General features: G+C 71.3%; 209 protein-coding genes, 3 tRNA genes and 5 pseudogenes (1 of these 217 running past the window's edge). 139 read left to right on the forward strand and 78 right to left on the reverse strand.

What is annotated here, in order from left to right; translation table 11 throughout:
• Positions 1–308: 308 nt before the first annotated feature.
• From ACFY2A_RS09380 to ACFY2A_RS09420, 9 genes are all read left to right on the forward strand, one after another.
• A complete protein-coding gene (locus ACFY2A_RS09380) occupies positions 309–932 on the forward strand; it encodes an RNA methyltransferase (protein WP_363923909.1) in 624 nt (207 codons plus the stop codon).
• A gap of 225 nt (positions 933–1,157) precedes the next feature.
• Complete coding sequence (locus ACFY2A_RS09385; RefSeq protein ID WP_387170712.1) at positions 1,158–1,841, forward strand: DUF6758 family protein; 684 nt, start codon at positions 1,158–1,160, stop codon at positions 1,839–1,841.
• Positions 1,842–1,957: 116 nt separating this feature from the next.
• Positions 1,958–2,116, forward strand: coding sequence for a hypothetical protein (locus tag ACFY2A_RS09390; protein ID WP_007455302.1), 159 nt, complete (start codon positions 1,958–1,960; stop codon positions 2,114–2,116).
• Between the two features lie 6 nt (positions 2,117–2,122).
• Positions 2,123–2,998, forward strand: a complete 876-nt coding sequence (locus ACFY2A_RS09395) for a PH domain-containing protein (RefSeq protein ID WP_387170209.1) — start codon at positions 2,123–2,125, stop codon at positions 2,996–2,998.
• 100 nt (positions 2,999–3,098) lie between these two features.
• The gene (locus ACFY2A_RS09400; protein WP_387170211.1) at positions 3,099–3,818 is read left to right on the forward strand and encodes a SigE family RNA polymerase sigma factor; all 720 of its coding nucleotides are present in this window, start codon (positions 3,099–3,101) and stop codon (positions 3,816–3,818) included.
• 56 nt (positions 3,819–3,874) lie between these two features.
• On the forward strand, positions 3,875–5,077 hold the full coding sequence (locus tag ACFY2A_RS09405) for a hypothetical protein (protein WP_387170213.1): 1,203 nt from the start codon (positions 3,875–3,877) through the stop codon (positions 5,075–5,077).
• Between the two features lie 27 nt (positions 5,078–5,104).
• Positions 5,105–5,965: a PHP domain-containing protein gene (locus tag ACFY2A_RS09410; protein ID WP_387170215.1), complete on the forward strand. Its 861-nt coding sequence runs from the start codon at positions 5,105–5,107 to the stop codon at positions 5,963–5,965.
• Positions 5,966–6,005: 40 nt separating this feature from the next.
• Positions 6,006–6,620, forward strand: a complete 615-nt coding sequence (locus ACFY2A_RS09415; RefSeq protein ID WP_363923902.1) for a MarC family protein — start codon at positions 6,006–6,008, stop codon at positions 6,618–6,620.
• Positions 6,621–6,757: 137 nt separating this feature from the next.
• Positions 6,758–7,600 carry a RecB family exonuclease gene (locus tag ACFY2A_RS09420; protein WP_387170714.1) on the forward strand — a complete coding sequence of 281 codons (843 nt, stop codon included), beginning with the start codon at positions 6,758–6,760 and terminating at the stop codon, positions 7,598–7,600.
• A gap of 162 nt (positions 7,601–7,762) precedes the next feature.
• Here ACFY2A_RS09420 and ACFY2A_RS09425 read toward each other — a convergent pair whose 3' ends face one another.
• On the reverse strand, positions 7,763–8,626 hold the full coding sequence (locus ACFY2A_RS09425; protein ID WP_387170217.1) for an oxygenase MpaB family protein: 864 nt from the start codon (positions 8,624–8,626) through the stop codon (positions 7,763–7,765).
• 127 nt (positions 8,627–8,753) lie between these two features.
• Here ACFY2A_RS09425 and ACFY2A_RS09430 point away from each other — a divergent pair, with 127 nt between their 5' ends.
• The 3 genes from ACFY2A_RS09430 to ACFY2A_RS09440 all read left to right on the forward strand — a co-directional run bounded on the left by ACFY2A_RS09430 (position 8,754) and on the right by ACFY2A_RS09440 (position 10,572).
• A complete protein-coding gene (locus ACFY2A_RS09430; RefSeq protein WP_387170219.1) occupies positions 8,754–9,239 on the forward strand; it encodes a DUF2231 domain-containing protein in 486 nt (161 codons plus the stop codon).
• Positions 9,240–10,078: 839 nt separating this feature from the next.
• The gene (locus ACFY2A_RS09435; RefSeq protein WP_363923898.1) at positions 10,079–10,252 is read left to right on the forward strand and encodes a hypothetical protein; all 174 of its coding nucleotides are present in this window, start codon (positions 10,079–10,081) and stop codon (positions 10,250–10,252) included.
• Between the two features lie 98 nt (positions 10,253–10,350).
• Positions 10,351–10,572: a hypothetical protein gene (locus tag ACFY2A_RS09440; RefSeq protein ID WP_387170742.1), complete on the forward strand. Its 222-nt coding sequence runs from the start codon at positions 10,351–10,353 to the stop codon at positions 10,570–10,572.
• Positions 10,573–10,634: 62 nt separating this feature from the next.
• Here the strand turns inward: ACFY2A_RS09440 and ACFY2A_RS09445 are convergent.
• Together ACFY2A_RS09445 and ACFY2A_RS09450 are read right to left on the reverse strand one after the other, a co-directional pair.
• Positions 10,635–10,832, reverse strand: a pseudogene (locus tag ACFY2A_RS09445) (FmdB family zinc ribbon protein); the annotation flags it as partial.
• The gene (locus ACFY2A_RS09450; RefSeq protein ID WP_387170222.1) at positions 10,789–11,445 is read right to left on the reverse strand and encodes a 5-formyltetrahydrofolate cyclo-ligase; all 657 of its coding nucleotides are present in this window, start codon (positions 11,443–11,445) and stop codon (positions 10,789–10,791) included. The gene ACFY2A_RS09450 and the pseudogene ACFY2A_RS09445, both read right to left, overlap by 44 nt.
• Positions 11,446–11,536: 91 nt before the next feature.
• On the opposite strand from ACFY2A_RS09450, the gene ACFY2A_RS09455 reads away from it, so the two are divergent.
• The 14 genes and pseudogenes from ACFY2A_RS09455 to ACFY2A_RS09520 all read left to right on the forward strand — a co-directional run bounded on the left by ACFY2A_RS09455 (position 11,537) and on the right by ACFY2A_RS09520 (position 25,604).
• Positions 11,537–13,672, forward strand: coding sequence for a diguanylate cyclase (locus tag ACFY2A_RS09455; protein WP_387170224.1), 2,136 nt, complete (start codon positions 11,537–11,539; stop codon positions 13,670–13,672).
• Positions 13,673–13,924: 252 nt separating this feature from the next.
• Positions 13,925–14,878, forward strand: coding sequence for a UTP--glucose-1-phosphate uridylyltransferase (locus ACFY2A_RS09460; RefSeq protein ID WP_363923895.1), 954 nt, complete (start codon positions 13,925–13,927; stop codon positions 14,876–14,878).
• The gene (glp, locus tag ACFY2A_RS09465; RefSeq protein ID WP_363923894.1) at positions 14,875–16,188 is read left to right on the forward strand and encodes a gephyrin-like molybdotransferase Glp; all 1,314 of its coding nucleotides are present in this window, start codon (positions 14,875–14,877) and stop codon (positions 16,186–16,188) included. The genes ACFY2A_RS09460 and glp overlap by 4 nt, the downstream gene beginning before the upstream one ends.
• Before the next feature lie 61 nt (positions 16,189–16,249).
• On the forward strand, positions 16,250–16,858 hold the full coding sequence (locus tag ACFY2A_RS09470) for a GNAT family protein (protein ID WP_363923989.1): 609 nt from the start codon (positions 16,250–16,252) through the stop codon (positions 16,856–16,858).
• Positions 16,859–17,036: 178 nt separating this feature from the next.
• Positions 17,037–17,258, forward strand: a pseudogene (locus tag ACFY2A_RS09475) (hypothetical protein); the annotation flags it as partial.
• 198 nt (positions 17,259–17,456) lie between these two features.
• Positions 17,457–17,978 (forward strand): annotated as a pseudogene (locus ACFY2A_RS09480) (hypothetical protein); the annotation flags it as partial.
• A 242-nt stretch (positions 17,979–18,220) separates the two neighbouring features.
• Positions 18,221–18,297: transfer RNA gene (locus ACFY2A_RS09485), tRNA-Ala, on the forward strand.
• A gap of 109 nt (positions 18,298–18,406) precedes the next feature.
• Positions 18,407–19,114 (forward strand): class I SAM-dependent methyltransferase, encoded by a 708-nt coding sequence (locus ACFY2A_RS09490; RefSeq protein ID WP_387170227.1) that lies wholly within the window; start codon positions 18,407–18,409, stop codon positions 19,112–19,114.
• A gap of 50 nt (positions 19,115–19,164) precedes the next feature.
• Entirely contained in the window at positions 19,165–19,908 is a 744-nt protein-coding gene (locus ACFY2A_RS09495) for an SDR family oxidoreductase (protein WP_363923891.1), read from the forward strand.
• A 187-nt stretch (positions 19,909–20,095) separates the two neighbouring features.
• Positions 20,096–21,544, forward strand: coding sequence for a family 43 glycosylhydrolase (locus ACFY2A_RS09500; protein WP_387170229.1), 1,449 nt, complete (start codon positions 20,096–20,098; stop codon positions 21,542–21,544).
• A 56-nt stretch (positions 21,545–21,600) separates the two neighbouring features.
• Positions 21,601–21,996: a hypothetical protein gene (locus ACFY2A_RS09505; protein WP_387170231.1), complete on the forward strand. Its 396-nt coding sequence runs from the start codon at positions 21,601–21,603 to the stop codon at positions 21,994–21,996.
• On the forward strand, positions 21,996–24,419 hold the full coding sequence (locus ACFY2A_RS09510; protein ID WP_387170233.1) for a DUF4132 domain-containing protein: 2,424 nt from the start codon (positions 21,996–21,998) through the stop codon (positions 24,417–24,419). Before ACFY2A_RS09505 ends, ACFY2A_RS09510 begins: the two co-directional genes overlap by 1 nt.
• Before the next feature lie 52 nt (positions 24,420–24,471).
• Complete coding sequence (locus ACFY2A_RS09515) at positions 24,472–24,897, forward strand: DUF6153 family protein (protein ID WP_387170235.1); 426 nt, start codon at positions 24,472–24,474, stop codon at positions 24,895–24,897.
• Between the two features lie 116 nt (positions 24,898–25,013).
• A complete protein-coding gene (locus ACFY2A_RS09520) occupies positions 25,014–25,604 on the forward strand; it encodes a DUF305 domain-containing protein (protein WP_387170237.1) in 591 nt (196 codons plus the stop codon).
• Between the two features lie 166 nt (positions 25,605–25,770).
• On the opposite strand, the gene ACFY2A_RS09525 is transcribed toward ACFY2A_RS09520, so the two are convergent.
• The 3 genes from ACFY2A_RS09525 to ACFY2A_RS09535 are packed head-to-tail and all read right to left on the reverse strand — an operon-like array spanning position 25,771 to position 28,566.
• Positions 25,771–26,556: a peptidase gene (locus ACFY2A_RS09525; protein WP_387170239.1), complete on the reverse strand. Its 786-nt coding sequence runs from the start codon at positions 26,554–26,556 to the stop codon at positions 25,771–25,773.
• A 3-nt stretch (positions 26,557–26,559) separates the two neighbouring features.
• The gene (locus ACFY2A_RS09530) at positions 26,560–27,852 is read right to left on the reverse strand and encodes a VWA domain-containing protein (protein WP_387170241.1); all 1,293 of its coding nucleotides are present in this window, start codon (positions 27,850–27,852) and stop codon (positions 26,560–26,562) included.
• Positions 27,853–27,909: 57 nt separating this feature from the next.
• Complete coding sequence (locus ACFY2A_RS09535) at positions 27,910–28,566, reverse strand: 4'-phosphopantetheinyl transferase (RefSeq protein ID WP_387170243.1); 657 nt, start codon at positions 28,564–28,566, stop codon at positions 27,910–27,912.
• Positions 28,567–28,799: 233 nt separating this feature from the next.
• Between ACFY2A_RS09535 and ACFY2A_RS09540 the strand changes: the two genes are divergently transcribed.
• Entirely contained in the window at positions 28,800–29,105 is a 306-nt protein-coding gene (locus ACFY2A_RS09540) for a hypothetical protein (RefSeq protein ID WP_363923882.1), read from the forward strand.
• A gap of 346 nt (positions 29,106–29,451) precedes the next feature.
• On the opposite strand, the gene ACFY2A_RS09545 is transcribed toward ACFY2A_RS09540, so the two are convergent.
• Positions 29,452–31,140, reverse strand: coding sequence for a dolichyl-phosphate-mannose--protein mannosyltransferase (locus ACFY2A_RS09545; protein ID WP_387170245.1), 1,689 nt, complete (start codon positions 31,138–31,140; stop codon positions 29,452–29,454).
• Between the two features lie 66 nt (positions 31,141–31,206).
• On the opposite strand from ACFY2A_RS09545, the gene rsmI reads away from it, so the two are divergent.
• Positions 31,207–32,073 (forward strand): 16S rRNA (cytidine(1402)-2'-O)-methyltransferase, encoded by an 867-nt coding sequence (gene rsmI / locus ACFY2A_RS09550; RefSeq protein ID WP_387170247.1) that lies wholly within the window; start codon positions 31,207–31,209, stop codon positions 32,071–32,073.
• Positions 32,074–32,082: 9 nt separating this feature from the next.
• Here the strand turns inward: rsmI and ACFY2A_RS09555 are convergent, their stop codons facing one another.
• Positions 32,083–33,024, reverse strand: coding sequence for a hypothetical protein (locus ACFY2A_RS09555; protein ID WP_387170249.1), 942 nt, complete (start codon positions 33,022–33,024; stop codon positions 32,083–32,085).
• 158 nt (positions 33,025–33,182) lie between these two features.
• On the opposite strand from ACFY2A_RS09555, the gene metG reads away from it, so the two are divergent.
• Positions 33,183–34,985, forward strand: a complete 1,803-nt coding sequence (gene metG, locus ACFY2A_RS09560) for a methionine--tRNA ligase (protein WP_387170251.1) — start codon at positions 33,183–33,185, stop codon at positions 34,983–34,985.
• A gap of 111 nt (positions 34,986–35,096) precedes the next feature.
• Here the strand turns inward: metG and ACFY2A_RS09565 are convergent, their stop codons facing one another.
• Together ACFY2A_RS09565 and ACFY2A_RS09570 are read right to left on the reverse strand one after the other, a co-directional pair.
• On the reverse strand, positions 35,097–35,948 hold the full coding sequence (locus ACFY2A_RS09565; RefSeq protein WP_387170253.1) for an alpha/beta fold hydrolase: 852 nt from the start codon (positions 35,946–35,948) through the stop codon (positions 35,097–35,099).
• A gap of 83 nt (positions 35,949–36,031) precedes the next feature.
• Positions 36,032–37,288 carry a hypothetical protein gene (locus ACFY2A_RS09570; RefSeq protein ID WP_387170255.1) on the reverse strand — a complete coding sequence of 419 codons (1,257 nt, stop codon included), beginning with the start codon at positions 37,286–37,288 and terminating at the stop codon, positions 36,032–36,034.
• 89 nt (positions 37,289–37,377) lie between these two features.
• Between ACFY2A_RS09570 and ACFY2A_RS09575 the strand changes: the two genes are divergently transcribed.
• The 7 genes from ACFY2A_RS09575 (at position 37,378) to ACFY2A_RS09605 (ending at position 43,577) form a co-directional block, all read left to right on the forward strand.
• The gene (locus ACFY2A_RS09575) at positions 37,378–38,286 is read left to right on the forward strand and encodes a TatD family hydrolase (protein ID WP_387170257.1); all 909 of its coding nucleotides are present in this window, start codon (positions 37,378–37,380) and stop codon (positions 38,284–38,286) included.
• An 18-nt stretch (positions 38,287–38,304) separates the two neighbouring features.
• Positions 38,305–39,177: a 16S rRNA (adenine(1518)-N(6)/adenine(1519)-N(6))-dimethyltransferase RsmA gene (gene rsmA, locus ACFY2A_RS09580; RefSeq protein WP_387170259.1), complete on the forward strand. Its 873-nt coding sequence runs from the start codon at positions 38,305–38,307 to the stop codon at positions 39,175–39,177.
• Positions 39,178–39,186: 9 nt separating this feature from the next.
• Positions 39,187–39,384 (forward strand): Uma2 family endonuclease, encoded by a 198-nt coding sequence (locus ACFY2A_RS09585; protein WP_387170262.1) that lies wholly within the window; start codon positions 39,187–39,189, stop codon positions 39,382–39,384.
• Entirely contained in the window at positions 39,381–40,328 is a 948-nt protein-coding gene (locus ACFY2A_RS09590; RefSeq protein WP_363923873.1) for a 4-(cytidine 5'-diphospho)-2-C-methyl-D-erythritol kinase, read from the forward strand. The genes ACFY2A_RS09585 and ACFY2A_RS09590 overlap by 4 nt, the downstream gene beginning before the upstream one ends.
• Before the next feature lie 116 nt (positions 40,329–40,444).
• Entirely contained in the window at positions 40,445–42,247 is a 1,803-nt protein-coding gene (locus ACFY2A_RS09595; RefSeq protein WP_387170264.1) for an ABC-F family ATP-binding cassette domain-containing protein, read from the forward strand.
• Positions 42,248–42,370: 123 nt separating this feature from the next.
• Positions 42,371–42,826, forward strand: coding sequence for a DUF4383 domain-containing protein (locus ACFY2A_RS09600; RefSeq protein WP_387170266.1), 456 nt, complete (start codon positions 42,371–42,373; stop codon positions 42,824–42,826).
• A 274-nt stretch (positions 42,827–43,100) separates the two neighbouring features.
• Positions 43,101–43,577: a DUF4383 domain-containing protein gene (locus ACFY2A_RS09605; RefSeq protein WP_363923869.1), complete on the forward strand. Its 477-nt coding sequence runs from the start codon at positions 43,101–43,103 to the stop codon at positions 43,575–43,577.
• Between the two features lie 27 nt (positions 43,578–43,604).
• Here the strand turns inward: ACFY2A_RS09605 and ACFY2A_RS09610 are convergent, their stop codons facing one another.
• On the reverse strand, positions 43,605–44,291 hold the full coding sequence (locus tag ACFY2A_RS09610; RefSeq protein ID WP_387170268.1) for a TetR family transcriptional regulator: 687 nt from the start codon (positions 44,289–44,291) through the stop codon (positions 43,605–43,607).
• A 106-nt stretch (positions 44,292–44,397) separates the two neighbouring features.
• Complete coding sequence (locus ACFY2A_RS09615) at positions 44,398–45,357, reverse strand: acyl-CoA desaturase (RefSeq protein WP_363923867.1); 960 nt, start codon at positions 45,355–45,357, stop codon at positions 44,398–44,400.
• Positions 45,358–45,489: 132 nt separating this feature from the next.
• Here ACFY2A_RS09615 and ACFY2A_RS09620 point away from each other — a divergent pair, with 132 nt between their 5' ends.
• The 9 genes from ACFY2A_RS09620 (at position 45,490) to cysN (ending at position 54,029) form a co-directional block, all read left to right on the forward strand.
• Entirely contained in the window at positions 45,490–46,341 is an 852-nt protein-coding gene (locus ACFY2A_RS09620; RefSeq protein ID WP_387170270.1) for a helix-turn-helix domain-containing protein, read from the forward strand.
• Positions 46,342–46,386: 45 nt separating this feature from the next.
• Positions 46,387–46,457 (forward strand) — tRNA-Gln (locus ACFY2A_RS09625).
• A 73-nt stretch (positions 46,458–46,530) separates the two neighbouring features.
• Positions 46,531–48,066: a bifunctional UDP-N-acetylglucosamine diphosphorylase/glucosamine-1-phosphate N-acetyltransferase GlmU gene (gene glmU, locus ACFY2A_RS09630; RefSeq protein WP_387170272.1), complete on the forward strand. Its 1,536-nt coding sequence runs from the start codon at positions 46,531–46,533 to the stop codon at positions 48,064–48,066.
• A 62-nt stretch (positions 48,067–48,128) separates the two neighbouring features.
• Complete coding sequence (locus ACFY2A_RS09635) at positions 48,129–49,109, forward strand: ribose-phosphate diphosphokinase (protein WP_164446188.1); 981 nt, start codon at positions 48,129–48,131, stop codon at positions 49,107–49,109.
• A 251-nt stretch (positions 49,110–49,360) separates the two neighbouring features.
• Positions 49,361–50,050, forward strand: coding sequence for a 50S ribosomal protein L25/general stress protein Ctc (locus tag ACFY2A_RS09640; protein ID WP_387170275.1), 690 nt, complete (start codon positions 49,361–49,363; stop codon positions 50,048–50,050).
• Between the two features lie 115 nt (positions 50,051–50,165).
• Positions 50,166–50,756, forward strand: coding sequence for an aminoacyl-tRNA hydrolase (gene pth, locus ACFY2A_RS09645; protein WP_363923863.1), 591 nt, complete (start codon positions 50,166–50,168; stop codon positions 50,754–50,756).
• 161 nt (positions 50,757–50,917) lie between these two features.
• Complete coding sequence (locus ACFY2A_RS09650) at positions 50,918–51,745, forward strand: inositol monophosphatase family protein (RefSeq protein WP_363923862.1); 828 nt, start codon at positions 50,918–50,920, stop codon at positions 51,743–51,745.
• A gap of 74 nt (positions 51,746–51,819) precedes the next feature.
• A complete protein-coding gene (gene cysD / locus ACFY2A_RS09655; RefSeq protein ID WP_387170278.1) occupies positions 51,820–52,728 on the forward strand; it encodes a sulfate adenylyltransferase subunit CysD in 909 nt (302 codons plus the stop codon).
• Positions 52,728–54,029, forward strand: a complete 1,302-nt coding sequence (gene cysN / locus ACFY2A_RS09660; RefSeq protein WP_363923860.1) for a sulfate adenylyltransferase subunit CysN — start codon at positions 52,728–52,730, stop codon at positions 54,027–54,029. Before cysD ends, cysN begins: the two co-directional genes overlap by 1 nt.
• A gap of 100 nt (positions 54,030–54,129) precedes the next feature.
• Here the strand turns inward: cysN and galK are convergent, their stop codons facing one another.
• On the reverse strand, positions 54,130–55,299 hold the full coding sequence (gene galK, locus ACFY2A_RS09665) for a galactokinase (protein ID WP_387170280.1): 1,170 nt from the start codon (positions 55,297–55,299) through the stop codon (positions 54,130–54,132).
• A complete protein-coding gene (galE, locus tag ACFY2A_RS09670) occupies positions 55,296–56,279 on the reverse strand; it encodes a UDP-glucose 4-epimerase GalE (RefSeq protein ID WP_387170282.1) in 984 nt (327 codons plus the stop codon). Before galE ends, galK begins: the two co-directional genes overlap by 4 nt.
• 78 nt (positions 56,280–56,357) lie before the next feature.
• On the opposite strand from galE, the gene ACFY2A_RS09675 reads away from it, so the two are divergent.
• The 5 genes from ACFY2A_RS09675 to ACFY2A_RS09695 all read left to right on the forward strand — a co-directional run bounded on the left by ACFY2A_RS09675 (position 56,358) and on the right by ACFY2A_RS09695 (position 60,517).
• Positions 56,358–57,356, forward strand: coding sequence for a hemolysin family protein (locus tag ACFY2A_RS09675; RefSeq protein WP_387170284.1), 999 nt, complete (start codon positions 56,358–56,360; stop codon positions 57,354–57,356).
• 32 nt (positions 57,357–57,388) lie between these two features.
• Complete coding sequence (gene trpS / locus ACFY2A_RS09680) at positions 57,389–58,414, forward strand: tryptophan--tRNA ligase (RefSeq protein WP_387170286.1); 1,026 nt, start codon at positions 57,389–57,391, stop codon at positions 58,412–58,414.
• Between the two features lie 36 nt (positions 58,415–58,450).
• Complete coding sequence (locus tag ACFY2A_RS09685; RefSeq protein WP_387170288.1) at positions 58,451–59,020, forward strand: 2'-5' RNA ligase family protein; 570 nt, start codon at positions 58,451–58,453, stop codon at positions 59,018–59,020.
• A gap of 62 nt (positions 59,021–59,082) precedes the next feature.
• Complete coding sequence (locus tag ACFY2A_RS09690) at positions 59,083–60,006, forward strand: YihY/virulence factor BrkB family protein (RefSeq protein ID WP_387170289.1); 924 nt, start codon at positions 59,083–59,085, stop codon at positions 60,004–60,006.
• A 73-nt stretch (positions 60,007–60,079) separates the two neighbouring features.
• Positions 60,080–60,517, forward strand: coding sequence for a hypothetical protein (locus ACFY2A_RS09695; RefSeq protein WP_363923852.1), 438 nt, complete (start codon positions 60,080–60,082; stop codon positions 60,515–60,517).
• A 164-nt stretch (positions 60,518–60,681) separates the two neighbouring features.
• On the opposite strand, the gene ACFY2A_RS09700 is transcribed toward ACFY2A_RS09695, so the two are convergent.
• Complete coding sequence (locus ACFY2A_RS09700) at positions 60,682–62,313, reverse strand: glycoside hydrolase family 13 protein (RefSeq protein WP_387170291.1); 1,632 nt, start codon at positions 62,311–62,313, stop codon at positions 60,682–60,684.
• Between the two features lie 168 nt (positions 62,314–62,481).
• On the reverse strand, positions 62,482–63,570 hold the full coding sequence (locus ACFY2A_RS09705) for a LacI family DNA-binding transcriptional regulator (protein ID WP_357581464.1): 1,089 nt from the start codon (positions 63,568–63,570) through the stop codon (positions 62,482–62,484).
• A gap of 329 nt (positions 63,571–63,899) precedes the next feature.
• Here ACFY2A_RS09705 and ACFY2A_RS09710 point away from each other — a divergent pair, with 329 nt between their 5' ends.
• The 3 genes from ACFY2A_RS09710 (at position 63,900) to ACFY2A_RS09720 (ending at position 67,244) form a co-directional block, all read left to right on the forward strand.
• Positions 63,900–65,204 (forward strand): extracellular solute-binding protein, encoded by a 1,305-nt coding sequence (locus ACFY2A_RS09710; protein ID WP_363923850.1) that lies wholly within the window; start codon positions 63,900–63,902, stop codon positions 65,202–65,204.
• Between the two features lie 104 nt (positions 65,205–65,308).
• Positions 65,309–66,325: a sugar ABC transporter permease gene (locus ACFY2A_RS09715; protein ID WP_363923849.1), complete on the forward strand. Its 1,017-nt coding sequence runs from the start codon at positions 65,309–65,311 to the stop codon at positions 66,323–66,325.
• A gap of 1 nt (position 66,326) precedes the next feature.
• Positions 66,327–67,244, forward strand: coding sequence for a sugar ABC transporter permease (locus ACFY2A_RS09720; RefSeq protein WP_387170294.1), 918 nt, complete (start codon positions 66,327–66,329; stop codon positions 67,242–67,244).
• 57 nt (positions 67,245–67,301) lie between these two features.
• Here ACFY2A_RS09720 and ACFY2A_RS09725 read toward each other — a convergent pair whose 3' ends face one another.
• A complete protein-coding gene (locus ACFY2A_RS09725) occupies positions 67,302–67,898 on the reverse strand; it encodes a TetR/AcrR family transcriptional regulator (RefSeq protein WP_363923847.1) in 597 nt (198 codons plus the stop codon).
• Positions 67,899–68,001: 103 nt separating this feature from the next.
• Here ACFY2A_RS09725 and ACFY2A_RS09730 point away from each other — a divergent pair, with 103 nt between their 5' ends.
• From ACFY2A_RS09730 to ACFY2A_RS09770, 9 genes are all read left to right on the forward strand, one after another.
• Positions 68,002–68,973, forward strand: coding sequence for a hypothetical protein (locus ACFY2A_RS09730; protein WP_387170296.1), 972 nt, complete (start codon positions 68,002–68,004; stop codon positions 68,971–68,973).
• 18 nt (positions 68,974–68,991) lie between these two features.
• Positions 68,992–69,333: a hypothetical protein gene (locus ACFY2A_RS09735; protein WP_363923845.1), complete on the forward strand. Its 342-nt coding sequence runs from the start codon at positions 68,992–68,994 to the stop codon at positions 69,331–69,333.
• Positions 69,334–69,612: 279 nt separating this feature from the next.
• The gene (locus ACFY2A_RS09740; protein WP_387170716.1) at positions 69,613–70,677 is read left to right on the forward strand and encodes a BMP family protein; all 1,065 of its coding nucleotides are present in this window, start codon (positions 69,613–69,615) and stop codon (positions 70,675–70,677) included.
• A 254-nt stretch (positions 70,678–70,931) separates the two neighbouring features.
• A complete protein-coding gene (locus tag ACFY2A_RS09745; RefSeq protein ID WP_387170718.1) occupies positions 70,932–72,572 on the forward strand; it encodes an ABC transporter ATP-binding protein in 1,641 nt (546 codons plus the stop codon).
• Between the two features lie 61 nt (positions 72,573–72,633).
• Complete coding sequence (locus ACFY2A_RS09750) at positions 72,634–73,959, forward strand: ABC transporter permease (RefSeq protein WP_387170298.1); 1,326 nt, start codon at positions 72,634–72,636, stop codon at positions 73,957–73,959.
• Between the two features lie 3 nt (positions 73,960–73,962).
• Positions 73,963–75,243, forward strand: a complete 1,281-nt coding sequence (locus ACFY2A_RS09755) for an ABC transporter permease (RefSeq protein WP_363923842.1) — start codon at positions 73,963–73,965, stop codon at positions 75,241–75,243.
• A 15-nt stretch (positions 75,244–75,258) separates the two neighbouring features.
• Positions 75,259–75,960: a cytidine deaminase gene (locus ACFY2A_RS09760; protein ID WP_387170300.1), complete on the forward strand. Its 702-nt coding sequence runs from the start codon at positions 75,259–75,261 to the stop codon at positions 75,958–75,960.
• Between the two features lie 181 nt (positions 75,961–76,141).
• On the forward strand, positions 76,142–77,422 hold the full coding sequence (locus ACFY2A_RS09765) for a thymidine phosphorylase (protein WP_387170302.1): 1,281 nt from the start codon (positions 76,142–76,144) through the stop codon (positions 77,420–77,422).
• 106 nt (positions 77,423–77,528) lie between these two features.
• A complete protein-coding gene (locus tag ACFY2A_RS09770) occupies positions 77,529–78,209 on the forward strand; it encodes a DUF4272 domain-containing protein (RefSeq protein ID WP_387170304.1) in 681 nt (226 codons plus the stop codon).
• On the opposite strand, the gene ACFY2A_RS09775 is transcribed toward ACFY2A_RS09770, so the two are convergent.
• The gene (locus ACFY2A_RS09775; RefSeq protein WP_387170306.1) at positions 78,206–79,072 is read right to left on the reverse strand and encodes a putative RNA methyltransferase; all 867 of its coding nucleotides are present in this window, start codon (positions 79,070–79,072) and stop codon (positions 78,206–78,208) included. The two genes, ACFY2A_RS09770 and ACFY2A_RS09775, sit on opposite strands and share 4 nt — an antisense overlap.
• A gap of 143 nt (positions 79,073–79,215) precedes the next feature.
• Between ACFY2A_RS09775 and ACFY2A_RS09780 the strand changes: the two genes are divergently transcribed.
• Entirely contained in the window at positions 79,216–80,295 is a 1,080-nt protein-coding gene (locus ACFY2A_RS09780) for an adenosine deaminase (protein WP_363923837.1), read from the forward strand.
• Between the two features lie 18 nt (positions 80,296–80,313).
• On the opposite strand, the gene ACFY2A_RS09785 is transcribed toward ACFY2A_RS09780, so the two are convergent.
• A complete protein-coding gene (locus ACFY2A_RS09785; protein ID WP_387170308.1) occupies positions 80,314–80,658 on the reverse strand; it encodes a hypothetical protein in 345 nt (114 codons plus the stop codon).
• A 460-nt stretch (positions 80,659–81,118) separates the two neighbouring features.
• On the opposite strand from ACFY2A_RS09785, the gene ACFY2A_RS09790 reads away from it, so the two are divergent.
• The 4 genes from ACFY2A_RS09790 (at position 81,119) to ACFY2A_RS09805 (ending at position 86,072) form a co-directional block, all read left to right on the forward strand.
• Positions 81,119–84,598, forward strand: a complete 3,480-nt coding sequence (locus ACFY2A_RS09790) for a nitrate- and nitrite sensing domain-containing protein (RefSeq protein WP_387170310.1) — start codon at positions 81,119–81,121, stop codon at positions 84,596–84,598.
• Positions 84,595–84,999: a roadblock/LC7 domain-containing protein gene (locus ACFY2A_RS09795; RefSeq protein WP_013731521.1), complete on the forward strand. Its 405-nt coding sequence runs from the start codon at positions 84,595–84,597 to the stop codon at positions 84,997–84,999. Before ACFY2A_RS09790 ends, ACFY2A_RS09795 begins: the two co-directional genes overlap by 4 nt.
• Positions 85,000–85,099: 100 nt before the next feature.
• Entirely contained in the window at positions 85,100–85,477 is a 378-nt protein-coding gene (locus ACFY2A_RS09800) for a DUF742 domain-containing protein (RefSeq protein WP_091634396.1), read from the forward strand.
• Between the two features lies 1 nt (position 85,478).
• On the forward strand, positions 85,479–86,072 hold the full coding sequence (locus ACFY2A_RS09805; RefSeq protein WP_091260490.1) for an ATP/GTP-binding protein: 594 nt from the start codon (positions 85,479–85,481) through the stop codon (positions 86,070–86,072).
• Between the two features lie 97 nt (positions 86,073–86,169).
• Here the strand turns inward: ACFY2A_RS09805 and ACFY2A_RS09810 are convergent, their stop codons facing one another.
• The 3 genes from ACFY2A_RS09810 to ACFY2A_RS09820 all read right to left on the reverse strand — a co-directional run bounded on the left by ACFY2A_RS09810 (position 86,170) and on the right by ACFY2A_RS09820 (position 90,944).
• Positions 86,170–87,387, reverse strand: coding sequence for an ABC transporter substrate-binding protein (locus tag ACFY2A_RS09810; protein WP_387170313.1), 1,218 nt, complete (start codon positions 87,385–87,387; stop codon positions 86,170–86,172).
• Positions 87,388–87,538: 151 nt separating this feature from the next.
• Complete coding sequence (locus ACFY2A_RS09815) at positions 87,539–89,887, reverse strand: transposase (RefSeq protein WP_387170314.1); 2,349 nt, start codon at positions 89,885–89,887, stop codon at positions 87,539–87,541.
• A gap of 40 nt (positions 89,888–89,927) precedes the next feature.
• Positions 89,928–90,944 carry a DNA primase gene (locus ACFY2A_RS09820; protein WP_363923831.1) on the reverse strand — a complete coding sequence of 339 codons (1,017 nt, stop codon included), beginning with the start codon at positions 90,942–90,944 and terminating at the stop codon, positions 89,928–89,930.
• Between the two features lie 79 nt (positions 90,945–91,023).
• Between ACFY2A_RS09820 and ACFY2A_RS09825 the strand changes: the two genes are divergently transcribed.
• Entirely contained in the window at positions 91,024–91,365 is a 342-nt protein-coding gene (locus ACFY2A_RS09825) for a PadR family transcriptional regulator (RefSeq protein WP_387170316.1), read from the forward strand.
• Between the two features lie 3 nt (positions 91,366–91,368).
• Here the strand turns inward: ACFY2A_RS09825 and ACFY2A_RS09830 are convergent, their stop codons facing one another.
• The 10 genes from ACFY2A_RS09830 to deoC form a co-directional block, all read right to left on the reverse strand.
• On the reverse strand, positions 91,369–92,040 hold the full coding sequence (locus tag ACFY2A_RS09830; protein WP_363923829.1) for a permease prefix domain 1-containing protein: 672 nt from the start codon (positions 92,038–92,040) through the stop codon (positions 91,369–91,371).
• A gap of 67 nt (positions 92,041–92,107) precedes the next feature.
• Positions 92,108–93,943, reverse strand: a complete 1,836-nt coding sequence (gene cydC, locus ACFY2A_RS09835; RefSeq protein ID WP_387170318.1) for a thiol reductant ABC exporter subunit CydC — start codon at positions 93,941–93,943, stop codon at positions 92,108–92,110.
• 76 nt (positions 93,944–94,019) lie between these two features.
• Complete coding sequence (cydD, locus tag ACFY2A_RS09840) at positions 94,020–95,696, reverse strand: thiol reductant ABC exporter subunit CydD (protein ID WP_387170320.1); 1,677 nt, start codon at positions 95,694–95,696, stop codon at positions 94,020–94,022.
• Positions 95,693–96,700, reverse strand: coding sequence for a cytochrome d ubiquinol oxidase subunit II (gene cydB / locus ACFY2A_RS09845; RefSeq protein WP_387170322.1), 1,008 nt, complete (start codon positions 96,698–96,700; stop codon positions 95,693–95,695). Before cydB ends, cydD begins: the two co-directional genes overlap by 4 nt.
• Before the next feature lie 10 nt (positions 96,701–96,710).
• A complete protein-coding gene (locus ACFY2A_RS09850; RefSeq protein WP_387170324.1) occupies positions 96,711–97,964 on the reverse strand; it encodes a cytochrome ubiquinol oxidase subunit I in 1,254 nt (417 codons plus the stop codon).
• 114 nt (positions 97,965–98,078) lie between these two features.
• Positions 98,079–98,984, reverse strand: coding sequence for a M56 family metallopeptidase (locus ACFY2A_RS09855; RefSeq protein ID WP_387170326.1), 906 nt, complete (start codon positions 98,982–98,984; stop codon positions 98,079–98,081).
• Between the two features lie 9 nt (positions 98,985–98,993).
• A complete protein-coding gene (locus tag ACFY2A_RS09860) occupies positions 98,994–99,482 on the reverse strand; it encodes a BlaI/MecI/CopY family transcriptional regulator (protein WP_387170328.1) in 489 nt (162 codons plus the stop codon).
• Positions 99,483–99,916: 434 nt separating this feature from the next.
• Entirely contained in the window at positions 99,917–100,741 is an 825-nt protein-coding gene (locus tag ACFY2A_RS09865; RefSeq protein ID WP_387170330.1) for an aldehyde dehydrogenase family protein, read from the reverse strand.
• Positions 100,734–102,164 (reverse strand): aldehyde dehydrogenase family protein, encoded by a 1,431-nt coding sequence (locus ACFY2A_RS09870; RefSeq protein ID WP_387170332.1) that lies wholly within the window; start codon positions 102,162–102,164, stop codon positions 100,734–100,736. The genes ACFY2A_RS09865 and ACFY2A_RS09870 overlap by 8 nt, the downstream gene beginning before the upstream one ends.
• A gap of 5 nt (positions 102,165–102,169) precedes the next feature.
• Positions 102,170–103,159, reverse strand: coding sequence for a deoxyribose-phosphate aldolase (deoC, locus tag ACFY2A_RS09875; RefSeq protein WP_387170334.1), 990 nt, complete (start codon positions 103,157–103,159; stop codon positions 102,170–102,172).
• 139 nt (positions 103,160–103,298) lie between these two features.
• On the opposite strand from deoC, the gene upp reads away from it, so the two are divergent.
• Together upp and ACFY2A_RS09885 are read left to right on the forward strand one after the other, a co-directional pair.
• Positions 103,299–103,931 (forward strand): uracil phosphoribosyltransferase, encoded by a 633-nt coding sequence (gene upp / locus ACFY2A_RS09880; RefSeq protein WP_363923819.1) that lies wholly within the window; start codon positions 103,299–103,301, stop codon positions 103,929–103,931.
• Positions 103,932–104,004: 73 nt separating this feature from the next.
• Positions 104,005–104,679 (forward strand): GPP34 family phosphoprotein, encoded by a 675-nt coding sequence (locus tag ACFY2A_RS09885; protein WP_363923818.1) that lies wholly within the window; start codon positions 104,005–104,007, stop codon positions 104,677–104,679.
• Between the two features lie 77 nt (positions 104,680–104,756).
• Here the strand turns inward: ACFY2A_RS09885 and ACFY2A_RS09890 are convergent, their stop codons facing one another.
• Both ACFY2A_RS09890 and ACFY2A_RS09895 read right to left on the reverse strand, forming a co-directional pair.
• Positions 104,757–106,442 carry a phospho-sugar mutase gene (locus tag ACFY2A_RS09890; RefSeq protein WP_387170336.1) on the reverse strand — a complete coding sequence of 562 codons (1,686 nt, stop codon included), beginning with the start codon at positions 106,440–106,442 and terminating at the stop codon, positions 104,757–104,759.
• A gap of 47 nt (positions 106,443–106,489) precedes the next feature.
• Positions 106,490–108,580, reverse strand: a complete 2,091-nt coding sequence (locus ACFY2A_RS09895) for a serine/threonine-protein kinase (RefSeq protein WP_387170338.1) — start codon at positions 108,578–108,580, stop codon at positions 106,490–106,492.
• A 214-nt stretch (positions 108,581–108,794) separates the two neighbouring features.
• Between ACFY2A_RS09895 and ACFY2A_RS09900 the strand changes: the two genes are divergently transcribed.
• Positions 108,795–110,378 (forward strand): methylmalonyl-CoA mutase, encoded by a 1,584-nt coding sequence (locus ACFY2A_RS09900; RefSeq protein WP_387170340.1) that lies wholly within the window; start codon positions 108,795–108,797, stop codon positions 110,376–110,378.
• Between the two features lie 497 nt (positions 110,379–110,875).
• Positions 110,876–112,135 carry an amidohydrolase gene (locus tag ACFY2A_RS09905; RefSeq protein ID WP_387170342.1) on the forward strand — a complete coding sequence of 420 codons (1,260 nt, stop codon included), beginning with the start codon at positions 110,876–110,878 and terminating at the stop codon, positions 112,133–112,135.
• Here ACFY2A_RS09905 and ACFY2A_RS09910 read toward each other — a convergent pair.
• On the reverse strand, positions 112,092–113,081 hold the full coding sequence (locus ACFY2A_RS09910) for a DUF4349 domain-containing protein (protein WP_387170344.1): 990 nt from the start codon (positions 113,079–113,081) through the stop codon (positions 112,092–112,094). The genes ACFY2A_RS09905 and ACFY2A_RS09910 overlap by 44 nt on opposite strands.
• 114 nt (positions 113,082–113,195) lie before the next feature.
• Between ACFY2A_RS09910 and ACFY2A_RS09915 the strand changes: the two genes are divergently transcribed.
• The 3 genes from ACFY2A_RS09915 to ACFY2A_RS09925 all read left to right on the forward strand — a co-directional run bounded on the left by ACFY2A_RS09915 (position 113,196) and on the right by ACFY2A_RS09925 (position 115,580).
• A complete protein-coding gene (locus tag ACFY2A_RS09915; protein WP_387170346.1) occupies positions 113,196–113,828 on the forward strand; it encodes an MBL fold metallo-hydrolase in 633 nt (210 codons plus the stop codon).
• Positions 113,829–113,832: 4 nt separating this feature from the next.
• The gene (locus ACFY2A_RS09920; protein WP_387170348.1) at positions 113,833–114,756 is read left to right on the forward strand and encodes a hypothetical protein; all 924 of its coding nucleotides are present in this window, start codon (positions 113,833–113,835) and stop codon (positions 114,754–114,756) included.
• A gap of 86 nt (positions 114,757–114,842) precedes the next feature.
• Positions 114,843–115,580: a hypothetical protein gene (locus tag ACFY2A_RS09925; protein ID WP_387170350.1), complete on the forward strand. Its 738-nt coding sequence runs from the start codon at positions 114,843–114,845 to the stop codon at positions 115,578–115,580.
• Between the two features lie 93 nt (positions 115,581–115,673).
• Here the strand turns inward: ACFY2A_RS09925 and ACFY2A_RS09930 are convergent, their stop codons facing one another.
• Entirely contained in the window at positions 115,674–116,129 is a 456-nt protein-coding gene (locus ACFY2A_RS09930; protein ID WP_281566001.1) for a gamma-glutamylcyclotransferase, read from the reverse strand.
• Between the two features lie 106 nt (positions 116,130–116,235).
• On the opposite strand from ACFY2A_RS09930, the gene ACFY2A_RS09935 reads away from it, so the two are divergent.
• Positions 116,236–117,639, forward strand: coding sequence for an NAD(P)H-quinone dehydrogenase (locus tag ACFY2A_RS09935; protein ID WP_387170353.1), 1,404 nt, complete (start codon positions 116,236–116,238; stop codon positions 117,637–117,639).
• Here the strand turns inward: ACFY2A_RS09935 and ACFY2A_RS09940 are convergent.
• Positions 117,573–118,253, reverse strand: a complete 681-nt coding sequence (locus ACFY2A_RS09940; RefSeq protein ID WP_387170355.1) for a DUF998 domain-containing protein — start codon at positions 118,251–118,253, stop codon at positions 117,573–117,575. The two genes, ACFY2A_RS09935 and ACFY2A_RS09940, sit on opposite strands and share 67 nt — an antisense overlap.
• A 114-nt stretch (positions 118,254–118,367) precedes the next feature.
• On the reverse strand, positions 118,368–118,982 hold the full coding sequence (locus ACFY2A_RS09945) for a DedA family protein (protein WP_387170357.1): 615 nt from the start codon (positions 118,980–118,982) through the stop codon (positions 118,368–118,370).
• A 484-nt stretch (positions 118,983–119,466) separates the two neighbouring features.
• On the opposite strand from ACFY2A_RS09945, the gene thrS reads away from it, so the two are divergent.
• Entirely contained in the window at positions 119,467–120,687 is a 1,221-nt protein-coding gene (thrS, locus tag ACFY2A_RS09950) for a threonine--tRNA ligase (RefSeq protein ID WP_387170359.1), read from the forward strand.
• Between the two features lie 94 nt (positions 120,688–120,781).
• Here the strand turns inward: thrS and ACFY2A_RS09955 are convergent, their stop codons facing one another.
• On the reverse strand, positions 120,782–121,228 hold the full coding sequence (locus ACFY2A_RS09955) for a DoxX family membrane protein (protein WP_387170361.1): 447 nt from the start codon (positions 121,226–121,228) through the stop codon (positions 120,782–120,784).
• A gap of 85 nt (positions 121,229–121,313) precedes the next feature.
• Between ACFY2A_RS09955 and ACFY2A_RS09960 the strand changes: the two genes are divergently transcribed.
• On the forward strand, positions 121,314–121,955 hold the full coding sequence (locus ACFY2A_RS09960; RefSeq protein ID WP_387170363.1) for a TetR/AcrR family transcriptional regulator: 642 nt from the start codon (positions 121,314–121,316) through the stop codon (positions 121,953–121,955).
• A gap of 29 nt (positions 121,956–121,984) precedes the next feature.
• Here ACFY2A_RS09960 and ACFY2A_RS09965 read toward each other — a convergent pair whose 3' ends face one another.
• Positions 121,985–123,424 (reverse strand): GuaB1 family IMP dehydrogenase-related protein, encoded by a 1,440-nt coding sequence (locus ACFY2A_RS09965; protein WP_387170365.1) that lies wholly within the window; start codon positions 123,422–123,424, stop codon positions 121,985–121,987.
• 14 nt (positions 123,425–123,438) lie between these two features.
• A complete protein-coding gene (locus ACFY2A_RS09970) occupies positions 123,439–124,035 on the reverse strand; it encodes a LysE/ArgO family amino acid transporter (RefSeq protein ID WP_387170366.1) in 597 nt (198 codons plus the stop codon).
• A gap of 71 nt (positions 124,036–124,106) precedes the next feature.
• Here ACFY2A_RS09970 and ACFY2A_RS09975 point away from each other — a divergent pair, with 71 nt between their 5' ends.
• Complete coding sequence (locus ACFY2A_RS09975; protein ID WP_387170368.1) at positions 124,107–125,003, forward strand: LysR family transcriptional regulator ArgP; 897 nt, start codon at positions 124,107–124,109, stop codon at positions 125,001–125,003.
• A gap of 68 nt (positions 125,004–125,071) precedes the next feature.
• Here ACFY2A_RS09975 and ACFY2A_RS09980 read toward each other — a convergent pair whose 3' ends face one another.
• Positions 125,072–126,823 (reverse strand): acetyl/propionyl/methylcrotonyl-CoA carboxylase subunit alpha, encoded by a 1,752-nt coding sequence (locus ACFY2A_RS09980; RefSeq protein WP_387170370.1) that lies wholly within the window; start codon positions 126,821–126,823, stop codon positions 125,072–125,074.
• Positions 126,824–127,010: 187 nt separating this feature from the next.
• On the opposite strand from ACFY2A_RS09980, the gene ACFY2A_RS09985 reads away from it, so the two are divergent.
• Together ACFY2A_RS09985 and ACFY2A_RS09990 are read left to right on the forward strand one after the other, a co-directional pair.
• The gene (locus ACFY2A_RS09985; RefSeq protein ID WP_387170372.1) at positions 127,011–127,970 is read left to right on the forward strand and encodes an ATP-binding cassette domain-containing protein; all 960 of its coding nucleotides are present in this window, start codon (positions 127,011–127,013) and stop codon (positions 127,968–127,970) included.
• A gap of 17 nt (positions 127,971–127,987) precedes the next feature.
• Complete coding sequence (locus ACFY2A_RS09990) at positions 127,988–128,743, forward strand: ABC transporter permease (RefSeq protein WP_363923798.1); 756 nt, start codon at positions 127,988–127,990, stop codon at positions 128,741–128,743.
• A 185-nt stretch (positions 128,744–128,928) separates the two neighbouring features.
• Here the strand turns inward: ACFY2A_RS09990 and ACFY2A_RS09995 are convergent, their stop codons facing one another.
• The 5 genes from ACFY2A_RS09995 to ACFY2A_RS10015 all read right to left on the reverse strand — a co-directional run bounded on the left by ACFY2A_RS09995 (position 128,929) and on the right by ACFY2A_RS10015 (position 133,862).
• Positions 128,929–129,582 carry an O-methyltransferase gene (locus tag ACFY2A_RS09995; RefSeq protein ID WP_387170374.1) on the reverse strand — a complete coding sequence of 218 codons (654 nt, stop codon included), beginning with the start codon at positions 129,580–129,582 and terminating at the stop codon, positions 128,929–128,931.
• Positions 129,583–129,591: 9 nt separating this feature from the next.
• Positions 129,592–130,248 carry a Maf family protein gene (locus ACFY2A_RS10000; RefSeq protein WP_387170376.1) on the reverse strand — a complete coding sequence of 219 codons (657 nt, stop codon included), beginning with the start codon at positions 130,246–130,248 and terminating at the stop codon, positions 129,592–129,594.
• Between the two features lie 244 nt (positions 130,249–130,492).
• Complete coding sequence (locus ACFY2A_RS10005; RefSeq protein ID WP_387170720.1) at positions 130,493–131,614, reverse strand: S8 family serine peptidase; 1,122 nt, start codon at positions 131,612–131,614, stop codon at positions 130,493–130,495.
• 1,408 nt (positions 131,615–133,022) lie between these two features.
• Positions 133,023–133,529: a hypothetical protein gene (locus ACFY2A_RS10010; RefSeq protein ID WP_387170378.1), complete on the reverse strand. Its 507-nt coding sequence runs from the start codon at positions 133,527–133,529 to the stop codon at positions 133,023–133,025.
• Positions 133,530–133,649: 120 nt separating this feature from the next.
• Positions 133,650–133,862, reverse strand: coding sequence for an acyl-CoA carboxylase subunit epsilon (locus tag ACFY2A_RS10015; protein WP_363923792.1), 213 nt, complete (start codon positions 133,860–133,862; stop codon positions 133,650–133,652).
• A gap of 92 nt (positions 133,863–133,954) precedes the next feature.
• Here ACFY2A_RS10015 and ACFY2A_RS10020 point away from each other — a divergent pair.
• Positions 133,955–135,361, forward strand: a pseudogene (locus ACFY2A_RS10020) (serine/threonine-protein kinase); the annotation flags it as partial.
• Between the two features lie 1,168 nt (positions 135,362–136,529).
• Entirely contained in the window at positions 136,530–136,766 is a 237-nt protein-coding gene (locus ACFY2A_RS10025; protein WP_387170380.1) for a hypothetical protein, read from the forward strand.
• 206 nt (positions 136,767–136,972) lie between these two features.
• On the opposite strand, the gene ACFY2A_RS10030 is transcribed toward ACFY2A_RS10025, so the two are convergent.
• Positions 136,973–137,722, reverse strand: coding sequence for a GH25 family lysozyme (locus ACFY2A_RS10030; protein WP_363923790.1), 750 nt, complete (start codon positions 137,720–137,722; stop codon positions 136,973–136,975).
• A gap of 312 nt (positions 137,723–138,034) precedes the next feature.
• On the opposite strand from ACFY2A_RS10030, the gene ACFY2A_RS10035 reads away from it, so the two are divergent.
• The 3 genes from ACFY2A_RS10035 to ACFY2A_RS10045 all read left to right on the forward strand — a co-directional run bounded on the left by ACFY2A_RS10035 (position 138,035) and on the right by ACFY2A_RS10045 (position 140,190).
• Positions 138,035–138,775 (forward strand): M50 family metallopeptidase, encoded by a 741-nt coding sequence (locus tag ACFY2A_RS10035; protein WP_363923789.1) that lies wholly within the window; start codon positions 138,035–138,037, stop codon positions 138,773–138,775.
• A gap of 70 nt (positions 138,776–138,845) precedes the next feature.
• The gene (locus tag ACFY2A_RS10040; RefSeq protein ID WP_363923788.1) at positions 138,846–139,346 is read left to right on the forward strand and encodes a SigE family RNA polymerase sigma factor; all 501 of its coding nucleotides are present in this window, start codon (positions 138,846–138,848) and stop codon (positions 139,344–139,346) included.
• A complete protein-coding gene (locus tag ACFY2A_RS10045; RefSeq protein ID WP_387170383.1) occupies positions 139,339–140,190 on the forward strand; it encodes a hypothetical protein in 852 nt (283 codons plus the stop codon). The genes ACFY2A_RS10040 and ACFY2A_RS10045 overlap by 8 nt, the downstream gene beginning before the upstream one ends.
• 54 nt (positions 140,191–140,244) lie before the next feature.
• Here ACFY2A_RS10045 and ACFY2A_RS10050 read toward each other — a convergent pair whose 3' ends face one another.
• Complete coding sequence (locus ACFY2A_RS10050; protein ID WP_387170385.1) at positions 140,245–141,828, reverse strand: acyl-CoA carboxylase subunit beta; 1,584 nt, start codon at positions 141,826–141,828, stop codon at positions 140,245–140,247.
• Positions 141,829–141,903: 75 nt separating this feature from the next.
• On the opposite strand from ACFY2A_RS10050, the gene ACFY2A_RS10055 reads away from it, so the two are divergent.
• Positions 141,904–142,779 carry a biotin--[acetyl-CoA-carboxylase] ligase gene (locus tag ACFY2A_RS10055; protein ID WP_387170387.1) on the forward strand — a complete coding sequence of 292 codons (876 nt, stop codon included), beginning with the start codon at positions 141,904–141,906 and terminating at the stop codon, positions 142,777–142,779.
• A 261-nt stretch (positions 142,780–143,040) separates the two neighbouring features.
• Positions 143,041–143,598 (forward strand): PH domain-containing protein, encoded by a 558-nt coding sequence (locus ACFY2A_RS10060; protein ID WP_363921568.1) that lies wholly within the window; start codon positions 143,041–143,043, stop codon positions 143,596–143,598.
• Positions 143,599–143,642: 44 nt separating this feature from the next.
• Here the strand turns inward: ACFY2A_RS10060 and ACFY2A_RS10065 are convergent, their stop codons facing one another.
• A complete protein-coding gene (locus tag ACFY2A_RS10065) occupies positions 143,643–144,377 on the reverse strand; it encodes a GtrA family protein (protein WP_387170390.1) in 735 nt (244 codons plus the stop codon).
• Positions 144,378–144,440: 63 nt separating this feature from the next.
• A complete protein-coding gene (locus ACFY2A_RS10070; RefSeq protein WP_387170722.1) occupies positions 144,441–145,259 on the reverse strand; it encodes a GtrA family protein in 819 nt (272 codons plus the stop codon).
• A gap of 138 nt (positions 145,260–145,397) precedes the next feature.
• Between ACFY2A_RS10070 and ACFY2A_RS10075 the strand changes: the two genes are divergently transcribed.
• The 4 genes from ACFY2A_RS10075 to ACFY2A_RS10090 all read left to right on the forward strand — a co-directional run bounded on the left by ACFY2A_RS10075 (position 145,398) and on the right by ACFY2A_RS10090 (position 150,371).
• The gene (locus ACFY2A_RS10075) at positions 145,398–147,248 is read left to right on the forward strand and encodes a phosphoenolpyruvate carboxykinase (GTP) (RefSeq protein ID WP_387170392.1); all 1,851 of its coding nucleotides are present in this window, start codon (positions 145,398–145,400) and stop codon (positions 147,246–147,248) included.
• 31 nt (positions 147,249–147,279) lie between these two features.
• Positions 147,280–148,134: a hypothetical protein gene (locus tag ACFY2A_RS10080; protein WP_387170394.1), complete on the forward strand. Its 855-nt coding sequence runs from the start codon at positions 147,280–147,282 to the stop codon at positions 148,132–148,134.
• Positions 148,135–148,426: 292 nt separating this feature from the next.
• Positions 148,427–149,569, forward strand: coding sequence for an NAD(P)/FAD-dependent oxidoreductase (locus tag ACFY2A_RS10085; protein WP_387170396.1), 1,143 nt, complete (start codon positions 148,427–148,429; stop codon positions 149,567–149,569).
• Positions 149,570–149,600: 31 nt separating this feature from the next.
• Entirely contained in the window at positions 149,601–150,371 is a 771-nt protein-coding gene (locus ACFY2A_RS10090) for an isoprenyl transferase (protein WP_363921578.1), read from the forward strand.
• Positions 150,372–150,404: 33 nt separating this feature from the next.
• Here ACFY2A_RS10090 and otsB read toward each other — a convergent pair whose 3' ends face one another.
• The 3 genes from otsB to ACFY2A_RS10105 all read right to left on the reverse strand — a co-directional run bounded on the left by otsB (position 150,405) and on the right by ACFY2A_RS10105 (position 152,253).
• Positions 150,405–151,229 (reverse strand): trehalose-phosphatase, encoded by an 825-nt coding sequence (otsB, locus tag ACFY2A_RS10095; protein WP_387170398.1) that lies wholly within the window; start codon positions 151,227–151,229, stop codon positions 150,405–150,407.
• Positions 151,230–151,299: 70 nt separating this feature from the next.
• Positions 151,300–151,653: a hypothetical protein gene (locus tag ACFY2A_RS10100; RefSeq protein ID WP_164446118.1), complete on the reverse strand. Its 354-nt coding sequence runs from the start codon at positions 151,651–151,653 to the stop codon at positions 151,300–151,302.
• Between the two features lie 159 nt (positions 151,654–151,812).
• Positions 151,813–152,253: a helix-turn-helix transcriptional regulator gene (locus tag ACFY2A_RS10105; protein ID WP_363921583.1), complete on the reverse strand. Its 441-nt coding sequence runs from the start codon at positions 152,251–152,253 to the stop codon at positions 151,813–151,815.
• 264 nt (positions 152,254–152,517) lie between these two features.
• Here ACFY2A_RS10105 and ACFY2A_RS10110 point away from each other — a divergent pair, with 264 nt between their 5' ends.
• The 5 genes from ACFY2A_RS10110 (at position 152,518) to ACFY2A_RS10130 (ending at position 156,834) form a co-directional block, all read left to right on the forward strand.
• Entirely contained in the window at positions 152,518–152,862 is a 345-nt protein-coding gene (locus tag ACFY2A_RS10110) for a hypothetical protein (protein WP_093406661.1), read from the forward strand.
• Positions 152,863–152,890: 28 nt separating this feature from the next.
• Positions 152,891–153,319: a hypothetical protein gene (locus ACFY2A_RS10115; protein WP_387170401.1), complete on the forward strand. Its 429-nt coding sequence runs from the start codon at positions 152,891–152,893 to the stop codon at positions 153,317–153,319.
• Positions 153,320–153,696: 377 nt separating this feature from the next.
• Complete coding sequence (locus tag ACFY2A_RS10120) at positions 153,697–155,112, forward strand: PhoH family protein (RefSeq protein WP_387170403.1); 1,416 nt, start codon at positions 153,697–153,699, stop codon at positions 155,110–155,112.
• Positions 155,113–155,399: 287 nt separating this feature from the next.
• Entirely contained in the window at positions 155,400–156,074 is a 675-nt protein-coding gene (locus ACFY2A_RS10125) for a lytic transglycosylase domain-containing protein (protein WP_387170405.1), read from the forward strand.
• 106 nt (positions 156,075–156,180) lie between these two features.
• Positions 156,181–156,834 (forward strand): rhomboid family intramembrane serine protease, encoded by a 654-nt coding sequence (locus tag ACFY2A_RS10130; RefSeq protein WP_363921592.1) that lies wholly within the window; start codon positions 156,181–156,183, stop codon positions 156,832–156,834.
• On the opposite strand, the gene ACFY2A_RS10135 is transcribed toward ACFY2A_RS10130, so the two are convergent.
• Together ACFY2A_RS10135 and glpX are read right to left on the reverse strand one after the other, a co-directional pair.
• Positions 156,764–157,792, reverse strand: coding sequence for a DMT family transporter (locus ACFY2A_RS10135; protein WP_387170408.1), 1,029 nt, complete (start codon positions 157,790–157,792; stop codon positions 156,764–156,766). The two genes, ACFY2A_RS10130 and ACFY2A_RS10135, sit on opposite strands and share 71 nt — an antisense overlap.
• The gene (glpX, locus tag ACFY2A_RS10140) at positions 157,789–158,820 is read right to left on the reverse strand and encodes a class II fructose-bisphosphatase (RefSeq protein ID WP_387170410.1); all 1,032 of its coding nucleotides are present in this window, start codon (positions 158,818–158,820) and stop codon (positions 157,789–157,791) included. The genes ACFY2A_RS10135 and glpX overlap by 4 nt, the downstream gene beginning before the upstream one ends.
• Positions 158,821–158,964: 144 nt before the next feature.
• On the opposite strand from glpX, the gene ACFY2A_RS10145 reads away from it, so the two are divergent.
• The 3 genes from ACFY2A_RS10145 (at position 158,965) to ACFY2A_RS10155 (ending at position 161,536) form a co-directional block, all read left to right on the forward strand.
• A complete protein-coding gene (locus ACFY2A_RS10145; RefSeq protein WP_387170412.1) occupies positions 158,965–159,540 on the forward strand; it encodes a DUF4245 domain-containing protein in 576 nt (191 codons plus the stop codon).
• 195 nt (positions 159,541–159,735) lie between these two features.
• Positions 159,736–160,518: a hypothetical protein gene (locus ACFY2A_RS10150; RefSeq protein ID WP_387170414.1), complete on the forward strand. Its 783-nt coding sequence runs from the start codon at positions 159,736–159,738 to the stop codon at positions 160,516–160,518.
• Between the two features lie 181 nt (positions 160,519–160,699).
• Positions 160,700–161,536 carry a hypothetical protein gene (locus ACFY2A_RS10155; protein ID WP_387170416.1) on the forward strand — a complete coding sequence of 279 codons (837 nt, stop codon included), beginning with the start codon at positions 160,700–160,702 and terminating at the stop codon, positions 161,534–161,536.
• Between the two features lie 208 nt (positions 161,537–161,744).
• Here ACFY2A_RS10155 and ACFY2A_RS10160 read toward each other — a convergent pair whose 3' ends face one another.
• Positions 161,745–161,975, reverse strand: coding sequence for an exodeoxyribonuclease VII small subunit (locus ACFY2A_RS10160; protein WP_387170418.1), 231 nt, complete (start codon positions 161,973–161,975; stop codon positions 161,745–161,747).
• A gap of 184 nt (positions 161,976–162,159) precedes the next feature.
• Complete coding sequence (gene xseA, locus ACFY2A_RS10165; protein WP_387170420.1) at positions 162,160–163,395, reverse strand: exodeoxyribonuclease VII large subunit; 1,236 nt, start codon at positions 163,393–163,395, stop codon at positions 162,160–162,162.
• Between the two features lie 152 nt (positions 163,396–163,547).
• On the opposite strand from xseA, the gene ACFY2A_RS10170 reads away from it, so the two are divergent.
• The 3 genes from ACFY2A_RS10170 to ACFY2A_RS10180 all read left to right on the forward strand — a co-directional run bounded on the left by ACFY2A_RS10170 (position 163,548) and on the right by ACFY2A_RS10180 (position 165,978).
• Positions 163,548–164,537, forward strand: a complete 990-nt coding sequence (locus ACFY2A_RS10170) for a 4-hydroxy-3-methylbut-2-enyl diphosphate reductase (protein WP_363921606.1) — start codon at positions 163,548–163,550, stop codon at positions 164,535–164,537.
• A gap of 77 nt (positions 164,538–164,614) precedes the next feature.
• Positions 164,615–165,067 (forward strand): hypothetical protein, encoded by a 453-nt coding sequence (locus tag ACFY2A_RS10175; protein WP_363921608.1) that lies wholly within the window; start codon positions 164,615–164,617, stop codon positions 165,065–165,067.
• Between the two features lie 74 nt (positions 165,068–165,141).
• Positions 165,142–165,978: a hypothetical protein gene (locus ACFY2A_RS10180; protein ID WP_387170422.1), complete on the forward strand. Its 837-nt coding sequence runs from the start codon at positions 165,142–165,144 to the stop codon at positions 165,976–165,978.
• Positions 165,979–166,074: 96 nt separating this feature from the next.
• On the opposite strand, the gene ACFY2A_RS10185 is transcribed toward ACFY2A_RS10180, so the two are convergent.
• On the reverse strand, positions 166,075–169,341 hold the full coding sequence (locus ACFY2A_RS10185) for a S8 family serine peptidase (RefSeq protein WP_387170424.1): 3,267 nt from the start codon (positions 169,339–169,341) through the stop codon (positions 166,075–166,077).
• A 162-nt stretch (positions 169,342–169,503) separates the two neighbouring features.
• Positions 169,504–170,673, reverse strand: coding sequence for a DNA recombination protein RmuC (locus tag ACFY2A_RS10190; protein WP_363921614.1), 1,170 nt, complete (start codon positions 170,671–170,673; stop codon positions 169,504–169,506).
• A 114-nt stretch (positions 170,674–170,787) separates the two neighbouring features.
• Between ACFY2A_RS10190 and ACFY2A_RS10195 the strand changes: the two genes are divergently transcribed.
• Positions 170,788–171,528 carry a hypothetical protein gene (locus ACFY2A_RS10195; protein WP_387170425.1) on the forward strand — a complete coding sequence of 247 codons (741 nt, stop codon included), beginning with the start codon at positions 170,788–170,790 and terminating at the stop codon, positions 171,526–171,528.
• Between the two features lie 161 nt (positions 171,529–171,689).
• On the forward strand, positions 171,690–172,280 hold the full coding sequence (locus ACFY2A_RS10200; RefSeq protein WP_387170427.1) for a dihydrofolate reductase family protein: 591 nt from the start codon (positions 171,690–171,692) through the stop codon (positions 172,278–172,280).
• 140 nt (positions 172,281–172,420) lie between these two features.
• Here ACFY2A_RS10200 and ppc read toward each other — a convergent pair whose 3' ends face one another.
• A complete protein-coding gene (ppc, locus tag ACFY2A_RS10205; protein WP_363921620.1) occupies positions 172,421–175,207 on the reverse strand; it encodes a phosphoenolpyruvate carboxylase in 2,787 nt (928 codons plus the stop codon).
• 251 nt (positions 175,208–175,458) lie between these two features.
• Here ppc and ACFY2A_RS10210 point away from each other — a divergent pair.
• Both ACFY2A_RS10210 and ACFY2A_RS10215 read left to right on the forward strand, forming a co-directional pair.
• Positions 175,459–175,653, forward strand: a pseudogene (locus ACFY2A_RS10210) (LD-carboxypeptidase); the annotation flags it as partial.
• A 24-nt stretch (positions 175,654–175,677) separates the two neighbouring features.
• Positions 175,678–176,313 carry a hypothetical protein gene (locus ACFY2A_RS10215; RefSeq protein ID WP_387170724.1) on the forward strand — a complete coding sequence of 212 codons (636 nt, stop codon included), beginning with the start codon at positions 175,678–175,680 and terminating at the stop codon, positions 176,311–176,313.
• Between the two features lie 206 nt (positions 176,314–176,519).
• Here ACFY2A_RS10215 and ACFY2A_RS10220 read toward each other — a convergent pair whose 3' ends face one another.
• Complete coding sequence (locus tag ACFY2A_RS10220; RefSeq protein WP_387170429.1) at positions 176,520–177,434, reverse strand: cyclase family protein; 915 nt, start codon at positions 177,432–177,434, stop codon at positions 176,520–176,522.
• A 282-nt stretch (positions 177,435–177,716) separates the two neighbouring features.
• On the opposite strand from ACFY2A_RS10220, the gene mfd reads away from it, so the two are divergent.
• The 4 genes from mfd (at position 177,717) to ACFY2A_RS10240 (ending at position 185,004) form a co-directional block, all read left to right on the forward strand.
• Positions 177,717–181,364 carry a transcription-repair coupling factor gene (mfd, locus tag ACFY2A_RS10225; protein WP_387170431.1) on the forward strand — a complete coding sequence of 1,216 codons (3,648 nt, stop codon included), beginning with the start codon at positions 177,717–177,719 and terminating at the stop codon, positions 181,362–181,364.
• Positions 181,365–181,487: 123 nt separating this feature from the next.
• Complete coding sequence (locus tag ACFY2A_RS10230) at positions 181,488–182,255, forward strand: hypothetical protein (protein ID WP_387170433.1); 768 nt, start codon at positions 181,488–181,490, stop codon at positions 182,253–182,255.
• A 1-nt stretch (position 182,256) separates the two neighbouring features.
• A complete protein-coding gene (locus ACFY2A_RS10235; RefSeq protein WP_387170435.1) occupies positions 182,257–183,285 on the forward strand; it encodes a nucleoside triphosphate pyrophosphohydrolase in 1,029 nt (342 codons plus the stop codon).
• Positions 183,286–183,384: 99 nt separating this feature from the next.
• Positions 183,385–185,004, forward strand: a complete 1,620-nt coding sequence (locus ACFY2A_RS10240) for a DUF885 domain-containing protein (RefSeq protein WP_387170437.1) — start codon at positions 183,385–183,387, stop codon at positions 185,002–185,004.
• 38 nt (positions 185,005–185,042) lie between these two features.
• Here ACFY2A_RS10240 and ACFY2A_RS10245 read toward each other — a convergent pair whose 3' ends face one another.
• Positions 185,043–185,735 carry a hypothetical protein gene (locus tag ACFY2A_RS10245; RefSeq protein ID WP_387170439.1) on the reverse strand — a complete coding sequence of 231 codons (693 nt, stop codon included), beginning with the start codon at positions 185,733–185,735 and terminating at the stop codon, positions 185,043–185,045.
• A 221-nt stretch (positions 185,736–185,956) separates the two neighbouring features.
• Here ACFY2A_RS10245 and eno point away from each other — a divergent pair, with 221 nt between their 5' ends.
• The 13 genes from eno to ACFY2A_RS10310 all read left to right on the forward strand — a co-directional run bounded on the left by eno (position 185,957) and on the right by ACFY2A_RS10310 (position 197,657).
• Positions 185,957–187,240, forward strand: coding sequence for a phosphopyruvate hydratase (eno, locus tag ACFY2A_RS10250; RefSeq protein ID WP_093406354.1), 1,284 nt, complete (start codon positions 185,957–185,959; stop codon positions 187,238–187,240).
• Positions 187,241–187,269: 29 nt separating this feature from the next.
• Positions 187,270–187,890, forward strand: coding sequence for a septum formation initiator family protein (locus ACFY2A_RS10255; RefSeq protein ID WP_363921637.1), 621 nt, complete (start codon positions 187,270–187,272; stop codon positions 187,888–187,890).
• Between the two features lie 21 nt (positions 187,891–187,911).
• Positions 187,912–188,469: a DUF501 domain-containing protein gene (locus ACFY2A_RS10260; protein ID WP_387170442.1), complete on the forward strand. Its 558-nt coding sequence runs from the start codon at positions 187,912–187,914 to the stop codon at positions 188,467–188,469.
• The gene (locus tag ACFY2A_RS10265; protein WP_363921641.1) at positions 188,466–188,978 is read left to right on the forward strand and encodes an amino-acid N-acetyltransferase; all 513 of its coding nucleotides are present in this window, start codon (positions 188,466–188,468) and stop codon (positions 188,976–188,978) included. The genes ACFY2A_RS10260 and ACFY2A_RS10265 overlap by 4 nt, the downstream gene beginning before the upstream one ends.
• Before the next feature lie 366 nt (positions 188,979–189,344).
• The gene (locus ACFY2A_RS10270; protein ID WP_387170726.1) at positions 189,345–190,289 is read left to right on the forward strand and encodes an exopolyphosphatase; all 945 of its coding nucleotides are present in this window, start codon (positions 189,345–189,347) and stop codon (positions 190,287–190,289) included.
• Between the two features lie 111 nt (positions 190,290–190,400).
• Positions 190,401–191,087, forward strand: a complete 687-nt coding sequence (locus ACFY2A_RS10275) for a dienelactone hydrolase family protein (RefSeq protein ID WP_363921643.1) — start codon at positions 190,401–190,403, stop codon at positions 191,085–191,087.
• A complete protein-coding gene (locus ACFY2A_RS10280) occupies positions 191,080–191,820 on the forward strand; it encodes a uracil-DNA glycosylase (RefSeq protein ID WP_387170445.1) in 741 nt (246 codons plus the stop codon). Before ACFY2A_RS10275 ends, ACFY2A_RS10280 begins: the two co-directional genes overlap by 8 nt.
• 75 nt (positions 191,821–191,895) lie before the next feature.
• The gene (locus tag ACFY2A_RS10285; protein ID WP_387170447.1) at positions 191,896–192,624 is read left to right on the forward strand and encodes a DUF4129 domain-containing protein; all 729 of its coding nucleotides are present in this window, start codon (positions 191,896–191,898) and stop codon (positions 192,622–192,624) included.
• Positions 192,621–193,208, forward strand: coding sequence for a hypothetical protein (locus ACFY2A_RS10290; RefSeq protein WP_387170449.1), 588 nt, complete (start codon positions 192,621–192,623; stop codon positions 193,206–193,208). The genes ACFY2A_RS10285 and ACFY2A_RS10290 overlap by 4 nt, the downstream gene beginning before the upstream one ends.
• Complete coding sequence (locus ACFY2A_RS10295) at positions 193,208–194,215, forward strand: MoxR family ATPase (RefSeq protein WP_363921651.1); 1,008 nt, start codon at positions 193,208–193,210, stop codon at positions 194,213–194,215. The genes ACFY2A_RS10290 and ACFY2A_RS10295 overlap by 1 nt, the downstream gene beginning before the upstream one ends.
• A 6-nt stretch (positions 194,216–194,221) precedes the next feature.
• A complete protein-coding gene (locus ACFY2A_RS10300) occupies positions 194,222–195,613 on the forward strand; it encodes a DUF58 domain-containing protein (protein WP_387170451.1) in 1,392 nt (463 codons plus the stop codon).
• Positions 195,613–196,176: a hypothetical protein gene (locus ACFY2A_RS10305; RefSeq protein ID WP_387170453.1), complete on the forward strand. Its 564-nt coding sequence runs from the start codon at positions 195,613–195,615 to the stop codon at positions 196,174–196,176. The genes ACFY2A_RS10300 and ACFY2A_RS10305 overlap by 1 nt, the downstream gene beginning before the upstream one ends.
• 155 nt (positions 196,177–196,331) lie before the next feature.
• Positions 196,332–197,657, forward strand: coding sequence for an NAD(P)/FAD-dependent oxidoreductase (locus ACFY2A_RS10310; RefSeq protein ID WP_387170455.1), 1,326 nt, complete (start codon positions 196,332–196,334; stop codon positions 197,655–197,657).
• Positions 197,658–197,687: 30 nt separating this feature from the next.
• Here ACFY2A_RS10310 and ACFY2A_RS10315 read toward each other — a convergent pair whose 3' ends face one another.
• Positions 197,688–199,556: a hypothetical protein gene (locus ACFY2A_RS10315; protein ID WP_387170457.1), complete on the reverse strand. Its 1,869-nt coding sequence runs from the start codon at positions 199,554–199,556 to the stop codon at positions 197,688–197,690.
• A gap of 101 nt (positions 199,557–199,657) precedes the next feature.
• Here ACFY2A_RS10315 and ACFY2A_RS10320 point away from each other — a divergent pair.
• The 3 genes from ACFY2A_RS10320 to ACFY2A_RS10330 all read left to right on the forward strand — a co-directional run bounded on the left by ACFY2A_RS10320 (position 199,658) and on the right by ACFY2A_RS10330 (position 201,258).
• Positions 199,658–199,738, forward strand: a tRNA-Leu gene (locus ACFY2A_RS10320).
• A 147-nt stretch (positions 199,739–199,885) separates the two neighbouring features.
• A complete protein-coding gene (locus tag ACFY2A_RS10325) occupies positions 199,886–200,719 on the forward strand; it encodes a Bax inhibitor-1/YccA family protein (RefSeq protein ID WP_363921661.1) in 834 nt (277 codons plus the stop codon).
• Positions 200,720–200,868: 149 nt separating this feature from the next.
• Positions 200,869–201,258: a hypothetical protein gene (locus ACFY2A_RS10330; protein ID WP_387170459.1), complete on the forward strand. Its 390-nt coding sequence runs from the start codon at positions 200,869–200,871 to the stop codon at positions 201,256–201,258.
• Between the two features lie 349 nt (positions 201,259–201,607).
• Here ACFY2A_RS10330 and ACFY2A_RS10335 read toward each other — a convergent pair whose 3' ends face one another.
• The 3 genes from ACFY2A_RS10335 to ACFY2A_RS10345 form a co-directional block, all read right to left on the reverse strand.
• A complete protein-coding gene (locus tag ACFY2A_RS10335; RefSeq protein ID WP_387170461.1) occupies positions 201,608–202,867 on the reverse strand; it encodes an acetyl-CoA C-acetyltransferase in 1,260 nt (419 codons plus the stop codon).
• An 87-nt stretch (positions 202,868–202,954) separates the two neighbouring features.
• On the reverse strand, positions 202,955–203,758 hold the full coding sequence (locus ACFY2A_RS10340; protein WP_363921667.1) for an SGNH/GDSL hydrolase family protein: 804 nt from the start codon (positions 203,756–203,758) through the stop codon (positions 202,955–202,957).
• A gap of 46 nt (positions 203,759–203,804) precedes the next feature.
• The gene (locus ACFY2A_RS10345) at positions 203,805–204,857 is read right to left on the reverse strand and encodes an SGNH/GDSL hydrolase family protein (RefSeq protein ID WP_387170463.1); all 1,053 of its coding nucleotides are present in this window, start codon (positions 204,855–204,857) and stop codon (positions 203,805–203,807) included.
• Positions 204,858–204,996: 139 nt separating this feature from the next.
• Between ACFY2A_RS10345 and ACFY2A_RS10350 the strand changes: the two genes are divergently transcribed.
• Together ACFY2A_RS10350 and ACFY2A_RS10355 are read left to right on the forward strand one after the other, a co-directional pair.
• Entirely contained in the window at positions 204,997–205,353 is a 357-nt protein-coding gene (locus ACFY2A_RS10350; protein WP_363921671.1) for a YkvA family protein, read from the forward strand.
• Between the two features lie 82 nt (positions 205,354–205,435).
• Positions 205,436–206,806 (forward strand): cystathionine beta-synthase, encoded by a 1,371-nt coding sequence (locus tag ACFY2A_RS10355; RefSeq protein ID WP_363921673.1) that lies wholly within the window; start codon positions 205,436–205,438, stop codon positions 206,804–206,806.
• Positions 206,807–206,898: 92 nt separating this feature from the next.
• Here ACFY2A_RS10355 and ACFY2A_RS10360 read toward each other — a convergent pair whose 3' ends face one another.
• The 8 genes from ACFY2A_RS10360 to ACFY2A_RS10395 all read right to left on the reverse strand — a co-directional run bounded on the left by ACFY2A_RS10360 (position 206,899) and on the right by ACFY2A_RS10395 (position 215,472).
• A complete protein-coding gene (locus ACFY2A_RS10360; protein ID WP_387170465.1) occupies positions 206,899–207,417 on the reverse strand; it encodes a GNAT family N-acetyltransferase in 519 nt (172 codons plus the stop codon).
• Positions 207,414–208,343 (reverse strand): ribonuclease Z, encoded by a 930-nt coding sequence (locus ACFY2A_RS10365; RefSeq protein ID WP_387170467.1) that lies wholly within the window; start codon positions 208,341–208,343, stop codon positions 207,414–207,416. The genes ACFY2A_RS10360 and ACFY2A_RS10365 overlap by 4 nt, the downstream gene beginning before the upstream one ends.
• Positions 208,344–208,657: 314 nt before the next feature.
• Positions 208,658–209,851: an osmoprotectant NAGGN system M42 family peptidase gene (locus ACFY2A_RS10370; protein ID WP_387170469.1), complete on the reverse strand. Its 1,194-nt coding sequence runs from the start codon at positions 209,849–209,851 to the stop codon at positions 208,658–208,660.
• Positions 209,848–211,740, reverse strand: a complete 1,893-nt coding sequence (gene ngg / locus ACFY2A_RS10375) for an N-acetylglutaminylglutamine synthetase (protein ID WP_387170471.1) — start codon at positions 211,738–211,740, stop codon at positions 209,848–209,850. Before ngg ends, ACFY2A_RS10370 begins: the two co-directional genes overlap by 4 nt.
• A gap of 2 nt (positions 211,741–211,742) precedes the next feature.
• Positions 211,743–213,527 (reverse strand): N-acetylglutaminylglutamine amidotransferase, encoded by a 1,785-nt coding sequence (locus ACFY2A_RS10380; protein ID WP_387170473.1) that lies wholly within the window; start codon positions 213,525–213,527, stop codon positions 211,743–211,745.
• Between the two features lie 300 nt (positions 213,528–213,827).
• On the reverse strand, positions 213,828–214,490 hold the full coding sequence (msrA, locus tag ACFY2A_RS10385; protein ID WP_093406412.1) for a peptide-methionine (S)-S-oxide reductase MsrA: 663 nt from the start codon (positions 214,488–214,490) through the stop codon (positions 213,828–213,830).
• 84 nt (positions 214,491–214,574) lie between these two features.
• Positions 214,575–214,991, reverse strand: a complete 417-nt coding sequence (locus tag ACFY2A_RS10390; protein ID WP_363921685.1) for an HIT family protein — start codon at positions 214,989–214,991, stop codon at positions 214,575–214,577.
• 154 nt (positions 214,992–215,145) lie between these two features.
• Entirely contained in the window at positions 215,146–215,472 is a 327-nt protein-coding gene (locus ACFY2A_RS10395) for a hypothetical protein (protein WP_387170476.1), read from the reverse strand.
• 76 nt (positions 215,473–215,548) lie between these two features.
• Here ACFY2A_RS10395 and ACFY2A_RS10400 point away from each other — a divergent pair, with 76 nt between their 5' ends.
• From ACFY2A_RS10400 to ilvA, 4 genes are all read left to right on the forward strand, one after another.
• Complete coding sequence (locus ACFY2A_RS10400; protein WP_387170478.1) at positions 215,549–216,691, forward strand: cystathionine gamma-synthase; 1,143 nt, start codon at positions 215,549–215,551, stop codon at positions 216,689–216,691.
• A 16-nt stretch (positions 216,692–216,707) separates the two neighbouring features.
• Positions 216,708–218,117, forward strand: a complete 1,410-nt coding sequence (locus ACFY2A_RS10405) for an amidase (RefSeq protein ID WP_387170480.1) — start codon at positions 216,708–216,710, stop codon at positions 218,115–218,117.
• A gap of 186 nt (positions 218,118–218,303) precedes the next feature.
• The gene (locus tag ACFY2A_RS10410; RefSeq protein WP_387170482.1) at positions 218,304–219,146 is read left to right on the forward strand and encodes a DUF4328 domain-containing protein; all 843 of its coding nucleotides are present in this window, start codon (positions 218,304–218,306) and stop codon (positions 219,144–219,146) included.
• 2 nt (positions 219,147–219,148) lie between these two features.
• The gene (ilvA, locus tag ACFY2A_RS10415; RefSeq protein ID WP_363921695.1) at positions 219,149–220,369 is read left to right on the forward strand and encodes a threonine ammonia-lyase; all 1,221 of its coding nucleotides are present in this window, start codon (positions 219,149–219,151) and stop codon (positions 220,367–220,369) included.
• Between the two features lie 130 nt (positions 220,370–220,499).
• Here ilvA and greA read toward each other — a convergent pair whose 3' ends face one another.
• Positions 220,500–220,997: a transcription elongation factor GreA gene (gene greA / locus ACFY2A_RS10420; protein WP_164446063.1), complete on the reverse strand. Its 498-nt coding sequence runs from the start codon at positions 220,995–220,997 to the stop codon at positions 220,500–220,502.
• Between the two features lie 235 nt (positions 220,998–221,232).
• Positions 221,233–221,667 (reverse strand): DUF4307 domain-containing protein, encoded by a 435-nt coding sequence (locus tag ACFY2A_RS10425; RefSeq protein ID WP_387170485.1) that lies wholly within the window; start codon positions 221,665–221,667, stop codon positions 221,233–221,235.
• Between the two features lie 220 nt (positions 221,668–221,887).
• Here ACFY2A_RS10425 and mca point away from each other — a divergent pair, with 220 nt between their 5' ends.
• From mca to purE, 6 genes are all read left to right on the forward strand, one after another.
• Positions 221,888–222,769, forward strand: coding sequence for a mycothiol conjugate amidase Mca (gene mca, locus ACFY2A_RS10430; RefSeq protein WP_387170486.1), 882 nt, complete (start codon positions 221,888–221,890; stop codon positions 222,767–222,769).
• 48 nt (positions 222,770–222,817) lie between these two features.
• Positions 222,818–223,114, forward strand: coding sequence for a hypothetical protein (locus ACFY2A_RS10435; RefSeq protein ID WP_387170488.1), 297 nt, complete (start codon positions 222,818–222,820; stop codon positions 223,112–223,114).
• A gap of 234 nt (positions 223,115–223,348) precedes the next feature.
• Positions 223,349–225,823: a putative bifunctional diguanylate cyclase/phosphodiesterase gene (locus ACFY2A_RS10440; protein WP_387170728.1), complete on the forward strand. Its 2,475-nt coding sequence runs from the start codon at positions 223,349–223,351 to the stop codon at positions 225,821–225,823.
• Positions 225,824–225,934: 111 nt separating this feature from the next.
• Positions 225,935–227,974, forward strand: coding sequence for a thioredoxin domain-containing protein (locus ACFY2A_RS10445; protein WP_387170490.1), 2,040 nt, complete (start codon positions 225,935–225,937; stop codon positions 227,972–227,974).
• A gap of 51 nt (positions 227,975–228,025) precedes the next feature.
• A complete protein-coding gene (locus tag ACFY2A_RS10450; protein ID WP_387170492.1) occupies positions 228,026–229,213 on the forward strand; it encodes a 5-(carboxyamino)imidazole ribonucleotide synthase in 1,188 nt (395 codons plus the stop codon).
• Between the two features lie 5 nt (positions 229,214–229,218).
• The gene (purE, locus tag ACFY2A_RS10455; RefSeq protein WP_093406682.1) at positions 229,219–229,710 is read left to right on the forward strand and encodes a 5-(carboxyamino)imidazole ribonucleotide mutase; all 492 of its coding nucleotides are present in this window, start codon (positions 229,219–229,221) and stop codon (positions 229,708–229,710) included.
• A gap of 141 nt (positions 229,711–229,851) precedes the next feature.
• Here the strand turns inward: purE and ACFY2A_RS10460 are convergent, their stop codons facing one another.
• On the reverse strand, positions 229,852–230,107 hold the 3' end of the coding sequence (locus ACFY2A_RS10460; protein WP_387170494.1) for an SCO7613 C-terminal domain-containing membrane protein. The gene runs 4,679 nt beyond the window's last position; the window shows 256 of its 4,935 coding nt (coding positions 4,680–4,935); the start codon falls outside the window, past its right edge; its stop codon occupies positions 229,852–229,854.

Here is a 230,107-nt window from a genome sequence, read left to right on the forward strand (position 1 = left end):
CTCCCCGCGCTGAGCGGCACCCGCTCCCCGCGCTGAGCGGCACCCGCTCCCCGCGCTGAGCGGCACCCGCTCCCCGCGCTGAGCGGCACCCGCTCCCCGCGCTGAGCGGCACCCGCTCCCTGCGCTGAGCGGCACCTTCGCCTTGCCCTTACGGACGCGCTCTCGCCCTGCGCTGACCGGTGTCCTGGCCCGGTGGGAGCCGGCGGCCGGGCGGCAGGCGTAGGTCGGACGGCAGGCATAGGTTCGGCGGCGGGCGGTGGCCGGGCGGCGGGGTGTGGCCCGAACTGCGGGGCGTAACCTGCGTGATCGTGACCGGTGAGCAGCTCGACGTCGGCGTGGGTCCCTGGCCCGGGGACCTGCCGGAGGATCCCCGCTACGACCCGGAACTGCTCGCCGAGGGGGATCGGCGCAACGTGGTCGATCGCTACCGCTACTGGCGGCGCGAGGCGATCGTCGCCGACCTGGATCGGCGGCGACACGACTTCCACGTGGCGATCGAGAACTGGCAGCACGACCTCAACATCGGCACGGTGGTCCGCAACGCCAACGCGTTCCTCGCGGCCGAGGTACACATCGTGGGCCGGCGGCGCTGGAACCGCCGCGGCGCGATGGTCACCGACCGCTACCAGCACGTACGCCACCACGAGACGATCGATGAGTTGGTCGGCTGGGCGGCGGAGCACGACCTCCCGCTGGTCGGGATCGACAACCTGCCCGGCTGTGAGCCATTGGAGACAAGCACGCTGCCGCGGCGATGCGTCCTGCTGTTCGGTCAGGAGGGCCCGGGCCTGTCCGGGGCCGCGCATTCCGCGTGCGACCACGTCTTCTCCATCGCCCAGTTCGGCTCGACCCGCTCGATCAATGCCGGGGTGGCCAGCGGAATCGCCATGCACGCCTGGATCCGCACCCACGCCACCCCACCCCCCGCCTGACCGTCCACCCCCACCTGCTCTCCCCCCACCATCAGCTCCGCTCGATCATGAAGTTGTTGTCGCGACACGCCGGGGGCGAGGGAACAATTTCATGATCGTGTAGCTCCGCGTTCGGCGGCGGAGCCGGCCGGGGGCGGGGGTGGGGGCGGCTCGGTGGGGGGCAATGAGGGCGCTCGGCTTGACGGGGGGCGGCCACGGGTTGACGGTGGAGTAGTGACGGTTGCGGTGAGTTGTCCCAGATGCGGTGGGCCGGTCCGGTCGCCGGACCTCATGCACCCGGATTCCCGCTGCCCCGACTGCGGGCCGGTCGCACCCCTGCACGTGCCCGAGCACATCGGCGCGGAGATCGTGGCCAGCGTGGTCGAACACATCCAGGCCGCCACCCGGCCGCAGCAGCCGGCGGTTCCGCTGTGGTGCCCGTGGCCGCTGCCTCCGGGTTGGACCACGACCGGCGTGGCGTGGGCCGGCGACGACCGGCTCGGAGTGCGGGCCACGGCGGTCGCCTGCGCCGGGCCCGCCCCGCTGGGCGGTGGCCCGGCGGACCTGGTCTTCGTGGCCGAGGAACCCGGCGTGGGACTGGGCACGCGATACGCCGGGGTGCTCGGCCCGGACGCCGGACCGGAACTGGCTGAAGCGCTGACCGACCCGGGCCCGGGGCATCCCGGCCATGTCGGACGCGCCGGGATCAGGGTGGCTGGCCACCCAACTCCACTGTGGCTGGTGAACTCACTGCCGGATCGAAGCGCGTACGCCGGCGAGGCTCGGGGAATGTGGCTCTATGCGATAGCCTGGCCGGCGAGTGCGGGGCATCTGCTCGCGGAGGACGTGCTGCTGCACGACCTGGTCGAGTGGACGCCACCCGAGCTCGTGTACGGCGCTCCATCTCCGTACCTGCACGGGAAGGCTTGACAAGCCTCCCGGAATGTCGGAGAACGGACGCAGATATTCACGGTAAGACACCACGCTGATACTCTGGGTGCCGCTGCGGTAATGGGACCCGGCGCCGCGCGAGAGGATGGCCCGCCATGGTCAAGAAGGTCCTCACCTGGGCCGGAATCGCATTCTTGATCTTCTTCGTCGCCTACCGGCCAAATTCCGCCGCGGACGTGTTCAAGTCGCTGGGCGGCGGCATCATGGACATCGCCCAGGGCTTCGGCGACTTCTTCACCTCACTGGTCGCCTAGCCTCCGATGGGAAGCCCCTCCGGCCCACCCTTCGATCCCGACGATCCCGACCGGGCCCGCCGGGAACGCGACACAGAGCCGATCCCTCGAATCGATCCCAACGACGGGCCGGGCTACGGCTCCGGCCCTCGCCTCTCCGACGGTCCGTCCTTCTCCGACGACGCCGGCTACGGCGACGGTCCGGGGTACGCCGGCGAGGGGCGGTCGGGTCGGGCCTGGGTACGAGATCCGGAGGCCGGTTACCTGCCCCCGGAGATCTCCGAGGAGGAGCTGGCCGGCCTGCGTGCCGATGCCAGCGGTGCCACCCCCCGCCGGGTGCTGCCGCTGGAGGACGAACCCAGCTCGCTGGTCGCCCGATACCTGTTCCCGACCGAGCGATACCGGGGCGAGTGGAAGCGGCACTGGGTCCACCTCGTCACCCCGATCATCGTCGGCATCGCCGCCACCTTCGTGCTCGGCTACCTCTCCGGCTTCCTCGCCGGTCAGGACGTCGGCGCGCTCACCACGATCGCGGTGCTGCTCTGGTTCGCGGTGATGGGCTGGGTGGCGTGGCGGGTCGCCGACTGGTGGTACGACCGCTTCATCCTGACCAACAAACGGGTCATGGTGGTCAACGGCATCATCACCCGACGAGTGGCGATGATGCCGCTGGTCCGGGTGACCGACATGAAGTACGAGCAGACGCCAGCGGGCCGGGCGCTCAACTACGGCACCTTCGTGCTGGAGTCCGCCGGTCAGGAGCAGGCGCTACGCGAGGTCAAGAACCTGCCGAACCCCAACGAGCTCTATCTGCGCGTCGTCGAGGAGATGTACGAGCCGCAGGCGGTCGAGGCCCGGTTGGGCAAGGAGCAGGACGAGGCGAAGGCCGACGACGGCGCCTGAAACTTCCTGACCGAACATCGGAGATATTGCGCACCTTCCGTCCTCGACCCGCCGGTCACGCTGTGGCAGGCTGCGGCAGGATCAGGCACGGAGGTGGTGTGTGGCCAGCAGCAACCCGCTGGAAGAGGAGTTTCGCGACTTCGTCGCGGCCCGCTCCGGCGCCCTGCTGCGTACCGCGTACCTGCTCACCGGGGACTGGGGCACGGCGGAGGATCTTCTCCAGACCGCGCTGACCAAGACGTACCTGGCGTGGAAGCGGCTGGGCGGGATCGAGGCGATCGAGCCCTACGCCCGACGTGTGATGGTCAACACCTCGACGAGTTGGTGGCGGCGTCGCTGGCACGGTGAGCGGCCGACCGAGGTGCTGCCGGAACATGCCGCCACCGACGAGATCGAACGCCAGTTGGACCGGGACGTGCTCTGGCGGCACTTGCGTGCGCTGCCCGCCCGGCAGCGCGCGGTGCTGGTGCTGCGTTTCTACGAGGACATGTCGGAGGCGCAAACCGCCGCCATACTCGAGATCTCGCCGGGCACCGTGAAGAGTCAGACCTCGCGGGCACTGGCCACGCTGCGACGACGGATCGGCGCGGAGGAAGCCTTCGGCCTGCGCGCCCGCAGGCCGGAGCCAGCCGAGAAGCCGGCCGGCGGGACCATCTTGGCAGGCGGCGCCGACCCCGGCGGCGCGACGGCCTCCCCTGACGTGGTCTCCTCGCTCGGCACGCCTGGGTCGGCAGGGGCCGGCGGGCGTGCCGACCCGGCGACCGCACCCGGGTCGGCGGCAGCGCAGCCCGACGGCGCGCTGGTCGGAGAGCGACGGTGAACCGGAAACCACCAGCTCATGACAACCAGAGCCGGTTCCCGGATCGTTCATTGGACGTGCCGCCCAACGAGCTGGAAGGTGCCCTCCGGGAGATGTTGTCCCGGCGGGTAGCCGTAACGCGTGCGGTCGCCGTCGACCCAGCGGGTGCGGCGATCCGACGGGCCAACCGGATCCAGCGCCGCCGGACCCTGGCCGGGATGGGCCTGGCCGTGATGGCGATCGTGGCGGTCAGCGCGGGCAGCCTGCAACTGCGCGACAACCGGCCACCGGCGGGTGGCACGGTGGTGATCGGAGACCCGGATCAACGACCGCTCGTCGATCGCACCATCCCGCCACCCGGGCCGGACACCGCGCCCCCGCTCGCCGAGGTCGATCTGGTGATTGACGGGTCGATCGCCACCGCGCAAGGTCGACGGGTGCCGCTGCTCGGCACCGGCGAGGTGGAACGGGCACATCGGCTCACCGACGGTCGTGGCTGGCTGGCCGTCGGGGCGTCGACCCTGGCCGGGCGGTTCCTGTGGGCGGTGGCTGCGGACGGCACCGCCCAGGTGCTGCTGGCCGGTGCCGACGAGATCGTCCTGGACGCAGACGGCCGGCAGGTCGCCTGGAAACAGGGCACGGTGCTGGCCGCCGCCGGGATCGTCAACGGTGAACTCGCCACCACCGTTCGGGCCGAGGCGCCGGCCGAGGCGGTGCCGCTGCGATTCGTCAACGGTGCCGTGCTGGTCAGGTTGGCGCCCGACCGTCCCGGCCACGCGCTGTGGTCACTGCGGCCCGGTCCACTGGCCCAGGGCGCTGACCGGGCCAGTACCCACATCTTCGGTGCGCTGCCCGACGGACGCCTGGTCGGTGAGATCAGCCCGGGTGCCGGGCTGCCCGCCTGCCTGGCCCTGCTCGAACCGGCCCGGGATCTCGGGCCCAGCCAGCCGGACTGTGGGCCGAAGTCGGCCGGCGACGGCCGGGGTGCGGTGTCACCGGACGGGCGCTGGCTGCTGGTCAACGGGCGGACGGCGGGTGAGGACTCGGCGCTGCTGGTGGACCTGGCCGAGTTCGACAAGTCCACCGGGGTACGGCCCGCCGGGCCGCCGATGAGCGGCACCGTGGTCTGGGGTACGCCCGACACGGCCTACTACGCCGACGCCGCCGGCGGCCTGGTGCGGGTGGCCGTCGATCGGGTCATCGCAGGCCGTCCTGCCGCGCCGACCGCCCTGCCCGGCCTCCCCGCCGGTGAGCTACCGGTGGTGGTGAGCGGTGGCTGACCGGGCAGCCGGTGACGGCGGGCGGCGATGACTTCCCGGATCGACCTGCACACGCATTCCACGGCCAGCGACGGCACTCTCGACCCGGCCGAGCTGATGCACGCCGCCGCCGCGGCGGGACTGGACGTGGTGGCGATCACGGACCACGACACCACCGACGGTTGGGAGCCGGCGCTGGGTGCCCTGCCGCCCGGGCTGCGGCTGGTCCGTGGCGCGGAGCTTTCCTGCCGATGGGACGGCGAGCAGCCCCCGGTGCCGCTGCACCTGCTGGCGTACCTCTTCGATCCGGAGCATCCGGAGCTGGTCGCCGAGCTGACCCGGGTGCGGGCAGCGCGGTTGGCCCGGGGAGAACGGATGGTGGACCTGCTGCGTGCCGACGGTATCGACGTGGACTGGCCGGAGATTCTGGCCTTGGCCGGCGGCGGGACGGTGGGCCGGCCGCACATCGCCCAGGCGCTCATCCGGGCCGGTCTGGTCACCACCACCACTGAGGCGTTCGGGCCGGAGTGGCTGGGGGAGCGGTACCGGCTCCCCAAGGAAGACATCGACGTGTTTCGGGCCGTTCGGCTGATTCGGGCGGCCGGCGGCGTGGCGGTGTTCGCCCATCCCCGGGCGAGCCGTCGCGGCCGGATCGTGCCGGACGAGCTGATCGGTGAACTGGCTGGGGCGGGACTGGTCGGCCTGGAGGCCGACCACGAGGACCATTCGCCGGCCGAGCGGGCCCAGGTACGCGGTTTGGCCGCCGAACTGGGCCTGCTGGTGACCGGCTCGTCGGACTTCCACGGCAGTCACAAGACGGTACGGCTCGGTGCCTTCACCACCGGCATCGACGCGTACGAACGGATCGTCGCCGCCTCATCCGGGGTGACCGAGGTCGCTTCGGGCTGACCTGGGTTTCGACGCCGACCGTCACGGCTACGGTGACCGGGTGGATCTCAAGCTCTTCGGCGAGGTCTTCGTGACCCTGCTGGTGATCGTCGACCCGCCCGGCATGATGCCGATCTTCCTGGCGTTGACCGGCCCGCTGTCCGCGCGGGAGCGCAACCGGGCCGCCTGGCAGGCGGTCGCGCTGGCGCTGGGCGTGATCGTGATCTTCGCGGTGGCGGGTCAGACCCTGCTCGCCTACCTGCACGTCGACCTGCCGGCGTTGCAGGCGGCCGGTGGGCTGCTGCTCATCCTGGTCGCGCTCGAACTGCTGACCGGCAAGACCGACGACCCGACCAAACAGGCCACCGCCAACATCGCCCTGGTGCCGCTGGGTACGCCGTTGCTGGCCGGGCCCGGGGCGATCGTGGCGACGATGCTCTTCGTCCAGCGGGCCGACGGGCCGGCCGATTTCTCCGCGATCGCCGCCGCCATCGTCGCGGTGATGCTCACGGTCTGGATCGTGCTGCGATTCTCCGGAGGCATCGTGAAGGTGCTGCGTCCGGGCGGGATCGAGGTGCTCACCCGGATCGCCGGCCTGTTGCTGGCGGCGATCGCCGTACAGCTCATCGCGGACGCGATCGCGGCGTTCGTGGGCCAGTACAGCGGTGCCGGCTGACCGGCTCGCCCGTTCTGTCGGGGGTGGATGGCAGGATCAGGTTCGTGCGACGAGCCTCCCCAGCCGGACGACCCGCCGCCGGTGGCCGCCCGCCCCGGCCCCGCGACCCGCAGCCCGAGCAACTCGGCTTCGACGGCATGCCGGAGCGACTGTTCGTCTGCACGCCGAGCCGCCTCGGTGCGTACGCCGACTGTCCACGGCGCTACCGCTACTCCTACGTCGATCGCCCGCCGCCGCCGAAAGGTCCGCCCTGGGCGCACAACTCGCTCGGCGCCAGCGTGCACACCGCCCTGAAGAACTGGTATGCGCTGCCCGTCGACCGACGCCGTCCAGAGGTGTTGCCGACCCTGCTCAAGGGCACCTGGGTGCGCGAGGGCTACCGCGACGACGAGCAGGAGCGTGAGGCCTACCGGCGGGCGCTCGGCTGGCTGGAGGCGTACGTGGGCGGGCTCGATCCGGCCGACGAGCCGATCGGGGTGGAACGGGTGGTGGCGGTGAAGACCGGGGTGCTGGCCTTCAACGGCCGCGCTGACCGGATCGATTCGCGGTCCGGCCCGCAAGGGCCCGAACTGGTCATCGTGGACTACAAGACCGGCCGCGCCGGGTTGGACGGCGACGACGCGCGCGGTTCGCAGGCGCTGGCGCTGTACGCGTACGCGGCCGAGCGGGTGTTCCGCCGGCCGTGCCGCCGGGTCGAGTTGCACCACCTGCCGAGCGGCACCGTCGCCGCACACGAGCACAGCGCCGAGTCGCTGGCGCGGCAGGTGATCCGCGCGGAGGAGACCGCCCGCGACATCATGGCCGCCGAACGGTTGGTCGCCGACGGCGCCGATCCGGACGAGGTCTTCCCGACCGCCCCCGGCCCGCGCTGCTCCTGGTGCGACTACCGACGCACCTGCCCGGCGGGCTCGGCCACACCGGGCAAGGAACCGTGGGCCGCCGTGGAACGCTTCGCCGGGCCGGCAACCGAGGAGGACTGACCCGGATAGCTCGTCCGACATGGACAGTCCACCCGGTCGCGGCGTGGCGTCACCCGTCATTGGCGCTGCCCGCGCTGAGGCTGCCTGCCGGAACGCCGCTGAGACGGGTGCTGCGCCGCAGCTGTCCCGCCGGTGCGCGGGCGAAGGTGCTGAGGTTGTGGGTCAGGTGGTGCTGGACGCGGCGGTGAGTCGCGCCGCGCGTTCCTTGGCAGCGCGCTGCACAGGGCCTTCCCGCCAGTCGCGGGGCAGGGCGGTGAGAGCGAGCCGCAGCGCACGTACCGTCACGTCGGCGGACAGCGCGGTGGTCGGCAGGCCCAGCCCGCCGTACAGCCGCCGTGCCCACGGCGGCAGCAGGGCGAGCGCGGTGCCGGCGATGCCCAGGTACGCCCACCGGGGCGGGCCGAGGTTCAGCCCGATCCGGGCCGGCAGGCTGAGCTTCCACGGCAGGGGCGGAGCGGTCAGGAACAGGGCGGTCTCGGCGGCCTCCCGGGTCATCCGCAGATCGGGCCGGATCCGCTGGTAGTAGTCAGCCACCTCCGCGGCGGTGCCGGGCACGGTCTCCGGAACCAGCCCGACGAGGGCAGCGGTCCGTCGCTGCTCGGTGTAGTAGCGATCCACCTCGTCGGCGTCCAGCGGTACGCCGGCCCGCCGCGCGGTGTCGAGGAACGACTCCACCTCGGTGACGTGCACCCAGCGGAGCAGGTCCGGCTCGTCGATCCGGAAACGCTCGCCGGTGGTCGGGTCGACCGCGGTCATCCGGGCGTGCAGCCGACGTAGCCGCCGTCCGGCCCGCTCCGCCTCGTCGGTGGTGCCGTAGACGGTGGTGCCCACGTAGTCGGCGGTGCGGATCAAACGTCCCCAGGCGTCCTGACGGTAGTTGCTGTTCTGCGCCACTCCGGCCATCGCCCGCGGATGCAACGCCTGGAGGTAGAGGGAACGCAGACCGGCGACGAACAGGATGGGCTCCTGGTGCAGCTTCCAGGTGACCGAACCGGGACCGAACAGGCCGACGTCGACGGTATCCACCAGTCAAGGGTGCCACGCCGACCGACTTGAACCCGTCCGGTCCGGCCTGCGTGTGGAGCAACAGGGCGTTGGGCGGATCAAGCATGGGCCCGTACGCTGACACCCACGATCACCCTCGGAGGTGCCGATGTTCGAGAAGGCGCTGGGCCTGCCCCTGCACGTGTTGGTCGTGCATGCGGTCGTCATCTTCGTACCGCTGCTGGTGCTGCTCGCCCTCGCGTACATCGTGCTGCCCCGGTTCCGCGCGCGGCTGGACTGGGCGGTGGCGGTCCTGGCGGTGGTCGCGCCGATCACCGCATCGGTCGCCACGAGGTCCGGCGAGGCGCTGCAGGCCCGGCAGATCGAACGGGGGTTCTCCGGCGAGATCCTCGACAAGATCAACGAGCATGCGGCACACGGCGAAGTGCTGTTCCGCGTGACGTTGGGACTCGGCCTGGTGGTCATCCTGCTGCTGGTCGCCACCAGCAACCACCCCCGGGTGCCGAAGTTGCCCGGCTGGGTGCCTGCGGTGCTGTCCGTCATGGTGCTGGGGCTGGGCGTCGCCGCCCTCATCTACGTCTGGCTCAGCGGTCACTCCGGTGCGGAGATGGTCTGGGGCAACACCTACGAGTAGGCCGTCCACGGCCGCTGTGAACAGGTCGTCCACGGCCGGCCCCGGGTGCCTCCTCCCGGGTGCCTCCTCAGAACAGCAGCCGGGTGCAGAGCAGACAGGTCAGCACCACCAGGACGGCTCCGGCGATCGCGCCGACGGCCCAGGTGACCCGCTGCGCCCGCTGCTCCTGCGCGTCCAGGCTGATCATGTCCTGGCCCGGTAGTTGGCGGGGCGGCGCCGCTTGCAGGTGCACCGGTGGCCGCCAACCGGGCGGTGGCGCGGTGGTGGCTGGTGGCCCGCTGTAGCCGCCCGCCCCGCCCGAGTCAACATGCTCAGGGCGCGGGGTTGGGGCGCCGCCGGGACTCGGTCCGCCGCTCGGGGATGAGGTGCCGCTCAGGGCTGGGGGGCCGCTCGGGTTCAGGCCGTGGCTCGGGCTTGGGGTGTGCGGGGTGTGAGTTGGGTTGGTGGTGCCGGTCAGTCCACCGCCGTCATCGGGGCCTGTGCCGCTGGTGGGGCTCAGGGGGGTGATGGGGTCGGAAACCGGGCCTGATACGGACGGTCCCGGGGGCGAGGGCTGACTGGCGTCGGCCGGTGCCGGGACGCGCTCCGCCGGAGGGCCAGCGGAGGACCCGTCGCCGGAATCGGGCCGGCGCCACGGACCGTCGGGATCCTGACCGGGTCGGGGCATCGTCACGCCGTCCGACGCTACCAACCACCTCACCGCCGCACCGTCAGGCCGCGCCCGTAGCGATTGACTCGGACAACTTCGGCGATAGTGCTGTCTGCCGTGACCGAGACCCAGCGCTATCGCCGAAGTTGCTCGGACCTTCGGTGCCGCAGCTGCGTTAGCCTTGCCGTTCGTGAGCATTCGCGAACCCGACGGGCGGGGCGACGATGATCGCGCGGTCGAGTTGACCGACGACTTCGTGGTGCTGCCGGAGCAGACCGCCGACGACACCGACCATGGGTGGGGCGAGCGGGCCGGCGGCAACGACGACTGGCTGCTCGCCGAGCGCCCGCCACACTGGGACTGAGCGTCCCGCGAAGGCTGACGCCCGAACTCGCCGGCCGACGCCGTGCCGTCCGCCGCGCCCGCAGCCGGGAACGGGCGATCGGTCAGGAGGGGCCGGCCGTGGCCGTCGCCTTGCTCGCGCCGCCGGAGGACCCTCCCGACGAGCTTCCGGACGACCCGTTGCCGGAGCCGGACGAGCCAGCGCCGGACGAGGTGGAACCGGACGAACTGGAACCGCTCGACGAGGAGTTCGACGAGTTCGAGCCGGAGGACGACTCCGACTTGCCGCTGGAACCGTTCGACGTGGTCTCCGAGCCGGAGGAGCGGGAGTCGGTGCGGTAGAAACCCGAGCCCTTGAAGACGATGCCGACCGAGTTGAACAGCTTACGCAGTCGTCCCTCGCACGCCGGGCAGTCGGTCAGCGGCTCGTCAGAGAAGGACTGCACCGCCTCGAGCTGGTGACCGCACGCGGTGCAGGCGTACTGGTACGTGGGCACGTTCTCCTCCGGATCTGGCACGGCCGGTTGGCACTCGACGTATTCGAGTGCCAATGGTGCGTCATCGCCCCCCGGTTCGTCCAGCGGAAGTGTGGGGCACGACACCAGGGAGGGTCAGCAGGCCGTGGGCCGGCGTGACCACCGCCCGTACCGGCTGGTCGTGCGGCTCGGCCGGCAACGCGGCCAGCAGCTCACCGTCGTACAGCGGCACCACCGTGAGCACGGTCGCCGGCACCCGCGCCAGGGCGCGATCGTACGACCCGCCGCCGCGACCCAGGCGGACGCCCCGCTGGTCGACCGCCAGCGCCGGCACCACCATCAGGTCGGCGGTGGCGAGGGCGGCGACGCCCAGCCGGGGCCCGGCCGGCTCGCGGATGCCCCGTCCGGCGGCGACCATCGCCTGCGGTCCGTCCCAGGCGGCCCAGTCCAGGTCGAGGTCGTCGCGGAGCACCGGCAGCAGCAGGTCCGCCCCGGCGGGCAGCGCGTCGGCGAGCACCGTCGGCAGGTCCGGCCCACCCGGTTCCCCGCCCACCGGGGCGTACGCGGCCACCCGGCCCGGCCGCAGCCGGCGTACCAGGGAGGTCAGCTCGGCCTGGACGCTTGTCGCGGCGAAGGCGCGCTCAGCTTCGGTGCGGGCGCGGCGGCGCGCGAGCAGCCCGACTCGCGCGTCCTGCTTCGCGTCATGCGCCACTTCCGCTCCTTCAGCAAATTCCGGCACGCAACACTCCTCACGCAACGCTCGTCCCGCCGTCGCTCTGTGTCAGCATCGCAGGCAACGGTCGCGCAACTTCCGGGGGGAAGGGGAAGCGTTGACGCTACGCGGGCGGTTGACCGCAGCCTTCCTGGCGGTGGCGCTCGGCCCGGTCCTGCTCGGTGCCGTCTTCGTCGCCTCCACCGTAGCGGCGGTTGACCGCAGCCGTGCCACCGAGCGGCTGGCGGTGGCCGCCACGGCCGTACGTACCTCGATCGACGCCCTCTGCCAGCAGCTACGCGCCGCCGCCGACGCGGTCGCCGTCACCGCTGACCACGCCGAAGCCGCCGCCCAGGTGGTCAGTCGGGGCCTGGCCACCGCGGTGCTCGTCACCGACGTGACCGGTCGGGTCAGCTACGCCACCCCCAACCCGCCCCCGGCACCCTGGCGGGACTGCACCGCGCAGGCCACGCCCGGCGGACCGGTGAGCGCCCTCGTGGTGCGGGTGCAGCTGCGCGACGCCGCCGGCTCGGCACTGGGTACGGTCGCCGCCGCCCTCCCGGTCGATCCCGCCTTCGTCGCGCGACTCGCGGCGGTGACCGGGGTGGCGGTGACCCTGCTCGATGGGGTCGCCCCCATCCAGGTGGCCCACACCACCGAGTCCGGCAGCGGTCGGGACGCGGTGCTCGCCGCTGCGGCCTCCCTACGCGACGAGCATGTCACCGGCACCACCGACGGTCGGTATGTGCGCCGTGCCGGCCCGACCGTCGGGCAGCCGCTGCCCCTGCTGCTCTCGGTACCCAGTGACCAGCCGCCTGGTCTGCACGCGGTGCTGGTCGCCGTGGTGCTGATGGCCGCGTTGCTGGGGGTGGCCGTCGCCTGGCGGCTGGCCCGGGTCACCACCCGGCCGCTTGTGGAACTGGCCGGTGCGGCGGACCGGGTCGCCACCGGCGATCTCACCGCCCGGGTGCCGGTACGCAGCAGCGACGAGATCGGTCGGCTGGCCGTCGCCTTCAATCGGATGACCCGCGAGACGGGTGGCTACCTGGCAGCGTTGGCCAGCAGCCGGGACCAACTGCGCGGGCACCTTGCCGTACTCGGCGACACCCTGGCGAGCACCCATGACCTGCCCCGGATCCTGCGGGTGATCCTGCACAGCGCGCTCGCCGCGACGGGGGCCCGGGCAGGAGCTGTGCTGCTCACCGAGCAGGGTGAGCGGCTCGTCGCCCGGTGCAGCGTGGGGCTCGACGACCGCTGGCCCGGCACCGAGCCGCTGCGGGTGCCGCTGGGCAGCGGGGTGGTCGGCGTGGTCGCCGCGACCGGTCAGCCCCGGCGGGGTCGGATGGAATCGACAAGCGCCGCCTCGGACGAGCCGCGCTGCCGGACGTACATCGCGGTGCCGTTCGCCGCCCCCGACGGGACCGGCGGCGACGCACCGGGCGCGGCCTCGGTGGCCGACGCTTCGGGCCGACCGGCGGAGGTGGTGTTGGGCGTGCTGGCCCTCTACGACCGCCTGGGCGGGGAGGAGTTCGACGACGAGGACCTGGCCACCCTGCGCACCTTCGCCCGGCACGCGGCGGTCGCGGTGGACAACGTACGGGTACACGAGGAGGCGCAACGACTGTCGCTCACCGACCCGCTGACCGGACTGTGGAACTACCGTTACCTGCGCGAGTCGCTGCGCCGGGAGGTGGAACGGGCCAGTCGGTTCGGTCGCATGGTCGGCGTGCTCGCCCTCGACCTGGACCGCTTCAAGAGAGTCAACGACACGTACGGGCACGCGGCCGGGGATACCGTGCTGGCCGAGTTCGCCCGGCGGGTACGCGGCGAGATCCGGGAGGTGGACCTGGCCTTCCGCCGGGGCGGCGAGGAGTTCGTGGTGCTGCTCCCGGAGACCGACGCCCGTGGCGCGGCCATCGTCGCCGAGCGGCTCGGTGCGGCCGTCCGCGACACCCCGGTGACGGTGGTGGGGCACGCCGGGGTCCGCGAGTTGATCCCGGTGACCGTCTCCATCGGCATCGCCGTCTTTCCCGACCACGCCGACACCGGTCCGCAGGTGTTGGCGGCGGCAGACGAGGCGCTGTACGCCGCGAAGACCGCCAGCCGGGACACCTGGCGACTGGCACCGGCCCGGGAGCCGTCGCCGACCCGTGAGGTACCAGTACCGGTGGCGGCCCGCAGCCCCGCCGACGGACTGCCCCGGGCCGGACCCGACGTGCCGGTCGTCACCGGAGACCCGTCGGCTGGGCCCTGACCTGCCGGCGTCGGTCTGTCGGGCTGGGCCGCACCTTGCTGGCGTCGACGCGTCGGCTCGGCCTGAGGCCGGTCCGGGCAGGTCGGCCACCGGCGGTCCACCGGCCCGACCCTGGCACCACCGCAAGCCGGCCACCGGCAATCCACCGGCTCAACCGGGGCACCACCGGCAACCGGCAGAACCGGTCCGGTGGGCGGCGCGTCTTCTGGTCCTCACCCGCCGAGGCAGGGCCATGGCCGATAGTCTCGCGACATGTCGGAGCACTCAGCGAACCCCTCAACGGCCGCCGCCACCGGTCGTCCCCGTGCCGTCAAGGCCGTCATCCCGGCCGCCGGCCTGGCCACCCGGTTCCTGCCGGCCACCAAGGCGGTCCCCAAGGAACTGCTGCCGGTCGTTGACCGGCCGGTGTTGCAGTACATCGTCGAGGAAGCCGCTCAGGCCGGCATCGGCGACGTGCTGCTGATCACCGGCCGGGGCAAGACGTCGATGGTGGACCATTTCGACCGCCGCCCCGATCTGGAGGAACGGCTCGCGGAGAAGCCCGACCTGCTCGCCGCCGTCAAGCGGACCGAGGAACTGGCGTCCATCTACACCTGCCGCCAGCCGGAGCAGTTGGGTCTCGGGCACGCCGTCGGGTACGCCGAGTCGCACGTCGGCAACGAGCCCTTCGCGGTGCTGCTCGGCGACGAGTTCGTCAACCTCAGCGAGCCGCTGCTGCCGGCGATGCTGGAACTCCAGGCGCGTACGGGTGGGGTGGTGCTCGCCTTCTTCGAGGTCGATCCGGCGGAGACGAAGCGGTACGGAATCGCCTCGGTCGAGCCGGCCGAGTCCGAGCTGACCGACATCGGTGAGGTCGTGAAGGTGACCGGCATGGTGGAGAAGCCGAAGCCGGAGGACGCGCCGAGCAACCTCGCCGTGCTCGGCCGGTACGTGCTGCCCGGCAGGATCTTCGACGCCATCCGCCGGACGGAGCCCGGCAGCGGCGGCGAGATCCAACTGACCGATGCGATGGAGATCCTGCGTACCGAGGGCACACCGGTGCACGCGATCGTCTACCGCGGCATCCGTTACGACACCGGTATGCCGCTGGGCTACCTGCAGACCGTGGTCCAGATCGCCGCCGACCGTGAGGATCTGGGCGGCGAGTTCCGCAAGTGGCTGGCCGAGTTCGTCAACTCCGACGCGTCGGGCGGTCCGAATACATGACCGCGACGGCCGACGCCGAGGCGGCCGAAAACGGGTTGACGCCGCTCGCCGACTACCTGGGCAGCGTGCTGCGCAGGTTGCGCGCGCTGCCTCCGCTCGACCTCGACCTCACCCAGGCGTACGGCAACGTCCTCGCCGAGGACGTCGTCGCCCCGCATTCGTTCCCGGCCTTCGACCAGGCGGCCGTGGACGGGTACGCCGCGCGCTGGGAGGACATCTCGGGCGGGGGTCGGGGCGTGGGATACGTCCCGGCCCAGTCCAGTCGGCCGGGTGGTCGCACCGTACGGCTCAATGTCGTCGGTGATCTCGGTGCGGCGAGCTGGCGGCCGGTCCGACTCACCCCGGGGTCGTGTTTCTCGGTGGCGGCCGGCGCACCACTGCCGATCGGTGCCGACGTGGTCGTCCCGGTGGAGTGGACCGACCAGGGCATGGCGGCGGTGGAGATCTTCCGGGTTCCGAAGCGGGGGTACGGGGTTCGTCGGACGGGCGAGGAGGTGGCCGCCGGTGCGCTGCTCGCCCGCTCCGGCACCTACGTCTCGCCAGCGCTGGTGGCGGTGCTCGCCGCGACCGGCATCGGTCACGTGGTGGTGCGGCCGAGCCCCCGGGTGGTGATCGTGGCCACCGGCGATGAACTTGTCGACGTGGGTCGGGGCAGCCAGCCCGGTCAGGTCGTGGACGCCAACTCGCACGCCCTGACCGCCGCGGCGGCGGAGGTGGGGGCGCTGGCCTACCGGGTGGGCATCTGTGACGACGATCCGGAAGGACTGCGCGGGCTGCTGGAGGACCAGACCCTGCGGGCCGACCTGATCATCACGACCGGCGGCACCGGCACCGGTCCGGGCGACATGGTCCGCCGGATCCTGTCCCGCCGGGAGGGCAGCCGCGCCGGTCCGGTCACCTTCACCGACGTGGCGCTCTATCCGGGTACTGCCCTCGGTTTCGGCACTGTCGGTGCCGAGGAGGTGCCGGTGGTGTGTCTGCCCGGCGACCCGGGGGCCGCGATGATCGGCTTCGAGGTGTTGGCCCGGCCCGCGATCAACCTGCTGGCCGGCGCCGAGCCGGTGTTCCGTCCCAGCGTACGGGCGCACCTGCTGGAGACCGTTTCCTCGCCGGCCGGGCTGCGCGAGTTCCGGCCCGCGCACGTCGCTGAGCGGCGCGGCGGGGGTTACACTGTTCAGCCGCTCAACGGCGGCCCGTTCACGCTCTCCGGCCTGGCAGAGGCGAACGGACTTCTCGTTCTCGGCGAGCGGGTGACCGCCGCCGCCGCAGGCTCCACCGTCGACGTGTTGCTGCTGGACCGCCGCCGGTGACCCACCGGTGACGCTCGGGAGTGGAGGTTCGGTGTTCCGACGGGCGCCTGGCTGGCCGGCTGTGCTTTCCGACGGCCCGGTGCTGCTGCGGCCGTACCGGCGGTCGGATGCGGTGGCCTGGTCGCAGGTGCGTCGGGCCAACCGGGAGTGGTTGGCCCCCTGGGAGTCGTCGGTACCCGGTGACTGGGACGACCTGAACTCCCCGGCGACGTTCCGCTGGGTCTACCGCGACCAGCGACGCTCGGCGCGTACCGGCGAGGGGATGCCGTTCGCGGTCTGTCTGCACGATGACGGTGTGGAGCGGCTGGTCGGTCACATCAACGTGGGCAACATCGTGCGCCGGGCCTTCTGCTCCGGGTACGTCGGCTACTGGGTGGACCGGCGGGTCGCCGGCCGAGGGGTCATCCCCACCGCGCTGGCCCTGGCCGTCGACCACGCCTTCGGCTCCGGTGGGTTGCACCGGATCGAGGTCAACATCCGCCCCGAGAACAGGCCGTCCCGTCGGGTGGTGGAGAAGTTGGGCTTCCGCGAGGAGGCGTACCATGCGCGCTACATGCACATCGACGGTGCCTGGCGCGATCACATCGGCTACGCGATGACCAGCGAGGAGATCGCCGCCGAGGGTGGCCTGCTGGCCCGTTGGCACCGGCTGCGCGCCCGTACCCCGTGAGCCGTCCCACGTGCGGGATCGGCGCGGCGCGGCGGTTCCGGCGACGGTGACCCGTAACCTCAGGTAACTGCAAGCTGCGGCAGGCGCTGCCCGCCCCGCATGATTCACGTCGCCGACGCAGATCGGTGAAAGATCCTGCGGCCGGTCGGTGCTTGCTCCGAATCTGGTGACGGGAGGGGTGAGGGTGCCGACCTCGGTGCTCCTCGCCGTCCTCGCCGCCGCCGGGCTGCTCGCCCTCGCGCCGGCGCTGGTCCGCCGGTACGACGCCGCCGAGCGGCTGGTGGCGGAGCGGGCGCAGTCGACGGCGCGGGTGCTCCAGCGCCGCCGGCGCCGTCGCACTGTCCCCGGTCGGCGACCGGTCAACCCGTCCCGTGCCCTGGTGATCACCCTGAGTGAGGATCGCGCCTCGGGGGAACTCGCCACTCCGGTCTCCGGCCCGCCCGCTCTGCGTCGCGCGGTTCCCGCCCCGCCTCGCTCAGGTGAGGCACCCGGCCGGGTACCGCGCTCGCGTCCCGGTGGTGACGCAGGTGATGGCCGCTCCGGCGAGGAGGCAGCGCGCGGTGGGGCGGCCGGGCGCGCGCTGCCCCGCCGTTCCGGTCGGCCGAGCCGGCTGCGCGCCGTGCCGGCAGGCGGGAACCGTCCCCGCCGCCGCCCCGACCGGCGGCACCACCACACCCCCGCCATCTACCGCCGCCGCCGGGTGCTGGCCGCGCTGGTGCTGCTCAACGCCGTCGAGCTGGTCGGCGTGCTGGTCGTGGGCCCCGGCTTCTGGATCAGCTTCGCGGTCACCGCCACCCTGCTGATCGTGTACGTCGTACACCTGCGCGCCCGCGCGGTGGCCGAACGCCGCCGACGCCGGGCCCTGGCCCGCGAGGCCGCATGGCTGGCCGCCCGCCAGGCCGAGGTGCGCCGGGAGCAGGCGCGCCGGGCGGCGGCCCGCCGGGAGGCGCAGCGCCGCCTGGCGGCCCAGCGGGAGTCCGTCCGGCGCAGTGCGATGGGCCTGGACCGGCCGGCCGACCTGCCGCAGGCGGCGAACGGCGGCGGCTCGGTGTCCTACCGCCGGGCCGGCGGCCTGCGTGGCCGCCCCTACGAGGCCGGCCCCGGCTCCCACAGCGCCTGACCGCGCTGAGGACGCCGTCCCTCGCCCGGCCCCCTCGCCCGGCCCCCTCGCTCGGGCGAGGCGACAAGTTCGGGGAAGGTGCTGCCTCACCCGGGCCGAAGGTCGCATTGACGGGGAAGCTGCGCGGATCTTGCGGGGCGCCGTGGGCGGGGTGGTTCGCGGCAGGAGCGCTCGACCTGTTAGCCTTGTCGCCGGCCCGCCCGGTGACAGCCGGGTGGGACCGACGCCGGTTGACCGGCGGAGGGGCTGTGGCGCAGACCGGTAGCGCACCTCGTTCGCATCGAGGGGGTCAGGGGTTCAAATCCCCTCAGCTCCACCAAGAAAGTAAAGGTCAAAGGGCAGGTTCTCGAAGATCGAGAGCCTGCCCTTTGACCTTTCACCGGCGGCTGAGCACCGCCAGGGCGCCGAAGCTGGTTCAGACTGGCGGGATGCGGGGTGAGGAACGGACAGCGCGGGTTCGCAAGGTACGCCGCCGGCTTGCGCAGTACGGTCCGCCGTGGACGCGAGATCATGAGCGGGACTTCGAGACGGTCACGCTGCCGGAACGGGACTGTGATCTGCTCCGGGACCTGTTGATCTCTGATCGGGTCGCGGCTGTCGTCGAGGTCGGGCTCGCGTACGCCAGCTCCGCGCTCGCGATCGGGGAGGCGCTGGTCACGGTCGACCCGCCGCACCCTCGGCACATCATTGTCGATCCCTTCCAAGGGCGGGCATACGCGAATGTCGGCTGGGAGCTGCTGTGCGCCGCCGGTCTGGACTCCACCGTGCAACTGATGCGCGACTGGTCCTCGATCGCGCTTCCGGAACTCGTCACCGACGGGCTGGTCGTCGACGCGGCGTTCGTGGACGGTAGTCACCGTTTTCACGAGGTCTTCGTGGACCTCTACTTCCTGCGCAAGATCGTTCGGCCGGGCGGGTTGATCGTGATGGATGACGACTGGACGCCGTCGGTGCGTACCGCGGTGCGGTACTACGAGAAGAACCTGGGCTGGACCGCGATTCCCGACGCTTTCGCCGACGGAACGCTGCGCCACATCGGCGACGACCCGACGGCGGAACTGGTGCCCCGTTGCCGGGCCATCCGGCTGCCCAAATCGCTGGTCGAGCCGCCCTTCGAGCGGTTCCACCCGTTCTGACCAGGGCCCCGCCTCACCTCTGTCCTGAGTGAACTGTCAGGATTGCCGGCATGACGGTCCGACTTGGTGACAGGGTCGCGCTGGTCACGGGTGGCAGCCGGGGCATCGGTGCCGCCGTCGCGCGGCGGCTCGCCGCCGACGGCATCGATGTCGCATTCACCTACCGCACCGCGGGGGACAGCGCGAAATCGGTCCTGGCCGACATCGAGGCGTACGGGCGTGCGGGCCTGTCGATCAGTGCGGACAGCGCGGATCCGGCGGCGGTGGTCGGTGCTGTGGAACGGACCGCTGCCGAGTTGGGGCGGCTGGACATTCTGGTGAACAACGCCGGGGTGTTCGCGGGTGGGCCGATCGAGTCGGTCAGCTTCGACGCTCTCGATCGAGCTGTCGCGGTCAACGTACGCGGGGTGTACCTGGCCACCCAGGCGGCGGTACGCCACATGGGCGATGGTGGTCGGATCGTCAACATCGGCAGCAGCTTCGCCAGCCGGGTCCCCGCTCCCGGGGTGAGCGCGTACGCGATGACCAAGAGCGCGGTCAACGGGCTGACCCGGGCGCTGGCCCGGGAACTCGGACCGCGCGGAATCACGGTCAACCTGATCCTGCCCGGCTCGACCGACACCGACATGAACCCGGCGGACAGTGTCGGCGCCGACGCCCAGCGGTCGCACATCGCTCTCGGCCGCTACGCGGCACCCGCCGACGTGGCGGCCACGGTCAGTCATCTGGTCGGCGACGGCGGACGGCACATCACCGGCGCGTCGATCGCCATCGACGGCGGCGCGACCGCCTGAGCGGTCTGCCGCCACCGGCTGGGTGGCGGGCGGCCACGGCGTCGGCGGTGCGGCAGATACTTGTCATTTCCTTGACGTTGATAAATGTTAACGCTATCAATGAGGAAGCGGGCACGGCGGGCACGGTCGGACGGGGACCGTGCCCGTCCCGGATGGCCGGCTCGCGGTCGGCGGGAGGGCGAAGGCGATGGCGCGTCGGAAGCTCACGTACCGCAGTTGGGCAGCGGTGACCGCCGCCCTGGTGATGGCGGCGATCAGCTCCTTGGCGGGGCCGGCCGCCCCGGCGCGGGCCGCCGCCGTCACATTCACCAACCCGCTGGCCGAGCAGCGCGCCGATCCGCACATCTACCGGCACACCGACGGCTACTACTACTTCACCGCCACGGTGCCCGAGTACGACCGGATCGTGCTGCGCCGCGCCACCACCCTCCAGGGGCTCGCCACCGCGACCGAGCGGGTGATCTGGCGTCGACACGGCAGCGGCGAGATGGGCGCGCACATCTGGGCCCCGGAGATCCACTTCATCGACGGCCGGTGGTACGTCTACTTCGCCGCCGGCCGCACCGACGACATCTGGGCCATCCGGCCGTACGTGCTGGAGAGCAGCGCCGCGAACCCCCTCGACGGCCCGTGGACGGAGCGTGGCCAACTCCAGCCGGCGCGCAACAGCTTCTCCCTCGACGCCACCACCTTCGTACACAACGGCCAGCGCTACCTGGCCTGGGCGGAGTACGCCGGCAACAACTCGAACATCTATCTCGCCCGGGCCGTCAACCCCTGGACGTACGCGGGCACGCCGACCCTGATCGCCACCCCGACGTACGCCTGGGAGACCCGGGGTTACCGGGTGAACGAGGGACCGGCGGTGCTGATCCGCAACGGCCGGGTGTTCATGACCTACTCGGCGAGCGCCACCGACGCCAGTTACGCCGTCGGACTGCTCACCGCCTCGGCGAGCAGCGATCTGCTGAACCCGGCGTCGTGGACCAAGCGCGCCACACCGGTGCTGGCCAGCGACGGCCGGACCGGCCAGTACGGCCCGGGGCACAACTCGTTCACCGTCGCCGAGGACGGCAGCGATGTGATCGTCTACCACTCCCGCAACTACGAGCGGTATCTCGGCAACGGCTACGACCCGCTGAGCGACCCGAACCGGCGTACGCGGATCCAACGGGTCTACTGGAACGCCGACGGCACTCCGAACTTCGGCGTACCGGTGCCGGACGGCCTGACCCCGGTCCGGCTGCGCGCCCACGACCTGCCCGATCGGTACCTGCGGCACTGGGAGTTCCGGGTCCGGCTGGAACCGAACGTCACCAACCTGGCCGACTCGCAGTTCCGGATCGTCGCCGGCCTGTCCAACTCCGCGGCGATCTCGCTGGAGTCGACCAACTATCCCGGCTACTACCTGCGGCACCGCAACCACCAGATCTGGGTGGAACGCAACGACGGCTCGAACCTCTTCCGGCAGGACGCCACCTTCACCCGCCGGGCCGGGCTCGCCGACGCGACGAAGATGTCCCTGGAGTCGGTCAACTTCCCTGGCCAGTACGTCCGTCACCGCGACGGCCTGCTCTACCTGGAGGCGGTGCCGGACGCGGCCGGACGCGCGTCGGCCACCTTCGCCCTGGAGTAGCCCGTCGCGGCTCGTGTCGGTCTGCCTGTCGGAGGGCGTACCTAAACTCTCGCGACATGGCGACGGTGACCTTTGTGGACGAGAGCACTGCGGGTGCTCGGACTCCCGCGTGGGCCTTGCAGATCTTCGAGGAGCGGTTGACGCTTCGTGAACTGATCCGCCGGCGGATCCATCAGGAGGTGGCCGAGCACAACGCGGCCAGCCCGGAGCCCCGCCGGCTGCTGGTGCAGCCCACCTCGACCGAACGTGCCCTCAACGGTGACCGGGGCGAGCGGCCTCGGCGCCGAGTCGACCCGCAGCGGCAGATCGCCCTCGCCGAGCAGGCGTTCCGCGGCAACGGTTTCGTGGTGCTGGTCGGCGACCGGCAGGTCGAGGAGCTGGACGACGAGGTCGATCTGCGTCGCGACACCGAGGTCACCTTCCTCAAGCTCGTCCCGCTGGTCGGTGGCTGATGACCACCACCGTCGACATCGGCTGGTACGCCGACCGGGCCCGCGAGCTGGTCGCCGCGAACGACCTGGACAACCTGGCGGCTCACCTTCACCGGCACGCCCGCATCTGCCGGGACGATCCGGAGGTACGCGCCGCATTGCGCAAGCTGTCCCGGGCGGACGTGGCACCTCTCGTGCTGGCCATGGCCGCCCTCGTGCGGCAGCACCGAATCCACTCCTGGCCACCGCGTGATCTGATCGGCCAACTGGCCCGTCGGCTGCCCACCGATCTGGCGCCGGAGCAGCTCCAGGATCTGGCCGCGTTCGCCGTCGACGAGCCGTACTCGTTGTCACCGACCGCGCTGGAGACGGTGGCCCGGGGCCTGGCCGCCACCGGCCCGATCTCCGCGGACCTGATGGAGGTGCTTGTCGACCGGTCCGACGAGAGCCAGCGGCTGCGGCAGTTCATCGCCGAAGTGGCCGGGCCACGTCTCGACGCGGACGACCCCTGGGCCCGGCAGATCCTGGCCGAGCTGCCCACCCTCGACCCGGCGTGGCGGCAGCTGGTCGCCCACGCCAGCACCGCCACCATGCCCCGCCCGAGCGCCGGCTGGTCGACCGAGGCGGCCCGGCTGCTCGCCGAGGTCGACCTGAGGGAGGCCGGGCAGCGCTTCGACCGGTGGCTGGCCACCGCCTCCCGCGCCCCGCACCAGCAGCCGAGCTCGGTCAACGCCGACCTGTTGCGCGGCCTGCTCTGGCTGGTCGAGCGGACCGGGCCGGCACCGGAGCAGGTACGCCGCATCGGCGGCCTGGTCGAGGCGATGCTGCGTCGACTGGCCGGGGTCGGGCCGGCCTGCCCGAAGGTGGCCAACGCGGCGGTCGGGGTGCTCGGGCGGCTCGACGGCGAGCCCGCGCTGGCGCAGCTCGCCCGGCTGTCGGCGCGGGTCACCTACAAGGGCACCCGCAAGGAGATCGACAAGGCGCTCGACACTCGTGCCGCAGCCCTCGGCATCAGCCGGGACGAGATCGAGGAACTGGCCGTTCCGGACTACGGCCTGTCCGGGGTGGGGCGGCACGAGGTGTTCCTGGGCGGTTGTCGGGCCGAGCTGTCGATCGTTTCCACCGGCGTCGCCCTGGTCTGGTACACGGAGGCCGGCCGGCAGGTGAAGAGCCCACCGGCGGTGGTACGCCGGGATCACGCGGCGGAGTTGGCCGACCTCAAGGGCCTGGCCAAGGAGATCAGCGGGATGCTGACCGCCCAGGTGGCCCGGCTGGACCGGCTCTTCCTGGCCCAGCGCAGCTGGACCCTGGCCGCATGGCGGCAGCGCTACCTGGATCACCCGCTGGTCGGCGCGCTGGCCCGCCGGCTGATCTGGCTGGTCGACGGGGTGCCCTGCGGTTGGGCCGACGGCGCGCTGCGCACCCTGGACGACAATGCGGTGACCGCTGGCGACGACGCCGAGGTGCGGATCTGGCACCCGATCGGTAGGCCGGTGCCGGAGGTGGTCGGTTGGCGGGGGTGGTTGGAACGGCACCGGGTGGTGCAGCCGTTCAAGCAGGCACATCGGGAGGTCTACCTGCTCACGCCGGCCGAGGAGACCACCGGCACGTACTCGAACCGGTTCGCCGGGCACGTCCTGCGGCAGCACCAGTTCCACGCCCTGGCCGCGGCCCGGGGTTGGACGGACCGGTTGCGCTTGATGGTCGACGACTCCTACCCGCCGACCTTCCGGGAGTTGCCCGGGTGGGAGCTGCGCGCCGAGTACTGGGTGGAGGGGATCGGCGACGACTGGACGGCCGACACCACCGACAGCGGGTCGTACCTGCGGCTGGTCACCGACCAGGTGCGCTTCTATCCGATCGCCGCCGCGCAGAACTGGTCACATGCCTCCGGCGGCGGCTACTCGGCAGCGCGGTGGACGGACGCCCGGCCGGGGGATCCGCTGCCGCTCGACCGGATCCCCCCACTGGTGTTCAGCGAGATCATGCGGGACGTCGATCTCTTCGTCGGGGTGGCCAGCGTCGGCAACGACCCGACCTGGTCGGACGGGGGCCCGCAGGGCCGCTTCCGGGACTACTGGTCGTCGTACAGCTTCGGTGAGTTGTCCGCGACCGCCGAGACCCGCCGGGAGCTGCTGGCCCGGCTGCTGCCCCGCCTGGCGGTGGGCCAGCGGGCGCACATCGATGGCCGCTTTCTGGTGGTCGACGGCGACCTGCGCACGTACCGGATCCACCTGGGATCGGGCAACATCCTGATGAGCCCGAACGACGAGTACCTCTGCATCGTGCCGGACCGTGGCGCGGGCCGGACCGGGGAGCAGCAGTTCCTGCCGTTCGAGGGGGACGGCCTGCTCGCGGTCATTCTCAGCAAGGCGATGCTGCTGGCCAAGGACGCCGAGATCACCGACGCGACGATCACCCGCCAGATCAGACCGGCCGGGTAGCTGACGGACGGGATCGCGGTGCTGGTGGTATGCCGCGCGATACCGTGATCGGGTGCGAGGCGAAGCGGCAACCACCGGGCGATGGCTCCGGTTCGTGCTGCTGGCGTGCACCCTGTTCGGGCTGGCCGTTATGCACAGCCTGGGCCACGATCCCGTCCTCGGCGCGGCCGGGCACGGCAGCCATGCCGCACCGATCTCGTCAACTCACGTCGACGGCTGCCACACCGAGCAGTGTGTGGCACCGGCCGCCCAGAGCACGCAGGAGCCGGGACACGGTCACCCCTCGGGCTGGGCGGTCTGTGTGGCGATCGCCGCCGGCGTCGCACTCGCCGTCGTGCTCACCGTCCGCCTCCTTCGGCGTACGCGCAGCGTGCTGCCACGGGATCGTCGGCTCACCCGAGCCCGGGGCGCCCGTGCCCCGCCCGACTTTCCCATGATCGGCCTGACCACGGCCGCCGTGTCGGTGCTGCGGATATAGGAGCGACCAGCGCGCACCCGGTTGGGTGACCGCGCGACTCGCTTCTGTCCACCGACTCCTGAAAGGCCCTGTCAACCATGAATCGCACCCGTACACGCCGTGCCGTCTGGGCCGGCGTGAGCCTCAGCGTGGCGATCGGTCTTGCCGGCTGCGGCTCCGACCATCCGGCCGGTGCTGGCCACGACATGCCAGGTAACCCATCGTCAAGCGCGATCAGCGGCGAATCCGCCACCAGCAACGCGGCCGACGTGATGTTCGCGCAGATGATGATCCCGCACCACGAGCAGGCGGTCGAGATGTCCGACCTGGCCACCACCCGCGCGTCCGACCCGGAGGTGAAGCAGCTCGCCACGCAGATCAAGGACGCTCAGGCGCCCGAGATAGCCCAGCTGCGGACCTGGCTCACGTCCTGGGGCGCACCGATGCCGATGGCCAGCGGCGACGCCCATGGCATGCCCGAGATGGACCACGGGATGCCGGGCATGATGTCCGAGGCCGACATGACCCGCCTCGCGGCAGCCTCCGGCACCGAGTTCGATCGACAGTTCCTCACCATGATGATCGATCATCACGAGGGGGCCGTCACGATGGCCGAGGAGGAGGCCGCCCAGGGTGCCAACCCGGACGCCAGAGCGTTGGCGCAGCGGATCGTCACCACGCAGCAGGCCGAGATCGACACCATGAGGACGATCCTCGCCCGGCTCTGACGTCGGCCGGTGCCCGGGCGCTCCCGCCGCCCGGGCACCGTTGCGCACCGATGCCACCGCCGACCGCTTCCGGATGCGGTGGCGCTGTTCCGATGCCGGCGACGGCTGATTGGGTGGGACCGCCGGCAGGTCGTCTGGGCACCTCAGCACGACCTGCCGGCGGGGCTCACCTGATGGCGGGACGGCGGGTGAGGGCGAATCCGACCACGCCCGCGACCGCGGCCAGCATCCCGCCGGCGGTGGTCCAGATCCAGCGGGAGCCGGCCTCGGGCAGCCAGCCGGTGAGGCTCAGGTTCCAGCCGTCGTCCCCGTCGCTCTCCGGTGCGACCGTCGGCTCGGCGTCCACGACGGTGCCGGCGTTTGTCGGTGGCACCAGCGCCGCCTCCAGTCTGCCGTCGTCGGCGGAGCTGCCGGCGTCGTCGGTGGTCGACACCAGCAGGTCCACGTCGATCGGTAGGCCGAGGTCGGGCTCGGGCACGTCGACCACGGCCAGGCGCACGTAGTAGGTGCCGGGCAGCGGGTCACCGGACCATGGCTCGGCCCAGGGGCGCACCCGCCGCATCGTGCAGCCGATGCCGACGGTACGCGCCGAGGCGTCGGCGGTCGGCGTCTGCGCGCCGGCCGTGCACGCCTGCCGGCGGCGCAGCCCGTCGAAGACCTCCACGCTCCAGGTGGATCGACCGTTGCGGTTCTGCGCGAGGGTGACCGTCGCGGTGATCTCGTGAATCTCACCCGCAGCGGCCGGGAACGACCAGTAGAGGTATTCACCGGTCGAGGCTGCGACCCGGACGGGTTGGCCGGCGGCGACCGGGGTGGCAGTGAGGTACGAGGTGCCGGCCCTGGTGACGGTGACGGCACCGGGGGAAGGGGTGGGCGCGGCGAGCGCCGTGCCGGGGGTCAGGGCGACACCGGCGGCGATCAGCGCGGCGGCGGTTGCCCAACGGATAGACATCACTCAGTTCCTCCAGGTGGCTACCCACCAGCGGGTGAGCAGGCCGGTGACGAGCCCGGTGAGCAGGCCGGCGAGGGTCAGCAGGAGCAGCAGCACCCAGCCCCGGCCCAGGTCCGGACCGTCCGGGGCGGACGACGCGGCGACCACGTCGACGGTCAACTCGACGGGCATGCCCGGATCCGCGACGGTGCCCGCCCGGGGCGAGAACATGTTGCTGACCACCAGGCAGACGGTGGTGACGGCCGAGGGCACGCCGGCCGTCGGAGTCGGGTCGGTGCCCTCGGCCCGCTCGGCGTCGTCCCCAGCCGACCAGCGCAGACCGGTGGAGACCACGTCGGTACGTCCGCTGCCGGCGTCCACCCCGCGGACCAGTTCCCGGCCGTCGGCCGTCGTCGCCCGCAGCAGTACGCCGTAGTCGGGGTTGACCGGGCGGTCGAGCGCGACGCTGACCGAGGCCCGTAGCTCCTGTCCCGGCCGTACCGGCACCCGGTACCAGCGATGTTCGGAGAAGGTCTCCCGGTCGGTGTAGACACCGGGGGAGAGCAGGGGTGCACCCGGGCAGGTGTCCGTCCCGTCGACCTTCGCCGGGATGGTGGCGTACGTGTCGCGGGCCCGGTCCACCAACTGCTTCAGCCGGTCGGTCAGATCCTCGGCGCTCTGCGCGGCCGTGTAGGTGCCGCCGGTGGCGGCGGCGATGCAGAGCAACTGCCGGCGCACCTTCTCGTCCGGTGCGAGGCCGAGGGTGTCCACCACCAGCGTGGTGCCCTGGGCGGCCAGTTCCCGGGCCACCTGGCAGGGGTCCGGCGGGGCGCAGGTGTCCTCGCCGTCGGTGATCAGCACGATCCGGCGGGCGGTGGTGCCGGTACCGAGATCCTTGGCGGCTTCGCGCAGGGCGAGCCCGACCGGGGTGAAACCGGTCGGGCGTAAAGTCGCCACGGCGGCCTTGGCCTGCGTCCGGTCGACTGGACCGACCGGCACGATCTGCTGGGTGTCCAGGCAGCCCTGCTGCTTGTTCTTGCCCTGGTAGGTGGCGCCCAGCACCCGGATGCCCAGCTGCGTCTCGTCGGGCAGGGCGTCCACCACCTCGCCGAACGCCTGCTGGGCAACCGAGATCCGGCTGCGCCCGTCGATGTCGGTGGCCCGCATCGAGCCGCTCACGTCCAGTACCAGCTGGACCCGGGGTGGCTCGGTGGGCGGTTCCGCCTGGTCGTCGGCGAGTGCCGGCACCGGGCCGGCCAGCGTGGTCGCCGTCAGCAGCCCGAGGAGGACGGCTGACGACCATCTCTTGTTGATCACCGGGCGGAGTGTAGACAAGTCCACTCAGGACTGATCATCCGGCCGTGGTGCCGGTCGCTACGGCGGGGTGAGCGCGGTGGCCGTGCGTACGAGGTCGGCGTCGACCGCGAAGCGACCGTTGATCAGCGTGGGCGGGTGGTCGACCGGTGCCTCGTCGACCCGGGCGGGTGAGATCCGCGCGGTGAACGTCCCGGCGTCGGGATCGAGGCGCACCAGGGCGTCGTGGAAGTCGAGCCAGTTGCCGACGATCGGATGCCACACCTTGTAGACGGTTTCCTTCGCACTGAAGATCACCGCCGGCCAGTGGATGCCCGGGGGGAGCCGTTCGACCTGCTCGTCCTCCTCGGGCAGGCAGATCAGTCGGCGTACCCCCGCACCGAGTTCGCGGTGTTGCTCGGCGTCCATGCCGACCGCCCGGATCTCGTCGCTACGGGCGACGGCTGCCGCGCAGTAGCCGCGGGTGTGCGTGATGGTGCCGACCAGGCCGGCCGGCCAGACGGGTGAACGGTCGGCGGCGGCCGGTACGGCGACCGGCGGCAGGCCGAGTGCGGTCATGGCGCGGCGGGCGCACATCCGACCGGCGGTGAAGTCACGGCGGCGGCTGTCCACCGCGCGGTCCCCGAGACAGGCCGCCTCGGCCGCGTGCAACCGACCGGACCAGTCGTCCGGACCCGCCACGGCAACGGCGACGGCGGGTGGGAGCAGATCACGCACCTGCGGCTCCGGGATGGTGCTTTCGGCCAGTGGCACCGGTGCCAGCGACCGGCGACGATGGATGCTTCCGGTTGATGCATTGCCTGGGGCGGGTCGCGGCGGCCATGGTTGGTCAACGTACCGCAACGACGTAACGCCGCAGCGTTCCCGGACGCTGTAGATGCGCACGGGCATGTTCGACCCGGCGGTGGGCGGCAGGCCCGCCGTCACCGGTGGAGGCGGAGAGGAGCGCGATGACGGGTGTTACGGATCGCTCGGGTGTCACGGTGGCGGAGGCGGACGGAGCCGCGTCCCCCGAGCGGGTGGGCGAGCACGCCCCGCTGACCCCCGAATGGACGTGTGGCACCTGTGGCGCCGAGTGGCCCTGCGCGCCCAAACGGGAGCAGTTGCTGACCGAGTACGGCGTGGATCGGGCGATGCTCAGTGTCTACCTGGGGGCCTGTCTCGCCGCAGCCGCCGAGGACCTGCATGTCGTCGGGTCGACGTCATTGCAGGACCGGTTCTTCGGCTGGTTGCCGCGCCGCCCGAGACGACACTGACTTCTCGTCCGGACGATCGCCCCGACCGACGGCGCTTCGATGACGGGCGATGCCACGCGCGGCTGAGCGGCTGCACGGATCGGTTCAGCCGTCCGCCGGACGGCGGCTCCGGGGCGGCGCAGAGTCCGCGCGGAGTCACGTAGCGACAACGGTGGCCGCGACTTCTTGTCGCATTCGGCATTCGTCGGAAATCTGACCCACGCCGCCCCGTTGTGCCCTCGGTCGCTGGTGGTTAAGCTGCTGGTGCGCGCCCCAATCGCCCGCTTCCCCCGTGGCAGGCGATCGGGGCGCGTCCTATTTCCCGACGGAGGGCCCGCACGCCTCGGCGTGCGGGCCCTCCGTGGTGTCAGATCCAGCGGCCGTCCAACCACATCCGCGCCGACCAGTCCTCGTACGGCAACACCAGGCCCACGAAGATCGGGTAGAAGTACGCGAAGCAGAGGACGACAAGCGCCACATACGCCCCGGCGATCACCCCGCCGACCAGCCGGCGGTCCCGGCTCGCCTCCTCGTCGGCACCGGTCACGGCCTGGGTGCCGCTCGGCCCCGCCGGCGAGGCGATCGCACCGAGCACGTAGACCACGGCGAGCACCAGGAACGGCACCGTGGGCGCGGCGTAGAAGGAGAACATCGTCCGGCCGTCGAGGGCGAACCAGAACCAGGGCAGCAGCCCGGCCGCCACGGCGAGCAGGATCGCGCCGGCCCGCCAGTCCCGCCGGGCCAGGCCGAGCCAGACCAGCGCCACCAGCGCGGGCAGGAACGACCACCACAGCAGCGGGGTACCCAGCAGCAGCACCTCCTCGGCGCAGCTCGCCGCGCCACAGGGGCCCTCGCCGGTCCAGTGGAACGCCACCGGCCGACCCAGCAGCAGCCACTGCCACGGCCACGACTGGTACTTGTGCGGATCATCGAGCTGGCTGTGGAAGCCCAGTGCCGCCTGGTGGTACTGGATCAGGTTCCACAGCGGACCGACGATGGGCGCGTCGCTGAGCCCGGCGTCCGGGTACCGCTCGGCGAGCCGGTAGTAGCCCTCCTGGCTGAACAACCAGCCGGACCACGTCGCGACGTAGGTCACCGCCATCAGCAGACCGGCGAGCACCATCCAGGGCACGCCGTCGAGCAGGGTGTCCCGCCACGGTCGGGGTACCCCGGCCGACCGCCGGGCGCCGACGTCCCAGAGGAGCATCAGCAGCGCGAAGACGGGTACGAAGAACAGCGCGCTCCACTTCACCGCGAAGGCGCAACCGAGCAGCACCCCGGTCGCCAGCCGCCACCAGGGCCAGTTCCGCCAGCCGCCGGGCGGGCGGCCGGCACGCCCCCGGGCGGTCGGATCCAGCCCGGACTCCAGTGCCCGGGCCCACCGGCGGCGGGTCGCGTCCCGGTCCAGCACCAGCGCGCCGAAGGCGGCCAGGATGAAGAAGAGCAGGAAGATGTCGAGCAGCGCGGTGCGCGAGAGCACCAGGTGGAATCCGTCGACCGCGAGCAGCAGGCCGGCGGCGCAGCCGAGCACCGTGGAGCGGAACATCCGGCGGCCGATGCGGACCAGCAGCAGCACCGACAGGGTGCCCATCAGGGCCGCCGAGAAGCGCCAGCCGAACTCCGGCGCGGTGGTGAACAGGTGACCGGGTACCGAGATGCCGTGCTCGGCGTCGCTGTAGCCGAAGGCCCACTCGCCGAAGCCGATCAACCACTTGCCCAGCGGCGGGTGGACCACGTACGACGGGGCGTTGTTCGTGTAGTTCCACTCCACGCCCTTGTCGATCAGCCCCCAGCCGTCCCGGGCGTAGTAGACCTCGTCGAAGATCTTGCCCGGCGGATGGCTGAGATTCGCGAACCGGAGAACCGCCGCGATGACCACGACCACCGCCGTGGCCAGCCACGAACGGTCGTCCAGCCCGGCTTCGACGGTGGCCAGCCGGCGGCGGATCGCCGCCGGTACGCCACCCCTCGCCGGACCGGGGGCGGTGGCTGTGGCCGCGCCCGGCTCCGCGGGCTGGTCGGGGCTCGCGCTCTGTGCTGTCGACGCACTCGTCACCCGGCGATCGTAGGCTGCCAAGGGGGTCGCTGGCGCCTGTCGTCCCCATATCCGGTACGCCCGTCGATGAAGGAGTGCGCTGCTGTGGGTGGAATGTCCGAAAACGGTCGCCTGATTCTGCTCGGCGCGCCGCTCGGCAACCCCGCCGACGCCTCCGGCCGACTGCGGGACACCCTCGCCGTGGCCGACGTGGTCGCCGCCGAGGACACCCGTCGGCTGAACCGGCTCGCCCGCGACCTCGACGTGACCATCGCCGGTCGGATCGTCTCGTACTTCGAGGGCAACGAGGAGCGGCGTACCCCGGAACTGGTTGACGTGCTCACCGCGGGATACGTGGTCGCGCTGATCACCGACGGCGGCATGCCGAGCGTCTCCGATCCCGGCTACCGGTTGGTCCGCGCCGCCCTGGACGCCGGGGTGCCGGTCACCGCCGCGCCCGGTCCCAGTGCCGTCACCACCGCCCTCGCCTTGTCCGGACTGCCCTGCGACCGGTTCTGCTTCGAGGGGTTCCTGCCCCGTGCCCCCGGCGCCCGGCGCGCCCGGCTGCGGGCACTGGCCGCCGAGGAACGGACGCTGGTCCTCTTCGAAGCGCCGCACCGGATCGCCGCCGCGTTGACCGACCTGGCCGCCGCGTTCGGCGCAGACCGGCCCGCCGCACTCTGCCGGGAGCTGACCAAGACCTACGAGGAGGTGCTGCGTCGCCCGCTCGGTGAGCTGGCCCGGTGGGCCGCCGACGGCGACCCGCGCGGCGAGATCACGCTCGTGGTGGCCGGCGCGCCCGCCGCACCTGCCGTCCGTCCCGACGACGACTCGCTGCGCGCAGCGGTGGCCGAGCGGGAGGCGGCGGGCCGGAGTCGCCGGGACGCGATCACTGACGTCGCGGCCGAGTACGGGTTGCGCCGGCGCGACGTCTACGCGCTCGTGCACCAGTGAACCTGGGTGCTACCAGGCGGCGATCAGGAAGCCGAGGGCGGTCAGCAGCGGGCCGGCCAGCGAGGCGGCGACCGCCCAACGCCGCTCAGCCGGATCGGGCAGCCGGGTCGCACCGGTCCAGCGGGCGATGCCCACCGCGCAGCCGAGCACCCCGAGCACCCCGAGCAGCCAGCGCAGCTGAGCGCCCACCCCGCGGTCGGCGTACGCGACGTGTCCGTCCGGGCCGGTCACCCGGGCGGGCAGGGCCGAACCGGGCACGGCACGGTCCCGGGATACCCCGCTGACCCGTACGCCGTGGATCCGGAACTCCTCCTCCGCCGCCGTGAAGATGCCCCGGCACCGCTGGGTCAGGCCGTCGCCGGTGCACCTGGTGACAACCACCGTGCCGGAGGTCGCGTGCCCGACGGCGAGCCAGAGCGGGCCGGCGCTGACCCAGGCGAAGAAGGCCGCCGCGAGGCTCAACCCGATCAACACGGACAACCCCGCCAGGGGATCCGGCGGATGGCTGCTCCGTTCCCGGCGCCGCAGTACCGGTCGGAACCGCTTCCACCACGGATCGACGTCGCCGGGCTCCTCCTGCCGCACCGGCGTGCCGTCCCAGTGCACCTGCTCGATCGGTGCCCAGAAGGTGTCCTCGTCCGGCGTACCGTCGTCGCGCGACCGGTGCCGGCGGCCCCGACGCCCGGCCGGCCGGACCGGGACCCGCCGCGGCAGCGTGTCCACCGGCGCGCCGGTCGTCGGCTCCACCTCGCCTCCGCTTCGTGACTCGACGGTGGCGGGATCGGCCCGGTCCGGCCCGGTCGCGCCGGCCGCACCCTCGGGTGCCGCCGAGGGCACCGCGCGGGGCTGGGGAGCCACCGTCTGGGTGCGCGGCGCCGTCGCGGTGGAATCCGACCCGGCGTCGGGGGGAGGGCCGTCGGAGTGGTCTCGGGCGGCTCGGCTGCCAGTCACGAGTTCATTGGACACCCGTGAGGGTGGTTGATCAGGCAGCTCAGGCAGCGTGTCGACGACAATTCGGACTATTTGCCGACGGCGGTTCGGTCCTCGGGCCGACCGGGGACCCCTATTGGTTCGCGGTCACCTCGCGGGGGTCACTAGGCTTTCTGTCCATGAGTTACGTTCTCGCGGCAGTGGCCTGGCCGTACGCCAACGGTCCGCGCCACATCGGCCACGTCTCCGGTTTCGGCGTTCCCTCCGACGTCTTCGCCCGGTACATGCGGATGGCCGGCCACGACGTGCTCATGGTCTCCGGCACCGACGAGCACGGCACCCCGATCCAGGTGCAGGCCGACGCCGAAGGGCTCAAGCCGCGGGAACTGGCCGACCGGTACAACCGGGTGATCGTCGAGGACCTGCACGGCCTCGGCCTCTCCTACGACCTGTTCACCCGTACCACCACCGGCAACCACTACGCCGTGGTGCAGGAGCTGTTCGAGGGGATGTACCGCAACGGATACATCGTGCCGAAGACCACCATGGGGGCCATCTCGCCGTCCACCGGACGGACCTTGCCCGACCGGTACATCGAGGGCACCTGCCCGATCTGCGGCTACGATAGTGCCCGTGGCGACCAGTGCGACAACTGCGGCAACCAGCTCGACCCGATCGACCTGATCAACCCCCGCTCGAAGATCAACGGGGAGACGCCGGAGTTCGTCGAGACCGAGCACTTCTTCCTCGACCTGCCCGCCCTGGCCGACGTGCTGCGGCAGTGGCTGGACACCCGGGAGGGCTGGCGCCCGAACGTGCTGCGCTTCTCCCGGAACCTGCTTGACGATCTGCACCCCCGGGCCATCACCCGCGACCTGGAGTGGGGGGTACCGATCCCGCTCGACGGCTGGCGTGAGCGCACCGACAAGCGGATCTACGTGTGGTTCGACGCCGTCATCGGCTACCTGTCCGCGTCCATCGAGTGGGCCCGCCGCACCGGCGACCCGGAGGCCTGGCGGAAGTGGTGGTCCACCGATGGTGAGGGAAAGGACTCGCAGTCCTACTACTTCATGGGCAAGGACAACATCGTCTTCCACTCGGTGATCTGGCCCGCGCTGCTGTCCGGCTACTCCGGCGAGGGCAGCCGGGGCGGCGAACCAGGCCAGCTCGGACGGCTCAACCTGCCCACCGAGGTGGTCTCCAGCGAGTTCCTGACCATGGAGGGACGCAAGTTCTCCTCCTCGCGCCGGGTGGTCATCTACGTCCGGGACTTCCTCCAGCGGTACGACGCCGACGCGTTGCGCTACTTCATCGCGGTGGCCGGGCCGGAGAACAACGACACCGATTTCACCTGGGCCGAGTTCCTGCGCCGCAACAACGACGAACTGGTCGCCGGCTGGGGCAACCTGGTCAACCGGTCCATCTCGATGGCGGCGAAGAACTTCGGCGAGATCCCACCGATCGGCCCGGACGGGCTCACCGAGGCCGACGAGGCGCTGCTGGCCGTGGCACGCGCCGGCTTCGGCACGGTCGGCGACCTGATCGCCAGACACCGGCAGAAGCAGGCCATCGGCGAAGCGATGAAGGTGGTCGCCGAGGCCAACAGGTACCTCTCCGAGCAGGCGCCGTGGAAGCTCAAGGACGAGGCCGCCAAGCCCCGGATGGGCACCATCCTGCACGTCGCCCTCCAGGTGGTCAGCGACGCCAACACGCTGCTCACCCCGTTCCTGCCGCACTCCGCGCAGAAGATCCACGAACTGCTCGGCGGCACCGGGGTGCACGCACCGATGCCGGTGATCGAGGAGGTCGCCGACCTCGACGCCGGGCCCGGGTACCCGGTGCTGACCGGTGACTACACCCAGGGCGCGAGATGGGAGTCGGTACCGCTCGTGGTGGGCCGGGCGCTCGCGGCGCCCAAGCCGGTCTTCCGCAAGCTCGACCCCTCGATCGTCGACGAGGAACTGGCCCGGCTCGAAGGCTGACGGTCCGGTCGTCCGCGCGACGGGCGCGACCCGCTCGGGGTCGCGTCCGTGGCGTGAGTCGCTGGCCGCGCGTCCGTCGGCGGTACGCGCCGGACGTCGGCTCGGCCTGCGTCAGGCGCGGGCCATGGCCGGCGAGCCGATGAACTCCATGATCGCCTTGTTCACCTCGTCGGCGTTGGTCCACGGGGTACCGTGCGGTGCGCCCTTGAGGGTGATCAAGCGGCTGTCGGCGAGCATCGGCTGCAACCGCTGGCCGGTCTTCGGGTACGGCAGCACGTTGTCCTTGTCGCCCTGCACGATCAGCACCGGCACGTCGATCCGGGACACGTCGGCCCGGAAGTCCGTACCCCAGGCATCCACGCTTTCGTGCGTGGCCTTGGCGGAGGCCATCGCCCCGATGTTCCAGTGCGCCCGGTACGCCTCCTCGCTGACCAGCTTGCCCTTGTTCTCGTCGTAGTTGAAGAAGTTGTTGCAGAACTGCGTGAGGTAGGCGAACCGGTCCTGCGTGATCGCCTGCTTGAACCCCTCGAAGAGGCTCGCCTCGACACCCTCGGGGTTGTCCGGCGCCTTCCGCAGATACGGTGCCAGCGGTGCCAGCAGCACCGCCCGTTCCACCCGATCCGAGCCGTACGCGCCCAGGTAGCGGGTCACCTCGCCGGTACCCATCGAGTGGCCGACCAGGATCGTGTCACGCAGATCCAGCTCCGTCATCAGCACATCGAGGTCGGCGGCGAAGGTGTCGTAGTCGTACCCGAACGCCGGCTGTGCCGAGTTGCCGTAGCCGCGCCGGTCGTACGTGATCACCCGGTATCCGGCGTCGAGCAGCGGTCCGGAGACCTTCTCCCAGGTCGCCCCGTTGAAGGGGAATCCGTGGATCAGCACGATCGGCTGACCCGACCCATGGTCCTCGTAGTACAGGTCGATGGGCGCGGAGTTCTCCGTGCCGACGGTGATGAAGGGCATCTCGTCCTCCTGTCAGGGTGGGAAACCGAGGCTTCCCCGGCGGGCATCCGATATTCCTGCGCCACCCCACCCGCCAGACCAGGTCAGAGGAGATACGGGTGGTCCACCACCTGGTCGTCGGTGACCTCACCGCCCGGGGCCCACGTCTCGTACACGCCCCGTTCGTGACACTGTGCGCCGACCGCAGCGACCGCGTCCGGATCCGGACGTCGCAGCCGCAACCGCAGCCAGCCCGCCTCCTCACGCAACACCAGACACGGCACCCCCCGCCAGGCGGCCAGCCGCAACCGTCGGCTCACCCCGTCGACCGGGTAGCGGGCGGCCCTGGTCAGCGCCAGCACCCGGAAATCGCCGGGCAGGTCGGCGACTGCCTCGTACTCCCCGCCCGCGTACGTGCCCACCAGCCGGGTCGAACGCGGCGCCTCGCCGGTCGGCACGTACTCCTGATCCGGCGACAGACCCGGCACCGCGGCGAGCAGGTGTCGCCACTGCGGCCCGACCATCCGGAGCCAGCCCCGCTGCTCGGCCTGGTAGGCGTAGAGCACCACCTCCAGGCCCTCCGCCGGGTAGGCCAGCAGGGTGGCGTTCGCGGGCATCGGCAGGTCGGCGAAGTCCCGAGTGACGAACTCGGGGATCAGGTGGTGACTGCTCGGCGTGAAGCCGGTACCCAGCACCGCCGGGCCCAACCGGTCCCGGGCACCCAGCGCCGCCAACCCGCGGTACGCCGCGCCCGCCGGCACGTCGTAGTCGCCCGGGTCGGCGGCGCGCCAGCGCAACGCGTACGTCACGTCCGCACCGTCCCGCCCGTCCCCGCCGTCGGTACGCAGCACACTCGTCGTCGTCGGGGTACGCAGATGCGCCACGTCGTGTTCCCGGTAGCAGAACCCGTGCGGCAGCCAGCCGCGTACGTAGCCGGCGAGCTGCCGGGCGGAGAGGATCTTCATCATCCGGGTGCCCCGCCGTACGCCGGCCGAGGCGCGTACCGCCGTGATCAGCGGGTCGTCCGCGCCGGCCGGCTGCTGGGCGAGCCGGTGCACCTCCGACCAACCCCGCTCGCGATGCAACGGCACCAGCAGGGGCAGCTCCGGATCCTCGGCCTGAGCGGTCTCCCCGTACACGGCGCCGACCTCGGTGACGTGCACGAACCGCCGCCACGGCAGCGCCGAGTTCACCCGGGGCGCCCATTCGAAACCGGCCACCTCGGCGGCGCTGAACAACTCGTACGCCGCACCTCGGGCGATCTCCTCGGCCGGGTACACCGCGCCGCCGAACGCCACCCGCAGACCGGTCCGCTCCGGCGCCGTACCGCCGGGCCGGGAAAGCTCGCTTCGCGCGTCCACTCCGCGACGGTAGGGGCGCGGGGCGTAGCCGAGGTGAACTCCGGGTGGCTTCCGGGTGGACTCGTCCGGTGTGTGATCCTGTCGAGGAGATGAGCGAACCGACCGAGTCCCGTAGCCAGCGTGCGGCCCGCCGCGCCGGAGAGTTCCCACCCGCACCCGAGCCGCTGCCCCGACCGGTGCTGGACAGCCACACCCACCTCGACATCACCGTCAGCGAGGCCGGGGTACCCGGTGGTGGCGACGCCGCCGACCCGGTCGCGACGGCCATCGACGTCGCCGCCGCCGTGGGGGTGGACCGACTGGTGCAGGTCGGTGTGGACGTCGCCTCCTCCCGCTGGGGCACCGAGGTGGCCGGCAGGTACCCGGCGGTGCTGGCCACGGTCGCGCTGCACCCCAACGAGGCGCCCCGGCTGGCCGACCTCGACGGCGCCCTGCGCGAGATCGAGGCGCTGGCCGGTCAGGAGCGGGTCCGCGGTGTCGGCGAGACGGGAATGGACCGCTACCGTACCGGTGACGAGGGCCGCGCCGCGCAGGAGGAGAGCTTCCGGGCGCACATCGCCATCGCCAAGCGGTACGGCCGGACGCTGGTGATCCACGACCGGGACGCGCATGCCGACGTGCTGCGCATCCTCGACGACGAGGGCGCACCGGACACGGTGGTGATGCACTGCTTCTCCGGCGACGCCGAGTTCGCCGCCGAGTGCGTCCGCCGGGGCTACCTGCTCAGCTTCGCCGGCACGGTCACCTTCGCCAGTGCCGGGGCGCTGCGGGAGGCTGCCGCGCTGACCCCGCTGGACCAGATCCTGGTGGAGACCGACGCGCCGTACCTCACCCCCGTCCCGCACCGTGGCCGGCCCAACGCCTCGTACCTGATCCCGCTGACCGTCCGGGCGCTGGCCGTTGCCACCGGCGCCGACCTCGACGAACTCTGCGCCGCCATCTCGGCCACCGGGGAACGGGCCTTCGGTCCCTGGCACCCGGCTGGCATCGGCGGCTGACCCGTACGCTGTCGGGTTATGGCCGCAGACCTGCTCGGCCCGGCGGAGATCCGGGACCTCGCCGCCCGGCTCGGCGTCGCACCCACCAAGAAGCTCGGCCAGAACTTCGTGCACGACCCCAACACCGTCCGCCGGATCGTCGCCACCGCCGGGCTCGCCCCCGACGACGTGGCGTTGGAGGTCGGCCCCGGGCTGGGTTCACTTACCCTCGCCCTGCTGCCCGCCGCCACCCACGTGCATGCCGTCGAGATCGACGCCACGCTGGCCGGTGCGCTCGCCGGCACCGCCGCCCGGCACGCCGGCCCGGCCGCCGAACGGCTCAGCGTGCACCACGCGGACGCCCTGCGGGTCACCGCCGCCGACCTGGCCGACCCGGCGCCCACCGCGCTGGTGGCGAACCTGCCCTACAACGTCGCCGTACCCGTGGTGCTGCACCTGCTCGCCGAACTGCCCAGCCTCCGGCACGGCCTGGTGATGGTGCAGAAGGAGGTCGCCGACCGGCTCGTCGCCGGTCCCGGCTCCAAGGTGTACGGCATACCGTCGGTCAAGCTCGCCTGGTACGCCCACGCCCGTGCCGCCGGGAAGGTACCGCCGAACGTGTTCTGGCCGGTGCCCAACGTCGACTCCGGTCTGGTCGCCTTCACCCGCCGCGAGCCGCCCCGCGCCGACGTTCCCCGGGAGCAGGTCTTCTCGGTGGTGGACGCCGCCTTCGCGCAGCGACGCAAGACCCTGCGCGCCGCCCTGGCCGGCTGGGCCGGCGGCGCCGACCGGGCCGCCGCCGCGCTCATCGCGGCCGGCGTCGACCCCGGCGCACGCGGCGAGTCACTCACCGTCGAGCAGTTCGCCGCCGTGGCCGCGTCGGCCCCGAGCCGTACCCCGGCAGCCCAGTAGGCTGAGCCCGTGCCCGCCGAGGAGAAGCCCGCCGACTACGCCGACGCCGGGATTCCGCATTACTGGCGGATCGAGCAGAATCCCGTGCACGTGTATGCGTACGACCTTGTCGACGGCCGCTACGAGCTGGTCGCCGACTCCGCCGAGGAGTTGATCGTGACCAAGCCGTTCGACGTGCGGTTGCCCATCCGGGACATCATCCCGTGACCGAGGCCTGGCGACCGGAGGACGACGAGCCGCGCGGGGCGACCGGTCCGGTCCGGGTACGGGTGCCCGCCAAGGTCAACCTGCACCTGGGGGTCGGTCCGCTGCGCCGGGACGGCTACCACGAGCTGAACACCGTCTACCACGCGATCTCGATCTACGACGAGCTGACCGCCCGACGCGGCGACACGCTGACGCTCACCATGGAGGGCGAGGGCACCGGGGAACTCGCCCTCGACGACTCCAACCTGATCATCCGGGCGGCGCACGCCCTCGCCGGATACGCCGGCGTGATGCCGCATGCCCGGCTGCACCTGCGCAAGCAGATCCCGCTGGCCGGTGGGCTCGCCGGCGGTAGCGCCGACGCCGCGGCCGCCCTGGTCGCCTGCGACGCCCTGTGGGGCACCGGCCTGTCCCGTGACGAGTTGGCGAGCATCGCCGCCGACCTCGGCTCGGACGTGCCCTTCCTGATCCACGGCGGTACCGCGCTGGGCACCGGCCGGGGTGAGGCGGTCAGCCCGGTGCTGGCCCGACCCACCTCCTGGCACTGGGTGGTCGCCATCGCCGACGGCGGCCTGTCCACCCCACAGGCGTACCGGGAACTCGACCGGCTCCGCGAGACAGGTGCCGCCGGTCCGCCGCTGGGCAGCACCGACGGCCTGCTCGCCGCACTGCGGCAGCGCGACCCCCGGGTACTCGCACCGACCCTCGGCAACGACCTCCAGGACGCCGCCCTGGCCATGCGACCGTCACTGGCGAACACCCTGAAGGCCGGCGAGGCGGCCGGGGCGTTGGCCGGCATCGTCTCCGGCTCGGGACCCACCTGCGTGTTCCTCACCGCCGACGCCGCCGACGCCGAACGCGTCGCCGCCGAACTGGAGGCCGCCGGGGTGTGCCGACAGGCCCGCGTCGCCCACGGCCCGGTACACGGCGCCCGCGTCAGCTGACGCCGACGGACCGCCCTCGGGCGCCGGAGGGTGGGGATGCTCCGCGTACCCTGGAACGACAGGCGTCCCCAGGTGCCAGCCGGCACCGGGACGCCTTGATCATGAAAGGTGGGTACGTGGCCAACATCGTCAACCTGGACCGGGTGTCCAAGGGCTACGGCGCGGCCGGGCCACTGCTCACCGATGTCTCGCTCGGCCTGGAGGACGCCGATCGGATCGGCGTCGTCGGGCTCAATGGCGCCGGCAAGTCCACCCTGCTACGGATGCTGACCCGCACCGAGCAGCCCGACGACGGCCGAGTCACCCACCGCCGCGACCTGCGCGTCGCCTGGCTGCCACAGAATCTCACCCTCAGCCCCGAGGCCACCGTCCGGGACGTCGTCCTCGGCACCGAGTGGCTCGCCGAGAGCATGGGCGCGGAGCACGAATGGGCCGGCGACGCCGGCGTACGCGCCATCCTCGACGGGCTCGGCATGCCGCACCTGGGCCTCGACGCCCCGGTCGGGCCGATGTCCGGTGGCGAGCGCCGGAGGGTGGCACTGGCCGCGCTGCTGGTCCGCGAAGCCGACCTGCTCATCCTCGACGAGCCCACCAACCACCTCGACGTCAGTGGCGTCGACTGGCTGGCCCGGCACCTGCTCAGCCGCAAGGGTGCCCTGGTCGTGGTCACCCACGACCGCTGGTTCCTCGACGCCGTCTGCACCACCACCTGGGAAGTCGCCGACCAGACCGTCCACGCCTACGAGGGTGGCTACGCCGCCTGGATCCTCGCCCGCGCCGAGCGGGAACGAATCGCCGCCGCCACCGAGGCCCGCCGGCAGAACCTGCTCCGCAAGGAAATCGCCTGGCTGCGCCGTGGCCCCCCGGCCCGCACCTCGAAGCCGAAGTTCCGCATCGACGCCGCCAACGCCCTCATCGCCGACGTGCCGCCGCCGCGCGACGCCATGTCGCTGCAACGGCTCGCCACCGCCCGGCTCGGCAAGCAGGTGTACGACCTGGAGCACGTCCGGCTGCACGCCGGTCCCAAGACCATCCTCGACGACGCCACCTGGCAGGTCGGCCCCGGCGACCGGGTCGCCATCCTCGGCGCCAACGGCGCGGGCAAGACCACCCTGCTACGGATGCTGGCCGGCGTCACCCGCCCCGACAGCGGGCGGCTGGTCACCGGCAGCACCGTACGGCCCGCCTTCCTCTCCCAGGAACTCGCCGAACTGCCCAGCGACCTGCGTGTCCTCGAAGCCGTCGAGGAGGTCGCCCGGCGGGTCCGCCTCGGCGATCGGGAGATCTCCGCCGCCCAGCTCGCCGAGGTGTTCGGCTTCGACGACCGGCGCCTCTGGACCCCGGTCGGCGACCTCTCCGGCGGCGAGCGGCGTCGGCTCCAGATGCTGCGACTGCTGGCCGGCGAACCGAACGTGCTGCTGCTCGACGAACCCACAAACGACCTCGACACCGACACCCTCGCCGCGTTGGAGGACCTGCTCGACTCCTGGCCCGGCACGATCGTGGTGGCCAGCCACGACCGCTACCTCATCGAGCGGGTGACCGACTCGGCGTACGGCATGTTCGGCGACGGCCGGCTGGTGCACCTGCCCGGCGGTGTCGACGAATACCTCGCCCGGGTCAACGACCGGCCAGGGCTCGGCCGTACCCCGGCACCCGCGGCACCGACCAGCGTCCCGGCCTCCGGCGGGATGAGCGCCGCCGAGGCCCGGCAAGCCCGCAAGGAACTGTCCCGGCTCGAACGGCAGGTCGGCAAGCTGGAACAGAAGGAAGCCGTGCTGCTGGACCAGCTCGCCGCGAACGCCACCGACTACACCAGGGTGGCCGAGCTGGACGCCCAGCTCACCCAGGTACGCGGCGAGCGGGAGGAGGCCGAGCAGGCCTGGCTCACCCTGGCCGACGAGATCCCCGCGAGCTGACCCGCCCACCCCCGACCGGCACGCCACCCGGCGTGGCGTGCCGGGACCCCGTGTGCGGCGTCACACAACCGGATGCGGGAGAATCGCCGTCGACCCTCAACCAACGGCGTTGGAGACACAGACATGGCCCACACCCCCGTCAACCACCCCGCGCGGCCGATCTACCGGGCGATCGGCGGGCTGATCGGTCTGTACCTGGTGGCCTTCGGTGTGATCGGCCTCCTGACCAGCACCGGCGAGCCCTTCTTCGGCCAGGGCGACACCCAGGCCCTGGGGCAGGGCACCAACCTCGGCTTCTCCCTGTTCAACATCGTGGTCGGCGCGATCGTGCTGGCCGGCACCGCCATCGGGCGCAACCTCGACGTGCTGATCAACCAGTGGTCGGCGTACCTGATCATGGTGGTCAGCCTGGCGGGCCTCGCCTTCATCCGGACCGAGGCCAACATCTTCAACCTGAGCGTCGCCACGGTGATCGTCCAGATGGTGCTCAGCCTGGTGCTGCTGATGGCCGGCATGTACGGCAAGGTCGGCAGCGACGACGAGCACGAGGCGTGGCAGAAGGCTCGGCTCGTGCTCTGAGGTTTTGCTTTCTGGCTGGTTCCGGTTGGGGTTTTCGCCGGAGCCCGACCCGCTCCGGGCGGTCAGGCTTGATCCCTGCGCGGGTCGGGCTCCGGCGAAAACCTGTCGGGGTTGCGCATCCCTGCGGAGCGCCCGACCGGAGGGCGGGGATCTTGAGGTGCCTGTTGCGCCTCGGGCAGCCTCGCGGTTGGTTGCTGCTGTTGGCGTTCGGGGGACGCGGGCTGCGCGAGTGGGGGACAATGTCGTTGTTGTCCCGCTTCGCATGGAGGAGCCGATGCCGCATTTTCCGGTCAACCATCCGGCGCGGCCGTTCTACCGGGCGCTGTCCGGTCTGGTCGGGCTCTACATCCTGATCTTCGGCGTCTGGGGGACCGCGCTCACCTGGGGCGATCCGCTGTTCGGCCGGAACGGCGACTGGGCTCTCGGCCTCCGCACCAACCTGGCCTTCTCGCTGGCCTCCGTCGCCTTCGGCATCGTGCTCATCATCGGGGCGTCCCAGCGAACCAACCTGGGCCACTACATGAACCTCACCGCCGGAGCCGTCTTCCTGGTCACCAGCATCCTGATGATGTCGGTGCTCCAGACCGACGCCAACTTCCTGAACTTCTCCATGTCGACGGTGGTCGTCTCGATGCTCTTCGGGCTGATCCTGCTCGGCACCGGCCTCTACGACAAGGTCGGCCCGCATGAGGACGCCGAGGCCGAGCGGAGTCGCCGGAACCACCCGGTCGCCGAGATCCACCGCCGCTGAGCGTGTTCGAGGAGGATCGCCGGCGGGTCAGCGACCGCCTGCTGTGATCAGACCCGGCTTGGACTCCAGATGCGACAACCCGTTCCAGGAGAGATTGACCAGGTGCGCGGCCACCGTCTCCTTGCGCGGCTTCCGCACCTCCAACCACCACCGGCCGGTCAACGCGACCATGCCCACCAGCGCCTGCGCGTACAACTCCGCCAGCTTCGGGTCGTAGCCGCGACTGGAGAACTCCGCGCCGAGAATGTGCTCCACCTGGTGCGCCACGTCGTTCATCACGCTGCTGAAGTTGCCGGTCGCCGAGAGCACCGGCGACTCCCGTACCAGCACCCGGAACCCGCTGGTCTCCTCCTCGATGTAACCGAGCAGGGCCAGCGCGGCCTGCTCCAGCAACTCCCGCGGATGACCTGCCGTCAGCGCCGTGGTGATCCGGTCCAGCAGGGCCCGGACCTCCCGGTCCACCACCACCGCGTAGAGCCCTTCCTTGCCGCCGAAGTGTTCGTAGACCACCGGCTTGGAAACCTTCGCACGCGACGCCACCTCCTCGATGGAGGTGGCGTCGAAGCCGCGCTCGGCGAAGATCTGCCGACCAATCGAGATCAACTGCTCGCGACGCTGAGCGGCGGACATGCGTACCCGGGACGTCGGCTTGACTGCGGCGGCGGGCACCGCCCGCCGCCGTTTGCCGCCCGCCACCTGGGGAGTCTCGGCCATCTCGTCACCTCGCTGGCGCTCGGTGACGCCCTGTCGTGGGATGCTGCCTGTTTTCCGCCCGGTCACCCGAACATACTGCCAGGTAACTTGCGGGTTGGCCGCCCGGTTACCGCTGGGCCGCCGGCTTGGCCAGCTTCGCCGCGATCCGTTCCGGCTTCGGCCAGCGCACGTCCCACGCCGCGCCGACCTTCTCGAACAGCCAGATCACCCGGGCCGAGATATCGATCTGCCCCCGCAGGACACCGTGCCGGGCGCTAGTCGGATCGGCATGGTGCAGGTTGTGCCAACTCTCCCCGAAGGACACCAGCGCCAGGGGCCAGAAGTTCGCCGCCCGGTCGCCGTGGCGCATCATGAACGGCCGCTCTCCGTACACGTGGCACACCGAGTTGATCGACCAGGTGACGTGGTGCAGCAACGAGATGCGGACCAGGCCGGCCCAGAACAGCGCGGTCAACGCCCCCTGCCAGGACCACGTCAACAGCCAGCCCATCGCCGCCGGCCCGAGCACCGAGACGATCACCAGCACCGGAAAGAACCGGTCCATCCGCCGGATGTCCCGGTCGGCCACCAGATCCGGCGCGAAGCGCTCCCGGTTGGACAACTCCCGGCCGAACAGCCAGCCCATGTGCGCGTGGAACAGGCCCTTGATCAGACCCCGCACGGTGGTGCCGAACCGCCACGGCGAGTGCGGGTCCCCCTCCAGGTCGGAGAAGGCGTGGTGCCGCCGGTGGTCGGCGACCCACTGGATGATCTCGCCCTGCACGGCGAGTGAGCCCGAGGCGGCCATCGCGATGCGCAGCCACCGCTTCGCCTTGAACGAGCCGTGGGTGAAGTAGCGGTGGTAGCCGACCGTGATGCCCAGGCCCGACACCACGTACCAGAAGGCCGCGATGCCCACGTCGACCCAGCTGAGCCAGCCACCCCAGGCCACCGGCACGGCGGCGATCAGCGCCGCGAACGGGATCACCACGAAGGACCACAGCGCGATCAGAATGCCGCGTGACTGGGTGCCCTGGGTGAGGGGCTTGGGGCTGGTCGGTTGCGGGTCGAGAACGGCGGCGGACATGGCACCTCGCAGGGGTCGATCGGTCTGCAATCTACGCCTACGTCACCGTAACTTAAGGGCCCGGAAGATCGCATCAGACAGCGGTGCGAATGGATGCCTGACGTGTCGCACGCTCGTCCTAACCTGCACCACATGGCTGGTATCGACGCCACCGAAGTGCGCCGACTGCGTACCGAGGAGCAGCTCTCGGTCCGGGAGATCCGGGCCCGCACGGGCCTCGGCCGCAACCGGATCTACGAGATGCTGCGGGGCGTCCCCGCGCCGGACCGGGTCCGACGCCCCAGGGCAAAGGACGACCTGCGTGCGGAGGCGGTGGCGCTGCGCTCGACGGGCCATCCGGTACCGGAGATCGCGCGACGGCTCGGGGTGAGCCGGTCGACGGCGTACCTCTGGGTCCGACACATCCCGCTCGAGCGCGACCCCGAAGAGGAACGCCAGCGCCGGCGTGCCCACTCCAAGTTGATGACTGATGCGCAGTGGGATGAGCATCGTCAGGCCCGCGATGCCGCACGGGCCGCGACGGTGGACGCCGCCGCTGCCTGGGTCAAGAGCCTGCGCTATCGCGACCTCGTGCTGGTCGGGGCTGCCCTCTACTGGGCTGAGGGCAGCAAAGCCAAGCCCTGGCGGCCACACGACTGCCGGGTCCGCTTCGTGAACAGCGACCCGGCGTTGATCGCCCTGTTCATTGAGTTCGTGGAGGCGTTGGGTGAACGGCGTGAGGCGCTGCGCTATCGGGTCGCGATCCACGAGTCGGCCGATGCTGCCCAGGCAGTCGGCTGGTGGGCTGAGCAGATCGGCGTGTCGGCCGAGGCGTTCCAGCCTTCGACGATAAAGCGGCATCGCCCGACAACCGTGCGCCGTAACACGGGCGAAGCCTATCGGGGCTGTCTGAGTGTCGAGGTGCCTCGGTCCCGTCGGTTGTATTGGAAGATCGAAGGGATCATGAAGGGTATGGCCGATGGTGTCAGGACAGCGGGACGCTAAGGTGTAGGAGTCCAGTTAGCGACAACTTTTGTCCGTTTTAGCCCATCCCGGGTCGTCTAATGGCAGGACGTCAGGTTTTGGTCCTGATTATAGGGGTTCGAATCCTCTCCCGGGAGCTCTACCTGATCTGCGGCTGATGTCTGGTTAGCATGGCCGCGAGACTGTCCGCGTTCCGACGGGAGCCACGTCGTGCCCGAGCCCCACACCCGTACCGTCGTCGTACTCGCCGCCGGTGAGGGCAAGCGGATGAAGTCCTCGTTGCCCAAGGTCCTGCACCCGCTGCTCGGCCGGACGCTGGTGGGCCACGTCCTCAACGCGGCCGAGCCGCTGGCTGCCGCGCGGACCCTGGTGGTGGTGGGGCACGGCGCCGATCAGGTCCGCACCCACCTCGCCGGGATCGCCCCCGAGGCCACCGCGGTTCACCAGGCGGAACAGCTCGGCACCGGGCACGCGGTGCGGATCGCGCTGGAGGCCGCCCCGGAGGTCACCGGCACGGTGGTGGTGCTCAACGGCGATGTGCCCTTGCTGCGACCCGAGACGGTCGGCGAGCTGGTGACGGCCCACGAGAGCGAGGGCGCCGCGGCGACCGTGCTCGCGGCGGAGGTGCCGGACCCGACCGGGCTCGGACGCATCGTGCGGGACGCTGCGGGCCGGCTGGAACAGATCGTCGAGCAGCGTGACGCGACACCCGCGCAGCTGGCGGTTCGGGAGATCAACGCCGGGATCTACGCGTTCGACGCGGCCCGGCTGCGGGACGTGCTCGGCAAGCTGTCGACCGACAACGACCAGGGCGAGGAGTACCTCACCGACGTCTTCAAGATGTTGGTCTCCGCCGGCGAGCCGGTGGGGGTGCACCTGGCGGCCGACCACACCGAGACGCTCGGTTGCAACGACCGGGTGGAGCTGGCGGCGTTGCGCCGGCTGTTGCGTGACCGGGTCAACGAGCGGTGGATGCGGGCCGGCGTCAGTCTGCTCGACCCCGAGACCACCTGGATCGACGTGACGGTGGCCCTGGACCGCGACGCGGTGGTGGATCAGAACACCCAGCTACGTGGCGGTTCGGTGGTCGGCAGCGGCGCGGTGGTCGGGCCGGACGTGACGTTGATCGACACGGTGGTGGGGCCCGGCGCCACGGTGCTGCGCAGCCACGCGGTCGGTGCCGAGGTGGGTCCGGGTGCCAGCGTCGGGCCGTACGCGTACCTGCGGCCGGACGCGCGGCTGGCTGAGCGGTCGAAGGTCGGCACGTTCGTCGAGGTGAAGAACTCCGAGCTGGGTGCCGGTGCCAAGGTGCCGCACCTGTCGTACGTGGGCGACGCGACGATCGGAGCGAGGGCGAACATCGGCGCGGCGACGATCTTCGTGAACTACGACGGGGTGAACAAGCACCGCACCGTGGTCGGCGAGGCGGCGTTCGTGGGCTGCGACACGAGCCTCATCGCACCTGTCGAGGTGGGTGCCGGGGCGTACGTGGCGGCGGGGAGCGCGATCAGCGAGGACGTGCCGCCGGGGGCCCTGGGGCTGACCCGGGCACCGCAGCGCAGCGTGGAGGGCTGGGTGGCGCGCAAGCGTGCCGGTACGGCTTCCGCGGAGGCGGCCGAGCGTGCCCTTCGGGGTACGCAGGGTGCTCCGGCTGCGACGTCGTCCGCAAGCGAAGGTGAGGCAATCCACGGCACCGCCGAGTCGGTGGGCGGTACGCCCGGGCCGGGAGATACTGCAACCGAATAGTCCCCGGCCGACCACCACCGCAGGCCGGGTACCGCCGACCGAATACGGGAGCAGACGGGCCCATGGGCAGCATCGTCGCCGAAAACCGCAAGAGCCTGATGCTCTTCTCCGGACGTGGTTTTCCGGAGTTGGCCAAGGAGATCGGTGAGGTGCTCGGCGTCGCGCCGACGCCGGCCGACGCGTACGAGTTCGCCAACGGCGAGATCTTCGTACGGTTCAAGGACTCGGTACGTGGTTCGGACGCCTTCGTGGTGCAGTCGGTCACGCACGGGGTGAACACCTGGGTCATGGAGACCCTGATCATGGTCGACGCGCTGAAGCGTGGTTCGGCCAAGCGGATCACGGTCGTCCTGCCGTTCTATCCGTACTCCCGGCAGGACAAGAAGCACCGTGGCCGGGAGCCGATCTCGGCGCGGCTGGTCGCCGACCTGCTGAAGACCGCCGGGGCGAACCGGATCCTCACCGTGGACCTGCACACCGCGCAGATCCAGGGTTTCTTCGACGGCCCGGTCGACCACCTCTTCGCGATGGACATCCTGGCCGAGTACGTGGAGCGCAAGTACGCGGGCCGGCCGATGACCGTGGTCGCGCCGGACTCGGGCCGGGTGCGGGTGGCCGAGCGGTGGACGGACCGGCTGGGTGGTTGCCCGCTGGCCTTCATTCACAAGACCCGGGATCCGATGAAGCCGAACCAGGTGGTGGCGAACCGGGTGGTCGGTGAGGTCGAGGGTCGGGTCTGCCTGATCGTCGACGACATGATCGACACGGGCGGCACGATCTGCCGGGCGGCGGACATTTTGAAGGAGTCGGGGGCGGCGGACGTGATCGTGGCGTCCACCCACGCGCTGCTGTCCGATCCCGCGACGGAGCGGTTGAAGAACAGCCCGATCAGCGAGGTCGTGGTGACCAACACGCTCCCGTTGCCGCCGGAGAAGCAGCTCGACAAGCTCACCGTGCTGTCGATCGCGCCGCTGCTGGCGCGGGCGATCCGCGAGGTCTTCGACGACGGTTCGGTGACCACTCTCTTCGGCGGGCTGAGCTGAGCGCGGTTCGTCGCTGAGACGTCGGGCCGGTGCCGGGCGGGTACGGGGACTGCCGGAAACCCGGGAAACCGCTCGGGTAGACTGGTGCGGTTGCCACGGCGAGGGTGCCCTGCGGGCCGCTGAGAAGCGCCGCACGGAGGCACCGTGATCGACGCGGTGCTCCGGGCAGTCTTCTGACGCATGAGCCCCTGCGAGCCCCCCGCCCAGCACCGCCAGACAAGCTGCCGCAGCGAAGCATCAGGAGTTTCCCCGTGTCCGAGGTAAAGATCAGCGCCGAGCCCCGCACCGAGTTCGGCAAGGGTGGTGCCCGCCGTACCCGCCGGGCCGGCAAGGTGCCCGCCGTGCTGTACGGCCATGGCGAGAAGCCCAAGCACATCGCGCTGCCGGCCCGTGAGTTCGCGGCGGCCATCCGTAACGGTGGCGCCAACCAGCTCCTCGCGCTCGACATCAGCGACGGCACCCAGGCCCTGGCGCTGCCCAAGGCGATCCAGCGGGACCCGATCAAGGACACCTTTGAGCACGTCGACCTGTTGCTGGTGCGTCGCGGTGAGAAGGTCACCGTGGACGTGCCGGTTCAGCTCACGGGTGAGGCCGCGCGTGACACGCTGATCGTGCACGACCACGACACCCTCTCGGTGACCGCCGACGCGACAAAGGTGCCGGATCACCTGGAGGCTTCGATCGAGGGCGCCGAGGCGGGTTCCCAGATCACCGCCGCTGACGTGTCGTTGCCGGCGGGTGTGGAGCTGGCCGTCGACCCGGAGATGCTGATCGCTTCGATCACCGCCGCGCCGACCGCCGAGCAGTTGGAGTCGACGCTGCCCGAGGTCGAGGAAGCCACCGAGGAGGCCGAGGCCGAGGTCGGCGAGGTCACCGAGGGTGCCGCCGAGACGCCGGCCGCCGAGGGCGAGGCGGGCACCGAGGGTCGCGCCGAGGCCTGACAGTTTCTCAGTTTGCGGCAGGCGTCCCCGGTTCTTCGGGGGCGCCTGTCGGCGTATAAGGAAGATCGGCGACGCGGGTGGTGGTTGACCGCGGTGCGAGCGGGAGGGACGGGCGGTGACGGACGAGACCGGGCCGTGGCTGGTGATCGGCCTGGGTAACCCGGGCCGGGAGTACGCGGGCAACCGACACAACGTCGGGTTCATGGTCGCCGACCTGCTGGCCGGTCGGCTGGGTGGGAAGTTCGGCCGGCATCGGCGAGCGGTGGCGGAGGTCGCGGAGGGGCGACTGGAGTTGGGCGGGCCGAAGCTGGTGCTGGCCAAGCCGCTGACCTACATGAATCTGTCCGGTGGTCCGGTGGCCAGCCTGGCGCAGTTCTTCAAGGTGCCGCCGGGTCGTGTGATCGCGGTGCACGACGAGCTGGACATCGGTTACGGCCAGGTGCGGGTCAAGTGCGGCGGCGGTGAGGGCGGGCACAACGGCCTGCGGTCGATGTCGAAGTCGCTGGGCACGAAGGATTACGTGCGGGTGCGGTTCGGGATCGGTCGACCGCCGGGGCGGCAGGATCCGGCGGACTATGTGCTGTCGGATTTCGGCACGGCGGAGCGCAAGGAGTTGGACTTTCTGGTGGACCGGGCCGCGGACGTGGTGGAATCCGTGGTCAGCCGGGGTGTGGAGCCGACCCAGAACCTCTACCACGGGGTTTGACGCGGGTGCCGGGACCTCCGCCTCGGCTCCCGAAGGACCGCGACACACGCGCCAGGGGCGGACTGCGGCGGTCGGGTTCGCCGGTGGCCCGGTAGTGTGCGGGTTCGGCGGGGCGGGCCGGCCGCTCGGCGTACGCGGATCGTGGCGACGGGAGCGGAAGCATGAGCGGTCCACCGATGATCGACGGGGCGTTCGCGCGGTGGCTGGCGGATCGTGCCGGGCAGGCGCTGCTGGGCCTGCGGGCGGAGATGGGGTTCGCCGATGCCGGTGCGTTGAAGTCGGCGGGGGACAAGGTCTCCCACGACCTGATCCGTACCGAGTTGGCGAAGTGGCGCCCGGGTGACGCGGTGCTCTCCGAGGAGGACGAGGGTTCCCGGCTGGCGTGGGCGGCCGAGGTGAACGCCGGTGCCGTGTCGCGGTTGACCGCCGACCGGGTCTGGATCATCGACCCGCTGGACGGTACGCGGGAGTTCAGCGAGGAGGGGCGCGCGGACTGGGCGGTGCATGTGGCGCTCTGGGCCCGTAACGCGACCACCTCGCATGGTCTGGTCGCCGGTGCGGTCGGGCTGCCGGCGCAGCATCGGGTCCTGGGTACGGACCTGCCGCCGGCCTATCCACCGATGACGCCGGAGGCGGCGACGGCGGGCGGTGCGGTGCGGTTGGCCGCGAGTCGCAGTCGGCCGCCGGTGTTCCTGACCGATCTCGCTGAGGAGGTCGGGGCGCAGTTGGTGCCGATGGGCTCGGCCGGGGCGAAGATCGCCGCTGTGGTGACCGGTGAGGTGGACGCGTACATCCATGCCGGCGGGCAGTACGAGTGGGATTCGGCGGCGCCGGTCGCTGTGGCGACGGCCACCGGACTGCACGCTTCCCGGATCGATGGTTCTGCGCTGAAATACAACGAGGCGGATCCGCGCCTGCCGGACCTGCTGGTGTGCCGTAAGGATCTCGCCAGCCGGTTACTTGCGGCGTTGCAGCGGCATTGCGGGTAGCCTGTCGCTACTTCCTGACATCCCCGACCGGAAAGGTCTGGAAAGCGGATGACCGAGCGAATCGAGCCGGTGTCATGACCAGTGCTGCGTACCAGGTCACCCATCTCGACGCGCTGGAGGCGGAGAGCATCTTCGTGATGCGCGAGGTGGTCGCCGAGTTGGAGCGGCCGGTGCTGCTCTTCTCCGGTGGCAAGGACTCGATCGTCATGCTCCGGCTGGCGCAGAAGGCGTTCGCCCCGGGTCACATTCCGTTCCCGGTGATGCATGTCGATACGGGTCACAACTTCCCGGAGGTGCTTGACTACCGCGACCGGCGGGTGGCCGAGCTGGGCCTGCAACTGGTGGTGGCCAGTGTGCCGGAGGCTCTGGCCAGCGGCCTGGTCCGGGAGCCCGCGGACGGGACGCGTAACCGGATCCAGACGCCGGTGCTGCTGGAGGCGGTGGAGAAGCACCGTTTCAACGCCCTCTTCGGCGGGGCCCGGCGGGACGAGGAGAAGGCCCGGGCGAAGGAACGGATGTTCAGCTTCCGTGACGAGTTCGGCCAGTGGGATCCGAAGAACCAGCGGCCGGAGCTGTGGGCGCTCTACAACGGTCGGCATCATTCGGGCGAGTCGATCCGGGTGTTCCCGCTGTCCAACTGGACCGAGTTGGACGTGTGGCACTACATCGCCCGCGAGCGGATCGAGTTGCCGTCGATCTACTACGCGCACGAGCGTGAGGTGGTCGAGCGCGACGGGATGCTTTACGCGGTGAACGAGTTCCTGCCGGCGCGGGCCGGTGAGGAGCGGTTCAAGGCTCGGGTGCGGTACCGCACGGTGGGCGACGCCTCCTGCACGGCGGCGGTGTGCTCCGACGCGGACACGGTAGAGAAGGTCATCGAGGAGGTCGCCGCGACCCGGATCACCGAGCGTGGCGCGACCCGGGGTGACGACCGGGTCAGCGAGGCCGCGATGGAGGACCGCAAGCGGGAGGGCTACTTCTGATGAGCACCGAGACTCTGGACGCCGCTCCCGTGGCCGAGGGCCGGCCGATGGACCTGTTGCGTTTCGCCACGGCCGGGAGTGTGGACGACGGCAAGTCGACCCTGATCGGTCGGCTGCTCTACGACACGAAGTCGCTGTTCACCGACCAGTTGGCGGCGGTCGAGGCGGTCAGCGCGGCCCGGGGTGACGAGTACACCAACCTGGCGCTGCTCACCGACGGGCTGCGGGCGGAGCGGGAGCAGGGCATCACGATCGACGTGGCGTACCGCTACTTCGCCACGCCCCGACGCAAGTTCATCATCGCCGACACCCCCGGGCACATCCAGTACACCCGGAACATGGTCACCGGGGCCTCCACCGCCGACCTGGCGCTGATCCTGGTGGACGCCCGCAAGGGTCTGGTCGAGCAGTCCCGCCGGCATGCCTTCCTCTGCTCGCTGTTGCGGGTGCCGCACCTGGTGCTCTGCGTGAACAAGATGGATCTGGTCGACTTCTCGCAGGAGGTCTTCGAGCGGATCGCCGACGAGTTCACCGCGTTCGCCGCGAAGCTGGACGCACCGGATCTGACGGTGGTGCCGATCTCCGCGTTGCGGGGTGACAACATCGTCACCCGTTCGGAGAACATGCCCTGGTACGAAGGCCCGGCGTTGCTGCACCACCTGGAGCGGGTGCACATCGCCAGCGACCGTAACCTGGTCGATGTCCGCTTCCCGGTGCAGTACGTGATCCGCCCTCAGTCGACCACGGTGACCGACTACCGGGGCTACGCCGGCCAGGTGGCCTCGGGGGTGCTCAAGCCGGGTGACGAGGTGATGGTGCTGCCTTCGGGCTTCACCAGCCGGATCGCCGCGGTGGAGACCGCCGACGGGCCGGTCGCGGAGGCGTTCCCGCCGATGTCGGTGACGGTACGCCTGGAGAACGAGATCGACATCTCGCGTGGTGACATGATCTGCCGGCCGAACAACGCGCCGGCGGTGGCCCAGGACATCGAGGCGATGGTCTGCTGGATGGACGAGACCCGTCCGTTGCAGGTCGGCGGCAAGTACTCGATCAAGCACACGACCCGCGCGGCGCGGGCCATCGTCCGGGGCCTGCACTACCGTCTCGACATCAATTCGCTGCACCGTGACGAGTCGGCGAACGAGTTGCGGCTCAACGAGATCGGCCGGGTCCGCCTGCGGACCACCGTCCCGCTGCTGGCCGACGAGTACCGCCGCAACCGCACCACCGGCGGGTTCATCATCATCGACGAGGCCACCAACCGCACGGTCGGCGCCGGCATGATCGTCGAAACCCCCTGACCCACTTACCCGGAGCCCCCGGGAACCCTGGTTGATCAAGAAGTTTTGGTCGGGATTGCGCGCGATCCCGACCAAAACTTCTTGATCAACGGGTCGAGGGTCAGTCCAGGCGGGTGGCGCCGGGGGCGGGGGTGGCGGGGGTGACGGTGGGGGTGGGGAAGGCGCGGTTGGCGTAGGCGGCGGTGACGGCGGTGCCGACGCGGTCGGACTGGTCCGCCTCGACCAGGGCCAGCACGCAGCCGCCGAAACCACCGCCGGTCATCCGGGCGCCGAGCGCCCCGGCGGCCAGCGCGGCCTCGACGGCGGTGTCCACCTCGGGGACGGTGATGGCGAAGTCGTCACGCATGGAGGCGTGCGAGGCGGTGAGCAGCGGCCCGATCTGCCGGACCTGCCCGTCGCGGAGCAGCGCGACGGTGTCGAGTACCCGCTGGTCCTCGGTGACCACGTGGCGGACCCGGCGGCGGGTCTCGTCGTCGGGAAGCCGGGCGAGCGCGTCGTCGAGGCCGGTCGGCGGCACGTCACGCAGGGCGGGCACGTCGAGCAGTGCGGCCGCCTTCTCGCAGCTGGCGCGGCGGGCCGCGTACTCGCCGTCGGCGTGTCGGTGCGGGGCTCGACTGTCGATCACCAGGACCGTGAGGCCGGCGCCGTCGAGGTCGAACGGGATGTGTTCGACCCGCTCGGTGCGGCAGTCGAGGAAGAGGGCGTGACCGGCGCGGCAGCGGATCACCGCCGACTGGTCCATGATGCCGGTGGGTGCGCCGACGTACTGGTTCTCGGCGCGCTGGGCCAGCCGGGGCTGCTGGTCGGCCGGCAGCTCCAGCCCGCCCAGGTCGACAAGTGCGGTGAGCACGGCGGCTTCCAGCGCGGCGGAGGAGGAGAGCCCGGCGCCGAGCGGCACGTCGGAGGCGACGGCCAGCCGGGCACCGGGTACGGGGTGCCCCGCCTCCCGCAGCGCCCACACCACCCCGGCCACGTACGCCGCCCAGCCGGTCACCCGGCCAGGGCGGGTCACCTCGTCGGTGCCGAAGCTGACCGTCTCGCCGGTCAGCTCGGAGCAGACCGTCCAGCTGCCGGTCGGCTGCGGCGTAGCCGCGACGACGGTACGCAGCGGGAGTGCGAACGGCAGCACGAACCCGTCGTTGTAGTCGGTGTGCTCACCGATCAGGTTGACCCGGCCGGGAGCCGCCCAGCGGCCGGCGGGCGCCTGGCCGTACGCGTGCTGAAAGCAGGTGGTGGCGCGGTCGGCCACCTCGTCGGGGTGGTTGGTCACGGGCGGTCCAGGACCTGCGCACGGTAGAAGGCCCAGGCGTCGGTGACCATGTCGTGCAGGGTGGGCTTGCGGGGTTCCCAGCCCAGTTCGGCGCGGGCCAGCGCGGAGGAGGCGACCAGTTCGGCCGGATCGCCTTCCCGGCGGGGCGCCACCTCGACCGGCACCGGGTGCCCGGTGACCTCGCGGACGACCTCGACCACCTGCCGGTTGGTGAAACCGTTGCCGTTGCCGAGGTTGTAGATGCGGTGTTGTCCGGCGGTGGCCGCGTCCAGGGCGAGCAGGTGAGCCCGGGCCAGGTCGGAGACGTGGATGTAGTCGCGGACGCAGGTGCCGTCGACGGTGGGGTAGTCGTCGCCGAAGAGTTGCAGCTTGTCCCGCCGGTCGGCGGCGACCTCCAGCGCGATCGGGATGAGGTGGGTCTCGGGCTCGTGCCGTTCGCCGAGGACGACGTCACCGTCGAGGTGGGCACCGGCGACGTTGAAGTAGCGCAACGAGACGGCGGCCAGGCCGTGCCCGATCGACTCGGAGGTGAGCGCCATGTCGACGGCGAGCTTCGTCGCCCCGTACGTGTTGGTGGGTGCCTTGACCGCGGTCTCCGGGATGGGCAGCTCGGTGGGATTGCCGTAGACGGCGGCGGTGGAGGAGAACACCAGCCGTGGTACGCCGGCGGCCCGCACCGCGTCGATCAGCGCCAGTGTGCCGACAGTGTTGTTGTGCCAGTACCGTTCGGGGGCGACCATCGACTCGCCGGCGGCGATCAGCGCGGCGAAGTGCAGTACCCCGTCGAAACCGGCCTGCGGGGTGAGCACCTTGGCGGCGTCGTGGATGCCGGCCTCGACGTGGATGGCGTCGGGGGCGAGGGCCGCCCGGTGGCCGGTGCGCAGGTCGTCCAGCACGACCACCTCGTGCCCGGCGTCGAGCAGCAACCGGGTCACCACGCTGCCGATGAAGCCGGCCCCGCCGGTGACGAGCAGTTTCACGTCGGTTCCTCCCGCCTGGCCGGCACGGTCGCGGCCTTGGTGGTCACCCTACGGCCTGGGCTGGCTACCATCACTCCTATGCGGGCCTCGCGTCGGCGCATATCCCGACGGCGTAGCCACGACCTGCACCGCCGTCAGCCGGGACCGGTGGCCCGAGCGGTCGCCCGGGTCGTGGTCCGGGCCGCCGACGGCGCCCTGCGGCTCGTCACCGACCTGCTCGGTGCCGGCCCGACCGCCGGCCGGGAACGGATCAGCGAGGCGGAACTGCGGGACCTGGTCGCCGCCAACACGATTCTGGATCCGGTGGAGCGGCGCATCATCGACGACGTGCTGGTGGCCGGTGCGAGCCTGGTGCGCGAGGTGATGATGCCCCGCACGGAGGTGGTGTTCCTCTCCGCGGCGCTGACGATCGCCGAGGCGGAGCCACTGGTGCGGGTCGGCCCGCACACCCGTTACCCGGTGGTCGACGGCACCCATGACGACGTGGTCGGCGTGGTGCACCTGCGTGACCTGCTGTTCGGCCCGGACCGGGAACCGGGCACCACGGTCGGTCAGCTGGCCCGCGAGGTCAAGCGGCTGCCGGCCAGCAAACGGGTGCTCGCCGCGTTGACCGAGATGCGACGGGAGGGGCATCACCTGGCGGTGGTGGTCGACGAGTACGGCGGCACCGCCGGCATCGTCACCTGCGAGGATCTCATCGAGGAACTGGTCGGTGAGATCCATGACGAGTACGCGGACGTTCCCGAGCCCGCGTACACCGGGCTTCCGGCGGTGGTGGACGGTCGGCTCAACCTCGCCGACTTCGCCGAACGCACCGGTGTGCCCCTGCCGCCGGGACCGTACGAGACGGTGGGCGGCTTCGTGATGGCCGCGCTGGGGCGGCTACCGGCGCCGGGTGACGAGATACCGGTCTCCGCCGAATCGGCGGGGGTGCCGGCCGGCGGCTGGCTGCTACGGGTGCTGACCCTGGAGGGTCGACGGGTGGCCCGGCTGGCGGTCACCGTCGCGCGCCTGCCCGAACAGCGGCGCGAGGTGGTCTCGGCCGCCGACCGGGCCCGACCCGCCGGCCCGTCATGACGTACGCCGGGCTAGCTGACAGAATTGCCGGCATGTCCGACGTTCCCGTCCGCCCCCGCGTCTTCTCCGGCATCCAGCCGACGGCCGATTCGTTCCATCTCGGCAACTACCTCGGGGCGGTGCGGCACTGGGTGGCGTTGCAGGAGTCGCACGACGCGTTCTACTGCGTGGTCGACCTGCACGCCATCACCGCCGGGCACGACCCGAAGGTGCTGCACCAGCGTTCGCGGGTGGCCGCCGCGCAGCTGCTCGCGGTCGGTCTGGACCCGGAACGCTGCACCCTGTTCGTGCAGTCCCAGGTGCCCGAGCACGCCCAGCTGGCGTGGGTACTCGGCTGCATCACCGGGTTCGGCGAAGCCAGCCGGATGACCCAGTTCAAGGACAAGTCGCAGAAGCAGGGCAACGAGCGGGCCAGCGTCGGCCTGTTCACCTACCCGATCCTGCAGGCCGCCGACATCCTGCTCTACCAGGCCAACGCCGTACCGGTCGGTGAGGACCAGCGCCAGCACCTGGAGCTTTCCCGTGACCTGGCGCAGCGGTTCAACTCGCTGTTCGGCCGGACCTTCACGGTCCCGGCGCCGCACATCGTGAAGGCCACCGCGAAGATCACCGACCTACAGGACCCGACCGCCAAGATGTCGAAGTCGTCCTCGTCGCCGGGCGGGATCGTCGATCTGCTCGAGGACCCGGCGCGTTCGGCGAAGAAGATCCGCTCGGCGGTCACCGACACCGGCCGGGAGATCGTCTTCGACGAGGTCACCAAGCCGGGGATCTCCAACCTGCTCACCATCTTCTCGGCGTTGAGCGGGCGGGGCATCGACGACCTGGTCGCGGCGTACGACGGTAAGGGCTACGGCGACCTGAAGAAGGACCTCGCCGAGGTGGTCCGGGAATTCGTCAGCCCCATTCAGGAGCGCACCCGTTCTTATCTCGACGATCCCGCCCAGTTGGACAAGCTCCTCGCCGCAGGCGCGGAGAAGGCCCGCGCGGTGGCGGCGCCGACGCTGCGTACCGCGTACGAGCGGGTGGGTTTCTTCCCACCGGCGCGCGGCGAGTGACCGCCCGAGCGAGGGCGGCGGTGCGGGCAGGGGTCGATGGTCGGAGGGGTGGCGTGCAGCGTGGATCAGGGGACCGGGGGGCCGGCGGTCGGTGACAGCGTCCAGATCGGCATCGCGGTTGACATCCCGGAGCCGTGGGGCAGCCTGCTGACCCGGCGTCGGGTGGAGGCCGGTGACCCGAACGCGGTGCCGGCCCACGTCACCCTGCTCGGGCCGACCGAGATCCCGGTGACCGCGTTGCCGGCCGTGGAGCGGCACCTCGCCCGGGTCGCCGCCGCTCACCTGCCATTCAGCCTGCATCTGCGCGGCACCGGCACCTTCCGGCCGGTGACCCAGGTGGTCTTCGTCGCGGTCGCCGCCGGCATCAGCGAGTGCGAACTGCTCGCCGCCGCGATCAATGCTGCCCCGCAGCTACGCCGGGAGCTTCGGTTTCCCTACCATCCGCATGTGACGGTCGCCCAGGACGTCGCGCCGGAGGCGCTGGACAAGGCGTACGAGGACCTGGCGGACTTCTCCGCGATGTTCGAGGTGGACCACTTCACGCTCTTCTCGCACAGCGGACAGGCGCGGTGGCAGCCACGCCGGGACTTCCGGCTGGGCGGCTGACCTTCCGGCCGGCACGTCGGGTACCTCTGACGCGGCGACGACGGATCGGTGAGGATGACGACGTGAACGTTCTGGGTCGGGTCGAGGCGGTCGTCGACCGCCGGCTGGCTGCCGCGCGCCGCCGCTCCCGGGTCTTCGGTCACCTGTGGCGTGCCGGGGCGCTCTACACCGACCTCCAGGGTGGCCGGCTGGCCGCCGCGATCGCCTACTACGGCTTCTTCGCGGTCTTCGCCCTGGCCCTGGTCGCGTACGCGATCTTCGGCGCGGTCCTGGAGGACAACGACGAGGTGAGCGAGGCGGCGGAGGAGTTCCTCGGCGAGAATCTGCCGTTCCTCGATCCGACCCAGGTCGCCGACAGCAGCGGCACCGCCGGGGTGGTCGGTCTGTTGATCCTGGTGTTGACCGGAATCGGGTGGGTGGAGGCGATCCGTTCCTCGCAGCGGCTGATCCACGGGCTCAATCAGCATCCGGGCAACCTGGTCGTGCGCCGTCTTGTCGATCTGGGTGTGCTGCTTGTCGTCTTCGTGCTCCTCGGCCTCTCGGTGGCGGCCGTGGACGCGTTGGAGACGCTGCTGCGCTTCCTGCTGCGCAGCACCGGCTCGTTCGCGCTCACCACGGTCAGTGCGCTGCTCAGCGTGTTGGTCAACGCGGTACTGGCCACGCTGCTGCTGGTCGCGGTCCCTCGGGTACGGATGAGCCGGTCCCGGCTGCGGCCGGTGGTGCTGATCGTCGCGGTCGGCATCACCCTGCTCAACACCGTCGGCCGGTTCTGGGTGGGCCGGGTCGAACACAACCCCGCGTACACGGTGGTGGCCACCGCCGTCGGGCTGCTGGTCTACCTCTACCTGCTCAACCAGCTGGTGCTCTTCGGCGCCGCGCTGGCGGCGACGAGCCAGCGCGGGCGGACGGTGGACCTGGCCGGTCGGCGCCCGCCGGTCGACCTCGACCTGGATACCGATCCCGGGACGCCGGGCGGCGCGGGTTGAGCCGCTGGTCCCGCCTGCCGCACGTTCCGCCGAACCCACCCCCACCTGCCCGGACACCGACGAAGATGGGGTCGTGGGGGCACTCGTGACGTTGGACCTGCCGGCCGGCTCGCCGATGCTGGAGCTGCCGTGGATCATCACCTTCGGTCCGCTCAGTGACGCCGACGAGTGGGAGCCGGTGGTGTGCGGCCCGTACGAGCGACCGCACGCGTTGGCATTGGCCGAGGCGGTGGTCGCCGAGGAACAGCTGATGGCGGTGGTGGAACCGCTGGTGCCGGCGGTGTCGGTGGAGCAGATCCGGGGGGAGATCGCCGCCGCGCAGTTCGCCGCGCAGGACGAGGTGGCGCGGGTGGACCAGGCCGACCTCTACGGCGACTACGAGGACACCATCGACGAGGAGGAGTTGGAGGCGGCCGAGCACGACCGGGCAGCCGGCCCGCTGCCGGCGCCGGACGTCGCCGAACTGCGTGCCGGGTTCGCCCGGATCGCGGCCCAGCTCACCAGCGGCTGATCCGGTCGATCGGCGGCCGTGGCCGGAACACAGGTGCCGGTGCCCCGAGGGGATCGCCCCAGGGGCACCGGCACCGTCGCACCCCCCACCACAAGGGGTCGTGCCCAGCCGCCCGGCGGCGCGCAGCACGCCGGACGGCCGAGTCGGTGACGGGGCTTACCCGCTCAGCACCGCTCGAACCACACCGCCGCGTCGACCGGCAGCAGGTGGCCGCCGTCGCGTTCGGTGAGCGTCGCGCTGGCGACGAGCGGCGTGCCGTACCCGTCGATCACCACGGGTGCGTCACTGATGTTGACCACGCAGGTGAGCACGGTGTCGCCGGCCTCGCGTTGGAAGGCGAGCACCCCGGGGCCGGTCTCCAGCCAGGTGATGTCGCCGAGGCCGGCCAGCGCCGGATGGGTGTGGCGGATCCGCAGTGCCGCGCGGTACAGCTCCAGAGTGGAAGCGGGCGTGCCGGTCTGCGCGGCCACCGAGAGGGCACGCCAGGTCGTCGGGGCCGGCAGCCAGCTCAGCTCACTGCCGGCCGGTCCGAAGCCGTACGGCGCCAGTTCGCCGCTCCACGGGATCGGCACCCGGCAGCCGTCCCGGCTCTCGCCGGTGCGCAGGAAGGCCGGGTCCTGACGCAGCTCGTCGGGCAGGTCGAGCACCTCGGGCAGGCCCAGTTCCTCACCCTGGTAGAGGTAGGCGCAGCCGGGCAGGGCGAGCATCAGCAGCGCGGCGGCCCGGGCCCGGCGCAGCCCGATCTCGCCGTCGCCGTAGCGGGTGACGTGCCGTTGCCGGTCGTGGTTGGACAGCACCCAGGTGGTCGGGGCGCCGACGATTGTGGATTCGGCAAGCGCCGTGTCGATCACCTTGCGGAACGAGTCGGCCGACCAGGTGGCGTCGAGGAAGTCGAAGCTGAAAGCCTGGTGCAGCTCGTCCGGGCCGATGTAGCGGGCCAGCCGCTGCGGTGTCTCGGCCCACGCCTCGGCGACGGCCATCCGGCCTCCGGGGTAGCTGTCCAGGATGGGCCGCCAGGCGCGGTAGATGTCGTGCACCTCGTCCTGGTCGAAGTAGGGCAGCCGGCCCTTGCCGAGCAACTCGGACTGGCGGCGGCCGGTGGTCATCGAGTTGAAACCGACGTCCGGCAGTCCGTCGGCCTTGATCATGCCGTGGGCCACGTCGATCCGGAATCCGTCGACGCCACGGTCCAGCCAGAAGCGGAGGATGTCCTCGAATTCGGTGCGTACCTCGGGGTGCCGCCAGTTCAGGTCGGGCTGGGCGGGGTCGAACAGGTGCAGGTACCACTGGCCGTCGGGGACCCGGGTCCAGGCCGGGCCGCCGAAGATGCTCTCCCAGTCGTTGGGAGGCTGCTCGCCGTTGTCGCCCTTGCCGTCGGCGAAGAGGTAGCGCGCCCGTTCGGGTGATCCGGGGGCGGCGGCCAGTGCCGCGGTGAACCAGGGGTGCTTGTCGGAGGTGTGGTTCGGCACGATGTCGACGATGATCCGCAGGCCGAGCGCGTGGGCGTCGGTGATCATCGCCTCGAAGTCGGCGAGGTTGCCGAACATCGGGTCCACGTCGCGGTAGTCGGCGACGTCGTAGCCACCGTCGACCATGGGCGAGGTGTAGAAGGGGGTCAGCCAGAGCGCGTCGACCCCTAGCGTGCGCAGGTAGGGCAGGCGTTCGCGGATGCCCTGGAGGTCACCGATGCCGTCGCCGTCGGAGTCGGCGAAGCTGCGGACGTAGACCTGGTAGACGACGGCGGAGCGCCACCAGTCGGCGTCGGAGGTCAGCGGCGAGGGGGTGCTGACGGTCATCGGGTGTTCCCCGTTCTGTGGCGCGGGACGGCGGCCACCCGGCGTTGGCGAGGTGGGGACGCACGGGTATCTGAGAAGAATGCCGCGCCAGCTCTGCAAGAGTCAAGCATTTCTTGCGCAAGAAGGGTCGGTGATGCTCCTCCTGCGGGCTACGTCACGCCGGACCGGTCATGCCGGAACCGCGAGTGCGGGTGGTGCCGGCCGTTGCCGGCCCGGGCCACCGCTCGGAGCGGACGCGGCGTCCTGCCGTGCCACCGCCGTGGACCCACGCACCACCAGCTCCGGCCGGAACAGGTACTCCGAGTGCGGGGCGCCGTGTCCGTTGATCTCGTCGACCAGTGCCCGTACCGCGGCCACCGCCATCGCGGCCACCGGTTGCCGCATGGTGGTCAGCGGCGGATCGGTGAAGGCCATCAGCGGCGAGTCGTCGTAGCCGACCACCGAGAGGTCCTCCGGTACGGACATGCCCCGCTGCCGGGCGGCCCGGATGGCACCGAGTGCCATCAGGTCGGAGCCGCAGACGATGCCGGTGGCGCCGCGCTCGATCAACCGACCGGCCGCCGCCTCGCCACCCTCGACGCCGAACAGCGACAGCTCGGTCAGCTCGGCCAACTCGTCCTCGTCGACACCGGCGAGGCGCTCCATCGCCGCCTTGTAGCCGCTGACCTTGCGCTGTACCGGTACGAAGCGGTCGGGGCCGGTGATCAGGCCGATCCGCCGGTGGCCCAGGGCCACCAGGTGGGCCACGGCCAGCTCGGCGGCCTCCCGGTCATCACAGGAGACGAAGGGCGCCGGGATACCCGGCGCGTACCCGTTGATCATCACGATCGGCAGCGGGCGGGCGAGCAGGGTCCGGTACCGGTCGTGGTCGGCGGCGGTGTCGGCGTGCAGGCCGGAAACGAAGACGATCCCGGAGACCTGCCGGTCCAGCAGCATCTCGACGTACTCGTCCTCGCGTACGCCGCCGGGGGTCTGGGTGCACAGCACCGGGGTGTAGCCGGTGGGGGCCAGGGCCGACTCGATGATCTGGGCGAACGCCGGGAAGATCGGATTGTCCAGCTCCGGGACCACCAGGCCGACCAGTCCGGCGCTGCGCTTGCGCAGCCGGGCGGGGCGCTCGTACCCGAGCACGTCGAGGGCGGTCAGGACGGCCTGCCGAGTCTCGGGTGCCACGCCGGGGCGGTCGTTGAGCACCCGCGACACCGTGGCCTCGCTGACGTCGGCCTGCTGGGCGATGTCGGACAGGCGAGCGCGCATGGCGGCACTGTAGCTCACTGCCAAGTTCTTGCGCATTAGCCGGCAAGAACTTGCAGGATCGAGCAGCGGGCGTCGGGAGCGTGCCCACGGTCCCTGCCCGGGCCGGCCACTACCGGGACGAAGAGTGTGCCTTCGGTGTGCGCTGGGTGACTGTGGTTGGGAGTTCGGTCACCGCAGATGGGCGCAAAATGCCCAGAGAGCGACACTTGTCGGCTGTCGAAGTTGCGGATGAGGCACGGTTGTTGCAGGGGTGTTCGCAAGGGGTTTCTAGTTACGAAAGTTCTTGCTACTGTCCCCGCCGTTACCCGGCAGGCAACTTAGGAGCGAACATGCGCCGCACAGCCAGGGGAATCGCCGTACTCGCCGCTGCCACTCTCGCCCTTTCCGTCGCCGCATGCGGCGGGGAGGACGACAAGGCGGGCGAGGAGCAGCCGGCGGTCGACCCCGCTTCCCTCACCGCAGAACTGACCTGGTGGGACACCTCGGACCCGAAGAACGAGGGTCCGGCGTTCCAGGAGTTGATCGCCAAGTTCAACCAGACCTACCCGAACGTCAAGATCAACTACCAGTCGGTCCCGTTCGGTGAGGCGCAGAACAAGTTCAAGACCGCCGCGCAGGCCAGGACCGGCGCCCCGGACATCCTGCGGGCCGAGGTCGCCTGGGTGCCCGAGTTCGCCTCGCTGGGCTACCTGTACGCGCTGGACGGCTCCGAGCTGCTCGCCGACGAGTCCGACTTCCTGGAGACCCCGCTCGCCTCCAACAAGTTCGACGGCAAGACCTACGGCGTTCCCCAGGTCACCGACAGCCTGGCCCTGATGTACAACAAGGAGCTGCTGAGCCAGGCCGGCATCAGCGCGCCCCCGAAGACCTGGGCCGAGCTGAAGACCGCGGCGCAGACCGTCAAGGAGAAGACCGACGCCGAGGGTGTCTACATCAACCCGGCCGGCTACTTCCTGCTGCCCTTCATGTACGGCGAGGGTGGCGACCTCGTCGACACCGCGAGCAAGAAGATCGTCATCAACTCGGAGCAGAACGCGGCCGGACTGGCGATCGCCAAGGACCTGATCGACAGCGGTGCGGCCGCCAAGCCGTCCGCCAACGACGCCTACGGCACCATGATGACCCTCTTCAAGGAGAAGAAGGTCGCCATGATCATCAACGGGCCGTGGGAGGTCAACAACGTCCAGCAGGCGCCGGGCTTCGGCGGCCTGGAGAACCTGGGCATCGCACCGGTGCCGGGTGGCTCGGCCAAGGCCGGTGGCCCGGTCGGCGGCCACAACTACGTGATCTGGTCCGGCATGCCGCAGGAGAAGGTCGACGCCGCCGTCGCGTTCGTCAAGTTCATGAGCTCCGCCGAGTCGCAGGCGTTCCTGTCGGAGAAGCTGGGCCTGCTGCCGACCCGCACCTCGGCGTACGACCTCGACGCGGTCAAGAACAACGCGACCGTCGCCGCGTTCCAGCCGGTCGTGGAGGCCGGGGTGGGCCGCCCGTGGATCCCCGAGGCCGGTCAGTTCTTCGGCCCGCTCGACCAGATGGCCACCGAGGTCCTGATCCAGAACAAGGACCCGAAGGCCGCGCTGGACACCGTCGCGAAGAAGTACAAGGCCGAGGTCGTCCCCTCCTACGAGAACTGACCTCACCGCCGGCTCCGGCCGGTGACCTCTCGGCACCCGGCAGGGTCGCGTGACCGTACCCGGTCACGGGGCCCTGCCGGACCTCCCCTCCTGGAGCGCAGCTGATGACCACCGTGACAGCCGACCCGGCGCCGCCCTCGACGCCGTCCGGCCGATCCGCTCGTCCCTCCCGGCTGCGCCGCAGCTGGGAGAAGCACTGGTACGCCTGGGCGATGGTGCTGCCCGTCGTCATCGTCCTGGCGGTTCTGATCTTCTACCCGCTGTTCCGCGGGATCTGGCTCTCCTTCACCAACCTCAACGAGGCGAACCAGGTCGCCGAGATCTGCACCAAGTCGATCACCGGGAGCGAGGTCTGCGCCGACAACCCGAACAAGTGGGAGTTCGTCGGGCTGGACAACTACGTCCGGGTGCTCACCGGTGAGGTGGGCGAGTTCTGGCAGTGGACCGGCACCACGCTGATCTGGACCTTCGTCTGCGTGGCCTTCCACTTCGGCCTCGGCCTCGGCCTGGCCACCATGCTCAACCGCCCGATGCGGTTCCGGGGTCTCTACCGGGTGCTGCTCGTGCTGCCCTGGGCGGTGCCGGCCTTCGTCAGCGCGTTCGCCTGGAAGTTCATCTTCAACGAGCGCTTCGGCTTGGCCAACGCGCTGCTCACCGCGGTCGGCATCGACCCGGTGTCCTGGTTCGCCGACCGGTGGACGGCGCTGCTCACCGCCATCGTCACCAACATCTGGCTCGGCGTGCCGTTCATGATGGTGGCGCTGCTCGGTGGCATGCAGACCATCCCGTCGGAGTTGTACGAGGCGGCCGAGATCGACGGCGCCTCCGCCTGGCAGCGGTTCAAGAACATCACCCTGCCCGGCCTGCGGCCGGTAAGCATGACCGTGATCCTGCTCGGCACCATCTGGACGTTCAACATGTTCCCGATCATCTTCCTGGTGACCGAGGGGCAGCCGGCCGGGCAGAGCGAGATCCTGGTGACCGGTGCCTACCGGGCCGCCTTCGAGGGCATCCGTAACTACTCGCTGGCCTCGACCTACGGCGTACTGATCCTGTCCATCCTGCTGGTGTTCTCGGTGTTCTACCGGCGGGCACTGCGCAAGCAAGGCGAGGTGTGGTGACATGAGCCAGGTGACGTCGCCACCGCCGGCGGCCCCGGCGGCGGCAGGCCCGGCGTTGGCCGGCACCCGCGCGGCGAAACGGCCCGGACGCGGCGGGCGCAGCCGGGCGCGGTCCGTCCTGCTGCACGGCACCCTGATGCTGGCCTCGTTGATCGCGATCGGCCCGATCGTCTGGGTGTTGCTCTCCTCGCTGAAGCCCGGGTACGCGATCCAGAGCAGCGAGCTGACCCTGTTCCGGGACACCACGCTGGCCAACTACAGCTACGTGCTGACCGAGACGAGCTTCCCCAGGTGGTTCCTGAACTCGGTGATCGTCGCGGCCTTCACCATGAGCATCGGCATCTTCCTGTCGGCCACCACCGGGTACGCGGTGTCCCGGTTCAACTTTCCGGGCCGTCGGCCGCTGATGATGGTCTTCCTGGTCACCCAGATGTTCCCGGTGGCCATCCTGATCGTCCCGATCTACACGATCATGGCCCGGCTGGGGCTGATCAACACGATGCCTGCGCTGATCATCGCGTACCTGACCATCGCGGTGCCGTTCTGCGCCTGGATGTTGAAGGGCTACTTCGACTCCATCCCGACCTCGCTGGACGAGGCGGCGGCGCTGGACGGGGCTGGCCCGTTCGCCACGTTCTGGCGGGTGGTGCTGCCGCTGGCCCGCCCGGCCGTGGCGGTCACCGCCTTCTACACATTCCTCACCGCGTGGGGTGAGGTGGCGTACGCGTCGGCCTTCATCCAGACCGACAACAAGTTCACCCTCGCGTACGGGCTCCAGCAGTTCGTGCCGCAGTTCAATCCGCAGTGGGAGTACCTGACCGCCGCGGCCGTGCTGGTCACCCTGCCGGCCGGACTGGTCTTCTTCTTCGCCCAGAAGCACCTGGTCTCCGGCCTGACCGCCGGCGGCACGAAGGGCTGATCAGCCGGGGCGCGGGTGGGCGCCGTCAACTGCGCCCGCCCGCGTCGACGGTGGTGGTCAGCGTTGCCGGCCGAACAGGACGCGGACGCCGGAGAGGTAGGTCGCCACATCGGGACCGCCGGTGATGATGCGTTGCAGGAACCAGCCCGGCAAGAGGCCGAACAGGGCCGCGGCCACGGCCGCCGGGTCGGCGTCGGCGGGTAGCTCGCCGGCTTCCTGTGCCCTTCTGACCAGCACCTCGAAGTGACCGCGAAGCTTGGTGTACCTGCTCGCTGCGAACTCGCCCAGTGCCGGGTCCCGTTGCGCCTCGCCCCACACCTGGATCGCGATCCGCAGCATCCCCTCGTCGCCGGCCTGGTTCTCCATGTAGGCCAGCGCGTACTCCAGCGCCTTGTCCAGGGGCAGCGGTGGATCCTGCCGGGCCAACTCGTCGAGGACCTGTTCGGCGCCGCCGATGGTCTCCTCGGCGATGGCGCTGATCAGGGACGCCTTGCTCGGGAAGTAGCGGTAGACCGCGCCGACCGAGAGCCCGGCCTCGGCGATCACGTCCTGCATCGTCGTGCGGTGGAAACCCTCGCGCAGGAAGCAACGGCGCGCCGCGTCGACGATCTGGCGGCGGCGGGCGGCGAGGTGTTCCTCCGAGACACGTGGCACGGGTTACATCGTAGAACGAGCGTTCGTTCTTGACAGGAATCGATGAGCGGGAGGAGCCTGGGGTCAATAAAGAACGAGCGTTCGTTTTTGGGAGAGTGGAGCGATGTCGACCAGGAACCGGTCACCCCTGCTGCTAGCCGTCCTCGTCGCCGCCCTCGCGGTCACCGGGCAGGCGCTGCTCGTACCCCTGTTCGCGGCTCCGGCGGCGAACCTGGCCCCGCGTGACCTGCCGGTCGCCGTCGCCGGCCCGGCGCCCGCCGCGGCCGAGACGGTCAGGCGGCTCGCCGCCGCGCGTCCCGGAGCCTTCTCGCTGACCACGCTGCCCGACGCGGAGGCGGCCGACCGGGCGCTGCGCGACCGGGAGGTCTACGGCGCGTTCGTGATCGGAGCCGACGGCGTCGCCCTGCACACCGCGTCGGCCGCCAGTCCCACGGTTGCCGCCCTGCTCACCGAGGCGGCCGGCCAGTTGGGCGGAGGGCGGCCGGTCGCCGTGGTCGAGGTGGTGCCGACCACCCCCGACGATCCCCGGGGTGCGGGGTTCGCCGCCGGTTTCCTGCCCCTGGCAATGACGAGCCTGCTCGCCGGTGCGTTGCTCGTGCTGCTGGTTGCCGGCGGCCTGGCACGCCTGGTCGGGCTGGCGGCGACCGGCGTACTGGCGGGTCTGATGGGCGTGGTGGTCCTGCACGGCTGGCTGGGCGTCATCGCCGGGGACTGGCTCGCCGAGGGCGCCGCCATCGGCCTGTTCGCCCTGGCCGCGTCGGCCGTCGTGGCCGGCCTCGGCGCGCTCCTCGGACGACCCGGCATCGGGCTGGGCGCGCTGCTGGTCTTCCTGATCGGCAACCCGCTCTCCGCGGTCGGGGCCGCGCCGGAGTTGCTGCCCCAGCCGTGGGGCGCGCTCGGCCAGTGGCTGCCGGTGGGCGCCGGCGGCACACTGCTGCGCTCGGTCGCGTTCTTCGACGGCGCCGGCGCCGGTCGCCCGATCGTCGTGCTGGCCGGCTACGCGGTGGTCGGGCTGGCGTTGGTGCTGGCGGCCTCCCGGATTCACCCGGATGCCTCTACTACGAACCGTCGTTGATAGGGCAGGATGGGTCGGGTGGAAGCACTTCGACTCATCCTCCTCTACGTCCATCTGATCGGGTTCGCGTTGCTGCTCGGCGGCGCGATCGCGCAGTATCTCAGTGGCAAGATCCGGATCAACGCCGCCATGCTGTGGGGTTCGGTGATCCAGTTGCTGACCGGCATCGGCCTGAGCGCGCCACTGCGCGACGGCGACGAGCCGGCACCCGCGAAGCTTGTGACAAAGCTGGTGCTCGCCCTGCTGATCTTCGTCATGGTCTTCTTCTCCCGTAAGCGGGCCGAGGTCAACCGGGGGCACTTCCTCGCCGTCGTGGGATTGACCCTGCTCAACGCGGCCGTGGCGGTCTTCTGGCGATAGCCGGCGACCACCGCGCCGAGCGGGGAAAAAAAGGGGCTTTTCCGACGCGAGTGCGCCCGCCTGCCGGCACCCTGAGTGATGTGCCCCACCCAAGCATTACGTAGGGGTAACAGGGCTCCAACAGTCCTGCACGATTGTCGGTCGGCAGGTGGGCGCGGGCGTACGCTCTGCTCCCGTAACGTGGGACGCCGGCGGCAAGGCGCAGGCCGGCTCAAGGGCTGCCACCGCGTACCACGCGGTGTGCAATGGGAAGGAGACGTCTTGCGCTCGGTGCGTGGGATGCGGATCGCCTCGATCATCGCGGCGGGTGGGCTCGTACTGAGCGCCGCCGCCTGTGGCGAGGCTCCGGATGAGGACAACAACGCCGGCTCCGGCGGCGAGAAGTACACCGCCTGTATGGTCACCGACGTCGGCGGCATCGACGACAAGTCGTTCAACGCCTCCGCCTGGAAGGGCCTGGAGGACGCGAAGGCGGAGAACGACAACATCGACATCAAGTACGTCGCCTCCAAGGCCGAGGCGGACTACGAGCCGAACCTGACCCAGTACGTCAACCAGGACTGCGACTTCATCCTGGCGGTCGGTGGCTTGATGGGCGACGCGACCAAGGCGATCGCTGAGGCGAACCCGGACCAGCAGTTCGGCATCGTCGACGCCGACCCGGGCGTTTCCAACGTCTACCCGATGCAGTTCGACACCGCCCAGGCCGGCTTCCTGGCCGGCTACGTCGCCGCCGGCATGACCGAGAGCGGCAAGGTCGGCACCTACGGCGGCCTGAAGATCCCGCCGGTGACCATCTTCATGGACGGTTACGCCGACGGGGTCGCCTACTACAACGAGGCCAAGGGCAAGAACGTCCAGGTCCTCGGGTGGAACAAGGAGACCCAGAACGGCTCCTTCACCAACGACTTCGTCAAGCAGGACGAGGGCAAGAAGGTAAGCGACGCGCTTGTCGCCCAGGGCGCGGACATCATCATGCCGGTGGCCGGCGGCGCCGGCCTCGGCACCACCGGTGCGGCCCAGGCCTCGGGTGGCAAGTACAACACCATCTGGGTGGACGTCGACGGCTGTGAGAGCACCCCGAACTGCCCGGCGATCATCACCACCGTGGTGAAGAACATCCCGGGCGCGGTCAAGGAGGCCGTGCTCAAGGCCGCTGGTGGCGAGCAACTCCAGGCGGACCCGGGCTTCATCGGCACCCTGGCCAACGACGGCGTTTCGATCGCCCCGTACCACGACTTCGACAGCAAGGTCCCGGCCGAGCTGAAGGCCGAGGTCGACAAGCTGAAGGCGGACATCGCCGCCGGCACCGTCAAGGTCGAGTCGGCCGCCCAGCCGAAGTGACCCGTCGCCGGCCGCCCCCGGTGAGACGATCACCGGGGGCGGCCGGCGAGCAGAGCCACACCTGATCCGGCCGCTGCGGCACGGGGGAGACCCGCCGTGCCGCAGCGGCCGGTCCGCGCCACCGGTCCGGCCGACGCCGGGCCCGCTCGCCAGCAGCTACGCTGCACCATCGCTTCGCACTCCAGGAGGTTGCGCTGAGACTCGAACTGCGCGGCATCACCAAGCGGTTCGGTGATCTGGTCGCCAACGACCACATCGACCTGACGGTGGAGCCTGGAGAGATCCACGCCCTGCTCGGCGAGAACGGCGCGGGCAAGTCGACCCTGATGAACGTGTTGTACGGGCTCTACCAGCCCGACGAGGGCGAGATCCTGGTCGACGGCAAGCCGCTGAGGCTGCGCGGCCCCTCCGACGCGATCGCGGCCGGCATCGGCATGGTGCACCAGCACTTCATGCTGGTGCCCGTCTTCACCGTCACCGAGAACATCATGCTCGGCGCCGAGCAGGTGCGCGGCGGCATCACCGGGTTCCTGGACCGGCGCCGCGCCCGACGCGAGGTCGCCGAGGTCTCCGAGCGGTACAACCTGCGGGTCGACCCGGACGCGGTGATCGAGGACCTGCCGGTCGGCGTCCAGCAGCGGGTGGAGATCGTCAAGGCGCTCACCCGGGACGTCGACCTGCTCATCCTGGACGAGCCAACCGCCGTGCTCACCCCGCAGGAGACCGAGGAACTGCTCACCGTGATGCGGTCGCTCAAGGCGGCCGGCAAGTCGATCGTCTTCATCACCCACAAGCTCGGCGAGGTCAAGGCGATCGCCGACCGGATCACGGTGATCCGGCGCGGGAAGACCGTGGGTACTGCCTCGCCCGAGGCCAGCCGGGACGAGTTGGCCGCGCTGATGGTCGGCCGCACCGTCCGGCTCACCGTGGACAAGACCCCGGCCACCCCGGGCGAGCCCGTCCTGGAGCTTTCCGGCCTGGTCGTCGACGACGACCGTCAGGTCCGGGCCGTGGACGGCGTCGACCTGACCGTACGCGCGGGCGAGGTGCTCGGTGTCGCGGGTGTGCAGGGCAACGGACAGACCGAGCTGATCGAAGCGATCATGGGGCTGCGCCCGGTGCTCGCCGGCACGATCACTTTGGCCGGGCAGCGGGTCGACGGCTGGTCGACCAAGAAGGTGCTCCGGGCGGGCGTCGGCTACGTGCCGGAGGACCGCAGCGTCGACGGCCTGGTCAAGGAGTTCACCGTCGCCGAGAACCTGGTGCTGGACATGTACGACCGGCCGCCCTTCGGCCGGGGCCTGTCCCTGCGGCCGGACGAGATCAACAGGTCGGCGCGGGAACGGATCGAGCAGTTCGACGTACGTACCTCGTCGGCCGATGCGCCGGTCGGTACCCTCTCCGGCGGCAACCAGCAGAAGGTGATCGTGGCTCGGGAGCTGTCCCGACCGCTGAAGCTGTTCATCGCCGCCCAGCCGACCCGGGGGGTGGACGTCGGCTCGATCGAGTTCATCCACAGCCGGGTCGTCCACGAGCGCGACGCCGGCACCGCCGTGCTTGTGGTCTCCAGCGAACTCGACGAGGTGATCGGGCTGGCCGACCGGATCGCGGTGATGTATCGCGGGCGGATCATCGGCGTGGTGGGGCCGGACACCCCCCGCGAGGAGATCGGCCTGCTGATGGCCGGCATCACCCCGGACGCGACGGGTGGTTCCCCGCAGGACGGGTCCGCGCCGACCGCGACCACCGACCCGGACGTGGTGGCCACCACCGACGCGGACGTCGTGTCCGACGCCGGTACCCCGGCAACCACCGACCGGGACGTGGCCGCCACCACCGACGGCGTGGCACCTGCCCCCGAGGGTCCAGGTAGCGAGGACGAGAAGGACCGATGAGCGAGCGAACCATCAGGCACGGCGGCCCTGCGGCGGCACGGAGCGGAGCGGAGTTGCCGGCATGAGTGACCCCAACGCCCAGCCGGGTTCCCCGGACAAGGAACCGGCGAGTGAGGACCAGGCCACCCGGACCGCGCTCGGTAACACCGAACGCGCCGAGGCGGCCACCACACCCGGCGGGCCCGGGCAGCGCCCAACGCTGGGGCGGCTCTTCGTGGAGAACCTGTGGGCCGCCAACACCTTCACGGTGACCCTGCTGTCGCTGGTCCTGGCGATGGTCGTCGGCGCCGTCCTGATGATCATTTCCGACCCGGAGGTGCTGGACACCTACAGCTACATCACCGCCCGCCCGTCGGACGCGATAAACGCCAGTTGGACACTTGTCAGTGAGGCGTACGCGAACCTGTTCAAGGGTTCGGTCTTCGACCCGGCCGCGAACAGCTTCAACGCGGCGTTGAGCCCCATCTCGGAGACCCTCACCTACACCGCACCGCTGGTCTTCACCGGTCTGTCGGTGGCCCTGGCGTTCCGCGGCGGCCTGTTCAACATCGGCGCGCAGGGACAGGCGACGATGGGCGTCATCCTGGCCGCGCTGGCCGGCTTCCTGCTGCCGCTGCCGCCCGGGCTGCACCTGCTGGTCGCCGTCCTGGCCGGCGCGATCGGCGGGGCCATCTGGGGCTTCATCCCGGGCATCCTCAAGGCACGGACCGGCGCCCACGAGGTGATCAACACGATCATGCTCAACTACATCGCGGTCTACTTCCTCACCTGGCTGATCGTGCAGAACGGGGTGCAGGACCCGAACCGCACCGACGCGATCAGCCGGCCGGTGGACGCCTCCGCCCAACTGCCGCGACTCTTCGGTGACGGGCTGCGCGCCCACGCCGGCATCATCCTGGCCGTGCTGGCCACCTGGGCGGTCGCCTGGCTGCTCAACCGCTCCACGCTCGGCTTCGAGCTGCGGGCGGTGGGCGCCAACCCGGACGCCGCCCGCACCGCCGGCATCAGCGTCACCCGGACGTACGTGTTGGTCATGGTCTTCGCCGGGGCGCTGGCCGGCCTCGGCGGCTCGCAGATGGTGCTCGGCACCACCGCCGCAGCCCTGACCCCCCTGGTGGTCGCCCAGATCGGTTTCGACGGCATCCTGGTCGCCCTGCTCGGCCGGGTGAAACCGTGGGGGGTGGCGCTGGCCGCGCTGCTGTTCGGCGCGTTGCAGGCCGGCGGCAACCGGATGCAGTCGTACTCGGGGATCTCGCTGGAGCTGGTCACCGTGCTTCAGGCCCTGATCGTCATCTTCATCGCCGCGCCGGCACTGGTGAAGGCGATCTTCCAGCTCCGGGCCGCGCGGGCCGCCCGGTTGCAGACGAGCCTCGCGAAGGGCTGGTGAGGCATGTCCACCACGGCTGTTCCCGACGTCGCGGTCGCGGCGGTCGACGAGGGCTTCTGGACCCGTAACCGCAAGGTCGGCCTGGTGCTGCTGGCCCTCGGCCTGCTGGCCACCGTGCTGTTCGGCGCGCTCGCCACCGGCGAGCAGGCCCGCTTCACGCTCAGCGAGGACGCCGCCGGCGCCGCGCTGGAGGTCGACGGCACCGTCGGCGCGATCGTCTTCGGCGTGATCGCGCTCGCCGCCGGTGGCGCGATGCTCGCCGGCCTGCCGAAGCGCTGGTTCGTCCCGGTACTCGCCGTCGGCCTGGTCGCCTTCGTGCTGTCGTTCCTGTGCTGGCAGGTCTCCGCCGCACCGACCGGGCAGAACTTCATGCCGCTGGTAAACATCGTGCGGGGCACCTTTCTGCTCGCCCTGCCGCTGATCTTCGGAGCGCTGGCCGGCGTGCTCTGTGAGCGCTCCGGCGTGGTAAACGTCGCCATCGAGGGGCAACTGCTGATGGGCGCCTTCAGCGGCGCGCTGTTCGGCAGCATCTCGGGCAGCGTCTGGGTGGGACTCATCGCCGCCGCCATCGGCGGATCGCTCATCTCGCTGCTGCTGGCCGTGTTCAGCATCCGCTACCTGGTCGACCAGGTGGTCATGGGCATCGTGCTGAACCTGCTGGCGGTCGGCATCACCGGCTTCCTCTACGAGCGGCTGATGCAGACCGACGCCGCCCGCTACAACAGCGCACCGCGGTTCAGCAACTGGGAGATCCCGCTGCTGTCGGACATCCCGCTGCTCGGGCCGGCACTGTTCCGGGGCAACATCTTCCTCTACCTCGCCCTGCTGCTGGTGCTCGTGATCCACATCGCGCTGTTCCGTACCCGGTGGGGTCTGCGGACCAGGTCGGTCGGTGAGCACCCGACCGCGGCCGACACCCTGGGCGTGCGGGTGCTCGGACTGCGCTACCGCAACGTGATCATGGCCGGTGCGGTCGCCGGCATCGGTGGCGCCTCCTACACGCTGGCGCTCTTCTCGTTCACCAAGAACATGATCGGCGGCAAGGGCTTCATCGCCCTGGCGGCACTGATCTTCGGCCGGTGGAGCCCGACCGGTGCCCTGCTCGCCGCGCTCTTCTTCGGGTTCGCCGACCAGCTGGCCACCTACCTCGGCGCGATCAACAGTGTGATCCCCGGCCAGTTCCTGGCCATGCTGCCCTACCTGGCGACGATCCTGGCCGTGGCCGGGCTGGTCGGTCGGGTACGGGCACCGGCCGCCGACGGCAAGCCGTACATCAAGGGCTGACCCAGGGAGCGGACCATGGAAATCGACTGGGAGCGGCTGCGCGCCGCCGCCACCGAGGTGATGCGGCACGCGTACGTGCCGTACTCGAAGTTTCCGGTCGGTGCCGCGGCGCTTGTCGACGACGGCCGGGTCGTGGTCGGCTGCAACGTCGAGAACGCGGCGTACGGCGTGGTGCTCTGCGCCGAGTGCGGGGTGGTCTCCTCGCTGCACGCCACCGGCGGCGGTCGGATCGTCGCACTGTCCTGCGTCGACGCCACCGGCGAACCGCTGATGCCGTGCGGGCGTTGCCGGCAGTTGCTCTGGGAGCAGGGCGGGCCGGAATGTCTCGTCGAGGCCAAGGGTGGCCCGCTGCGGATGGCCGAACTGCTGCCGCACGCCTTCGACGTGGCCGACATCGAGGCGGTCACCGGGGAGCGGCCGGTGCCGGTGGTACCCGACCGGTTGGCCGCCTGGCGCGGCCGGGGCACCGTCTTCGTGCACCCCGACCTCTCTGCCGGCCAGCAGGTCTGGACGGCCTACTGGGAGCGCTCGGCCGGTGACGACGCGGGCGCCGAGACCGGGGTGCTTGAGGAGGGCCCGAGCTGGGACGACCCGGCGGAGGCGATCGGCTGGGGGTTGGCGCGTACGCCCCGGGTCGTGGTGGTCGACGCGTCCGGCACGATCTTCTGGGCCGGTGAGGGTGAGCCGCCTACGGAGATTCCGGTTCGCTGGGGTTGATCTTGTCGTTGGTTGCGCTTGGGGCCGGGGCCGACCGTACCCGGCTCCGGGCGGTCAGGCTTGATCCCTCCGCCGGGCACGGTCGGCCCCGGCCCGTCGTGGTCACCGGCCGCGCGACGGTCACGGTGGGATGGGCGCGACGTACGACCTTGCATTGCAGACGACTAGGGATGATCTTTTGATGAGTGGGTTTGCGGCGGTTGATGTTATTCGGGTGAAGCGGGACGGGGGGGTGTTGTCGGACGGGCAGATCGACTGGGTTGTGGACGCGTACACCCGGGGGGTGGTGGCCGACGAGCAGATGTCGGCGCTGGCCATGGCGATTCTGTTGAACGGGATGACCGGCCCGGAGATCGCCCGCTGGACGGCCGCGATGATCGCCAGCGGCGAACGGCTCGACCTGTCCTCGGTGGCCCGGCCGACCGTCGACAAACACTCGACGGGTGGGGTCGGCGACAAGATCACCCTGCCGCTCACCCCGCTGGTCGCAGCCTGCGGAGCGGCGGTTCCGCAGCTGTCCGGGCGCGGTCTCGGCCACACCGGCGGCACGCTGGACAAGCTGGAGTCGATCCCGGGCTGGCGGGCGGCGCTGAGCAACGAGGAGTTCACCGCCCAGCTGCGTGACGTCGGCGCGGTGATCTGCGCTGCCGGCTCCGGGCTCGCACCGGCCGACCGCAAGCTGTACGCGCTGCGTGACGTCACCGGCACCGTCGAGGCCATTCCGCTGATCGCCAGCTCCATCATGAGCAAGAAGATCGCCGAGGGAACCGGTGCCCTGGTGCTGGACGTGAAGGTGGGCTCCGGCGCGTTCATGAAGTCGGTCGACGATGCCCGGGAACTGGCCCGCACCATGGTGGAACTGGGCGGCGCGCACGGTGTGAAGACCGTGGCCCTGCTCACCGACATGTCCACCCCGCTCGGCCGGGCGATCGGCAACGGCATCGAGGTGACCGAGTCGGTGGAGGTGCTCGCCGGTGGCGGGCCGGCCGACGTGGTGGAACTGACCCTGGCGCTGGCCCGGGAGATGCTCGACGCGGCCGGGCTGCCCGATGCCGACCCCGCTGCCGCTCTTCGCGACGGGCGGGCGATGGACGCCTGGCGGTCGATGATCCTGGCACAGGGCGGCGACCCGGACGCCCCGATGCCCGAGGCGCCCGAGGTCGAGGTGGTCCGCGCCGACACGGACGGTCACGTCGCGACGGTCGACGCGTACGCCATGGGGGTGGCTGCGTGGCGGCTCGGCGCGGGTCGGGCGCGTAAGGAGGACCCGGTCAGCGTGCCGGCCGGGGTGCTGCTGCACAAGCGTCCCGGCGACCCGGTACGCGCCGGAGAACCCCTCTACGAGCTGCGGGCCGAACGGGCGGAGCTGATCCCGGCGGCGTTGGCGGAGGCCGCCCGGGCGGTGACCGTCGCCGCCCGGCCACCCGCCGCGACGCCGCTGGTGATCGAACGCGTCGAGTGACGAAACCCTGGTCCGGGCCATGGTGTCGGAGCGTGAGGGCCGCTATTCTCGCAGGCCAGGGGGGACCGTCGGCGCCGAGACGTCGTGATCAGACAGGGATGTTGCCGTGATCGTGCCTGCCCCCGACCCCCGCGAGGTGCGTGAGGCGAGCCTGGACGAGCTGTCCCGGTTGCGGCTGCCGCTGCCGCCGCCGCAGTTTCCGCTGGTCTGGGAGCCGGGCGATGACATCGAGCTGCGGCCGACGGCGGAGATCGAGGCGCGGATCGCGGTGCTGCACCTGATCCTGGCTCGGTGCTTCGGCATGCCGCCCCAGGCCGCGATGAGCTGGCTGCTCGCCTCGCATCTGGTGGAGATGGTCACTCCGCCGGAGTTCCATTTCGTCACCGGGGCCAAGGGCGACCACCGCTCGTTCGTGCTGCACCATGACGCCCTGTTCTCGCTGGCCTGGGTGCTCGGCCTGACCAAGCAGCTGGACCCCAGCATGCCGGCCGAGGACCGGCTGCTGGAGCGGCTGCCGCACATCGTCGAGGGGGAGACCTTCCGGCAGTGGCGGTCCCGGATCCTGGCCGCGCCGCAGCATCCGGCGGATGCGGCTGCCCTGCTCGACCTGCACTACTGCCTGGACTGGTCGTACCTGGAGGTGAGCCGCGCCGGCCGGAGCCTGCCGGGGCTGGTGGACGCCAATGCGATCGGTCAGCGGCGGTGGGCGCTGGAGTGGGCGGTGATCCTGCGCGGGCCGTACCACGACGAGCCGCCCGGCTGGGAAGAGGTCGACCTCTCCACCTAAGCCCGGTACGTCCCGAGCCGCACCGCGACGGTCACCCGGACCGGCTCGCCGAGGGCGTCGATCCGGGCGGTCAGTCCCGCCGGGTCCGTGTGCCAGGCGCTCGGACCCATGCCGACCAGGGTGGCCACCTCCGGGCCGGACAGCGTCAGCTCCTGCCGGTGCACGGTGGTCGACTCCTCGGTGAAGTGTCCGGCCAGGCTGGCCGCCACCCGGTCCGCCTTCGCCGGGTCGACTCGCAGCAGGCCGAGTGCCGCGACCAGTTCGGTGAGGTGGTCGGTGGCCGGGGTCACCACCAGCAGCCGCCCGCCCGGGGCGAGAACCCGGCGGAACTCGGCGCCGTTTCGGGGTGCGAAGACGTTCAGCACCAGCGCCGTCGAGGCGTCCGCCAGCGGTAGTCGCTGCCAGGTGTCGGCCAGCGCGGCGGTGACCCGCGGGTGGGCGCGGGCGGCTCGACGCAGCGCGGGTTTGGAAATGTCCAGCGCGAGACCGGCGGCTGCGGGCACCGCCGCCAGCACCGCGGCGAGGTGCCGGCCGGTGCCCGCGCCCGCGTCCACCACCAGCGGGTACGCGCCAGGGACAGTCGGGTGGGGGGTGGCGAGGGCGGCGTCGGCGGCGGCGGCGAGGGCGGTGGAGATGACGTCGTAGTGACCGGCGGACAGGAAATCCGCCCGGGCGGCGACCATCTCGGCGGTGTCGCCGCTGTGCGACGTGCGGCCGGTGAGCAGGTTGACGTAGCCCTGCCGGGCGATGTCGAAGCTGTGCCGGCGCGGGCACCGCAACGCCCGGGATCCACCCGTAACGACCTCGGCGAGCGGGTCCTGGCAGACGGGGCAACGCAGCCGCGCCAGGACGCAGGAATCCATCACGGCTGTCTCACGCGTCGAGTCTAGGGGTGTGTCGGAGCCGTCCTGGCCGGCGGAGGTCTTCGACACACGCCCTGCGCGGGCGCCGGGCCGGACGAGCGGACTAGGGTCGGGAGCATGGGCTGTGAGCGGGGCGAGGGGCGATGAGCACGGATATCGGGTACGAGGACATCGTCAGGGCGCCGAAGGCGTTGTTGCACGATCACCTGGACGGTGGCCTGCGCCCCGCGACGATCGTCGACCTGGCCGCGGAGATCGGTCATGAACTGCCCACCACCGACCCGGCGGAGCTGGGGCGCTGGTTCGTGGCGGCGGCCGACTCCGGCTCCCTGGAGCGCTACCTGGAGACCTTCGCGCACACCGTCGCCGTGATGCAGACCGCCTCCGCGCTGCGCCGGGTGGCCCGGGAGTGTGCCCTTGACCTGGCTGCCGACGGGGTGGTCTACGCCGAGGTCCGGTTCGCCCCGGAGCAGCACCTGGAGCAGGACCTGACCCTCGACGAGGTGGTCGAGGCGGTGCTGGCCGGCTTCGTGGAGGGCAGCACGCTCGCGGCCGAGGCCGGCACGCCGATCCGGGTGGGCACGCTGCTCACCGCGATGCGGCACGCGGCCCGTTCACAGGAGATCGCCGAGTTGGCCGTACGGCACCGCGACCACGGTGTGGTGGGCTTCGACATCGCCGGTGCGGAGGCGGGTTTTCCGCCCACCCGTCACCTGGACGCCTTCGAATACCTCCAGCGGGAGAACTTCCACTTCACCATCCACGCCGGTGAGGCGTTCGGGCTGCCCTCCATCTGGCAGGCGATCCAGTGGTGCGGCGCCGACCGCCTCGGCCACGGAGTCCGCATCGTCGACGACATCACCCCCGGCCCGCAGCCCCAGCTCGGCCGGTTGGCCGCGTACGTGCGGGACAAGCGGATCCCGCTGGAGCTGTGCCCGTCCTCGAACGTGCAGACCGGCGCCGCCGCGTCCATCGCGGAGCATCCGATCGGGCTGCTGCGGGACCTGCGTTTCCGGGTGACCGTCAACACCGACAACCGGTTGATGAGCGGCACCTCGATGTCCCGGGAGATGGCGCTGCTTGTCGACGCGTTCGGCTACGGCTGGCGCGAGCTTCAGTGGTTCACGATCAATGCGATGAAGTCCGCGTTCATCCCCTTCGACGAGCGGCTCCGGATCATCGACGAGGTGATCAAACCGGCGTACGCGAAGCTGCTGGGCTGACCGACGCCCGGCCGGCGGTCAGCCGATCTGGGGTGGATGGCCGGCGGCGAGCAGACCGGCCACCCGGCGCAGCACGTCCCGACCACGGGCGGCCTCCGCACCGAGCCCGGTCTGGCGGCGCAGCACGGCCGGCTCGGCGCGCAGCAGCGCCAGGCCGCGCAGCAGCAGGACCCGTGGGCCCTTGCGCTGCTCGGCGAGGTCCCGGGACAGCCGACGGAGGAAGGTCGCGCTGCGCGGCCGACGCAGGGCGTACGCCCCGGCGAGGAGGCCGCGTCGCCGGCACTCCCCGACGATCTCGGCGGCGAAGATCCCTTCGGCTACGAAAAGTGGCGAACTGGCCAGCTCGAAGCGCCGAGTGGCCACCCGTCGGTCCTCATTGATGGCATACACCGGAACGTCCGCCCGGCCGTGTCGGACCAATTGGTCAATAACCTCCACCGCCGCCTCGGCGTCCCACGAATCGGGCGACTCCCAATCGATCTGACCGTTCCGTCTCGGTAACGTTGGGTCATCGCCGTCCTTGTAGAAATCGTCCAAACAGAGCACTGGCAGCCCGGTTTGCTGCGCTATATACGACTTTCCGGAGCCGGAAGGGCCGGCCAGGAGGACGACTCGGTGCGGGTTGCTCATTACTTCAAGTAACTCCGAACAGACGGACCGCGATCAAATTGCATCAACATCTCATCACACCTCCGGCTGCGGCCAACCTGGGCTTTCTCTTTCCGTGGCGGCGTGATGGAATCTCGGATGGTCCGACCCGCCGGGTCGGCTGCTGGGCGTTGTCCGGGGGCAACGCGGACGCTGCAATCACGAGGGCGGTGACGTGAGCAAACGGCCGAAGACGGCAGGTTCTCTCCTGTCGCGTCTACGCCGGCCGGCAGGTCGGCTCCGCGACATGCCGATCTGGTCCAAGCTCGGTCTCATCATGATCGTGCCGACCATCGCCACGGTCGTCGTGGGTACCAGCGGTCTGATCGACCACCTGGATGCGCTCGACGACGCCAACCGGGCCGGCGACCTCGCCGAACTCATCGATCACTCCGGTGATCTGGTGGACGGCCTTCAGGACGAGCGGACCGCGGCGGTGCTGCTGCTGGGCCTGGACCCGGAGAAGGCCACTGCGGCGCAGAAGGAGGCGGCGTCCACCCGCTACAACGAGGTCTCGGCGCGCGTCGACCAGGGCAAGGCCCCCTACTCGCAGCAGCGGTCCGACCTCAGTGATCTGCCCGTCAGCCTGAACGGGCTGCTCGGCCAGATCGATCAGGGCCTCGGTGACCTGCCGGGCGCCCGCAGCCAGGTACTGAACGGCAAGTTCCGGATCACCGACGCGCTCCAGTCCTATGACGAGCTGATCAATCAGCTGCTCACCGTCCGGGACTCGGCCAGCCAGCTGGCCGGTGACAACGACCTGAGTGACCGGATGCGGGCCGCGGCCGCGGTGGCCCGGGAGAAGGAATGGCTCTCCGTCCGCCGGGTGGTCGTGCACCGCGCGCTGATCCTGGGCGGCATGAGTTCGACCGTGCGGACCGACTACATCTCCAGTGAGACCGGTCAGCAGCAGGCGCAGCAGAGCTTCGACGCGGTGGCCACCGAGGCGGAGGCGGAGTTCCACGCCCAGACCATCGGCGGCGGCGACCGCCGGCAGGCGACGATCTACATCAGCCAGGTCAACGCCGACAACTCCCAGAACCTCGCCGGCATCTCGTTCACGCCCGAGCAGTGGGACGAAGCGCTTGTCGCCAACGGCCAGCTGATCCGCTCGGTCGAGTCGAAGTTCGACGCCGACGTGGTGGAGCAGGCCGGCGAGCTGCGCTCCGAGGTGCAGCGCACGGTGTTCCTGGAGACCGGCCTGCTGCTCACGATGCTGCTGCTGGCCATCTTCCTGGCGTTCCTGGTGGCCCGCTCGATGGCCCGCTCGCTGCGTGAGCTGCGTCAGGGTGCGCTCTCCATCGCCCAGTACGGGCTGCCCCAGGCCGTCGCCCGGCTGCGCGACCCGCAGGTCACCGGGCAGCTCTCGCCGGTACAGCTGGCCAACCAGATCGCCGAACCGCTGCCGGTACGCAGCAAGGACGAGTTCGGTCAGGTGACCGAGGCGTTCAACGCGGTCCACCTGGAGGCCGTCCGTACCGCGGCCGAGCAGGCCGCGCTGCGGTCGTCGGTCGCGACGATGTTCGTCAACCTGGCCCGCCGGTCCCAGATCCTGGTCGACCGGCTGATCGGCCACCTCGACCGGCTGGAGCGAGGCGAGGAGGACCCGGACCGGCTGGCGGAGCTGTTCCAGCTGGACCACCTCGCCACCCGGATGCGCCGCAACGACGAGAACCTGCTGGTCCTCGCCGGTGCCGACTCGACCCGTGTGCAGCGCGAGCCGGCCGCACTGATCGACGTGCTGCGGGCCGCCCAGTCCGAGGTCGAGCACTACACCCGGATCGAGTTCGGGGTGATCGACCGGGACATCGAGGTCGCCGCGCACGCGGTCAACGATCTCGTCCACCTCGTCGCCGAGCTGTTCGACAACGCGACCGCCTTCTCCCCGCCGGATTCCCAGGTGCTGGTGGAGGCTCGCCGGGTCGGTGACCGTGCCTCGCTGTACGTCGAGGACCGCGGTATCGGCATCAGCGGCGAACAGTTGACCGACCTGAACGAGCGGCTGGCCACGCCGCCGCAGGTGGACGTCGCCGTCTCCCGGATGATGGGCCTGGTCGTGGTCGCTCGTCTGGCCTCCCGGCACGGCGTCAAGGTCGAGCTGCGGCCGGGCGGCGACCGGGGCACCGTCGCCGAGGTCACGCTGCCGCCCACCGTGCTGGTGCCTCGGGCACTGTCCGGCCGAGGGCAGCAGCCCCCCGCGCTGCCGGCCGCCGCCGGCCCCTCGTCCGGGCCGGCCCCGGCGTTCGGTGCGCTGGCCGCGCTCGGCAACGGCGCGCACCCGCCGGCCCCGCCCGCCGCGCATACCCCGGGCAGCTCGGGTAACCAGGTGACCCTCGGCGGTCGGCCCTTCGACCCGGCCAGTCGTAACGGCTCCGGGACGCCGACCACCGTGGGCAGCGGCGGCAACCTGCCCGCCTGGTCGGACCTGACCGGTGCCAGCGGCACCAGCGGTGGCAACGGCAACGGCTTCGCCCCACTCGGCTCGAACGGTCACCCGATCGATCCGCTGCCGCAGCGCCGGTCCACCGACGAGCCGAGCGGTCAGCCACCCGCCATCCCGCGCCAGCTGCCGAGCAGCCCCGAGACCGGTCCGTACGCCCCACCGGCGGTGTCGGCTCCGCCGGTGCCCCCGGTGTCGTCGCCCCCGGTCTCCGGTACGCCGTACTCGGCCCCGCCGGTCTCGGCGGCTCCGGTCTCCGGTCACCCCGTGTCGGCCTCGCCCGTCTCCGGCTCACCCGTCTCGACTCCGCCCGGTGGTTCGCTGCCGCAGCGGCCGGTCTCGGCGGCACCCGGCGCCGGTGCGCCCTCGGCGCCCCCGGCCTGGCCGCCGGTCGCCGGGGAGCCGGCGGCCCCGCCCGTGCCCGAGCGGCTGGCCGCCGCCCTGGACATGACCACCGAACTGCCCCGGGTGCAGCGTCAGGCCCCGGCCGCGCGACCCGCTCCCGTGCAGAACCAGCCGACCACACCCACGCCGCCGCAGGCCCAGAACCGGCAGCGGTACGCCGACGAGACGATGGAGCTGCCGATCTTCCGGGAGCTGGAGTCGGCGTGGTTCCGTACCCGTCGGCCGGGTCCGGAGGAGTCGGCGGGCGCGCGTAAGTCGGCCACGGCCGGTGCGACGACCCAGCAGCTCTCCACGGTCGACGTCGTCAATCGACCGGCCCAGCAGACCCAGACCGGGACGACAGGTAACGCACCGATGGCACAGACTCCGACGGGGGCGGGCGCATCCGGCGGGAACGGCGCGGCAGCGAGTGGCGGGCCCCGGCCCGGCGCTGCCGACAGCGCACCCGCGCACCGCCCGACACCACAGGAGAACATCTGGCGGACCGCGGCCGACGACGGTTGGCGGGCGGCCACCGCCGCCAGCCAGGCACCGGCGGCTGGCACCACCGAGACCGGGCTGCCGAAGCGTACGCCGATGGCACAGCTCGTGCCGGGGGCGGTGGAGAAGCCCACCACCTCGGTGCAGCGGCGTAACCCGGAATCGGTACGCGGTCTACTTTCCGCCTACCACCGGGGTGTCCAACGGGGACGTAGTCACCCCTCGGACAGCAACCCGACCGGCCCGGACGGAACTCCGGGCGGGCAGCAATCCTCGCAGTCTGGCTCTGGCCCGGTGGCCGGGAGCGGGCAGAAGGAGCAAGAAGGATGACTAGTACGCAGGATCTCGGTTGGCTGCTGGCCAACTTCGCCGATCGGGTGCCCGGTGTCGCGCATGCGGTCGCCGTCTCTGCGGACGGCCTGCTCCTGGCGTCGTCCCGAGACCTCCCCCGGGACCGGGCGGACCAGCTGGCGGCGATCGCCTCCGGCCTGGTCAGCCTGACCCAGGGCGCGGCCCGCTGCTTCGAGGGAGGCGCCGTGCTCCAGACCGTGGTCGAGATGGACAATGGCTTCCTGTTCCTGATGTCGATTTCCGACGGCTCGTCGTTCGCGGTACTCGCCGCGCGTAGTTGCGACGTGGGACAGGTTGGTTACGAAATGGCCCTGCTCGTTGACCGGGTGGGCGACGCCCTGACCCCGCAGCCGCGCACGGCTGTGGGGATGATGGGCTGATCGTCGCGCCGGCCGGTGGGGGCAGGCGGGGCGACAACATTGCATACGACGGGTAGCACCGGTCCAACCGGTGCCGGGTACGAAGGAGGTGAGCGGCAACATGGCTGATCGTGACGAGCCGACCGGCGCGCTGGTCCGTCCATACGCCGTGACCCGCGGTCGTACCCGTCCCCGCCTCGACATCGCCCTGGAGGCGCTTGTCGAGACGACGGTGCGCGGTCGGGCCGCTGCCACTGGCAATGGTGGCCAAGGCCGTGAGCACCAGTACATCGCCGCGCTGTGTGACGGACGCGTGCAATCGCTCGCGGAGATCGCGGCGCGGATGCAGCTTCCGCTCGGCGTGGCCCGGGTGCTCATCGCCGACATGGCGACGGACGGCCTGGTCGCGGTCCACGAGCCGACCATCCTGGACGACTCGGACGACGCGGTGGGCACTGAACTGCTGGAGAGGGTGCTGAGTGGACTTCGCAGGCTCTGACATGTCGCACCGGCCGCCGGCCCCGAGCGGGCGCGTGACGTCGGCGAAGATCGTTATCGCCGGTGGATTCGGCGTCGGCAAAACGACGCTGGTCGGCTCGGTCTCGGAGATCACGCCGCTGACCACCGAGGCCATCATGACCTCCGCCGGAGTCGGCGTCGACGACACCCGGCAGGTGCCGGGCAAGACGACGACCACGGTGGCCATGGACTTCGGCCGCATCTCGATCGATCGTGACCTGATCCTGTACCTGTTCGGTACGCCGGGTCAGACCCGTTTCTGGTTCATGTGGGATGAGCTGGTGCGGGGAGCGATCGGCGCGGTCGTGCTGGTGGACACCCGCCGGCTGGCCGACTGCTTCGCGGCGATCGATTTCTTCGAGCATCGGCGGCTGCCCTACCTGGTGGCCATCAACTGCTTCGACGGGATGCAGTACCACGACCCGCAGGACGTCCGGGATGCGCTCGCCATCTCCAGCGACGTGCCGGTGGTGGCCTGCGACGCCCGGAACCGGGAGTCGACGAAGCACGTACTGATCTCGCTGGTCGAGTACGTGCTCACGATGCGTCGCTCCCGGGCCGTCGCGCCTGCCTGACGCTCGGCACCAGTGCTCGGTGACGGCCACCGCCGACACCGGGCGCTGGCTGGCGGCCGGATGACGTGGGTGGGCGCCCCCAGGGCGCCCACCGTCGTCAGCTGAGCCGGTTCCAGGCGCCGCCGTGGACGCGGTACACCCCGAGGGAGTGGCGGTCCATGCCGCTGTGCCGGATGGGCGTGAACGAGTACATCCCCGCCAGACCATCGGTGACCTGGTTCTGCAGGTACGCCCGCAGCCGACCACGGTCCACGCTGTCGGCCAACCGGGCCGCCGTGCTGATCAGCAGCAGCGCGTCCGAGGCGTACGGGGCGAAGCCACGGTAGGTGCCGTGCGCGCGGATGTACGCCGAGACGAGGTCGCGGTAGGCGCGCCCGGCGGCGCTGCTGTTGGCGATCGTGGAGCCGCCCAGCGAGGACGGGTGGACCGCGTAGGAGCCCTCGACGGCGGGCAGATTGGGACCGTCCAGAGTCTCCTCGGCCACCGCCCCGGCGTCGAAGAACATCTCACCGCCATGCCCGGCCGCGCGTAGTGCCCGTGCGGCGGCGCCGGATGTTGGTGCGGTGGCCCAGACCACCACACCGTCCGCGCGGGCCGCGACGGCCTGTTCGGCGGCGCGGGCCATGCCGGCCTTGCCGGTCGACAGTCGTACGGTGCGGGCCAGGCCGACCTCTGCGGTTCGCAGCGCGCCCCGCATGGCCCGGACACCCGAGTCGCCGTGCAGCCCCTCCTCGGCCAGCACCACCACCCGGCGCAGCCCTTCGGCGTTGATCAGCTGGGCGAGCCGCCGCGCCACGTCTCCGGCGTCCGGGGTGACCTTGTAGACGTAGGCCCGCTGGGCCAGCGGCACCGCGATGGAGTCGCCGAACGCCAACGACACGAACGGCAGTCGAAGCTTCTGCGCCACTCCGATGACCGACATCGAGGTCTCCGCCAGGGTGGCTCCGAGCAGGGCGTGCACGTCCTCCCGGCGGCCCAGTTCGGTCGCCTGCCGAGCGGCCAGCCGGGGATCGCTGCGGTTGTCCAGCACCTCGACGCGTACCGTCCGGCGGAGGTTACCGACCGCCACGCCCTTCTCGTTGAGGGCGGCCGCACTGATGGCCAGGGCCCGTTGCTGGAGCACACCCAGCGCCGCACCGGGGCCGCTCAGCTCCAGCGTGGCGCCGACGACCAACTCGTGGCCGGGAGTGGGTCGGGCGACGGTGTTCTCCCGCCCGTCGTCGCGCCCGCAGGCGCCCAGCAGCAGCGTGCTCGCCGCCGCAGCCAGTACGCCGCGTCGAGTGACCACGGATGGGCCGGTTACCGGTGTCGCCATGAGTCGCCTTCCCGCCCGGCGACCTGCCGCCGGTTGTTCCGCGGGTATGCTTCCGGCCCTGCCGACCCGGCGTCAAATTATCCGGGTGTGGGCAGGAACACGCAGGTGAACGCCCTTGGACCAGCCCACCAACAGCAATGCGGTGCGGTGGTCAGGAGCGGTAGCCGGCGGAGCGGTACTCGTACTCCCGATCGTCGTCGCGGTCACCGGTGTCGCGGCTGAAGTCCCAGCCGCCGGCCGACTCCCGTCCGGGACGCCCACCGACCGCGAACCCACCGATCTCCTGCCCCCGACGCCAGCCGCGGAAGTATCCGGTGGTGTTCTCGGCCAGGCTGGCCGCGTCCCGCACTATCCGCAGCGGACGCTCCTCCCGCAGCGGCGAGCCGGGCACCAGGTTGGCCTGCGGTACGCGCTTGGGTAGCCCTGCGTTCGTCTCGGCACCCACTGCGGGACGGGCCGCCTGCTCGGCGGCCTGCCATCCGCTGTCGGCCGTGGTCGACCAGTCCAGGTCGGCCTCTTCGCCGTGTCCCACGAACCAGGCGGAGCGAGCCTGCGCGAAGATCAGCAGATCGCCGTCGCCCTCGTCGGGGACCGGCGGCGGCCGGTGCTCGATCGGCGGTTCCGCCGAACGGCGGGCCGGTGGAAGCTCCAATCGCTCGGCCCCCCGGTTGCCGCGTTCGGCGCCGCCGCGGTCGACGAGCCGTAGCGGCGGCGTCTCCGGCGGCGGCTGGGCCCCGTTGCGCAACGCCCGGTCGGCCAGCGGCGGCGGCTCGACCAGTCGCAGCACGGGCGGTTCCGGCGGCAGGTCGTCGGCGAGCCACGGCGGGGTGACCCGGCGGTCGGCACCGTGGTCGGTGGGGGGCTCGGGGGCGCTGCGCCGACCCCGGTCGTCGTACGAACCGACGACCGGATTGCGCGGCGAGGTGTCGGCCGGATTCTCCGGGTTGTTGACCAGCGGCCAGTTCGAGCGGGATCCCGGGGGAGCGTTCTTCTCCTGCTCCGGGCGGGGAGCCGGCACCGGGACGCTGAGGTCGGTGGCGCTGAATCCGCCGGCCGGTGCCGGTGGTTCGCCGTTCGTCTTCGGCCGGGGCGGGATGACGGTGCGCTGGCGCTCGGCGCGCGCATTGTTGATCGCCGCCGTGGTGAGGGTCGGCCGGAACGGCTCGCCCGCTTCGGCGGGTGGGATCGAGCCACGCTGCGCCGGTGCGATCGGCGTGATGCCGGGCGGCGGCGGAGGCGGCGCGGAGATCGGCCGGTTGGCCGGACCGTCCACCCGAGAGGGGTGCGACTCGGCCCGTGACGGCGAGGCGGGCGGGCCGGCCACGGCGGCCGGCGTCACCGGCGCGGGTGCGACCGGCGGGGGAGTCACTGGCGCGGGCGCCACCGGCGGGGGGCCGAGCGGACGCGGGGAGGCCGGCTGGGCACTGCCCGGCACCGGCTCCGGCCGGCTACGACGGCCACCGGCCGGCTCAGGCCCGCTGGGGCGCACCGACCGCAGGCCGGTCTGGGTGCCGGGGGTGCTCGCCGACAGCTCGCCGACCTGTTCGCCGCGTCGCGCGGCGGCTCGCCGGCCGGACGCCGGCGTCGGCCCGCCGGTGCGGGCACGCAGGGCACCGACGAGCGCCTCGCAGCCGGCGTCACAGGCCCGGACGGAGGCGACCGCCTGTCGGATGGTCTCCGCGGCGGCTGAGGTGAGGGCCCGGTTGACGGTGGCCCGCCGTGGGGTCTCGGAGATGGCGACGCGCAGCGCGGTGACGGCCTCGTCGATCGCCTCCGCGTCACCTGCCCCTTCGGCGGCGAGTTGAGCGGTGACGGCGTCCGCGGTGACCGCGGCGTCGCGGCCCCGGCCGGCCGCATCGGTAAGCATGCCCGGCTCGGGCAGCGCGTCCAGCACGGCCAGCGGGATCGGCTCGGCCGGGTCGGGGTAGGCGCGCAACGCGGCCGGGTAGAGCTCGCGGAGCACCTCGCGCAGCGCGGCCGCGGCGGAGTGCCGACCGCTGGCCAGCGCGGCGTGTGCGGCGAGGATTTGCTTGTACCCGGCGAGGTCACGAGGGGCCGGCAGGGTCACCGCTGACAGTGCCCCGGCCTGCAACGCACGGGCGAGTCCGACGGCGCGCCGGACGGCCGGCGGCGACTGCATTTCCTCCAGCGAGTCGTCGTCGGCGAACCGCTCGGCGAAGTCGTCGACCGAGTCGTCGTCGGCGATCGCCAACGGGCGACCGGCGGCGCTGAGCAGAGAGGTGATGGTGTGGTCGTCGCTGTCGGCGGCTATCGCCGCACCGCTCGGCCCGCCTGAGCGTTCCACGAGCAGCGTGACCAGCCGGGCGTAGCCCGTCGGGTCGTCGCCGATCTCGCAGACATGCAGCAGACGGCCTGCGTCGTCGACCACAGCGGACGTCAGCGCCGATCCGGTCGAGACCGGTCGGTCGGCCGGGTCCACCGAGGTCAGACCGCAGTACACGCGCACGAGCGCCACGGCGTCGTCCTCCTCCCGGGACACAAGGCTTTCTCTGCCAGAGACTGATGCTCCCTGGTGCGGGTCAGTCGCGCCAGTCCACGACCGCAGAGATCTTCCCGACAATGGTCCGCCAACCCAGACTTGCGGTTTGTGCCCCGATTTTCTTCAGCCTACGCCGTCCCATGAAGCCGCCGATGCCGCCGCCGACCGACGCCCGTAGTGCCTCGTCCAGGTCGTCGAGACTGGAGCCGGCGGAGAGCATGTCCAGCACCGCGGGCAGCCGCAGGGCGTACGCCAGGTCGCGGGCGACCTCGCCGGCCTCGATGAGCAGCGTCGGGTCCCAGGTGTCGTGCCCGCCGCGGAGGTTCTCCACGACGAGGTCGAGTTCGTAGACGTCATCGTCCAGCGGTGCGATGTCAGCCGGTTCCACCCGTTCGGACAGTTCACCCCAACTGTCCAGCTGAGACAGATCGTTGGGTGCGCCGGAACGGACGAAACTGACAAGTGACTCGGGCGTCTTGAACAGCAGCAGCCGGCCCTTGTGGGTCAGGAAGACCGGCACTTCCTCGTCACCAGCCTGATCGGCGGTGATCTCCTCGGCGTCCTCCTTCCCGTCTTCGGTGGCGTCGTCGCCGCGCTGCGCCCGCTTCTCCTCGTCCTCGCTCTCGGCGAACTCCCGGGCGACCTCCTCGTCGAGGATGACGACGTCACCCTCCTCCTCGTCGTCGCCCTCGGCCGGGCCGACCTGCCGGCGGGCGAGGAAGGGATCGTCGGCGTCGCGCTCGGCCACGTCGGTCGGGGTCAGCTCGCTGGCCGGCCGGTACGCGCGCAGGGTGAAGCCGGTGCCGGCCGGCAGGGCGATCTCCACCGGATCGATCCGCAGCTCGTCCCAGAGTGCGCGGTCCGCGGTCTCCGCCGCGGCTACGTCGGGCGCGGAGTCGGCCGGTTCGATGACGTCCGGCTCGCTGGTGCCGGTCGTGTCATCGAGCTCGGGCTCGTCGGCGTCCGGCCGTTGGGGCGACTGGCGTGCCACGGTGACCTCCGTGTGCGTCGGGCTACCACCCCCGGCGCTGATGCCGGTGAGTGACTCTGGGCACATACCCTAGTTGGCTGCGCTCGGTAACCGCTGGCCGCACCCCGGTGGCTCACCACGCGGATAACAAGTAGCGTGTCTACGTATGAACGCCCAGGCGCTGCACGGACACCTCGACGCCCTGCTCCTGGCCGTGCTGGAGCGGGGGGCTCTGCACGGCTACGCCATCATCGAGGCCCTGCGGGCGCGCAGTGACGGTCGCCTCGACCTGCCCACCGGCTCCGTGTACCCGGCACTGCGACGGCTGGAGCGGGCCGGCCACGTGGCCAGCGCGTGGAGCACCGTCAACGGGCGGGAACGGCGGACCTACGAGCTGACCGACACCGGCCGGCGGGCACTGGCCGACCAGCGGACGGGGTGGCGCGAGTTCAGTTCGACAGTCGGCCGCTTCCTGGACCCGGGCACCACACCCGTCACGGCGGGCTGAACGTCAGCGGGTGGCCAGCAGCCAGGTCCGGGCGGCGCTGCCCAGCCACACGTGGGCGGCGGCGCCGACGACCATTCCGATGATCATCGGTGGCCAGGTCAGGGCCGCGTCCCACAGCAGGATCGACCAGGCGAACAGCCCGGCCCCGGCCACCGCGCCCAGCAGGGCGGTGCCGGTCAGCGCGACACCGGCGCTGCGCGCCAGCGCGGTCAGTACGGGACGCGCCGAGCGGGCGGTGGCCGCGACCAGCACGAGCCCGGCCAGACCGAGCAGGAACGCCCCTGCCCAGATCCACTCCACCGACTGCGACAACAGCAGGTAACCGGAGGGTGGTCGCGGTCCGCCGCTCCAGCTCGATCCGTGCCAGGTCAGATCACCGGCGATCGAGGCGGTCGCGGCAAAGGCGACCACTCGCAGGGACAACCCGCGCAGCGCGGCCACCGCGAGCTCGGCCTGGTAGGCCGGGGCCAGCTGATCCGGCGTACCGAAATCGGCGACCGCCTGGCGCGACGCCTCAGCCGCCGACAGGCCGCTGTCCCGGTACGCCTCGACGGCGTCGAGCAGCCCGTGCCGGGCCTCGGTCATCAGATCGGTCCGCAGCCGACGTGGCCCACGGAGCCGACCGGCGAGCTGCCGCAGGTGTTCCTCGACCAACACGTCATCCCTGACCGGCATGGCCCCAACCCTGCCATGCCAGCTGGTGTCCCGGCCTCGGGGACATCCCGGAGGCGGCCCCGACGGATCAGCCCGACAGCGCGAGGTAGCCGTGCTCGGCGGCCTGCTGCAACACCCACTGTTCCCGGTACCAGCCGGGCGTCGTCACGAGCGCCGCGTGTCGACCCCGCTGCACGACCCGGCCGGCGTCCAGCACCACGATCTCGTCGAGTTCGGCGAGGCCGCTGAGCCGGTGGGTGATCAGCAGCACCGAGTGCCCGGCGGAGGTCGCGGCCAACGTGCCGGCCAGCACCTGGTCGGCGGCGACCGGGTCGAGGCCCTCCGTGGGCTCGTCGAGCACCAGTAACCCGGGCGCGGCGAGCAGAGCGCGGGCCAGCGCGAGCCGCTGCCGTTGCCCCCCGGAGAGCTGTCCACCCTCCTCGCCGACCACCGTGTCCCAGCCGTCCGGCTGGGCCCGGACCCAGTCCGCCAGCCCGGCGGCGGTGGCGGCGGTGAGCAGCGCGTCCTCGTCCGCATCCGGCCGACCGAGCAGCATGTTGTCCCGGACGGTGGCGTGGAAGACGTACGCCTCGGCGAGCAACCCGCCGACCAGGCGAGGCAACTGCTCAGACGGGTACGACGACACGTCCCGCCCGTCCAGGGTGACCCGGCCGGCGGTGGGGGACACCGCAGCGGTCAGGACGGCGGCCAGGGTGCTCTTGCCCGCGCCGCTCGGACCGACGACCGCGACCCGGCGTCCGGGCGGCAGCTCGAGGTCGAAGCCGTCGAGCGCGGCGGGAGCACCGATCCGGTACCGAACCGTCACCCCTTCGAACCGGACCGCCGGTGCCGACTCGACCGCCCGCCCGGCGTCGCGCAAGCTCGCGGCATCGGCCGCACCCCGGTCAGTCGAGGTCCGGGCGGTCCCGGAGTCAGCGTCGCCGGGTGCCAGGAGCTGGGCGACCCGGGCCAGGCCGGACCGCAGCCCGGTCCATTGACGGGCCGCGCCGACCAGCGCGAGGGCGATCTCCACGGCGGCCAGGGTGCCGACGGCCAGGACGCCGACCAGCACCCCGTCCACGCCGGTGCCGAGGGCCACGTACACCACCGCCCCGGCGGTGAGACCGGCCACCAGCACCCCGGCCGCGTCGACGGCGAAGCCGAGCGCGGCGAGTCGCCGCTCCAGCCGGGCCAGCCGGCGGGCCCGCCGCCCGGCTGCCGCCAGCGCGTCCGAGGTCGCCCCGAACGCCGCCAGGTCGGCGGCGCCATGGGTGAGATCGACCGCGTCGGTGGCGAGCGCACCGCGCAGTGGCGCCACCTCCGCACCGGCCCGTCGGGTCAGCGCGGTCGCCAGCGCCGGTAGGGCGACGGCGGCCACCAGCAACCCGGCGGCGAGCGCGAGCGCGGCCGGCAGCGACACCAGCGCGGTCAACCCGACGGCCAGGACGCTCACCAGCCCGGCCGCGGCGGCCGGCACGACCACCCGCAGCAGCAGGTCCTGGACCGCCTCCACGTCGGAGACCAGCCGGCTCAGCGCGTCCCCACTGCGTGGCGGACTGCCCCGCCGGGACGCCAGGGTGTCGAAGACCCGGGCCCGAACGTCGGTGACCAGGCGCAGCACCGCGTCGTGCCCGGCCAGACGTTCGGTGTAACGCAGCACGCCGCGGCTCACCGCCAGCGCCCGTACCGCCACGATCGCCACGGTGAGCCGGTCCAGTGGGGGCTGACCGGCGGCGGTCATCAACAGCCAGGTCGCGGTCGCCATCAGGGCCAGCCCGGCGAACTCGGTGGCCGCGGCGAGCAGCCCCGCACCGATCAGGCGCCTCAGGTACGGCCGGGCCAGTCGCAGCACGATCCGTTCGGGCGAAAGTCCGCTGCTCATCGCCGCACTGGACCGGCTGATTCGCTCGCTGCGCTCGCTCATCGCGCCACCTCGCTTCGCTCGGCGTCACGATGAGCCACCACCGCACTGAGCCGGCAGATTCGCTCGCTGCGCTCGCTCATGGGCGGCGTTCCCCGGCCGGTACCGGCGTCAGTTCGGTGACCCGCCCGTCCTCGACCCGCAGGATGCGGTCGACGTCGGTCAGCAGCGCGGGCCGGTGGGCCACCAGCAGCGCGGTGCGGCCGGCGACCAGCTGGCGGGTGGCCGACAGCACCACCGCCTCGGCGGCGGCGTCGAGGCGCGCGGTGGGCTCGTCGAGGAGCACCACCGGTGCGTCCCGCAGGAACGCCCGGGCCAGCGCCACCCGTTGCCGCTGACCGCTGGACAGGCCGTGCCCCCGCTCGCCGAGCAGGGTGTCCAGCCCGTCGGGCAGGGCGGCGACCACCTCGTCCAGCGCGGCGGCGTGGACCGCGGCGGCGAGGGCGGTAGGCGCGGCGTCGGGGGTGCCGAGCCGGATGTTGTCGGCCAGCGACGCGGCGAACAGGTGGGCCCGCTGCGGCACCCACGCCACCTGCCGCCGCCAGCCGTCGAGGTCGATGTCGGTCAGATCGACCCCGCCGACGGTGACCCGGCCGCCGGTCGGACGGACGAAGCCGAGCAGCAGGTTGAGCAGGGTGCTCTTGCCGGCGCCGCTCGGACCGATGATCGCGATGCGCTCGCCGGGCCGGATGGTAAGCGTCACGTCGCGCAGCGCCGTGGTGCGCTCGTACGCCACCGTCACCGATTCGAAGCGGATCTCGGCGGGGCCGTCCGGTTGTGCGCTCGCTCGACCAGCCGGCGCCGGCGGTGCCGAGCCGGAGAGGGTGAGCGCCTCGTCCAGCGCGGTGAGCCCTTCCATGCTGGCGTGGAAGCGGCTGCCGGCCGCCCGCAGCGGCAGGTACGCCTCCGGGGTCAGCAGCAGCACCAGCAGCGCGGTCTGGAGGGCCAGCCCGCCGCCGAGCAGCCGGATGCCGACCGGTACGGCGACCAGCGCCACCGACAGGGTGGCGACGAGTTCGAGCACCAGCGCGGAGAGGAAGGCGATCCGCAGCGTCTTCATGGAGGCGATCCGGTGGCCGTCGGCCATCCGCCGTACCGCGTCGGTCTGTGCCCGGGCCCGACCGAACGCGCGCAGTGTGGGTAGCCCGGCCACCATGTCCAGGAAGTGCCCGCCGAGCAGGGAAAGCCGCCGCCACTGGCGCTCGGTGGCGGCCTGGGCCTGCCAGCCGAGCAGCGCCCCGAAGATCGGAATGAGCGGCAGCGTCAGCGCAATGATCACCGCCGAACTCCAGTCGGCGAAGAGGACTCGGCCCAGCACCGCGACCGGCACGGTCACGCTCAGCACGAGTTGTGGCAGGTAGCCGGTGAAGTAGGCGTCGAGTGCGTCCAGACCCCGACCGGCCAGCGTGGCCAACTGCCCGGCTCGCTGTCCGGCCACCCAGCCGGGTCCGTGCTGGGCGACGGCACCCAGCAGGTCGGCGCGCAGCGCCGCCTTGACCGTGGCGGCCACCCGCGCGGACACCGCGCCCTGCGCCCAGACCACCAGCGAGCGGGCCGCGACCGCGGCCAGCAACCCGACCAGCGCGGCGCGGTCCAGTTGCCCGGTGAAGGCCGTGGCCAGCAGCACGGCCAGGGCGGTCGCCTGCGCCACGACCAGACCGGCGGCGAGCACGCCGAGCAGCGCGAGCAGGCCGAGGTCGCGTCGGGCAGCGGGAACCCGGCGCAGCAGCCGCGGGTCGAAGGGGCGGCGGTTCACCAGTACACCGGTGCCCTGCCGTCGGTTCGTCCTCGAAAAATCCACCAGCACATCGCCTGGAAGCCTAGTAGGGCCGGCAGCAGCGGTACCGCCAGCCAGCCCAGCAGCCGCAGGGTCGGCCCGCTGGCGGCCGCGTCGGTCACCGTCAGTGATGCATTCGGTTCCACGGTCGACACCAGCACGTACGGCCAGAGCGTCACCCCGACCAGCAGCACCGGCAGCGCGAGCGCCGTCGCGGTGGCGGCGAAGGCCACGCCGGGCCGTCGCCGCCCGAGCGCTACCCGCGCCGCCAGCAGGGCCGCCACCAGCAACACCGCCAGCAGTACGCCGACCGCAGGGCGCTGCGCCGCGGCGCGTACCCGGTCGGAGAACAGCGCGACGACGGTGGCCGCGCCGACCGCGACGATCGCGGTGAGGAGCAGCCGGCGCGCCAGCGGACGGAGCCGGTCACTTTCTACGGTAGGTAGCCGGAGGGTGAGGAAGGTCGCACCGTGCGCCACGACCAGAGTCAGCACGGCCAGCCCGGTGGCGGCGGCGAACGGGGTGAACAGGTGCGTCACCCCGGCCACGTGTCCGTCGGCCCGCAGCGGTACCCCCTGGAGCAGTCCGGCGAGCACCACTCCCCAACCGAGCGCGGCGAGCAGGCTGCCGACCACGATCACCCGCTCCCAGGCGGTGCGGGCCCGTCCGCCGCCCGGCCGGCTGCGCAGCTGCACCCCGGCGGTCACCAGGATCACCCCGGCGAGCGCGGCGGCCACCGCCGGATAGCTGCCGGCGAGCAGTTCGCCCTCCAGTAGGGGGAACGCGCCGAACAGGATGCCGACGGCGGCCACCAGCCACACCTCGTTGCCGAGGAAGAACGGCCCGACCGCGTTGAGGGCGGCGCGTCGACGTGGCGCGTCGGCTCCGCGGGCGAGCAGCAGACCGACGCCGTAGTCGTAGCCGCCGAGCACCAGATAGCCGGCGAAGAAGAGGCCGAGCAGGGCGTACCAGGCGAGTTCCATCTCCGGCTCCTCAGGCGAACGCGGGTTCGGGGCGGGGGTCGTCGGCCGGCGGTTGGGCCGGCGGGCGGCCGAGAGCGGGGTCGCCGGCACCCCGAGCGGCGTGCCGGGCGAGCAGCGTCCAGTTGGTGACGGCGAGCGTGCCGAGCAGCAGGGTGAAGCCGATCAGCGAGGTCGCCATCAACCACGGACTGATCGGCGAGACCGCCTGGTCGACCGGCAGCAGCCCGTACGCCACCCAGGGATGACGGCCGACCTCGCGGGCGATCCAGCCGAGGATCAGCGCCACGAACGGCAGGGGCAGGGTGAACATGATCAGCCAGAGCGGGAACCGGAGGCGGATGATCCAGTCCCGCCAGAGCAGCGGGACGAGCAGCCAGAGCAGGCCGAGGGCGAATCCGATGAGGATCATGAAGCCGAGCCCGACGTTGGCCAGCGTGGGAGGCAGGTAGTCGCCGGGGCCGAATCTGGTGGTCCAGTCGGCGATCAGCGCGTCGGCTTCGGGGTTGCTCCCGAACTTGGTGGGTTGTACGCCGCCCACCGGCCCGAACTGGGTGAAGCCGAACCCCTGCACGAGGGTGATCGACAGTGCGGCGGTGACCAGCCCGATCCGCAGCGAGGTGCGGAACAGCGCATGGTCGGTGGTGCGCCGATTGAGGTGCCAGGCGCTGACCGCCGCCATCAGCAGGCCGCCGGTGAGCAGCGCCGCCGACACCACGTGCCCGAGCGCCATCCACAGGGTCGGGTTGGTCAGCAGTGCCGCGAAGTCGGTCAGGTGGGCGACGCCGTCGCGTACCTCGTAGCCGACCGGATTCTGCAACCAGGAGTTGGCCACCATGATCCAGAAGGCCGAGGCGTACGCGGTGATCGCGACCCCGTAGAGCAGTGCGAGGTGCGCGCCGCGACGTAGCCGGTGCCAGCCGAAGATCCACATGCCGAGGAAGGTCGACTCCAGGAAGAAGGCGACCAGGGTCTCGATCGCCAGCGGCGCGCCGAAGACGTTGCCGACGTAGCGCGACAGCCCGCTCCAGTTCAGCCCGAACTGGAACTCCATCACGATGCCGGTGGCGATGCCGAGCACGTAGTTGATCACGTAGAGCTGACCCCAGAACCGGGTCAGCCGCTCCCAGCGATGGTTGCCGGTCACCACCCAGGCGGTCTGCATCCCGACCAGCAGGGTGACCAGGCCGAGCGTGACAGCCACGAAGAGGAAGTGGATCGAGGCGGTCGTGGCGAATTGCAGGCGGGCGAGGAGCAGGGTGTCCATGTCGGCTCTCCCGGGACGGGGGTCGATGCGGATAGGGAGCCTACACGTAGAGACGCTACATATAGGTCCGCGGTGCGAGCCGGGCCGGCATGATCAGGGTTAATTCAGGGGCCGTCAGCTGAGGAAGAGCGAGACCGGCAGGGCGGCCACGGTCGCGGTCACGGACAGCGCCGTGGCACCGAGCAGCCGGGGCGGGCGTGTGGTGACCAGCAGCCGCTGCACCCGTACGTCCAGATCCCGGTCGCCCATGCCGAGCGCGCCGGCCGGTGTGATCCGATTCCCGGCGGCGGCGAACCGGCGCAGCGCGCCGGCCAGCGAAGCCTCGGCGTGCAACTCGCGGGCCTTGTCGTCGGCGCGCATCTCGACCAGCAGCGAAACCCGCTCGTGTGCCTCGCGAACCCAACGGAACCAGGGCAGTGCCCGGCAGAGCGCGGTGAACGGCAGCAGCACCAGGTCGTGTCGCTCCTGGGCGTGCGCCCGTTCGTGGGTCAGCACCGCCTCCAGCTCAGCCCGGTCGAGCAGGCTGAGCGTGCCGGCGCTGACCACCACCCGGGGCCGCACCCCCGGCAGGCAGTACGCCGCCGCACCCGGATGGTCGAGCACCAGCGCGCCGGGCACGGTCGGATCCCGTCGGGCGACCAGGGTGAGCAGGTCCCGGTGCCGGCGCTGGGCGCGTACCGCGCCGTGGATGCTGCGTACCGTCGTGGTCAGCAGCACCGCCCCGATGCCGAGACCGACGCCGACCAACCCCAGGTGCACGGCACCGAGGCCGGCCGGCAGGGTGCCGTGCCAAAGGTCGTCGGCGAGCGCCAGCAGTGCACTGCCGGTGCTCCGCTGGTACGGGGCGAGGCCCAGCGCGATCGGCAGACCCATCGCGGAGAGACCGACCCCCAGGCCGATCGCCTGCCAACACAGGATCGCCACCCGAGGGCTGCGCCACGTCCAGGTGGAGCGGGCCAGCACCTGGGCGATCAGCCAGCACGCCACCATCGAGGCGGCGAAGTGCAGGGTGTGCGCCACGGCGTCGCCCTACCGCTCCGCGGCCTCGTCGGCCAGGCCAGGACGCGACGCCCGGTCGGCCTGCGGCGACTCGACCCGGTCGGTCAGTCCGCGACCCGGGCCGTCCGCCGCCCGTCCAGGTGTGTCGGCTGCCGTCCCGGCCTCCGCCGAGAGCGCGGCGCGCAGCACGTCGGCCTCGGTGCCGGTCACCGAGCGGGCGAACCGGACAAGCGCCGCGTCCCGGCTACCGCCCAGGTCGAGCGCATCGAGCATGAGCTGGGCGATGTACGCCTCACGGCTGGCCGCAGCACGGTAACGCCACGCCCGACCCTCCCGCTCGCGCTGCACCATGCCCTTGCCGGCCAGCCGGTCCAGCACGGTCATCACCGTGGTGTACGCCAACTCCCGCCCGTCCAGAGCCTCGGCCACCTCGCGCACGGTGACACCATCCGACGTGGCGGGAACCGCGTCCCACAGCACGTCCATCACCGCACGCTCAAGATCCCCCAGCCGAGTCACCCCGCAATCCTACCCCCCGTAGTAGACCCACCCCCACACCCCAACCCCCTCGACCCGCCCCGCGCACGCACGCGCCCCGCCCACCACAGCAACTTCGGGGAAACTGCTGCTTCGGCCCCTGCTCGACCCAGCAACTTCCGAGAAGTTGTCCGGATCTTGAGCGAGGGGCCCGGGGCGAGAAGGGCACAGGGAACGGAACGGGTAGCGGGGCGGGAGGGGGGAGGGGGAGCCGGGGGCACACGCTGGGCACCACTCCGCGAGCCGTGACCCACGGACGGCCCGTGCCTACGTCAGGGTTTCCGGGGAGCCCCGCCCGCGCAGGGATCAAGCCTGACCGCCCGGAGCGGGCGGGGCTCCCCGGAAACCCAAGAGCGAAGGCTCCCCGGAAACCCCACAAGCGCAGGCCCCCGGAAACCCGCCCGGCACAGAGCCGCTCAAACTCCCTTGGGGTGCCAGACGGTCTTCGTCTCCAGCAGGGCGGTCATCCGACCGAGCCCGGGATCCGCCGACCAGTCGTGGCCCTGCGGCACCGGGCGGAGCACCCGCTTGAGGTTCTCCGCCGCCTTGACCTCCAGGTCGGCGGCCAGCTCCGGGTCGGTCACGCCGGTCAGGTCGATCGCGTTGACGTCCATGTGCGCGGCCAGCGTGGGTACGGTCTCCGACAGCCGGCCGGTGAGGATGTTGACCACCCCGCCCGGCAGATCGGAGGTGGTCAGCACCTCGGCCAGGGTCACCGCGGCCAGTGGTGCGGTCGGCGAGGCGGCCACCACCACCGTGTTGCCGGTGACGATCGCCGGGGCGATCACGCTGACCAGCCCGAGCAGGGCCGGTGTCTCGGGGGCGACCACCGCCACCACACCCGTCGGCTCGGGCGCCGACAGGTTGAAGTACGGCCCGGCGACCGGGTTCGCGCCGCCGTACACCTGCGGGAGCTTGTCCGACCAGCCGGCGTACCAGACCCAGCGGTCGGTCGCCGTGTCCACCTCGTCGCCCGGCACGCCGAGCGCGACGAACTGCTCGCGTCGGCCTTCCAGCATCTCGGCGACCCGGTAGAGGATCTGACCCCGGTTGTACGCGGTCGCCCCGGCCCAGCCCTTGCCGGCGGCGCGGGCGGCCACCACGGCGTCCCGCGCGTCCTTGCGCGAGGCCAGCGACACGTTGGAGTCCTGCACGAGATACGACCGTCCCGACTCGCTACGCGGGAACTTCCCGCCGATGAAGAGCTTGTACGTCTTGCGTACCGCGACCCGCTCAGACATTGAGGTAAGCCTCCAGCCCGTGCCGGCCGCCCTCGCGACCGTAGCCCGACTCCTTGTATCCGCCGAACGGCGAGGTCGGGTCGAACTTGTTGAACGTGTTGGCCCACACCACGCCGGCACGCAGCCGGTCGGCCGTCCACAGGATCCGGGAGCCCTTCTCGGTCCAGATCCCGGCCGACAACCCGTACGGCGTGTTATTGGCCTTCTCCACGGCCTCGGCCGGGGTGCGGAAGGTCAGTACGGACAGCACCGGGCCGAAGATCTCCTCGCGGGCGATCCGGTGCGCCTGGGTGACCCCGGTGAAGATGGTCGGCGCGAACCAGAAGCCCCGCTCGGGCAGCTCGCACGGCGGCGACCACTGCTGTGCGCCCTCGGCGGCGCCGGCCTCGGTCAGCTCCCGGATGCGGGAGAGCTGGGCGGCGGAGTTGATGGCACCGATGTCGGTGTTCTTGTCCAGCGGGTCACCGAGGCGTAGCCGGGCCATCCGTCGCTTGAGGGACTCCAGTACCTGCTCGGCGACGGACTCCTGGACCAGCAGTCGAGAACCGGCGCAGCAGACGTGCCCCTGGTTGAAGAAGATGCCGTTGACGATGCCCTCGACCGCCTGGTCGACCGGGGCGTCGTCGAAGACGATGTTGGCGGCCTTGCCGCCGAGCTCCAGGGTGAGCTTCTTGCGGCTGCCGGCGACCGCGCGGGCGATGGCCCGGCCGACGTCGGTGGAGCCGGTGAAGGCGACCTTGTCCACGCCGTCATGCTCGACAAGCGCCCGGCCGGTCTCGCCGGCACCGGTGACGATGTTGACCACACCGGCCGGCAGGTCGGCCTGCTGGCAGATCTCGGCGAAGAGCAGCGCGGTCAGCGGGGTGGTCTCGGCCGGCTTCAACACCACCGTGTTGCCGGCGGCCAGCGCCGGGGCGATCTTCCAGGCCAGCATCAGCAGCGGGAAGTTCCACGGGATGACCTGCGCGGCCACGCCGAGTGGCTGCGGGTTGGCACCGAAGCCGGCGTGCGGCAGCTTGTCGGCCCAGCCGGCGTAGTAGAAGAAGTGCGCGGCGACCAGTGGCAGGTCGACGTCGCGGGACTCCTTGATCGGCTTGCCGTTGTCCAGCGACTCCAGCACGGCGAGTTCGCGCGAGCGTTCCTGGATGATCCGGGCGATGCGGAAGAGGTACTTGGCCCGGTCCCGGCCCGGCATCGGACCCCAGACCTTCTCGTACGCCTTGCGGGCCGCCCGGACCGCCCGGTCCACATCCTGCGCGCCGCCCTCGGCGATCTCGGCCAGCACCTCCTCGGAGGCCGGGTTGATCGACTTGAAGCTGCCGCCGTCGGCCGGGTCGACGAACTTTCCGTCGACGAAGAGCCCGTACGAGGGCTTGAGGTCTACCACCGAGCGTGACTCGGGGGCGGGTGCGTATTCGAACATCGCGGTCAGTCCAGGGTGAAGTAGTCGGGGCCGGCGTAGACGCCGGTCGTCAGCTTGGTGCGCTGCATCAGCAGGTCGTTGAGGAGGCTGGACGCGCCGAAGCGGAACCAGTCCGGGTGCAGCCAGTCCGGGCCGACGGTCTCGTTGACCATGACCAGGTACTTGATCGCGTCCTTGGTGGTCTTGATACCGCCGGCCGGCTTCACGCCGACCTGCCGCCCGGTGGCGGCCCGGAAGTCGCGTACCGCCTCCAGCATCACCAGGGTCACCGGCAGCGTGGCGGCGACCGGAACCTTGCCGGTGGAGGTCTTGATGAAGTCACCCCCCGCGAGCATCGCCAGCCAGGAGGCGCGGCGTACGTTGTCGTAGGTGGCCAGTTCGCCGGTCTCCAGGATCACCTTGAGGTGGGCTCGCGGTCGCCCTTGGCGACCGGCATCAGCACTGCCGCAGGCTTCCTTGATTGCGGCGATCTCGTCGTACACCTCGGAGTAGCGGCCGGCCAGGAACGCACCCCGGTTGATCACCATGTCGATCTCGTCGGCCCCCGCCTCGACGGCGGCGCGGGTGTCGGCGAGCTTGATCTCCAGCGGCGCCTGCCCCGACGGAAACGACGTGGCCACGCTGGCCAGGTGCACAGCGCTGTCGCGCAGCACCTCGGCCACGTACGGGACCATCGCGGGGTAGACGCAGACCGCGCCGACGTGCGGGCAGGACGGATCGGCCGGATCGGGCCGCAGCGCCTTCGCGGCGAGTGCCCGTACCTTGCCGGGGGTGTCCGCGCCTTCCAGCGTGGTCAGGTCGACCATCCGGATCGCGAGGTCGATCGCCTCGGCCTTGGCGGTGGTCTTGATGGATCGGGTGCCGAGTTGGGCTGCCCGCTGCTCCGCGCCGACCTGGTCCACGCCCGGTAGGCCGTGCAGGAAGGTCCGCAGAGCGGTCTCGGATCGTCCCAGCTCGGAGAGGTCCGAGCGGGCCGACGTCGCTGTCGCCGTCATGTCTCGAAGTCTACGCAGGTTGACGCCGAGTGATCTTGGTCACCGCGTTCGCCGGAGCGGAGCGCTCACGGGTGAGCGAGGTCGCTGGTCGTGGCCGGGACCCACGGGCCGATATCCGGGGCGGGTAGGTTGAGCGATCGTGGACGTACTCGTCATTGACCACCCGCTCGCCCAGTCCAGGCTGACCGCCATGCGGGACGAGCGCACCGATTCCTCCTCGTTCCGGGCGGCGCTGCACGAACTCACCACCATGCTGGTGTACGAGGCCGCGCGCTCCTTTCCCGTGGAGACGTACCCGGTGCAGACGCCGGTGACCGCCACCGAGGGCACCCGGCTGGCGAACCCGCCGCTGCTGGTGCCGGTGCTGCGGGCGGGCCTCGGCATGGCCGACGCCGCGCTGGGGCTGCTGCCCGAATCCTCGATGGGCTTCGTCGGTCTGGCCCGCGACGAGGAGACCTTCGAGCCGCGCGCCTACATGGAGTCCCTGCCCCGGGACCTCGCCGGTCTGCCGGTGCTGGTCCTCGACCCGATGCTGGCCACCGGCGGCTCACTGGAGCACTGCTGTCGACTGCTGGCCGAGCGCGGCTGCACCGACATCACCGTGCTCTGTGTGCTCGCCGCGCCGGCCGGCATCCAGCGGCTGGAGCGTTCCGGGCTGCCGCTGCGCCTGGTCACCGCCGCCATCGACGACGGCCTCAACGACAGCATGTTCATCGTGCCGGGACTCGGCGACGCCGGTGACCGGCAGTTCGGCGGCATGCCCCGCTTCTGAGCGGACGACGGCCGCTGACCCGGCGGCGGTTTGTGCTGCGGGCGGTGGCGTTCAGCGGCTAGCGTCTCGGGCCATGACTGGTGTGCCGCTCGCCGAGGAACTGCTCCTGCTCGCGTACGACGACGAAACGGGTAAGGCGACCCTGCCGCGGATCAGCCTCGACCTGGGCATGGCCGCCGCCGTCCTCATCGAGCTGGCCCTGGCCGGGCGGATCGCGTACACCGACGGGGCCCTGACCGCGGTGGACCCGACGCCGACCGGCGAACCGGTCACCGACGCGGTGCTGGCCAAGATCGCGGCTGACACGCCCCGCAGTCCCTCCTCCTGGGTGCAACGGTTGCGGCACGGTCTGCGCGACCGGATCCTCGGCGACCTCTGCGAGCAAGGCGTCGTCCGGGACGTCGACGAGACCGAACTCGGCTTCATCCACGTGCACCGTTACCCGGTGGTGGACCCGTCGGTGGAGGAGGAGACCCGGCAGCGGCTCGCGGTGGTGCTCACCGGTGCCGCGCCGGACGAGCGGACCGCCGCACTCGCGACCCTGGTCGCCGTGCTGCGGATGGAATCCGCCCTCGGTGTCACCGGCGAGGACGCCGACGCCGCCCGCCGCCGGCTGGAGGAGATCGCCAGCGGTGCCGGCTTCTCCGGTGAGGTCAGCCTGGAGGACTCGGTGATCCGCCCCTCGGTCGCCCTCGTGGTGGCCGCCCTAGGCCGCGCCGTAGAGCACGCCCTAGGCCCCCGCCGCTAACCCGCCCACCCACCTTGCCCCGTTGATCATGAGGTTGTTGTCGGCGACCCGGCGTGTCCCGGACAACAACTTCATGATCAACCGGGAGGGGCGGGGTGGTGGATGCCGAGGGCGTCCGCCATCTCGGTGCGGAGGGCGGTGACGGCGGCGGTTGCGCGGGTGCGGGCCGCGGCGACGTCGCCGTCGGCGACCGGTTCCACCACTTCTAGGTACGCCTTGAGCTTCGGTTCGGTGCCGGAGGGTCGGATCACCACCCGGGCCGCTGCGGTACGCAGGATCACCACGTCAGCGTCGGGGAGCAGGTCCTGTGCCTCGGTGACCGGCTGGCCGAGCAGGGTGGTCGGGGTGGCGGCGCGGATCCGGGCCATCGCGTCGGCGATCAGGGGCAGGTCGTCGACGCGTACCGAGAGCTGGTCGGTCTGGTGCACGCCGAACTCGGCGGCCAACTCGTCGAGCCGGTCGGTGAGCGTGCGGCCCTGCGCCTTCAGACCGGCGGCCAGCTCGGCCACGGTCAGCGCGGCGGTGATGCCGTCCTTGTCGCGTACGTGCTCCGGGGCGACGCAGTAGCCGAGCGCCTCCTCGTAACCGAACACCAGTGGCTCGCTACCGTCACCGGCCCGGACGATCCACTTGAATCCGGTGAGCGTCTCACCGTACGGCAGTCCGCGCGCGGCGCACATCGTCCGCAGCAGCGACGACGAGACGATGGTGGTGGCGTACAGGCCGGTGACCCCGCGTCGCATCAGGTGATCGGCGAGCAGCACACCCACCTCGTCCCCGCGCAGCATCCGCCAACCCGAACCCTCGCGGACCGCGACGGCGCAGCGGTCGGCGTCGGGATCGTTGGCGATGGCCAGGTCGGCGTCGATGCGCTCGGCGAGCGCGACCAACCGGTCCACCGCGCCCGGCTCCTCCGGGTTGGGGAAGCTGACGGTTGGGAAATCCGGGTCCGGCTCGGCCTGGTCGGGCACCACGCCGGGCGTCGGGAAACCGGCGGCGGCGAACGCGGCCGTGAGCACCGTCGCCCCGACACCGTGCAGCGGGGTGTACGCCACGGTCAGCTCCCGGGGGCCGCCGGGGGAGACGACACCGACCGCCCGCGCCACGTACGCGGCGACCAGGTCGTCGCCGAGCACCTGGCCGGCGGGGCCGAGCGCCACCTGGGCCAGCGGACCGACCGCGCGGATCGCTGCCTCAATGCCGGCGTCGGCCGGCGGCACGATCTGCGCCCCGGCGCCCAGCTTCCCGCCCAGCCCGGCACCGAGGTACACCTTGTAGCCGTTGTCCTGCGGCGGGTTGTGGCTGGCGGTCACCATCACCCCGGCCACCGCCGACAGGTGCCGTACCGCGTACGCGAGCACCGGGGTGGGCAGTGGGCGGGGCAGCAGCAGCGCTGGTCGGCCCGCTCCCGTGGCAACCTGGGCGGTGCGCTCGGCGAACTCGCGGGAGCCGCGCCGGGCGTCGTACCCGATCACTAGCGGACCGGTGCCGCCCTGGGCGGCGAGCCAGGCGACCAGCCCGGCGGCGGCCTGGGTGACCACCGCGAGGTTCATCCCGTTGGGGCCGGCACGCAGCGGCCCGCGCAGCCCGGCCGTGCCGAAGGTCAGCGGCCCGGCGAACCGGTCGGCCAGTTCCGGCCCGCTGCCCGGCAGTTGGTCGAGCACCGCCCGCAGCTCCGCCCGACCGGCCGGGTCCGGGTCGTCGGCGAGCCAGCGTTCGGCCCGCTCGCGGATGGTGTCGAGGTCAGTGGTCTCCGCCGCCATGGCCTCTTGATAGCACGGCGCGGATCTCCACGGGCGGGTGCCCTGGTTCAGCCGGCCGCCGTGAGCTGGAACGACTTGAGCATCTCCGCGTAGATCGGCTTGCTCTCCTCGAAGCGGGCATCGGTCGAGGTGAGGTAGAACGAGTAGAGCCGGCCGTCGTGGGCGACACCGTGCCAGATGCCGTGCCGCATCTCGTCGCCCTCGCCGCAGGTGTACTCGAACTCGGCCGAGGGCTTACCGGCCAGCTCCTTCTCCGCCATGGCGACCTGCGTGTACGGCTTGGAGCAGGAGGCCGAGCGGGTCTTCAGGCCGTTCTCGGCGACCTGCGCCCACCGGGTCGAGGTGCCGCTCCACTTCTCGTTGAGGATGCGCACCCGACGGCCGCTGTCCTCCGGGTCGGTGTAGTCGATGTAGACCCCACCGGCCGGCGCGGCCCGTTTCCAGCCCTTGGGCACCAGCATCTGCACCCCGCGCGCCGAGTGCTCCTGCATCTCGATGCCGGGTCCCTCGTCCGCCGAGCTGGACGGCTCGGCGACCGGGGTGGTGGGCGTCTCGTCGCCGCCGCTGGCGAAGGCCACGATGCCGATCAGCAGCAGCACCGCCAGACCGCCGGCCGCCGCCAGTTGCATCTTGCGCGGCCAACCCTTCACGGTGTCGACCACCCGGGTGCTGGCGGCCTTCGCCCGGTCGACCGGGCTGCTGCCGCCGCCGGGAGCGGGGGCCGGCGTGCCGTACGGCTGACTGGGCGCGGCCGGCCACTGGGCACCGCCGTAGCCGCCGACCCGCTGGGTCGCCTCGGGCTGGGTGCCGTAGCCGCCGAGCTGCTGGGTGGCGTCGGGCCCGGCGCTGTAGCCGCCGACTCGCTGGGTCGCGTCGGGCTGGCCGCCGTAGCCGAAGGCCTCCGGCCCGACCCGCTGGGTGGTGTCCGCGCCGATCCGCTGGGTCGCGTCGGCACCGCCGTAGGTGCGGCCGGCGGGCGGGGACATCGCGGCGCCCCTCCGCCCGGGACGGGCCAGGGCGTCGGCGCTGGTGTCCTCCATCGCGGCGCCGGCTGCGGCAGCCTGGCCGGGGCGCTCGCCCCGGCGCAGCGCGGCCAGCCGGTCGGTCAACGACTCGCCGGGGCCCAGCATCGCCCGGCCGCCGATCTGCCCGGACGGGGCCGGCTTGGCCGGGGCCGCCGGCGCGGTGATCGGCGCGGGCAGCGGCACCGGCATCACGGAGTACTGGTCGGTCATCGAGTTGACCCCGGCGGCGCTGCTGCTCAGCGGGCCGGCCAACAGCTCGCGCAGCATGGCGCGGGCGGTGTGCACGTCGAGCCGGCGGGCCGGGTCCTTCTCCAGCAGACCCATCAGCACCCGGGTCAGCGGGCCGCTGCGCTGGGGCGGGGCAGGCGGATCCTCGACCACGGCGTGCATGGTCTCGATCGGGTCGCCCCGGTCGAAGGGCGGTCGGCCCTCCACGGCCGTGTACAGCGTCACGCCGAGGGAGAACAGGTCGCTGGGCGGGCCGAACTCCTGCCCCATGGCCCGCTCGGGCGAGATGAAGTGCGGTGAGCCCAGCACCATCCCCGGGGTGGTGAGCTGCACGTCGGTGGGCATCCGGGCGACACCGAAGTCGGTAAGCACGCAGCGGCCGTCCGAGCAGATCAGCACGTTGGCGGGCTTGACGTCGCGGTGCAGCACGCCGATCGCGTGTGCCACCTCGAGCGCGCCGAGCAGCGCGATGCCGATCTTGGCGACCACGCGCTGGGCGATCGGCCCGTCCTCGATCACCATGTCGGCGAGGCTGCGGGCGTCCAGCAGCTCCATCACGATCCAGGGCCGGCCGGCCTCGGTGACCACGTCGTACACCTGCACCACCGCCGGGTGGGCGATGGCGGCGGCGGCGCGGGCCTCGCGCAGGGTGCGTTCGTACATCGCGTCGCGGTCGCTCGGTGCCAGGCCGGGCGGGAGGACGACCTCCTTAACCGCCACGTCACGGCGCAGAAGTGTGTCTGTGGCCCGCCAGACCGTACCCATGCCGCCGTTGCCCACCGCCGAGCGCAGCGAGTACCGGTCACCGATGACGGTGCCGGGTGTCGCGCGTCCGTTGGTGGGAGTGCTGACTGGTCCGCCGCTCCACGTCGGGATCTGAGTCACAGAAAAGCCACCGGGGGAAGTCGAGAGGGCTGGGACACAACCCCCCTATCTTGCTGGTTCAGACGCCCGATGCGAAAGCCGGCGCGGCGGACGTTTCCAGTACTCGACGGTACGTGTGCAGGCACTCACCTCTTGTCGCGTCCTGTTGCGGCGGGCGACGCGGTGTGCGGTATCCCTCACCCGCCAGCCGTTCCACCCGTCCTACCATCCGGTGATGAGCGAACGGCGGTCAAGCGAGTCCGGTTTCCCGATCAAGGGCGTCTACACGGCCGGCGATCTTCCCGGCGACCTGGACTCCCGCCTCGGCGCGCCCGGCGAGTTCCCGTACACCCGTGGGGTCTACCCCACCATGTACACCTCCCGTCCGTGGACCATGCGCCAGTACGCCGGCTTCGGTACCGCCACCGAGTCCAACGCGCGTTACCACCAGTTGTTGCGGGCCGGCACGATGGGCCTGTCCGTCGCCTTCGACCTGCCCACCCAGATGGGGTACGACTCCGACGACCCGATCGCGCACGGCGAGGTGGGCAAGGTCGGTGTGGCCATCGACTCCATCGAGGACATGCGACTGCTGTTCGACGGCATCCCGCTGGACAAGGTCTCCACCTCGATGACGATCAACGCGCCCGGCTCGGTGCTGTTGCTGCTCTACCAACTCGTCGCCGAGGAGAACGGGGTGCCGGGTTCGGCGCTCAACGGCACCATCCAGAACGACATCCTCAAGGAGTACATCGCCCGGGGGACGTACATCTTCCCGCCGAAGCCCTCGCTGCGGCTGGTCGCCGACACCTTCGGCTACTGCCGGAGCGAGGTGCCCAAGTGGAACACCATCTCCATCTCCGGCTACCACATGGCCGAGGCCGGTGCCTCGCCCGTGCAGGAGATCGCGTTCACGCTTGCCAACGGCGTGGAGTACGTCCGGGCGGCGATCGCCGCCGGGCTGGCCGTGGACGACTTCGCCCCCCGGCTGTCGTTCTTCTTCGTCGCGCGTACCACCCTGCTCGAAGAGGTGGCGAAGTTCCGGGCGGCCCGACGGATCTGGGCCCGCCTGATGCGCGACGAGTTCGGGGCGAAGAACCCGAAGTCGATGATGCTGCGCTTCCACACCCAGACCGCGGGCGTGCAGTTGACCGCCCAGCAGCCCGAGGTGAACCTGGTCCGGGTGGCGGTGCAGGGGCTCGGTGCGGTGCTCGGTGGCACCCAGTCGCTGCACACCAACAGCTTCGACGAGGCGATCGCGTTGCCCACCGAGAAGGCGGCCCGACTGGCGCTGCGCACCCAACAGGTGCTGGCGTACGAGACGGATCTCACCGCCACGGTCGACCCGTTCGCGGGCTCGTACGTGGTGGAGGCGATGACCGCCGAGCTCGAGACGGCGGCGGATGCGCTGATGGCCCGGGTGTTCGAGCACGGGTCGGCGGTGGACGCGATCGAGGTCGGCTTCCAGAAGCGGGAGATCGAGCAGTCCGCGTACCGGATCGCGCAGGAGATCGACTCGGGCGAGCGGGTGGTGGTCGGGCTCAACCGGTTCGCGATCGACGCGGAGGAGCCGTACGAGCCGCTGCGGGTCGATCCGGCGATCGAGGCGGCACAGGCCGAGCGGCTGGCGAAGCTGCGGGCCGAGCGGGACTCCGCCACCGTGGAGCGTGCTCTGGTCGAGTTGCGGGAGACCGCCTCCGGCACCGGCAACGTGCTCTACCCGATGAAGACGGCGCTGCGCGAACGCGCCACCGTCGGTGAGGTGTGCGGGGCGCTCCGCGAGGTCTGGGGCCGCTACCAGCCCACTGACCGGTTCTGACTGCGCCTGGTCGTCGTCGGGCGCACGGCCCGCCGTCGCAGGTACGCACGGCCCGTCGTCGCACAGCGTGTCGAAGCGGCTGTCCCCGGGTACTCCGCTTGCGGTGATCACGCGGACGCACACGGTGTGCGGTCGGAGGGCTGCCGTGCGTGTGAACGTCCACGGGTGATCGTTGCCGCGAGTGGTCGGGTAATTGTCGTACCGTCAGTTCATCGGCGTGACTAATGCGACAATTCGGAACGGCGACGATGGTTTCGAGAAGATTCTCGGCACCCGAGGCACGATTACGCGTTGTAGGAGGTGAGAGGTGGATGATGGCGCACGACCGCGATCTACCTGCTGTCCCGCTCACCTCCGGACGCTCTCAGCAGGGCATACGTGACGCTGCGCGGTCCGATCATCACCGGAACGAGGTTGCGCAGAGTTATCGTCGGGGGTCTACGCTGTCTGCTGTTCCCGATGATCCATCCATTTCTAGTGATCGAAGAGAATTCGACGTGACGAGTGCGTTGACGATGCCGACCGGTCACCAACTGGCGCCGTCCTGGCCGGAGGCGCCGACCGGTTCCCAGCCCCTGCCCTTCGAGTTGGACCACCTGCTCGCCCTCCGGGTACCGGGCCTGATCGCCACGCGCCGTCACATTCACTCGCACCCGGAGCTGTCTGGCGCGGAGTTCGAGACCGCGGCCCTGGTCGCCCGGGAACTCTCCCTGGCCGGGTTGCAGCCGCGACTGCTGCCCAAGGGCAACGGGGTGATCTGCGACATCAACGGCCGCCCGGACGGTCCCGTGATCGCGCTGCGCGCCGACATCGACGCGCTGCCGCTGACCGACGTCAAGGACGTACCGTACCGCTCCACGGTCGACGGGGTCTGCCACGCCTGCGGCCACGACGTGCACACCACGATCATGTTGGGCGTCGGCATGCTGCTCGCGCAGCTGGCCGACCTGGGCGAACTGCCCGGCCGGGTCCGGCTGATCTTCCAGCCCGCCGAGGAGATCCTGCCCTGCGGCTCGCTGGAGGTGATCGAGGCCGGCGGCCTCGACGACGTGGTGCAGATCTTCGCGCTGCACTGCGATCCGAACCTGCCCGTCGGCCAGGTGGGCCTACGGGTCGGCCCGATCACCGCCGCCGCCGACAACGTCACCGTCCGGCTAACCGGCCCGGGTGGCCACACCGCCCGCCCACACCTGACCGTGGACCTGGTGGACGCGCTCGGTCGCCTGATCACCGAGGTTCCGGCCCTGGTCAGCCGCCGGGTGCCGGCGAACAGTGGACTGCTGCTGGTCTTCGGGCACGCCTCCGCGGGCACCCGGTACAACGTCATCCCGTCCGAGGCGTCTGCCTCCGGCACCCTGCGGGTGATGGACCGCGACACCTGGGAACTGGCCCCGAAGATCGTTTCTCAGGTGGTCCGGGACGTCATCGCACCCACCGGGGCCACCGTCGACCTGGAGTACCTGCGTGGTCGCCCACCCGTCTGCAACGACGCGCGGGCCATCGGGGTGCTGAACGCGGCCACCGCCGCCGCGCTCGGCCCGGAGGGCATCGCGGAGACCCCGCAGAGCATGGGCGGCGAGGACTTCTCCTGGTATCTGGAGTACGTCCCCGGCGCCCTGGCCCGCCTCGGGGTCGGCCGCTCCGGGCCGAACGTCGATCTGCACCGGGCATCGTTCGACGTGGACGAACGGGCCATCCCGGTGGGCGTACGACTCATGGTGCAGACCGCGCTCCAGGCACTGGCGGCGGCGCGCTGACACCCGGCGGTGGCGGCGCGCCGACCGGCGTGACCAGGGCCGGCACCGCGGGCCGGTTCCGGCGGCGACGGCGGGCCAGCCACCACAGCGCCCCCAGCGGTACGCCGAAGACCAGCAGCCACGGCAGGACCGCACCCAGCACGGTGAGCAGGATGGTCATCGAGGACAGGAAGACCTGCCAGCCGCCCTTGAACCCCACCAGGAAGCCGATCTGATTCTCCTCCTCGGGGATCGTGACGCCCGGACCCACCAGGGTGACCGTGATGGTGGAGAGCGCGGTGAGGTCGCTCAGCCGCCGCTTCTTCGCCTCCAGTGAGGCGAGGTCGGCCTCCCGCCGGGCCAGTTCGTTCTCGATGCTCACCAGGTCGCTGATCGAGTCGGCCTGGGCGAGCAGCCGCCGGGCACTCTCCACCCGGGCCCGCTGGCTGGCGATCCGGGCGTCGAGGTCGATGGTCTCCTCGGTGACGTCCTGCGTTCCGATCTCCCGGCGCTCCTGCACGCCGAGGCCGGCCAGTTCCTCGACGACCGCGTAGAACCTGTCCGCCGGCACCCGTAGTTCGAGGTCGGCCACCGCATCGGCGTCGGAGCTGCGGCGTTGGTCCCCGCCGACGAATCCGCCGGCCCGGGTGGCCGCTGCGACGGCGTCCCGGGCGGCGATGTCCACATCGTCCACCTGAACCCGGATCGATCCAGTGTAGATGATGGACCGTTGGTCGACCCGGGTGTCCGTCGCCGCGCCGGCGCCGCCCTGGGCATTGCCGGGCGCGGCGGCCTCGCCTGGCGCACCGGCGGCACCCTCCTGGGCCGGCGCGACGGCGTCGGCCGCGGTGCCGGCCGCTCCTGAGTCGTCTCCGCCACCACCACTTCCGCAGCCAGCGAGCATCAGCAGCGCGGCCAGTGTCGCCACCGCCGTGGTCCCGTTACGGCGGGCTCTTCCCATTCTCATCCCCGTTCCCCTTTCTGCTGCCCGAGCGGGCAATGGCTCGGACGCCACACACCACCGCGCGGGTTCCGGCAGACTGCGCTCAGGACGTCACGAATCGATATGGGAGGCATCACGATGCGGCTCACCAAGTACGCCCACTCGTGCCTGCGGGTCGAGCACGACGGGGGAGTGCTGGTCATCGATCCAGGGATGTTCAGTGAGCCGGCGGTGGCGTTGGACGGGGCCGACGCGGTGCTGATCACCCACGAGCACCCGGATCACCTCGACGAGGCGGCGGTGAACCGGCAGTTGGAGCGGCGCCCCTTCGTCATCCACGGCCCGGCGTCGCTGGCCGGCGCGCTCGGTGACGCGGCCGACGTGCTGCGCCCGGTGACCCCGGGGGAGTCGTTCACCGCCGCCGGGATCCCGGTACGCGCCCACGGTGGCCGGCATGCGGTGATCCATCCCGACATTCCCGTGATCGACAACCTCGGCTACCTGCTCAACGACGTGGTCTACCACCCGGGCGACGCCCTGTACGTCCCGGACGACGTCCAGGTCGACACCCTCTTCGCCCCGATACACGCTCCCTGGTCGAAGTTCAGCGAGGTGGTCGACTTCATTCGGGCGGTGGCACCGCGTCGGGTCTTCGCGCTGCACGACGCCCTGCTCAACGACAACGGCTACGCGGTGCTCGACCGGCAGTACACGGCGCTGTCCGGCAGCGAGTACCAGCGGCTGGAGCCGGGCAGCCGGATCGACGGCTGACCCGATGCCCGGCCCCCCACCCGAGCTCGTCGAGCAGCTGTACCGCACGCCGCCGGACCGGTTCGTCGCCGCCCGGGACGACGCCGCCGCGCAGGCCCGCCACGCCGGTGACCCGGGTACCGCCCGGGAGATCGCCCGGCTGCGTCGGCCCACCGTGGCCGCCTGGCTGGTCAACCTGCTCGCGCTGGAGCGACCGGAGCTGGTGTCCGAGCTGGCGCAGCTGGCCGAAGCGCTGCGGGAAGCCCAGCGCGAGCTGCGCGGCCCGCGCCTGCGGGAGTTGTCCGCGCAGCGGCGGGCGGTGGTCGGCGCACTGGTCGCCGAGGTACGCCGGCTCGCCGCCGACGTCGAGGGGGCCCCGTCGGGTGGGAAGCTGCCGTTGGCCGAGGTCGAGGCGACCCTCAACGCCGCGCTCTCCGACGTCGAGGTGGCCGAGCAGGTGCGCTCCGGGCGGCTGCTGCGCCCGGCCCACTACGCGGGGTTCGGCGAGGTGCCCCGGCCACAGTTGCGTCTGGTGACCGGCGGCGAGGAACCGCCGCCCGCCGCGCCGGTCCGGCAGCGTCCGCCGGATCGGGGAGCGCTGCGGGCCGAGCAGGCGCAGCGGGCCGCCCGTGCCGAACGGTCCCGCCGCCGCAGGGCGTTGGAGAAGGAACTGGACCGGGCGCGTACCGACCAGGAACGGGCCGAGACGGACCTGGCCGGCGCGGTGGCGGCCGAACGCGACGGGATGGCCGCGCTGGACGCCGTCGAGGCGGAACTGGCCGAACTGGAACGCCGCCGAGCCGTAGCCGAGCAGGAACTCAGCCGGTCCCGGCTGGCCCGTCGGGCCGCCGAACGGTCGGTCAGCACCGCCCGACGACGGGCCGGCGAGGTCGAGGCCGCGATGGAGGCGTTGGACGCCGAGGAGGGGGATGCCGACTCCGACGGTTGACCGGCAGACTGGTCCCTCATGGACGGACCTTCGGGCGGATCCTTCACGTACGGACCTTCGGGCGAACCCCTCCCGGGCGCGCCGGGATGACGCCGGAGCAGGTCGCGGCGGCGAGCAAACCCGCGGTGCTCGCCCTCGGAGAGGCGTACAACCGGTGCCCGACCACGCTGCGTCGGGCCCGGCTGCTCGGCATCTCCGGGTGGGCCTTCTACGTCACCGGTCGGGCCGGCGCACTGGGTGACGTACGGGCCGAGACCGTGGCGGCAGCGCTCGGCTTCATCGCCCCCGACGCCGTGGCCGACGGCTGGGACGCCGCCGCCCGCGCGGTCCGCCCGTCCGAGGTGGCCGCCGCCAGCCTCGCCGAGTGCTGCCGGTGGGGTGAGGAGGTGCTGGGTGACGTGCCCCGCGTCGACCGACTCGCGGCGCTTGTGGAACGGGCCGTCGCGGCCGCCGACGCCAGCGCGATGCCACTGTTCGCGGCGTGGCGGGCCATGCCGTTGGACACGGTGACCGCCGGTGCCCGGGCCGCCGTCGGCCTACGCCTGCTGCGCGAACATTTCACCGGTGCGCACCTGGTGGCCGTACGCGCCAGCGGGATGACCCCGTTGGAGGCGGTGCTGGCCGGTCCCGAGGGTGCCAGCGGCGCGATGGCCTGCGGCTGGCCGCCGCCGTACCCGTCGGTCGGACCGTTGGTGCGGCGGCGGCTGTGGGCCGAGGCGATGACCGACCGGCTCGTCGCGCCCGCCTTCACGGCGCTCGGTCCGGCTGACGGTGCCGAACTGGTCGAGTTGCTGACCGTGGCGCGTACCCACGCACAGGGCTGAGAACCCGCCCATCCTGGGACGATCTTCCCGGGACCCGGGGTCGGCGCCCGACGCCAGCACGCCCGGTAGCAGACTGGGTAGGTGGGATACGAGCTACGCCGAAGCGGTGCCGGTGGGTCGGGACCGCAGCTCGATGACGTAGTCGTCCGGCGCGCCCGCCTTCTCGGCGGCGTTCGCGATCTCCGAGAGGTACCAGGACGTGGGCAGGCCGCCCTCGTAACCGTCGAAGACGTAGACCCAGGCGGTCACGTCGCCGTCCAGGGTCGAGATGCGGACGGTCAGCTTCCGGTACGTGCCGGAGGTGACACCCTCGATCTCGTCCAGCTGAGCCGCGTCGTACGGGTGGATGTCGTAGAGCGCCACGAACACCCGGTCGCCGGGAGACTCGACCACGGTGCTGACCGCGCCCTCCCAGCCGATGACGTCCTCACCGGCGAAGGTGAGCCGCCAGCCTTCCAGCCAGCCGATGCCCACCATCGGGGAATGCGGGCAGTAGGCACGCATTCGAGCGGGGTCCAAGTTCGAGCCGTAGGCGGCGTAATGACGCACGGCGATGACGATAGCCCGGCCGACGCGTGGGGGAGAATACGACGGTGCGTGTCGGACGCGTCGGGGAGAAGAAAGTCACTGTGAGCATGGAGGAAGGGCGGTCGTGGTGAGCCGGATCGTGATCATCGGCGGGGGGCCGGCGGGCTACGAGGCGGCACTGGTGGCGGCCCAGTTGGACGCCGACGTCACCGTCGTGGAGGCCGAGGGTGCCGGCGGAGCCTGCGTGCTGTCGGACTGCGTGCCGTCGAAGACGTTCATCGCCAGCTCCGAGGTGGTGACCGGCTACCGCGACACCGAGGTCTTCGGGGTGCACTCCGACGGGCTGGAGGCGGTCACCGTCGACGCCCAGGCGGTCAACGACCGGGTCAAGCGGCTCGCCCTGGCACAGTCCGCCGACATCCACGCGAAGCTGGTCAAGGCCGGGGTCACCTTCGTCTCCGGGCGTGCCCGCCTCGGCGAGGACACGCTCGGTCACACCCACCGGGTGATCGTCACGCCGGACGGTGAGGAGGCCGCGTACGCCATCGACGCCTCGACCGTGCTGATCGCCACCGGTGCCACGCCCCGCCAACTGCCCACCGCGCTGCCCGACGGCGAGCGCATCCTGACCTGGCGACAGGTCTACGACCTGCCCGAGCTGCCCGAGCACCTGATCGTGGTCGGTTCCGGCGTCACCGGTGCCGAGTTCGCCAGCGCGTACCTCGCGATGGGCGTCGAGGTGACCCTGGTCTCCAGCCGCGACCGGGTGATGCCGCACGAGGACGCCGACGCCGCGCAGGCGATCGAGCGGGTCTTCCGGACCCGGGGCATGAGCATTCTGAACAACTCCCGAGCCGAGGGCGTCCGTCGTACCGGCGACGGCGTCGAGGTCGAGCTCTCCGACGGCCGTACGGTCTCCGGGTCCCACGCGCTGATCGCGGTCGGTTCGATCCCCAACACCGCCGAGCTGGGCCTGGCCGAGTACGGCGTCGAACTGGCCCGGGGCGGCTACGTGACGGTGGACCGGGTCTCCCGGACCAACGTGCCCGGCATCTACGCGGCCGGTGACTGCACCGGGGTGCTGCCGCTGGCCAGCGTCGCCGCGATGCAGGGCCGGATCGCGATGTGGCACGCGCTCGGTGAGGCGGTCCGGCCGCTGCGGCTGCGTACCGTCTCCGCGAACGTCTTCACCGACCCGGAGCTGGCCACGGTCGGGGTCTCGCAGGACGAGGTGGACGCCGGCAAGGTGCCGGCGCGTCAGGTGATGCTGTCGCTGGGCGGCAACGCCCGGGCGAAGATGGACGAGATCCCGGACGGCTTCGTCAAGCTGTTCTGCCGCCCGGCCAGCGGCCAGGTGATCGGCGGAGTGGTCGTCGCACCCAAGGCCAGCGAACTGATCATGCCGATCACGCTGGCGGTGGAGAACAACCTCACCGTCAACGAACTGGCTCAGACCATCACCATCTACCCCAGCCTCTCCGGCTCCGTCACCGAGGCAGGTCGCCAGCTGATGCTCCACGAGCTGGAGTAGGCGGCGACGACGGTGAGCAGGGCCACCTCGGCGAGGATGAGGGCCCGTTCGATCAGGCCGTAGTAGGCGCGGTCGCCGGGGTAGGCGGACCAGGCCATCACGACGGCCAGCAGCAGGCTGGTCACGGTCAGGGCGCGCAGCCAGAGACCGGTCCGGGCACCGGCGGGCAGCCGGGCGGCGAGCAACCAGCCGGCGATCGGCAGCGCGAGGAACGCCACCACCGAGGCGTACCGGTGCACGTAGGCGGCCGTACCCATCTCGGTGCCGGGCGGGTTGGTCGGCACCAGGCCCGACACCAGCAGCCCGCCCGCCCAGACCGCCAACAGCCACTCCGCGGCCCGGTTACGGCGACTGACACGTGTCACGGCGGCGAAGGCTCGCGGCCCGGCCGGTGGACCGAGCTGACCCAGCGTCGGGATGAGCACGGCGGAGGCGGCGGCGAGCAGCAGCATGGCCACGTGGATGATCTCGCCGGAGTCGGAGACGGCGTAGTCGCTGACGGTCAGGTTGACCGGGTCGAGGTCGCTGACTCCGGCATGACCGATGACGGTGAGCACCGCCGCGAGGACGATCCCACCGAGGGCCAGTGCACCGCTGTTCCGGATTCCAGGCATGCCTCAGCCTGTCGTCGCGGGCACCTCAGGCGGATCCGGGACGAGCACCGAAATCCGACCCCGGGACGACCCCGACAGGCCATCCGGATTTCCCCTGGGTGACGGCTCCTCCGGTCAGTCGACGGGAGTCTCGGCCGGGGTCGGGTTCAGCCGTGCGGTGACGGACGCCAACGCCCAGCCGGCCAACGCGAAGCCGGCGGCGGCCACCGCCGCGACGACGACCATCCGCCAGCCGGACCCGGTCAACGCCGCCCCGCCCAGATGCCCCACCAGCCCGCCGTACGACGCCCAGCCCGCAGCCGCGATGCCGGCAGCGGGCAGGAAGAGTCGGATCGGGTACCGGCTGCGGCCGGCGGCGAAGCAGGCGGCCATCCGGCCACCGGGCACGAAACGGCAGAGCATGATCACCATCGGCCCGGGCCGGCGCAGGCCCCGGGTCAGGCGGCCGGCCATCCCGCGGGCGCGACCCGTGCCGACCGGACGCGGTGGCCGGTGTCCCGCCGCGTACCGGCCGAGCAGGTAGCAGGCCAGGTCCCCGGCGAGTACGCCGAGCGCACCGACGGCGACGGTCGTCGGCAGGCTCAGCCCGCCGTACACGGTGAGTGCGCCGCCGGTGAGCATCAGCAGCTGGGTGGGCACCACCGGCACGAAGGCGTCCACGGCCAGCAGGGTGAAGAGTGCGAGGTACGCCAGGTCGGGCGATGCCACCTGGGTGAGTAGTTCAGGCACCTGGCCACCTCGCGGAATTCTCCGAACGGAACGTACCGAGCCTGACGCGGTGGCCGGGATCACCCGCAACCGGCCCTGGCCGGCCGTGACCAGCGACACCTCGCCCGGGCGGCGGCGCGTCGCCGGCCCACCGCAGCATATCGATGACGGTTGACGGCGAGGCACGGTCGCCGAAATCTCGTTCGGCGGCGTACCGTTGTCGACGCGCGGTTCGGCGCGCGTCGGGTCCCCCGTTCCTGACGCCCGAGCCGCCGCCGGGCCGCTGGCAGGTCCCGTGCCAGCGGCCCGGTCAAATCAGGTGCGGCGGTGCGCGGGGTGGGCGTACGCTCCCGCGCATGTGCAGTGCGGTGCTGACGACGACGCCGGGGAAGCCTGGCGCGCCGCACTGACGTCTTCGTCTACCGAGTGCCCCGGGCGATCCGCCCGGGGCACTCGTGCGTCGTGGGGCAGGGTCGTGTCGGGGCGTACGACCAAGGAGCCTGACATGATCGACCACCGCCGGCTGGGCCGGGACCTGGACCTGTTCGCCACCGACCCGCTCTCCGGTGCCGGCCTGCCGATCTGGCTGCCGGCCGGTGCCGCCGCCCGGCACGCCGTCGAGGAGTACCTGCGCGACCTGGAACGCCGGGCCGGCTACCAGCAGGTGTACACCCCGCCGCTGGGACGACGGGAGTTGTTCGAGGTCTCCGGACATCTCGGCTACTTCGCCGCCGAGATGTTCCCACCGATGCGGCTGGGGGAGGCCGACGACGAGTTGATGCTCCGTCCCGCGCTCTGCCCGCACCACGCCCTGGTCTACCGGTCCCGTGGGCGTTCCTACCGGGAGCTGCCACTGCGCCTCTCGGAGATCGGGGGCATGTACCGGGCGGAACGCTCCGGAGTGCTCGGCGGCCTCTCCCGGGTACGCGCCATCACCCTCAACGACGCGCACAACTTCTGCACCCTGGAGCAGGTCGGCCAGGAGGTGTCGGAGATCCTGCGGCTGATCCGGGCCGCGCACGCCGCGCTGGGCGTGCGGCCGGCGGGCGTACGGTTGTCGCTGCGCGGGTCGGGGGAGAAGTACGTCGGCGACGACGCGCAGTGGGCGCGGGCCGAGGACCTGCTCCGCGCCGCTCTCGACGGGGTGCCGTACACCGAGGCGTCAGGTGAGGCCGCCTTCTACGGGCCGAAGATCGACATCCAGGTGCGGGACGCGGCCGAGCGCGAGTACACCCTCTCCACCGTCCAGCTCGACTTCGACAAGCCGGAGCGGTTCGACCTGTCGTACACCGACGCCGATGGTGAACGACGGCGTCCGGTGATGGTGCACCGCAGCCTGGCCGGCAGCATGGAGCGGCTCTTCGCGTACCTGATCGAGGTGCACGGGGGTGCCTTCCCGCCCTGGTACGCCCCCGTTCAGCTGGTAGTCCTGCCGGTCGGCGACGGCCAGGCCGAAGCCGCGGTCGACCTGGCCCGGCGGGCCACCGAGGCGGGACTGCGGGCCGAGGTCGACCACGGCGGGTCGCTCGGTGCCCGGGTCCGCGAGGCGGTACGTCGGCGGATTCCGTACGCCGCCGTGGTCGGTGCCCGGGAGGCGGCCGACGGTCGGGTGGCGTTGCGGCTGCGGGACGGCCGCTCGCCGGAGCCGCAGCCGGCGGCCGAGGCGATCGGGCTGATCAGCGCGGTGGTGGCCGCTCACTCCGGAGACCTGCTGCCGGCCCGCTGAGACCGACGGGTCGCGGTCACGCTCGGATCCGGCTCACGCTCCGGCCGTGACCGCGCCCACCGACCGCGGGTGGCGGCCGGCGGTGGGATCCGGCTCACGGTCCGGCCGTGACCGCGACGGCGGCGGCGAGGAACACGAGTTGCAGCACGGTACGGATGCCGAGCGGCGTGACCGGGCGTCCGGCCAGGGTGAGCCGGCGACGGGCGGCGGAGATGTTCGCCGGAAACATGGCCAGCAGCAGCAGGGCCAGCCCGGCGGCGGCCCAGCGGGCGGTGGCCGGTACGAGCAGCCCGACCGCGCCGGCGAGTTCCAGCACCCCGGTCACCGTGACCAGCAGATCCGGCCTTGGTAGCCGGGGCGGCACCATGGCGATCAGATCCTGCCGCCGATCGCCGACGAAGTGCACGATCCCGGTCATGACGAACATGAGCGCCAGCCCGACCCGCAGTGCCGGATGCCATCCGTCGAGCGCGGAGAGCCCGGCCAGGCCGACCAGCCGGGCGAGCCCGGTGCCGGCGACCAGGGCGATCAGCGGAGCCATCGTTACCTCCCTCAATCGCAAATCTTGTCGCTGTCAAGATTGTCGCCAGGAGCGCATCTTGTCAACGACAAGATAGGGTGGGGTGATGAGCGACACCCGCGGCTACCACCACGGCGACCTGCGCCGCACCCTGCTCTCCGCGGCAGTGCAGGCGATCGAGGAGTCAGGTCCGGCGGCGCTGAGCCTGCGCGATCTGGCCCGCCGGGCCGGCGTCTCGCACGCCGCACCGGCACACCACTTCGGCGACCGCGCCGGCCTGTTCACCGCGATCGCGGTGCAGGGTTTCGACACCCTCGCCGAAGCGCTCAGCAGGGCCGGTGACGAGATGCTGGATCTCGGCGTGGCGTACGTGGAGTTCGCCGTCCGACATCGCGCCCACTTCGAGGTGATGTTCCACCCCGATCTCTACCGGGCCGACGCCGCCGAGCTGCGGGCCGCCCGGGAACGCTCCGGTGCCGTCCTGCGGGCCGGGCTGGCACACCGGTCCGGGCGTCCCACGCGAGCCGCCGGCAGCTCGGACGCCGCCGAGCGGCATGCCGGCGGCGACGACCGGGACGGCAGCCCCGCCGGGCCGCAGGGAGAGGTGCTGGCGGCCTGGTCGATCGTGCACGGCTTCGCCACCCTATGGCTGGCCGGTGCACTCCCCGCCGGGCTGGGTGCGGACCCGGGTGAAGCCGCCCGGTCGGTGATCCGGCACCTCTTCATCCCGGCCCCGGGCACCGACTGAACGTCGTCAGTCGGTGCCTGCCCCCGACCTCACCAACTGGTCGGCAGGGGCATCCCCTCGGTGTAGCCGGCGGTGCTCTGCACGCCGATCAGCACCCGCTCGTGGAACTCGTCCAGGGTGCGCGCACCGGCGTAGGTGAAGGCGCTCCGTACCCCCGAGATGATCTCGTCGATCAGGTCCTCAACGCCGGGACGGGTCGGATCGAGATACATCCGGGCGGACGAGATGCCCTCCTCGAAGATCGCCTTTCGGGCGCGGTCGTAGGGGCTGTCGTCGCCGGTACGCGCGCTGACCGCCCGCGCCGAGGCCATGCCGAAGCTCTCCTTGTAGCGCCGGCCCTCCTCGTCGGTGAAGAGGTCACCGGGGGACTCGTAGGTGCCGGCGAACCAGGAGCCGATCATCACATTGGACGCCCCGGCGGCGAGCGCCAGCGCCACGTCCCGAGGGTGCCGCACCCCGCCGTCGGCCCAGACATGCCGGCCCAGGGCCCGGGCCGCCGCCGCGCAGTCCAGTACCGCCGAGAACTGCGGCCGACCGACCCCGGTCATCATCCGGGTGGTGCACATCGCGCCCGGACCGACCCCGACCTTGATGATGTCGGCACCCGCGTCGACCAGATCGCGTACCCCGTCGGCGGTGACCACGTTGCCGGCCGCCACCGGCACGGCCGGGTCGAGACCGCGTACCGTCCGCAGGGCGGAGATCATCCGCTCCTGGTGGCCGTGCGCGGTGTCCACGACCAGGGTGTCCACCCCGGCCTCCAGCAGGGCCTTCGCCTTGCCCGCCACGTCACCGTTGATTCCCACCGCCGCTGCGATCCGCAGTTGACCGTGGGCGTCCACCGCCGGCTTGTAGAGCGTCGCCCGCAGCGCACCGGGACGGGTGAGCACGCCGACCAGCCGGCCCGCCCCGTCCACCACGGGCGCCAGTCGCCGCCGGCCCGCCGAGAGCCGGTCGAAGCCGGTACGCGGATCCGCGTCGACGGGCACGGTGTGCAACTCGGTCGACATCACGTGCCGCAACTGGGTGAAACGGTCCACGCTGACGGTGTCGGCCTCGGTCACCACTCCCATCGGGCGGCCGTCGTCGTCGATCACGATCACCGCACCGTACGCCCGCTTGGGCAGCAGGTGGATGGCGTCACCGACGGTGTCGTTCGGGCCCAGCGCGATCGCCGTGTCGTGCACCAGGTGCCGCTGCTTGACCCAGGCGACCACCTCCGCCACCACGTCGATCGGAATGTCCTGCGGGATCACCGCGATGCCGCCGCGTCGGGCCACCGTCTCGGCCATCCGCCGGCCGGCGACCGCCGTCATGTTCGCCACCACCAGCGGGATGGTGGTACCGGTGCCGTCGCCGGTGGCCAGATCCACGTCGAGCCGCGAACCCACCTCCGAGCGGGCCGGGGCCATGAAGACGTCGTTGTAGGTCAGGTCGTAGCCGGGATTCACACCGTTGAGGAACCGCACCCGGCCATCATGACTCAGCCCAGCACCAGGGCCACCGCCACTGCGATCATCACCACCGCGATCACGCCGTCGAGCACCCGCCAGACCCGCCTGCGCGCGAGCAGCGGCGCGAGCCGGTACGCGCCCGCACCGAGTGCGGCGAACCAGAGCACGCTGGCCGTCGTCGCACCCACGCCGAACAGCCACCGGTGCGGATGCTGCTGGGCGATGCCGCCGAGGAGCAGCACCGTGTCGAGGTAGACGTGCGGGTTGAGGTAGGTGAAGGCGAGACAGGCCAGCAGCGTCGGGCCGAGCCGGGCCGGTGGGCGGTCGGCCGGCGTGAGCGCGGCGGGACGCAACGCCCGGCGGGCGGCGAGTGCCGCGTACCCGAGGAGGAAGACCGCCCCACCCCAACGGATCGCGGTGAGCAGGACCGGGCGTCCGGCCACGATCGAGCCCACCCCGGCGATGCCCACGCCGATCAGCAACGCGTCGGAGAGCGCACAGGTCAGCACCACCGGCACCACGTGTTCCCGGCGCAGGCCCTGGCGCAGCACGAAGGCGTTCTGCGCGCCGATGGCGACGATGAGGGCGATGGACAGGGAGAAGCCGGCAACGACGGAGGTGAGCATGACCGTGACGGTAGAAGCGCCGCCGCTGATCAGTCCAGCTAAAGATTCTTCATCTGGTTAAGCTCAGCTACGTGAGTGGTCTCGACTCCACCCAGCTCCGTACGCTCGCGGCGATCGTCTCGGAGGGCAGCTTCGAAGCGGCGGCCCGGCTGCTCCACGTCACGCCGTCGGCGGTGAGTCAACGGATCAAGGCGCTGGAGGAGACCGTCGGGCAGGTGCTCGTCCGCCGCCACCGGCCCTGCGACGCCACCGAGGCCGGCCGCCCACTGCTGCGCCTGGCCGGCCAGCTCGCGCTGCTGGAACGAGAGGCGCTGGCCGACGCCCGGGGGCCGCTCGGCGGCGACCGGGGACGCACCCGGGTCGCCATCGTGGTCAACGCCGACTCACTCGCCACCTGGTTTCCGGCCGCGCTGGCCCGGCTGCCCGAACAGCCGGAGTTGTCCTTCGACATCCGGCAGGACGACCAGGACCACACCGCCGAGCTGCTGCGCGCCGGTACGGTCACCGCCGCGGTGACCGCCCAGCGCGAGGCGGTGCAGGGCTGCCGGGTACGCCGTCTCGGCGCGATGCGCTACCGGGCACTGGCCGCGCCCGCGCTGGCGGACCGGTGGTTCGCCGACGGGCTGACCCGGGCGTCGGCCGCCGTCGCGCCGGTGGTGGTCTTCGACCGCAAGGACCGCATCCAACACCGCTTCCTGCGTACGGTGACCGGGCGCGCCCTCGACCCGCCCGTGCACTACGTGCCGTCGGTGCCGGCCTTCAACGAGGCGATCCGGCTGGGGCTCGGCTGGGGGCTGATGGCGGAGCAGCTCGCCGATGCCGACGTGGCCGCTGGCCGCTGCGTGGACATCGCACCTGGCCGGGTGCTGGACGTCCCGCTGTACTGGCAGCACTGGCGACTCGACTCGCCGGTGCTGACCACACTTACCGTCGCCGTCTGCGCCGTCGCCGCCGAAACCCTCCGCTGAACCTTCCTGCCCGGGGCCGTCGCCAGGGTCGTCGTCGACCTCGATCCGGTGGATGTGACCGTCACACCTCAGGCGATGGTGCAGATCGCCGCGCCAGCGGTGATCACCGCGCCGACCTCAGCCGACAGGCCGCTGACCGTACCGGCCTTGTGGGCGTGCAGGGGCTGCTCCATCTTCATCGCCTCCAGCACCACGACCAGGTCGCCCTCGGCGACCGTGTCGCCGTCGGCGACCGCGATCTTCACGATGGTGCCCTGCATGGGCGAGGTCAGCGCGTCCCCACTCGCCGCCGTGCCCGCAGTCGTCCCGCCACCCCTGCGGGTGGGCTTGCGCACGGCTGGCGCGGCACCGACCGTACCGGCGCCGAGACCGGCGGGAAGGCTCACCTCCAACCGCTTGCCGTCCACCTCGACCACGACGGTCTCGCGCTCCGCCGGGCCGGCGAGGGCCCCGGCGGTGGCGGTGAACGGCGGCACGGTGTTGTCGAACTCCGTCTCGATCCACCGGGTGTGCACGCTGAACGGTTCGGCGGTGAACGCCGGATCGCGCACCACCAGACGATGGAACGGCAGCGCCGTGGCCATCCCCTCGACCACCATCTCGTCAAGCGCCCGGCGGGCCCGCTCCAACGCCTCGGCCCGGGTCTCACCGGTGACGACGACCTTGGCGAGCAGGGAGTCGAAGTTGCCGCCGATCACGTCGCCGGCCGAGATGCCGGTGTCCACCCGTACCCCGGGACCGGTGGGCAGCCGCAGCGCGGTGACCGTGCCGGGGGCCGGCAGGAAGTTGCGGCCCGGATCCTCACCGTTGATCCGGAACTCGATGGAGTGCCCGCGCGGGGTCGGGTCCTCGGTGAACCGCAGCTTCTCGCCGTCGGCGATGCGGAACTGCTCGCGAACCAGGTCGATGCCGGCGGTCTCCTCGGTGACCGGGTGTTCCACCTGAAGCCGCGTGTTGACCTCGAGGAAGGAGATGGTGCCGTCGTTGCCGACCAGGTACTCGACCGTGCCGGCACCGTGATAGCCGGCCTCCCGGCAGATCGCCCTGGCACTGTCGTGGATCTGGGCCCGCTGCGCGGCGGTGAGGAACGGTGCCGGCGCCTCCTCGACCAGCTTCTGGTGGCGGCGCTGCAACGAGCAGTCCCGGGTACCCACCACGATCACGTTGCCGTGCTGGTCGGCGAGGACCTGGGCCTCCACGTGGCGGGGCTGGTCGAGGTACCGCTCGACGAAGCACTCGCCCCGACCGAACGCGGCGACCGCCTCCCGGGTGGCCGACTCGAACAGCTGCGGAATCTCCTCCATGGTGCGGGCCACCTTCAGCCCGCGCCCACCACCGCCGAAGGCCGCCTTGATCGCCACCGGCAGGCCGTGGTCGACGGCGAAGGCCATCACCTCGTCGGGGCTGCCGACCGGGTCGGCGGTGCCGGGGACCAGCGGGGCGCCGGCCCGCTGGGCGATGTGCCGGGCGGTCACCTTGTCCCCCAGGTCGCGGATCGCCTGCGGGGTGGGACCGATCCAGGTCAGGCCGGCGTCGATGACCGCCTGGGCGAAGTCGGCGTTCTCCGAGAGGAAGCCGTACCCGGGATGCACCGCGTCCGCGCCGGAGCGGCCGGCGATGTCGACCAGCTTGTCGATGCGCAGGTAGGAATCCGCAGCGGTGTCACCACCCAGGGCGTACGCTTCGTCGGCGAGCGTGGCGTGCAGGGCGTCCCGGTCCGAGTCGGCGTACACCGCGACGCTGCCCAGGCCCGCGTCCCGGCAGGCGCGGATGACCCGGACGGCGATCTCGCCTCGGTTGGCGATGAGTACCTTGCGCACCTGGTGGCTCCTCCCGGCGGGTTACTGACCGGGAGTTTATCGGTCACCCCGATGGCCCTAACGATCGCTCAGTGTGGGATGGCGCACTGTCCGGACGCGTTAATTGAGCGGCGTGGTGTCGTACCGATGTGGTCGAGTGCCGGTGACGATGATGGCCGACACGAAGGCCACGAGCGGGGAGCAGGACATGATCGAGACCAGAGGGCTGCGGAAGTCGTTCCGCAGCCGGGCCGGTCGGGAGACGAAGACCGTCGAGGCGGTACGCGGTGTCGACCTGGACGTGCCGGCCGGTGAGATCTTCGGGTTTCTCGGCCCGAACGGTGCCGGCAAGACCACCACGCTGCGGATGCTTGCGACACTTATCGAGCCGGACGGTGGCCAGGCCGCCATCGCCGGCGCCGACCTGCTCAAGGACCCGGGCGAGGTGCGTCGCCGGATCGGCTACGTGGCTCAGGGCGGGAGCACCTGGGACGAGTCCACCGGCCGCGAGGAACTGGTGCTCCAGGCCCGGATGTACGGCATCGGCAAGGCCGAGGCGCAGCGGCGGGCCGTCCGGGCGCTGGAGGCGTTCCAGCTGGTCGAGTTCGCCGACCGTAAGTGCAAGACGTACTCCGGTGGCCAGCGGCGCCGGGTCGAGATCGCGCTCGGCATCATCCACGAGCCGAAGATCGTCTTCCTGGACGAGCCCACCACCGGGCTCGACCCGCAGAGCCGGGCACACATGTGGGACGAGATCCGCCGGTTGCGCGCCGACGGGATGACCGTCTTCATCACCACGCACTACCTCGACGAGGCCGACGCGCTCTGCGACCGCATCGCCATCATGGATCACGGCGAGGTGGTCGCCGAGGGCACGCCGACCGACCTCAAGCGGGAGATCTCCGGCGACGTGGTCCAGGTCGGTCTGGACGTCACCGCCACCGGCGAGGCCGAGAAACTGCTCGACGGCGAGGAGTACGTCAACCGGCTGGAACTGCTCGACGAGGGCGGGCTGCGGCTCTTCGTCGACGAGGGCGCCACGGCCATCCCGCGGATCCTGCGCCGGGTCGACGCGGCCGGGCTCGATCTCAGGTCGATCGAGCTGCACCGCCCGAGCCTCGACGACGTCTTCCTCACCAAGACCGGCCGCTCGCTGCGCGAGTCCTGACCCGATCCGGAGATCTCATGAAGCTCGCTCGCGACACCTGGCTGATTTTTCAACGGCAGTTGCACCTGCTGCTGCGCAACCCCGTGTGGGTCTTCGTCGGCATCTTCCAACCGGTGATGTACCTGCTGCTCTTCGCCCCGCTGCTCAAGCCCGCGCTGGGCGCATCCACCCAGGCCGAGGCGTACAAGATCTTCGTGCCTGGTCTGCTGGTCCTGCTGGCCATCTTCGGTGGCCTGTTCCAGGGCTTCGGCCTCATCGCCGAGTTGCGGGCCGGGGTCATCGAACGCTCCCGGGTCACCCCGGTCAGCCGACTCGCCCTGCTGCTCGGCCGGTCGCTGCGCGACGTGGTGTCGCTGATGACCCAGGCCGTCATCATCACGCTGCTCGCGCTCCTGTTCGACCTGCGCGTGTTCATCGGTGACCTGCTGCTCGCGTACCTGATGCTCGCCCTGATCGCGCTGATGACCTCGGCGGTCTCCTACGGTGTCGCGCTGAAGGTGAAGAGCGAGGACGCCCTGGCTCCGTTGATGAACACGGTGGCGCAGCCGGTGCTGCTGCTCTCCGGCATCCTGCTCCCGCTCGCCTTCGCGCCAGGCTGGTTGCAGGGCGTCGCCAAATGGAACCCGTTCTCCTGGGCGGTCGACGGCACCCGGGCCCTGTTCAACGGCGACATCGGCAACGACCGGGTCTGGCAGGGGTTGGCCATCATCGCGGTGCTCGCTGCCGCCGGCGTCTACTGGGCCGCCCGCCAGTTCGCCCGCAGCGTCCGCTGACCCCGGCCCGCCCGCCCGGCCCCCGTCAACCTGGCCCACTCGCCCCGGCCGGCGCGGCCGGCGGGCGGCCCGCTCGGCCCGCTTGGCCGACTCGATGGACGGGTTGCGGCATGTTGGGGTCTCCCGGCAGCGGGATGGCGCGACATGCCGCAACCGGAGCGGATCGACACCCTCCGACGTCGGTGTCAGTGCACGTGAGCGAGGGTCAGGCCGTCGGCGATGGGCAGCATCACGGCATCTACCCGTACGTCGGCCAGCACATCCTCGTTGAACGCGGCAATCGCCCGGTCGTCGGCGCTCTGCGGTGCCACCACCCGACCGTTGCGCAACACGTTGTCGACGGCGATCACGCCACCGGGCCGCATCCGAGGCACCAACTCGGCCCAGTAGACCGGGTACCCGGTCTTGTCGGCGTCGATGAAGGCGAAGTCCAGGTACCGTTCGTGCGGCAGTTCGCGCAGCGTGTCACCGGCCGGGCCGATGCGCAGGTCGATCCGGTCGTCGACACCGGCCCGCGCCCAGTACCGGCGGGCGATGCTCGTGTAATCCTCCGAGATGTCGAAGCAGGTCAACCGCCCACCCTCGGTCAGCCCTCGGGCGATCGCCAATGACGACAGCCCGGTGAAGGTGCCCACCTCCACCGCCTGCCGGGTACCGAGCAGCCGGGTCAGAAACGTCAGGAAGGCGGCCTGTTCCGGCGCGACCTGCATCGACGCGTGCTCGGGAAGCAGCGCCAGCGTTTCCCGCGCCAGGTCGCTGATGACTTCGTCCGGCGGAGCGCCGTGCGCCACCAGATACCGGTGCAGGTCGTCGGTGAGCGGAATCGACTTCAGCGTCATGCTCGGAACCTAACCGAGAGGTTCGACGATCTGGTTACCAGGCGCGACCTTCGTCCACAGATCGGTGATCCGCAGATCCAACTCGGCCAGCAGGCTCCGCAACAATGGCAGGGAAAGCCCGACGACCGTCCCCGGGTCCCCCTCGATCCGCTCCACGAACGGCCCGCCCAATCCATCGATCGTGAACGCGCCGGCCACGGCCAGCGGTTCGCCGGTGGCGACATAGGTGGCAATCTCGTGGTCACTGACGTCGGCGAAATGCACCACAGTGGAGGCCACCGCCTCGGCGCGCCGCCCGGCCACGATGTCGACGAGACAGTGACCGCTGTGCAGCACCCCGCTGCGCCCGCGCATCCGCTCCCACCGCCGGGTAGCGTCAGCCTCGTTGTCAGGCTTGCCGAGAACCTCACCGTCGAAGGCGAGCACCGAGTCGCAGCCGAGCACAAGGGTGCGCTCATCGTCGGTCGGACGCAGCCGACCCAGTACGGCCTGAGCCTTGAGCCGGGCCAATTCGAGGCAGAGATCCTCCGCTCGCTCGGTCACCACGAGCGATTCGTCGACTCCGCTGACCAGTACATCCGGTTCGATCCCGGCAGACTGGAGAGACTTGCGGCGGGCAGGGCTCGCCGAGGCGAGCACGAGGCGAAGCGGCAGGGCATCAGGCACCCCGCCGACGTTACCGCCCGCCCGCGTACGCCACGCCGCACACCCCGCTCGCCCGGCGGCCCGCTCGCCCTGACCTTCCCCGACCGCCTCGGCCGGCCGGCCCAGCCAGGTAGAACGAGTCTTCAAGATGACATTTCAATCCGACATAATCATGTCGCTCTGAAATATCAGGCAGACAGCAACATGCAGCCGCGATCCGCGCTGCGACACCCTTACGCACCGGGCGAGGCGCGATGCTGACACGTCAGTGAGTGACCCGAGGCGGCGGATCATCGGAGCGGCGTCGACGACGGATCAACAGCGCCCAAGCGCCGCCCGCCGCCACCAGCACCCCCAACGTGACAAGGCCGCGGACTGTCGCGGCCCGCCCCCCGTCAGCCTGCGGCCCATCAGCCGCCGCCGTGGTCGGGCCAGTTCCGTCCGGCGCGGCGGTCGGCGCCGGCCCAAAACCCCTCGGCGGTACGTCTGCCGTCAGCGCCGCCACCAGGTCGATCACCCCATAGCCGTACTGGTCATCCCGCCCCGGCGGCCCCTTGTCAATCGCAGTCGCGGTCAGCCGATGAGCCACCTCGTCAGCCGGCAGGTACGGATACTTGGCCCTAACCAAGGCTGCCGCCCCCGCCACAATCGCCGCCGCCCCAGAAGTCCCCGTGCCTCTTGAGTAACCTCCGTCATAGCTCGTGCTGTATAAGTCGGCAGCGGGTGCCGCCAGGGTTATCTCCGGACCTGTGACTGAGATGGGGTCGTGATTACCTTTTTGATCAATTCCGGCGACCGCAATGACGCCAGGATGCGATGCTGGATAGCCTACCCTTGAATCGCTAGTCTTATTCCCGACGCCTGCGACGACTACTGTATCTGCTGCGATGGCCGCACCGAGTGCTCGAATTAGCTTAGGGCTGGTGCCGCCTACGCTGGAGATGCTGATAACGTCGACCCCTCCGTCGACCGCAACATCGATAGCATCGGCAAGTGCGTCTGGATGGCCTACTCCGTGCGCTGGCGTGCAAAATATAGGAAGAATCTTGGCTTTGGGGGCGACGCCAAGGGCGCCGATGGTAGCGCCTCTGCCGTGAGCTGCAATCAGCCCGGCCATCGCTGTTCCGTGACTGTCTCGATCCTGTCTGCCGTCTCCTTCCCCGCCTGGGATGACATCTGCGCCTGGAAGTAGGTTGTTCCGCAAATCCGAATGAGGAAATACTCCCGTGTCGGGTACGGCGACGACGGAACCTTCGCCTTGGTTGAGCTTGTGCGCCTTCTCGACCTCAAGATACCGAAGATGCCACTGGTCACTGCGGATTCGATCAGCGCCATCTAGTGTCGGCTTTTCTTGTATGCCGGCTAAGGATGCACTCAGTGTCTGCAAAACGACAACTGTCGTGAGGAGCGACAACGCCGTAAGGAATGCAAGGTAGCTTTTCACCTATTTAGGCCGATGGCGGGTCCGGGATCGATTGGCCCATCGTCTTCTGGCGGCTCAACTATTGGGGCAACTCCACTTGCAGTGGCCCACGGATTGTCCGGGTCCCATGTTCGTGTGTCCGTGTCGCCAGGGGTTGGCCGTGACGATAGCCCCTGCCGTTCACTCATGCCTGTCACATGGAGGGTGCCGGGTGGGCTACCGGTGGGTGGAAGCAGAGGCGTTCCCCCTAAACCTCTGCCCCCGCTTGGTCTGGAACCGGCTCCCCCGGTGGGGGCGGTTCCTGCTGCTCCGCCGCCAATCAATCCGCCGAATAAGTGAGTCGGCCTGGCGGGTGCATTGTGTGACTTCGGATGACCAAGACCCACGGCAGGTGGCCCGCCGATCAGGCCGCCGGTTGGTGTCGAGCGGGCTGAGCTGGGCCCCCCAGCTGTTGGTGGCCGTCTGTCGGAAGAGCTTTGATGGTGTCGGCCATCCTCTGGGGCCGTCGGTCTTCCGCTGGCGCCCGACAATGGCGTTGGATGAGGATCGGCGCTGGCTAGGAGGTTCGAAGGTGCAGCGGCTGTATCGGTGAGTGGGGAGTTACTTGCGGAGGACGAAGCTGGGATTGCCGAGCCCAGGATGGGACCTACTGTGTGGGTTGCTCTAGGTTTTATTGCGGGTGAACGCAAAAAACGTGTAGCCGGTGGCGCAGCAGTGGCGGTCGGTATCGGAACTATCGGAGGGATAACGGGAACCTGGACGTCGGCCGCATAAACATCAGGATCGTTCGCCTGGATGTTGGTCCGGGTAGTGGGGGGTGGGTGGCGGAGTAGGGTTTGGGCTTGTTGGAGTTCGGTGCTGAGGCCGTACATGACGTTGCGGGCTTGGATGTTCAGCCGTTCCAGGTCGGAGTCTGTCACCGGCGGCTGAATGGCCCGGCTGGCGGCGGCGGCTTTCGGGTCGGCGGCGGTTTGTTCCCAGGATCGCTTCTGTTGCAGCTTGACGGTGTATTCTTCGTGAATTTTTTCGATTGTGCTTCGGCTGCTGCTGAGGGCCTGGGTCGCGGCGGACAGTGCGGTCTGGTTGGTGGCGGCGGCGTCGTGGGTGCGTTGCACCTGCTCGATCAGCTCGTCGAGTTTGGCGAGGTAGGCGTGGGAGGCCGCGTTGGTCTCGGGCGGCCAGGCCTGGGCGAGGCGGTCGCGGTAGGTTCTCAGCCGGCCGAGATGTTGGCCGGCCAGCTCGGCGATTTTGCGCCAGCCTGCGACGTGACGCCAGTGGTTGTCGGTGTGGTGGCCTTGGAGGCAGGCCCACATGTCGGCCACGTTCATCAGATGCCACTCGGTCAGACCGCTGCGGCCGACACCCGGTTCCCTCACGGCACCACCACCGGGCCGGTGTTGTCGGTGCCGGTCGGGTCGGCGAGCGATGGCGACGCCACGGCCGCAGGTGGCGGCGTGCCGGTCTGCTCGCGCGTCTCGTCGACGCCCGGTGCGAGCGGCGTAGCGTGCTGCCCGAATGCTCGGTGAACGTCGGCTACGCGGGCGGCGGAGAAGGCGTCGGTGTCGGCGTACTGCTCGGCCACGAGCTTGGCTGCCTCCGCAAGGTGGCCGGTGGCGTCACCGACGCCCCAGACCGCGTTGGTCGTCGCCTGTTGAGTTTCCCAATGGCTACGCATGAAGTGCACCAGCTCGATGAACGCGTCGGCCGGGTTGGGCACGGTGGTGAGCATGTCGTCGGCGATGTACCGCAGGTGCGGTGCGTAACTGCCTTCCACCTCGGCGCGCAGCTGCTCGGCGAAGCCTCGTAGCTGACGGATGTCGGCCTCGACGCCCCCGGAACCGCGTAGCCAGGACGCTTGTCGATCCACCTCAGGGATCATCGGCCCTCCCAATCTGTCACGGGCTCGCTCCCCTGAGTGAGGTTAGACGGTGAACGCCCCCTCCGGCAGCCCTGGCAGTCCGAGGCCGCCTCCGGCAGCGCTGCCGCGTACCAGCTTGGTTCAGCGAGGCAGGCCGGAAGTGCGCCACGCGCCGGCACCGGGCGTCAGCGCCGCGCTCGCCGGGCGGCCGCTGCGCGCCCAGACCGACGCCGGGGCCGGCGCGGGCCGGGCCGCCGGCCGTGACCGCACGGCGATCACGCCCACCAACGCGGCCAGTTCCTCGGCGGTCGGCACGCCGCGCACGACCCGGAACAGCGGCTCTTCGACAGACATGATCTCAGGGTACGCGGGGGAGAGGCTGACCTTCATCGGACAGTGGCGTGCCGGCGGTGTGACCGTCTGCGCTGCCGGGTACCGTCTCAGCGATGTCAGAAGCTGCCCCCCAACTCGTCGCCGACCGGTACCGGCTCCTCTCGCCGCTCGGTCAGGGCGGCATGGGTCGGGTATGGAAGGCGCGCGACGAGGTGCTGCACCGCGACGTCGCGATCAAGGAGCTGGTTCCGCCGCCGGGCCTGACCAGCGACGAGCGCCGCGAGATGCGCGAGCGCTCGCTGCGCGAGGCACGCGCCATCGCCCGGCTCAACAACATCAACGTGGTACGCATCTTCGACGTGCTCCGCACCGACGGCGACCCATGGATCGTCATGGAGTACGTGGCATCCAGGTCGCTGCAGGACACCATCGCCGAGGACGGTCCGGTGTCACCGGGGCGTGCGGTAGAGATCGGTCTGGGCGTCCTGAACGCGCTGAAGGCGGCACACAAGGCCGGCATCATGCACCGCGACGTCAAGCCCGGCAACGTGCTGCTCGGCACCGACGGTCGGGTGGTGCTGACCGACTTCGGCCTCGCCACCATCCCCGGTGACCCGAACGTCACCCGTACCGGCATGGTGCTCGGCTCGCCCGCGTACATCGCGCCGGAGCGCGCCCGCGACGGCACTTTCGGCCCGGAGGCCGACCTGTGGTCGCTCGGTGCCACCCTGTACGCCGCCGTGGAGGGCAAGTCTCCCTTCGCGCGCCCGTCCGCGATCAGCACCCTGGCCGCGCTGGCCACCGAGCCGGTACCGCCGGCCCGCAACGCCGGCCCGCTCAAGCAGGTGCTCGCCGGGCTGCTGCGCAAGGATCCGCAGGAGCGGATCACCGCCGAGTCGGCCGAGCGCATGCTGCGCCGGGCCAGTGGACGCCGGGCCCGGGGCATCTCACTGCTCGACGGCGTACGCCGGCCGGGGCCGAACGGGCCCCGCGAGCCGCGCCCGCCGTTGGTGCCGGCACCGCGCCCCTCCGGTGAGCGACCCGCGACCCCCGTCACCCCGCCCGCGCCCCGCACGCCACCCACCTCCGGGTTACTGGCCGGCGGTGCTGCGGCCGCCGGATCCACATTGGACCGTTCGACCGGTGATCAGCCTGGCTCGGATGCTGGCCCGACGACGAAGGTCACCGGCCCGGACGGTGGCGGTGCCGCTCCGACGGCGAAGGTCGCCGGCCCGGACGGCGGCGCCGATGTCGCGCCAACCGCAAAGGTCTCGTCGACCAGCCCAGCAGAGGCTGGGCGAGCGGACGACCCGGATCACGGACAGCCCTCGACCGATTCGCCGTCGGGCGACCGGGACACCGCGCTGACTGCCGCTGCTGGCACCGCCTCGACGGCCGCCGCGGCAGCCGGAGCACCGGGGAGTAGCAACGCCTCGACCACAGCGGCGGCAGCCGGAGCACCGGGAGACAGCACCGCCTCGACGGTGGCTGCGGATGCCGGAGCACCGGGGGATGGCACCGTCGCTGCGGCTGGCGGAGCGTCGGAAAACGGCACCGGCGACGGGCAGCCCGCGCCGCCCAACGAGCAGGCCGGATCCGAGGCCGCCATCGGCGACCGGCCCGGCTCGGACCCGACGGACCAGGCGGATGCCGGTGCCGACGCGGCACCGAATGCGACAGACGACGGCGCGATGGCCAGCGCGGCGCACCCGGAGGAGGGCGTGCCGGCGGGTCAGACCGCTTCGGCAGGTCACGGCGCAACGGAGACCGAGGCGGCGATAAGCGCGGCCACTGTGGGTGGCGCAACCTCTGTGCCGGCGGGCGACGGCACGCGGAGGACGGCGCAGTCGACCTCGGTCCTGCCGGCGGCACCGGTCAGCCCGGCCCCGGCACGCGGCGCGGTCTTCAAGGCCGGGCAGTTCCGTTCGGAGCGGACCCGGCGTGCCGTGCTCGTCGGTGCCGTGGTGGCGCTGCTGCTGCTCGGCCTGGTGGTGGCGGTGCCGCTGCTCACCAGCGGCGACGAGGACGGCGGGACACCGACGGGCGGAGCCGACACCAGCAGCGCACCGGCTCCGACCAGTTCCAATCCGGCCGCCCCGCCACCGAGCGATCCGCCGGCCAGCCCGTCGGCGTCGCCCAGCCCGTCGGCCTCGCCGAGCGCCTCGCAAACGGCCGGTGGTCTACCCGAGGGCTGGACGCTGCGAACCGACGCGGTGGGCTTCAAACTGCCGGTACCGGACGGCTGGCGACGCAGTGCCAGCGGCACTTCGGTGATCTACCGGGAGCCGGACGGGGTTCGGGAGTTGCTCATCGACCGCACCGACACGCCGAAGCGGGACGCGGCAGCCGATTGGCGATCGCAGGAGCCGAACCGGAAAAACCTGGTCCGCAACTACGAGTTCATCGACATCTCGTCGTTTGACTGCAAGTGGCGGACCTGCGCCGACTGGGATTGGCGGGAAACCCGCGACGGCACTCGGATCCGGGTCCGTAACCGGGCCTTCGTCCCCGCCAGCAACCGGGGTTTCGCGTTGCGCTGGGAGGTCGCGGATCGCGACTGGGACGAGCAGCTGGAGAACTTCGAGATGATCTTCCGCGAGTTCGTGCCGGACCGTCAGGACTGATCGACAGGCATGACCCTTCGCCGTCCGGGGTATCTGATCTCCGACGACGGAAGGGAGGCCCGAGATGGGTTACCGAGGAAGGGGCGCCCGGCCCCGGCTGGCACTGTGGACGGCCGTGGTGCTGGGCAACGTCGTACTGCTGGTCGCCACCGTCGGAGTCGCGGTGCTGGCGACCATGCTGAGCCTGGTGACGCTCGCCGGGGCCGCGTTCGCCGGCTGGCACCTCACCCGCCGCGGTTCCGTGTCCCGCCGGCCGGGGATGACCGTGCCGGTTGGGTTGGCCGCCCGGCGACGGGCCTGAGAACGCGGGCCGCCGTTCCGGGTCGTTTGCGATTGCGGGGCGGTGGGCCGCCACCGCACACACGTCCGGCGATGATCGGCAGTCGGCAGTCGGCAGTCGGCAGTCGGCAGTCGGCAGTCGGCAGTCGGCGGCGCGTCGCGGACGGCGCGACGGCAGGCTGGCGTCCGCTCCGAGCGAAGGACACCGGCCCGCCGTCGCGGCGTACGTCAGGTGTTGTTGGCCAGTGCGATCAGCCGGCTGCGGTCGCCGTTCCAGTAGTTGCGGTCGACGCCGCCGCTGATGCCGGGGACGCTGCCGGAGTCGGTGTACTGCCAGAAGCTCCAGAACGGTGCGCCGGCCGGCAACGCGCCGACCGAGGACGACCAGCGGGCCACCCACAGCGGGTGGTTGTTCCACGGGCCGCTCCAGGAACCGGTGCACTGGTTCCAGAAACTGGTGGTGGTGTAAATGACCGCGTAGCGGCCGGTGCGGGACCGGTAGGTGTTGAGGAAGTCCTGCACCCAGTTACGCATGCCGGTGGTGCTCAGGCCGTAGCAGTATCCGCCGCTGTACGGATTGGCCTCCAGGTCCAGCGCGGCCGGCAGGGTGCGGCTGTCTGCGGACCAGGCACCGCCGTTGGAGGCCAGGAAATTTGCCTGGACCGCGCCGGAGGAGATGTTGGGCCGGGCGAAGTGATACGCGCCGCGGATCACTCCCGCGTGGTACGCGTTCACGTAGTTGGTGTTGAAGTTCGGGTCCTTGTAGCTCGTACCCTCGGTGGCCTTGATGAAGGCGAACTGAATGCCGGAGTTGCGGACGCTCGTCCAGTTGATGGTGCCCTGGTAACGCGAGACGTCGATGCCCGGCACGGTGGCGGCGGCGGCCGGGGTCGCGGTGGCGACGAGCCCGGCGGCAGCGGTGGCGAGTACGGCGACTGCGGCGGCGGTCAGCCGGCGCAGCGATCTGGTCCGACCCATGGCGTCCTCCTGAGACGACTATCGATAGACAGACATCTTTGAAGGCTGTCGTCTGCCAGGGCAAGGGGTATCAAGATAACTTTCAATGTCCTGGTTGTGGCGACGACCCACCTGGCGATCAACGCAGCGTGGCCGGATCGATCTGCCAGCGGAACGGTTCGGCGAGGGTGAACGTCTCGCCGGCGTTCACCTCCCGCTCCGATCGCCACCCGGTCGGTCTCACACGATACGACCGGTTGGCCCGGAACCGACACCGGAACTGTCGTCCGGCCCAAGGTGCACGGCGGAACGTGAGCGGTAGGCTCCCGCCTCATGGTGTCGATCGAGGGCATGACCGAGTTCTGGGACCGCCTGTTCGGCGCGCAGCCCGACCCACCTCCGCTGCTCGTGGTGCTCACCGGGCTGGTCGCCCTGCTCGTCGTCGTCACCCGGCTGCCGTGGCGGATCGCCCGCAACGCGATCACCATCGCCCACGAGGGCGGTCACGCGCTTGTCGCCGTGCTCACCGGGCGCAAGCTGCACGGGATCCGGCTGCACTCGGACACCTCCGGCCTGACCCTGTCGGCCGGCCGCCCCACCGGCCCGGGCATGGTGCTCACCCTGCTCGCCGGATACCTGGCCCCGCCGCTGGTGGGCCTGGGTGGGGCGTGGCTGCTCGCCGGCAACCGGATCACCCTGCTGCTGTGGATCGCGGTGCTCCTGCTGCTGGCCATGCTGGTGATGATCCGCAACCTCTACGGCGCGTTGACGTTGGTGGTGACCGGTGGCGCGGTGCTCGTCGTCTCCTGGTACGCCAGCCCACAGGTGCAGGCCGCCTTCGCCTGGACCGGTGTGTGGTTCCTGCTGCTCGGCGGCGTACGCCCGGTGGTGGAATTGCAGCGGCTGCGCGCGCGGCGCGGCATGCCGGCCTCCGACGCCGACCAGCTGGCCGGGATCACCCCGCTGCCGGCGTTCTTCTGGGTGGTCCTCTTCGGTCTGGCCAACCTCGCCGTGCTGGTCACCGGCGGCCTGATGCTGGCCGGCCCGCTGCTCGCCGAGGCCGGCCTCACCTGATTTCGTCGGCCGGGCGGCAACCTGCCCCACCCCCCGGTGCGTGTGCTCTGTCAGGTACGGGGAGGTGCGGGTGGCGGACGTCGAGGGGTTCGACGAGTTCTACCGGGGCAGCCGGCAGCGGCTGCTCGGTTACGTCTACGTGCTGACCGGTGACCTCACCGAGGCGCAGGACGCCGTGCAGGAGGCGTTCATCCGGGCCTGGCAGCGCTGGTCAAGCGTGGGCGGTTACGACGACCCGGAGGCGTGGGTACGCGTGGTGGCGGCCCGGATCGCGGTCAGCCGCTGGCGCAGCCTGCGCAGCCGCGCCCGGGCCTACCTGCGGCACGGCACCGTCGACAGCGTGCCGGCACCGACCACCGATACCGTCGAAGTGGTCGCCGCCCTGCGCCAGCTTCCCGAGGAACAACGCGTCGCGATCGCGCTGTACTACCTCGCTGGACTGCCGGTTGCCGAGGTGGCGCGGCAGACCGCAGCCCCCGTCGGCACGGTCAAGGCCCGACTTTCCCGGGGGCGTGCCGCGCTCGCCGGGCTGCTCGCCGTCTCTGATCTGGAGGAGGCTCCCGGTGCCTGACGAGATGAGGTTCCTTGAGCGGATGCACCACGACCTGCGGGAGGTCCGCTGGGCTGAGCCGGCGGAACTGCGGGAGCAAGGCACCCGCCGCCGAAGGCGTGCGGCGGTGGGAGCGGCCGTCGCCGTAGTGATGGTGGCTGCCGCCTCCGTCGTCGTCACGAAGGATCTCGCCGCACCACCACCGGCGGCCCCGCTGGCCGCACCGGCCACTCCGGTCCCGTCCGCCGAGATCCCCCGGTACGCCATGGTGCAGCCGGGCGACCTTCCCGTCGAGACCGGCCCGCCGCTCGGTCAGTCCGGCCTGGGCGAACCGGTGCAGATCGATTACGTGCTGCTCGCCTGTCACCAGGAGCAGGGTCTGAGCGCCGACTGGGAGCCGTCGCGTTACTCGCGCTCGCAGACGCTGCTGCGGCCAGCTACCGAGCGTCTCCCGGCCGACGAGGTGTTCAGTCAGGCCGTCTACCGGCTCGCTCCGCAGGTAGCCGACCGCATCTTCGCTCGGATCGATGCGTTGCTCGCCCCGTGCGCGAACTGGCGGTCCAGAGGCGACATGCTCTGGGATGATCAGGTCGTTGCGGCCGAGGCCGACCACCGGTGGGAGGTGACCGCCCGCGACTTCGTCGGTGATCAGGCGATGGTGATCCAGCACAGCATCACGGAGGCGCGGAATCTGGAGACCGGCGAGAGCCGGAAGCCGGGCCAGCTTGAAAGGACCGCGGTGGTGCGGGTCGGCGACCTGGTGACGGTGATGGGTCTGGGCCGGGACGGCACGGAACGGGAACTACGCCGGCTGGCTGTCGTGGCAGCCGACCGGCTCTGCGTCGCCGCGAACCCGCCCTGCTGACCACGCGCCAGTGGAGGAGCCGGAGGTCGAGGCCGGCCCCTCCGATTGTGGCCCTTAGAGCGGGATGTTGCCGTGCTTCTTGGGTGGCAGGGTCTCCCGCTTGGTACGCAGCACCCGCAGCGCCCGGACGATCTGGGTACGGGTCTCGTGCGGCGGGATCACCGCGTCGACGTAGCCGCGTTCGGCGGCCACGTACGGGTTGGCGAGGGTGTCCTCGTACTCGGCGATCCGCTCGGCACGGACGGCGGCCGGATCCTCGGCGGTGGCCAGCTCCTGCCGGTAGAGGATGTTCACCGCCCCCTGCGCGCCCATCACCGCGATCTGGGCGGTCGGCCAGGCGAAGTTGAGGTCGGCCCCCAGGTGCTTGGAGCCCATCACGTCGTACGCCCCGCCGTACGCCTTGCGGGTGATGACTGTGACCTTCGGGACGGTGGCCTCGGCGTACGCGTAGATGAGCTTCGCGCCCCGGCGGATGATGCCGTCCCACTCCTGGCCGGTGCCGGGCAGGAACCCGGGAACGTCCACGAAGGTGAGTACCGGGATGTTGAAGGCGTCGCAGGTGCGGACGAAGCGGGCCGCCTTCTCGCTGGCCGCGATGTCCAGAGTGCCGGCGAAGTGCATCGGCTGGTTGGCCACGACGCCGACCGGGCGGCCCTCGACCCGACCGAAGCCGACCACCATGTTCTGCGCGTAGAGCGGCTGAACCTCCAGGAACTCCCCGTCGTCGAGCACGTGCTCGATCACCCGATGCATGTCGTACGGCTGGTTGGCCGAGTCGGGGATCAGTGTGTCCAGTTCCCGATCCGCGCCGCTGATCTCCAGGTCCGCCGGCGCGTCGAAGACCGGCGGCTCGTCCAGGTTGTTCGAGGGCAGGTGGGACAGCAGCGCCTTGACGTAGTCGATCGCGTCGGCCTCGTCGGTGGCCAGGTAGTGCGCGTTGCCGCTGCGGCTGTTGTGGGTACGGGCGCCGCCCAGCTCCTCCATGCCGACGTCCTCGCCGGTGACGGTCTTGATGACGTCCGGTCCGGTGATGAACATGTGCGAGGTCTGGTCGACCATCACGGTGAAGTCGGTGACCGCGGGGGAGTAGACCGCACCACCGGCGCACGGGCCCATGATGAGTGAGACCTGCGGGATGACACCGCTGGCGCGGACGTTGCGGAAGAAGATCTCGCCGTAGAGGCCGAGCGAGGCGACACCTTCTTGGATCCGGGCGCCGCCGGAGTCGTTGATGCCGATGACCGGGCAGCCGATCTTCATGGCCAGGTCCATCACCTTGACCATCTTCTCGCCGAAGACCTCGCCGAGGGAGCCGCCGAAGACCGTGAAGTCCTGGGCGAAGACGCAGACCTGCCGGCCGTCGATGGTGCCGTAACCGGTGATCACCCCGTCGCCGTAGGGGCGGGTCCGGTCCAGCCCGAAGTTGGTGGACCGGTGCCGGGCGAACTCGTCCAGCTCGACGAACGACCCCTCGTCGAGCAGCATCTCGATGCGCTCCCGGGCGGTCTTCTTGCCGCGCGCGTGCTGCTTCTCCACGGCGCGGGCCGACCCGGCGTGCACCGCCTCGTCGACCCTTCGTGCCAGGTCCGCCAGCTTGCCCGCGGTGCTGTGGATGTTGGTCCCGGTCTCGGTAGTCACCCTGGGAATATAACGATGGTTCAGGTCGCCGCTGCTGTGCACTTCGCCTCATCGGGCTACCCGTAGGCTGGTGACGTGCCGGGTTCTCCGTACACCGATCTGGACCGCCCGCCGCTGTCGGCGGCCCGGCTGCGTCGGGCGTTGGTTGCGCCGTACGGTCCGTGGTCCCGGCTGGACTTGCGGACGGAGACCGGGTCCACCAACGCCGACGTCGCCGAGGCGGCGCGGGCCGGGGAGCCGGAGGGCCTGGTCGTGGTGGCCGAACGGCAGACCGCCGGCCGAGGCAGACGCGGGCGGGTCTGGCAGTCGCCGCCGCGTGCCGGCATCGCCACCAGCGTGCTGTTGCGGCCCGGCGAGGCTGTGCCGGCGCGTGGCTGGTCGCCGGCACCACCGGCGGGGTACGGCTGGCTGCCGTTGCTGGCCGGTGTGGCACTGGTCGAGGCGGTGGCGCTGCTGGCCGAGCTGAACGCCACCCTGAAGTGGCCGAACGACCTGCTCATCGGGGGCGCCAAGTGCGCCGGGATTCTCGCCGAGGGCGTGCCCGGGCCGGGGCTGAGTGACCCGCCCGCGGTCGTCCTCGGCATCGGGCTGAACGTGACGCTGCGCGCCGACGAACTGCCCGAGCTGCCGACCAATCTGCCGGCCACCTCACTGCAACTGGCCGGCGCGGCGGCAACCGACCGGGATCCGCTGTTGCGGGCCCTGCTCCGCTCGGTCGCCGACTGGTACGCGCGGTGGCGGGACGCCGGTGGGGACGCGGTGGCCAGTGGTCTGCGCGAGGCGTACCTGGCGGCCTGCGGCACCATCGGCCGTGAGGTGAGCGCCCTGCTCCCCGACGGCACCACCCTCACCGGCGCCGCCACCACCATCGACCCCCACGGCCAACTCCTCCTCACCACCCCCACCGGCCAGCGCCCCCTCGCCGCCGCCGACATCCGCCACCTCCGCTGACCGACCCCCAACCCGCCCACCCCCACCCCCGCCCCCGCCCCCCGTCCCCGCCCCCTTGCCCCCGCGATCTTGCACTTCTGGTCGGATCAAATAGGTGTAAAAGGGGCACTACGGCGACCGTAAGTGCAAGATCGCGGAGGTGGGGGCGGAGGCGGGGGCTGGCGCTGGGGTCGGGTGGGGGGTATCGAGCCGCGTGGCGGATGTGGGGCGGTGGCGGTGGGGGGTTACGGTCTGCGCGTCCGTTCCTGCGAGGAGGTTTCCGTGGCGTTCCCCGAAGACGTGCTCACCGAGGATGAGCACGTCGTGCTGCACCTGCATCCGCACTGGAAGGCGCTGATCCGGCCGGTGGCGGTGCTGGTGCTCGCCATCGCCGCAGTGGTGGTCGGCGTGCTGTTCCTGCCCTCGGGCGGGGGCGGTTCCGTGACGCTCGCAGTGATCGGCGGGCTGGCCCTGCTGGCCGTGATGGTGCTCGCGGTGTGGCCGTACGTCTCCTGGCGCACCACGCACTACCTCTTCACCAACGAGCGGGTGCTGCTTCAGCACGGCGTGTTCTCCCGGGAGCGCCGGGACATCCCGTTGAGCCGGGTCAACGACCACTCGATGAGCCAGCAGTTCGCCGGTCGGGTGCTGGGCTACGGCACCCTCACCATCGAGTCCGCCGGTGAGCGTGGGCAGTCCGTGCTGCACGACGTGCCCAAGGTCGACCGGGTCCAGACGAAGCTCTACGAACTCGTGGAGGCGTTCCACGACCGGCACTCGCTCGGTGACGGTGAACTACGCGAGATTCTCGGCGAGCGCGACAAGAGCGCCGGAGCGTAACCGCCGGGGCTGGTCCGGCACCGCCTGCCCGTACGGGCGACCGGTCAGCGGCGGCGGGGACGGCGGGGGGCCGGGGCAGGCTGCAACTGGGCGGCCAACTCGGCCTCCAGTTCGGCGTCCAACGCCGCCGTCAGTGGGGCCTCGTCGGGCAGCAGTCGGGCCTCGTCGGGCAGCGACGCGGATCTCGGCTGGAGCGGGCGGGGGGTCACGCCGGGCCGGGTGGGTGGTTGCTCCTCCTCCAGTTCCGTCACGGACTCGGCGAGCTCGGCCACCGGGTCCATGCCGGCCATCGTGTCCCACTCGTCGCGGGGCAGGCCGTGCCACCGCTGCGTCGCCTCGACCGGCGCGGCGGGCTGGAAGACGAACGTCCGGTACGACCAGAAGCGGAACAGGGTCGCCAGCACCACGCCGCCGGTCTTTGCGATGTTCAGCGCGAGCAGCCCGGTCACGCCCAGTCCGTACTTGGCCGCGGCGAGCACACCGAGTTCGATCAGCAGCCCGGCTCCGTTGAAAAGGAAAAACAGGGCGTATTCCCGCTGCATCGCGGATTTCGGGCGATCACGGTACGTCCAGTGCCGATTCATCAGATACGACGTGATGGTGGCGACGATGGTGGCGACGACTGTCGCCTTCAGTTGACCGTCGACGAAAACCGTGAGTGCGAGCGCGTTGAACACGGCGTAATTGATGACCGTGTTGATGCCACCGACCAGGCCGAATTTGAGTGCCTCGTGGATGAACTTCTGCCAGCGCTCAGGCAGCAGACGGACGAGAGGCATGCGCAACACCTTAAGACAGTGGGTCGGGGTCGGCTGGCTCCGACCGAACGAGTGGGCGGCAGGTCACGCCCGGCGGTCCTGGTTCGCTTCCGCGACGGGTGGCGTTCCCGCTTCGACGAAGACGAACCGTCGGTACGACCAGAATCGGAACAGCGTGCCAAACCCGGTGCCCACGATGAAGCTGGCGACGTTGTCAGCCAGACGGGTCTGGAAGACGGACGGCCAGATGCTGCCGAGCCCGTAGTGGCTGATGGCGAGGCAGGCCACCGCGATGCCCAGCCCCACCGCGTTGAAGAAGAAGAACAAGGCGTACTCCCGGGCCGGGTGGGAGCGCTTGCGGTGCCGCCAGGTCCAGAACCGGTTGCCCAGGAAAGCGAAGGTCGCGGCGATGACCGTCGCGATCGTCTTCGCGGTGATCTGCTCCACGCCCTGCGGACCGATCAGGTAGTTGAACAGGGTGAAGTCGATGAGGAAGGCGACCCCGCCGACGGTCGCGAACTTGCTCATCTCCCGGACGAGGTGACCAAAACGGTCGATCAAGGATCGAACAAGACCCGGGCGGGTCTGCCGGGAGCCTGGCTCCCCGGTCATCGTGGCGGCCACCGTGCGAGCGTACCGGTTGGCGGCCTCGGGAGCGGGTAGCAACGGGCACCAGGGTGCACCGGTGCGGCGGCACGGACGGGCACGAACGGAGCGTAACCGGATCCGTGCAATCGGGTGTTGTTTTCCGCTTCGGTACTCCCGGTCGCAAAACCCCCGACGCCGTCTTGGCGTGGGTGGCGCCAGCAGGAGGTCCGCCGAAGGATTTGCGTGAAACTGCGCGTGAAAGCGGGTAAAGGCTCGTGATGCCGCAGCGTGACCGCACCTTGTGCAGTTCTTCACAACCAGTCCCACTGACTGGAGAGGTCCCTCGGTTTACGCTGAGGCCAATCCCAGGTTTCCACGAAGGCGACGTGCATCGCGGCGCCGAGACTCGTGCACTCCATAGACCGGTCAGCGTCGACCACAAGGAGATGTGTCATGGTTGCTCCGGCCACCGTTCGGGGTATCGATCAGGCCCCTACGTCCCACCCGAAACTCCTCGCCTGGGTCCGTGAGGTCGCTGAACTGACCACCCCTGACCAGGTCGTCTGGGTGGATGGGTCCGACCAGGAATGGCGTCGCCTCACCGATGAGCTGGTGGAAGCGGGCACGCTCATCCGACTGAACCCCGAGAAGAAGCCCAACTCCTTCTACGCGCGTACCGACCCGACGGACGTCGCCCGGGTCGAGGAGCGCACCTTCATCTGTTCCGTGGACGAAGCCGACGCCGGGCCCACAAACAACTGGATGGCGCCGGCCGAGATGAAGCGGACCATGACGGAGCTCTACCGCGGCTCGATGCGCGGCCGGACGATGTACGTCATCCCGTTCTGCATGGGCCCGGTCGAGGCCGAGAACCCCATGTTCGGCGTCGAGATCACCGACAGCCCGTACGTGGTCGCCTCGATGCGGATCATGACCCGAATGGGCGCCGCCGTCCTACAGGCCATGGGCGACGACGCCGACTTCGTGCACGCCCTGCACTCGATCGGCGCGCCGCTGGCCCCCGGCCAGCAGGACGTGGTCTGGCCGTGCAACGAAACCAAGTACATCTCCCACTTCCCGGAGACCCGCGAGATCTGGTCCTACGGCTCCGGGTACGGCGGCAACTCGCTGCTCGGCAAGAAGTGCTACTCGCTGCGTATCGCCAGCGTGATGGGCCGTGACGAGGGCTGGCTCGCCGAACACATGCTGATCCTGAAGATCACCTCGCCGGAGGGACGGGTCTACCACATCGCCGGTGCCTTCCCGTCGGCCTGCGGCAAGACCAACCTGGCCATGCTGGAGCCGACCATCCCCGGTTGGAAGGTCGAGACGATCGGCGACGACATCGCCTGGATGCGGTTCGGCCCGGACGGACGGCTCTACGCGATCAACCCGGAGTACGGCCTGTTCGGCGTCGCCCCGGGCACCGACTGGAAGACCAACGCCAACGCCATGCGTACGTTGGACCGGGGCAACTCCATCTTCACAAACGTCGCCCTCACCGACGACGGTGACATCTGGTGGGAGGGCATGGGCGAACCGCCGGCCCACCTGATCGACTGGAAGGGCAACGACTGGACGCCGGAGAGCGAGAACCTCTCCTCGCACGCGAACAGCCGGTTCTGCACTCCGATCACCCAGTGCCCGATCCTGGCCGAGGACTACTACGACCCCAACGGCGTACCGATCGACGCGATCCTGTTCGGTGGCCGGCGTCGCGACACCGTGCCGCTGGTCACCGAGGCCCGGGACTGGGTGCATGGCGTCTACATGGGTGCCACGCTCTCCTCGGAGACCACGGCCGCCGCCTCCGGCGCGGTCGGTGTGGTCCGTCGCGACCCGATGGCGATGCTGCCGTTCATCGGTTACCACGGTGGCGACTACTTCCGGCACTGGATCGAGATGGGTAAGGGCGCCGACGGCGACGAGTCGAAGTTGCCCAAGGTCTACTACGTCAACTGGTTCCGCAAGGACCCGGAGGGTGGTTTCCTCTGGCCGGGCTTCGGCGAGAACTCGCGGGTACTCAAGTGGATCATCGAGCGGATCGAGGGCCGGGCGGACGCCGTGGAGACCCCGATCGGCATGGTGCCGACCCTGGACTCCCTGGACGTCGAGGGGCTGGACATGACGCCCGAGGACGTCCGGATCGCGCTGAAGGTGGACCCGGACGAGTGGCGGGACGAGCTGCCGCTGGTCACCGAGTGGTTCGAGAAGTTCGGCGACAAGCTGCCCGGTGTCCTCTGGGCCGAGCTGGACGCGCTGCGGGCCCGACTCGACGCGGAGCAACCGCAGCGGGGGGTGTGATCGACGACGGATCCGGGCATCATCGGATCCCATGAGGACGGCCGCCGAGACCGAGGTCCGGCGGCCGTCCGCCGTCCGGACGCTTACCGCACTGTTGGCGGTGACGGCCGCGGCCACCGTCGTGGTCGAGGTGCTCAACTGGTGGTACGCGCCGGAGCAGGGCTTCGGACTCGCCGTACGCACCGGCTGGGCGATGCTGCGTTCGTTCGGCTTCCTGCTGCTCATCGGGCATGTGCGCCGCGGCCGGACGGTGGCCCGCCCGTTCGGCCTGATCCTCGCCGTCACCACGGTCTTCGCGGTCGGTCGGCTGATCGTGCCCCGTCAGGGCGTACCACCGTTGCCTGGCCTGCTCGGCTTCGCCCTGCTCACCGCGCTCTGCGCGACAGTGGTCTGGCTGTTGTACAGGTCGTCGGCGCTCGCCGGGCACCTGGTGCGGCACCGGCCCCGACTGGTGATCGACCGCTCCGGCATCTCCTGGCGGGAAACGCCACCGCGCCGACCGGAGGCGAGCGCCTGGCTGCTGACCAGTCGGGTCGCGGCGTTCACCTACAGCCCCCTGATGCTGGTGCCGGCCCTGGTCGCCACCGCCGCGATCCTGGACGGGCGGTTGCTCGCCGTGTCCGCCGTGCTGCTCTGGCTGGGTGCCGGCATCGCGACCAGCTACCTGGTGCTGTTCTGCACGGCGTTCCTCCTACGCGGCCGGAGTTGGGCGGGCACCCTGCTCATCGTGGTCACGGTCGCCGTGCTCGCCGTCGACCTTCCGTTGTGCTGGTGGCTGCTCGGCCTCGACGGTCTGATCCGCGACGGCGCACCCTTGATCGTCGCCGCCGTGCTCACCGTCTACGGCATCCGCCGCGCTGCCCGCCCCACCCCACCCCCCACCTAACAGCCCCCCGCGCCCCCACCCCCGCGCCCGCTGGCCCCTGCCGCCCGTGCAGAACCCAAGATCCGGGCAACTTCGAGGATGTTGCTGCCTCAGCCGAGCTCCGAGCCCGAGACAGCAACATCGGGGAAGTTGTCCGGATCTTGAGCGTGTCAGGTGCAGCCGGACCGGCCGCTTGTTCTGCTTCACCTGGCGCACAGGATCCGGGACGATCGCAGTGCGTCGGGTGAAGCAGAGCAGCGGGGGCCGGTGATCGCCTCGGGTCGATGGTGGGGTGGAGCGGGAGGAGAGGGCTGTGCGCGATGAGTTCGACGTGGTGGTGGTCGGGGCGGGGCCGGCGGGGGCGGCCGCCGCCCTGGCGGCCCGCCAGGCGGGTGCCGAGGTGTTGCTGTTGGACCGGGCCGAGTTTCCCCGGGACAAGGCCTGCGGTGACGGTATCGCCGCGCATGCGTTAGACGTACTCGCCGAACTGGGTGTGCGCGACGCGGTGGCCGGTTTCGCGCCGGTGCCGGCGCTGCGACTGGTGGCGACGGACGGTGGTGCCGTGGCGCGGGCGTTGCCCAGACCCGCGTACACCGTGCCGCGGCAGGTGTTCGACGCGCGGCTGGTGGCGGCGGCCGTCGGGGGCGGTGTGCCGCTGGGCCGGCGGGCGGTGCGCCGGGTCGAGGTTCGCGCCGACCGGGTCGTGCTGGACGGGGAGATCTCCGCCGGGGTGGTGGTGGGTGCCGACGGCGCCGGGTCCGTCGTGCGTCGGGCGTTGGGTGAGCCGGGCAATCCGGACCGTCACCTGGCGTTGGCCATCCGGGGGTACGCGCCCGCGCCGCCCGGCCCGCCCACGCAGCTCATCGTCACCTCGGCCGCCCGCTGGCCGGCGTACGCCTGGTCGTTTCCGATCGGTGACGGCCGAGCGAACGTCGGGTACGGGGAGGTGCTGCGGGGCGAGTCCCTGACCCGCGGGCACCTGCTCGACCGGCTGGCCGCGCTGCTGCCGGGCACGGATCCGGCGACGGTCAGCTCGCTGCGCGCCCATCATCTGCCGCTGTCCACGTTCCGGCCGGTGCCGGGACGGGGCCGGGTGGTGCTCGCCGGTGACGCGCTCTCGCTGATAAATCCGCTGACCGGCGAGGGGATCTTCTACGCGCTGCGTTCCGGGGCGCTGGCCGGGTACGCCGCGGTCGGTGCTCCGGAGCACGCGGCGCGGCGGTACGGGACCGCCCTGCGCCGCCGGCTCGGCACCCACCTGCGGCACAGTTCGGCGGCGGCCTGGCTGGCCCGACGCCGGTGGGTGGTGGACGCGGCGGTGCGGGCGGCCGGCCGTGACGGACGGGTCTTCGGCAGGGTGACCGAGCTGGGACTGGGCGATGGTCTGCTGGACGGGCGTACGCTCGGCCTGATCGCCCTCGGCCTGTCGGTGCGGCATCGGCCACCGGCACACTGATCCGTACGGCGGCTCGCTACCCTGCTAGGTGATGAGTCTGCGGAAACTTCTCTACTCCGTTTACGAGCGGCGGCTCACGGCCAAGCTCGCGGGTCGGCCGGTGCCTCGCCACGTGGGTGTGATGTGTGACGGCAACCGCAGATGGGCCCGGGAGATGGGCTTCGTCGATCCGAACGACGGGCACCGGATGGGTGCCGAGCGGATAAAGGAACTGCTGCGTTGGTGTGACGCCGCCGGCGTGGGGCACGTGACCCTGTGGCTGCTCTCCACCGACAACCTCACGCGCCCGGCGGCGGAGCTGGATCCGTTGCTCCAGATCATCGAGGACCTCACCACCGAGCTGGCCGAGGAGGGCAATCCCTGGCGGCTGCGGATGGTCGGCGCGCTCGACGTGCTGCCGACGCGCCTCGCGACGGCGCTCAAGGCCGCGGAGGAGCGGACCCGGGAACGCGCCGGCAGCGCTCAGGTCAACATCGCCGTCGGGTACGGCGGGCGGCGGGAGATCGCCGACGCGGTGCGCTCGTTGCTGTTGGAGCACGCGGCGAACGGCGGCACGCTTGAGGAACTGGCCGGGTCGCTCGACGTCGACGACATCTCCGAGCACCTGTACACCAGGGGCCTGCCGGATCCGGATTTGATCATCCGGACCAGCGGCGAACAGCGCCTCTCCGGCTTCATGCTCTGGCAGTCGGCGCACTCGGAGTTCTACTTCTGTGAGCTGAACTGGCCCGATTTCCGCCGCGTCGACTTCCTTCGCGCGTTGCGTTCGTACGCCACCCGCCAGCGCCGCTACGGGGTCTGAGACCCGGCGCGGCGCGGGACGGGAGTCGGTCGCTCAGGCGAGACGGTGGGTGGCCTCGGTGAGGAAGTCGCCCAGGTCGGCCGGGGAGTCGATGGTGAGGTCGGCGGCCTCGGCGACCTCGTCGCCGGTCTCCGGGTTGGCGACGGCGACGCAGACACCGAGGAAATCCGGGTCGGCTGTGGCGCGGGCCCGTAGCGCGGCGAAGGCCTTGATGTCGGAGACGTCGTCGCCGAAGTACCAGGCCGCGCGCACCCCCTGGACCAGTTCGTCGATGACCATGCCCTTGTCCCGGTCGACCGGCGGCTTGATCTCCAGGACCATCCGTCCGACCTGCACCCGTAGGCCGAGGCGCTCGGCCTGATCCCGGCCCCACTGCTCGACGGTGGCGGCGAGTTGCGGGGCGGTACGCCAGTGCAGGGCCACCGACAGCCGTTTGTACTCCACGAGGGTGCCGGGTGGCAGTTCGTCGCGGCCACGTTCGGCGAGTTCGGCCATCGTGGGCACCCACGGCAGTGCGGCCGGCTCGGTGACCGTGGCGCCGCCGGAATGGCTGTGTTCCAGGCCGTAGAGGCCGTACAGGTCGACGCCGCTGAGCCCACCGAAGTGTTCGCGCAGGAACTCCACCGGCCGGGCCGAGACGATCGCGATGCGCCGCACGATCGGTGCGAGTGTCTCGATGGCGGCCAGCACCTTCGGCGCGGGCTGTACCTGTGTCGGATCGTCGGCGACCGGCGCGAGGGTGCCGTCGAAGTCGAAGAAGAGGACGGTCTCGGCCGCCCGGTCGGCGGTTGCCCGCCAGGCCTGGTCGGCGTTCAGCGGGGTCTTCGGCTGCTGGTTGCCCAGATTCAACGGCGGCACGCGCGACAGCGTACCCCGGGTTCGACCGGTCAATCCCTGACGTGAATCCGGTGTGGGCGACAGGTGTGATTCAGCGTTCGGCGGCCCCACGTCCCCGGCGTCCGAACGGCACCACCGCCGCCTCCTGGCCGTGGCTCAGCAGGTAGCCCTCCACGAAGCCGGAGTTCCGGTCGCCGGTGTGTGCCTCGATCTCCCGCAGCCGCTCCACCAGGAACTCGGTGAGCGCGGTGAGCCGGTCGTTGAGCCGGTCGTGCAGTTCGGCGACGACGGCCAGGACGATCGCGGTGCCCGCGGTGGCGAGCGCGAAGAGGTTGACGAGCAGCGGTAGCTGCCCGCCGTTAAGGGTCAGGGTCACCGCGTTGCCGGTGATGCACAGCGTCACCGAGACCGTCGCGACCACGACAGCCAACCATTTCAGGGTCATGGAGAGACCCCTTTCTGTCCCGCAGGGCTGGGTTCGGCCTTGTCCCGTCCCCCCGCCGACGACGAGCCCAAGCAGTACGAATACGGACGCTAGCGCGCCCGATCCCGCCCCGTAGCGAAACGAATGAGGCTGACCTGCCGTTCTTTCGCCATCTGAGAACTAGCTGGCTGCGTCGCCTCGTTTTCGGACACCGAGCGGCAGCGTCGGGCGATATGCGAGGTAACGAATGGTTTCTCGGATGTGGAACTTCTCCGCGTCCGAGACGTCGGGGTCGACCAGTCGGCGGAGCAGTGCCTCGACGTCGGGGTCCATCGGTGGTGGTGCCGGCGCGGTTCGGCGGGAGGCCGTCCGGTCCCAGCCCAGCGCCGCGAAGGCCACGGCCGGGTCGAGCCCGAGGCCCTCGCAGAAGGCCACCACCCGCTCGGCTTCCGGGTCGCTGGCCCAGTCGCCGCGTACCCACCGGTTGATGGTCTGCCGCGAGACGCCGGTACGCCGGGAGACCTCGGTGCCGCTCCACGCCCGGGTCGCGCGGGCCTCGTCGAGGGCGCGCCGGACGAAGGTGGCGAAGGCGATCTTCCGCGCGTTGGCCGTCTCGGTCACCTCGTGACCGTACGACCGTTGAGCCTGGGTGACGGCGCCTGCCACGCGTCTGTCACGCTTGCGTGACGCCATTGCGGTGTGGCCGGAAGGGGGTCCGACACTCTTTCTGAGGGGTGTCACCTGGGCAGGATAGATGTACGTAGGTGCGGAGGCAAACGAACGAAAAGCTGATACTGTCACGTTCATGGGACAACCTACGGTGTGTCACGTGCATGAGACGATCAGTGCTCACCTGCGTCACGCGCCCGGTGCGAGGGGGACGCGGTGACCGAACTCGCAACCCGTGCTCAGGCGTTCAGCCTGGTGGCCGAGGGGGTCGCCGCCGGGCTGAGTGCGCCGTGGCGCCTCTACCTCGCCCGCGGCTGCCGCTACCTGTCGCTCAGCGTTGGTGACCGGGCCGAGTGGAACGCCTGGCGGACCCATCTCGGCTGCCCGGAACTGAGCGTGCGGGTCTACGACGCCGGCGGCGAGATCCGCCGCTCCTCGATGGCCGAGGTGGTCATGGACGGCTGCCGGATCAGCGTGGAACTGGTGGAGGAAATCGGCACCGACGACCTCGACCGACTGTTGGTCGCCGACCCCACCACTGTCGAACCGGAGGAACGATGAGGGCCGCGCGGCGCACCGGAGCCGCCGGATGAGCCCGTTCCTGGCGATCTTCCTGGTGCTCGTACTCGCTGCCACGAGCTACGCCGCAGGGCGGCTGCACGGGCAGCTCAGCTACCGGATCGGTTACCGCTTCGGCTACCGGCAGGGCTACTTCGACGGGGACCGTGGGGCATGGAACCGGCGTCGTCGGGAGGCTCAGGCGGCCATCGCCTCCGCCCTCGCCGTCACGGCACCCTCGTCACCTCCCACTCGGGTCTCGGCCACCGTGAACCCGCTCCAGCCGCGCGGCGCGTGCGCACCAGCTCCAGCCCTGCGCGCCGACGGTCCACCGGGGGAGATCGAGAAGGCTGTCTCAGCTCGCCCCGGCACCACGTACACCGGTTCGTCCTTCGCGGAGCCGGCCGCCTCGGTCACCGGGCGGCACCCGACCGGCACTCTCGTCCGACGGACCGGCTGAACCGGTCGACGGGCTCCGGCCCGTCCACAGGCGCGGCGCACCCCCTCGCGGGTGGCGCCGCCGGGGCCACGTCAGACCGGTGGCGGTGGTCCCACCGGCCGGGATGCGCGCAGGGGGCATGCATCCCGGCCGGTTCATTCCGTGGTCCGCGCAGGTTACGGAACTTCTCGCCCGGCCGGCAGGGCGTTCATGAACGACCACTAGCCGGGACGGGTGCGGGGAGCTAGCGTCTAGGCATGGCGCGGGGTTGTCCCGAGCCAGCCGGCCCGCCCGGCCTGCGACCTCGCGCACGGGGCCCGCATCCGACCCCGTGTCAGCCGGGCATCCGGAGGAGGCGGACCGCGGGTGGCCGGGTGCCCATCCGCCGGAGCAGGCCTGTGACGACTCGCCGTACGACCGCCGGTGCCGACCAGGGCCCGGCCGCGACTACCACGACCCGCCGCAGCACCCGGAGCCGCCGTACGGCGGCCGCCGGTTCGGCCGACCCCAGGGAGCCCCGACCAGCGGGCCAGTCCTTCGTTCTGGACACCTCGGTACTGCTCAGCGACCCGGCGGCGTTCCACCGCTTCGCCGAGCACGAGGTGGTGCTTCCGCTGGTGGTGATCTCCGAGCTGGAGGGCAAGCGGCATCACCCGGAACTGGGCTGGTTCGCCCGCCAGTCGCTGCGCATGCTGGACGAACTGCGGGTGCGCCACGGCCGGCTCGACCGGCCGGTGCCGGCCAACGATGTCGGCGGCACGCTGCGCGTGGAGCTGAACCACACCGATGACGGGGTGCTGCCGCCGGGCTTCCGCAACGAGTCCAACGACGCTCGGATCCTCTCCGTCGCGCTGAACCTCGCCGCCGAAGGGCGGGAGGTGACCCTGGTCAGCAAGGACATGCCGTTGCGGGTCAAGGCCGCCTCCGTGGGGCTGTGCGCGGACGAGTACCGGCACGGCCAGGCCAGCGACCCGACCTGGACCGGGATGGCCGAGCTGGACCTCGCCGAGGACGAGATCGCCCGGCTCTACGCGGGAGAGGTCATCGACGTGGACGCGGCGGCCGGTCTGCCCTGCCACACCGGACTGGTGCTGCACTCATCCCGGGGCTCGGCACTCGGCCGGGTGCTGCCGGACAAGACCATGCGGCTGGTTCGGGGCGACCGGGAGGCGTTCGGTGTGCACGGGCGCTCGGCCGAGCAGCGGGTCGCACTCGACCTGTTGCTCGACGAGTCGATCGGCATCGTCTCGCTCGGTGGCCGGGCCGGCACCGGCAAGTCCGCCCTGGCGCTCTGCGCGGGGCTGGAGGCGGTGATGGAGCGTCGCCGGCACAAGAAGGTGATCGTCTTCCGTCCGCTGTACGCCGTCGGCGGGCAGGAGCTGGGCTACCTGCCCGGCTCGGAGTCGGAGAAGATGTCGCCCTGGGCACAGGCGGTCTTCGACACCCTCGGCGCGGTGGTGCACGAGAACGTGCTGGAGGAGGTCACCTCGCGCGGTCTGCTGGAGGTGCTGCCGCTGACCCACATCCGGGGCCGCAGCCTGCACGACGCCTTCGTCATCGTCGACGAGGCGCAGTCGCTGGAGCGCGGAGTGCTGCTGACCGTGCTCTCCCGGATCGGTCAGGGCTCCCGGGTGGTACTGACCCACGACGTGGCTCAGCGGGACAATCTGCGGGTCGGACGGCACGACGGTGTCACCGCAGTGATCGAGGCGTTGAAGGGTCATCAGCTCTTCGCGCACGTGACGCTCAGCCGTTCGGAGCGGTCTCCGATCGCCGCGATGGTGACGGACCTGTTGGAGGATGTCCCGACCTGACGGCCGTTTTGGGCGTGTTGCGGCGATATTTTGAGTGACCCACATCACAATTGAGGTTGCCCGTTTCCCATCAGCCTCACTGTGCGCGATGGTGTCCCACGGGCGCCCACGCACCCGGCGCATCGTTGGTGATCGTTCGTCACTCCGACACCGGAGCGGACGACACCGGGAGGCGACGCGGTGCGTCCACGGTGGCCGGCATGCCGGCCACGGGCGCCCGTGGCGCGCTACGACCGCAGTGCGGTCGCGGCACGCCGCGTCCCTGAACCCGACGAAGGGATCACTTCGTGAGTCGGCCGTGGAGCCGGTTCGCCGCCCGCACCGCAGCCGTCGCGCTGCTCTCGGTGGGCGTAGCCGGCGGTTTCTACCTCAGTGAGGACCGCCAGTCGCAGCGCTCAGGCCCCGGCGCTCAGGTGGCCGGCAGCGTCAGCGAGATCGACGTCAACGTCGAGTACCGGCAGAAGGAGACGGTCTCCCGCCAGGTCCGCACCGCCCGGCAGCAGGCCACCGAGGTGCGGAAGCAGGCCAAGGCCGCTGCCGAGAAGGCCCGCAAGGCCGAGGAAGCGGCCCGCAAGAAGGCCGAGGAGAAGGCAGCCAAGGAGGCCGCGGCCCGGGCCGCGAAGCCGTACGACGGCCCGATCCCCGAATCCTGCGAGGAATACAGCGGCAACCGGAAGGTCGGCTGCGCCCTCATGATCGACGCGGGCTTCAAGATCGACCAGTTCCCCTGTCTGGACAGGCTCTGGAACAAGGAGAGCGGCTGGAACCACAAGGCCCGCAACCCGTCCTCCGGGGCGTACGGCATCCCGCAGGCGTACCCGGGGAACAAGATGTCCTCGGTCGGTGCCGACTGGGAGACCAACCCGGTCACCCAGATCAAGTGGGGGCTCGGCTACATCAAGGGCCGCTACAGCACCCCCTGCGCAGCGTGGAACCACTCGCAGGCCAAGGGCTACTACTGAGCTGAACGACAGCGGCGGGGCGCGGACAACCGACCGCACCCCGCCGCTGTGCGTCTCGTGCCCGGAAAAGTGGCGGCTGCCGGCGTTTACTGATAGCTGTTGACGGGTGACCCTGCTCCCCGGGAACGGCGATCCCCACCGGTTTGGCACCGTGGCCTTCTACGCGTCCATCGGACGGGCCTTCGTCGCCATGTGCGCGGTGGTTCCGGTGCTCTTCCTGATCGAGGGCCTCGACGTCTGGCTCGGCGCCGGCTTCGACTCCGCCGCCGGGATCATCCCGCAGCGCATCGACGGGCTGGACGGCATCTTCTTCTCGCCGTTCCTGCACCATGGCTTCGACCACCTCTACAGCAACAGCATCCCGCTGATCCTCCTCGGCACGTTCGTGCTGGCGGCGGGTGGCCGGCGCTTCCTCTGGTCCACGCTGGTGATCGTCCTGGTCAGCGGGCTCGGCGTGTGGTTCACCGGCTCGTCCAACACGATCGTGGTCGGCGCCAGCGGGGTGATCTTCGGGTACCTCGGCATCCTGCTCACCCGGGGCATCTTCGAGCGGAGCTGGTGGAACTTCGCCGTGTTCCTGCTGGTCGGTCTCCTCTACGGCGGCCAACTGGTCGGCGTCCTGCCCACCGACGAACGGATCTCCTGGCAGGGGCACCTGTTCGGGCTGCTCGGCGGCATCGTGGCGGCGATCATCTTCCGTCGTCGTCGGACCGACCTCGACGGGCCGTACCGCTCCGAGTCGCCGATGACCATGCCCTGACGCGTCCGCCTAGCGCGGCGACCGCCACGGCGACCAGGGTCAGGACGGAACCGAGCAGGGTGGTCGGGTCCGGGTGCGAGGCGGCGGACGGCATCAGCACGTCCAACAGCACCGCACCGACCACCTGACCGGCGACGGTGGCCAGGCCGAGCAGCAACACGCCGGTGAGGCGGACCACCGCAGCGGCCACCGCGATGAACATGACGCCGATCGGCCCGCCGAGGTAGAGCCAGAGATCGGCGGGCAGCCCGCCCGGAGGCCGACCCCGCAGCGCGAGGCTGACGACAAACGCGACCAGCAGCACCGCCGTACCGGCGGCGAAGTTGACAAGCGTGGCGGTCAGCGTGCTCTCGGTGACCACCCGGACCCATCCGTTCACCGCCTGCTGCCAGGCCACCGCCACCCCGGCCAGCAGCGGTAGCACGGCCAGCCCGAGAGTCGCCGGCTCGCGGAACCGGTCGCTGACCGCCAACAGCACCGCGACCACGGTCAGCGCCGCACCGGCCAGCCGGGCGCCGGTCACCGGTCGCCGGCCGCTCGGGCCGATCCCCGCCCGGTCGACGAGCAGGCTGCTGGCGGACTGGCCGGCCACGACCGCCACCGTGAACACCGCGACTCCCAGGGGGCCGACGGTGGCGCCCTGAGTGAACACCAGGAACGCACCGCAGGCGCCGCCGAGGCACTGCCAGGGCCGAAGCGTGCCCCGGCGCAGGGCGGTACGCAACGTGGTGAGCCCGCGTCGCCCGGCACCGGTGGCGGGGACCAGCACCAACAGCAGCAGCAGGCCCGAACCGAACGAGATGACCGCGGCGGTGAGCCCGTCGCCGAGGCGTACGCCCAACTCACCGTTGATCCGCGACTGGGTCGCCACGGCGACCCCGGCGAGGGTGGCCAGCGCCACCGCGCCGAACCGGCGACCCGCCGACACCGCCGGCCGGGTCGCCGTCGGGGCGCTCAAGCCTGTTCGTCCAGCGGCCGGCCGTCGAAGTCCACCGCCGAGTACAGCGCCAGCTTTTCCAACCGGTGGTACGAGTCGATCACCCGGATGGTGCCGCTCTTGGAGCGCATCACGATCGACTGGGTGTACGCCCCGCCGGCCCGGTACCGCACTCCGCGCAGCAGGTCACCGGAGGTGATCCCGGTGGCCACGAAGAAGCAGTTGTCGCCGGTGACCAGGTCGTCGGTGGTGAGCACCCGGTCCAGGTCGTGGCCGGCCGCGACCGCCTTCTCGCGCTCGGCGTCGTCCCGTGGCCAGAGCCTGGCCTGCATCATTCCGCCCATGCACTTCAGCGCGCAGGCGGCGGTGATCCCCTCCGGGGTGCCGCCGATGCCCATCAGCACGTCGACGTCCGACTCGCCGCGGGCGGCGGCGATCGCACCGGCGATGTCGCCGTCGGAGATGAAACGGATGCCGGCCCCGGCGCGGCGGATCTCGTCGACCAGGCCGTCGTGCCGGGACCGGTCGAGCACACAGACGGTGACCTCGGAGACGCTGGTGCCCTTGGTCTTGGCGATGCGCCGCAGGTTTTCGACCGTGCCGGCCTCGATGTCCACCACGTCCGCGTACGCTGGGCCGACGGCGAGCTTCTCCATGTAGAAGACCGCGCTCGGGTCGAACATCGCGCCCCGTTCGGCCACCGCCAGCACCGCGAGGGCGTTCGGCATCCCCTTGCTCATCAGGGTGGTGCCGTCGATCGGATCCACCGCGACGTCCACCTCGGGACCGTCGCCGTCGCCGACCTCCTCGCCGTTGAACAGCATTGGGGCGTTGTCCTTCTCGCCCTCGCCGATCACCACGATGCCCTTCATCGGGATCGAGTTGATCAACTTGCGCATCGCGTCGACGGCGGCCCCGTCGCCGCCCTCCTTGTCACCCCGGCCGACCCACCGGCCGGCGGCCATCGCCGCCGCCTCGGTGACCCTGACCAGATCGAGGGCGAGGTTGCGGTCGAGATTCTGTGGAATTCGCGTCCTGATGGTGGTCATGTAAACGGCTCCTCCTCGCGGCGGTGCGGGGCGGGCCGGCGCTGCCGGCTTCGTTCCTGATCCTCACACGATGGCGGACGCGCAGCCGGGTCGGGGCGGTGATGGCACGGATACCGCCGGTCGGGCTGCTGCGAGAATGGTCCGGTGGAACCTGCACAGCCTGCCGACCGCGCACCCGCCGACGAGCCCGTGCCGCCGCCCGCCGCCGCCGCGAAGTCCGAGCGGTCGCCGCGGGACATGGCCATCTCGCTGCTGGTGCTGCTGATCCCGATCGCCCTGCTGCTCGCCTTCTACCGGGGCTTCCTCGGCGGGGACCAGCCGAACACGGTCGACCCGGCGCCCGCCTTCGAACAGGCGAAAACGGCGGGCGCGTTTCCGGTGAGCGAACCGGTCGAGCTTGGCGACGGGTGGCGGGCCGTGCGCGCGGCCTACCGCACGGCCGAGGACGGGGCGATCCTCCGGGTGGGATATGTCACCCCGGAGGGGCGGGGCCTGCAACTGGTGCAGAGCAACGTGCCGCCGGAACGGCTGCTGCCGGCCGAGCTGACCGACGAGGGTCGGCCGCAGGGGCAGACCGATCTCGGGTCCGGCACCTGGCAGCGGTACACGGCACGCGGCAACGAGCAGGCGTTGGTGCTGCTCCAACCGGAGCGCACGGTGATCGTCGTCGGCGACGCCCGGGACAACGAGCTGCGGACGCTCGCCACCGCCGTGGACTGAGCGTCCTCGATCCGGTCGCGGAGCCGGTGACGCCAGCGCACGCCGACCCTCGGTGCGGCTGAGCCGGCCACATCGGGTGCCCCCTGCATGTCGGTCCGATCCGCTACGCTCCCCGGGTTCGATGCCTGGCCGGCTGCGGCCGGTCGGGCTTTCCTGCTTGAAGAGAGACGATCTGTGAACATTCGACGGTGGAGCGTGGGCCTCATCGCCGCCACGCTGCTCGTTCCCGGCCTCGCCGCCTGCAACAACTCCAGCGGCGACTCGTCCTCCGCGGGCTCCTCGACCGAGTCGGGCATCCCGGCCGACCCGAAGGCGGCGCTTGTCGCCTCCACCAAGGGGCTGGCCGAGGGCAACTTCACCTTCACCATCGCGGCTGACTCGATGACCGGCAAGGGCACGTTCCACAAGCCCAGCAACAGCGCCCAGATGACGATGACCATGGGTGACGAAGACTTCACCATGGATTTCGACCTCATTCAGATCCAGCCGGACACCTGGGTGAAGGTCGACCTGGGTGACCTGTTCGCCGGCGTCCCGGGGATGGAGGCGATCAAGGACAAGTACCAGCACCTCGACGCCGCCAAGGCCAAGGACGCGAAGAACCTCGACATCTTCAAGGAGGGCACCGACCCGGCCGACGCCGCCGGCATGTTCGAGGGCCTCGCCGAGGTGCAGAAGACCGGCGAGGGCACCTACAGCGGCACCTTCGACCTCACCACGGTGAAGGACTCGGTGGCCGCCGACGAGGACATGCTCAAGGCGCTTGGTGACCAGGCCAAGGCGATCCCGTTCACCGCGAAGCTGGACGCCGAGGGCCGGCTGAGCGAGCTGGTCATGTCCCTCCCGGCGGCAGGCGAGACCAAGGCCCAGGACATCAAGGTCACCTACGGCGACTACGGTGCGGCGACCGCCGTGCAGAAGCCGCCGGCGGACCAGGTCATCGAGGCGAGCGAGCAGACCTACGAGATGTTCAAGTAGGCCGAGCGGCAATGCTGCGGGGGTGGGCTCAGCCCACCCCCGTTCGCGTTCCGGCGCACCGTTCACCGCCGATGCCGGGGGTGTGGCCGGGTTCGGGTGATTGCGGGTGCCGCCGGTAGGGAACAGAAGAGGGGAGCCTCCGGCGCGAGAACGCACCGGATGACCCTGCTGGGAGACACCGATGACCGTTCGACGACTGAGCGCCGGCCTGGTGGCCGTCGCCCTCTTCACGCCCGGAGTCGCCGCCTGCACCACCACCGGCGACGCCGGGCCGAGCGCCACACCGTCCGCCCCCGCCAGCGCCACCGGTGCCGTACCCGAGGTCGACACCGACGCGAAGCAGGCGCTGCTGGACTCGACCCGGGAGATCCAAAACGGCAACTTCAGGTTCAGCACGACCGGCGCCGGCTCGGTGGCGGAGGGGCAGGTGCACCAACCGAGCCAGAGCGCGGAGATGCGGGTACGCCTCGGCGAGTCGACCGACGACCTGGCGATCAGCCTCGACCTCATTCACGCGAAGCCGGACAGCTGGGTGAAGCTGGACCTCCAAGGCCAGGCGGCCACCAGCGTGCCCGGGGCGGACCGACTCAACCTCGGCAAGTACCACCACCTCGACCAGAGCCGGATTCAGGGCAACCGCAGCCTCGGCTTCGACTTCGACAAGGTCGACCCCGCCGGCAGCGAGGCGTTGACCCAGGCCGTCACCGAAGTCCGCCGCACCGGCGACGGGGCGTACGCCGGCACTCTCGACCTGTCGAAGGCGGCCGACGCCGGCGCCCTCGACCCGGCCGTGATCACCGCCCTCGGTGCGGAGGCGAAGTCGGTGCCGTTCACCGCGACGACCGACGCCCAGGGGCGACTGACCGAGATGGTCATCCAGTTGCCCGACGGCGGGCGGCCCGCCGGGCAGGAGATCAGGGTGACCTACTCCGACTACGGCAACGCGACCGAGGCGACCAAACCCTCGGCCGACCAGGTCGTCGAGGCACCGCCGGAGCTGTACAACCTGTTCGACTGAGCGCGGGGCGTGGCCGGACGGCGCACACCTTCAGCCTCGCCCGTCAGGAACCGTGCGCGGCGCGGCGGGAACCGATCGGCTCCTGCCGCGCCGCACAAGCGGCCTGGCTCGCGGGCTGGCCGTTGCGCTGGGGCGGCCTGGCTCCGTCACTGCGGTGGCCGGGTCGTTCGCGCTGGTGGGTCGGCCGACGGCGGGTGCTCGGCCTGCGTCAGACGGCCGGGTCAGGTCGGGCGGCGTCGATGCGGGCGCGGGCACCGTCGAGCCAGCGCTGGCAGATGACCGCCAGCGCCTCGCCGCGCTCCCACAGGGCCAGCGACTCCTCCAGCGAGGTGCCGCCGGCCTCCAGCCGCTCCACCACCGACGCGAGTTCGGCGCGGGCCTGCTCGTAGCTGAGCCGCTCGTCCGACCCGCTGGTCTTCTCGTCAGTCATCGCACCCATCTCAGCACAACCGCCCGACACCCCCGATCACCGCACCGCCGTCGACCGCGCCCGCGCCGGGGGCACGCCGCCGGAGGCGGTCCGGCGAGGCGACCCCCCGAGCCCGGATCGAGTGGTGTCAGGTGGCTCGGAAGCCCTGCGGCGCCGGGCCGAGCCCACCGGGCCCGGGCCGTAGGCGTACGGATCAGGTGTCGACCGTGGCGGACAGTTCGCCGTCGGCGAGGCGTACCCGCAGCGGGTCGCCGGGCGCCACCTCGGTGGCCGCCCGTACGACGTGGCCGTCGGCGCGTTGCACGATGGCGTACCCGCGGTCGAGGGTCGCGGCCGGGGAGAGCGCGCGCAGCCGGGCCAGGGTGTGCCGGAGGTCGTCGCCAGCGGCGGCGAGGCGGTGGTCCAGACAGCGGCCGGCGCGCTGACGCAGGGCGGCCACCTCGGTGGCCCGCTGCTCGACCATCACCTGTGGTCGGGCCAGCACCGGTCGGGAGCGCAGCGCGTCGATGCGGTGGGACTCCCGGTCGACGAGGTTGTGCACGGCCCGATGCAGCCGGTGCCGGGCCTGCTTGATCAGGCGTACCTCCTCGGCCAGGTCGGGCACCACCCGCTTGGCCGCGTCGGTGGGGGTCGACGCCCGGACGTCGGCCACGTAGTCGACCAGCGGTGCGTCCGTCTCGTGGCCGATCGCACTGACCACCGGCGTGCGACAGGCGAAGACGGCCCGGCACAACGCCTCGTCGGAGAAGGGGAGCAGGTCTTCGATGCCACCGCCGCCACGGGCCAGGATGATCACGTCGATGCTCGGGTCCGCGTCCAGCACCTTCAGTGCGTCCACGATCTGGGGGACGGCGCTCGGGCCCTGCACGGCCACGTTGACCGTCCGGAACTCCACCGCCGGCCAGCGTCGGCGGGCGTTTGTCAGCACGTCCCGCTCGGCAGCGCTGGCCCGACCGGTGATGAGCCCGATCCGCTGCGGCAGGAACGGTGGGCGGCGCTTCCGCGCCCGGTCGAACAGCCCCTCGGCGGCCAGCAGCTTCTTGAGTTTCTCCAGCCGGGCGAGCAGTTCACCGAGGCCGACCTGCCGGATCTCGTCGGCGCGCAGGCTGAGCGTGCCCCGGGCGGCGTAGAACTCGGGCTTGGCGTGCAGCACCACGCGGGCACCTTCGCGCAGCTCCGGGGCGCCGGAGTCGAGCACGTCGCGGTTGGTGGTGACCGTGAGACTCAGGTCGGCGGACGGGTCACGCAGCGTCAGGAAGACGGTGCTGGCACCGGGTCGCCGGCTGATCTGCGCCACCTGCCCGTCGACCCACACCCATCCGAGTCGGGCCACCCAGGCACCGATCTTCTGACTGACCACCCGCACCGGCCACGGCTCATCCGAGCTGCTCTTCCCCCCAGCTCCCACCGCTGCCTCACCCGCACTCACCCGACCACCCTACGGTCTCCGCCCCCGGCAGCGTTGATCATGAGGTTGTTGTTCGCGGTGCGGCGTGTCGCGGGTGACAACTTCATGATCGACGGGCGGTGGGCGTCGCCTCGGGCGCTGCCGGGTGCGGGGGTGGCACGTACGATGAGGGGGTGACTGAGGTTGAGACGACTTCCCGGACCGGCAAGCGCGTGCTCCTGGCCAAGCCCCGCGGCTACTGCGCGGGCGTGGACCGGGCGGTGCAGACCGTCGAGGAGGCGCTCAAGCTCTACGGTGCCCCCATCTACGTCCGCAAGCAGATCGTGCACAACAAGCACGTGGTGCGGACGCTTGAGGCCCAGGGCGCGATCTTCGTGGAGGAGAACGAGGAGGTGCCCGAGGGCGCCACGGTGATCTTTTCCGCGCACGGCGTGGCGCCCGAGGTCTACGAGCAGGCGAAGCAGCGGTCGCTGAAGGCGATCGACGCGACCTGCCCGCTGGTGACGAAGGTGCACCACGAGGCGAAGCGGTTCGCCGCCGAGGACTACGACATCCTGCTCATCGGCCACGAGGGGCACGAGGAGGTCATCGGCACCTCGGGCGAGGCACCGGAGCACATCCAGCTGGTGGACGGCCCGGAGGACGCTGACCGGATCACCGTCCGGGACCCGAACAAGGTGGTCTGGCTGTCGCAGACCACCCTGTCGGTGGACGAGACGATGGAGACCGTCGCCCGGCTCAAGAAGCGGCTGCCGATGCTCCAGTCGCCGCCCAGCGACGACATCTGCTACGCCACAAGCAATCGCCAGCACGTGATCAAGGAGATCGCGTCGGAGTGCGACGTGGTGATCGTCGTCGGCTCACGCAACTCGTCCAACTCCGTACGCCTGGTCGAGGTGGCCCTGGACGGCGGTGCCCGTGGCGGCCACCTGGTCGACTTCGCCCACGAGATCGAGGACGCCTGGTTGGCCGACGCGCGGACGGTGGGGCTGACCTCGGGTGCCAGCGTGCCGGAGGAACTGGTGCAGGAGGTGCTGGCGCACCTCGCCGAGCGCGGCTTCACCGACGTGGAGGAGGTGGTGACCGCAAACGAGCGGCTCACCTTCTCCCTGCCGCAGGAGCTCAAGCGCGACATGAAGGCCGCCGCAGCGGCCCGCGACTGAGCCCGCCAGGCAGGCCCGTGAGCACCCCAGGCAGGCCCGATGGAACTGTTCGCCCGCCCGCTGCGTCAGAGCTTGGTATGAGGACCATTCGGATCGCCGCGACCGCGCTGATCGTCTGCACGGCGCTCGCCGCCTGTGCCGGCCAGGACGCGGGGGACGGCACCGCCACCCCGACCCCGACGGGAGCGTCACCGGTGACCGAACTGCCCACCCCGGACCCGACCGGATCCGCGCCCGCGCCCTCGCCCTCCGAGCCGGTGGACCCGACCGTACCCACCACCCGGCCGACGGTCAGGCCGAGCGCCCCGTCGAAGCCACCCGCGACCGGTCAGATCACGTTGACCGGCCGGGTGGAGTCCGGCGTCGAGCCCGGCTGTCTGTTGCTCGATGGCTACCTGCTGCTCGGCGGGCCCCGCGACGTGCTCACCGCGGGTGCGTCGGTGACGGTGACCGGCCGCCCCGACCCCACCATGATGTCCACCTGCCAGCAGGGCACCCCGTTCGTCGTGGCCTCCGCCAAGCGCGGCTGAGCGCGCGGCTCCGGAGGCACCCCCGGCGGCGGCACGGGCCCGCGATGTGGATCAATTGATGGCAGGATGCCCGGGTGCGGTACCGACCGATCCTTCCTGCGGCGGCCGGGGCCCTCGCCGCCGTCCACGTCCTCGGCATTCTCACCGGTGTTCCCCTGCTACGCCAGGCCGAGGTGGCCGCGTTGCTGCTGCTGTTGGCGTACGCGCTGACCGTCCGGCCACCGGGCCGGCCCTGGGCGGTGCCGATGGCGCTCACCGTGCTGGTCGTCGAGGCGTGGACCACGATGCCCGCCGATCCCGCCGACCGGAAATGGCAGGTGCTCCGGCCCGGTGCGGTTGACCCCACCCTGGGATTCGTCACCGGCCTCCGCCTGAGCTGGGCGCCGCTGGTCCTCGTCCTGATCCTGTTGTGGAGCACCCGGTGGCGCGACGCCCGCCCGGGTCGCCCCGCCCTTGCCGGGGCGGTGTTGGCGGCGACGCTGGTGGCCGCGTACGCGGTGGTCCAGCTGGTCGAGATCCACCTTGCGGTACGGGCGGCTCAGCGGCTCAGCCCTGGCAGCGGCGGCCCGTCCGACGTGGAGGTGGCCGCCGCGATGCTGGCACCCCTCGCACTCGCTTTCGGCGCGCTCGTCCTGACTGCCCTGCTGACCGGCCGCCGACACCTGCTCGCCGCCGGTGGTGCCGTCCTGCTGGTGCTGGTCGCCCTGACCCACCTCGACGCGGCACTCGCCTCGTTGTCACTCCCGCCGTACACCGCACGTGGCGCCCTGCTCACCGCCGCGTTCCATGCCAACGCGAGTCTGCCTGCGGCCGGACCGGCCGTCCTCCTCGCCGTCGAGTTGGCCGCGTACCTGCTGCTCGTGGTGGGTCTGGTCGCCCGCCACGAGCAACGGGTCGAGCCGGCCGGCTGACCGGGCCGGTCAGAGGACCGCATCGGGCAGGTGGACAGACGGAAGCCCGTCTCCGGAGATCCGGAGACGGGCTTCCTGGTGGTGCGGGTGGTGGGGTCAGTTCACCGCGCCGATGGAGACCGCGCCGCGGCCGACGACCGCGCCTTCGGTGGTCACCACGGCCAGCTCACCGTAGAGTGCCCGACCCGCGGACGGGGCGGACTGGGCGGTCACCGTGCCCGAGATGGTGCCGGTGGCACCGTGGGCCAGGGTGAGCGGCGTGCTCGGCGCCGAGAGGGTGCCGAGCGCCGGGGAGGAGAACGAGTCCCGGTAGTCGTACTCGGTGCTGCCACCGGCCCCGTCGACCGAGTACGCCTCGACGACGACGGTGTAGGTGCCAGCCGCCGGGTTGTTCAGGGTGACGAACTCCTCCGAGTCGCCGTCCGCGTTGTACGCGATCAGGGCGCCGCCCCGGTACACGAACAGGTCGAGGTCGGCACCGGCGTCCGAGGTGTTGCCGATGCGGGCGGTGAAGCTGGTGGCGCCCGCCGGCACATCCACGGTGAACTCCTGCGTCGCGTACTCGACGATGGTCGGCCGCTCCGCGTGCGAGCTGGACAGCGCGCCGCCCTGGCCGGTCACCGTGACCGGGCCGAAGGTGTTCTTCAGCGACCAGGTGACCGGGGTCGGGGTGCCGGCGGTGACCGACGGCAGCTCGACCACGGCCGGTTCGACCGCGACGCCCTGCACCCGTGCCTGGATCTGGTACGGGTTGTTCAGCGACGGCGAGGTCCGCCGGGACTCGACCTCGATCTCCCAGACGCCCGGCATCGGGTTCTGGTAGTCACGCTCGAAGGCGTTGCAGACGACCGTGCTGTTGTGGTTGGTGAAGCAGGCCAGGCTGGAGGTGCTCTCCACCGGAACGCCCCACGGGTTGAACGCGATGAAGCGCGTCTGCGACCCGGTGGCGATGCCGGAGAGGTTGACCTGGAGTGCACCGGCACCCGGGGGCACCGTCACGAAGTACGACGTGGTGCTGTTCCGGTCTACCGAGCCCTGCGCCGAGTAGGCGAAGTCGGGCTTGCTGACGTCGTTCGAGGCCACCACCACGGCGGAGACCTCGAAGTCGATCGTGTTGGTGGCCGGGTCGTCGACGGTCACGATCGTGCCGTGCGCGCCGACGGTCTTCGGCTTGGCGATGATCGTGATGGTGACGGGCGTGTTCAGCGGCAGCGTGACGTTCTTCGGCGCCGAGAAGGTGCCGTCGTTGCCGCGTAGACCCACCTTGTGCTTGACATTGCCGGTCGGGCCGCTGGTCCGGGTCAGCGTGACCTGGTACGACTTCGACTGGTTGACCTTGTGGCCGCCGTCGGCGGAGCCGCAGCGGTTGTAGAGGCCGGTGCCGTGGTTCGGCGTGGCCAGCAGGCCGGAGAGCACCGTGCAGACCGGGGCGTCGGAGGTGTACGAGCGGGTCTGGACGCCCTTCTTCAGCAGCTTCCAGGCCCCCGGCACGTTGAACATGCCGTAGCCCTGCCCGTAGGTCGGGGTGTCGGCGATCGGCTTGGCCGAGGTGTAGATCGCCCGGCGCAGCATCTCCGGGGTGATGCCCTTGTCGGTCGCCCGGGCGGCCGAGAGCAGCAGCGCGGCGGCGCCGGCGGCCTGCGGGGAGGCCATCGACGTGCCGTTGAACATGCCGTAGCCCGGCGGCAGCGCGTAGCCGGCCTCGGCGACCGGGCTGCCGGCCTGCCACACCGGGGTGGTGGAGATGGCCGAACCCGGCGCGGCGATGTTCGGCTTGGCGCCACCGTCCTCACGCGGACCGCGCGAGGAGAAGTTGAACAGGGCGTTCTTCTTCTTGACCACCGAGCCGTAGTTGGCCAGCCAGGTGTCCTTGCTGACGCTGGCCGCGACGCTCACCACGTTGGTCGACGCCGACGGGTCGCCGATGGTGTTCACACCCGGGCCGGAGTTGCCGGCCGAGATGAACATCTGCACCCCGTACGTGTTGATCAGGTTGTTGTAGAGGGTGGCGCGGGCGTTGTTGCCGTCGTTCAGCGCGGGCAGGCCGCCGATCGACATGTTGATGACGTCGACCCCGCGGTTGATCACCAGATCGGCCATGCCGGTGGTGAGCGCGGCGGCCGTGCAGCCACCGCCCCAGGAACAGGCACGGGAGGAAACGATCTTGGCGCCGGGGGCGGCACCGTCGAACGCGCCGTTGCCGAGCATGTCGTTGGCGGCGGTGATGCCGGCGACGTGCGTGCCGTGGGCGCTCTCGATGATGCCGATGTTGACGTAGTCCACCAGGCCGGGGCCGCCGACCGGAGTGGTGTCGACGTTCTTGCGGTACTCGACGACGAACGACATCCGCTCGGTGATCGCGGTCGCCGGGTTGTCGGTGCCGAAGTGGCCGACGTCGAACTTCTCCTTGTACGGCCGCATCACGGCCTCGTCGGTGAAGTCGCCGTCCTGGTCGGTGTCGACCCAGATGTTGTTGGTGGCCGGGTCGAACAGGATGCCGAACTGGTCGGTGTTGTCGCCGTCGCGGTTGACGTCACCGGCCGGGTCGCTGTTGTTCGTGGTGTTCTCGTTGAACAGGTTGAACCGGTAGGTGCCGGCCGGCGCGGTCCAGGTGCGACCGGCCAGGTTGAACGTCGGCCCGGTCACCTGGTTGAGCATCGGCCGCCAGGTGGCGTCCTCGAACGGGTCGGTCGCGGTCACCCAGTCGACGATCTTGCGCTCGCCGGTGGTGGTCTCCTGCAGCGCCGGGTGCTCCAGGTCCACACCGGAGTCCATGATGCCGATGGTGACGCCGCGGCCATCCCATTTCTTGTGCCGCTTGACGAACTTGACCGCACCGGTCTCGTTCGTCGGCATGTACGGGTTGTCGGCCTTCGTGCTGGCACCCGGCCCGCTGAGCGTGCTGCCCTGCTTGCCGCCCTTCTTGCCGCCGGGGGCGACCTCGGGCTTCGGGTCGGGCAGCTGGATCTTCTCGTCCAGGTCGATGGTGGCCACGCCCGGCAGCTTGGCGGCCTTGACCGCCTTACCGGTCGGCACCTTGGCGAGCACGTAACCGATGGTGTCGTAGCGCTCGGTGACGGCCGCGCCGAGGTCCTTGAGGTCGTCGGCGACGTCCTTCGCCTTGCCCTTGTCGGTGGCGACGATCATCGTGACGGTGGGGGCCTTCTTCGCCTCCGCCTCGGCGAGCAGCTTGGCGTCGTGCTGGTCCAACGCCTCGGCGGGGGTGGCCTGCGCGGCGTCCGGTCCGGCAGGAGCGGCGCTCGCGGTGGCGGCACCGCCCGCCACGGTCACGGCGCTGGCCGCCATCACCGAGGCGAAGAGCGCAGCGGAGGTACGCCGGCTCAGGTTTCGGGGTTTACTCACGTTCTCTTTCCTCCAGAGAACTCAGGCGCCCTCAGATGCAGGGCACGCGTGAGCGAAATACTTCGTGGTGCCGACCGTCGATGTCACTACCGTTGGGTACGTTGTGACCATCTCGTGATATGCGAGACGCTCATTGTCACATCGAAGATGATAGGGCCAATTTCAGTTAGACCGAGTTCGATCATCTGGAGTGGATTCCACCAGCAGCTCCGGCGCCTGCGGCTGCCGGGGAGCCAGTTCCACCTGCCCCGGCGTGGGCAGTTCCTGATCCGACACGCCCAGCTCGGCCAGTTTGCGGGCACTCACCAGCACCCGTGCCTCCAGCGAGCCCACCGCCCGGTTGTACGCGGTGACCGCACCACCGAGTGAGGCGCCGAGCTTGCCGACGTGGTCACCGAGCGTCGACAACCGTCCGTACAGTTCCCGCGCCACCGTGTGCACGGCCATCGCGTTGCGGGTCAGCTGCTCCTGCCGCCACGACCAGGCGACCGTACGGAGCAGCGCGACCAGGGTGGCGGGGGTGGCCAGCACCACGTTGCGGGCGAACGCGTGCTCCAACAGCGTCGGATCGCGTTGCAGGGCGACGTCCAGGAACGGATCCGCCGGCACGAACAGCACCACGAACTCCGGAGTGGACTCGAACGCGGACCAGTACGACTTGGCGGCCAACGCGTCGACGTGCGCCCGGAGGTGTCTGGCGTGCGCGTCGAGGTGGGTGTCCCGGCCCCGCTCGTCGCGCGCCTCCATCGCGGTGAGGTACGCGTCGAACGGCGCCTTCGCGTCCACCACCACGCTCCGGCCGCCGTGCAGGCGGACCACCAGGTCGGGGCGTACCGTCTGCTGGTCGGTGGCGGCGGTGACCTGCTCGGCGAAGTCGCAGTGCTCCAACATGCCGGCGGCCTCGACGATGCGGCGCAACTGGTGCTCGCCCCACCGGCCGCGTACCTGCGGCGCGCGCAACGCCGCCACCAGCTGTTTCGTCTCCGTCCGCAGCTCACCGGAGACCGTGCTCATCGCGCGGACCTGCTCGCGCAGCTCGGCGTACGCGTCGACCCGCTCACGTTCGAGGTCGGCGACCCGCTGCTCGTAGCGACGCAACGTCTCGTGCAGCGGAGCCACCGCCCGGGCGACCGCCTCCTGCGACTGGGCCGTCGCCTCGTAGCTCAGCGCCCGCATCGACTGCTCCAGCCGCCCCTCGCCCTCGCGGGTGGCGCGCAGCGTGGCGTCCAGTCGGGCGATCTCGGTCGCCGAGCGGGCCCGGGCGGCGAACCAGCCGACCGCACCGCCGGCACCGAGACAGACGACGACAACCGCCAGGGTCGAGAGCTCCATCCTCAGCAGCTTGCCAAAGGTGGGCCCGCCGCGCCCGGACGGGTGCACCCGTGATTTCCCGAGCCGGGCTCGTCGCAGCGGGGATCGTTGGCCCAGGCTGGGTACGTTGAGGTGGTGGAACCTCTGCTGCTCGTCCTGCTCGTGGCGCTGCTCGGCGGTGCCCTGCTCTGGTGGCGGCGGGAACGCGCCGCCCGCGAGGCCCGCAATCTCGCCGACGTGCAGGCCGACGCGCGGCGGTGGTACGAACGCCTCGGCGGGCAGGTGATGAACCTGAGCGGCGAGGAGGCGGCGGTACGCCAGGCGCTGGCCGACGCCGCCGAGCGCTACCACGCCGCCGGATCGCAGTTGGAGCAGGCCAGGAGCATCACCCAGTACCGGCTCGCCCGGGAGACCGCGGTGGAGGGCCTCACCTACATCCGGGCGGCCCGGCTGGCGCTCGGCATCGACCCGGGTCCGCCCCTACCGCCGTTGGTCGCCGCCAGCGGTGCCGGGGAGTTGACCGTGCCGCGTCAGGTCGAGGTGCAGGGTCAGACGTTCAAGGCCGGCCCGCAGCCGGGCCAGGACACGCCCTACTACTACCCGGGCGGGCGGGTGCGGGGCCGACCGGTTCCGGCCGGCTGGTACTCCACCCCCTGGTGGCGGACGGCGCTCGGTGCCGGCGTCGGAGTGCTGGGCGGCATGCTGATCGCCGACGCGCTGTTCTCGCCGTCCTTCGGCGATCCCGGCTACGACGCCGCCGCCGCGGGCGGCTTCGACGATCCGGGCGACGTCGGCGCGGACTTCGGTGGCGGTGAGTTCGGTGGTGATTTCGGCGGCGGCGATCTCGGTGGTGACTTCGGCGGCGGGGACTTCTGACACACGCGTTCGCTACGGTCTGCGCAGGAAAAACCACCGGTGGAGACCGGCGACCGTGACCGAGCCCGCGGCGTGACATCCGGGCAGCTCGCCAACGGTATGTGCGGTGTCCACCACACGCTCGGTCCTGACGTCGCCGTGTCTACTCAGGAAGGCTCCGAATGGCGCGAATTCTATTGGATGTCACGATGTCACTGGACGGCTTCATGGCCGGCCCCAACGTCAGCGTCGAGCACCCGATGGGCGAAGGTGGCCTTCGTCTGCACAAGTGGATTTTCCACACCTCGACCAGTGAGGTGGACGCCGAGATCGAACGGGAAATGTCGGAGACCACCGGCGCGGTGGTGCTCGGCCGGCGGACGTTCGACGTAGGCGTCAACGTCTGGAACGACACCCCCTACCCGGTGCCCTGCTTCGTGCTGACTCACGACCCGCTGGCCGAGCGGGTGGAGAAGAGCGGCACGTTCACCTTTGTCACCGACGTGCGCGATGCCTACGACCGCGCCACCGCTGCCGCCGGCGAGCGCGATGTCCGACTGATGGGGGCAGAGGTCGGCCAGCATTTCCTGACCGCCGGTCTGGTCGACGAGATCCGGCTCCAACTCGCACCCGTACTGCTCGGCGCGGGCCGTCGGCTGTTCGAGCACCTGGGCGAGGAGCACATCGAGTTGGAGCGACTGGCCGTCGTCGAATCACCGCACGTGACGCATCTGCGCTACCGGGTCCGCCGGGACGCCGCACCGGGGTCCTGACCCTCCCGCCGCCCGAATCGACGAGCAACGCCCCGGTCACCCGGGCCAGGGCCGCTGCGCCGGCGAATTCGACGGCCGCCCGGTGGTTGACGAAGGGCCCCTCCTGCGCCCAGGGCGTGACGAGGGGCCCTCCGTACACCTCAGCCGGTGTTGCGCATGCCGGCCGCGATGCCGTTGACCGTGGTGAGCAGGGCCCGCTCCAGGGCAGTGCCGTCGCTGGGTGCGCGCCGGCCGCCCGGTGCGGTGGCCACCGCCCGTCCGGCCGCCCCGGAGTCGCGGTACTGCCGCAGCAGCGCCACCTGAAGGTGGTGCAACGGCTCCAGGTAGGTGTCGCGTACGGCGAGGGTGCGTTGCAGCACCGGGGAATTTTCCAGCAGATCCGGTGAGTCGGTGACCGCGAGCACCTCGCGCCGGGTCAGCTCGTACTCCTGCTCGATCTTGTCGAAGATCGGGTGCAGCTTCTTCGGGACCAGGGTCTCCACGTAACGGCGGGCGATGCCGAGGTCGGTCTTGGTCAGCATCATCTCCACGTTGGACAGGAACGTGCGGAAGAAGTGCCAGTTGCGGTGCATCTCGGCAAGCACGTCGGAAAGCCCGGCCTCCCGGGCGGCGGCCAGACCGGAGCCGACCCCGAACCAGCCGGGCACGATCTGCCGGGTCTGGGTCCAGCCGAACACCCACGGGATGGCCCGCAGCCCGGACAGCCCGGCACCGGTGTTCGGCCGCTTCGCCGGCCGGGAGCCGATGTTCAGCGCACCGAGCAGCTCCGTCGGGGTGGAAGCCCAGAAGTACGCGGGCAGGTCCGGATCCTCCACCAGCGAGCGGTACGACCGGTACGCCGACTCGGACACCACGTCCATCGCCGCGTCCCAGCGTTCCAGCATCTCGGCGGGCTGCCGGGGCCCGGTGTGCAGCAGGGTCGCCTGGAGCACGGCGGCCACGCTCAGTTCCAGGTTCTCCCGGGCCAGCGCGGGCAGGGTGTACTTGTCGGAGATGACCTCACCCTGCTCGGTCACCTTGATCGCGCCGTCCAGGGTGCCGTACGGCTGGGCCAGGATCGCGTCGTGCGTGGGGCCACCGCCGCGCCCGACCGTGCCGCCGCGGCCGTGGAAGAGCCGCAGGTGCACCCCGTGCCGGGCGGCCACGTCGCGCAGTGCGCGCTGGGCCCGGTGGATGGACCACTGGCTGGTGGTGATGCCGGCCTCCTTGTTGGAGTCGGAGTAGCCCAGCATCACCTCCTGCACGTCACCTCGGGCCGCCACCAGCGCCCGGTACGCCGGCAGCGACAGCAGTTCGTCGAGCAGTTCGCCGCCGGAGTTCAGCTCGGCCGGGGTCTCCAGCAGCGGCACGATGCCGATCCGGGCCCGGCCGCTGTGCACGTCGACCAGGCCGGCCTCGCGGGCGAGCACCACCGCGGCGAGCACGTCGTCCACGCCGAGGGTCATCGAGATGATGTACGACTCGATCACCTCGGAGCCGAACCGGTCCTGCGCCTCACGAATGGTGCTGAACACGTCGAAGGTCTTGCGGGCCGACTCACTCAGCGGGGTGTCCGCCGTCGACAACGGCCGGCGGCCGGTCAGCTCGTCGGCGAGCAGCTTGGTGCGCTCCAACCGGCTCAGCGACGGGTAGTCCTCGACCTCACCCACCGCCGCGTACAGCTGGGTGAGCACCTCGTGGTGCTTCTCGGCGTGCTCGCGGACGTCCATGGTCGCCAGGTGCAGGCCGAACGCGGAGACGGTACGGATGGTCGAGGCGAGCCGGCCGACGGCGGTGAGCTGACCGGAGTTGCGGGCCAGCGAGGCGCGCAGCAGATCCAGGTCGGCGATCAGCTCGGCTGAACCACGGTAGTCCCGCCCGGGCACGTGCGGGGTGCCCTGGCGCAGTCGGGCCCGGGTGTTGGCGAGCTTGGCGCGTACGCAGCGAGCCTTCAGCCGGTACGGCTCCTCGGCGTTGACCCGGCGGAACCGGGGCGCCACCTCGGGCAGCGCGTCGAGGTCGGCGGCGAGGCTGGCGGACAGGTCGAGTGACACCCCGCGCAGTCGGCGGGAGACCGACACCTCGCTGATCAACTCTTCCATCGCCGCTTCGGTGGCGGTCAGGCCGTGCTCGTGCTGAATGGCCAGCACCTCGCGGGTCACCGTGGGGGTGACGAACGGATTGCCGTCCCGGTCACCGCCGATCCAGGTGCCGAAGGTCAGCGGCCGGGCCGTCGGCGAGGTCTCCACGCCGAGCGTACGAAGCGTCTCGGCGAGGTCGTCGAGCACTTGCGGAGCCGCCTCGGCGTACAGGTCACGCAGGTAGTAGATGGCGTTGCGTGCCTCGTCGGTCGGGTCCGGCCGATCGAGCCGCAGCTCGTCGGTCTGCCACATCAGGTCGAGCAGCTCGGCCAGCCGCCGGTTCGCCGGACCCTCGTCGCTGGCGCCGTAGAGAATCGCGTTGGCCGTCTCGGCGTCCAGCTCGTCGGCGATCGCGCGCAGCTTCGACAGGATCGACCGGCGGGCCGCCTCGGTCGGGTGGGCGGTGAAGACCGGACGTACCGCCAACCGGCGGGCCACCGAGGCGATCTCCTCGGCCGGCACCCCGCGCTCGGCGATCATCTTGGCCGCCTGGTCCAGCCAGCCGCCCTGGACGGCGCGGCGGCGGCGCAGGTCCCGGGCACGGTGCACCTGTTCGGTGATGTTGGCCAGGTGGAAGTAGGTGGAGAAGGCACGGGCCAGCTTGGTGCCGGTGGTCACATCCAGCCCGCCGAGCCGCCGGGCGGCGGCCGGGGCGTCGGTGCGGACCTGGGCGCGGATCTCCTCCACGAGGTCGAGCAGCGGGCGCCCCTCCTGCCGGGCCAGGGTCTGCCCGAGCAACGTGCCCAACCTGCGGATGTCGGCGCGCAGGGCGGCGTCGGGGCCGTCGTGATCGTGCTGGTCGGTCACCATGCGCTCCTCACGTCAAGTACGAAGGACAGCGCTGTCCGACTCCCCCGATCGTATCCACGTGAACCCGGCTGAAAGGAGGGGCCCCAGGTTGTCGCCTTCATCATGTTCCGGGGACGTTGACGGTGGCGACCGGATGTGAGGCTTGTCGTTCCGAGGCGTGCCGGCGCAGTCGCCCACCGTTCCCAGGACCGAAATCGCTGGTGGCGGGCGATAGCTTCAGCCCGTGACAGCGTTGCGCTACCCCCCGAAACCCCGCCCGGGACCTGACCGCTGCCTTCGCCGATCCGACGATCACCGCCGTGCTGGCCACCGTCGGCGGCGACGATCTGATCACCGTGACGCCGCATCTGGACGACGAGGTGCTGCGGGCCAACCCGAAGCCCTACTTCGGGTACTCCGACAACACCAACCTGCTCAACCACCTGCACCGGCTGGGCATCGTCAGCTACCACGGCGGGTCGGTGCTGGTGCATCTCGGCCGCCCCGGCGCGCTGCACCCGCTGACCGCAGACTCGCTGCGCGCGGCGCTGTTCGGCAGCGACTGGTACGACCTGACTCCGGCGCCCGAGTGGGGCGACGAGCCGAACGACTGGCACGATGCCGGATCCCTCGCCGACGAGCCGGTGATGTTCCCCGGCACGGGCTGGCGTTGGCAGGGCCTGGCGACCGTGGTCGAGGGGCGTACCTGGGGTGGCAACCTGGAGGTGCTGCACTGGCTGCTCGCCGCCGACCGGGTCGCTCCAGCGGCCACGCTTGCCGGTTCGGTCTTCCTGATGGAGACCTCGGAGGAACTGCCGCCGGCCGTGGAGGTCTACCGGATGCTGCGTAACCTCGGTGAGCGCGGCCTGCTCAGTGGCTTCCCCGCCGCGCTTGTCGGTCGGGCCAAGGCGTGGGAGTTCGGCCGCCGGCTCACCCCGGCCGAGAAGCAGACGTACGCCGGGGAGCAGCGGGCCGCCGTCAGCCGGGCCTTCGCCGAGTACGCCCCCGAGGCGGTCCTGGTCTTCGACGTCGACTTCGGTCACACCGACCCGCAACTGATCATCCCGTACGGCGGCGAGGCCCGGGTGGACGCGGTCCAGCGGCGTATCTCGGTGCGCTACTGACGGCCCAGCCAGCCACCGAGGCGCGACATCCACTCGACATGCGGGATGTCGCGGTATCCGCGCCGACGGAAGCCGCGATATCCCGTATCCGGAGTTGACCTTGCCTCTCGGTCCACGACGCTCGGTCCACGACGCCCCTCAGCCCACGACGCCCCTCAGCCCACGACGCCCCTCAGCCCACGACGCCCCTCAGCCCACGACGCCCCTCAGCCCACGGCGGCGAAGGCGCGGACGGGGAAGGTGCCCATGCCGGCCACCCTCGGTGGGGTGGCGGTGAACCGGAAGCCGTCCGGCGGGACGGCGTCCAGCCCGGTCAGGTGCTCCACGATCGGGATGCCGGCGGCCAGCAGGAGGCTGTGCGCGGGCCGCTCACCGCCCGCCGCCGGACCCATGTCGTCAATGTTGATCGAGTCGATGCCGACCAGGGCGGCCCCCGCGTCCACCAGCGCCTTCGCGCCGTCACCGGTCAGGTGGGGTGCCTCCGGTGCGCCGTACCCGGCGGTGCCGAAGTGCGTGTCCCAGCCGGTGTGCAGCAGCACCGCCTTGCCGGCGACGTCGTACGGTGCCAGCAGCAGACGGTCCACCGCGCGGGTGCCGGCGGGCAGCCTTACGACGAGTCCGGGCAGGTCGGCGAGACGATCCAGCGGGAAGCCGGACAGGTCGGCACCATCGGCGTACCGGTGGGCGGGGGTGTCCAGGTAGGTGCCGGTGTTGGCGATCATGTCGATCCGGGCCACGTGGAACTCGGTGCCCGACGCGTAGTGCTTCCGCGAAGCCTCGCGGGTGAGCCACTCGGTGATCCGCGGTGCCGGCCAGCCGGGCAGGGTGGTCATCCCATCGGTGACCAGGTGACTCAGCTCGATCAGCCGCCGCCCGGTGGCGCCACCCGGGGCGCCCCCGACGGCGCGACCGCCCTTGTGCGGTTCCTCGATGACCGTCTTGTTGGTGATCCGTACGTCGGACACCATCAGCAGGCCGAGATGCCGGACGAGCAGCGCCGCCAGGTCGGTGTCGTCGATCCGGTCGCCCTGGATGTCCAGCCGGAACCCCTCGGTGGTCAGGCCGCCGCCGTTGGCGAAGGCGACCTCGGCGTCGAACTGCACTCGATACTCCCCGTTCATCCAGGCAGCCGACCACAGCCGGGTACCGGCGTCAATCCCGGTCGGTGCCGAAACCCGCTGCGCCCGCCTCGAGGACGACGTGACGGTGAGCCGTCTGCGCAGCCAGCTCGACAGGGGCCCGCGAAGCAACGTCGCACCGGCCACGGCCACCGTGCTCGCCCGGGCGGCGATGGCCCTGGGTGGCGGTGATTCGTCGGCCCGGAGAGATAGTGTCAATCGGTAAAGACCCCCCGTCCGGTCCGGACGCGGGGTGATCGTCGTGTCCCCACCTCGGAAGTGATCATGACTGCGCTCACCGGACTGTTCGCCGCTGCCCTGGCCGACCCGGGCCTGGCCCGCGTCCGTGACCTGGCGCGCTCCGGTGCGGCCCAGGTCGACGGGCTCGACCTGACCGCCCCGCCGGCGCTGCGCCCGTTCGCGGTCGCCGCGGTCGCGGCGGATCCCGACGACCGGGCCGGCGGTGCGGGGCGGCCGGTGCTGGCGGTCACCGCCACCAGCCGCGAGGCCGAGGACCTCGTCGCCGCGCTGGGCAGCCTGCTGCCGCCCGAGCAGGTGGCGATCTTCCCGAGCTGGGAGACGCTGCCGCACGAGCGGCTCTCCCCGCGCTCCGACACGGTCGGTCGGCGGCTGGCCGTGCTACGTCGGCTCGCGCATCCGGACTCGGCGGACGCGCACGGGCGCACCGGCCCGCTGCGGGTGGTGGTGGCCCCCGTCCGCTCGGTGCTGCAACCCCAGCTCAAGGGGCTCGGAGACCTGGAACCGGTCCGGTTGGCCGCCGGTGACGAGGCCGACCTGGAGCAGGTCGCCCGCCGGCTGACCGACATGGCGTACGCCCGCGTCGACCTGGTCACCAAGCGGGGCGAGTTCGCCGTGCGCGGCGGCATCCTCGACGTCTTCCCGCCCACCGACGAGCACCCGTCCCGGGTCGAGTTCTGGGGCGACGAGGTGGAGGAGATCCGCACCTTCGCCGTCGCCGACCAGCGCACCATCGAGCAGATCGCCCAGCTCTGGGCCCCGCCCTGTCGGGAACTGCTGCTCACCCCCGACATCCGGGAGCGGGCCGCCACGCTCGCGCAGCAGCACCCGGAGCTGGCCGAGATCCTCGACAAGCTGGCCGGTGGGATCCCCGTGGAGGGAATGGAGTCCCTGGCACCGGCGCTGATCGGCAACGACTCGATGGAGCTGCTGCTGGACTGCATGCCGGCCGGCACCCACGTACTGCTCTGCGACCCGGAGCGGATCCGCACCCGGGCGCACGACCTGGTGCGTACCTCGGAGGAGTTTCTCCAGGCCAGCTGGGCCGCGGCCGCCGTCGGTGGCCAGGCCCCGGTCGACCTCGGCGCCGCCGCCTTCCACACCCTCGCCGACGTACGCGCACACGCCGCGACCCTGCGTCAGCCCTGGTGGACGCTGTCCCCGTTCGGCCTGGCCGAGCCAGCCGGTCCGGCCGCGACCCGGCAACCGTGGGAGGACGAGCCGGAGACGGTCGACGTCACTCCCGACGACGCCATCGCGGTGGCGCTGACCGCCCAGCCCGCACCGCTCTACCACGGCGAGACCGCCCGGGTGGTCGACGACCTGAAGCGGTGGGCCGGCGAGGGCTGGTCGATCGCGCTTGTCTTCGAGGGTCACGGTCCCGCCCAGCGGGCCGTCGAGGTGCTGCGCGACGGCGGTCTCGGTGCCCGGATGACCGAGGAGGTGCCGGCCGCGCCCGCCCCGGGTGAGCTGCTTGTCACCTGTGGCAGCCTGACCGGCGGTTTCGTCAACGAGGCGGCCCGGTTCGTGCTGCTCACCGGCAACGACGTCACCGGTGGTCGGGGCGTGTCCACCCGGGACATGCGGAAGATGCCGAGCCGGCGGCGCAACACCATCGACCCGCTGGAGCTGCGCGCCGGTGACCACGTGGTGCACGAGCAGCACGGCATCGGCCGGTACGTCGAACTGGTGCAGCGCACCGTGAACGGTGCCTCCCGCGAGTACCTCGTCATCGAGTACGCCCCGAGCAAGCGCGGCCAGCCCGGTGACCGGCTCTTCGTCCCCACCGACCAGCTCGACCAGTTGAGCCGCTACGTCGGCGGCGAGCAACCGACCCTGCACAAGATGGGTGGCTCGGACTGGCAGAAGTCCAAGGCCCGGGCCCGCAAGGCGGTCCGCGAGATCGCCGCCCAGCTGATCCAGCTCTACGCCGCACGCAAGGCGTCGAAGGGGCACAACTTCGGGCCGGACACCCCGTGGCAGCGGGAGTTGGAGGACGCCTTCCCCTGGCAGGAGACGCCCGACCAGCTCGCCGCCATCGAAGAGGTCAAGCGGGACATGGAGCAGAGCATCCCGATGGACCGGCTGATCTGCGGCGACGTCGGCTACGGCAAGACCGAGATCGCGGTACGGGCGGCGTTCAAGGCGGTGCAGGACGGCAAGCAGGTCGCGGTGCTGGTGCCGACCACGCTGCTGGTGCAGCAGCACTACAACACCTTCGCCGAGCGGATGAGTCAGTTCCCGGTGACCATCCGGCAGCTGTCCCGCTTCCAGACGCCGAAGGAGGCCGAGCAGACCCTCACCATGGTCGCCGACGGCACCGCCGACATCGTCATCGGCACCCACCGGCTGCTGGCGTCGGCCACCCGGTTCAAGTCGCTCGGGCTGGTCATCGTCGACGAGGAGCAGCGCTTCGGCGTCGAACACAAGGAACACCTCAAGTCGATGCGGGCGGCGGTCGACGTGCTGAGCATGTCGGCCACCCCGATCCCGCGCACCCTGGAGATGGCGATCACCGGCATCCGGGAGATGTCCACCATCGCCACCCCGCCGGAGGAGCGGCACCCGGTCCTCACCGCCGTCGGCGCCCAGGACGACCGGCAGGTGGCCGCCGCGATCCACCGTGAGCTGCTCCGCGACGGCCAGGTCTTCTACCTGCACAACCGGGTCGAGTCGATCGAGCGGACCGCCCGCAGACTCCGGGAACTGGTGCCCGAGGCGCGGGTGGCGGTGGCGCACGGGCAGATGGGTGAGGACGCCCTGGAGAAGGTGATGGTCGGCTTCTGGGAGAGGGAGTACGACGTCCTGGTCTGCACCACCATCGTGGAGTCCGGCATCGACATCCCGAACGCCAACACGCTGATCGTGGAGCGGGCCGACCTGCTCGGCCTGGCCCAGCTGCACCAGATCCGCGGCCGGGTGGGTCGCGGCCGGGAACGGGCGTACGCGTACTTCCTCTATCCGCCGGACAAGCCGCTCACCGAGCACGCCCACGAGCGGCTGGCCACCATCGCCCAGCACACCGAGCTGGGTGCCGGCATGTACGTGGCGATGAAGGACCTGGAGATCCGGGGCGCCGGCAACCTGCTCGGCGGCGAGCAGTCCGGGCACATCGAGGGCGTCGGGTTCGACCTGTACGTGCGGATGGTCGGTGAGGCGGTGCAGGCGTTCAAGGGCGAGCGCCCCGAGGAGGATGCCGACATCAAGATCGATCTCCCGGTGGACGCCCACCTGCCGCACGACTACGTGGCGGTGGAGCGGCTGCGTCTGGAGATGTACCGCAAGCTGGCCGAGGCCCGCGACGAGGAGCGGCTGCGGGAGGTGGCCGCCGAGATGACCGACCGGTACGGCGAGCCACCCGCGCCGGTGCAGAACCTGATCGCGGTGGCCCGGTTCCGGCTGCTGGCCCGGTCCTATGGCCTCACCGACGTCAGCCTGCAGGGCAAGCACCTCCGCTTCGGCCCGCTGCCGCTGCCGGATTCCAAGCAGTTGCGGCTCAAGCGCTACCACCCCGACTCGGTCTACAAGGCGGCCCTCGACCAGGTCAGCGTCCCCCGCCCGACCACCCGCCGGGTCGGTGGCGAGCCGCTACGCGACCAGGCCCTGCTGGACTGGTGCGCCCAACTCCTCTCCGACGTCCTCGGCGCACCCGCCCTCGCCGCCTCCCCTCGCTGATCATGAAGTTGTTGTCCTGCCACGCCGAGCAGGGTGACCACAACTTCATGATCGACCGGTGGGGTGGCGGGGGCGGGGGACCTGTCAGGGGTGGGTGGGGTGGGGCATGAGAGAGTGACGGGCATGCGTGCTCGCCGTCTTGTCGCCGTCGCCAGCGTGGCGGTCGGCCTCATCGCCCTCGCCGGTTGCCGTTCCGAGCCTGGTGTCGCCGCGTACGTCGGGGACCACCGGATCACCGAGGACGCGGTCACCGAGGTCATCGAGGACGCTCAGGCGAAGAACCCGACCCCGACCGAGGCGGACGAGGTGCCGCCCGGCCAGGAGCCCCAGCTGCCCGGCCAGGAGCGTCAGTTGCCCGGGCGCAGCCAGGTGGTGAGCACCCTGGTGCTCAGCGAGGTCTGCGAGCGGATCTCCGCCGCCGAGGGCTACCGCCCGCAGAGCCAGGTCGACCCCGCGCAGGTGGCGCAGGGCATCGGCCTGAGCCCGGAGACCGGGTACGTGCGGCAGGTCGCCGAGCTGTACACCTGCCTGTCCGGGATCCCGATCGGCGCCCCGGTGGCCCCCACCGAGCAGGAGCTGGTCGACCTGGTCGAGGCGGGCAAGCGGGCCGGCGCGGTGCCACCCGAGGTGACCGTCGAGCAGGCCGCCACCCAGCTCGACGGCGAGCAGCTGCGCCAGGCCCTGGCCAACCGCAACTCGCTGCGGGAGGCCGTCGAGACGTACGACGTGACGGTCAACCCCCGGTACCGGCCGCTGGTGTTCCCGGTGCTGAGCTTCACCGGGCAGGCCATCGCGGTGGGCGTGCCGCTGGGCGAGCCGGCCTCCGACGCGGTCAACGACATCTCCACCCCGAGGCCACGGCCTGAGCCGGCCGTGCCGACCGACGGCTGACATGCCCCGGATCGTCCTGCTGGTGACCTCGCCCCGGTTGCCGGCCGGGCTGTTGACGGCAGCCGCCTGGGATGTCGTACGCGCGGCTCCGGTGCTGGCCGCCGAGGAGAGCGAGCTGACCATGGCGCTGCGGTCGGCGGGCGCCGAGGTGCGGGTGCTCGACGGACCGCCGGTGCCGGCGCTGCTGGACGCCGCGTCGGCGCAGGACACGGTGGTCTGGCTGGCCGGCCCGGCCGGGGACGAGTCGTTGGCCCGGGAGTTGGGGCTGCGCCTGGCCCGCGAGCCGGGGCTGGCGGAGTTGGAGCTGATGTACGGCTCGTGGGATCCACCGGGCGCGCGGCTGCTGGACGCCGTGGCGGTGCTCGACCGGCTGCTCTCGCCCGGCGGGGATCCGTGGAAGCGGGCGCAGACCCACCGCAGCCTGGCCGGGTTCCTGCTGGAGGAGAGCTACGAGGCGTACGACGCGATAAGCGCCGGGGACACCGACGCGCTGCGCGAGGAGTTGGGCGACGTGCTGCTCCAGGTGGTGCTGCACGCCCGGCTGGCCGAGGAGTTGCCCGAGGACGAACGCTGGAGCATCGACGACGTGGCCGGTGGGCTGGTGGACAAGATGATCCGGCGCAACCCGCACGTCTTCGCCGGTGCCGAGGCGGGCACCCTGGAGGAGATCACCGCCAACTGGGAGCGGATCAAGCAGGCGGAGAAGGCCCGTGACTCGGCGCTCGACGGCATCGCGTTGAGCCAGCCGGCGCTCGCCCTGGCGGCGAAGATCCTGGAGCGTGCCGCCCGCGTCGGCATCACCACGCCGCTGCCGCGGCCGGAGGCACAACCCGACCCCGAGGCCACCCTCGGTGCCCAGCTGCTCGCGATGGTCGCCCAGGCCCACGCGGCGGACCTCGACCCCGAAGCCGCCCTCCGCCGCACCGCCCTGGCCCACGCCCAAACCATCCGCACCATCGAGCCCGCATCCCCACCTTGCCGCGTTGATCATGAGGTTGGCGGCACTGAGTCCGACATTTCGCGCCGCTAACCTCATGATCAACGGGGGCAGGGGTGGGGCGGAGGGGGCGGGGCGGGGTGGGTGGAGTGCCGGCGGGCGGGTTCGGGTGGGGGTGGTTAGGGTCGGGGGGTGGAGCGGTTTCAGGTGGTGGGGGAGCGGGTTGTCGAGGCGTTGCTGGGGAGTCGACCGACGCTGGCGGCAACCGCGGGGGACCATCGGGTTGACGACCGGCTGCCGGATTTCTCGGCCGACGCGGTCGCGGCGGACCGGGCGATGCTTGTCGACGCGGCGAGCGCGCTCGTCGAGATCGACCCCGACGATCTCGACGTCGAGGAGCGGGTCGACCACGCCCTGCTCTCCGCCCTGGTCGACCGGGAACTGTTCGAGCTGACCGAGATCCGTGGGCACGAGTGGGACCCGCTCGCGCACAACCCCGGTCCACTGCTGCACGCCCTGCTGTCCCGCCCGTACGCGCCGGTGGAGGTGCGGTTGACAGCCCTCGCCGGCCGCCTCGCCGCCGTACCGGACGCGCTGGCCACCGCGCGCGCGACGCTGCGTGACATGCCCCGGGTCCACGCCGAGACGGCGGTCGGGCAGTTCACCGGTGTGGCGGCGCTGATCCGCGACGAGGTCCCCGCGCTGCTCGCGCAGGCTCCCGCCGCCATCGACCGGATCGAGCCGGCCGCCACCGCCGCGCTGGCCGCGCTCGACGAGTTCGTCGCCTGGCTGCGCATCGGCCTGGCGGCCGACGTCGGCCCGGGCCGCGATCCCCGGCTGGGTCGGCGGCGCTGGGAGGCACGCCTGTGGCACGCGCTCGACACCGAGCTGGGTGCCGCCGAGATCCAGCGCCGGGCCTGGGCGAACCTCGACCGGGTCACCGACGAGATCCGCGCGGCGGCGGTCGAGCTGGTCGGTGGTCCGGCCGACGACGAGACCGTACGCCGGGCCCTCGACCTGCTCGCCGCCGAACATCCCGACGACCACACCATCGTCGACCTGGCCTCGATCACCCTGGACGAGTCGAGTGACTTCGTCCGGGCGCACGACCTGGTGACGGTGCCGGAAGACCCGTGCGTCATCCAGGTGATGCCGCAGTTCGCCCGGGGTGTGGCGGTGGCCTACTGCGATGCGCCCGGAGGTCTGGAGACCGCCGCCGTGCCGACGTTCTACTGCATCGCGCCGACCCCCGCGGACTGGCCCGCGCGCCGGGTGGAGTCGTTCTACCGCGAGTACAACGACCACATGATTCGCAACCTCACCGTGCACGAGGCGATGCCGGGTCACTTCCTCCAGCTCGCCCACGCGCGGCGCTACGCCGGCTCCACCCGGGTACGTACGTTGATCCGCTCCGGTCCGTTCGTCGAGGGTTGGGCGGTCTACGCCGAGGAGCTGATGGTCGGCCGCGACTTCGGTGGTCTGCCGGTGCGGTTGCAGCAGCTGAAGATGCAGCTACGGATGACCCTCAACGCGCTGCTCGACCAACTGACGCACGCCGAGGACGTGCCCGAGGCCGAGGCGATGGCGCTGCTGACCGGACGCGGCTTCCAGGAGGAGGGCGAGGCGGCGGGCAAGTGGCGCCGCGCGCTGCTGACCTCGGCGCAGCTGTCGACCTACTTCGTCGGCTACAGCGAGATGGCCGAGATCGCCGCCGCTCGGCCGCACCACGTGCCGCTGCGCGACTGGCACGACCAGATGCTCGCCCACGGCAGCCCACCGCCGCGCCACCTGCGTACCCTGCTCGACCTGTAGGCGGCGTCCCGCCAGACCCTGCCCGGCCGCGGAGTGGATCAAGGGCCCTCGGTTCGCCGGTCCACCACGTCGGCGCCCGCCGGCAGGTCGAAGGCGCCGCCGTCGACCTGATCGCGGAAGCGGCTCAGCGCCAGCTCGACCGGCTGCCCGTCGAGCTGTCCGGTGAAGCTGCCCAGCGCGCCCTCCCCGGTCACGCAGGCGGTGAAGCTCTCCGCGTTCTGACGTACGTCGACACAGGTCGCGTGGTGGCCGACGACCGTGCTGCTGCGCTCGGTGATGACCGCGTCCGGATCCAACGCCGCGGCGGTCAGCCGGCCCATCACCATCGGGGGAGTGACCAGCCCCTGTAGCTCGGCCTCGGCGAAGACCACGACCGAGGGCTTGCTGTTGGGGGCGGGCGGCTCTTCCATGGTGCAGACGGGCCGGTCGCCGTCGGTGTCGCACCGGGTGGTCGCCTCGTCGGTGACGGTCAGCTTTCCGCCGGGCCAGGTGTAGCTGGACCGGGCCGGGTCCTGCGACTGGACGAACGAGGCGCTCCGCCCGCCGGGAAGCTGGTACTCCGCCGAGTAGGTCAGCTCCAGTGCCCGGTCCATCCGGGCGGCGAGATCGTTGACGATGTCGGAGCGAGCCATGGTCCGTCCGGCGTCGTCCAGGGCCTGACAGCCGGTGACGGTGAGCAACGCGATGACCGACACAGCGAGCGTACGGAGAGTGGTCGAGGCGGCGGGCATGGCGACCAGCCTTGTCGATCGGGTCCTGCTCGTGCAAACCGGTTGCCGGTTGAGGCACGAGAATCCGGGAATGTCCGACCCGTCGGGTACCGGAGCGTGGTCGTTGACCCGCCCGGTCGCCGTGCCGGAGAGCGGGGACCGATACGCTGCGTTCAACACCTGCCGCTGCCGCACCGTCGCGGCCCAAACCGGACGAGACCACACGAACGAGGAGCGACTCAGTGGCAACCATCGAGGTAATCGAGGCTCGGGAGATCCTGGACTCGCGGGGCAACCCGACGGTCGAGGTCGAGGTCGGGCTCGACGACGGCACGATCTCCCGGGCGGCGGTGCCCTCCGGCGCCTCGACCGGCGCCTTCGAGGCGATCGAGCTGCGCGACGGTGACAAGGGCCGCTACCTGGGCAAGGGAGTGGAGAAGGCGGTCGCCAACATCGAGGACCGGATCGTCGACCAGCTCATCGGCTACGAAGCCAGCGAGCAGCGGGCGATCGACCAGAAGATGCTCGACATCGACGGCACCGACAACAAGGCCGAGTTGGGCGCCAACGCGATCCTCGGGGTGTCCCTGGCGGTGGCCAAGGCCGCGGCCGGCAGCGCCGACCTGAGCCTCTTCCGCTACCTGGGTGGGCCGAACGCGCACCTGCTGCCGGTGCCGATGATGAACATCCTCAACGGTGGGGCACACGCCGACAGCAACGTCGACATCCAGGAGTTCATGATCGCGCCGATCGGCGCGCCGAGCTTCCGGGAGGCGCTGCGCTCCGGTGCCGAGGTGTACCACGCGCTCAAGTCGGTGCTGAAGAAGAAGGACCTGTCCACCGGGCTCGGCGACGAGGGCGGCTTCGCGCCGAACCTGCCGACCAACGCCGCCGCGCTGGACCTGATCGCCGAGGCGGTGGAGAAGGCCGGCTACCGGCTCGGCACCGACATCGTCTTCGCCCTCGACGTCGCCGCCACCGAGTTCTTCGCCGACGGCAGCTACACCTTCGAGGGCGCGGCCAAGAGCGCCGCGGAGATGAGCGAGTACTACACCAAGCTGGCTGACGCGTACCCGATCGTCTCCATCGAGGACCCGCTGGCCGAGGACGACTGGACCGGCTGGCAGACCCTGACCGCGGCGATCGGCGACCGGGTCCAGATCGTCGGCGACGACCTGTTCGTCACCAACCCGCAGCGCATCGCCCGGGGCATCGCCGAGAAGGCCGCGAACGCGGTGCTGGTCAAGGTGAACCAGATCGGCTCGCTCACCGAGACGCTGGACGCGGTGGACCTGGCCCACCGGGCCGGCTTCAAGTGCATGATGAGCCACCGCTCCGGCGAGACCGAGGACACCACCATCGCCGACCTGGCGGTGGCCACCGGTTGCGGCCAGATCAAGACCGGTGCGCCGGCGCGGTCGGACCGGGTCGCGAAGTACAACCAGCTCCTGCGGATCGAGGAGGAGTTGGCCGACGCGGCGCGGTACGCCGGGGCGGGCGCCTTCCCGCGCTACCGTTCCGCCTGACGGGTGCCGTACCTCGGGGGAGGGGTGTGATGCAGCAGCGCCGCACGCCGGGTGGTCAGCGTCCGGTCCGACGGCCGGCCCGCGCCGGCCGGCCCGGCACGGCCCGCGACGGCGGTGTCCGCGCCGAATCGCGGTCCGCCGCCGGCCGGGCGCCGTCGGCCACCCGCGGTGCCGAGGGCGTACGCTCCGCCAAGCGCCCCGCAGCCGCCCGGCGTACTGCTGCCGGTGGCGCGGTGACGCGGCTGTCCGCACCCCGATCCCGAGGTCTCACCGGCCGGGCCACCGTGCTGTTCGCGGTGCTCATCGCCCTCGCCCTCGCCTACACCTATCCGGTCCGGGTCTACCTCGATCAGCAGGCCGACATCGAGCGGATGGAGGCTTCGCAGGCGGCTCAGCGGAGGCTGATCGCCGAGCTGACCACCCAGGCGGAGAAGTGGCAGGACGAGGCGTACATCGAGACCCAGGCCCGGGAGCGGTTCTTCATGCGGCGGCCCGGTGAGAAGATGCTGATCCTGCTCGACGACCCGGCCGGCGCGGCCCGCGAGGCGGGCACCGGCGACGACCCGGCGAACCCGGTCACCCCTGATCCCTGGTACGACACTCTCTGGTCCAGCGTGCGGGCCGCCGACGCCCACCAGACCGAAGACTGAGCACCGACGAGAGATGGCATCGTGACTGTCGTACCACCGCACGAGCCGGCGGCGGCTTCCATATCCCCGCCGAAGCGGGAGCCAGCCACGGAGGCCGACCTGGCCGCGGTGGCCGCGCAGCTCGGACGTCCGCCCCGCGGCACCCGGGCGGTGGCTCACCGTTGCCCGTGCGGCCTACCCGACGTGGTGGAGACGACCCCCCGGCTGGCCGACGGCACTCCCTTTCCGACGCTGTTCTACCTGACCTGTCCCCGGGCGACCGCGGCGTGCAGCCGGCTGGAGTCGGCCGGCCTGATGAAGGAGATGGCGGATCGACTGGCCGCCGACCCGGAGCTGGCCGCCCGGTACCGGGCGGCCCACGAGGACTACCTGACCCGCCGGGACGCCATCGCCGAGGTGCCCGAGATCGCCGGCATCTCGGCCGGCGGGATGCCCGGCCGGGTGAAGTGCCTGCACGTCCAGCTCGGCCACGCGCTCGCCGCCGGGCCGGGGGTGAACCCGTTCGGCGACGAGACGCTCGATCTGGTCGAACCGTGGTGGACGACCGGACGCTGCGTTGACGTGCCGGAGGCCGGGTGAGCGAGGGCGACGTCGTGGTCCGGCGGGCCCGGACCGCCGATGTGCGGGCGATTCGACGGCTGGTCGACACCTACACCGACGATCGCCGCCTGCTCAGCAAGGCCACGGTCACCCTGTACGAGGACGTGCAGGAGTTCCGGGTCGCCAGCCGGCTCTCCGACGGTGCGGTGGTGGGCTGCGGCGCGCTGCACGTGATGTGGGAGGACCTGGCCGAGATCCGTACCGTGGCGGTCGATCCCCGTTGCCGGGGCCAGCGAATCGGGCACCGGATCGTCGCGGAGCTGATCGACGCGGCACGGGAGCTGGGGGTGGCCCGTATCTTCGTGCTGACCTTCGAGACCCAGTTCTTCGGTTCGTTCGGCTTCACCGAGATCGACGGTGCCCCGGTGCCGCACCCGGTCTACGAGCAGCTGCTGCGCTCGTACGACGAGGGTGTCGCCGAGTTCCTCGACCTGGAACGGGTCAAGCCGAACACCCTGGGCAACACCCGCATGCTGCTACGCCTCTGACCGCCCCGCCCCCTGCCCACTCTGCGCCGCCACCGCTTGCGCCGTCACCCGGGTTGCGCTGTCACTCGCTGTGTCCGGCTTCCCGTGGGTCCACATACCACCTCAGCCCCTTTGCTCTGCTTACTCATACGCACAGGTTCACTTTCGGTGATGGCTGGCTGGGTGTGGACCTGACCGGGCTTTCAAGGAACCCCTGTTCATGAGGGGTTGCGTATAGGTAAGCAGAGCAAAGGAGGCGAGGGGTAGGACGGGTGCTGCGGCTGCTTGACTTCGGAGAGTCACCGCTGGTGTGGCTACAGTCCGTGAATGCGGTGGCCGGAGGAGTAGGTCGGCGGTGGCGGTAGGGTTTTCGTCGTGACGACGCGTGTGGCGGCCATCGACTGTGGCACCAACTCGATCCGGTTGCTGGTGGCCGACCTGCCTGACCCGTCGGCCGGACCGGCCGCACCACTCGTCGACAAGTGCCGGCGGATGGAGATCGTCCGGCTCGGCCAGGGCGTGGACGCCACCGGCCGGCTCGCTCCGGAGGCGATCGAGCGAACCCGCGTCGCGCTCGCCGAATACGCCGCCGAGATCGAGAAGCTGGGTGCCGAGCGGGTACGGATGTGCGCCACGTCGGCCAGCCGGGACGCGGACAACGCGGCTGACTTCCGCAGCATGGTCGAGCAGACGCTCGGCGTCGCGCCGGAGGTGGTCAGCGGCGACGAGGAGGCGCGGCTGTCGTTCACCGGAGCCGTGCGCGGCCTGCCCGCCGCCGCGCCGTCGCCGTACCTGGTGCTGGACATCGGTGGCGGCTCGACCGAGTTCGTCGTCGGTACCCGGGACGGTGGTGTCGACGCCGCTATCTCCATGGACGTCGGCTGCGTCCGGATGACCGAGCGGCACCTGCACGGTGACCCGCCGGGCCTGGACGAGATCGCCGCCGCACAGGCCGACATCGCGGTCGCGGTCGATCGGGCGCTGGCGGCCGTGCCGGGGCGGGAGGCCGCCACCCTGGTCGGGCTCGCCGGCTCGGTCACCACCGTGGTCGCGATCGCCGAGGGTCTCACCGGGTACGACCCGGCCCGCATCCACCACGCCCGGGTGTCGTACGACCGGGTGGCCGAGGTGACCGCTGACCTGCTGGCGATGACCCGCGAGCAGCGGCTGGCCATCCCGGTGATGCATCCCGGCCGCGCGGACGTGATCGGTGCCGGCGCGTTGGTGCTCCGGGTGGCCATGGAGCGGGCCGGCATGGCCGCCGTGATCGCCTCCGAGCACGACATCCTCGACGGCATCGCCTGGAGTCTCGCAAACGCGAACGGGAGGTGAATGCCACTGTTCCGGCATCTTCCCGGCGGTGGTCACCGCGTGGCAGGCTACCCGCACGTAGGACCACTGGGCGACCAGCCAACGATGACTGACCGCTAGGAGGACGGGCCGATGGGCGAGATGGTGACCTACCGTGGTGATGGCGGCACGGGTGAGGGATATCTCGCGATACCTGCCACCGGCGCGGCAAGCCCGGCAGTGATCGTGATCCAGGACTGGTGGGGCCTCGTGCCGCACATCAGGTCGGTGGTGGACCGCTTCGCCGAGGCGGGCTTCGTCGCCCTAGCCCCCGATTTCCGGCATGGCGAGCCGGCTGGCAGGCCGAGTGAGCCGCGGCGGCTGCTCAACGGGCCGCAGATGGACGAGACGGCGCGGGAGATCGCCGCCGCCGCCGACTACCTCGCCGGCCGCGCCGAGGTCACCGGCAAGGTGGGTTGCGCCGGCTTCTGCGCCGGGGCCAGTCTGGCGCTGTGGGCGGCGAACTTCTCCGAGCGGATCGTCGCCACCGCCGCCTTCTACCCCCGGTTGCCCTGGGAGGGCATGCGTACCGAGTGGACCGACTACGCGGGCAAGGACGCGCTGGTGCACTGCTCCGAGGCGGACGGCACCTCCGCGGACCCGGGTGTGCAGGCGGTACGCCGGGCCATCGAGAACTCCGGCGGCACCTGCCAGCTGCACGACTACCCGGGCACCGCGCACGCCTTCTTCAACGAGGACCGGCCGGAGAAGTTCGACCAGCGGGCCGCCACCAGCGCCTGGGCGCGCACCCTGGAACTCTTCCGGGCCAAGCTTGGCTGAGACGCGTACCCCCGTCGAGGTTGTCGCCCGCGCCGCGCGGGCGACGGATCTGGCCGACCTGGACGCGGGCGTCGCCGACTGTTTCGCCTGCCCCCGGCTGGTCGACTGGCGGGAGGAGGTCGCCCGCACGAAGCGGGCGGCCTTCCGCGATCAGGAGTACTGGGGACGGCCGGTGCCCGGCCTCGGCGATCCGGCGGCCCGGATCGCCATCCTCGGGCTGGCTCCGGCCGCGCACGGCGGCAACCGCACCGGCCGGATCTTCACCGGCGACCGCTCCGGTGACGTGCTCTTCGCCGCCCTGCACCGGGCCGGCCTGGCCAACCAGCCGACGAGTGTGGCCGCCGACGACGGGCTGGCGTTGCGCGAGACGAGGATCTTCGCCGCCGTACGCTGCGCCCCACCGGACAACAAGCCGACCCCGGGAGAGCGGGACACCTGCGCGCCCTGGCTGCATCGGGAGGTCGAACTGATCCGGCCGACGCTGCGGGTGGTGGTGGCGCTGGGCGCCTTCGCCTGGGCAGCGTGGTGGCCGGCGTTACATGCCGGGTACGGCGTCCCTCCGCCCAGCCCGCGACCGTCGTTCGGGCATGGGGCACACTGGTCCGGCACGGCCGGACCGGAACTGCTCGGCTGCTACCACGTCAGCCAGCAGAACACCTTCACCGGTCGGCTGACACCAGAGATGCTGGACGATGTGTTCGCCCGGGCGAAACTGCTGGCCGGGGTGGACTGAGGCGGCGGGGCGATGACGATGGCGGACGGTACGTGTGCCGTCCCGCCGTACGCCCCGATGGCCCGGAGGTAACCGATGGACGTGCTCCGCAGTTGGTGGCCGGTGACGGCGGTGATCGCCCTGCTCGCCGCCGTGACCCTGGCCACCGCGCACTCGTCGATCGGCGCGAGCCGGATACCGCCCGCCGTCAAGGATGCGCCCTTCGTGTTGGAGTACCCGAGCGGGGAGCCGCGTCCGTCGATCCCGGCCGAGCCCCGCGAGGCCGCCGAGGAGACCCGTACCCGAATCCCGTCCTGGCTCGGCACCGTGGCGGTGGCGGTGCTCGGGCTGGCGCTGCTCGCCGCCCTCAGCTATCTGCTCTGGACCGTGGCGCGGGGGGTGGCGCGCCGGGTCACCCGGGCACTGCCCGCGCAGCCGACCCGGCGCAGCGCCGAGGGCACCGCCGCGGAGGTGGTGGCGGCCGTCGACGCCGGCCTGGTCGACCTGGACGACCGCGCCACCGACCCGCGGACCGCGGTGATCGCCTGCTGGGTACGCCTCGAAGAGGCCGCGGCCGTCGCCGGGGTGTCCCGGCTGACCGGCGACACCCCCACCGACCTGGTCACCCGGCTGCTCCGCGGTGATCCGTCCACCGGCGTGCCGGCGATCGTGAGTGCCGACGTGCTGGCCGAGTTCGCGAACGTCTATCGCGAGGCCCGGTACGCCACCCGCCCGGTGGACGAACGGACCAGGGACCAGGCCCGGGTGGCCCTGCGCCGGTTGCGCGGCGAACTGACCGCACTGGCCGAGCGGGAGCCGGCGTGAGCAGCACGAGTATCGACGACCTGCTCAGCTTCTCCGAGGAGCGGCCGATCCAGTCCGAGCCGCGCCAGGGCGGGCGGCTGCGCACCGTCGCCGGGGTGCTCGGTGTCACCGTGGCGGTGACGGTGGTGGCCGTCGCCGGGCTGCGCGCGGTCGGGCTGCGGGTGTCGTTGCTGGTGCTGGTCGCTGCCGTGATCGCGCTGCTGGTGGTACGCCGGATCGTCGCCACCCTCGCCCCACCACCGAAGTCCGGCCAGGGCGGTTCGTCGTCGCGGGGCGGCGAGGAGCCCGGCACCTACAACTGGGACGCCCGGGACGCGCTGCGAGTCGCGATCAACGGCTGGGCGACTCCACTGGAGTGGTCGAAGACGCGCCCCGAACGGTTCACCACCGTGATCCTGCCCCGCCTGGCCGAGTTGGCGGACGAGCGGATGCGCCTGAAGCACGGCGTCACCCGCGAGTCGGATCCGGCCCGGGCCCGCGCCCTGCTGGGCGACCGCCTGTCGACGTTCCTGGAAACCCCACCCCGCCGCACCCCTTCGCCGCGCGACCTCGCGGCGATCGTCGCCGAACTGGAGAAGATCTGATGAACGACGCCGGCCGGACGATGCCCCCCGCCGAGGTAGGTCGCCTCGCCCGGGCCGTACTGGACGCGGTGGGCCAGGTCGTGGTCGGCAAACGGGACGCCCTAGAGCTGGTGCTGGCCGGCATCCTCGCCGGCGGTCACGTGCTGCTCGAGGACCTCCCGGGGTTGGGCAAGACGCTCACCGCGCGGTCCTTCGCCCAGGCGCTGGGCCTGGATTTCCGGCGTCTGCAGTTCACCCCCGACCTGCTGCCCGCCGACGTCACCGGCTCGTTCCTCTACGACCAGCGCAGCGGTGACTTCACCTTCCGGGCCGGGCCGGTCTTCACCAACCTGCTGCTCGCCGACGAGATCAACCGGACCCCACCGAAGACCCAGTCGGCCCTGCTGGAGGCGATGCAGGAGAAGCAGGTCTCGGTGGAGGGCGTGACGTACCGGCTGGACGAGCCGTTCCATGTGCTCGCCACCGCCAACCCCATCGAGTACGAGGGCACCTATCCGTTGCCGGAGGCGCAGCTGGACCGGTTCCTGCTGCGGGTGTCGTTCGGCTATCCGGCACAGGACGAGGAGTGGGAGGTGCTGCGTCGGCGGATGGCGCGCCGCCGGGAGGAGGCCGACATCAAGCCGGTGGTCGACGCCGGCACGCTGCGCGCCATGCAGGCGGCGTTGGAGGACGTCGTGGTGGAGGACTCGGTGGGCCGGTACATCGTGGCGCTGACCGCGGCCACCCGCGAGCACCCGTCGGTGCTGGTCGGCGCCTCGCCCCGCGGCTCACTGGCACTGTTGCTGCTGTCCCGGGTACGGGCGGTGCTCTCCGGGCGGGACTACGTCGTTCCCGAGGACGTCAAGGACGTCGCGGCCCCGGCGCTGGCGCACCGGATCACGTTGCGACCGGAGATGTGGCTGCGTCGGGTCGATCCGTCCTTCGTGGTCGGTGAGGTCCTCGACGGCACCCCGGCGCCGGCCAGTGGCGCGCTGCCCAGCTACGCCGCCGGCCGGCCGGGAGACTGACCCGGCGTGAGCGAGCGGAGCGAGCGAACGGCACCGACCAACTGGACGCCCACCTGGGCGTTCGGCCGGGCGGTGCTGCTCACCGGCCTGCTGCTGGTCGCCGCGGTGCTGCTGGGACGGGTGGACCTGATCGTGCTGGCCGTCCCGTTCGCGCTCGGTACCGCGTACGCGTTGCGACGCCGCCCCGTCGAGCTGCCCCGGGTGTGGCTCAGCGCCGACGAGGATCACCTGGTCGAGGGCGGTGAGATGGCCGGGACGGTCACCGTCGGCAACCCGGGCGCGGTCTCCTACGACGTGGCGGTGCTGCGTACCCGGGTCTCACCGTGGCTGCGGATCGAACGCGCGGGTCTCGCCGGCAGCGCGGTCGTCGGCACCGGTCGACCCGCGGGTGCCGGTCGACCGACCGTGGCGGACCGACCGTTCGTCACGTCGGTCGCTCCGGACACCGCCGTCGACCTGGAGCTGGCCGGTACCGCGCTGCGGTGGGGGCGGCATCCGCTGGGCCCGGCGGGTGCCCGGGTCGCTGCCGCGCAGGGCCTGCTGGTCTCGCGTGCGGTGATCGTCGAACCGGTCCGGTCGAAGGTGTACCCGAAGACCGAGCCGTTCGAGGCGGTCGAGGTGATGCCCCGGGCCGCCGGTCTGGTCGGGGCCCACCACTCGCGCCGTCCCGGTGAGGGCGGCGAACTCGCCGGGGTGCGGGTCTTCGCCCCCGGTGACCGGTTGCGCCGCATCGACTGGCGGGTGTCGCTGCGGGCCCGGCAACTGCACGTGGCGGCCACTCTCTCCGACCGGGACGCCGAAGTGGTCGTGCTGCTCGACGTGCTGGCCGAGGCGGGCCGCTCCGGTGGGGTCGCCGGTACGGCATCGGTGTTGGACACCACGGTCCGGGCGGCCGCCGCCATCGCCGAGCACTACCTGCACCGGGGTGACCGGGTGGCGCTGCTTGAGTACGGCCCGAGTGCCCGGCGGCTGCGCCCCGCGACCGGACGACGGCAGTACCTGACCGTGCTGGAGTGGCTGTTGGACGTCAAGGCCCAGTCCTCCCCGCACGAGCCGTACGACCACGTGTTCGGCCCGCAACTGCTCTCCGCGGACGCGCTGGTGGTGGTGCTCACCCCGCTGCTGGAGGAGCGGTCGGCGCAGATGTTGGCCCGGTTGGCCCGTTCGGGACGGTTCGTGGTGGCCGTCGACACGCTCCCGGTGGACCTGTCACCACCGAAGGATCGGGGCTGGGCCGAGGTGGCGTACCGGCTGTGGCGACTGGACCGGGACACGATGATCGCGCAGTTGCGTGAGCACGGGGTGCCGGTGGTGCCGTGGGCCGGCGCCGGCAGTCTCGACCAGGTGCTACGCGACGTGGCAAGGCTGGCCACCGCCCCTCGGGTGGGTGGCCGGTGATGGGGTCGGTCATCGGGCGGGTTCGGGCGTTGCGGACCGTCGCGGCGCGGGTCTCCCTGGCACCCGTGCTGGTCCGGTTGGGGATCTTTCTCAGCGCACTTGTGGGGTTGCTGCTGGCGTACCCCGCCGAGGTCGTGGTCGGTGAGGCGCTGGGCCCGCTGGTGGCGGTCGCGGTGCTGCCGGCCCTGATGCCGCGCCGGCTCTGGCCGACCTTCGCCGCGTTGGTCACGGTCGGCGGCTGGCTGCTCGCCACCGACGGGTACGGCCGGCCGATCGCGTTGTGGCGGCTGATGGCGGTGGCCGTGGCGCTCTACCTGACCCACACGCTCTGCGCGCTGGTGGCGGTGCTGCCGTACGACGCCGTGGTGGACCCGGACGTGATAGTGCGTTGGCTCACCCGGGCCGCCGGAGTGCTGCTCGCCACGTCGGTGCTCGGTGTGCTGCTGCTCGAATTCTCCGGTGCCCAGGCCGGTGACGGCGGCTGGCAGGCGGTCACGGTGGCCGGTCTGCTGCTGGCCGTCGGGGTGACCGCGTTGCTGGCTGGACTGCTGCGACGCAGGTGATTGAGGGGTCGTCGGGGTCCGAGTGACCGGCGGTGTAGTCGCGCCAAGCGTGGTTAAGGTGGCCGGCGTTAGCGGGGTCACAGCCGCCTTGTGCTCGGTCACAGAAGGGGGCCGCACGCGGGATTACCGCCGTCGGTGGGGGAAAGATGGTAGGCGTGAATCCGAAGCGGATCCTTGTGGTGGGCGCCGGGCACGTCGGTCTCTACGCGGCGCTGCGCCTGTCGAAGAAGCTGAGTTCCCGTGAGGCTGAGGTCGTCGTCGTCGACCCCCAGCCGCACATGACGTACCAGCCGTTCCTGCCCGAGGCCTCGGCGGGAAACATCTCCCCACGGCACGCCGTGGTACCGCTGCGTCGGGAGTTGCGTCGGTGCAAGGTGGTGGCCGGTGCGGTCACCCGGATCGACCACGCGAGCAGGACCGCCACGGTGCAGCCGATCATCGGCCCGCCGCGCGAGATCACCTACGACCACGTGGTGGTTGCTCCCGGCTCGGTCTCCCGCACGCTGCCGATCCCCGGCCTGCACGAGCACGGCATCGGCTTCAAGACCATCGGTGAGGCCATCTACCTGCGTAACCACGTGCTCGAACAGCTCGACGTGGCCGCTGCCACAACCGATCCGGAGGTACGCCGTCGGGCGCTGACCTTCGTCTTCGTCGGCGGCGGGTACGCCGGTATCGAGGCGCTGGCCGAGATGGAGGACATGGCCCGCCACGCGCTGAAGTACTACCCGGAGCTGAACACGTCGGACATGCGGTGGGTGCTTGTCGAGGCCACCCAGCGGGTGCTGCCGGAGGTCGACCGGGACATGGGCGCCTACACGGTGCAGCAGTTGCTGAAGCGGGACATGGACATCCGGCTCGACACCCGGCTGGAGTCCTGCGTCGACGGGGTGGTCAAGCTCTCCGACGGGGACAGCTTCAGCGCCGACACCATCGTCTGGACAGCCGGGGTGAAGCCGTCACCGATGCTGGACGCGACCGACTTCCCCCGCGAGGAGCGGCGCCGGGTCACCTGCCTGCCGACGTTGCAGGTGGTCGACGGTGACCGCGTGGTCGAGGGCGCCTGGAGCGCCGGTGACTGTGCCGCCGTACCGGACCTGACCAAGCCGCCGGGCAACTACTGCTCGCCGAGCGCACAGCACGCGGTACGCCAGGCCCAGCGGATGGCCGACAACATCGTCGCCGTGATCCGGGGTCGCGCGCCGGTGCCCTACAAGCACAAGCACGCCGGCAGCGTGGCCAGCCTCGGCTTGCACAAGGGTGTGGCCCAGGTCTACGGCATCAAGATGACCGGCTGGCCGGCCTGGTTCATGCACCGGACGTACCACATGAGCCGGATCCCGTCGCTGAACCGGAAGGTCCGGGTCGTGGTGGACTGGACGCTGGCGTTCATCCTCAAGCGTGAGGTGGTGGCCCTCGGCCAACTGCACGACCCGCGCGAGGAGTTCGCCGAGGCGTCCCAGCCACCGTCGAAGGTGTGAGTGAGCGGTAGCCCCCTTCCCGGAAGGGGGCTACCGCGTCTTTCGGACCCGCCAGAACCAGGCGTCGGCGATCCTGGTCGACGGGCCGTAGAGCCCCTCCAACGTCAGGCGCAGACTGTCGGCGTGCGCGGTGTCGGCCGCCAGTACCACGCACGAGGCACCCCAGTGCTCGACATCCGCCGCGGCGCGGCGACGCTGCTTGTCTCCGACAACCGGCCGGAGACCGCTGCGGGCCACGTCGGCCAGGAGCGCGGAGGTGGGTCGCGGGGCGACGCCCATCGCCGCGCTGCCGCCCCGGCCGTGCGGGCCGATGAAGAAGCCCTGCGGCATGCTGAACTCGGCGTTGGCTGCGGCCGCCCACCGCATCGGCCAGGGCTCCTTCGGTGTGGCCAGTGGTACCGGTACCAGGACGCCGCCCGGCTCGACACACGTGCGCCAGTGGCCGGCGGTGATGAACTCCGGAACCGGCGGTCTCTGGGTGGTGGGCAGCGGTGCCGGGATCAGCGGCACCACCGCCACGGCCACCGCGACAAGCGTCAGCCGGCGGGCACGGTTCGCGCCGCGCAGCGCCCGGTCGACCGCCAGCACCAGCAGCGTCGCCACCAGTGGCGGTACGGCCAGCGCGAACCGCATCGGTAGCGCGCCGTCGACCACCGGCACCCCGCCGAGCAGGGCGTACGGCCCGGGCAGGCCGGTGCCTGCGCCGTCGAAGACCACCTCGGGGCCGAGCGACAGCCCACCCATCACGAGGATGCCGGCGGTGCAGGCCAGCACCAGTGGGCGGCGTCCCAGCCAGCCGGCGCAGCCGACGGTGACCACCAGCAGCGGCCAGCCCAGGAAGGTGTTGTACTCGGCCGGGCCGGTACTCAGCCGGGCGGAACTGTCGTCACCGACCAGGGAGAGCGGTGAGATCGCCCACCAGCTACGCAGGTCGGCCGAGAAGTAGTGCGGGCTGAACATGCCGTCGGCTACGCCGAGGGGCCCGGCGAACTGGAACCACAGCGGGCGGGCGAGCACCAGCAGGGCCGCACCGGTGGCGAGGGCCATCGCGCCGGCGAAGGAGGGCAGCGCGCGACGGGCGAGGTCGCGGTCCGCGAGGATCATCGTCACCGCCATCACCAGGAGGGTGAGTGCGCCGAGGAACAGCACCTCTTCGCCGATGAACACCTGGACGGAGACGGCAGCGGCGAGCCCCATCGCGGAGGTGGTCAGCCGCCGCCGGTCCGGAGCGCCGGTCGGCAGGCCGGCGGCCGGCGTGGGCCGGGCGGCAGGGTCGGCGGCCCGCAGCAGGCGTACCACCAGCCAGACGATGACCGGCAGCAGCCACTGCGCCGTCATGTGCAGGTGGCTGTTGCTCTGGGACACCATGCCGGGGGCGAAGCCGCACAGCGCGCCACCCAGCGTCGCGGCGGCCCGGTGGGCCCGCAGCGTACGGCTGAACAGGAGGTACCAGGCGGTCGCGGTGCCGGCGAGGTTGACCGTCATCAGCAGGGCGAAGGTGACCGGAGCGCCGAACAGCAGGGTGACCGGGGCGAACACCACACCGAGGGCGATGACCGACGTGTTGGCCATCAGATTGACCCCGTCGGGGGCGTTGAGCCGGTCGGTGGTCAGGCCGAAGTCGCCCAGCAGCGCCCGCGCGTCGACAGCCAGGAACCACTCGTAGAGCACCTGGTCCTCGGGGTTGAGGGCGAGCACCAGTCCGGCCGGGTCGGCCCAGAGCCGGTGGGTGAGCGTGCCGGCGAGCGCCGCGAAGAACAGCCCTGCCAGCAGGTCGGTCCGGTACCGGGCGGCGGTCCGCGCCAACCGGGTGAGCTGCCGTCGGCGTACCCGGGCGAGGGGGTGATCCGCCTGCGTCGCCACGTCGTCGGTGGGGGCGATGGGTGCGCGGCTGCTCACGGCCTCGACCCTAGTGGCGGTGCCTGACGGGGGACGCCGCAGTGGCGACGAACCCGCTACCGTGGCACTGCACCGTGCGTGCCGGCGCGCAGGTGTCACCCGCCCGGGTGGTGGAACGGCAGACACGGCCGCCTTAAAAGCGGCTGCCGCAAGGCGTGCGGGTTCGACCCCCGCCCCGGGCACTCCCGCCGTCCGCAGAGCCCGTGGTGACGAACCGCACCGGGCACTCTCAGCGTTCGCTCAGCCTTCCGATCACCACTGGGCAGTGCTGGGCGTTTACTCTTGTAGCGCGCGTTGACGTGCCACGACCCCCTTAGGGAGGCCAGACAGTGAAGACTTCGAACCCGGTGCTCGCCCGGCTCGGTCAGGCGGCCGAGCGGGAGCGGGCCGCCGGGTACGCCCCGTCCGGGCCGTACGGACAGCCCGGCTATCCCCAGCAGGTCCCGCCGCAGGCCGGTTACCCCGGCGCGCCGGGCTTCCCGTCGGCCCCGCCGGCGGTCACCCCCATGTCGATCGACGACGTGGTGGTCAAGACGGTCACCCTCCTGGCCATCCTCGGCGTCGCCGCTGCGGCGGCGTGGGCGCTGGTGCCCGACGCGCTGCTCGGCGTCGCGTGGATCGGTGCGGCCGTCGTCGGCCTGGTGCTTGGCATGATCATTTCGTTCTCCCGGATGGCGAATCCGGCGCTCGTCGTCGCGTACGCCGTCGTCGAGGGTGTGCTCGTCGGAGCGTTGAGCAAGTTCTTCGAATCGCTGTACGACGGCATCGTGCTCCAGGCGGTGACCGCCACCTTCGGTGTCTTCTTCGTGATGGCCATGCTCTACAAGGCGCGGGTCATCCGGGCGACGCCGAAGTTCGTCAAGGGCATGATCGCGGTGATGGCGGGCCTGTTCGCCGTCATGCTGATCAACCTGGTGCTGGCGCTCTTCGGCGTCAACACCGGCCTGCGTGACGGCAGCCCGCTGGCCATCGGATTCAGCATCGTCTGCATCGTGGTGGCCTCGCTGAGCTTCGTGCTCAGCTTCAAGGAGGTCGAGGACGGCGTCCGGATGGGCCTGCCGCAGCGCTACTCCTGGGTTGCCGCGTTCGGCATCCTGGTCAGCCTGATCTGGCTCTACATCGAGATGCTCCGCCTGCTGAGCTACTTCCAGGGCGACGACTGACCTCGCCGCCCGACATCCCGACCGGCGCCCGCCCCACCCGGGGCGGGCGCCGTCGTCTTTCCCCACCTCGTCCCCACCCACCCACTATGCGTGGATCTTGCATTTGTTGCCGCGGCATAACGGGCCACAAGGGGTGTTTCGGCGACCACATGTGCAAGATCGGCAAGCTGGAGGGCGGGGTGCGTAGAGTGCGGGACGTGGTGGGTGGAGGTGGGACCGAGCGGGGGGTGGAGGTCGTGCGGGGGGTGGAGCTGTTGGTGGGGCAGGTCAGCCACTGGCAGCAACCACGGTGGTCGGCCCCCGCATCGGTCGGCAACGTGTCCCGGGCGGATCTGGTGCACCGGCTGGTGCAGGAGATCGCCAACCTCGCTGCGGACGCGGAGGGGCAGCCACGTCGAGCCGTACCTCGGCTCGACAACGACCTCGCCCTGCCCGATCAGCTCCGGGTGGTCGCCGCCGATCTGCTCGCCGCGGATCCGAGCGAGGAGGCCCTGACCCGGGCCGCCACCGAAGTGGCCGCGACCCGCACCGCGCTCTAGCGACCCGACCGCGCCGCACTAGGCTGACCCCGCCGTCCCGGGCTCCGACCGCGTCGTGCCGGGCTCCGACCGCGTCGTGCCGGGCTCCGACCGCGCCGCGCCGTGCCGGGTCGACCGTGCCAGCCCGATCGGCCTGACCGGGCCTCAGAAACCGCGGCCTGCCCAACGACCCCCCATGCGGTCGCGACATGCGGCAAGCCGGGGTCTACCGCCGACTTGATGGCCCGAGTTGCCGCATCTCGCGACCGCGATCGGCGGTCCGCATCTCGCGACCGCGATCGGCGGTCGGGATCGGCGACCGCGATCGGGGGTCGGGATCGGCGATGGACGATGTCGCCCAGTCGCGTCGTCAGCTCAGGCGCTCGACGACCATCGCCATGCCCTGGCCGCCACCGACGCACATGGTTTCCAGGCCGATGGTCGCGTCGTGCCATTGCAGGGCGTTGAGCAGCGTGCCGGTGATCCGGGCGCCGGTCATCCCGAACGGGTGACCGACGGCGATCGCGCCGCCCATCACGTTCAGTTTCTCCTCCGGGATGCCGAGCTGACGGTACGAGGGGATCACCTGGGCGGCGAACGCCTCGTTGATCTCGACCAGGTCGACGTCGTCGATGGTCATGCCGGCGCGTTCGAGTGCCTGCCGGCTCGCCTCCACCGGGCCGAGGCCCATGATCTCGGGCGACAGTGCGGTGACACCTGTGGAAACGATCCGCGCCAGCGGAGTGATGCCGAGTTCCTCGGCCCGCTGGGCGCTCATCACGACCACGGCGGCGGCCCCGTCGTTGAGCGGGCAGCAGTTGCCGGCGGTGATCCGGCCGTCCGGGCGGAAGACCGGCTTCAGCTGGGAGACCGCCTCCAGGGTGACTCCGGCTCGGGGGCCGTCGTCGGTGCTGACCACCGTGCCGTCGGGCGTGGTGACCGGGGTGATCTCACGGGCCCAGAAGCCGTCGGCGATCGCATTCTCGGCCAGGTTCTGGCTGCGTACGCCGAACGCGTCCATGTCCGCGCGGCTCACGTCGTACACCTGGGCGAGGTTCTCGGCGGTCTGCCCCATGGCCAGGTAGACGTCGGGTAGGGCGTCCTTTTCGCGCGGGTCGGTCCAGACCGGCGCGCCGGCCTCGGCGCGGGACTGGGACCGCTCGCGTGCGGGCGCGAAGCGGGGGTTCTCCCAGCCGCCGAGCAGGGCCTGGGCCTCGGGCGGCAGGCCGTCGGAGCTGCCGCGCGCGTACCGGGAGACCAGTTCGACGCCGGCGGAGATGAAGACGTCGCCCTCGCCGGCCCGGATCGCGTGCATGGCCATCCGCGTCGTCTGCAACGAGGAGGCGCAGTAGCGGGTGAGGGTTGCACCGGGCAGGCCGTCGAGGCCCATCAGTACGGCGACCACGCGAGCCATGTTGAAGCCCTGTTCGCCGCCGGGCAGGCCGCACCCGAGATAGAGATCATCGATCTGTCGCGGGTCGAGCTGCGGCACCTTGTCCAGGGCAGCCTGCACGATGGTGGCGGCCAGATCGTCCGGGCGGAGGTCACGTAGGGACCCCTTGTGGGCCCGGCCGATGGGGGAGCGGGCGGTGGCGACGATGACGGCGTCGCGGGACGACTCAATCGGCATACCGTCACGTTAACTCGCCGGTAACTTGCGGCGGAAGTTTTCCGTCGGCCGGGAAATGTCACCCCGCCAACCGGACGAGCAGACCTGTCAGTGTCGTGGGGTGACGGCCGCGGCGGCGACCACCGCGGGCAGCAGGGCGTGGGCCCAGACTCGGTAACCGTCGGCGGAGGGGTGGTAGCCGTCGTGGCAGAAGGTGCCGGCGTCGGCCCGGAACACCGGGCCCGTCTCGGTGGCCAGGTCCACCACCGTCCCTCCGGCGTCGAGCACCGCACCGGTCTGCGCCCGGGCGACGCGGTGCCCCATCCAGCCGACGACCTGCCGCAGCGGCGACGCGATCGCGCGTACGGCACCGAGATCCGGGCAGGTGCCGACCACGACCTCGACACCGGCATGACGCAGCCGGTGCACGGCCGCGCCGAGATAGGCGGCGGCCTCGGTCGGCCGGCGCATGCTGGTGACGTCGTTGGCTCCGACCAGGATGACCGCCACGTCCGGTCGCTCGCCGAGCAGCGCCCGCGCCACCTGGGTGGCCAGGTCGGTGGAGCGCGAACCGGAGACACCGACGCTGGACAGGTGAACCTGACGCCCGCCCGGCCCTTCGGCGAGCAACTCCGCCAACTGCCCGCCGATGGTGTCGCCGAGCCGGTCCACCCCGACGCCGAGGGCGGAGGAGTCACCGAGCAGCACCAGGCGCAGCGGTGGGGCACCAGCCCGACCGACGGTCGCCCGCAGGGCCAGGCCGAGTTCCGGCTGGGCGTAGCGGCGGTTTCGCGCCACCACGGCCTCACCGGCGAGCACCGCGGCCCCGCCGAGCGCGCCCGCGAGCAGGGAAAAGGCGGCGGTACGGGCGACCCGCGCGGCGGCCCGGGTGCCCGGAGGGAGACTGGTCATGCCGCCGCCCTCGCGCCGGAGCCGGACCGGCTCCTGATCCGCTCGGTCATGAGAATCCTTCCACTGCGGGTGAGTCGACGGTGGGGGCTGACTTCGGCGCCGGACCGACACCGAAGAATCCCCGCCGGCGCAACTGCGCCCAACGGCCGGCCGGACCGCTCTCGCTGCCCCGGACCTGCGTACCGCTGACCTCCGTCCCCGGGTGCCGAGCCGCCTCCTGCGCGGCCTTCGGCAACGACCGTACGCCTTCGAGCCGCGTTGGCGAAGGCCTGCGTTCGGCACCGTGGCCCAGTGCGGAGAGCACCGTCGGCAACAGGGCGGCGGCCGCCGCCGCATATCCCTCGGCGGAGGGATGGAACCGGTCCCAGCCGAACATTCGCCCCGGCTCGGCGGTGAACCGGGGACCGAGCAGGTCGCCGAGGGAGACCGTCCAACCACCGGCCGACACCACGGCGACCGTCTGCGCCGCCGCGAGTTGCCGGCTCCACCGGCGGGCCAACCAGCGCAACGGCGGCTGGATGGGGCGGATCGCCCCCAGGTCCGGGCAGGTCCCGACGACCACCTCGGCGCCGCTCGCGCGCAGTGCCCGGACCCCCTCGACGAGGTACCGCACGGCCAGGGCCGGCGGGGTGCGGTTGGTGACGTCGTTGCCGCCGATGAGGATGACCGCGACCTCGGGGTCGCACTCCAGGGCCGCCTCCACCTGGAACTTCAAGCCGGCTGAGATGGCACCCACCACCGCGAAGCGGTGCAACCGGACGGGACGCTGGAGACGCCGGGACAGCCCGGTGGCCAACAACGCACCCGGCGTCTCTCGGCGTCGGTGCACCCCGTAACCGGCGGCCGACGAGTCACCGAGAACGACCATGGTGATCGCGGGTCCGGGGAACTTCGCGCCGTAGACGCCGTCGCAGCGTGGTGGCGGTGCCTCGGCCATCGGAATGGTGCGCCGGGCCTGCCGGGCCTGACCGAGGAGCACACCTGTCGTCGCCGCCGCGGCCGCCATCGTGGCGCCCGTGCCGATGGCCGCCACACGGGCCACCCGCAGGGCACGCTGCCAGCGCGGACGATCCGGTACGACGGAACCAGCGACCCCCATACCGTGACACTAGCGCGGCTGTCTGACGCCCTGCTGTCATCGTCGCGGCGCTCCGGTGCCTGGAAAACGACCGCATTGGGTACTTGGATGGACGTTGTTGCGGCGGCGCGTCACGCTGCACGTGGAGAGGAGCACGACGATGGCTAAGACGTTGAAGCGAGGTGCTGCGTTCGTGGCCCTGGCACGGGCGATGACCGCCGGTGCCCGGGGTGGGCCGTCCCTCGGCGCCCGGATCGGGGCGCTGCCCAGGATGATCGCGGCCACCACGCGTGGCCAGTACGACGGCGGGCTGCGGCTGGCCATGATGACCGCCGCCACGGCGTACATCGTCTCGCCGATCGACGCGGTGCCGGAAATGTTCCTCACCGTGTTCGGGCTGATCGACGACGCGGTGATGGTCACCTGGCTGGCCGGTGCGGTGCTCGCCGAGACCGAGCGCTTCCTGGAGTGGGAGGCACGTCGCAGCACCGTGGTCCCCGGCCACGTGGTGCCCTGACCGACGTACCCTGGGCGGGAATTCCACCTGGTTCACCCGCCCGGCCTGGCGTGCCGGTGCCGGAGCGAGAGGGCACAACGAGGTGCAGTACTACGACAACGTCGTCGAAATGATCGGCAACACGCCGCTGGTACGGCTACGCAACGTCGCCGAGGGCATCCGGGCGACGGTGTTGGCGAAGGTGGAGTACCTCAACCCCGGCGGGTCGGTGAAGGACCGGATCGCGCTGCGCATGGTGGAGGACGCCGAGGCGGCGGGGATCCTCCGCCCGGGCGGCACCATCGTCGAGCCGACCAGCGGCAACACCGGCGTCGGGCTGGCCCTGGTGGCCCAGCTCAAGGGCTACCGCTGCGTGTTCGTCTGCCCGGACAAGGTCAGTCAGGACAAGCAGGACGTGCTGCGGGCGTACGGCGCCGAGGTGGTGGTCTGCCCGACCGCCGTCGCGCCGGAGGACCCCCGCTCGTACTACAACGTCTCCGACCGGCTGGCCCGAGAGATCCCCGGCGCGTGGAAGCCGAACCAGTACGCCAACCCGGCGAACCCGCGCTCGCACTACGAGACCACCGGCCCGGAGCTGTGGAAGCAGACCGAGGGGCGGATCACCCACTTCGTGGCCGGAGTGGGCACCGGCGGCACCATCTCCGGCATCGGGCGTTACCTGAAGGAGGCCTCCAACGGCACCGTCAAGGTCATCGGTGCCGATCCGGAGGGCTCGGTCTACTCCGGCGGCACCGGCCGGCCGTACCTGGTCGAGGGGGTCGGCGAGGATTTCTGGCCGGAGACGTACGACCGGGACGTGGCCGACCAGATCATCGAGGTCTCGGACAAGCAGTCCTTCGAGATGACCCGGCGACTGGCCCGCGAGGAGGGGCTGCTGGTCGGTGGCTCCTGCGGCATGGCGGCGGTCGCGGCGTTGGAGGTGGCGCGCGCCGCCGGCCCGGACGACGTGATCGTGGTGCTGCTGCCGGACGGCGGTCGGGGCTACCTGTCCAAGATCTTCAACGACGCCTGGATGGCCCGCTACGGCTTCCTCGACGCCTCCGGTTCGGAGCCCACCGTGTCGGAGGCGCTGGCCGGCAAGCCGGGCGGCCTACCCGAACTGGTCCACGTGCACCCGACCGAGACGGTCCGCGACGCCATCGACTACATGCGCGAGTACGGCGTCTCGCAGCTGCCGGTGCTCAAGGCCGAACCGCCGGTGGTGACCGGCGAGGTGGCTGGCTCGATCGCCGAGAAGGACCTGCTCGACGCGCTCTTCACCGGCCAGGCGCACCTGCACGACACGATCGAGCGGCACATGGGGGCGCCGCTGCCGATGATCGGCGGCGGCCAGCCGGTCAGTGAGGCGGTGAACCTGCTGGAGAAGTCCGACGCCGCGCTGGTTCTGATCGACGGCAAGCCCAAGGGCGTCCTAACCCGCCAGGACCTCCTAGCCCACCTAGGCGCCCGCTAACCCCCAAACCCCAAACCCAACACCCGCGTTGATCATGAGGTTGGCGGCACCGTGGAGATCGAATACTGCCGCTAACCTCATGATCAACACGGCTAGAGGTGGGGGAGGGGGCGGGTGTAGCGGAGTTGGGGGGTGCGGGTGGTGCCGATTGTGTCGTCGCGCTTCTGGCCGGTGGGGTGCCAGCCGCCGCGTTCGTAGAAGCGGCGGGCGTGGCCGTTGTCGCGCAGCACCCAGAGGACCGCGCGGTGACAGCCGCGGGCTCGCATGGCGTCCAGCGCGTCGACCATCAGCGCTCGGCCGATACCCCGACCCCGTTCCGCCGGTGCCAGGTGGATGGCGTTGAGCAGGCCGGTCGCCGGGTCGCCCTCGTCGTCGGGGCCCAGGTAGCTGAAGCCGGCGAGGGTGCCGTCCCGCTCGGCCACGGTCATCCGGTGGTCGGCCCGCTCCCAGGTCCAACGCTGCACCCAGTACTCACCCATCGCCTCCGGCGTCGGGTTGGCCAGCGCCTCGGGCGGCAGGAACGACGAGTAGGCGGCGACCCGGGAACGCTGGTGGAGCCGGCCCACCGCCATCAGATCGTCGGCGGTTGCGGGACGCAGCGTGACGGTCACTCAGCCGAGGGTACCCGTCGGGGTGGTACCTGAACCGTGGTCAGATCCTCGGCGATCACCAGGTCCCCGTCGAAGTGCCGACGGGCTTCGTCGGCGAAGCGGGCCGGATCGGCGTAGCGCTGGGAGAAGTGGGTGAGCACGAGTCGGCGTACCCCTGACTCGGCCGCCACCCGCGCGGCCTGGCCGGCGGTGAGGTGCCCGACCTCGGCGGCGAGCGCGGCCTCCGACTCCAGGAACGTCGACTCGATGACCAGCAGATCGGCCTGCTCGGCCAGCGCGTACACCCCGTCGCAGAGGCCGGTGTCCATCACGAAGGCGAACCGCTGCCCCGGCCGTGGCGTGCTCACCTCCTCCCGGGTGACGCGACGCCCGTCGAGGTCGAGGTGGCCGGTGCGTTGCAGCTCACCGACCGCCGGCCCGGCGATGCCGTACGCGGCCAGCTTCTCCGGCAGCATCCGGCACCCGTCCGGCTCCAGCAGCCGATAGCCGTACGTCTCGATGGGGTGCCGCAGCCGGCGCGCCTCCAACGTCCCGCAGCGCAGCATGATCTGTTGCCCGTCCGCCTCGATGGGGGTGACGGCCAGTTCGGCGGTCTCGTGGAAGGAACTGGCGTGCCGCAGCCGGTCGAAGTAGTCGGCACCTCCGGCCGGGAAGTGCACCGCCACCGGATGCGGCACCCGGTCCAGCGACAGGCGCTGGATGGTGCCGGGCAGGCCGAGACAGTGGTCGCCGTGGAAGTGGGTGACGCAGATCCGGGTCAGGTCACTGGCGGTGACGCCGGTGTGCAGCAGTTGCCGCTGGCTGCCCTCGCCGGGGTCGAAGAGGATCACCTCGTCGTCCCACCGCAGCACGTACCCGTTGTGGTTGCGGGCCCGGGTGGGTGCCTGACTCGCCGTGCCGAGCACCACCAGCTCGCGCATGGACACGGCCGCCTCCGGTAATGAAACGACCCCCGGGGCTTCCGCGCTGACGCGGGCCGACTGGACTGGGTCGGCACCCCGGGGGTCGGGTGGCTGTCGTGGTTTCGCCGCACCGCTGCCACACGGTCTCGACGACTCTTACCGTGCCCGCCCCCGAAGGGACGGACTGTCACTGTCGAGGACAGCGGCTAGCGGACAGCCACCTCACGAGTCCGATTGCTATACAAGTCTGGACCACCTCCTTTCCCGTGTACCGCCACGCTATCCAGCCGCCGGCCCACCGGCAACGGATTTCGATCACACTGCCGTCGACCCCGCTGTCAGGCGCTCTGGGCGATGCCGATCGGGCCCTCGCGGGGGCCGTCCGCGCTGGCCGGCTGCACCGCCAGCGACGGGAAGTCGGCCAGGTCGCCCTCCGGCTCGGCGTCCCATTCGGGGAAAACCAGGTCGCTCTGGAGGTAGAGGCAGATCAACTGGGCCAGGTGGCGCAGCCCCTCCAGGTGGGTGCGCTCGTGGCCGTGGGTGGCGTCGACGCCGAAGCCGAGCAGCGCCACCCGGGCATGCGCCCCCGCCTCCACCGCCGCCGCCACGTCCGAGCGGTAGTAGTCGAAGACGTCCCGGACGAGATCCACGTCGTGTTCCCGGGCGATCGACGCCAGGTTTCGGGTGAGGTGGTAGTCGAACGGCCCCACGCCGTCGCCCATCGCCAGGGTGGCCGAGTGCTCCCGGGACTGCTGCCCGGGGGCGACCACCGCCGCGTCCACCGACACGATCTCGGCCACGTCGGGGTCGAGGCCGTGGGACGCGCCGTGGCCGATCTCCTCGGTCACGGTGACCAGCAGGTGCGCGGTCACGGCCGGCTTCACCCCGGCGTCGACCATCGCCTTCAGGGCGGCGAGCACCGCAGCCACGCCAGCCTTGTCGTCCAGGTGACGGGACTTGACGTACCCGCTGGGGGTGACACTCGGGTTGGGCAGGAACGCCACGAAGTCGCCCGCGTCGATGCCGAGCGCGCGCAGCCCGGCGATGTCCTCGACCGGCTCGTCGACGCGTACCTCCACCTGCTCCCAGCCGAAGCCCTGCAGGTCGACGCCCTCGTTGTAGCGGTGACCGCTGGCTTTGAGCGGCAGCACCTGACCGGTGACCACCCGATCCAGGTCGTCGGTGAAGATCCGTACGTGGGCGCCCTCGGCGAACCGGGCACTGTGCGTACCGATCGGCTTCAGTTCCAGCCGGCCGTTCTCCTTGAGCCGCTTGACCATCCCGCCGATGGTGTCGGTGTGTACCACGATGGCCCGGTCCGCACCGGTCTCGCGGGGTCCGGGCAGGCAGGCGCTCAGCGCGCCCCGGCGGGTAAGCGTCGACGGGATGCCGAGCGCCGACAGGCGCTCGCCCACGTACTGCTGCACATGGTCGGTGCGCCCGGACGGGCTCGGTATGTCGAGCAGCTCGACCAGCACCTGACGGAGATAGTCCAGGTCAATGGGGAGCGGAGTGGTCTTGCGTACGGTCATGCCCCAGATGGTGCCGCACCCGCCGGGGTCCACAGCTTCTGCGGTGCCCGAGTCCCGGGAAAGAGCAGATCCACGAAGCGTTCGGCGGTGGGCTGCGGCTCGTGGTTGGCCAGCCCGGGCCGCTCGTTGGCCTCGATGAAGACGTGCTCGGGCCGGTCCGGCGCCGGCACCAGCAGGTCGAGCCCGGTGACCGGGATGTCGATGGCGCGGCTGGCGGCGACGCACGCCTCGGCGATCACCGGGTGCAGCTCTCCGGTCACGTCGTGGATGGTCCCGCCGGTGTGCAGGTTCGCGGTGCGCCGCACCGCCAGCACCTCCCCCTCGGGCAGTACGTCGTGCAGTTGGTGACCGGCCTCGGTGACCACGTCCCGGGTCATGTCGTCCAGCGGGATGCGCGACTCGCCACCGGTGGCGGCGGCGCGGCGCCGACTCTGCCGCTCGATCAGCTCGGCGATGTCGTGCACACCGTCGCCGGTGATCGAGGCAGGCCGGCGTACGGCGGCGGCCACCACCTCGTGATCGATCATGACGACCCGCAGGTCCTCACCGGTGCACAGCTCCTCGAGCAGCACCTCCGGGCAGAACCGGGCGGCCAGCTCGACGGCGGCGGTCAGCGCCTCGGGGGTGCGTACGCCGACGGTGATGCCGTTGCCCTGCTCGCCCCGGGCCGGCTTGACCACCAACTGGTCCACCTCGGCCAGGAACTCCGCGTCGGCGGCGTCGCCGGTGGCGGTGCGCCCGCGCGGTACCGACAGACCGGCCTCGGTCAGGATCCGGCGGGTGACCCGCTTGTCGTCGCAACGGCTCATCGCCACCGCCGAGGTCAGCTCGGACAGCGACTCCCGGGTGAGGATGGTCCGGCCGCCGCTGGTCAGCCGCAGCTCGCCCCACTCCGGGTCGGTCACCTCCACCCGGATGCCCCGCCGCATCGCCTCGTCGGCGACGATCCGGGCGTACGGGTTGAGCCCGTCGTAGCCGATCGGCATGGCCGGCAGGAACAACCGCTCGTTGATCGGGTTCTTGCGCTTCACGCAGAGCGTGGCGGTGCGGTAGAAACCGAGCCGCTCGTACAGCCGGATCGCCCCGGCGTTCTCGGCGAGCACCGACAGGTCGACGTACGCGCGGCCCCGGGCGACCAGCCGGTTGGCCAGCTCGGTGATCAGTGCCTGCCCGGTGCCGGGCGGGGCCTGGTTGAAGTCGACGGTCAGGCACCACAGGCTGGCGCCGTTGTCCGGGTCGTCGAAGATCGCCACGTGGTCGATGCCGGTGATGGTGCCGACGATCTCGCCGGTGACCGCCTCGGCCACCAGGTGCAGGAACCGGTCGGTGCCGGCGTTGTCGACAAGCACGTCGACCGGGGCGGTGACCATGCCGTTGGCCGCGTAGATCCGGTTGACCGCGTCGGCGTCCGCGGCGTCGCGCAACCGACGGATGCGTACCCCGGGCAGCTCGTTGCGGCCGTCGAGCGGCACCGGTGTCTCGGCGCTGCCGGCCTCCTCGGTGGTACCGGCACCGGGACGGGGCCCGCGGCGATCCCCGCCGAGCGGCAAGCGGAACGTCAGCGACGGGTCGATGAACAACTCGTCGGGCAGCCGGGAGACCAGCACGTGCGGATCGCGCAGGTAGATGCAGATGTCCCGGGCACCGGCCGCCTCGGAGCGCAGCACGTCGGCGACCGCGGACTGGTCGGCGAAGGTCTGGCCGAAGACCAGCCGCCCCCAACCGCAGTCGACGATGACATCCGCACCGGTGCTCGGGCGTTCGTCGACGGTCGGGTCGCCGCCGCCTGTGGCGATCGGATCACCGCCCGGCCCGACCCGCTCGTACCGTCTGCCCGCGCCGCGGCCCCGGTCTGTCCGGGCAACGCCGGTGGCCAGGGTGTCGGTCACGCTCAGTCGATTCCGTGGCTCTGGAGCCACATTTCCAGGAGTCCGAGTTGCCACAGCTTGTTTCCGTTCAACGGGGTCAGTTCGGCGTTGGGCGCGTCGAGCAGGGCGTTGACGTAATCGGTGCGGAACAGGTCGCGGCGACGGGCCTCGGGAGCGGACAGCGCGTCCCGTACCCGGTCGAGGAGCTTGCCCTCCAGGTGTGTCAGGCCCGGCACCGGGAAGTAACCCTTGGGCCGGTCGATGACCTCGTGCGGCAGCACACGACGGCCGATCTCCTTCAGCACACCCTTACCGCCCTGCGCCAGCTTCAGCTCCGGCGGGCAGGCGGCGGCCAGTTCCACGAACTCGTGATCCAGGAACGGCACCCGGGCCTCCAGCCCGTGCGCCATGGTCATGTTGTCGACCCGCTTGACCGGGTCGTCGGTGAGCATGATCTGCGTGTCGATGCGCAGGCCGGCGTCGACCGCGGTCTGCGCGCCCGGCCGCGTCAGGTGCGCGGCGACGAACTCCCGCGCCGGATCGCCGTCGGCGAGCCAGTCGGGGTTGAGCACCCGGGCCAGGCCGGCGCCGTCCCGGTCGAAGAAGGCCCGGGCGTACGTGTCGAGGGCCTGTTCCCGGCCGACCTGGGCCAGCGGTGGGTACCAGTGGTAGCCGCCCAGGATCTCGTCGGCGCCCTGGCCGGACTGCACCACCTTGACGTGCCGGGACACCTCCTGGCTGAGCAGGTAGAAGGCGACGCAGTCGTGGCTGACCATCGGTTCGCTCATGGCCGCGACGGCCGCCTCCAGCGGCGGGACCAGATCCTGTGCGGCGACCCGGATCTGGTGGTGGTCGGTGTCGAAGGTCTTGGCGACCACGTCGGAGTAGCGGAACTCGTCACCCTCCCGGCCACCGACGGCGTCGAAGCCGATGGAGAAGGTGGAGAGCCCGCGCTGCCCCTCCCCGGCCAGCAGGGCCACCACGAGGCTGGAGTCCAGGCCACCGGAGAGCAGCACGCCGACCGGCACGTCGGCCACCATCCGCCGGCGTACGGCGGTGGTGAGCGACTCGTGCAGCGCGTCCTGCCACTCCCGCTCGGACCATCCGGCGTGCTCGTCGCGGCGGAGGAACGGCGGGTCCCAGTAGACCCGCTCGTGGCTGCGGCCGTCGGCCTCGTAGACCCGGACGGTGGCCGGGGGCAGCTTGGTGGCCCCGCGCAGGATGGTGCGCGGCGGCGGCACGATGCTGTGGAAGCTCAGGTAGTGGCCCAGCGCGACCGGGTCGATGGTGGTGTCCACCCCGCCGCCGGCCAGCAGCGCCGGCAGGGTGCTGGCGAAGCGCACCACGCCCGGGGACTCGGCGAGGTAGAGCGGTTTGATGCCGAGCCGGTCCCGGGCCAGCACCAGGCGGCCGGTGTCCCGTTCGCTGATCGCCACGGCGAACATGCCGATCAGGTGGTCGACGAAGTCCAGCCCCCACTCGGCGTACGCCTTGACGACGACCTCGCTGTCCCCGGTGGAGAAGAAGTGGTGGCCCTTGGCCTGCAGTTCGGCGCGCAACTCGCGGTAGTTGTAGATGCAGCCGTTGAAGACGCCGGTGAGGCCGGCGGCGGAGTCGACGATCGGCTGGCCGCTGGCCGCCGACAGGTCGATGATCTTCAGGCGACGGTGGCCGAGGGCGACCGACCCCTGTGACCACACTCCGCTGCCGTCAGGCCCCCGATCGCACATGGTGGCGGCCATCCGTTCCACCGCTGCGACGTCGGCACGCGTCGCGTCCCGTCGGAACTCCCCAGCCAGTCCGCACATGTGAGCCCATGCTGCCAGAGGATGTTGCGATTAGCCTGTTGAGACCATGACGGTCGTGTAACAGCATTGCTAGAATCCGCGCCCCGCGATCAAGAGATTGTCATTCGGGGTCGAGCGGCGTGCTGTTTCGTGCCCGCCTCGTAGCCCTTGTGGCGTTTGTGAAGCAGCGTTGAGTGTGACGAATGCCGCAATACGTGCCGCATCGGCTCGATCACAGGCTGGCCGTCCCACGCACACACGGCGGCCGGCCCGCCGAAATCGGCGGGCCGGCCGGCAAAGCGTGCTTGCCTGTGTTGTCGTTCAGCCTGCGGTACGCGCCACGCCGACCGGGCAGCTCAGCCCGTTCGGCCCGTGGTTGCAGTAGCCGTTCGGGTTTTTTGTCGGTGCGAGGTACTGCTGGTGATAGTCCTCGGCCAGGTAGTAGTCGCCGAGGCGGGTGATCTCCGTGGTGATCTCGCCCTTGCCGGCGCGGGCCACGATCGGCGCGAACGCCTCCCGCGACGCCTCGGCGATCGCCAGTTGCTCGTCAGTGCTGGCGTAGATCGCGGACCGGTACTGGGTGCCCACGTCGTTGCCCTGGCGCATGCCCTGGGTCGGGTCGTGGTTCTCCCAGAAGACTTTGAGCAGATCCTCGTAACTGATCTTCGTGGGGTCGTACACCACCTCGACCACCTCGGCGTGCCCGGTCATCCCGGAGCAGACCTCCTCGTAGGTCGGGTTGGGGCTGTAACCACCCGCGTAACCCGCGGAGGTGGTGAAGACCCCGGGCAGGGTCCAGAACAGGCGCTCGGCTCCCCAGAAACAGCCCATACCGAACACGGCGACCTGGTAGCCCTCGGGGAACGGGCCCTTCAGCGGGGTCCCGAGCACCTCGTGCCGGTCGGCCACCGGCATCGCGATGGGACGGCCGGGCAGGGCCCGGTCGGGTGAGATCATCTCGGCCTTCATGCGGCGGAGGAACACGGTGGGACTCCTTTCGTACCCTTCCCCGCGTGCAACACCGGCGGACCCCGCTTCCTTACCCGCCCCACCGCCGCTCAGGCCGGCTCACCCCGGCAGGGCGGTGTGGATCCGTTCGGCGTAGGACGTGGCCTCGGCGTCGTCGGCGTAACGGGTACGCGGCCAGAAGAAGCCACGTAGTCCGTCGCCCTTCGTCCTGGGCACCACATGGGTGTGCAGGTGCGGCACCGACTGGGACACCCTGTTGTTCATCGCCACGAACGTGCCGCCGGCCCCCAGACCGGACTCGACAGCCACCGCGATCCGGCGCACCAACCCGAAGTAGCCGGCGAGAGATGTCGGCGGCAGGTCGGCGAGGGTGACCAGATGGGTACGGGGCACCACCAGCACATGGCCCTTGAACACCGGCCGGGTGTCCAGGAACGTCACCCCGTCCGGCTCGTCGGTCACCCGGAACGCCGGCACCTCACCAGCCACGATCCCGCAGAACACGCACCCCGCCACCCGGCCAGATTAAGCCGGCGCGGGTGCCGCCGCCGTCCGCGCCGCTCCGCCCGTTCATGTGCGCCGAGGGCGTACCCGCCAGCTAGGACGAGCCCGAGATCGTCGCCGGCAGTGAAGCCGACCCGCAGCAACCGAAGGTGTAGTTCATCCACGCTCAGGAAACGAGTTCGGGAAGCTGACGTTCCCAGATCGCGACCAGGCGCCGTGACGTGAGCCGCCTGATGCGGGGCCAGTCGTGGCGGAGCAGCGTCGCGTTGACGTAGCGGACGATGTCGTCCCGCTGGCCGCAGTCCAGCAGTGTCCGGTACAGAGTCAGTCGTTGCCGCGGGTCGGAAATCTCGAACTCGCTGAGGCCCGACCAGGTCAGCCGCAGGGGCAGCACGACGTGGCCGCAGTCCGGCCCGGTGAGCTGCTCCAGTGACGTCGGGATGCGGTCCGCCGCGCCGGCCAGGCGAGACGGCAGCGTTTCCGTCGGGCTCATCGGCCAATTATGACCCAGCCCGCCGCCAGGGTGGGTTTCCTCCGGTGGGACGGGCAGGGCGACTAACGTCTGCGGGATGACCCACGGCTTCGAGACGCTCGCCATCCACGCCGGCCAGGACCCCGAGGCCCGCACCGGCGCGGTGATCCCACCGATCTACCAGACCAGCACGTACGCCCAGGACGCCGTCGGCGCGCCGCGGCTCGGCTACGAGTACAGCCGCTCCGGCAACCCTACCCGGGATGCGCTCCAGGAGTGCCTGGCCGCGCTGGAGGCGGGCCAGGTCGGCCTGGCCTTCGCCAGCGGCCTCGCCGCCGAGGACACGCTGCTGCGTAGCGTCTGCGGACCGGGTGACCACGTGGTCATCCCCGACGACGCCTACGGCGGCACGTACCGGCTCTTCGCCAAGGTCGCCGAGCGGTGGGGGTTGGCGTACACCCCGGCCAAGGTCTCCGACACCGACGCCGTGCGGGCCGCGATCCGGCCCGGTGTCACGAAGGTGGTCTGGGTGGAGACCCCGACCAACCCGCTGCTCGGCGTCGCCGACATCGCCACCCTCGCCGCCGTGGCGCACGACGCCGGGGCGCTGCTGGTGGTCGACAACACGTTCGCCTCGCCGTACCTGCAACAGCCGATCACCCTCGGCGCGGACGTGGTGGTGCACTCGACCACCAAGTACGTCGGTGGGCACTCCGACGTGGTCGGCGGTGCGCTGGTGACGGCCGACGCCGACCTCGGCGAGCAGTTGCGCTACCACCAGAACGCGATGGGCGCGGTCAACGGCCCGTTCGACGCCTGGCTGACCCTGCGCGGCATCAAGACGCTCGGGGTGCGGATGGACCGGCACTGCGACAACGCCGAACGGATCGTCGCGTACCTGGACGGGCACGCCAAGGTCGGTCAGGTGCTCTACCCGGGGCTGCCGACGCACCCCGGGCACGAGGTGGCGGCCAAGCAGATGCGCCGCTTCGGCGGCATGATCTCCTTCCGCGCCGCCGGGGGCGAGGAGCACGCCGTCGAGATCTGCAACCGGGCCCGACTCTTCGTGCTCGCCGAGTCCCTCGGCGGGGTGGAATCCCTGATCGAGCACCCGGGTCGGATGACACACGCGAGTGCTGCCGGCTCGCCGCTTGAAGTTCCCTCCGATCTCGTGCGACTGTCTGTCGGCATCGAGACGGTCGAAGACCTGCTCGCCGATCTGGAGCAGGCGCTGGGCTGACCGCTGGCTTGGGAGGGTGGCCGTGCAGGACATCATGCCGACCTGGGTCGGGGCGACCGCCAAACAGATCGCCCGGGGCGTACGCCGGGGCGACGTCTCCGCCACCCAGGTGCTTGCCGACCACCTCGACCACGTCGCCAAGGCCGACGTCGACCTGGCCGCGTTCCGCGCGGTACGCGGCGGGGAGGCGGTCACCGAGGCGGAGAAGGTCGACGAGCAGGAGGACCTGGCGAACCTGCCGCTGGCCGGGGTGCCGGTGGCGGTCAAGGAGAACACCCCGGTGGCCGGTGTGCCCACCTGGAACGGCTCCGCCGCCGTCCGTACCGGCGTGGCAGAGGCCGACCACGAGGTGGTCCGCCGGCTGCGCGGAGCCGGTGCGGTGATCCTCGGCGTCACCCGGATGCCCGAGCTGGGCCTGTGGGGCATCACCGACGACGAGACCGCGGTCACCCGCAACCCGTGGGACCTGTCCCGGACCCCCGGTGGTTCCTCAGGTGGTGCGGCCGCGGCGGTGGCCGCCGGCCTGGTGCCGATCGCCCACGGCAACGACGGACTCGGCTCGATCCGCATTCCCGCCGCCTGCTGCGGGCTGGTCGGCCTGAAACCCGGTCGCGGCGTGGTGCCCTGTCAGCTCGGCGCGGAGGACTGGTTCGGCCTGGTCGAGCACGGCATGCTCAGCACCACCGTCGCCGACGCGGCGGTCGGCTTCCAGGTGCTCGCCGGTCGGGCCCAGAGCAAACTCGTTCCGCCGCAGCGCCTGCGGGTCGGCGTGTCGCTGCGCTCGCCCGTGCGGGGCGTCTCGCCCGACGCGCCGAACCGGGACGCGGTCGCCGCCGCCGGTCGGCTCCTCGCCGGTGCCGGGCACGACACGGTGCCGGCCGACCCGGTGTACCCGACCGCGTTGGGCCTGAAGGGCATCGCCACCTGGTTCGCCGCCGCTGCGGCGGACGTGCGCGTCGCCGGGGTCGACCGGCGTGCCCTGCAACGTCGCAGCCGCCGGCACGTCGCCCTCGGCGAGTGGGCGTGGCGGCGCGGGTACGTCCGGGAGGCCGACCGGCTGGCCTGGCGCGAACGGTCGATCGGTTTCTTCACCGATCACTCGGTGGACCTGCTGCTCACCCCGGCGCTGGCCAGCGCGCCGCCAGCGGCGACCAGCTGGTCGACCCGTTCGTGGCAGGCCAACATGCTGGCCAGCATCCGGTACGCCCCGTACGCCGCGCCGTGGAACATCGCTGGCCTGCCCGCCCTGGTGGTGCCGGTGGGCCGCCGCCCGGACGGGCTGCCGCTCGCCGTGCAACTGGTCGGGCCACCCGGCTCGGAACTGCTGCTGCTCGGCGTCGCCGGTCAGTTCGAGATGGCGAGCCCGTGGCCTCGGCACGCCCCCGGTTACCCGCGCGTCGGAACGGGGTCGCCCGCCAACGCGTGATCATCTACGCTCCCGTTGCCATCACACGGGAGGGCGACGACCATGCGCTGCCACACCTGCGACACCGAAAACGACGTACGCACCAGGGAATGCCCGACCTGCCGCACGCCGGTCGGTTCGCCGGCCCTGTACCCGGGTGCCCGGGTTCGCCCGGTCCGGGGTGTCGGTCGGGCCGCGTCGGTCGCCGTGGCCGCGACCACCGTGTTCCTGCTGCTGACGGTGGCGGTGCAGCCGATCAACGCGGTGCTCGCCGGGCGGGCGGCCGACTCCCGTGACACCGAGACGTTCCTGCTCACTGCAGGGGTGCTGGAACTGTCGGCGGCGTTGCTCTACCAGGTCGCATTCCTGGTCGCGATCGTGCTCGTGATCGTCTGGACCTGGCGGGCCCGGACGAACCTGGACGCCTTCCCGGGCGCCGGACCCACCAACTCCGACGGGTGGGCGATCGCCGGGTGGCTGGTGCCGTTCGTCAACTTCGTGATGCCGCACCGGGTGGTGGCAAACATCGCCCGGGAGAGTCTCTGGCGGCTCAGTACTCCTCCGCTGGTACATCTGTGGTGGGGAAGCTGGCTGGTGTTCCTCTTCTCGGAGCGGATGTTCACGCGCTCCTCCGCCGCCGAGTACGAGGCGTTGCCGTACCCGCGGACCTCGTCCGATTTTCAGGCGTACGCCGACCACTACCTGACCGCAACCGGTGAGTACCTGGTGCCGGCGGTGTTCTGCACGGTGGCGGGAGGTTCGTTGATCGTCCTGATCCAGAGCATCTCCGCCGCCCAGACCGCCCGAATCGTACGGTCGATGCCCGCCGGCCCGATCCTGCCCGGCATGACCATGGCGGCACCGGCGGGGACGTCAGGCAACGTCGGTGGTCTGCCGCCGCACGGGTCGTCGGAGCAGGCCGACGCGCCGTCACCGGCCGCGTCGGGCCCGGCGCCGGCCGTCTCGGCACCGGTACCGTCGGCCGGTCCGCTGCCGGCTGTTCCGGGTCAGGCGGCGCCGACGCCGGACGGGGCGGGTGGCACGATCTAGGCATGACGGAACTGGTCAGCCTGGACGAGGTGCGCGCGGCGCGGGAACTGCTCGACGGGGTCGTCCGTACCACTCCGCTGGAGCCGTCCCGTCCGCTCAGCGCCGCGCTCGGCGGGCCGGTCTGGCTCAAGTGCGAGAACCTTCAGCGGGCGGGGTCGTACAAGGTACGCGGAGCGTACGTGCGGATCTCGCGGTTGTCGGCGCAGGAGCGTGCCCGGGGCGTGGTCGCGGCCAGCGCCGGTAACCACGCGCAGGGCGTGGCGCTCGCTGCCGGCCTGGTCGGCACCCACGCCACCGTCTTCATGCCGGTCAACGCGCCCCTGCCGAAGGTGGCGGCCACGAAGGGGTACGGCGCGCAGGTCGAGCTGGTCGGTGCCACGGTCGACGAGTCGCTGATCGCGGCGCAGACGTTCGCGGAGCGCACCGGGGCGGTGCTGATCCATCCGTTCGACCACCGGGACGTGATCGCCGGGCAGGGCACGGTGGCGCTGGAGATCCTGGAGCAGTGCCCGGAGGTCACAACGATCGTCACCGGTGTCGGCGGGGGAGGACTGATCTCCGGGCTGGCGGTGGCCGCCAAGGCGCTCCGGCCGGACGTTCGGGTGATCGGGGTGCAGGCGGCTGGCGCGGCGGCCTTCCCGCCGTCACTTGTCGCGGGCGAGCCGGTCCGGCTGCCGGCCTTCACCACCATCGCGGACGGCATCGCCGTCGGTCGGCCGGGCGACGTCACCTTCAGCCACGTCCGCAAGCTGGTCGACGACATGGTCACGGTCTCCGAGGAGGACATTTCCCGGGCGCTGCTCATGCTGCTCGAACGCGGCAAGCAGGTGGTGGAGCCGGCCGGGGCGGTCGGCGTGGCCGCCCTGCTGGCCGGCGCTGTCGAGGTGACCCCGCCAGCGGTGGTGGTGCTCTCCGGTGGCAACATCGACCCGCTGCTGATGTTGCGCGTGATCGAGCACGGACTGGCGGCGGCGGGGCGCTACCTGCGGGTGACGGTGCGCTGCTCGGACCGGCCGGGGCAGTTGGCCTCGCTGTTGAGCGAGATCGCCGAGCACCGGGCGAACGTGGTGGACGTGGTGCACCAGCGGGCCCACCCGCACCTGCGCCTCGGCGAGGTCGAGGTGGCGCTGTCGGTGGAGACCCGTGGTGTCGAACACTCCGACATGCTGATCAGCGCCCTGCGGGCCAGCGGCTACCAGGTGACGATCGCACCAGAGGCGTGACGCCGCAGCGTCACGCCTCTGGTGCGAACAGACTTGCCGGCTCGGGTGGCGAAATGACCCTCGATCGGATTGCCGGCCCGGGTGACGGAATGGCGGTCGATCGGATCGCCGGCCCGGCCAGCGGACGACGTCAGCCGGAGAACGGCTCGAAGCTGACCACGGTCACCTTGATGTCGGCGCCGCTCGGAGCGGTGTAGGTGCAGGCCTGGCCTGCCTTGCCGCCCAGGATCGCCTGGCCGAGGGCCGACTCGGGGCTGTAGACCGTCAAATCCGTGGTCGAGGCGATCTCACGCGAGCCGAGCAGGAACGTCTCTGTGTCGTCGGCGTCGTCGTCGAAGTAGATCGTCACGACCATCCCGGGCGCCACGGCGTCGACGGTCGGCGCCTCGCCGACCTGGGCCGTGCGGAGCAGCTCCTTCAAGTAGAGGATGCGCCCCTCGGCCTTGCCCTGCTCCTCGCGGGCGGCGTGGTAGCCGCCGTTCTCGCGCAGGTCGCCTTCCTCACGCCGGGCGTTGATCTCGGCGGCGATGACCGGCCGGTTGGCGATCAACTCGTCGAGCTCGCCCTTCAGGCGGTCGTACGCGTCCTGGGACAGCCAGGTGGCGGGCGCCTCGTTGCCATTGGACACAGGCGGTCCTCCTCTGTTGTGCGTGCTGGCTGACAGGTGAACCTCCAAGTTACCAGTGCCCTACGACAAGGAGTGTCGGCGATCACGCCGGCTGAGCCGACGGGCGGCCCGCGCCGGATGGCGGGCCCGGGTTCGTCGACCGGGCAGTCGGCGGACGGATGTCGGCGCCGCCGACGATCTCGTTGATCTGCTCCAGCACCAGCCTGCCGGCTGCGGGGAACGGACGCTCCGCGCCTCAGGCGGGTGGCCGGCAGCGGACGACCTCACCGATGAACGGCCGTGCCGTGGTGGCGAGGCGGTGCCGGACGGTGACGTGACGCTGCCCGGCGGCGGCGGTCACCGGCACCTCCTCACGGGCCACCTCGGCGCCGGCGTGGTCCCGGGCGCGCAGCACGCACACCGCCGCGCCGCCATCCGGCAGGTTGACCCGGAAGTCGACCACCACCTGGTTGTCCGTGATGTCGCCATAGCTGATCACTTGGGCGTCGTAGGCCGGATCGCCGTACTGCCGGTAGAGCCGGACCGAGACGACGGTGAGCGTCGCGAGCACGAGGATGGCCAGCAGCGCGGCCAGCACCGGCCGGCGGCGCCGGGGCGCGCGACGGTGGCCGTACCGACCGGGCGGGAAGACCGGCGCGTTCGGTCCAAGTGTGGCGTGCGTCTCGGTCACCGTCGGGTATCTCCCTGGCGTTGTTGTCAGCGGTATCGGCAAGAATGGCAGAGTCCGCCATTCCTGTTCGACTCGGTCGCCAGATCTGGCTCAGCGTCGCGTACGGCTGGGGTCAAATATGACAGGCCGGCGCGGTCCGGTGCCGCTACGGGGAGGAATTCGGCAGGTCAACGGGGGCCCGGGGTGGGTCGCCGGTGGGCAGAGACGAGGAGCGCCGACCTTGGCAGAGCAACTTCGACTCATGGCCGTTCACGCGCACCCCGACGACGAGTCGAGCAAGGGCGCCGCGACGATGGCGAAGTACGTCGCCGAGGGGGTGGACGTACTGGTCGTGACGTGTACGGGCGGTGAGCGGGGCAGCGTGCTCAACCCCAAGCTGGACCGGCCCGACATCTGGGCGAACATCGCCGAGATCCGTCGCGCCGAGATGGACGCGGCGCGAGCCATTCTCGGCATCGAGCAGGCGTGGCTGGGTTTCGTCGACTCCGGCCTGCCCGAGGGCGACCCGCTGCCGCCGCTGCCCGAGGGCTGTTTCGCCCTCCAGGACGTGGACGTGGCCGCCGGTCCGCTGGTGCGGCTGATGCGCGAGTTCCGTCCGCACGTGGTCACCACGTACGACGAGGAGGGTGGCTACCCGCACCCGGACCACATCATGTGTCACAAGATCAGCGTGGCGGCCTTCGACGCGGCCGGCGACGCCGAGCGCTACCCGGAGCTGGGTGCGCCGTGGCAGCCGCTCAAGCTCTACTACGACATCGGCTTCTCCAAGGGCAAGATCCTGGCGTTGCACGAGGCCGTCCTCGCCAGCGGCGTCGAGTCGCCGTACGCGGAGTGGCTGACCCGCTGGGAGGACCGGCCGGACAAGGGGCCCCGGATCACCACCCGGGTTCCGTGCGCCGAGTACTTCCCGGTCCGTGACGACGCGCTGCGGGCGCACGCCACCCAGGTGGATCCGGACGGCTTCTGGTTCCAGGTGCCGATGGAGCTGCAGCAGCGTGCCTGGCCGACGGAGGATTTCGAGTTGGTCCGGTCGTCGGTCGACAGTCCCATGCCGGAGTCCGACCTGTTCGCCGGCGTACGGGGGACAGGCCATGCCCGCTGAGCGGGCGGCGGGCTACCCTGGTCGCACACCGCGAACCGGAGGAATCCCATGCTGACCGCTGCCCAGGTGCTCGCCCAGAACAACTTCGGTGACACCCGCACGGGTGGTCTGGCCGGGCCGATGGGCCTGTTCCTCATCCTCGTCCTCGGTGCCGCCACCGTGCTGCTGATCCGGAACATGAACGCCCGGCTGCGCCGGCTTCCGGACCGGTTCCCCAGCGAGGGGCCGACGGCACCCGGCACGGAGTCGATGGACCGTTCGGTCGGTGATCCGACAGGTGGGACCGTGACGGAGGATTCATCCACGGATGCTCCCAACAGGCACCAGCAGCGCCGCGACGGCTGATCGGAGCATGATTCACGTCGAACCGGATGGTCGACCCCTGTTGCGACCATCGGGTTTGGCTTAGCCTTCCGCCGGGGGGACCAGAAGTCCTCAAGCTGCGCGGGAGGGGGCGCCGATGACCACCGCAGTCATGTCCGCCCGCCGCGTGGTCTTTTTCAGGTCGGTGGGAGGGGGCCGGTGACCTCCGGCAGGGCCGGTCAACCGCTCGACCGGCCCACGGGCCGTGGTACGCCGATGGGGCTGCACCTGCTCACCGTCGCCGTCGTGGCCACCGCGCTGGTTGCCGCGGTGGTGGGGCTGAGCCTGCCGGTGGGGCTGCCGGCCGACGACCCGCTTGGCGGGCCGGCCCGCTTCGGTTTCGCGGTCGCCCTCTTCGCCCTGTCCCAGCTGGCTCGGCTCCGGTTCCGCGCCGCGGCCGGCGTGGTAAGTGTCACCTGGGCCGAAGCCGCCCTGATCATCTGCCTCTACCTCGTACCACCCGGCTGGCTGCCGGGGGCCGCGCTGCTCGGTGTCACGCTCGCCTGGACGGCGCTCTCGGTGGTGGACGACGGCCGCACCACCTGGGACGTGATCCGCGTCGTGGGTGCGCACACCGCCGCCACCGCGCTGGCGGTGGCGGTCACCACCGCCCTGGGGCAGCCGACGCTGGCCGTTCCGACCCCGTCACTCACCCTCGCGGTGGCCGCCGGCGCCGTCGCCTACCTCCTGGCCAGCGCCTGGCTGGGCGGGGTGATGCTGGCGCTGCGGCACGGCATGCCGATCGGGCGCCCGTTGCTCGCCGCGCTGCGCGGCAAGCTGCTGATGTTCGTCGGCAACGTGGTGGTCGGCCTGCTGGTGGTGGTGCTGATCGAGATCGACCCACGCTGGCTCCTGTTGCTGCCCGCTCCGCTGTGGCTGTTGCAGCAGACCTATCGACAGCGGCTGCTCCAGGACCGCGATCGGCGTACCTGGCGGTCGTTCGCCGAGGCCACGAAGGCGCTCAACCAACTCGACGAGCGGGGTGTGGCCACGGCCGGTGTCACCGGGGCGCTGGCGCTGTTCGAGGCGGAACTGGTCGACGTGGAGGTGGCCCGGGGCGACGGACGGTGGCGCCGCTACCGGGGTGACCCGGGCGGTCAGGTGGTCGACCGGGAGATCGCCCCGCCAGGCGGCGACGATCCCGAGCCGGGGGAACTGGTCCGCGACCTGTCGGTCGGCGAGACCCGGGTGGGCCGCTTGCGCGTGCGATTCCCCCGCACGGCGCCGGCCACCGGTCGGGAACGCGACGCCCACGAGGCCTTCGCCGACACCCTCGCCGCGGCACTGCACGATGCCGCCACCCACCGGGAACTGCGCCTGGTCACGGCTCGCTCGTCGTACGAGGCGGTGCACGATCCGCTGACCGGCCTGGCCAACCGGGCGGCGATGCTCGGCAAGGGCGACCAGGCGTTGCGGCAGTTGTCCCATGATCATCCGGTCGCCCTGCTGCTGCTGGACATCGACCAGTTCAAGGAGGTGAACGACACTCTCGGGCACGCCGCCGGTGATCAGCTGCTGCGGTTGACCGCGAACCGGCTGGGTGCCCTGGCCCGCTCGGGCGATCTGCTGGCCCGGCTCGGCGGCGACGAGTTCGCCCTGCTGCTGAGCTCGGTCCCGGTGGTCGGCGACCGCGCGGCACCGATGGCGTACGCGTTGCGTCAGGCCCGGGACATCGCCGAGCGGCTGGCCGCGCCCACCGAGGTGGCCGGGGTGCGGATGTCCGTCGAGGTCTCCGTCGGGGTGGTGGTGGCCCCGGCCGGCACCGCCGACCTGACCGAGCTGCTGCGCCGAGCCGACATCGCGATGTACCAGGCCAAGTCGGGTGGCGTCAGCGTGGCCGCGTACGACACCTCGCGTGACGCGGCCAGCACCGACCAGCTCGCCCTGCTCGCGGAGCTGCGGGAGGCGTTGCAGGCCGACGACCAGTTGGTGCTCGTGTTGCAGCCGGCCGTGGACCTGGTCACCGGGGCGCCGACCGGTGTGGAGGCGTTGATCCGGTGGCGGCACCCGAGGCGCGGCTGGCTGGGGCCCGCCGACTTCATCCGGCCGGTGGAGAACAGCGAGCAGCTCGGCGCCTTCACCCGCTACGTGCTCGACAAGGCGCTCGCCGTGGCCGCCGACTGGGCCCGGGAGGGCCTGGACGTACCCATCTCGGTCAACCTGTCCGCGCGTAGCCTGCTGAATCCGAGACTGCCGGCGGAGATCGCCGACGCGCTGCGCCGGCACCAGGTGCCCGCCGACCGGTTGGTCCTGGAGATCACCGAGACGGTGGTGATGAGCGAGCTGGAAGTCATCGACCAGGTGCTCACCTCGTTGCGGTCGATGGGCGTGCAGCTGGCCGTGGACGACTTCGGCACCGGCTTCTCGTCACTGGCGTTCCTCACCCGGGTCGCCGTGGACGAGCTGAAGGTGGACCGCTCCTTCGTGCTCCAGATGGCGGATTCACCGCAGGCGGCGGCCATCGTGCGCAGCACCGTCGGGTTGGCCCATCAGTTGGGCCTGCGGGTGGTGGCCGAGGGGGTGGAGACGGCCGCGCAGCGTTCCGCGCTGGTCGAGCTGGGCTGCACCGCCGCCCAGGGCTACCACTTCTTCAAGCCGATGCCGGCCGACAAGATCGCCGCCGTCCTCAACTCCCTCGCCGCCCAACCCCCCACCAACGTCCTCCCCCTCCGCGCCGACGGCGCCTCCTGACCCTCCCGTTCTCGTGTTGACCAAGAAGTTCTGGTCGACGGAGTTGCCGGCACCGACGCAAACTTCTTGATCAACACCGGTGGGGTGGGTGTGGCTGGATATGGTCGGTGGGTGAATCGACTTGCGGAGGCGACCAGCCCGTATCTGCTCCAGCACGCCGACAACCCGGTGGACTGGTGGCCCTGGTGTGACGAGGCATTCGCCGAGGCGAAACGGCGGGACGTGCCGGTGCTCATCTCGGTCGGGTACTCGGCCTGCCACTGGTGCCATGTGATGGCGCACGAGTCGTTCGAGGACGACGGCGTCGGCAAGCTGCTCAACGAGGGCTTCGTCTCGATCAAGGTGGACCGCGAGGAGCGGCCCGACGTGGACGCGGTCTACATGACCGCCACCCAGGCGATGACCGGTCAGGGCGGCTGGCCGATGACGGTCTTCGCCACCCCGGACGGCACCCCGTTCTTCTGCGGCACGTACTTTCCCCGGCCGAACTTCGTCCGGTTGCTGGAGTCGGTCGGCACCGCCTGGCGGGAGCAGCGCGACGCCGTGCTGCGCCAGGGCGCCGCGGTGGTCGAGGCGATCGGTGGCGCCCAGGCCGTCGGCGGGCCCACCGCCCCGCTCACCGCCGAGCTGCTCGACGCCGCCGCAGATCAGCTGGCCAGCGAGTACGACGAGGTCAACGGCGGGTTCGGCGGGGCGCCGAAGTTCCCCCCGCACATGAACCTGCTCTTCCTGCTGCGCCACCACCAGCGCACCGGCTCGGCGCGGAGCCTGGAGATCGTCCGGCACACCTGCGAGGCGATGGCCCGGGGCGGCATCCACGACCAGCTTGCCGGCGGCTTCGCCCGGTATTCGGTGGACGGGCACTGGACCGTGCCGCACTTCGAGAAGATGCTCTACGACAACGCCCTGCTGCTGCGGGTCTACACCCAGCTGTGGCGACTCACCGGCGACGCGCTGGTGCTGCGGGTCGCCCGGGACACCGCGCGGTTCCTCGCCGACGAGTTGCACCGGCCCGGGCAGGGCTTCGCCTCCGCACTTGACGCGGACACCGAGGGCGTCGAGGGTCTCACCTACGTCTGGACGCCGACCGAGCTGGTCCAGGTGCTGGGCGAGGAGGACGGCCGCTGGGCCGCGGACCTCTTCGCGGTGACCGACGCCGGCAGCTTCGAGAAGGGCACGAGCGTGTTGCGGCTGGCCCGCGACGTCGACGACGCGGACCCGGCGGTGCGGGAACGCTGGCAGGTGGTGGTCCGACGACTGCTGGCCGCCCGGGACGCCCGTCCTCAACCGGCGCGTGACGACAAGGTGGTGGCCGCCTGGAACGGCCTGGCGATCACCGCGTTGGCCGAGTTCGTCCGGCTGGTCGAGACCACCGGCCGGATCGGCACCGAGGGCGAGGCGAACCTGCTGGAGGGGGTCACCATCGTCGCCGACGGGGCGATGCGGGACGCCGCCGAGTACCTGGCCCGGGTACACGTCGTCGACGGCCGGCTGCGCCGCGCCTCCCGCGACGGTCGGGCCGGCGATCCGGCCGGGGTACTGGAAGACTACGGCTGCGTGGCCGAGGCGTTCTGCGCCATGCACCAGGTCACCGGCGAGGGGCGGTGGCTGGAACTGGCGGGCCAACTGGTCGACGCCGCGCTGGCGCACTTCGCCGCGCCCGGCGGTGCGTTCCACGACACCGCCGACGACGCGGAACGGCTGGTCGCCCGGCCGGCCGATCCGACGGACAACGCCACCCCTTCCGGCCGGTCCGCCATCGTGGCCGCCCTTGTCGCGTACGCGGCGTTGACCGGGGAGAACCGCTACCGCGAGGCCGCCGAGGCGGCCCTGTCCACCGTTGCGCCGATCGTCGGGCGGCACGCCCGCTTCACCGGGTACGCGGCGACCGTGGGCGAGGCGCTGCTCTCCGGGCCGTACGAGATCGCGGTGGCGACCGAGGATCCGGCGGGCGACCCGCTGGTGGCCGCGGCGTACCGGCACGCCCCGCCCGGCGCGGTGATCGTGGCGGGCGCCCCGGACCAGCCGGGGATTCCGCTGCTGGCCGGCCGTCCGCTGGTCGACGGGCGGGCCGCCGCGTACGTCTGTCGGGGTTTCGTCTGCCAGCGGCCGGTGACCGGCGTCGAGGAGCTGGTGGGGCAGTTGCGGTGAGCCGGATCCGCCGGTCGGTGCCGGGTCCGGCCCGGATAGGCTGACGCCGCTATGGATTCCCGTACCGGTCTGCCCGTTGTCGGCATGGTGGGCGGCGGCCAGCTGGCCCGGATGACCCACCAGGCTGCCATCTCCCTCGGCCAGTCGCTGCGTGTGCTCGCGCTCACCCCGGACGACGGGGCGGCCCTGGTCGCCGCCGACGTCCAGTACGGCGACCACACCGACCTCGCCGCGCTGCGCACCTTCGCCAAGGGCTGCGAGGTGGTCACCTTCGACCACGAGCACGTCCCGACCGAACACATCCGCACCCTGGCCGACGAGGGGGTGAAGCTGTTCCCGCCCGCCGACGCCCTGGTGCACGCCCAGGACAAGCAGGTGCTGCGGGAACGGCTCGGCACCCTCGACGCGCCGAATCCGCGCTGGCGACCGGTCGCGTCCCCCGCCGATCTGGTCGCCTTCGGCGACGAGGTCGGCTGGCCGGTCGTGCTCAAGGCCGCCCGCGGTGGGTACGACGGGCGGGGTGTCTGGCTGGCCACCGACCCGGCCGCCGCGACCGAGTTGGCGGAGACGCTGCTGGCCGGTGGCACGAAGCTGATCGTCGAGGAACGGGTGGCGCTGCGCCGGGAACTGGCCGTGCAGGTGGCGCGTTCGCCGTTCGGGCAGGTCGCGGTCTACCCGGTCGTCGAGACGGTCCAGCGTGACGGGATCTGCGTCGAGGTGCTGGCCCCGGCACCCGGCCTGGCCGAGGACCTGGCGGTCGCCGCGCAGCAGCTCGCCATCGACCTGGCCACCGCGCTCGGCGTGGTGGGCCTGCTCGCGGTGGAGCTGTTCGAGGTGGCCGATTCGGCGGCACCGGGCGGTAGTCGGCTCGTGGTGAACGAGCTGGCCATGCGCCCGCACAACTCGGGGCACTGGACCATCGAGGGTGCCCGCACGTCGCAGTTCGAGCAGCACCTGCGGGCGGTGCTTGACTACCCGATGGGCGACACCTCGTTGACCGCCCCGGTGGTGGTGATGGCGAACGTGCTCGGCGGGCAGCCGGGCGGCATGTCGGTCGACGAGCGGTTGCACCACCTCTTCGCCGCCGAGCCGAGCGCCCGGGTGCACCTGTACGGCAAGCAGGTCCGTCCCGGCCGAAAGATCGGTCATGTCACGGTGCTCGGCGACGATCTGGACGAGGTACGCGCCCGGGCTGCCCGGGCCGCCAGCTGGTTGCGGGACGGAACACCGGAGGAATGAGCAGCGTGAGCACGGTCGGTGTGATCATGGGGAGCGACTCGGACTGGCCGACGATGAAGGCCGCCGCAGAGGTGCTCACCGAGTTCGAGGTGCCGTACGAGGTCGAGGTGGTCTCGGCGCACCGCACCCCGGTCAAGATGATCGACTATGGTCGGGCCGCCGCCGACCGTGGGCTCAAAGTGATCATTGCGGGGGCCGGTGGCGCGGCGGCGCTGCCCGGCATGGTCGCGTCGGTGACCCCGTTGCCGGTGATCGGCGTACCGGTGCCGCTGAAGCACCTCGACGGCATCGACTCGCTGTTGTCCATCGTGCAGATGCCGGCCGGGGTGCCGGTGGCGACAGTGTCGATCGGCAACGCCCGCAACGCCGGGCTGCTCGCCGTCCGTATCCTCGCCACCGCTGACCGTGCCCTGCTCGACCGGATGTCGGCGTACCAGGCCGACCTGGAGCAGTTGGTCGCCGAGAAGGACGCCGCGCTCCGCGCCTCCCTGGCTTGACCCGGATGGTCCGCTACCGGTTGCGGCATCCAGCGGCCTCCCCGAGCGGGCAGGGGCCGGGACGCCGCAAGCGGAGCGGACCACCGTCGGTGCCGGCCCACTCTGCTGCACCGCGACGGCGGCTGCGTTGACCCTCCGGTCTCACCGCATGCCGCGTAGCGCCGTCTGCAGGCGTTCCTGGGCGCGGCGGCGGCGTTCGTTGCTGGCTCCGAGAATCAGCAGCAGGAAGCCGACCGGGATCAGCGCCAGCCATGGTCCGAGGCTGAACAGCGCGTGCACGGCCGCGATGGCGGTGACCACCGCACCGACGATGACCGGTGCCTGCTGCTGGGTCATCGAGCCGAAGACCAGCACGGCGACCGCGCCGAGCAGCAGCAGCACCTGGCGCATCGTGCTC

Origin of the sequence: Micromonospora sp. NPDC000442, from assembly GCF_042898635.1 — a bacterium.
GTDB lineage: Bacteria > Actinomycetota > Actinomycetes > Mycobacteriales > Micromonosporaceae > Micromonospora.

Excerpts from the sequence above, each read along its gene's own strand:
- ACFY2A_RS09700 (WP_387170291.1), bottom strand. The coding sequence starts at position 62,313 with ATGACCGTCAGCACCCCCTCGCCGCTGACCTCCGACGCCGACTGGTGG.
- rsmI (WP_387170247.1), top strand. The coding sequence starts at position 31,207 with ATGAAGGAGTGCGCTGCTGTGGGTGGAATGTCCGAAAACGGTCGCCTG.
- ACFY2A_RS09820 (WP_363923831.1), bottom strand. The coding sequence starts at position 90,944 with ATGTGCCCAGAGTCACTCACCGGCATCAGCGCCGGGGGTGGTAGCCCG.
- ACFY2A_RS09955 (WP_387170361.1), bottom strand. The coding sequence starts at position 121,228 with ATGGCTCCGCTGATCGCCCTGGTCGCCGGCACCGGGCTCGCCCGGCTG.
- ACFY2A_RS10160 (WP_387170418.1), bottom strand. The coding sequence starts at position 161,975 with ATGGGTGCGATGACTGACGAGAAGACCAGCGGGTCGGACGAGCGGCTC.
- ACFY2A_RS09620 (WP_387170270.1), top strand. The coding sequence starts at position 45,490 with ATGGCTGGTATCGACGCCACCGAAGTGCGCCGACTGCGTACCGAGGAG.
- ACFY2A_RS10295 (WP_363921651.1), top strand. The coding sequence starts at position 193,208 with ATGAACGACGCCGGCCGGACGATGCCCCCCGCCGAGGTAGGTCGCCTC.
- ACFY2A_RS09750 (WP_387170298.1), top strand. The coding sequence starts at position 72,634 with ATGAGTGACCCCAACGCCCAGCCGGGTTCCCCGGACAAGGAACCGGCG.
- ACFY2A_RS10190 (WP_363921614.1), bottom strand. The coding sequence starts at position 170,673 with ATGGAGCTCTCGACCCTGGCGGTTGTCGTCGTCTGTCTCGGTGCCGGC.
- ACFY2A_RS10275 (WP_363921643.1), top strand. The coding sequence starts at position 190,401 with ATGGGCGAGATGGTGACCTACCGTGGTGATGGCGGCACGGGTGAGGGA.
- cydB (WP_387170322.1), bottom strand. The coding sequence starts at position 96,700 with ATGGAACTCGCCTGGTACGCCCTGCTCGGCCTCTTCTTCGCCGGCTAT.
- ACFY2A_RS10030 (WP_363923790.1), bottom strand. The coding sequence starts at position 137,722 with ATGGGTCGGACCAGATCGCTGCGCCGGCTGACCGCCGCCGCAGTCGCC.
- glpX (WP_387170410.1), bottom strand. The coding sequence starts at position 158,820 with ATGACCACCATCAGGACGCGAATTCCACAGAATCTCGACCGCAACCTC.
- ACFY2A_RS09925 (WP_387170350.1), top strand. The coding sequence starts at position 114,843 with ATGACGCCGGAGCAGGTCGCGGCGGCGAGCAAACCCGCGGTGCTCGCC.
- ACFY2A_RS09900 (WP_387170340.1), top strand. The coding sequence starts at position 108,795 with ATGAGCGAACGGCGGTCAAGCGAGTCCGGTTTCCCGATCAAGGGCGTC.
- ACFY2A_RS09525 (WP_387170239.1), bottom strand. The coding sequence starts at position 26,556 with ATGTCTATCCGTTGGGCAACCGCCGCCGCGCTGATCGCCGCCGGTGTC.
- ACFY2A_RS10200 (WP_387170427.1), top strand. The coding sequence starts at position 171,690 with ATGGCGCGAATTCTATTGGATGTCACGATGTCACTGGACGGCTTCATG.
- ACFY2A_RS09940 (WP_387170355.1), bottom strand. The coding sequence starts at position 118,253 with ATGCCTGGAATCCGGAACAGCGGTGCACTGGCCCTCGGTGGGATCGTC.
- ACFY2A_RS09760 (WP_387170300.1), top strand. The coding sequence starts at position 75,259 with ATGGAAATCGACTGGGAGCGGCTGCGCGCCGCCGCCACCGAGGTGATG.
- ACFY2A_RS09510 (WP_387170233.1), top strand. The coding sequence starts at position 21,996 with ATGACCACCACCGTCGACATCGGCTGGTACGCCGACCGGGCCCGCGAG.
- ACFY2A_RS09885 (WP_363923818.1), top strand. The coding sequence starts at position 104,005 with ATGACTGGTGTGCCGCTCGCCGAGGAACTGCTCCTGCTCGCGTACGAC.
- ACFY2A_RS09410 (WP_387170215.1), top strand. The coding sequence starts at position 5,105 with ATGACTTCCCGGATCGACCTGCACACGCATTCCACGGCCAGCGACGGC.
- ACFY2A_RS10380 (WP_387170473.1), bottom strand. The coding sequence starts at position 213,527 with ATGTGCGGACTGGCTGGGGAGTTCCGACGGGACGCGACGCGTGCCGAC.
- ACFY2A_RS10345 (WP_387170463.1), bottom strand. The coding sequence starts at position 204,857 with ATGGGGGTCGCTGGTTCCGTCGTACCGGATCGTCCGCGCTGGCAGCGT.
- ACFY2A_RS10400 (WP_387170478.1), top strand. The coding sequence starts at position 215,549 with ATGACCCACGGCTTCGAGACGCTCGCCATCCACGCCGGCCAGGACCCC.
- ACFY2A_RS09395 (WP_387170209.1), top strand. The coding sequence starts at position 2,123 with ATGGGAAGCCCCTCCGGCCCACCCTTCGATCCCGACGATCCCGACCGG.
- ACFY2A_RS10440 (WP_387170728.1), top strand. The coding sequence starts at position 223,349 with ATGGGGCTGCACCTGCTCACCGTCGCCGTCGTGGCCACCGCGCTGGTT.
- ACFY2A_RS09615 (WP_363923867.1), bottom strand. The coding sequence starts at position 45,357 with ATGTCCGCCGCCGTTCTCGACCCGCAACCGACCAGCCCCAAGCCCCTC.
- ACFY2A_RS10090 (WP_363921578.1), top strand. The coding sequence starts at position 149,601 with ATGAGTCTGCGGAAACTTCTCTACTCCGTTTACGAGCGGCGGCTCACG.
- ACFY2A_RS10450 (WP_387170492.1), top strand. The coding sequence starts at position 228,026 with ATGGATTCCCGTACCGGTCTGCCCGTTGTCGGCATGGTGGGCGGCGGC.
- ACFY2A_RS09430 (WP_387170219.1), top strand. The coding sequence starts at position 8,754 with ATGTTCGAGAAGGCGCTGGGCCTGCCCCTGCACGTGTTGGTCGTGCAT.
- ACFY2A_RS09985 (WP_387170372.1), top strand. The coding sequence starts at position 127,011 with ATGATCGAGACCAGAGGGCTGCGGAAGTCGTTCCGCAGCCGGGCCGGT.
- ACFY2A_RS09920 (WP_387170348.1), top strand. The coding sequence starts at position 113,833 with ATGCCCGGCCCCCCACCCGAGCTCGTCGAGCAGCTGTACCGCACGCCG.
- trpS (WP_387170286.1), top strand. The coding sequence starts at position 57,389 with ATGTCCGACGTTCCCGTCCGCCCCCGCGTCTTCTCCGGCATCCAGCCG.
- ACFY2A_RS09635 (WP_164446188.1), top strand. The coding sequence starts at position 48,129 with ATGGGCAGCATCGTCGCCGAAAACCGCAAGAGCCTGATGCTCTTCTCC.
- ACFY2A_RS09810 (WP_387170313.1), bottom strand. The coding sequence starts at position 87,387 with ATGGCGACACCGGTAACCGGCCCATCCGTGGTCACTCGACGCGGCGTA.
- ACFY2A_RS10285 (WP_387170447.1), top strand. The coding sequence starts at position 191,896 with ATGGACGTGCTCCGCAGTTGGTGGCCGGTGACGGCGGTGATCGCCCTG.
- ACFY2A_RS09650 (WP_363923862.1), top strand. The coding sequence starts at position 50,918 with ATGAGCGGTCCACCGATGATCGACGGGGCGTTCGCGCGGTGGCTGGCG.
- ACFY2A_RS10350 (WP_363921671.1), top strand. The coding sequence starts at position 204,997 with ATGGCTAAGACGTTGAAGCGAGGTGCTGCGTTCGTGGCCCTGGCACGG.
- ACFY2A_RS10370 (WP_387170469.1), bottom strand. The coding sequence starts at position 209,851 with ATGACCGTACGCAAGACCACTCCGCTCCCCATTGACCTGGACTATCTC.
- ACFY2A_RS09610 (WP_387170268.1), bottom strand. The coding sequence starts at position 44,291 with ATGGCCGAGACTCCCCAGGTGGCGGGCGGCAAACGGCGGCGGGCGGTG.
- ACFY2A_RS09565 (WP_387170253.1), bottom strand. The coding sequence starts at position 35,948 with ATGCCCTTCATCACCGTCGGCACGGAGAACTCCGCGCCCATCGACCTG.
- ACFY2A_RS10255 (WP_363921637.1), top strand. The coding sequence starts at position 187,270 with ATGCAGCAGCGCCGCACGCCGGGTGGTCAGCGTCCGGTCCGACGGCCG.
- ACFY2A_RS10155 (WP_387170416.1), top strand. The coding sequence starts at position 160,700 with ATGACCGTTCGACGACTGAGCGCCGGCCTGGTGGCCGTCGCCCTCTTC.
- ACFY2A_RS09575 (WP_387170257.1), top strand. The coding sequence starts at position 37,378 with ATGAGCGAACCGACCGAGTCCCGTAGCCAGCGTGCGGCCCGCCGCGCC.
- ACFY2A_RS10305 (WP_387170453.1), top strand. The coding sequence starts at position 195,613 with ATGGGGTCGGTCATCGGGCGGGTTCGGGCGTTGCGGACCGTCGCGGCG.
- ACFY2A_RS09710 (WP_363923850.1), top strand. The coding sequence starts at position 63,900 with ATGCGCCGCACAGCCAGGGGAATCGCCGTACTCGCCGCTGCCACTCTC.
- ACFY2A_RS09765 (WP_387170302.1), top strand. The coding sequence starts at position 76,142 with ATGAGTGGGTTTGCGGCGGTTGATGTTATTCGGGTGAAGCGGGACGGG.
- ACFY2A_RS09500 (WP_387170229.1), top strand. The coding sequence starts at position 20,096 with ATGGCGCGTCGGAAGCTCACGTACCGCAGTTGGGCAGCGGTGACCGCC.
- ACFY2A_RS09505 (WP_387170231.1), top strand. The coding sequence starts at position 21,601 with ATGGCGACGGTGACCTTTGTGGACGAGAGCACTGCGGGTGCTCGGACT.
- ACFY2A_RS10245 (WP_387170439.1), bottom strand. The coding sequence starts at position 185,735 with ATGCCCGCCGCCTCGACCACTCTCCGTACGCTCGCTGTGTCGGTCATC.
- ACFY2A_RS09890 (WP_387170336.1), bottom strand. The coding sequence starts at position 106,442 with ATGGCGGCGGAGACCACTGACCTCGACACCATCCGCGAGCGGGCCGAA.
- ACFY2A_RS10340 (WP_363921667.1), bottom strand. The coding sequence starts at position 203,758 with ATGACCAGTCTCCCTCCGGGCACCCGGGCCGCCGCGCGGGTCGCCCGT.
- rsmA (WP_387170259.1), top strand. The coding sequence starts at position 38,305 with ATGGCCGCAGACCTGCTCGGCCCGGCGGAGATCCGGGACCTCGCCGCC.
- ACFY2A_RS09850 (WP_387170324.1), bottom strand. The coding sequence starts at position 97,964 with ATGGACACCCTGCTCCTCGCCCGCCTGCAATTCGCCACGACCGCCTCG.
- ACFY2A_RS09730 (WP_387170296.1), top strand. The coding sequence starts at position 68,002 with ATGTCGACCAGGAACCGGTCACCCCTGCTGCTAGCCGTCCTCGTCGCC.
- ACFY2A_RS09825 (WP_387170316.1), top strand. The coding sequence starts at position 91,024 with ATGAACGCCCAGGCGCTGCACGGACACCTCGACGCCCTGCTCCTGGCC.
- ACFY2A_RS09720 (WP_387170294.1), top strand. The coding sequence starts at position 66,327 with ATGAGCCAGGTGACGTCGCCACCGCCGGCGGCCCCGGCGGCGGCAGGC.
- thrS (WP_387170359.1), top strand. The coding sequence starts at position 119,467 with ATGATCGACCACCGCCGGCTGGGCCGGGACCTGGACCTGTTCGCCACC.
- ACFY2A_RS10395 (WP_387170476.1), bottom strand. The coding sequence starts at position 215,472 with ATGAGCCCGACGGAAACGCTGCCGTCTCGCCTGGCCGGCGCGGCGGAC.
- ACFY2A_RS09795 (WP_013731521.1), top strand. The coding sequence starts at position 84,595 with ATGACTAGTACGCAGGATCTCGGTTGGCTGCTGGCCAACTTCGCCGAT.
- ACFY2A_RS10100 (WP_164446118.1), bottom strand. The coding sequence starts at position 151,653 with ATGACCCTGAAATGGTTGGCTGTCGTGGTCGCGACGGTCTCGGTGACG.
- ACFY2A_RS10015 (WP_363923792.1), bottom strand. The coding sequence starts at position 133,862 with ATGTCTGTCGAAGAGCCGCTGTTCCGGGTCGTGCGCGGCGTGCCGACC.
- ACFY2A_RS09960 (WP_387170363.1), top strand. The coding sequence starts at position 121,314 with ATGAGCGACACCCGCGGCTACCACCACGGCGACCTGCGCCGCACCCTG.
- ACFY2A_RS09460 (WP_363923895.1), top strand. The coding sequence starts at position 13,925 with ATGTCGGAGCACTCAGCGAACCCCTCAACGGCCGCCGCCACCGGTCGT.
- ACFY2A_RS09805 (WP_091260490.1), top strand. The coding sequence starts at position 85,479 with ATGTCGCACCGGCCGCCGGCCCCGAGCGGGCGCGTGACGTCGGCGAAG.
- ACFY2A_RS10335 (WP_387170461.1), bottom strand. The coding sequence starts at position 202,867 with ATGCCGATTGAGTCGTCCCGCGACGCCGTCATCGTCGCCACCGCCCGC.
- ACFY2A_RS10115 (WP_387170401.1), top strand. The coding sequence starts at position 152,891 with ATGAGCCCGTTCCTGGCGATCTTCCTGGTGCTCGTACTCGCTGCCACG.
- glp (WP_363923894.1), top strand. The coding sequence starts at position 14,875 with ATGACCGCGACGGCCGACGCCGAGGCGGCCGAAAACGGGTTGACGCCG.
- ACFY2A_RS09970 (WP_387170366.1), bottom strand. The coding sequence starts at position 124,035 with ATGCTCACCTCCGTCGTTGCCGGCTTCTCCCTGTCCATCGCCCTCATC.
- ACFY2A_RS10230 (WP_387170433.1), top strand. The coding sequence starts at position 181,488 with ATGCGTGCTCGCCGTCTTGTCGCCGTCGCCAGCGTGGCGGTCGGCCTC.
- ilvA (WP_363921695.1), top strand. The coding sequence starts at position 219,149 with ATGACGGAACTGGTCAGCCTGGACGAGGTGCGCGCGGCGCGGGAACTG.
- cysN (WP_363923860.1), top strand. The coding sequence starts at position 52,728 with ATGAGCACCGAGACTCTGGACGCCGCTCCCGTGGCCGAGGGCCGGCCG.
- ACFY2A_RS10175 (WP_363921608.1), top strand. The coding sequence starts at position 164,615 with ATGAGGACCATTCGGATCGCCGCGACCGCGCTGATCGTCTGCACGGCG.
- ACFY2A_RS09865 (WP_387170330.1), bottom strand. The coding sequence starts at position 100,741 with ATGTCTGAGCGGGTCGCGGTACGCAAGACGTACAAGCTCTTCATCGGC.
- ACFY2A_RS09780 (WP_363923837.1), top strand. The coding sequence starts at position 79,216 with ATGAGCACGGATATCGGGTACGAGGACATCGTCAGGGCGCCGAAGGCG.
- ACFY2A_RS10010 (WP_387170378.1), bottom strand. The coding sequence starts at position 133,529 with ATGATCCCTGAGGTGGATCGACAAGCGTCCTGGCTACGCGGTTCCGGG.
- cydC (WP_387170318.1), bottom strand. The coding sequence starts at position 93,943 with ATGAGCGAGCGCAGCGAGCGAATCAGCCGGTCCAGTGCGGCGATGAGC.
- ACFY2A_RS09775 (WP_387170306.1), bottom strand. The coding sequence starts at position 79,072 with ATGGATTCCTGCGTCCTGGCGCGGCTGCGTTGCCCCGTCTGCCAGGAC.
- ACFY2A_RS09800 (WP_091634396.1), top strand. The coding sequence starts at position 85,100 with ATGGCTGATCGTGACGAGCCGACCGGCGCGCTGGTCCGTCCATACGCC.
- ACFY2A_RS09740 (WP_387170716.1), top strand. The coding sequence starts at position 69,613 with ATGCGGATCGCCTCGATCATCGCGGCGGGTGGGCTCGTACTGAGCGCC.
- ACFY2A_RS09495 (WP_363923891.1), top strand. The coding sequence starts at position 19,165 with ATGACGGTCCGACTTGGTGACAGGGTCGCGCTGGTCACGGGTGGCAGC.
- ACFY2A_RS09600 (WP_387170266.1), top strand. The coding sequence starts at position 42,371 with ATGGCCCACACCCCCGTCAACCACCCCGCGCGGCCGATCTACCGGGCG.
- ACFY2A_RS09420 (WP_387170714.1), top strand. The coding sequence starts at position 6,758 with ATGCCGGAGCGACTGTTCGTCTGCACGCCGAGCCGCCTCGGTGCGTAC.
- ACFY2A_RS09995 (WP_387170374.1), bottom strand. The coding sequence starts at position 129,582 with ATGACGCTGAAGTCGATTCCGCTCACCGACGACCTGCACCGGTATCTG.
- ACFY2A_RS09540 (WP_363923882.1), top strand. The coding sequence starts at position 28,800 with ATGACGGGTGTTACGGATCGCTCGGGTGTCACGGTGGCGGAGGCGGAC.
- ACFY2A_RS09715 (WP_363923849.1), top strand. The coding sequence starts at position 65,309 with ATGACCACCGTGACAGCCGACCCGGCGCCGCCCTCGACGCCGTCCGGC.
- ACFY2A_RS10035 (WP_363923789.1), top strand. The coding sequence starts at position 138,035 with ATGGTGTCGATCGAGGGCATGACCGAGTTCTGGGACCGCCTGTTCGGC.
- ACFY2A_RS10065 (WP_387170390.1), bottom strand. The coding sequence starts at position 144,377 with ATGCCTCTCGTCCGTCTGCTGCCTGAGCGCTGGCAGAAGTTCATCCAC.
- metG (WP_387170251.1), top strand. The coding sequence starts at position 33,183 with ATGAGTTACGTTCTCGCGGCAGTGGCCTGGCCGTACGCCAACGGTCCG.
- ACFY2A_RS09685 (WP_387170288.1), top strand. The coding sequence starts at position 58,451 with ATGGTCGGAGGGGTGGCGTGCAGCGTGGATCAGGGGACCGGGGGGCCG.
- ACFY2A_RS09990 (WP_363923798.1), top strand. The coding sequence starts at position 127,988 with ATGAAGCTCGCTCGCGACACCTGGCTGATTTTTCAACGGCAGTTGCAC.
- ACFY2A_RS10330 (WP_387170459.1), top strand. The coding sequence starts at position 200,869 with ATGTGCAAGATCGGCAAGCTGGAGGGCGGGGTGCGTAGAGTGCGGGAC.
- ACFY2A_RS09490 (WP_387170227.1), top strand. The coding sequence starts at position 18,407 with ATGCGGGGTGAGGAACGGACAGCGCGGGTTCGCAAGGTACGCCGCCGG.
- ACFY2A_RS10080 (WP_387170394.1), top strand. The coding sequence starts at position 147,280 with ATGAGGACGGCCGCCGAGACCGAGGTCCGGCGGCCGTCCGCCGTCCGG.
- ACFY2A_RS09605 (WP_363923869.1), top strand. The coding sequence starts at position 43,101 with ATGCCGCATTTTCCGGTCAACCATCCGGCGCGGCCGTTCTACCGGGCG.
- ACFY2A_RS09705 (WP_357581464.1), bottom strand. The coding sequence starts at position 63,570 with ATGCGCGCTCGCCTGTCCGACATCGCCCAGCAGGCCGACGTCAGCGAG.
- ACFY2A_RS09755 (WP_363923842.1), top strand. The coding sequence starts at position 73,963 with ATGTCCACCACGGCTGTTCCCGACGTCGCGGTCGCGGCGGTCGACGAG.
- ACFY2A_RS10075 (WP_387170392.1), top strand. The coding sequence starts at position 145,398 with ATGGTTGCTCCGGCCACCGTTCGGGGTATCGATCAGGCCCCTACGTCC.
- ACFY2A_RS09910 (WP_387170344.1), bottom strand. The coding sequence starts at position 113,081 with ATGAGAATGGGAAGAGCCCGCCGTAACGGGACCACGGCGGTGGCGACA.
- ACFY2A_RS09390 (WP_007455302.1), top strand. The coding sequence starts at position 1,958 with ATGGTCAAGAAGGTCCTCACCTGGGCCGGAATCGCATTCTTGATCTTC.
- ACFY2A_RS10220 (WP_387170429.1), bottom strand. The coding sequence starts at position 177,434 with ATGAACGGGGAGTATCGAGTGCAGTTCGACGCCGAGGTCGCCTTCGCC.
- deoC (WP_387170334.1), bottom strand. The coding sequence starts at position 103,159 with ATGACGGCGACAGCGACGTCGGCCCGCTCGGACCTCTCCGAGCTGGGA.
- ACFY2A_RS10235 (WP_387170435.1), top strand. The coding sequence starts at position 182,257 with ATGCCCCGGATCGTCCTGCTGGTGACCTCGCCCCGGTTGCCGGCCGGG.
- ACFY2A_RS10435 (WP_387170488.1), top strand. The coding sequence starts at position 222,818 with ATGCTGACCGCTGCCCAGGTGCTCGCCCAGAACAACTTCGGTGACACC.
- ACFY2A_RS09830 (WP_363923829.1), bottom strand. The coding sequence starts at position 92,040 with ATGCCGGTCAGGGATGACGTGTTGGTCGAGGAACACCTGCGGCAGCTC.
- mfd (WP_387170431.1), top strand. The coding sequence starts at position 177,717 with ATGACTGCGCTCACCGGACTGTTCGCCGCTGCCCTGGCCGACCCGGGC.
- cysD (WP_387170278.1), top strand. The coding sequence starts at position 51,820 with ATGACCAGTGCTGCGTACCAGGTCACCCATCTCGACGCGCTGGAGGCG.
- ACFY2A_RS09870 (WP_387170332.1), bottom strand. The coding sequence starts at position 102,164 with ATGTTCGAATACGCACCCGCCCCCGAGTCACGCTCGGTGGTAGACCTC.
- ACFY2A_RS09675 (WP_387170284.1), top strand. The coding sequence starts at position 56,358 with ATGCGGGCCTCGCGTCGGCGCATATCCCGACGGCGTAGCCACGACCTG.
- ACFY2A_RS10025 (WP_387170380.1), top strand. The coding sequence starts at position 136,530 with ATGGGTTACCGAGGAAGGGGCGCCCGGCCCCGGCTGGCACTGTGGACG.
- ACFY2A_RS09915 (WP_387170346.1), top strand. The coding sequence starts at position 113,196 with ATGCGGCTCACCAAGTACGCCCACTCGTGCCTGCGGGTCGAGCACGAC.